The sequence below is a fragment of the Gammaproteobacteria bacterium genome, from assembly GCA_009845905.1.
Lineage (GTDB): Bacteria > Pseudomonadota > Gammaproteobacteria > Steroidobacterales > Foliamicaceae > Foliamicus.
On the sequence record VXYS01000013.1, the window covers coordinates 1 to 206,350 of the forward strand.

General features: G+C 65.1%; 176 protein-coding genes, 3 tRNA genes and 2 pseudogenes. 81 read left to right on the top strand and 100 right to left on the bottom strand.

From position 1 onward, the window contains the following. On the top strand, positions 1 to 732 hold a 732-nt coding region (locus F4036_11735; GenBank protein ID MYK38410.1), incomplete at its 5' end, for an alpha/beta hydrolase. A gap of 81 nt (positions 733 to 813) precedes the next feature. Here F4036_11735 and F4036_11740 read toward each other — a convergent pair. The 13 genes from F4036_11740 to F4036_11800 all read right to left on the bottom strand — a co-directional run bounded on the left by F4036_11740 (position 814) and on the right by F4036_11800 (position 17,591). Then, a complete protein-coding gene (locus F4036_11740) occupies positions 814 to 1,491 on the bottom strand; it encodes a sarcosine oxidase subunit gamma (GenBank protein MYK38411.1) in 678 nt (225 codons plus the stop codon). Continuing rightward, positions 1,403 to 4,411 carry a sarcosine oxidase subunit alpha family protein gene (locus tag F4036_11745; GenBank protein ID MYK38412.1) on the bottom strand — a complete coding sequence of 1,003 codons (3,009 nt, stop codon included), beginning with the start codon at positions 4,409 to 4,411 and terminating at the stop codon, positions 1,403 to 1,405. The genes F4036_11740 and F4036_11745 overlap by 89 nt, the downstream gene beginning before the upstream one ends. A gap of 2 nt (positions 4,412 to 4,413) precedes the next feature. Then, positions 4,414 to 4,731, bottom strand: a complete 318-nt coding sequence (locus F4036_11750; GenBank protein ID MYK38413.1) for a sarcosine oxidase subunit delta — start codon at positions 4,729 to 4,731, stop codon at positions 4,414 to 4,416. A 4-nt stretch (positions 4,732 to 4,735) separates the two neighbouring features. Then, the gene (locus tag F4036_11755) at positions 4,736 to 5,986 is read right to left on the bottom strand and encodes a sarcosine oxidase subunit beta family protein (protein MYK38414.1); all 1,251 of its coding nucleotides are present in this window, start codon (positions 5,984 to 5,986) and stop codon (positions 4,736 to 4,738) included. A 13-nt stretch (positions 5,987 to 5,999) separates the two neighbouring features. Then, positions 6,000 to 8,456 (bottom strand): FAD-dependent oxidoreductase, encoded by a 2,457-nt coding sequence (locus tag F4036_11760; GenBank protein MYK38415.1) that lies wholly within the window; start codon positions 8,454 to 8,456, stop codon positions 6,000 to 6,002. A gap of 16 nt (positions 8,457 to 8,472) precedes the next feature. Beyond that, complete coding sequence (locus tag F4036_11765; protein ID MYK38416.1) at positions 8,473 to 9,030, bottom strand: HD domain-containing protein; 558 nt, start codon at positions 9,028 to 9,030, stop codon at positions 8,473 to 8,475. Next, positions 9,027 to 11,051: a DUF4445 domain-containing protein gene (locus F4036_11770; protein MYK38417.1), complete on the bottom strand. Its 2,025-nt coding sequence runs from the start codon at positions 11,049 to 11,051 to the stop codon at positions 9,027 to 9,029. The genes F4036_11765 and F4036_11770 overlap by 4 nt, the downstream gene beginning before the upstream one ends. A 39-nt stretch (positions 11,052 to 11,090) precedes the next feature. Then, positions 11,091 to 11,999: a methyltetrahydrofolate cobalamin methyltransferase gene (locus F4036_11775; protein ID MYK38418.1), complete on the bottom strand. Its 909-nt coding sequence runs from the start codon at positions 11,997 to 11,999 to the stop codon at positions 11,091 to 11,093. Next, a complete protein-coding gene (locus F4036_11780; protein MYK38419.1) occupies positions 11,996 to 13,066 on the bottom strand; it encodes a methylenetetrahydrofolate reductase in 1,071 nt (356 codons plus the stop codon). The genes F4036_11775 and F4036_11780 overlap by 4 nt, the downstream gene beginning before the upstream one ends. Further along, positions 13,056 to 13,523: a hypothetical protein gene (locus F4036_11785; GenBank protein ID MYK38420.1), complete on the bottom strand. Its 468-nt coding sequence runs from the start codon at positions 13,521 to 13,523 to the stop codon at positions 13,056 to 13,058. Before F4036_11785 ends, F4036_11780 begins: the two co-directional genes overlap by 11 nt. 40 nt (positions 13,524 to 13,563) lie before the next feature. Then, complete coding sequence (locus tag F4036_11790; protein ID MYK38421.1) at positions 13,564 to 14,235, bottom strand: DUF1638 domain-containing protein; 672 nt, start codon at positions 14,233 to 14,235, stop codon at positions 13,564 to 13,566. Then, positions 14,235 to 15,797, bottom strand: a complete 1,563-nt coding sequence (locus tag F4036_11795) for a trimethylamine methyltransferase family protein (protein MYK38422.1) — start codon at positions 15,795 to 15,797, stop codon at positions 14,235 to 14,237. Before F4036_11795 ends, F4036_11790 begins: the two co-directional genes overlap by 1 nt. 120 nt (positions 15,798 to 15,917) lie before the next feature. Next, positions 15,918 to 17,591 carry a formate--tetrahydrofolate ligase gene (locus tag F4036_11800; GenBank protein MYK38423.1) on the bottom strand — a complete coding sequence of 558 codons (1,674 nt, stop codon included), beginning with the start codon at positions 17,589 to 17,591 and terminating at the stop codon, positions 15,918 to 15,920. A 100-nt stretch (positions 17,592 to 17,691) separates the two neighbouring features. Between F4036_11800 and F4036_11805 the strand changes: the two genes are divergently transcribed. The 4 genes from F4036_11805 to F4036_11820 all read left to right on the top strand — a co-directional run bounded on the left by F4036_11805 (position 17,692) and on the right by F4036_11820 (position 26,580). Beyond that, complete coding sequence (locus tag F4036_11805) at positions 17,692 to 20,259, top strand: TonB-dependent receptor plug domain-containing protein (protein MYK38424.1); 2,568 nt, start codon at positions 17,692 to 17,694, stop codon at positions 20,257 to 20,259. A 119-nt stretch (positions 20,260 to 20,378) separates the two neighbouring features. Beyond that, positions 20,379 to 22,337, top strand: a complete 1,959-nt coding sequence (locus F4036_11810) for a tetratricopeptide repeat protein (protein MYK38425.1) — start codon at positions 20,379 to 20,381, stop codon at positions 22,335 to 22,337. Next, positions 22,334 to 23,872: a BCCT family transporter gene (locus F4036_11815; protein MYK38426.1), complete on the top strand. Its 1,539-nt coding sequence runs from the start codon at positions 22,334 to 22,336 to the stop codon at positions 23,870 to 23,872. The genes F4036_11810 and F4036_11815 overlap by 4 nt, the downstream gene beginning before the upstream one ends. A gap of 131 nt (positions 23,873 to 24,003) precedes the next feature. Beyond that, positions 24,004 to 26,580 (top strand): TonB-dependent receptor, encoded by a 2,577-nt coding sequence (locus F4036_11820; protein ID MYK38427.1) that lies wholly within the window; start codon positions 24,004 to 24,006, stop codon positions 26,578 to 26,580. 64 nt (positions 26,581 to 26,644) lie between these two features. Here the strand turns inward: F4036_11820 and F4036_11825 are convergent, their stop codons facing one another. Further along, positions 26,645 to 27,460, bottom strand: a complete 816-nt coding sequence (locus F4036_11825) for a taurine dioxygenase (GenBank protein MYK38428.1) — start codon at positions 27,458 to 27,460, stop codon at positions 26,645 to 26,647. A gap of 3 nt (positions 27,461 to 27,463) precedes the next feature. After that, positions 27,464 to 28,369, bottom strand: coding sequence for an alpha/beta hydrolase (locus F4036_11830; protein ID MYK38429.1), 906 nt, complete (start codon positions 28,367 to 28,369; stop codon positions 27,464 to 27,466). On the opposite strand from F4036_11830, the gene F4036_11835 reads away from it, so the two are divergent. Then, positions 28,172 to 30,595 carry an outer membrane beta-barrel protein gene (locus F4036_11835; GenBank protein ID MYK38430.1) on the top strand — a complete coding sequence of 808 codons (2,424 nt, stop codon included), beginning with the start codon at positions 28,172 to 28,174 and terminating at the stop codon, positions 30,593 to 30,595. The two genes, F4036_11830 and F4036_11835, sit on opposite strands and share 198 nt — an antisense overlap. Here F4036_11835 and F4036_11840 read toward each other — a convergent pair whose 3' ends face one another. From F4036_11840 to F4036_11850, 3 genes are read right to left on the bottom strand one after another with little or no spacing between them, the layout of a single operon-like run. Continuing rightward, the gene (locus F4036_11840) at positions 30,596 to 32,137 is read right to left on the bottom strand and encodes a methyltransferase (protein ID MYK38431.1); all 1,542 of its coding nucleotides are present in this window, start codon (positions 32,135 to 32,137) and stop codon (positions 30,596 to 30,598) included. Between the two features lie 34 nt (positions 32,138 to 32,171). Next, positions 32,172 to 32,498 (bottom strand): hypothetical protein, encoded by a 327-nt coding sequence (locus F4036_11845; GenBank protein ID MYK38432.1) that lies wholly within the window; start codon positions 32,496 to 32,498, stop codon positions 32,172 to 32,174. Beyond that, positions 32,495 to 33,220, bottom strand: coding sequence for a cobalamin-binding protein (locus tag F4036_11850; GenBank protein MYK38433.1), 726 nt, complete (start codon positions 33,218 to 33,220; stop codon positions 32,495 to 32,497). The genes F4036_11845 and F4036_11850 overlap by 4 nt, the downstream gene beginning before the upstream one ends. A gap of 213 nt (positions 33,221 to 33,433) precedes the next feature. Between F4036_11850 and F4036_11855 the strand changes: the two genes are divergently transcribed. From F4036_11855 to F4036_11865, 3 genes are read left to right on the top strand one after another with little or no spacing between them, the layout of a single operon-like run. After that, entirely contained in the window at positions 33,434 to 35,848 is a 2,415-nt protein-coding gene (locus F4036_11855; protein MYK38434.1) for an FAD-dependent oxidoreductase, read from the top strand. A gap of 47 nt (positions 35,849 to 35,895) precedes the next feature. Next, positions 35,896 to 38,352: an FAD-dependent oxidoreductase gene (locus F4036_11860; GenBank protein MYK38435.1), complete on the top strand. Its 2,457-nt coding sequence runs from the start codon at positions 35,896 to 35,898 to the stop codon at positions 38,350 to 38,352. 32 nt (positions 38,353 to 38,384) lie between these two features. Further along, positions 38,385 to 39,887, top strand: a complete 1,503-nt coding sequence (locus F4036_11865) for a CoA-acylating methylmalonate-semialdehyde dehydrogenase (protein MYK38436.1) — start codon at positions 38,385 to 38,387, stop codon at positions 39,885 to 39,887. Positions 39,888 to 39,895: 8 nt separating this feature from the next. Here F4036_11865 and fdhD read toward each other — a convergent pair whose 3' ends face one another. The 9 genes from fdhD to F4036_11910 form a co-directional block, all read right to left on the bottom strand. Beyond that, positions 39,896 to 40,750, bottom strand: a complete 855-nt coding sequence (fdhD, locus tag F4036_11870) for a formate dehydrogenase accessory sulfurtransferase FdhD (protein ID MYK38437.1) — start codon at positions 40,748 to 40,750, stop codon at positions 39,896 to 39,898. 41 nt (positions 40,751 to 40,791) lie between these two features. Beyond that, positions 40,792 to 41,016, bottom strand: a complete 225-nt coding sequence (locus F4036_11875) for a formate dehydrogenase subunit delta (protein MYK38438.1) — start codon at positions 41,014 to 41,016, stop codon at positions 40,792 to 40,794. Positions 41,017 to 41,060: 44 nt separating this feature from the next. Continuing rightward, positions 41,061 to 43,943, bottom strand: coding sequence for a formate dehydrogenase subunit alpha (locus F4036_11880; GenBank protein ID MYK38439.1), 2,883 nt, complete (start codon positions 43,941 to 43,943; stop codon positions 41,061 to 41,063). Between the two features lie 27 nt (positions 43,944 to 43,970). After that, positions 43,971 to 45,515 carry a formate dehydrogenase gene (locus F4036_11885; protein ID MYK38440.1) on the bottom strand — a complete coding sequence of 515 codons (1,545 nt, stop codon included), beginning with the start codon at positions 45,513 to 45,515 and terminating at the stop codon, positions 43,971 to 43,973. 3 nt (positions 45,516 to 45,518) lie between these two features. Then, the gene (locus tag F4036_11890) at positions 45,519 to 46,040 is read right to left on the bottom strand and encodes a formate dehydrogenase subunit gamma (GenBank protein MYK38441.1); all 522 of its coding nucleotides are present in this window, start codon (positions 46,038 to 46,040) and stop codon (positions 45,519 to 45,521) included. A 73-nt stretch (positions 46,041 to 46,113) separates the two neighbouring features. Continuing rightward, positions 46,114 to 46,701: an adenylyl-sulfate kinase gene (gene cysC, locus F4036_11895; protein MYK38442.1), complete on the bottom strand. Its 588-nt coding sequence runs from the start codon at positions 46,699 to 46,701 to the stop codon at positions 46,114 to 46,116. Beyond that, positions 46,698 to 47,486, bottom strand: coding sequence for a phosphoadenosine phosphosulfate reductase family protein (locus tag F4036_11900; GenBank protein MYK38443.1), 789 nt, complete (start codon positions 47,484 to 47,486; stop codon positions 46,698 to 46,700). Before F4036_11900 ends, cysC begins: the two co-directional genes overlap by 4 nt. 61 nt (positions 47,487 to 47,547) lie before the next feature. Next, positions 47,548 to 48,504 (bottom strand): VOC family protein, encoded by a 957-nt coding sequence (locus F4036_11905; GenBank protein MYK38444.1) that lies wholly within the window; start codon positions 48,502 to 48,504, stop codon positions 47,548 to 47,550. Further along, positions 48,504 to 49,514, bottom strand: coding sequence for a VOC family protein (locus F4036_11910; protein MYK38445.1), 1,011 nt, complete (start codon positions 49,512 to 49,514; stop codon positions 48,504 to 48,506). Before F4036_11910 ends, F4036_11905 begins: the two co-directional genes overlap by 1 nt. Before the next feature lie 136 nt (positions 49,515 to 49,650). Here F4036_11910 and F4036_11915 point away from each other — a divergent pair, with 136 nt between their 5' ends. From F4036_11915 to F4036_11925, 3 genes are read left to right on the top strand one after another with little or no spacing between them, the layout of a single operon-like run. Beyond that, positions 49,651 to 50,850 (top strand): methyltransferase domain-containing protein, encoded by a 1,200-nt coding sequence (locus tag F4036_11915; GenBank protein MYK38446.1) that lies wholly within the window; start codon positions 49,651 to 49,653, stop codon positions 50,848 to 50,850. A 10-nt stretch (positions 50,851 to 50,860) separates the two neighbouring features. Further along, complete coding sequence (locus F4036_11920) at positions 50,861 to 51,154, top strand: hypothetical protein (protein MYK38447.1); 294 nt, start codon at positions 50,861 to 50,863, stop codon at positions 51,152 to 51,154. Between the two features lie 47 nt (positions 51,155 to 51,201). After that, positions 51,202 to 53,418, top strand: coding sequence for a TonB-dependent receptor (locus F4036_11925; protein MYK38448.1), 2,217 nt, complete (start codon positions 51,202 to 51,204; stop codon positions 53,416 to 53,418). A gap of 163 nt (positions 53,419 to 53,581) precedes the next feature. Here the strand turns inward: F4036_11925 and F4036_11930 are convergent, their stop codons facing one another. The 5 genes from F4036_11930 to F4036_11950 are packed head-to-tail and all read right to left on the bottom strand — an operon-like array spanning position 53,582 to position 60,015. Next, entirely contained in the window at positions 53,582 to 55,537 is a 1,956-nt protein-coding gene (locus F4036_11930) for an FAD-dependent oxidoreductase (protein ID MYK38449.1), read from the bottom strand. Next, positions 55,072 to 56,688, bottom strand: a complete 1,617-nt coding sequence (locus F4036_11935) for an ABC transporter ATP-binding protein (protein MYK38450.1) — start codon at positions 56,686 to 56,688, stop codon at positions 55,072 to 55,074. Before F4036_11935 ends, F4036_11930 begins: the two co-directional genes overlap by 466 nt. Continuing rightward, positions 56,685 to 57,524: an ABC transporter permease gene (locus F4036_11940; GenBank protein MYK38451.1), complete on the bottom strand. Its 840-nt coding sequence runs from the start codon at positions 57,522 to 57,524 to the stop codon at positions 56,685 to 56,687. The genes F4036_11935 and F4036_11940 overlap by 4 nt, the downstream gene beginning before the upstream one ends. After that, positions 57,521 to 58,444 carry an ABC transporter permease gene (locus F4036_11945; GenBank protein MYK38452.1) on the bottom strand — a complete coding sequence of 308 codons (924 nt, stop codon included), beginning with the start codon at positions 58,442 to 58,444 and terminating at the stop codon, positions 57,521 to 57,523. The genes F4036_11940 and F4036_11945 overlap by 4 nt, the downstream gene beginning before the upstream one ends. Then, entirely contained in the window at positions 58,444 to 60,015 is a 1,572-nt protein-coding gene (locus tag F4036_11950) for a hypothetical protein (GenBank protein MYK38453.1), read from the bottom strand. Before F4036_11950 ends, F4036_11945 begins: the two co-directional genes overlap by 1 nt. Before the next feature lie 70 nt (positions 60,016 to 60,085). Here F4036_11950 and F4036_11955 point away from each other — a divergent pair, with 70 nt between their 5' ends. Together F4036_11955 and F4036_11960 are read left to right on the top strand one after the other, a co-directional pair. Continuing rightward, positions 60,086 to 61,453, top strand: coding sequence for an aminotransferase class V-fold PLP-dependent enzyme (locus F4036_11955; GenBank protein MYK38454.1), 1,368 nt, complete (start codon positions 60,086 to 60,088; stop codon positions 61,451 to 61,453). Continuing rightward, positions 61,450 to 62,868 carry a M24 family metallopeptidase gene (locus F4036_11960; protein MYK38455.1) on the top strand — a complete coding sequence of 473 codons (1,419 nt, stop codon included), beginning with the start codon at positions 61,450 to 61,452 and terminating at the stop codon, positions 62,866 to 62,868. Before F4036_11955 ends, F4036_11960 begins: the two co-directional genes overlap by 4 nt. A 137-nt stretch (positions 62,869 to 63,005) precedes the next feature. Here the strand turns inward: F4036_11960 and F4036_11965 are convergent, their stop codons facing one another. Next, a complete protein-coding gene (locus tag F4036_11965; protein ID MYK38456.1) occupies positions 63,006 to 64,529 on the bottom strand; it encodes an AMP-binding protein in 1,524 nt (507 codons plus the stop codon). An 80-nt stretch (positions 64,530 to 64,609) separates the two neighbouring features. Here F4036_11965 and F4036_11970 point away from each other — a divergent pair, with 80 nt between their 5' ends. The 7 genes from F4036_11970 (at position 64,610) to F4036_12000 (ending at position 72,041) form a co-directional block, all read left to right on the top strand. Continuing rightward, positions 64,610 to 65,200: a cytochrome c3 family protein gene (locus F4036_11970; protein ID MYK38457.1), complete on the top strand. Its 591-nt coding sequence runs from the start codon at positions 64,610 to 64,612 to the stop codon at positions 65,198 to 65,200. Beyond that, positions 65,169 to 67,391, top strand: coding sequence for a molybdopterin-dependent oxidoreductase (locus tag F4036_11975; protein MYK38458.1), 2,223 nt, complete (start codon positions 65,169 to 65,171; stop codon positions 67,389 to 67,391). Before F4036_11970 ends, F4036_11975 begins: the two co-directional genes overlap by 32 nt. Positions 67,392 to 67,395: 4 nt before the next feature. Continuing rightward, positions 67,396 to 68,244, top strand: a complete 849-nt coding sequence (locus tag F4036_11980) for a 4Fe-4S dicluster domain-containing protein (protein MYK38459.1) — start codon at positions 67,396 to 67,398, stop codon at positions 68,242 to 68,244. A gap of 2 nt (positions 68,245 to 68,246) precedes the next feature. Continuing rightward, the gene (locus F4036_11985) at positions 68,247 to 69,605 is read left to right on the top strand and encodes a hypothetical protein (protein ID MYK38460.1); all 1,359 of its coding nucleotides are present in this window, start codon (positions 68,247 to 68,249) and stop codon (positions 69,603 to 69,605) included. Further along, complete coding sequence (locus tag F4036_11990) at positions 69,602 to 70,096, top strand: DUF3341 domain-containing protein (GenBank protein ID MYK38461.1); 495 nt, start codon at positions 69,602 to 69,604, stop codon at positions 70,094 to 70,096. Before F4036_11985 ends, F4036_11990 begins: the two co-directional genes overlap by 4 nt. A gap of 119 nt (positions 70,097 to 70,215) precedes the next feature. Next, positions 70,216 to 70,785: a cytochrome c gene (locus F4036_11995; protein MYK38462.1), complete on the top strand. Its 570-nt coding sequence runs from the start codon at positions 70,216 to 70,218 to the stop codon at positions 70,783 to 70,785. Further along, positions 70,782 to 72,041: a hypothetical protein gene (locus tag F4036_12000; GenBank protein MYK38463.1), complete on the top strand. Its 1,260-nt coding sequence runs from the start codon at positions 70,782 to 70,784 to the stop codon at positions 72,039 to 72,041. The genes F4036_11995 and F4036_12000 overlap by 4 nt, the downstream gene beginning before the upstream one ends. A gap of 47 nt (positions 72,042 to 72,088) precedes the next feature. On the opposite strand, the gene F4036_12005 is transcribed toward F4036_12000, so the two are convergent. Genes F4036_12005 through F4036_12020 form a run of 4 tightly spaced genes read right to left on the bottom strand, consistent with a single transcriptional unit; the run spans position 72,089 to position 77,826 of the window. After that, positions 72,089 to 72,493, bottom strand: coding sequence for an RnfABCDGE type electron transport complex subunit B (locus F4036_12005; GenBank protein ID MYK38464.1), 405 nt, complete (start codon positions 72,491 to 72,493; stop codon positions 72,089 to 72,091). 4 nt (positions 72,494 to 72,497) lie between these two features. After that, positions 72,498 to 74,495: a methionine--tRNA ligase gene (gene metG / locus F4036_12010; protein ID MYK38465.1), complete on the bottom strand. Its 1,998-nt coding sequence runs from the start codon at positions 74,493 to 74,495 to the stop codon at positions 72,498 to 72,500. A gap of 17 nt (positions 74,496 to 74,512) precedes the next feature. Beyond that, positions 74,513 to 76,339, bottom strand: coding sequence for a M2 family metallopeptidase (locus F4036_12015; protein MYK38466.1), 1,827 nt, complete (start codon positions 76,337 to 76,339; stop codon positions 74,513 to 74,515). Beyond that, positions 76,306 to 77,826, bottom strand: coding sequence for a peptide MFS transporter (locus F4036_12020; protein ID MYK38467.1), 1,521 nt, complete (start codon positions 77,824 to 77,826; stop codon positions 76,306 to 76,308). Before F4036_12020 ends, F4036_12015 begins: the two co-directional genes overlap by 34 nt. Here F4036_12020 and F4036_12025 point away from each other — a divergent pair. Then, positions 77,758 to 78,393 carry a septation protein IspZ gene (locus tag F4036_12025; GenBank protein MYK38468.1) on the top strand — a complete coding sequence of 212 codons (636 nt, stop codon included), beginning with the start codon at positions 77,758 to 77,760 and terminating at the stop codon, positions 78,391 to 78,393. The genes F4036_12020 and F4036_12025 overlap by 69 nt on opposite strands. Further along, positions 78,390 to 78,665 (top strand): BolA family transcriptional regulator, encoded by a 276-nt coding sequence (locus F4036_12030; protein MYK38469.1) that lies wholly within the window; start codon positions 78,390 to 78,392, stop codon positions 78,663 to 78,665. The genes F4036_12025 and F4036_12030 overlap by 4 nt, the downstream gene beginning before the upstream one ends. Before the next feature lie 94 nt (positions 78,666 to 78,759). On the opposite strand, the gene F4036_12035 is transcribed toward F4036_12030, so the two are convergent. The 5 genes from F4036_12035 to F4036_12055 all read right to left on the bottom strand — a co-directional run bounded on the left by F4036_12035 (position 78,760) and on the right by F4036_12055 (position 85,950). Further along, on the bottom strand, positions 78,760 to 79,575 hold the full coding sequence (locus F4036_12035; GenBank protein ID MYK38470.1) for an alpha/beta hydrolase: 816 nt from the start codon (positions 79,573 to 79,575) through the stop codon (positions 78,760 to 78,762). A 91-nt stretch (positions 79,576 to 79,666) separates the two neighbouring features. Further along, a complete protein-coding gene (locus F4036_12040) occupies positions 79,667 to 80,530 on the bottom strand; it encodes a phytanoyl-CoA dioxygenase family protein (protein ID MYK38471.1) in 864 nt (287 codons plus the stop codon). 11 nt (positions 80,531 to 80,541) lie between these two features. Further along, positions 80,542 to 82,956 carry a TonB-dependent receptor gene (locus F4036_12045; protein ID MYK38472.1) on the bottom strand — a complete coding sequence of 805 codons (2,415 nt, stop codon included), beginning with the start codon at positions 82,954 to 82,956 and terminating at the stop codon, positions 80,542 to 80,544. A 148-nt stretch (positions 82,957 to 83,104) separates the two neighbouring features. Then, entirely contained in the window at positions 83,105 to 84,517 is a 1,413-nt protein-coding gene (locus F4036_12050; GenBank protein MYK38473.1) for an MFS transporter, read from the bottom strand. A gap of 26 nt (positions 84,518 to 84,543) precedes the next feature. Beyond that, on the bottom strand, positions 84,544 to 85,950 hold the full coding sequence (locus tag F4036_12055; GenBank protein ID MYK38474.1) for an MFS transporter: 1,407 nt from the start codon (positions 85,948 to 85,950) through the stop codon (positions 84,544 to 84,546). On the opposite strand from F4036_12055, the gene apbC reads away from it, so the two are divergent. The 4 genes from apbC to F4036_12075 are packed head-to-tail and all read left to right on the top strand — an operon-like array spanning position 85,880 to position 89,336. After that, positions 85,880 to 87,088, top strand: coding sequence for an iron-sulfur cluster carrier protein ApbC (gene apbC / locus F4036_12060; protein MYK38475.1), 1,209 nt, complete (start codon positions 85,880 to 85,882; stop codon positions 87,086 to 87,088). The two genes, F4036_12055 and apbC, sit on opposite strands and share 71 nt — an antisense overlap. A 6-nt stretch (positions 87,089 to 87,094) precedes the next feature. Then, positions 87,095 to 87,925, top strand: coding sequence for a segregation/condensation protein A (locus tag F4036_12065; protein MYK38476.1), 831 nt, complete (start codon positions 87,095 to 87,097; stop codon positions 87,923 to 87,925). Next, on the top strand, positions 87,922 to 88,575 hold the full coding sequence (gene scpB / locus F4036_12070; GenBank protein MYK38477.1) for an SMC-Scp complex subunit ScpB: 654 nt from the start codon (positions 87,922 to 87,924) through the stop codon (positions 88,573 to 88,575). Before F4036_12065 ends, scpB begins: the two co-directional genes overlap by 4 nt. Beyond that, positions 88,572 to 89,336, top strand: a complete 765-nt coding sequence (locus F4036_12075) for a pseudouridine synthase (GenBank protein ID MYK38478.1) — start codon at positions 88,572 to 88,574, stop codon at positions 89,334 to 89,336. The genes scpB and F4036_12075 overlap by 4 nt, the downstream gene beginning before the upstream one ends. A 19-nt stretch (positions 89,337 to 89,355) precedes the next feature. Here F4036_12075 and rmuC read toward each other — a convergent pair whose 3' ends face one another. From rmuC to F4036_12095, 4 genes are read right to left on the bottom strand one after another with little or no spacing between them, the layout of a single operon-like run. Then, the gene (rmuC, locus tag F4036_12080) at positions 89,356 to 90,672 is read right to left on the bottom strand and encodes a DNA recombination protein RmuC (protein ID MYK38479.1); all 1,317 of its coding nucleotides are present in this window, start codon (positions 90,670 to 90,672) and stop codon (positions 89,356 to 89,358) included. After that, a complete protein-coding gene (locus F4036_12085; protein ID MYK38480.1) occupies positions 90,669 to 91,388 on the bottom strand; it encodes an HAD-IA family hydrolase in 720 nt (239 codons plus the stop codon). Before F4036_12085 ends, rmuC begins: the two co-directional genes overlap by 4 nt. Continuing rightward, a complete protein-coding gene (ubiG, locus tag F4036_12090; GenBank protein ID MYK38481.1) occupies positions 91,385 to 92,104 on the bottom strand; it encodes a bifunctional 2-polyprenyl-6-hydroxyphenol methylase/3-demethylubiquinol 3-O-methyltransferase UbiG in 720 nt (239 codons plus the stop codon). Before ubiG ends, F4036_12085 begins: the two co-directional genes overlap by 4 nt. After that, positions 92,101 to 93,450 (bottom strand): TRZ/ATZ family hydrolase, encoded by a 1,350-nt coding sequence (locus F4036_12095; protein ID MYK38482.1) that lies wholly within the window; start codon positions 93,448 to 93,450, stop codon positions 92,101 to 92,103. The genes ubiG and F4036_12095 overlap by 4 nt, the downstream gene beginning before the upstream one ends. Here F4036_12095 and F4036_12100 point away from each other — a divergent pair. Together F4036_12100 and F4036_12105 are read left to right on the top strand one after the other, a co-directional pair. Then, complete coding sequence (locus F4036_12100; GenBank protein MYK38483.1) at positions 93,373 to 95,010, top strand: amidohydrolase family protein; 1,638 nt, start codon at positions 93,373 to 93,375, stop codon at positions 95,008 to 95,010. The two genes, F4036_12095 and F4036_12100, sit on opposite strands and share 78 nt — an antisense overlap. After that, entirely contained in the window at positions 95,007 to 95,852 is an 846-nt protein-coding gene (locus F4036_12105) for a taurine dioxygenase (protein ID MYK38484.1), read from the top strand. Before F4036_12100 ends, F4036_12105 begins: the two co-directional genes overlap by 4 nt. A 42-nt stretch (positions 95,853 to 95,894) precedes the next feature. Here F4036_12105 and F4036_12110 read toward each other — a convergent pair whose 3' ends face one another. Next, positions 95,895 to 96,896: a VWA domain-containing protein gene (locus tag F4036_12110; protein ID MYK38485.1), complete on the bottom strand. Its 1,002-nt coding sequence runs from the start codon at positions 96,894 to 96,896 to the stop codon at positions 95,895 to 95,897. Positions 96,897 to 96,905: 9 nt separating this feature from the next. Next, entirely contained in the window at positions 96,906 to 97,709 is an 804-nt protein-coding gene (locus F4036_12115; protein MYK38486.1) for a DUF1295 domain-containing protein, read from the bottom strand. A 68-nt stretch (positions 97,710 to 97,777) separates the two neighbouring features. On the opposite strand from F4036_12115, the gene F4036_12120 reads away from it, so the two are divergent. Then, complete coding sequence (locus tag F4036_12120) at positions 97,778 to 98,686, top strand: DUF1838 domain-containing protein (protein ID MYK38487.1); 909 nt, start codon at positions 97,778 to 97,780, stop codon at positions 98,684 to 98,686. A 23-nt stretch (positions 98,687 to 98,709) separates the two neighbouring features. Here the strand turns inward: F4036_12120 and F4036_12125 are convergent, their stop codons facing one another. The 3 genes from F4036_12125 to F4036_12135 all read right to left on the bottom strand — a co-directional run bounded on the left by F4036_12125 (position 98,710) and on the right by F4036_12135 (position 102,305). Continuing rightward, positions 98,710 to 99,864, bottom strand: coding sequence for a PQQ-dependent sugar dehydrogenase (locus F4036_12125; protein MYK38488.1), 1,155 nt, complete (start codon positions 99,862 to 99,864; stop codon positions 98,710 to 98,712). Positions 99,865 to 99,880: 16 nt separating this feature from the next. Then, positions 99,881 to 100,942: a hypothetical protein gene (locus F4036_12130; protein MYK38489.1), complete on the bottom strand. Its 1,062-nt coding sequence runs from the start codon at positions 100,940 to 100,942 to the stop codon at positions 99,881 to 99,883. Between the two features lie 73 nt (positions 100,943 to 101,015). After that, positions 101,016 to 102,305, bottom strand: coding sequence for an NADP-dependent isocitrate dehydrogenase (locus F4036_12135; GenBank protein ID MYK38490.1), 1,290 nt, complete (start codon positions 102,303 to 102,305; stop codon positions 101,016 to 101,018). Positions 102,306 to 102,474: 169 nt separating this feature from the next. Here F4036_12135 and F4036_12140 point away from each other — a divergent pair, with 169 nt between their 5' ends. Then, positions 102,475 to 103,734 (top strand): hypothetical protein, encoded by a 1,260-nt coding sequence (locus tag F4036_12140; protein MYK38491.1) that lies wholly within the window; start codon positions 102,475 to 102,477, stop codon positions 103,732 to 103,734. A gap of 209 nt (positions 103,735 to 103,943) precedes the next feature. Here F4036_12140 and F4036_12145 read toward each other — a convergent pair whose 3' ends face one another. From F4036_12145 to F4036_12155, 3 genes are read right to left on the bottom strand one after another with little or no spacing between them, the layout of a single operon-like run. Next, positions 103,944 to 105,698 carry a cation acetate symporter gene (locus tag F4036_12145; protein MYK38492.1) on the bottom strand — a complete coding sequence of 585 codons (1,755 nt, stop codon included), beginning with the start codon at positions 105,696 to 105,698 and terminating at the stop codon, positions 103,944 to 103,946. After that, positions 105,698 to 105,946 carry a DUF4212 domain-containing protein gene (locus F4036_12150; GenBank protein MYK38493.1) on the bottom strand — a complete coding sequence of 83 codons (249 nt, stop codon included), beginning with the start codon at positions 105,944 to 105,946 and terminating at the stop codon, positions 105,698 to 105,700. Before F4036_12150 ends, F4036_12145 begins: the two co-directional genes overlap by 1 nt. Positions 105,947 to 105,988: 42 nt before the next feature. Continuing rightward, positions 105,989 to 106,909, bottom strand: a complete 921-nt coding sequence (locus F4036_12155) for a 2-dehydropantoate 2-reductase (GenBank protein MYK38494.1) — start codon at positions 106,907 to 106,909, stop codon at positions 105,989 to 105,991. 50 nt (positions 106,910 to 106,959) lie between these two features. Here F4036_12155 and scpA point away from each other — a divergent pair, with 50 nt between their 5' ends. The 5 genes and pseudogenes from scpA (at position 106,960) to F4036_12180 (ending at position 114,258) form a co-directional block, all read left to right on the top strand. Next, the gene (gene scpA, locus F4036_12160) at positions 106,960 to 109,122 is read left to right on the top strand and encodes a methylmalonyl-CoA mutase (GenBank protein MYK38495.1); all 2,163 of its coding nucleotides are present in this window, start codon (positions 106,960 to 106,962) and stop codon (positions 109,120 to 109,122) included. A gap of 14 nt (positions 109,123 to 109,136) precedes the next feature. Next, positions 109,137 to 110,660, top strand: a complete 1,524-nt coding sequence (locus F4036_12165; GenBank protein ID MYK38496.1) for an acyl-CoA carboxylase subunit beta — start codon at positions 109,137 to 109,139, stop codon at positions 110,658 to 110,660. Continuing rightward, a pseudogene (locus tag F4036_12170) lies at positions 110,660 to 112,633 on the top strand (acetyl/propionyl/methylcrotonyl-CoA carboxylase subunit alpha). The gene F4036_12165 and the pseudogene F4036_12170 overlap by 1 nt, the downstream one beginning before the upstream one ends. Beyond that, entirely contained in the window at positions 112,630 to 113,856 is a 1,227-nt protein-coding gene (gene meaB / locus F4036_12175) for a methylmalonyl Co-A mutase-associated GTPase MeaB (GenBank protein ID MYK38497.1), read from the top strand. Before F4036_12170 ends, meaB begins: the two are co-directional and overlap by 4 nt. Before the next feature lie 24 nt (positions 113,857 to 113,880). Further along, entirely contained in the window at positions 113,881 to 114,258 is a 378-nt protein-coding gene (locus F4036_12180; protein ID MYK38498.1) for a DUF423 domain-containing protein, read from the top strand. Here the strand turns inward: F4036_12180 and F4036_12185 are convergent. Continuing rightward, positions 114,255 to 115,217 (bottom strand): ACP S-malonyltransferase, encoded by a 963-nt coding sequence (locus tag F4036_12185; GenBank protein ID MYK38499.1) that lies wholly within the window; start codon positions 115,215 to 115,217, stop codon positions 114,255 to 114,257. The genes F4036_12180 and F4036_12185 overlap by 4 nt on opposite strands. Before the next feature lie 10 nt (positions 115,218 to 115,227). Next, the gene (locus F4036_12190; protein MYK38500.1) at positions 115,228 to 116,484 is read right to left on the bottom strand and encodes a valine--pyruvate transaminase; all 1,257 of its coding nucleotides are present in this window, start codon (positions 116,482 to 116,484) and stop codon (positions 115,228 to 115,230) included. Positions 116,485 to 116,553: 69 nt separating this feature from the next. Here F4036_12190 and F4036_12195 point away from each other — a divergent pair, with 69 nt between their 5' ends. Further along, positions 116,554 to 117,270 carry a DUF2064 domain-containing protein gene (locus F4036_12195; protein MYK38501.1) on the top strand — a complete coding sequence of 239 codons (717 nt, stop codon included), beginning with the start codon at positions 116,554 to 116,556 and terminating at the stop codon, positions 117,268 to 117,270. Next, the gene (locus tag F4036_12200) at positions 117,270 to 117,950 is read left to right on the top strand and encodes a glycosyltransferase (GenBank protein MYK38502.1); all 681 of its coding nucleotides are present in this window, start codon (positions 117,270 to 117,272) and stop codon (positions 117,948 to 117,950) included. The genes F4036_12195 and F4036_12200 overlap by 1 nt, the downstream gene beginning before the upstream one ends. A gap of 7 nt (positions 117,951 to 117,957) precedes the next feature. On the opposite strand, the gene F4036_12205 is transcribed toward F4036_12200, so the two are convergent. The 3 genes from F4036_12205 to F4036_12215 form a co-directional block, all read right to left on the bottom strand. Beyond that, entirely contained in the window at positions 117,958 to 119,325 is a 1,368-nt protein-coding gene (locus F4036_12205; GenBank protein ID MYK38503.1) for a hypothetical protein, read from the bottom strand. Between the two features lie 95 nt (positions 119,326 to 119,420). Beyond that, a tRNA-Pro gene (locus F4036_12210) sits at positions 119,421 to 119,497 on the bottom strand. A 24-nt stretch (positions 119,498 to 119,521) separates the two neighbouring features. Beyond that, complete coding sequence (locus F4036_12215) at positions 119,522 to 120,478, bottom strand: octaprenyl diphosphate synthase (GenBank protein ID MYK38504.1); 957 nt, start codon at positions 120,476 to 120,478, stop codon at positions 119,522 to 119,524. A gap of 111 nt (positions 120,479 to 120,589) precedes the next feature. Here F4036_12215 and F4036_12220 point away from each other — a divergent pair, with 111 nt between their 5' ends. The 5 genes from F4036_12220 to F4036_12240 all read left to right on the top strand — a co-directional run bounded on the left by F4036_12220 (position 120,590) and on the right by F4036_12240 (position 124,979). Continuing rightward, complete coding sequence (locus F4036_12220) at positions 120,590 to 122,701, top strand: S9 family peptidase (protein ID MYK38505.1); 2,112 nt, start codon at positions 120,590 to 120,592, stop codon at positions 122,699 to 122,701. A gap of 67 nt (positions 122,702 to 122,768) precedes the next feature. Then, positions 122,769 to 123,224: a 50S ribosomal protein L21 gene (gene rplU / locus F4036_12225; GenBank protein ID MYK38506.1), complete on the top strand. Its 456-nt coding sequence runs from the start codon at positions 122,769 to 122,771 to the stop codon at positions 123,222 to 123,224. Between the two features lie 3 nt (positions 123,225 to 123,227). Next, positions 123,228 to 123,485, top strand: a complete 258-nt coding sequence (locus tag F4036_12230; protein ID MYK38507.1) for a 50S ribosomal protein L27 — start codon at positions 123,228 to 123,230, stop codon at positions 123,483 to 123,485. A gap of 143 nt (positions 123,486 to 123,628) precedes the next feature. Further along, positions 123,629 to 124,687: a GTPase ObgE gene (gene obgE, locus F4036_12235; protein ID MYK38508.1), complete on the top strand. Its 1,059-nt coding sequence runs from the start codon at positions 123,629 to 123,631 to the stop codon at positions 124,685 to 124,687. Continuing rightward, positions 124,659 to 124,979, top strand: a complete 321-nt coding sequence (locus tag F4036_12240) for a heavy metal-binding domain-containing protein (protein ID MYK38509.1) — start codon at positions 124,659 to 124,661, stop codon at positions 124,977 to 124,979. Before obgE ends, F4036_12240 begins: the two co-directional genes overlap by 29 nt. 70 nt (positions 124,980 to 125,049) lie before the next feature. On the opposite strand, the gene rpsT is transcribed toward F4036_12240, so the two are convergent. Beyond that, the gene (gene rpsT, locus F4036_12245) at positions 125,050 to 125,319 is read right to left on the bottom strand and encodes a 30S ribosomal protein S20 (GenBank protein MYK38510.1); all 270 of its coding nucleotides are present in this window, start codon (positions 125,317 to 125,319) and stop codon (positions 125,050 to 125,052) included. A 78-nt stretch (positions 125,320 to 125,397) separates the two neighbouring features. Here rpsT and F4036_12250 point away from each other — a divergent pair, with 78 nt between their 5' ends. From F4036_12250 to F4036_12260, 3 genes are read left to right on the top strand one after another with little or no spacing between them, the layout of a single operon-like run. Next, the gene (locus F4036_12250; GenBank protein ID MYK38511.1) at positions 125,398 to 126,624 is read left to right on the top strand and encodes an MFS transporter; all 1,227 of its coding nucleotides are present in this window, start codon (positions 125,398 to 125,400) and stop codon (positions 126,622 to 126,624) included. Position 126,625: 1 nt separating this feature from the next. Next, positions 126,626 to 128,644 (top strand): DUF3604 domain-containing protein, encoded by a 2,019-nt coding sequence (locus F4036_12255; protein ID MYK38512.1) that lies wholly within the window; start codon positions 126,626 to 126,628, stop codon positions 128,642 to 128,644. An 18-nt stretch (positions 128,645 to 128,662) separates the two neighbouring features. Next, positions 128,663 to 129,634 (top strand): quinone oxidoreductase, encoded by a 972-nt coding sequence (locus F4036_12260; GenBank protein ID MYK38513.1) that lies wholly within the window; start codon positions 128,663 to 128,665, stop codon positions 129,632 to 129,634. Between the two features lie 143 nt (positions 129,635 to 129,777). On the opposite strand, the gene F4036_12265 is transcribed toward F4036_12260, so the two are convergent. Next, a complete protein-coding gene (locus F4036_12265; protein ID MYK38514.1) occupies positions 129,778 to 130,773 on the bottom strand; it encodes a zinc-dependent alcohol dehydrogenase family protein in 996 nt (331 codons plus the stop codon). After that, positions 130,754 to 131,644 (bottom strand): hypothetical protein, encoded by an 891-nt coding sequence (locus F4036_12270; GenBank protein MYK38515.1) that lies wholly within the window; start codon positions 131,642 to 131,644, stop codon positions 130,754 to 130,756. The genes F4036_12265 and F4036_12270 overlap by 20 nt, the downstream gene beginning before the upstream one ends. A gap of 126 nt (positions 131,645 to 131,770) precedes the next feature. On the opposite strand from F4036_12270, the gene F4036_12275 reads away from it, so the two are divergent. Beyond that, positions 131,771 to 132,652, top strand: a complete 882-nt coding sequence (locus tag F4036_12275) for a hypothetical protein (GenBank protein ID MYK38516.1) — start codon at positions 131,771 to 131,773, stop codon at positions 132,650 to 132,652. A gap of 280 nt (positions 132,653 to 132,932) precedes the next feature. On the opposite strand, the pseudogene F4036_12280 reads toward F4036_12275, so the two are convergent. Both F4036_12280 and F4036_12285 read right to left on the bottom strand, forming a co-directional pair. Then, positions 132,933 to 133,202: pseudogene (locus F4036_12280) on the bottom strand (hypothetical protein). 5 nt (positions 133,203 to 133,207) lie between these two features. Further along, on the bottom strand, positions 133,208 to 134,653 hold the full coding sequence (locus tag F4036_12285) for a thioredoxin (GenBank protein MYK38517.1): 1,446 nt from the start codon (positions 134,651 to 134,653) through the stop codon (positions 133,208 to 133,210). Positions 134,654 to 134,797: 144 nt separating this feature from the next. On the opposite strand from F4036_12285, the gene F4036_12290 reads away from it, so the two are divergent. Together F4036_12290 and F4036_12295 are read left to right on the top strand one after the other, a co-directional pair. Continuing rightward, positions 134,798 to 137,794: a TonB-dependent receptor gene (locus F4036_12290; protein MYK38518.1), complete on the top strand. Its 2,997-nt coding sequence runs from the start codon at positions 134,798 to 134,800 to the stop codon at positions 137,792 to 137,794. 169 nt (positions 137,795 to 137,963) lie between these two features. Beyond that, positions 137,964 to 140,054: a PQQ-dependent dehydrogenase, methanol/ethanol family gene (locus F4036_12295; protein ID MYK38519.1), complete on the top strand. Its 2,091-nt coding sequence runs from the start codon at positions 137,964 to 137,966 to the stop codon at positions 140,052 to 140,054. A 53-nt stretch (positions 140,055 to 140,107) separates the two neighbouring features. On the opposite strand, the gene F4036_12300 is transcribed toward F4036_12295, so the two are convergent. The 5 genes from F4036_12300 to F4036_12320 are packed head-to-tail and all read right to left on the bottom strand — an operon-like array spanning position 140,108 to position 144,632. Continuing rightward, complete coding sequence (locus F4036_12300) at positions 140,108 to 141,670, bottom strand: hypothetical protein (protein MYK38520.1); 1,563 nt, start codon at positions 141,668 to 141,670, stop codon at positions 140,108 to 140,110. After that, a complete protein-coding gene (locus tag F4036_12305) occupies positions 141,670 to 142,227 on the bottom strand; it encodes a methylamine dehydrogenase (amicyanin) light chain (GenBank protein ID MYK38521.1) in 558 nt (185 codons plus the stop codon). The genes F4036_12300 and F4036_12305 overlap by 1 nt, the downstream gene beginning before the upstream one ends. 37 nt (positions 142,228 to 142,264) lie before the next feature. Continuing rightward, positions 142,265 to 142,915 carry a redoxin domain-containing protein gene (locus tag F4036_12310; GenBank protein MYK38522.1) on the bottom strand — a complete coding sequence of 217 codons (651 nt, stop codon included), beginning with the start codon at positions 142,913 to 142,915 and terminating at the stop codon, positions 142,265 to 142,267. Beyond that, the gene (locus F4036_12315) at positions 142,912 to 143,481 is read right to left on the bottom strand and encodes a hypothetical protein (protein MYK38523.1); all 570 of its coding nucleotides are present in this window, start codon (positions 143,479 to 143,481) and stop codon (positions 142,912 to 142,914) included. Before F4036_12315 ends, F4036_12310 begins: the two co-directional genes overlap by 4 nt. Further along, complete coding sequence (locus tag F4036_12320; protein ID MYK38524.1) at positions 143,478 to 144,632, bottom strand: hypothetical protein; 1,155 nt, start codon at positions 144,630 to 144,632, stop codon at positions 143,478 to 143,480. The genes F4036_12315 and F4036_12320 overlap by 4 nt, the downstream gene beginning before the upstream one ends. 63 nt (positions 144,633 to 144,695) lie before the next feature. Here F4036_12320 and F4036_12325 point away from each other — a divergent pair, with 63 nt between their 5' ends. Continuing rightward, positions 144,696 to 145,190, top strand: a complete 495-nt coding sequence (locus tag F4036_12325) for a heme-binding protein (GenBank protein ID MYK38525.1) — start codon at positions 144,696 to 144,698, stop codon at positions 145,188 to 145,190. Between the two features lie 42 nt (positions 145,191 to 145,232). Then, the gene (locus F4036_12330; GenBank protein MYK38526.1) at positions 145,233 to 145,952 is read left to right on the top strand and encodes a GntR family transcriptional regulator; all 720 of its coding nucleotides are present in this window, start codon (positions 145,233 to 145,235) and stop codon (positions 145,950 to 145,952) included. Between the two features lie 47 nt (positions 145,953 to 145,999). Here the strand turns inward: F4036_12330 and F4036_12335 are convergent, their stop codons facing one another. After that, positions 146,000 to 147,403, bottom strand: a complete 1,404-nt coding sequence (locus F4036_12335) for an amidohydrolase family protein (protein MYK38527.1) — start codon at positions 147,401 to 147,403, stop codon at positions 146,000 to 146,002. Between the two features lie 123 nt (positions 147,404 to 147,526). Between F4036_12335 and F4036_12340 the strand changes: the two genes are divergently transcribed. Beyond that, positions 147,527 to 148,234 carry an amino acid racemase gene (locus tag F4036_12340; protein MYK38528.1) on the top strand — a complete coding sequence of 236 codons (708 nt, stop codon included), beginning with the start codon at positions 147,527 to 147,529 and terminating at the stop codon, positions 148,232 to 148,234. 37 nt (positions 148,235 to 148,271) lie between these two features. Here the strand turns inward: F4036_12340 and F4036_12345 are convergent, their stop codons facing one another. Together F4036_12345 and F4036_12350 are read right to left on the bottom strand one after the other, a co-directional pair. Continuing rightward, on the bottom strand, positions 148,272 to 149,465 hold the full coding sequence (locus F4036_12345) for a glycine C-acetyltransferase (protein MYK38529.1): 1,194 nt from the start codon (positions 149,463 to 149,465) through the stop codon (positions 148,272 to 148,274). Further along, on the bottom strand, positions 149,458 to 150,486 hold the full coding sequence (locus tag F4036_12350; GenBank protein ID MYK38530.1) for an L-threonine 3-dehydrogenase: 1,029 nt from the start codon (positions 150,484 to 150,486) through the stop codon (positions 149,458 to 149,460). Before F4036_12350 ends, F4036_12345 begins: the two co-directional genes overlap by 8 nt. 190 nt (positions 150,487 to 150,676) lie before the next feature. On the opposite strand from F4036_12350, the gene murJ reads away from it, so the two are divergent. From murJ to lspA, 4 genes are read left to right on the top strand one after another with little or no spacing between them, the layout of a single operon-like run. After that, positions 150,677 to 152,251: a murein biosynthesis integral membrane protein MurJ gene (gene murJ / locus F4036_12355; protein MYK38531.1), complete on the top strand. Its 1,575-nt coding sequence runs from the start codon at positions 150,677 to 150,679 to the stop codon at positions 152,249 to 152,251. 34 nt (positions 152,252 to 152,285) lie between these two features. After that, the gene (locus F4036_12360) at positions 152,286 to 153,221 is read left to right on the top strand and encodes a bifunctional riboflavin kinase/FAD synthetase (protein MYK38532.1); all 936 of its coding nucleotides are present in this window, start codon (positions 152,286 to 152,288) and stop codon (positions 153,219 to 153,221) included. Between the two features lie 41 nt (positions 153,222 to 153,262). Beyond that, positions 153,263 to 156,037, top strand: a complete 2,775-nt coding sequence (gene ileS / locus F4036_12365) for an isoleucine--tRNA ligase (protein ID MYK38533.1) — start codon at positions 153,263 to 153,265, stop codon at positions 156,035 to 156,037. Then, positions 156,034 to 156,522, top strand: coding sequence for a signal peptidase II (gene lspA / locus F4036_12370; GenBank protein ID MYK38534.1), 489 nt, complete (start codon positions 156,034 to 156,036; stop codon positions 156,520 to 156,522). Before ileS ends, lspA begins: the two co-directional genes overlap by 4 nt. Here the strand turns inward: lspA and F4036_12375 are convergent. From F4036_12375 to F4036_12395, 5 genes are read right to left on the bottom strand one after another with little or no spacing between them, the layout of a single operon-like run. Continuing rightward, a complete protein-coding gene (locus tag F4036_12375) occupies positions 156,519 to 157,019 on the bottom strand; it encodes a prepilin-type N-terminal cleavage/methylation domain-containing protein (protein MYK38535.1) in 501 nt (166 codons plus the stop codon). The two genes, lspA and F4036_12375, sit on opposite strands and share 4 nt — an antisense overlap. Further along, positions 157,016 to 157,549 carry a hypothetical protein gene (locus F4036_12380; protein MYK38536.1) on the bottom strand — a complete coding sequence of 178 codons (534 nt, stop codon included), beginning with the start codon at positions 157,547 to 157,549 and terminating at the stop codon, positions 157,016 to 157,018. The genes F4036_12375 and F4036_12380 overlap by 4 nt, the downstream gene beginning before the upstream one ends. Next, positions 157,533 to 158,771: a hypothetical protein gene (locus F4036_12385; GenBank protein ID MYK38537.1), complete on the bottom strand. Its 1,239-nt coding sequence runs from the start codon at positions 158,769 to 158,771 to the stop codon at positions 157,533 to 157,535. Before F4036_12385 ends, F4036_12380 begins: the two co-directional genes overlap by 17 nt. Then, positions 158,444 to 158,974 (bottom strand): prepilin-type N-terminal cleavage/methylation domain-containing protein, encoded by a 531-nt coding sequence (locus F4036_12390; GenBank protein ID MYK38538.1) that lies wholly within the window; start codon positions 158,972 to 158,974, stop codon positions 158,444 to 158,446. The genes F4036_12385 and F4036_12390 overlap by 328 nt, the downstream gene beginning before the upstream one ends. Then, positions 158,799 to 159,323 (bottom strand): prepilin-type N-terminal cleavage/methylation domain-containing protein, encoded by a 525-nt coding sequence (locus F4036_12395; protein ID MYK38539.1) that lies wholly within the window; start codon positions 159,321 to 159,323, stop codon positions 158,799 to 158,801. Before F4036_12395 ends, F4036_12390 begins: the two co-directional genes overlap by 176 nt. A gap of 199 nt (positions 159,324 to 159,522) precedes the next feature. On the opposite strand from F4036_12395, the gene F4036_12400 reads away from it, so the two are divergent. Then, positions 159,523 to 159,598, top strand: a tRNA-Thr gene (locus F4036_12400). Positions 159,599 to 159,610: 12 nt separating this feature from the next. Further along, positions 159,611 to 160,189 carry a UbiX family flavin prenyltransferase gene (locus F4036_12405; GenBank protein ID MYK38540.1) on the top strand — a complete coding sequence of 193 codons (579 nt, stop codon included), beginning with the start codon at positions 159,611 to 159,613 and terminating at the stop codon, positions 160,187 to 160,189. Here the strand turns inward: F4036_12405 and F4036_12410 are convergent. Next, positions 160,186 to 160,668, bottom strand: coding sequence for a nuclear transport factor 2 family protein (locus tag F4036_12410; protein ID MYK38541.1), 483 nt, complete (start codon positions 160,666 to 160,668; stop codon positions 160,186 to 160,188). The genes F4036_12405 and F4036_12410 overlap by 4 nt on opposite strands. A 75-nt stretch (positions 160,669 to 160,743) precedes the next feature. Between F4036_12410 and F4036_12415 the strand changes: the two genes are divergently transcribed. After that, on the top strand, positions 160,744 to 161,538 hold the full coding sequence (locus F4036_12415; GenBank protein ID MYK38542.1) for an SDR family oxidoreductase: 795 nt from the start codon (positions 160,744 to 160,746) through the stop codon (positions 161,536 to 161,538). Between the two features lie 85 nt (positions 161,539 to 161,623). Further along, positions 161,624 to 162,523, top strand: coding sequence for a nitronate monooxygenase (locus tag F4036_12420; protein MYK38543.1), 900 nt, complete (start codon positions 161,624 to 161,626; stop codon positions 162,521 to 162,523). A gap of 30 nt (positions 162,524 to 162,553) precedes the next feature. Here F4036_12420 and F4036_12425 read toward each other — a convergent pair whose 3' ends face one another. Next, positions 162,554 to 163,933: an MFS transporter gene (locus F4036_12425; GenBank protein ID MYK38544.1), complete on the bottom strand. Its 1,380-nt coding sequence runs from the start codon at positions 163,931 to 163,933 to the stop codon at positions 162,554 to 162,556. A gap of 17 nt (positions 163,934 to 163,950) precedes the next feature. Further along, positions 163,951 to 165,468 (bottom strand): long-chain fatty acid--CoA ligase, encoded by a 1,518-nt coding sequence (locus tag F4036_12430; protein MYK38545.1) that lies wholly within the window; start codon positions 165,466 to 165,468, stop codon positions 163,951 to 163,953. Positions 165,469 to 165,567: 99 nt separating this feature from the next. Here F4036_12430 and F4036_12435 point away from each other — a divergent pair, with 99 nt between their 5' ends. The 3 genes from F4036_12435 (at position 165,568) to nadC (ending at position 168,424) form a co-directional block, all read left to right on the top strand. Beyond that, entirely contained in the window at positions 165,568 to 167,064 is a 1,497-nt protein-coding gene (locus tag F4036_12435; protein ID MYK38546.1) for a UbiD family decarboxylase, read from the top strand. 17 nt (positions 167,065 to 167,081) lie between these two features. Further along, positions 167,082 to 167,489 carry a PaaI family thioesterase gene (locus F4036_12440; GenBank protein MYK38547.1) on the top strand — a complete coding sequence of 136 codons (408 nt, stop codon included), beginning with the start codon at positions 167,082 to 167,084 and terminating at the stop codon, positions 167,487 to 167,489. Between the two features lie 71 nt (positions 167,490 to 167,560). Next, positions 167,561 to 168,424 carry a carboxylating nicotinate-nucleotide diphosphorylase gene (nadC, locus tag F4036_12445; protein ID MYK38548.1) on the top strand — a complete coding sequence of 288 codons (864 nt, stop codon included), beginning with the start codon at positions 167,561 to 167,563 and terminating at the stop codon, positions 168,422 to 168,424. Between the two features lie 36 nt (positions 168,425 to 168,460). Here nadC and F4036_12450 read toward each other — a convergent pair whose 3' ends face one another. Continuing rightward, entirely contained in the window at positions 168,461 to 168,991 is a 531-nt protein-coding gene (locus F4036_12450; protein ID MYK38549.1) for a hypothetical protein, read from the bottom strand. Positions 168,992 to 169,186: 195 nt separating this feature from the next. On the opposite strand from F4036_12450, the gene F4036_12455 reads away from it, so the two are divergent. From F4036_12455 to grxD, 3 genes are all read left to right on the top strand, one after another. Then, complete coding sequence (locus tag F4036_12455; protein MYK38550.1) at positions 169,187 to 169,597, top strand: hypothetical protein; 411 nt, start codon at positions 169,187 to 169,189, stop codon at positions 169,595 to 169,597. A 157-nt stretch (positions 169,598 to 169,754) separates the two neighbouring features. Continuing rightward, a complete protein-coding gene (locus F4036_12460) occupies positions 169,755 to 171,137 on the top strand; it encodes a DEAD/DEAH box helicase (GenBank protein ID MYK38551.1) in 1,383 nt (460 codons plus the stop codon). Positions 171,138 to 171,202: 65 nt separating this feature from the next. Further along, positions 171,203 to 171,523, top strand: a complete 321-nt coding sequence (grxD, locus tag F4036_12465) for a Grx4 family monothiol glutaredoxin (protein MYK38552.1) — start codon at positions 171,203 to 171,205, stop codon at positions 171,521 to 171,523. A gap of 9 nt (positions 171,524 to 171,532) precedes the next feature. Here the strand turns inward: grxD and F4036_12470 are convergent, their stop codons facing one another. Further along, entirely contained in the window at positions 171,533 to 172,156 is a 624-nt protein-coding gene (locus F4036_12470; protein ID MYK38553.1) for a ribonuclease T, read from the bottom strand. 62 nt (positions 172,157 to 172,218) lie between these two features. Between F4036_12470 and aceE the strand changes: the two genes are divergently transcribed. Genes aceE through lpdA form a run of 3 tightly spaced genes read left to right on the top strand, consistent with a single transcriptional unit; the run spans position 172,219 to position 177,705 of the window. Continuing rightward, positions 172,219 to 174,912, top strand: coding sequence for a pyruvate dehydrogenase (acetyl-transferring), homodimeric type (aceE, locus tag F4036_12475; protein ID MYK38554.1), 2,694 nt, complete (start codon positions 172,219 to 172,221; stop codon positions 174,910 to 174,912). A gap of 13 nt (positions 174,913 to 174,925) precedes the next feature. Further along, positions 174,926 to 176,272 carry a biotin/lipoyl-binding protein gene (locus F4036_12480; protein MYK38555.1) on the top strand — a complete coding sequence of 449 codons (1,347 nt, stop codon included), beginning with the start codon at positions 174,926 to 174,928 and terminating at the stop codon, positions 176,270 to 176,272. Then, positions 176,269 to 177,705, top strand: coding sequence for a dihydrolipoyl dehydrogenase (gene lpdA / locus F4036_12485; GenBank protein ID MYK38556.1), 1,437 nt, complete (start codon positions 176,269 to 176,271; stop codon positions 177,703 to 177,705). Before F4036_12480 ends, lpdA begins: the two co-directional genes overlap by 4 nt. 140 nt (positions 177,706 to 177,845) lie before the next feature. Here lpdA and F4036_12490 read toward each other — a convergent pair whose 3' ends face one another. The 4 genes from F4036_12490 to F4036_12505 form a co-directional block, all read right to left on the bottom strand. Further along, complete coding sequence (locus F4036_12490; GenBank protein MYK38557.1) at positions 177,846 to 178,226, bottom strand: hypothetical protein; 381 nt, start codon at positions 178,224 to 178,226, stop codon at positions 177,846 to 177,848. Next, a complete protein-coding gene (locus F4036_12495; protein MYK38558.1) occupies positions 178,213 to 178,749 on the bottom strand; it encodes an RNA polymerase sigma factor in 537 nt (178 codons plus the stop codon). The genes F4036_12490 and F4036_12495 overlap by 14 nt, the downstream gene beginning before the upstream one ends. Before the next feature lie 18 nt (positions 178,750 to 178,767). Next, positions 178,768 to 179,106, bottom strand: a complete 339-nt coding sequence (locus F4036_12500; GenBank protein ID MYK38559.1) for a hypothetical protein — start codon at positions 179,104 to 179,106, stop codon at positions 178,768 to 178,770. A 217-nt stretch (positions 179,107 to 179,323) separates the two neighbouring features. Continuing rightward, complete coding sequence (locus F4036_12505; GenBank protein MYK38560.1) at positions 179,324 to 179,950, bottom strand: DoxX family protein; 627 nt, start codon at positions 179,948 to 179,950, stop codon at positions 179,324 to 179,326. Positions 179,951 to 180,126: 176 nt separating this feature from the next. Between F4036_12505 and F4036_12510 the strand changes: the two genes are divergently transcribed. From F4036_12510 to F4036_12525, 4 genes are read left to right on the top strand one after another with little or no spacing between them, the layout of a single operon-like run. Next, positions 180,127 to 180,372, top strand: coding sequence for a DUF2191 domain-containing protein (locus tag F4036_12510; protein ID MYK38561.1), 246 nt, complete (start codon positions 180,127 to 180,129; stop codon positions 180,370 to 180,372). Next, entirely contained in the window at positions 180,369 to 180,803 is a 435-nt protein-coding gene (locus F4036_12515) for a type II toxin-antitoxin system VapC family toxin (protein MYK38562.1), read from the top strand. The genes F4036_12510 and F4036_12515 overlap by 4 nt, the downstream gene beginning before the upstream one ends. Positions 180,804 to 180,826: 23 nt before the next feature. Further along, positions 180,827 to 181,891, top strand: coding sequence for an NAD(P)/FAD-dependent oxidoreductase (locus F4036_12520; GenBank protein ID MYK38563.1), 1,065 nt, complete (start codon positions 180,827 to 180,829; stop codon positions 181,889 to 181,891). Next, entirely contained in the window at positions 181,888 to 182,667 is a 780-nt protein-coding gene (locus tag F4036_12525) for a hypothetical protein (GenBank protein ID MYK38564.1), read from the top strand. Before F4036_12520 ends, F4036_12525 begins: the two co-directional genes overlap by 4 nt. Here the strand turns inward: F4036_12525 and F4036_12530 are convergent. The 9 genes from F4036_12530 to F4036_12570 form a co-directional block, all read right to left on the bottom strand. Further along, positions 182,664 to 183,422: a hypothetical protein gene (locus tag F4036_12530; protein ID MYK38565.1), complete on the bottom strand. Its 759-nt coding sequence runs from the start codon at positions 183,420 to 183,422 to the stop codon at positions 182,664 to 182,666. The two genes, F4036_12525 and F4036_12530, sit on opposite strands and share 4 nt — an antisense overlap. Next, the gene (locus F4036_12535) at positions 183,419 to 184,246 is read right to left on the bottom strand and encodes a DUF692 domain-containing protein (protein ID MYK38566.1); all 828 of its coding nucleotides are present in this window, start codon (positions 184,244 to 184,246) and stop codon (positions 183,419 to 183,421) included. Before F4036_12535 ends, F4036_12530 begins: the two co-directional genes overlap by 4 nt. A 13-nt stretch (positions 184,247 to 184,259) precedes the next feature. Continuing rightward, a complete protein-coding gene (nth, locus tag F4036_12540; protein ID MYK38567.1) occupies positions 184,260 to 184,901 on the bottom strand; it encodes an endonuclease III in 642 nt (213 codons plus the stop codon). Further along, positions 184,898 to 185,500 (bottom strand): hypothetical protein, encoded by a 603-nt coding sequence (locus F4036_12545; GenBank protein MYK38568.1) that lies wholly within the window; start codon positions 185,498 to 185,500, stop codon positions 184,898 to 184,900. The genes nth and F4036_12545 overlap by 4 nt, the downstream gene beginning before the upstream one ends. A gap of 16 nt (positions 185,501 to 185,516) precedes the next feature. Beyond that, complete coding sequence (locus tag F4036_12550) at positions 185,517 to 186,395, bottom strand: cytochrome c oxidase subunit 3 (protein ID MYK38569.1); 879 nt, start codon at positions 186,393 to 186,395, stop codon at positions 185,517 to 185,519. After that, complete coding sequence (locus tag F4036_12555; protein MYK38570.1) at positions 186,395 to 186,973, bottom strand: cytochrome c oxidase assembly protein; 579 nt, start codon at positions 186,971 to 186,973, stop codon at positions 186,395 to 186,397. Before F4036_12555 ends, F4036_12550 begins: the two co-directional genes overlap by 1 nt. 108 nt (positions 186,974 to 187,081) lie before the next feature. After that, positions 187,082 to 188,653 carry a cytochrome c oxidase subunit I gene (ctaD, locus tag F4036_12560; protein ID MYK38571.1) on the bottom strand — a complete coding sequence of 524 codons (1,572 nt, stop codon included), beginning with the start codon at positions 188,651 to 188,653 and terminating at the stop codon, positions 187,082 to 187,084. Between the two features lie 16 nt (positions 188,654 to 188,669). Further along, positions 188,670 to 189,551: a cytochrome c oxidase subunit II gene (coxB, locus tag F4036_12565; GenBank protein ID MYK38572.1), complete on the bottom strand. Its 882-nt coding sequence runs from the start codon at positions 189,549 to 189,551 to the stop codon at positions 188,670 to 188,672. Between the two features lie 31 nt (positions 189,552 to 189,582). After that, positions 189,583 to 190,062: a DUF2244 domain-containing protein gene (locus F4036_12570; GenBank protein ID MYK38573.1), complete on the bottom strand. Its 480-nt coding sequence runs from the start codon at positions 190,060 to 190,062 to the stop codon at positions 189,583 to 189,585. 139 nt (positions 190,063 to 190,201) lie between these two features. Here F4036_12570 and F4036_12575 point away from each other — a divergent pair, with 139 nt between their 5' ends. Beyond that, entirely contained in the window at positions 190,202 to 192,238 is a 2,037-nt protein-coding gene (locus tag F4036_12575) for a S9 family peptidase (protein ID MYK38574.1), read from the top strand. Positions 192,239 to 192,242: 4 nt separating this feature from the next. Here the strand turns inward: F4036_12575 and F4036_12580 are convergent, their stop codons facing one another. Then, positions 192,243 to 193,244: a pyridoxal-phosphate dependent enzyme gene (locus F4036_12580; protein MYK38575.1), complete on the bottom strand. Its 1,002-nt coding sequence runs from the start codon at positions 193,242 to 193,244 to the stop codon at positions 192,243 to 192,245. 64 nt (positions 193,245 to 193,308) lie between these two features. Between F4036_12580 and F4036_12585 the strand changes: the two genes are divergently transcribed. Further along, complete coding sequence (locus F4036_12585; GenBank protein ID MYK38576.1) at positions 193,309 to 193,962, top strand: cytochrome c; 654 nt, start codon at positions 193,309 to 193,311, stop codon at positions 193,960 to 193,962. Positions 193,963 to 194,006: 44 nt separating this feature from the next. Here F4036_12585 and F4036_12590 read toward each other — a convergent pair whose 3' ends face one another. After that, positions 194,007 to 194,987, bottom strand: a complete 981-nt coding sequence (locus F4036_12590; protein ID MYK38577.1) for an ornithine cyclodeaminase family protein — start codon at positions 194,985 to 194,987, stop codon at positions 194,007 to 194,009. Further along, positions 194,984 to 195,391 (bottom strand): hypothetical protein, encoded by a 408-nt coding sequence (locus F4036_12595; protein MYK38578.1) that lies wholly within the window; start codon positions 195,389 to 195,391, stop codon positions 194,984 to 194,986. The genes F4036_12590 and F4036_12595 overlap by 4 nt, the downstream gene beginning before the upstream one ends. 118 nt (positions 195,392 to 195,509) lie before the next feature. On the opposite strand from F4036_12595, the gene F4036_12600 reads away from it, so the two are divergent. Then, complete coding sequence (locus F4036_12600) at positions 195,510 to 196,277, top strand: cytochrome c (GenBank protein MYK38579.1); 768 nt, start codon at positions 195,510 to 195,512, stop codon at positions 196,275 to 196,277. Positions 196,278 to 196,334: 57 nt separating this feature from the next. On the opposite strand, the gene F4036_12605 is transcribed toward F4036_12600, so the two are convergent. Beyond that, entirely contained in the window at positions 196,335 to 197,483 is a 1,149-nt protein-coding gene (locus F4036_12605) for an N-acetyltransferase (GenBank protein MYK38580.1), read from the bottom strand. 125 nt (positions 197,484 to 197,608) lie between these two features. Next, entirely contained in the window at positions 197,609 to 198,568 is a 960-nt protein-coding gene (gene trxB, locus F4036_12610) for a thioredoxin-disulfide reductase (protein ID MYK38581.1), read from the bottom strand. On the opposite strand from trxB, the gene F4036_12615 reads away from it, so the two are divergent. The 5 genes from F4036_12615 to F4036_12635 form a co-directional block, all read left to right on the top strand. Then, on the top strand, positions 198,540 to 200,831 hold the full coding sequence (locus F4036_12615; GenBank protein MYK38582.1) for a cell division protein FtsK: 2,292 nt from the start codon (positions 198,540 to 198,542) through the stop codon (positions 200,829 to 200,831). The two genes, trxB and F4036_12615, sit on opposite strands and share 29 nt — an antisense overlap. Continuing rightward, positions 200,828 to 201,508, top strand: coding sequence for a hypothetical protein (locus F4036_12620; protein ID MYK38583.1), 681 nt, complete (start codon positions 200,828 to 200,830; stop codon positions 201,506 to 201,508). Before F4036_12615 ends, F4036_12620 begins: the two co-directional genes overlap by 4 nt. Next, a complete protein-coding gene (serS, locus tag F4036_12625; GenBank protein ID MYK38584.1) occupies positions 201,505 to 202,776 on the top strand; it encodes a serine--tRNA ligase in 1,272 nt (423 codons plus the stop codon). The genes F4036_12620 and serS overlap by 4 nt, the downstream gene beginning before the upstream one ends. Before the next feature lie 12 nt (positions 202,777 to 202,788). Further along, positions 202,789 to 202,875, top strand: a tRNA-Ser gene (locus F4036_12630). Between the two features lie 117 nt (positions 202,876 to 202,992). Further along, positions 202,993 to 206,350, top strand: a 3,358-nt coding sequence (locus F4036_12635) for a hypothetical protein (GenBank protein ID MYK38585.1), incomplete at its 3' end; no start/stop codon positions are given.

Consider the following 206,350-nt stretch of genomic DNA (forward strand, 5'->3'; position numbering starts at 1 on the left):
AAGCCCGCCCGCCCGCCCCTGGTTTGCCTTCACCCGTTTCCCTATAGCGGCGCTTTCTTCGAGACGATCGCGCCGCTGCTGAGCGAGCGGCGCATGGTCCTGGCGCCGGATTGCCCCGGTTTCGGGGGATCGGACGCACCCGAACGGATGCTCTCGATGGAGGAACTCGCGGACACCGTACTTGAGGCGCTTGCAGGAGCGCCCGGGACGCCGGCGGGCCCAGTCGACCTGATGGGCTTTCACAGCGGCTGTCTGCTGGCTGTGGAGATGGCGCGGCTCGAGCCTGCCCGCGTGCGAAGAATGGCCATCGTCGACGTGCCTTATTTCACCGCCGAGGAACAGAAAGGCCGGTATCCCAGGTCCACCGCGCCGGTTCGCTACGACGGGGACCTGGCGAGCCTGGCCGATGCCTGGGAGTTCAGCGTGGCCAGGCGCCTGGACGGCATGCCGTTCAGCCGCGCCTTCGGCAACTTCGTGGAGCTCCTGCGCGCGGGGGAGCGGGCCAACTGGGGATACCACGCCACGCTCACCTACGATTGCGCACCGCGCTTTCGCGCCGTTCAGCACGAAACGCTGGTCGTCGCCAGTCAGTACATGCTCAAGGAACACACGCGCAGGGCCGCGGCCGATATTCCCGGCGCCCTCTTCGTCGAGCGCAGGGACGTGACCCGGGCCGTCATGGAAGAGGGCGCCCCGGCCATCGCGGAAGAAGTACTGGCCTTCCTGGACTGACTCTGGGAGCGAAGGCGTCCCGCCTTCGACGAGGGCGGGACGCCGCGAGGGACATGCCCTCGCTCCCAGGGGGTTGCACCGTTACAGTGCCGAGATACAGGCGCGGTGGGGGCGCGCGGCATTCTCCAGCCAGCGGCGCACGTAGTCGGAGAAGCTTCGGCGAACGACGATCGTGCAGGTTGACGGGTCACCGGCGGCCAGCAGGACAGCCGCCCTGCCCAGGCCTGTCTGCACACATTGGCCCGGGGCGAACTCCCTCGGATGCAGATCGAGGGTGCAGCCTTTGGCCAGCACGGTGCGCGCATCCGCGCCGCGCACAAGCAGCTCGACGAACCCCCCGCTCACATCGTTGACCGCGGCGTGGAAACCGCTGAGCGCTTCCGCGAGTTCGCCGCCCAGAGCGGCGGCGCGCTCCGCGACGGTCGCGATCAGCCACTCGTCCGGCCCCAGCCAGTAGACCTCGTGCCCGTCGTTCGTGAATGTATTCGCGGCCTGCGGCATGGATTGGCCGAGGATGCGCTCGGCGGCCTCAACGGCCTGCCCGTCGCGTGGATTCAGCCGGAGATTGAGGAATCCGCGGTCGGACCGGAGGCTAATGGCGACACGCGCACTCGGTGCGGATTCCGCCGAGGCGGGCAGGGGCTCGGGGCCGAAGCGGGCGTGGCCGGCTTCAGACATGCTGGCGCCTTCCCTTGGGGTCGTAAAAGACCGGCGACACGATCCGTGCCGGAAGGGGGTCGCGACCGGATAGCGCCGCATAGATGGTTTCGCCCTTGCGCTGCCGCCCGCCGGCCACCAGCGCCAGCGCGATCGGGTGGCCCAGGCAGGCGCTGAAGTAGCTGGACGTGACATGACCGCACATTGCTGCGGGCTTGCCGGTATCGTCGATGAGCTGCGTGCCTTCAGGGAGCACGGTCCGGCCGTCTTGCGACAGCAGGCCCACCCATTGCTTGCGGTCTTCGCGCAGGCTGTCGGGACGCTGAAGCGAACGCTTGCCGAGAAAGTCCTTTTCCTTTGACAGCAGCCAGTTCATGCCGACATCCACGGGCGTCACCGAGCCGTCGGTGTCCTGGCCCGCGATGATGAACCCCTTCTCGGCGCGGAGCACATGCATGGCTTCCGTTCCGTACGGAGTGACATCGAATTTGGCGCCGGCCGCCATGATCTTTCGCCACATGGCCAGCGCGTTGTTGCTGTCGATGTTGATCTCGAACGCCAGTTCGCCGGAAAAGCTCACCCGGAACAGCGTCACGGGCATGCCCGCCAGGACCGCCGGCTTCGTCGTCATGAAAGGAAAACTTTCCTTGTCCAGCGGCATATCGCAGCCCAGCTTTTCCAGCAGGCTGCGGCTGTTGGGGCCGGCCGCCGCGATCGTCGAATAATGATCGGTGAGCGACGTCAGGTAAACCTCAAGCTCCGGCCACTCGGTCTGCAGCCACTTTTCCATCCAGTCCAGCACCGCCACCGCGCCGCCGGTCGTCGTGGTCAGGTAAAACCGTTGTTCGCCGGTTCGCGCCATCACTCCGTCGTCCATGAGCATGCCGTCCTCGCCCGGAATGACGCCGTAGGCGCAACGCCCGACCTTCATCCGGCCGACGTTGTGGGTGTAGATGCGCTCGAGGAATTCGACCACATCGGGTCCGCAGGCATCGATCTTGCCCAGGGTGGAGGCGTCCATGACGCCCAGCGACTTGCGCACCGCCAGGCATTCGCGCGCCACCGCGGCGTGCAGGTCTTCGCCGTCCCGCGGAAAGTACCAGGGCCGGTGCCACTGGCCGACGGTCTCCATGGGCGCGCCCGCCGCTTCATGCCATTCGTGAATCGCGGTCGTGCGAACCGGATCATAGAGATCGCCGACGCTTTCGCCGGCGCAAACGCCGAAACTCACCGGCGTGTAGGCCGGCCGGAACGTGGTCGTCCCGACCTCGGGTATCGGCTTGCCCAGAATGTCTGCGAGCACCGCCATGCCGTTGATGTTGCCGAGCTTGCCCTGGTCGGTGCCGAAACCGAGCGCTGTGTATCTCTTGACGTGCTCCACGTTGCGATAGCCCTCGCGGGCGGCCAGGCGGATGTCGGCGACAGTGGTGTCGTTCTGGAAGTCGATGAACTGCCTGGGACAGCGATCCGCGTCCCTGGCAGCCGGTACCCGCCACAAGGGCTCGATCGGGTTTTCGCCGGCGCCGCCGGCCGTGTGCGGTGTCCTGACGCCCGCCGGTTTCAGCCCCAGCTTCGACACGGCTTCAGCGCCAGCGTGCAGCCCCTCGGCCAGACATTCGCCCAGGGACCATTTGCCGTTGCCCGCGCCGGCGGAAACATGGGCCTGGCGCGCTTCCGCGGGCAGGAAACAAAGCCTGGATTCGTCCCAGGCAAGCCGCCCGCCCGCCTGCGAGTGCAGGTGCACCGCGGGGCTCCAGCCGCCGGACACTGCCACCAGGTCGCAGTCCATGCGGATTGCGCTCCTGACGTTGCTCCAACTGTCGCCGCTCCACCGCGCGATGCCGGCGCCCGTGACGCGGTTCCGGCCGGCCACATCGCTCACGACGTGCCCCGCCAGCACCGGAATCCCCAGGTGCTGCGCCCGCACGCGCAGTTCCCCGGCGCCTCCTGGACGGCTGTCCACGATGGCGGCGACCTCGGCGCCGGCGCCGGCCAGACTGATCGCCGCGCGGTAGGCCGAATCGTTGTTGGTGAAGACCACCGCGCGGCGGCCCGGCAGCACCGCGTACCGCTCGACGTAGGTCGAGACCGCCGACGCCAGCATCACGCCGGGACGGTCGTTGTTGCAGAACACCAGCGGCCGCTCAAGGCTGCCCTGCGCCAGCACCACCTGCCTGGCCCGGACCCGCCAGAGCCGCTCCCGGACGTCTCCGCCGTTCGAGCTGCCGGGATGGACGGCGCAACGCTCGGCAATCGTCAGGAAGTTGTGATCGTGGTAACCGAAAACCGTGCTTGAGGGCAGCAGGACGCAGTCGTCCAGCCCTTCCAGTTCCGCAACCACGGAGGCGGCCCACTCGGCGGCCGGGACCCCGTCGATGCTCGCGGCGGACGCGAGCAGACTGCCGCCGAATTCGTTCTGCTCGTCGGCGAGAATCACCCGCGCGCCGGACTTCGCCGCCGCCAGCGCCGCCATGAGGCCGGCCGGCCCGCCGCCGGCCACCAGCACGTCGCAGTGCGCGTTCATGTGCTCGTAGCGGTCGGGATCGGGCCCTTCCGGTGCCTGGCCGAAGCCCGCCGACTTGCGGATCGCGTGCTCGTAGTGCTTCCACCAGGAGCGCGGCCACATGAAGGTCTTGTAGTAGAAGCCGGCGCCCAGCACCCGGCCGAACGAATCATTGACCGCGCCGATATCGAAGCGGACCCCCGGCCAGCCTCTGGTGGAGCGCGCGCTCAGTCCCCCGCGGAGTTCGACCTGCGTCGCCGGCAGGTTGGGCTGCGCCGCGGCGCCTTGGCCGATCTGCATGATCGCGTTCGGTTCCTCCGCGCCGCTGCCGACAATTCCGCGCGGACGCCGCAACTTGAAGCTTCGTCCCACCAGGGAGACGCCGCCGGCAATCAGCGCGGATGCCAGCGTGTCTCCGGCAAAGCCCTCGCAGGCCCTGCCGTCAAAGGAGAATGCCAGGGGACGCGAACGGTCAATCCGCCCGCCGTGCGGCAAACGATTCGGCTGCAAGGCGGCCATCGTCAGCGGCGCTTCTCTTCGCTGGCTTCAATATGGGCAGCGGCCGGCCGGCCGCTGCCGGCGCCGCTCAATCTGTAGCTCTTCTCGATGCGGTAGCTGACCGTGTCGCGCTCGACACCAAACCACCGCCGGCAGCCCTGCGCGTGATTCCACAACTCGCGGTGTGCGCCGCGCGGGTTGCGGCGGAAAAACAGGTAATCGGCCCATTCCTCGTCGCTCAGCGCATAGGGGTCGGTGGGGCGCTCGATGCCGGCTTCCCCGCCGTAGCTGAACTCGGTCTCGGCCCGGGGGCCGCACCATGGACACTCGATCAGCAGCACGGGACTAGTGCGCCACCGCCGCGGCGCCGTGTTCATCGATCAGCGCGCCCGAGGCGAACCGGTCCAGGCTGAAGGGCGCGTTGAGTTCGTGGGGCCGGTCATGGGCCAGCGTGTGCGCGAACACCCACCCGGAGCCCGGCGTCGCCTTGAATCCGCCGGTGCCCCAGCCGCAGTTGAAGTACAGGCCCCCGACCGGCGTCTTCGACACGATCGGACAGGCGTCCGGGCAGATGTCGACGATGCCGCCCCACAGCCTGAGCATGCGCACGCGGCTGAATGCCGGGAACAGTTCGACGATCGCCTGCATCGCATGCTCGATCACCGGGAAGCTGCCACGCTGGCCGTAGCCGTTGTAGGCGTCGATGCCGGCGCCGATCACCAGCTCGCCCTTGTCGGACTGGCTGATGTAACCATGCACCGCGCCGGACATGACCACGGTGTCCAGGACCGGCCTGATGGGCTCGGAAACGAAGGCCTGCAGAGGGTGGCTTTCGATCGGCAGGCGCAGGCCGGCCATTCCCGCCAGCACGCCGGCGTTTCCGGCCACCACCACGCCGATGCGATCGGCCGCGATCGCGCCGCGCGTGGTCGCGACGCCCACGGCCCTGCCGGCCCGGACCTCGATGCCGGTGACCTCGCACTGTTCGATGATGTCCACGCCGAGCGCGTCGGCCGCCCGCGCGAAGCCCCAGGCGACGGCATCGTGGCGCGCAACCCCGCCACGGCGCTGCAGCGATGCGCCGAGTATCGGGTAGCGCGCGCCGGGCGAGGTATTGATGCAGGGAATCGCCTTCTTTACCTCGGCCGGGCCGACCACCTCGGCGTCGATCCCGTTGAGCCGGTTCGCATGGACGCGCCGTTCGATGTCCCGCATGTCCTGCAGCGAGTGGCCGAGGTTGTAGACGCCGCGCTGGCTGAACATGACGTTGTAGTTCAGGTCCCGGCTCAGCCCTTCCCAGAGTTGCAGCGATTTCTCGTACAGCAGCGACGCCTCGGTCCAGAGGTAGTTGGAGCGCACGATGGAGGTGTTGCGCCCGGTGTTGCCTCCGCCTATCCAGTTCTTCTCGAGCACCGCGACGTTCCGGAGGCCGTGGTCCCTGGCCAGGTAGTAGGCGGTCGCCAGACCGTGCCCGCCGCCGCCCACGATGATCGCGTCATAGCTCTTCTTCGGCTCTGGACTGCGCCAGGCGGCCGGCCAGTTCCGGTTGTAGTCAAGCGCATTGCGCAGCAGGCCCAGCGCCGAATATCGCTTCATGCCCGCTCCCGTGCTAGCCGTTGGCGCCGTTCACGTCCCGCAGCCGTTCATTGGCCGGATCGAACGGGCTCTCCGCAATCACCGTCGCCGGGAGGGTCCTGTCGAGGACCTCGATCTCGACCTCGACCCCCGGAACCGCCAGTTCGGGCGGCAGCATGCCCAGCGCCAGCGACTTGCCCACGCGGAAGCCGTAATTCCCGCTGGTGGCGCGGCCGACGGTTTCGCCGTCCTTGAGCAGCGCGTTGTTGCCCAGCGCGTCGGCGTCTTCGACCTCGTGCACCTCGAGCGTGGCCAGCACCTGCCTGAGTCCGTTCCGGCTTCCCGACAATAGCCGGTCGCGCCCGAGAAAGTCGCCCTTGTCGGGCTTGACGAAACGGTCCAGCGCGGACTCGAAAGCGGAATACTCGATCGAAAGTTCCGTGCCCACCAGCCGGTAGGACTTCTCCATCCGCATGGAGTCCATGGCGCGAATGCCGAACGGCGCCAGCCCCAGGTCCTCGCCGGCCTCGAACAGCGCATCGAAGATGTGGTTCTGGTACTCCATGGGGTGGTGCAGTTCCCATCCGAGCTCGCCCACGAAATTGAGGCGCATGGCGTTGACCGGCGCCGAACCCACGACGATATCGCGGGCGGTCAGCCAGCGGAACGCCTCGTTGGACAGGTCGGCGCGCGTCACCCGCGACAGCAGCTTCCTGGCATTCGGGCCAGCCACCACCAGCACTCCGGTAGCGCCGGTCAGCGGAGTGAACGTAACCGACCCGTCGCGCGGCATGTACTTGCGCAGGTAGTCATGGTCCAGCCGCTGAAAGGCCCCTGCCGACACCAGGTAGAAGGAATCGCCGGCTTCGCGCCGGATCGTGAACTCGGAATGCACGCCGCCGTTGCGGTTCAGCGCGTGCGCCAGGCACAGGCGCCCGGCCTGCTGCGGCACGCGGTTGGCGACCAGGCGGTTGAGGAAATCTTCCGCGCCGGGGCCGGATATACGGCACTTGGCGAACGCCGTCATGTCCAGCAGGCCGACGTTGCGGGTAACGTTGTCGACTTCCCTGCGCACGGCTTCGAACCAGCGCGAGCGGCGGAACGACCAGTCGTCTTCCTGGGGCAGGCCGCGGGTGGCGAAGAAATTCGGCCGCTCCCAGCCGAATTTCTGTCCGAACACCGCGCCGCGCGCCTTCATTCGTTCGTAGCAGGGCGCGGTGCGCAACGGACGCGCGGCCGGCCGCTCCTCGTCCGGGTAATGGATGATGAATACGTGCGCGTACGCTTCCTCGGTTTTCTCGACCAGGTAGTCCCTGGTGGCGTACTCGCCGAAGCGGCGCGGCTCGACGCCCAGCATGTCGATGGTCGGCTCGCCCTCGACGATCCACTCGGCCAGTTGCCACCCGGCGCCGCCCGCCGCCGTGATGCCGAAACTGTGCCCTTCGGACAGCCAGAAATTCTCGATGCCCCAGGCCGGCCCGATGATCGGGTTGCCGTCCGGCGTGTAGGCGATGGCGCCGTTGTAGACCTTCTTGATACCCACTTCGGCGAACGCGGGCACCCGGTTCATCGCGGCCTCGATGTGCGGCATGAGGCGGTCGATGTCTTCCTGGAACAGCTCGTATTCGGCCTGCGGGTCCGGGCCGTCCACATAACAGCAGGGCGCGTCCTTTTCGTAGGGACCGAGGATGAAACCGCTGTTTTCCTCGCGCAGGTACCACGATCCGTCCGATTCGCGCAGCACGCCGAGTTCGGGCAGGCCCTCGCGCTTGCGCTTCTCGAGGTCGGGATGCGGTTCGGTGACGATGTACTGGTGCTCCACCGGCATCACGGGGATGTCGAGTCCCACCATCTCGCCGGTCTGGCGGGCGTAATTCCCGGTCGCGGAGACCACGTGATCGCAGGTGATGTCGCCCTTGTCGGTATGCACTACCCAGGCGCCGGAGGTCGCCCGGGTGATCCCGACCACCGCGGTCTTGCGGTAGATCGCGGCGCCGCGGGCGCGCGCCCCCCTTGCCAGCGCCTGGGTCAGGTCGGCGGGCTGGATGTAGCCATCCTCCGGGTGGAAGATGCCGCCGACCAGTCCGTCGATATTGCACAGGGGCCAGAGCGCCTTGATCTCCGCCGGCGTCAGGAACCGCACGTCGACCCCTATGGTCTTTGCCGTCGCCGCGTACTGACAGTACTCGTCCATGCGGTCGTCGTTCATGGCCAGCCGCAGGTTGCCGACCTGGTTGAACCCGACCTGCTGCCCGGTCTCTTCCTCGAGCTGCCGGTAGAGCTTGACCGAGTACTTGTGTACCTGGCCCACGGAATAGCTCATGTTGAACAACGGCAGCAGACCCGCGGCGTGCCAGGTCGAGCCGGATGTCAGCTCGCCCTTCTCCACCAGCACCACATCCTCGCCCCAGCCCTTCCTGGCCAGGTGATACAGCGCGGCGCATCCGACGACGCCGCCTCCGATCACGACAACTTTCGCACGCGATTTCATCGCCAGGGATCCCGTTTCAGAGAAATGTCCGCTTCGGTCGGGCGAACAACTCGCGCACAAGCGGCTCGTAGTGTTCGAGGTGATGCGTGCTGTACGCGGGATCGAACGAGACCTGGTCCCAGCGGGCGCAGAATTCAACGCACGCCTCGTAGTGTTCGTGGTCGCGATGGCGGTCCCGGGCGTTGCGGTCGCGGCCGTAGTGCTGCAGCCAGTAGTAGCCCTGGAACAGGCCGTGGTGTCGGACGATCCAGTGGTTCTTCTCGCTTACGTAGGGGGCGAGCAACGCGGCGGCCGCCTCGGAGTGATTGCGCGGCGAAATCACCTCGCCGATGTCGTGCAGCAGCGCGCAGGCGACGGTTTCGTCGTCGGCGCCGTCGCGTTCCGCCCTTGTCGCCGTTTGCAACGAGTGATCCAGGCGGCTGATCCGGTATGGCGACTGCCCGTGCATGGAGCGCAGCCACGTCAGCACCCGATCGGCGACGTCAGCCGCGTTGCGTGCTTCCTGGACCTCCACCAGGTCGTAATCCTCGCGGGTGCCGTGATCCATCGCCGTGAATGAGACTTTGCGATTCATGGTTCGCCTCCCGCGGGTCTGGCCCTCTTGCGTCGGCGCCTTCCGCCGGCGGCGGAACGTGGCCCCGTGGCCGGCCTGTCGACCACCGAGAAAAGTCTTGGAAAGGCGTCCCGCTTGTTCGGGATCGTCATGGCGTCCACGAAGTACTCCTGGAACCTCGACTCCACCGCCGTCTCGATCTTCTCGATCCCGCGCACCGTGGCCTCGATCTCGGGACGGGCGGGTACGTGAAGCAACGCGATCAGCGCCCCCATGCCCGCGGCGTTGCCGGCCGACTCGACCCGGTCGAGGTCGCAGTCGGGAATCAGCCCCAGGACCATGGCGTATTTCGGATCGATGTGGGAGCCGAACGCCCCGGCAAGCCGGATGCGGTCGATCCCGTCGAAGTCCGCCCGATCCTGGAGCAACCGCACGCCTGCGTACAGCGCCGCCTTGGCGAGTTGTACCTGGCGAACGTCATTCTGGGTGACGAGTATTTGCCGCGGGCCTTCGTACAGCAGGTAGGAGAAGGTGCGCCCGTCCGCGACAATACGTTTGCTGCGGGCAGCCAGCGAGCCGTCGACGACGCCGTCCTCGTTGATGATTCCGGCCAGGTACATCTCGGCGACGACCTCGATGATTCCGGATCCGCAGATGCCCGTGACTCCGGACGCCCCCGCGGCTTCCTCGAACCCCGGCTCGTCCGACCAGACCTCCGAACCGATGACGCTGTAACGTGGCTCAAGGCTCCCCGCATCGATGCGCACGCGCTCGATGGCGCCGGGCGTGGCGCGCTGGCCGGCGGAAATCTGCGCTCCCTCGAAGGCGGGGCCGGTGGGACTGGAGCATGCCAGCAGCCGGTCGCGGTTGCCGAGCACGATTTCCGCGTTGGTGCCTACGTCCACCACCAGCGAGACCTCCTCCAGCAGATGCGGCTCCTCGGCCAGCACCATGCCGGCCGCGTCGGCGCCCACGTGCCCGGCGATGCACGGCAGCACGTAGACATTGGCGCCTGGATGGATCCCGATGCCGATGTCGCGGGCCTTCAGATCGAGCGCGGCATCGACAGCCAGCGCAAACGGGGCGCCGCCGAGTTCGCGGGGATCCAGCCCCAGGAACAGGTGGTGCATGATCGGATTGCCGACGATCGTCAGCTCGACGATGTCCGCTGCGTCCACGTCGGCCTGGCTGCAAACAGAAACGATCAGGTCGTTCACGCCCTGACGAACGGCCTGCGTCAGTTCGGTGGCGCCATCCGCATGCATCATCACGTAGGAAACCCGGCTCATCAGGTCCTCGCCGAAGCGAATCTGCGGATTCATGATGCCGTCGGTTGCCAGCACGTCGCCGGTTGTCAGGTTCACGAGGTGAGCGGCAATCGTCGTGGAACCGATGTCGAGCGCCACGCCATGGACGCTGGACTTGAAGCCGGACCAGACGGCGACGACGGTGGATTGCCGGTGCACGGCCGCGGTGACCCGCCAGTCGCCGTCCCGCAGCGCGGGCTGCAATCCCGGCAGGATGACGGGATCGCACACCAGGTCGTCGAGGTGCCATTCCCAGGCCAGGGCGTCGCATAGGCGCTGCAGGTCGCCGGTCGCTTCCAGCAGATCGGCGCGCTGCACTTCGACGTGATAGAGCCGTGTGGCCGGATCGAGCTTGATCTCGCGGTGCTCCGCATCCTTGCGCACCACCTGGCGGTGCATCTGGCTCTCGGGAGGCACGTCGATGACGAGATCGCCCCGGATCTCCGCCTGGCAGCTCAGGCGATGGTTTTTCGCAAGCTCCCGGCGACGCTCGCTGTACCGCGCCTCGGTCTGGTTGAATGCCGAAAGGTGCGCCGGGCGGGACTTGATGGCGTGCTTGGCGAAATCTCCGTCCATGCACACGATACGGCAGCGCCCGCACAGCCCGCGGCCACCGCACACCGAGTCCACGTCGACCCCGATGCTGCGGGCGGCGTCCAGCAGCCTTGTTCCGTGCGGAAACGTGCCGCGTCGCCCCGAGGGCGTGAACACGATCCTGGCGTCCTTGCTGGCCAAATCAGTTTCTCGCGCAGGGCGCTTGTGCAACCGGCATGTTCATGCGACGGCCGAACGGCGTCGGCGGCGCCTGCCGCGACGCTCGCGCTCCGGCCGCGCCGCCGACGGCTGGCGATACTTTCGGATCCAGTTGGTGCAGTCCGGATCGTGCCCCATCATGACATCGGCGCCCAGCACCGCCTGCAGCACGTCGGCGTGAAGCGGATTCGTGATCGCCGAGGTCAGGCCTGCACCGATGGCCATCGTGAGAAACGCGGAGTTGATCCCATTGCGGTTCGGCAATCCGAAGCTCACGTTGGATGCGCCGCAGGTCGTGTTGACCCTGAGTTCTTCGCGCAGCCTGCGGACGATGTGCATGACCTGCCTGCCCGCCATGTTGATGGCGCCGATCGGCATGACCAGCGGATCCACCACCACGTCCTCGCGGGGGATGCCGTGGTCGGCGGCGCGTTCGACGATCTTTTTGGCCACCGCGTAGCGCACGTCCGGGTCTTCGGAGATGCCGGTTTCATCGTTGGAAATGGCGACGACGGCGGCTTCGTGCCGCTTCACCAGCGGCAGGACCGACTCGAGCCGCTCTTCCTCGCCGGTCACCGAATTGACCAGCGCCTTGCCCTGGTAGACGGCCAGCCCGGCCTCCAGCGCAGCGACGATGGACGAATCGATCGACAGCGGCACGTCGGTGATCGACTGCACGAGCTGAATACTGTCGGCCAGCATCTTCGGTTCGTCGGCCAGCGGCACGCCTGCATTTACATCAAGCATGTGCGCTCCGGCCTTGACCTGGGCGATGGCGTCCGCCTCGACCCGGCTGTAGTCGCCCCGCGCCATCTCCTCAGCCAGGACCTTGCGTCCGGTGGGATTGATGCGCTCGCCGATGATGACGAAGGGCCGGTCGAAACCGATCCGCACTTCCCTGGTGGGCGACGTAATCACTGTTTCCGTCATGAGATTTCCTCCATTGCCTGCCTGCCTTGCGCGTTCGGCATTGCGGGATGAACCTGATCCCAGGCGGCGTTCTGCCAGTCCAGGGGGGGCTGCCATGGCCGGCGGCCTTCCAGCACGCCGGACCGCTCGACGATTTCCGCGATCCAGTGCTCCTGGCGGTAGGCCATGATGTGAATACCGTGCACGCCCTCGATTTCCCTGATCCGACGAATCGTCTCGATGCAGAGATTCACCCCTTCCCGCTGCTGATCCACCGCGCCCTTCAACCGCCGGACGACCGCATCGGGAATATGGACGCCCGGCACGTTGGCGCGAATCCATTCGGCCGAACGGGCCGAAGCCAGCGGGCCCACACCGGCCAGGATGAAGACCTTCTCGTGGATTCCGGCGTCGCGCACCGCCGCCATGTAGCGCTTGAAGGCGTCGATGTCGAAACAGTACTGGGTCTGCACAAACTGTGCGCCGGCCTCGACCTTCTTCGCCAGCCGGAGCGGGCGGTAGTCCAGCGGCGGTGCGAACGGGTTCGCGGCCGCGCCGAGGAACACCGGCGGCGGTTCGGTCAGCTTGCGCCCGCTCAGGAACCGCGACTCATCGCGCATATGTCGGATCATGCTCAGCATGGACATGCAGTCCAGGTCGAATACCGGTTTGGCCTGCGGGTGATCGCCCACATCCACGCCGTCGCCGGTCAGGCACAGAATGCTGGCCACGCCCATGGCCGACGCGCCGAGCACGTCGCCCTGGATGGCGATCCGGTTGCGGTCCCGGGCCGATACCTGCATCACCATCGCGTAGCCGCGCCGGCACAGCAGCGAACACATGCCGACGCTGGACATGTGGCAGTTGGCGCCCGAGCCGTCGGTGGCGTTCATCGCATCCACATAGCCGTCGTACAGGGCCGCGCGCTCGTACACTTCGGCCGGATTGGCCGAATCGGGCGGCGCGATTTCGGCGGTCACCGCGAAGCCGCCGGCCCGCAACACGCGTTCCAGCCGGCCGAACGAGGAGTGCCCGGGCCTGATCGGCAGCCGTTCGCCGGGTACCAGCGGTTCGTCTTCAAACTGCATGGCTGTCGCCCTCGACCAGGATGCGCACCTCGCGAAGCCACGCCGAGCGGCCGATCAACTGGTGGTCGACGGGCGGCTGAACGATCTGCAGCGGAATATCCTCTTCACGCAACCGCTGGTTGCCTTCCCAGGCGAGCACCCAGACGCACGGCATTTCGGGCTTCACTTCGCAGTTGCCGTCGGTACGGACGCCGCCGCAGGGGCCGTTGCGCATCTTCTTCGGGCAGTTCATCGGGCACGACAGGCCGGTGAAACCGACGATGCACTGGCCGCAGTTCCGTGAATCCAGCAGGAAGCCCTTCGTGAGCGACTCGACCTTCATGAACGGTTTGTCGAGCCGCGCGAAACCGATGCGCCGCAGCAGCGGGTGGCACAGGACCAGGACCCGCTCGATGGCGGAATAGAGTTTCTTGAGACCGCGCGCGTTGCGCACCGACCATCGCCGCATTCGGTACATCTCAAACCCGCTCCGTGGCGGAACCGGCGCCCACCCTGCGCTAGGCCCCGCTGTTGCCTTCGGCGGCAATGGGGATCGATCGCCCACGACTGAAACGCGCCGCCAGGCTGGTTTCCAGTTCGCCGTAACCGCAGTGCACATGCTCGAATTCCAGGTCCAGGCGTGCGGCGGCCCGTGTGGCCGATTCGAGAAGTCCGGCGTCCTCCGTCTGCGAGAGGTACACGAGCTTGCGGTAGTTGCCAAAGTAGGCGTCGCGGAGTTCCGGGTTCCGGTCCAGCCCCAGGGGCTTGATGACGAATTGATCGAAGTGGCGCGCCAGGAAGTCCGTCAGGTAGAACGTGCCGGGCTCCGCCCTGGAAAGCGCGGCAAAGCGTTCGCGGCCGGCGAAGAACTCGTAGCAATGCGCGCCTTCCAACCGCTGGGCGCCCTCCTCGGCAAGCACCCGGTCGATGTCGCCACCGGTGCCGCAATCGGCGTAGGCGACGAAAATCTCGTCGTAAGCCGAGCGGTGCCGACGGATCATTTTCCGGAGGCGCGCGGGAATTTCGGCCGGCCGGTTGTGCAGTTTTGCGTCGATGCACTTCAGGTGCAGGTGCTTCCAGCCCCAGCGGCGGCTTAGCGCCTCGATCTCGCGCGCCAGAGCGCCGCAGGCGATGACCAGGATCGGACGCTCGCCGCTCTGATGTTCTCCGCTCCGATGTTCTTCGAACATCAGTAGTCCCGATCCTCGAACTCGGACTTGCGCCGCCGGATGAACTCGAGCAGCGCCTCGTCGATGGCCGGATCGAGCGGCGGCGCTTCGTACTCCTCAAGCATCCGCTTGAATATCCCGTTGGCGCGCTGGGCGGCGTCGAGCGAGCCATCCTGCTCCCATTGTTCGAAGCTGTTGTTGTCCGCGACGCCGGAACGATAAAACGCGGTCTTGAAGTTTGCCTGGGTATGCGCGGCGCCGAGAAAATGCGAGCCGGGTCCGACCTCGCGCAGCGCATCCATTGCCTGGCCGTTCTCCGACATGTCCACTCCCCTCAGGAGCACCGCTATCATGCTGGCCTGGTCGGCATCGAGAATGAATTTCTCGTAGCCCATCGACAGGCCGCCCTCCAGCCAGCCGGCCGCGTGAAGCATGAAGTTCACGCCCGCCAGGGCGGCCGCCTGCAGCGTGTTGGCGGACTCGTAAGCCGCCTGGGCGTCGGGAATCTTCGACGCGCACAATCCGCCGCCGCTGCGGAAGGGCACGCCCAGGCGGCGCGCCAACTGTCCCGCCCCGTACAGGACCAGGCTGGGTTCCGGGCCGCCGAAGGTCGGGGCTCCCGATTGCATCGACACGGCCGACGCGAACGAACCGAACACCACGGGAGCTCCGGGCCGCACGAGCTGAATGTAGGCCATGCCGGCCAGCGCCTCGGCCAGGATCTGGGTCAGCGTGCCGGCGGTGGTTACCGGCGACATCGCTCCGGCGAGCAGGAACGGCGAGATGACCGTCGCCTGGTTGTTTTCGGCATAAACCGTCGCGGCTCCGAGCATGGTCGCGTCGAAGCACATCGGCGAATTGGCGTTGATCAGGCTGGTCAGCACCGTGTTGTTCGCCACGAAATCCTCGCCGAACACGATTTCCGCCATGGCCACGGTGTCTTCGGCGCGCTCGGGATGCGTGACCGAACCCATGAACGGCTTGTCGCTGTACTTGATGTGGCTGTAAACCATGTCGAAGTGACGCTTGTTGACGGGAACGTCGACCGGCTCGCAGATCGTGCCGCCGGAATGATGCAGGCCGGGGCTCATGAAAGCGAGCTTCACGAAGTTGCAAAAGTCCTCAAGGGTCGCATAGCGGCGCCCCTGGTCAAGATCCCGCACGAACGGCGATCCGTACGCGGGAACCATCACGGTGCGCGCGCCGCCGATGATGGTGGAGCGACTGGGGTTGCGGGCATGCTGCCTGTACTCGCGCGGCGCCGTGGCCTGAACCAGCGACCGGCACATGCCGCGCGGGAACCGCACGCGCTCGCCATTCACGTCGGCGCCCGCTTCCTTGAGGAGTTCGAGCGCCCGCGGGAACGCACGGAACTCGATGCCGATTTCCTCGAGCACCGTGTCGGCGTTGTGCTCGATCGACTCAAGCGCTTCGGTATCGAGGACCTCGAAACAGGGAATGCTGCGATCGATCCAGGCTGCGAGTTCCCCGGCGGTTCCGCTCCGGCGCGCGGCGAACTTCGCGGCGCGCCCGCCACGCCGCTTTCGACCGGGGTGTCGCCTGTGTTGCGGCTGGCTGCTCATGCAAGGCCCCGTGCGGCGCGGAGACGGTAAGAATCATACCAGTTCTGCCGCGTGAAAACGCGCCGAAAGCCCCGGCCGGAGAGGCTCTTCCGAGTGGGGACGCGCAAGCTTGCCGGCGGCTCAGAACAGGCCTTCGATCAGGCCTTCGGAGTTGACGCGGATGTGCCGGGCGGCGGGTTTTCTCGGCAGGCCCGGCATTGTCATGATGGAGCCGCAGATGGCCACGACAAAGCCGGCGCCGGCCGCAAGGCGGACTTCGCGAATTTCCACTATATGGTCTCTGGGCGCCCCAAGCAGGGCGGGATTGGTCGAGAAGCTGTATTGCGTCTTGGCCATGCAAACCGGGAAGCGGCCGTAACCGCTGGCCTGCAGGCGCGAGAACTCGTTTTGCACTTTTGCGGATGCGACGATGTCCTGGGCTCCGTAGATCGCCTGCGCGATCCGGCGGGCCTTCTCCCACAGCTCCAGGCCGTCTTCGTAGAGCAGCCTGAAACCGCCGTGCGCCGAATCGGCCAGTTCCACGACGCGACCGGCGAGTTCCGCCGCGCCGGCGCCGCCCTCCGCCCAGTGCCGGCACTCGATGGCGGTCACGCCCAGCTGGCCGCAGTATTCCGCGATGGCTTCGATCTCGGCGTCGCTGTCGGTCCCGAAGCGGTTTATGGCCACCGCCGCGGGAACTCCGAATCGATCGAGGATCGAAAGATGCCGCCCGAGGTTGATGCAGCCGTCCGCCACCGCCTTGCTGTTCTCCGCCTGAAGGCCGTCTTTCTGGACGCCGCCATTCATCTTGAGCGCCTTGGCCGTGGCGACCAGAACCACCGCATCCGGCGCCAGGCCCGCTGTGCGGCACTTGATGTCGAAGAACTTCTCCGCGCCCAGGTCGGCGCCGAACCCGGCCTCGGTCACGACATAGTCGGCGAGTCTCAGCGCGGTTCGCGTTGCCACCGCCGAATTGCAGCCGTGCGCGATGTTTGCGAACGGTCCGCCGTGGATGAAAGCGGGATTGTTCTCCAGCGTCTGCACGAGGTTCGGCGAAAAGGCGTCGCGGAGGAGGGCGGTCATGGCTCCCTGCGCGTCGAGGTCTCCGGCCGTGACGGGCTGGAGGTCGCGGCCGTAACCCACGACGATCCTGCTCAGGCGCTGCTCCAGGTCGGTCAGGTCCTTCGCCAGGCAGAAGATCGCCATGATTTCCGAAGTGCTGGTGATATCGAAGCCCGTCTCGCGCGGAACGCCGTGGGCGGTTCCGCCAAGGCCGGTCGTCGTGCGCCGGAGTGCGCGGTCGTTCATGTCGAGCACGCGACGCCAGGTGATGCGCCTTGGATCGATGTCGGGTTCGCCACCCCAGTGAACGTGGTTGTCGATCAACGCCGCGAGCAGGTTGTGCGCGGCGCCGATCGCGTGGAGGTCGCCGGTGAAATGCAGGTTGATGTCGGTCATCGGCACGACCTGCGCATAACCGCCGCCCGCCGCGCCTCCCTTCATGCCGAAGCACGGGCCGAGGCTCGGTTCGCGCAGACAGATCAGCGCCTTCTTTCCGATGCGATTGAGGGCGTCGCCCAGACCGATCGTGGTCGTGGTCTTGCCTTCGCCCGCAGGTGTCGGCGACACCGCCGTTACGAGAATGAGCCTGCCCCTTGCGTCCGGCCGCGAGGCCGCGATGGCGGCATGGTCAACCTTGCCCTTGGTCCTGCCGTAGGGCTCCGTGTGCCCGGCGATTCCGAGCTTGTCCGCGACCTCGAGTATCGGCAGCATTTTTGCCGCGCGGGCAATATCAATATCCGGTTTTTGGGGCATCAGCGGGTGGCTTGGCGGACAAGGCTCCGAAGGCGGCGCAAGGCATGGTTATGATATGTCTTCGGGGGAGAAGCTTGGGGCCCCGGGAGGAGTTGGCAATATGCCCATTCAATTACAACCGAAACAAACCGTATTGTCCGCCGCCGTCGCGCTGTCGATAGCGGGCGCGCCGGTCGCGGCGCAGGAGGATGCCGGCGCACGGGTGCTCGATGAAATCGTGGTTACCGCGAGGCGCGTCCAGGAATCGCTGCAGGACGTGCCTCTTGCCGTGACCGCCCTGGACACCCGCGAGATCACCGAACTCGGGATCACCAATTTCGCGGACTACGTGCTGCAGTTGCCGAGCGTAACCGCCGGCGGCAGCGGGCCGGGTCAGAACACCATCTACATTCGCGGCGTCGCATCCACGACGCCGAACCTGACGGTGGCCGGCGTGGCCGGCTTGGCGCCCAACGTGGCCTTTTACCTCGACGAGCAGCCGCTGGCGCATCCGGGCCGCAATCTCGACGTCTACGCGGCGGACCTGGCGCGCATCGAAGTGCTCTCGGGTCCCCAGGGCACGTTGTTCGGCGCCAGTTCCCAGGCCGGCAATGTCCGCCTGATCACTAACAAACCGGACCTGAGCGAGTTTTACGGCAACGCAAAGCTCGGCGCGAACACGATCAGCGGCGGCGATTCGAGCGCCAGTCTCGAAGTCGTCATGAACATTCCCGTCAGCGACAACTTCGGCTTGCGCGGCGTCGTCTATAGCGATCGCAAGGGCGGCTGGATCGACAACGTGGCCGCCACGAGGGACACCCGCGAGAGTGCGAGATTCAGACCCCAAGGCACGGTTCGCAAGAACGGTGTGCCGGTCGCCGCGCACCGGGCCGGATTCCAGGCGGGAGCGGATCTCTCCGGCGTCAATTTCGTTCCGGCGGACAACAATGTTGTCGCCGGCGAGGACATTAACGAGGTCACCTACACCGGCGGCCGTATCTCGGCGAAGTGGGATATCACCGACAACTGGGATCTGCTCGTTTCGCACACGACCCAGGACACAGAAGCGGACGGCGTGTTCTTCGCCGATCCCGATATCGGTGACCTGGAAATCGCCCGCTACGTGAACGAACGCATCGATGATTCCATAGACAACACCGCCTGGACCCTCACGGGTCGGCTGGCGGCCCTTGACGTCATCTACACGGGCGCGTTCACGGACCGGCAATCGGACCAGATCGTCGACTATTCGGACTACCTGTTCGTTGGCCAGTACCTGCCGTACTACATTTGCGACGGCAGCGTGACGTATCCGGGCTCGGCGGCCCCATCCGGCACCTGCAACGAGCCGCAACTGTTCGTGGACAGCCTCAACAAACTTGAAGTTCAGACTCACGAGATCCGCTTCACCACCGACCCGGCCAACCGCTGGCGCCTTCAGGGCGGTGTGTTCTCCAGCGAACTGGAACTCATCGAGGTCAACGACTTCACCTATCCCGGTTCCCTCAAGGCGATCGGATTCAATGGCGTGGCGGGATGGGGTCCGAACTACCCGCTGACCAACACGCAGGTATCGGGACTGGTGGGCAATGCCGGTGAAGGCTATTACACCTACCCGGGGCCGTTCCCACCCGGCGTCATTTTCCGCAACGACATCAGGCGCACGGATGAGCAGTTGGGCGTGTTCGGTGAACTGGACTTCAACCTGAACGAGCAGTTCACCGTGACGCTCGGCGCGCGCAACTATGAGATCGAGGTCGATCTGGAGGGCAGCGCCAACTCATCGTTCTATAACTTTGGCCAGACCGCCGACGCGCAGGCTTTCGGCACCAACATCTCCAGGCAGTTCGCGCCCGACAGCACAGTGCCGGGTGCGCCTGACAAGGCGGTGGCCGATGGCACGATCTACAAGGCGACGCTCGGCTGGCGGCCGCAGCCCGCGCATCTGTACTACGTCACGCTGTCGGAGGGCTTCCGGCCCGGCCTGCTGAATCGCCCAGGCGGGCGCACGAGCGCGGACGGCAGCGGTTTCGTGGTGCCTTACGTGTTGCAAACAGATGAAGTCGTCAATCTCGAGGTGGGCATGAAGGTCGATTTCGGTAACGCCTTGCGCATTAACGCAGCGTTGTTCAACATCGATATCGATAACCTGCAGACCACGATATTTGATACCAGTATCGTCAACCTGTTCTTCTCGGATAACGCCGCGGACGCCAGGGTGAGGGGTCTGGAGGCGGACTTCGTCTGGCTGCCCCCCGGGATCGATGGGCTCACCATCGCCGGAGCCCTGTCGTTGCTCGATTCGGAGATTACGCGGAAGATCACGCCCACCAATGACGTGCGCGAGGGGGACGAGCTTGCCTTCGCTCCAGGCAACCAGGGCAATCTGCGGGCGCGCTACGAGTGGACCCTGCAGGCCACCGGGTGGACGGCGCATGTCATGCCCATGATTTCGTGGTCCGCGGATTCGTACAGCGACATCATTACCATCAACCGCGACCTGATCGACAGTTGGATGATGCTCGGCCTGACGGCAGGCGTGGCCAGCGACAACTGGTCGGTGACGCTTTACGGCAGCAACCTGACGGATGAACGGGCCGAGGTGTCGCGCTCATTCGTGTTCGATACCAAGCACGTCACCTACGCGCAACCCAGGACATTCGGCGTACGCGCGAGTCTGAACTTCTGACCGACACGGTCCCGGAAGCAGCTGCCGACTCGGTATCCCCTTCGGGGGATGCTGTCGTTGCGTCCGGGGGTCGCGGAAAGGCTCGGGGCCATCCACCAGACGATCCCACGCTTTCTTCCATTCAGGACATAATCGTCGCGAAACGGTACGGGGAGGCCCTGGCCAGCCTGGAATCCATCCTTCGCGACGAACCGGACAACACCAACGCGCTGTACATGACCGCGGTCTGCCGCCGCTATCGTGGCGAGTTTGACGCGGCGCTGGCGACGCTCGCCAGACTGAAGGCGCTCGCTCCCGAGAGCGGCCGGGCGCACCAGGAGGAAGGCCACGCGTACCGCGATTCGGGAAGGCCCGGTCACGCGCTCCGCAGCTACGAGCGCGCCTGCCGTTTCAACCCCGGGCTGGTGGCGAGTTGGCGTGAGCAACTCCGAATTCTGCGCCATCAGGGCCGTTCCCGGCAGGCCGCGCGGGTCAGGGCGCAACTGGACTACTTCGAGCGGTTGCCGCGGCCTCTCCTCGCCGTCATCGACCTGATCGGCCAGGGCAAGCTGCTTAGGGCGGAGGATCTTTGCCGCAAGTTCCTGCAAAAGGCGCCCCACCACGTGGAAGCCATGCGGCTGCTGGCCGATATCGGCATCCGATTCGGAGTGCTGGCGGACGCCGAGTTTCTGCTTGAGTCCGCGCACCGGTTCGAGCCGAACAACGTGCGGGTGCACATCGACTACATCCAGGTGCTCAGGAAACGGCAAAAATTCGGCCAGGCTCTTGAGCAGTCCGGGCAGCTGCTTGACACCTCGCCCGGAGATCCGCAGTTGCAGTCCATCCATGCGATCGTAAGCATGCAGACCGGCGACTACGATGCGGCGCTGAGCCTGTTCGACAGGGTGCTGGAGCGGCTGCCCGGAGATCCGGTCACGCTCACCTCGAAGGGTCACGCCTATAAGACCAGCGGCCGGTACGACGAGGCGGTTGCGTCATACCGGGCAGCGATTGCGAGCCAGCCGCGGCACGGCGACGCCTGGTACTCGCTGGCCAATCTGAAGGTCTACACGTTCGATGACGGCGAACTCGAGCGAATGCATTTGCAGGCGCGCGATGAAGGCTTGTCGCGCACCGACCGCGTGCAATTGAGTTTCGCCCTGGGCAAGGCATACGAAGACCGCGACGACTTTGAGTCTTCGTTCCGTTACTACGAGCAGGGAAACCGTTTCAAAAAAATGCTGAGCACCTACGACGCGGACAAGATGACGGAGGAACTGCGCGCCCAGAGCCGCGTGTGCACCGCCGAGGCGTTGGCTCGCGGAGCCAGGGCGGGAGATTCGGCGGGCGACCCGATTCTGGTTGTGGGGTTGCCACGGGCCGGCTCGACCCTGCTGGAACAGATCCTCTCGTCCCATTCAAGGGTGGACGGTACCCTGGAGCTGCCGAACGTCCTGTCGCTGTCACAGCAACTGCGACGGCGTGGACTGAAACGGGGCGAGCCGGGCTATCCGGATATCCTGACGGCGCTGTCCGATGAGGAACTCCGCCAATTCGGGCAACAGTACATCGACGATACGCGTATACACCGGCAGGGCGCGCCGTTTTTCGTCGACAAGATGCCGAACAACTTCCGCTACATCGGACTGATCCACCTGATACTGCCCAATGCGAAGATCATCGACGCCAGGCGCCACCCCATGGCCTGCGGATTCAGCGGCTACAAGCAACTGTTTGCCGAGGGCCAGGAATTCACTTATGACCTTGCGGACCTCGGGCAGTACTATCGCGATTACGTCGAACTGATGGACCACTGGGACGAGGTGTTGCCCGGGAAGGTGCTGCGCGTCCAGTACGAGGAGGTGGTGAGCGACCTCGAAACTCAGGTGCGCCGGATTCTCGACCACTGCGGACTCGAATTCGAATCGGAATGCCTGAGTTTTTACCGTACGGACCGGGCGGTGCGCACGCCCAGCTCCGAACAGGTACGGCAGCCCATATTCAAGTCGGGGCTCGACTACTGGCGCAACTACGAGTCCTGGCTGGATCCGCTCAAGGACGCGCTGGGCGAAGACGTGCGGCGGCGCTACACGATATGAACTCCAGGACGGCTGCCGATATCGGCCACGAAATCGGCGAGCACAACATTCGGGTCTTCAATCTCGACATCCACAACCCGGTATTCATCGTTTCCGCCGCGCTCGTGGTGATGCTGGTGATCGGCACGCTGTTGTTTCTTGAGCAGGCGGCAACCCTTTTCGCCGATCTGAGGGTCTGGACGACGACGACGTTCGACTGGTTCTACTTCGCTGCGGCGAATCTCTTCGTCCTGTTCTGCTTCGGCGTCGCGCTGTCCCCGTTGGGGCGGATTCGCCTTGGCGGTAAGCGTGCAAGGCCGGAATACGGCTATTCCGCGTGGCTGGCCATGCTGTTTGCGGCCGGCGTGGGCATCGGCCTGATGTTCTTCGGCGTCCTGGAGCCGGTGACTCACACCCTGGCGCCCCCGCTCGGCATCGATCCCGCCGACACCGGCGCGGCGCGCGCCGCCGGTATGTCCGCCGCGATCCTGCATTGGGGGCTGCACGCCTGGGCCATTTACGCAGTCGCCGGCCTTTCGCTTGCATTTTTCTGCTTCAATCGCGGCATGCCGCTCACGCTGCGCTCCGGGTTTTACCCGTTGATCGGCAAGTCCGTCTGGGGCCCCTTCGGTCACGCGGTGGACATCGTTGCGGTGCTGGCGACGCTTTTCGGGCTGGCGGTATCGCTGGGCTTCGGCGCCGAGCAGATCGCCGGCGGATTGCAATACCTGTTCGGGATTCCCGCGACCACCGCCACCCGGGCCATCCTGATCATGGTGATCATCGGCATCGCGCTGGCGTCCGTAATTGCCGGGTTGGACAAGGGCGTCAAACGCCTGAGTTGGATCAACATGGTGCTTGCGGGCCTGTTGTGGTTGTTCGTCCTGATCGCGGGACCCACGCTGGTGATTCTCGCGACGATCGCGCAAGCCACAGTCGATTATGTCTACTACCTGCCGGCGCTGAGCAACTGGATCGGCCGCGAAGACGTGGCATTCGTGCGTGACTGGTCGACTTTCTACTGGGCCTGGTGGGTCGCCTGGGCACCGTTCGTCGGGATGTTCATCGCGCGCATCAGTTTCGGGCGCACCGTGCGCGAGTTCATCACCTGGGTGCTGATCGTCCCGACGATCATCGGCATCCTGTGGATGGCGACGTTCGGTGGCGCTGCATTGGACCAGTACTTTTCCGACGGCTATAAGGGCGTGGCGGAATCGGTGCCCGAACTGGCCTTGTTCAAGATGCTGGAACCATTGCCGATGGCCGCAGTCGTCTCGGCCTGCAGCGTATTCCTGATCACGATCTTTTTTGTCACGTCGGCCGATTCGGGATCGCTCGTGATGGACACCATCACGGCCGGCGGCAAGATGGACGCGCCCGTGCAACAGCGCGCCTTCTGGTGTTTGCTGGCCGGCACGGCCGCCATGGCGCTGATGCTGGGCGGCGGCATGGCCTCGCTGCAGGCGCTGACCCTGGCGGTCGGTCTGCCCTTCACCCTGGTGCTGCTGTGCATGTGCGTTGGCCTCATCAAGGGCCTGCGCGAGGAATTGGGCTAGAAGCGAGGGCATGTCCCCGCGGCGTCCCGCCCTCCACGGAGGCTGGGCGGGCGCCTTCGGACCGGGCCGCGCAACGCGTGGCTATCATATTCTTCAGGTTTGAGGATTGAGCCCTCGCGAGGAGAGGCAATATGCCCATTCAATTACAACCGAAACATACCGTTCTGTCCGTCGCCGTCGCCCTGTCGGTGGCCGGCGCGCCGGTCGCGGCGCAGGAGGATGCCGGCGCACGAATGCTCGATGAGATCGTCGTTACCGCGAGGCGCGTGCAGGAATCGCTGCAGGATGTTCCACTGGCCGTGACCGCCCTGGACACCCGCGAGATCACTGAACTCGGCATCACCAATTTCGCGGACTACGTGCTGCAGTTGCCGAGCGTGACAGCCGGCGGCAGCGGACCGGGCCAGAACACCATCTATATCCGCGGCGTGGCTTCGACAACGCCGCACCTCACGGTCGCAGGCGTGGCTGGGCTGGCGCCCAACGTCGCCTTTTACCTGGACGAGCAGCCGCTGGCGCATCCGGGCCGCAATCTGGACGTCTACGCGGCGGACCTGGCCCGCATCGAAGTGCTCTCGGGTCCCCAGGGCACGTTGTTCGGCGCCAGTTCGCAGGCCGGCAACGTCCGCCTGATCACGAACAAGCCGGACTTGAGCGAGTTCTACGGCAACGCCAAGATTGGCGCGAACACGATCAGCGGCGGCGATACGGGTGCGAGCCTCGAAGTCATGCTGAACATTCCCGTCAGCGACAACTTCGGCTTGCGCGCCGTGGTTTACAACGACAGCAAGGGCGGCTGGATCGACAACGTCCCCGGCACGCGGGACGCCAGCCAGAGCGGACGTTTCAGGCCCGAGGGCACGGTTCGCAAGAACGGCTTGCCGGTCGCTTCGCACCGCGCCGGGTTCCAGGCGGGATCGGATCTCTCGGGCGTGACTTTCATACCCGCCGACAACAGCGCGGTCGTGGACAGCGACATCAACGGCGTCGATTACACCGGCGCCCGGCTCTCCGCCCATTGGGACATCAGCGGCAATTGGCGCCTGCTCGTTGCGCACACGACCCAGGACACGGAGGCGGACGGCGTGTTCTTCGCCGATCCCGAGGTTGGCGATCTCGAAATCCAACGGTTCGTGGACGAGCGCATCGAGGACAGCATCGACAACACGGCGTGGACGCTCACGGCCATGTTCGATCAGCTGGAGGTCATCTATACCGGAGCGTTCACCGACCGGCAGTCCGACCAGATCATCGACTACACCGACTACCTGTTCGTGGGCCAGTACCTGCCGTACTACATCTGCGACGGCACCGTGACCTATCCGGGCGCGGCCGCGCCTTCCGGCGTCTGCAATGAGCCCCTGATGTTCGTGGACAGCCTCAACGCGCTTGAGGTCACGACCCACGAGATCCGCTTCGCGACCGATCAGGCCCGGCGCTGGCGGCTGCAGGGCGGCGTGTTCATGAGCGAACTGGAGCTGCGCGAGCTCAACGACTTCACCTATCCCGGCTCCCTCAAGGCGGTAGCCTGGGACGGGATTACCCGAGGATACTCTCCGAACTATCCGCTCACCAACCCGCAAGCGGCCCCGGGGCACCCGACGCTCGGTAACGCCGAAGCCGGCTATTACACCTATCCGGGACCGTTTCCCCGGGACGTGGTGTTCCGCAACGACATCCGGCGCACCGACGATCAGTTCGGCGTGTTTGCCGCGCTGGGCCTGGACCTGAGCGACCGGTTCGCGCTTACGGTGGGCGCCCGCAACTACGAGATCGAGGTGGATTTCGAAGGCAGCGCCAACTCGTCGTTCTACAATTTCGGCCAGGCTGAAGATCAGCAGCGCGCCGGCGCCAACCTATCGGCGCAATTCCGGCCGGGCAATACCTTCGGCGCGCCCGACAAGGCGATTGCGGACGGCACCATCTACCGGACCACGCTGGACTGGCGGCCGCAGCCCGAGCAACTCTATTACGTCACGCTGTCGGAGGGATTCCGCCCCGGCCTTTTGAACCGTCCGGGCGGCCGGATGAACGCGGCCGGTACCTTCGCCGTGCCCTGGCAGCTTGAAACCGACGAAGTCACGAATTTCGAATTGGGCATGAAGTCCGATTTCCTGGACTCCACCTTGCGCCTCAACGCGGCGCTGTTCCGGGTCGAGATCGACAACCTGCAGACCACGATCTTCGATCCGAATATCGTCAACCTTTTCTTCTCCGACAATGCGGCGGACGCCCGGGTGACCGGCTTCGAAGCGGACTTCAGCTGGCTGCCCCCGTGGTCGAACAGGCTCACGATTTCCGGCGCGCTGTCATTCCTCGACTCGGAGATCACGCGCGTCATTACGCCCACCGACGATGTGCGCCTCGGCGACGAACTCGCGTTCGCTCCCGGATCGCAGGGCAACCTGCGGGCGCGCTACGAGTGGCCTCTGCTGGCCACCGGATTGACAGCGCACGTCATGCCCATGATTTCCTGGTCGGCGGAGTCGTACAGCGACATCATCACGATCAACCGCGACCGGGTCGACGGCTGGACGATGCTCGGTCTGACGGCGGGCGTGGCCGGCGACCTCTGGTCGGTTACGCTTTACGGCAGCAACCTGACCGACGAACGCGCGGAGGTATCGCGCTCGTTCGGGTTCGACATCCAGTACGTCACCTACGCGCAGCCGCGAACCCTGGGCGTACGGGCGAGCATGAAGTTCTGACCGGAGCCGCGCCGGAGTCCGGCCCGCGAATCCCCGTACGACGGTTTCGGAGCGCTCCCCGGGGCTAGAAGGGGGTATCGCCGGAGACCGAGGCGCGCTGCATCTTGCGGTGCTGCGGCCAGTAGTCGGCCAGCGCGTAGTGGGACGTGCAGCGGTTGTCCCAGATCGCCAGTGTGCCGGGGCGCCAGCGCAGCCGCACGCAGAATTCGGGCGTTTCGATGTGCTTGTACAGGAACTGAAGCAGGTTTTCGCTTTCCTGGGGAGTGAAACCGTTGATGAAATTGGTGAAGAAGCGGTTGACGAACAGCGATTTGCGGCCGGTCTTCGGGTGGGTCCTCACCAGCGGATGCGTGACCGGCGGGAAGATCTCCTCGAACTCGCGCAGTTTCTCCTCGGCGTTCTCCCAGTTGCTTACGATCGGCCTGTAGTACCCGAGTATGGTGTGGGTGCAGGTCAGGCTGCCCAGTATCCGCTTCATTTCGTCGGAGAGGGACTCGTAGGCGCTGTAGTTGCAGGCCCACATCGTGTCGCCGCCCCCGTCCGGAACGACCAGCGCGTGCAGCATGTGCAGCGCAGGGGGTTGCGCCAGGCCGGTCATGTCCTGGTGAAAGGTGTTGAGCGTTGGCGGCTTGCTCTTGTCGTTTTCCAGAAACAGCAGTTCCTGGTACTTGTGTGCCAGCGCAGGCTGAACGAAGCTCTCGCCGAATCGACGGGAGAACTCGACGAGTTCTTCTCCGTTCAGTTCCTGATCCCGGAAAAACAGAACTCTGTGTTCCAGGATTCCTTGTTCAATCTCGTCGATGACGTCCTGTGCAAGGTCCGGCGCAAGCTCGATGCCCGAAACCTCGGCGCCCAGTTTTGCCACTCGCTCAAAGTTCATGATTCATTGATCCAGAAATTCGCGGGAGACTGCCGACAGCCGGTCCACGCCGACATCGAACACCCCGTGCGTAAGGTCGGGCATTTCGACCACCCTTACATCGTCGATCAGCGCCGCTGCGGCCCGCGAGTTCTCCTGCAGGTTCCCGTGCGTGTTGGGCACCAGCACCGGCTGTCGAACCAGGGGCAGGCGCTCTTCGGCCGCGTAGCTGAACACGCTGTGATACGCCCACCAGGAGTAGGGACCCGATTGCAGGTGGTCGACGAAGTGCGATGCGCCGCGCTGCAGCGATACGTCCGGGTGACGGCCGGTCACCCAGAAGTCCCAGATTTCCATCGCTTTCGCCCCGTCTTCCGTGAGTTCGCTGGGTTTGGCCAACTGGTCGTACATTTCCTTTCGCTGCTCGCCCACATTGAACGGAATGCCCGGCAAGACCAGCCGGCGCACCAGGTCCGGGCGGATGACCGCCAGCTCGGAAGCGATAAAGCACCCCGTGTGGTAGCCGATCACGTCCACGGCGCCCCGGCCGCCTGCCCCGTAACCCAGCCCGTCGAGCGCGTCCGCGGCCGTTCCCGCCAGTTCGATCATCGGCTGGGGCTCGGGCGGCGGGTCCGATCGGCCGTAGCCCGGGGTGTCCATGGCCATGACCAGCCGGTCCCTGCTCATTTCCAGCATGAAGTCGCGGAAGAAGTCCCCGGACACCGCGGTCGGATGGAAGCACATCAGCGGTGTCTTCGCGGACGTGCCTTCAAGCGCGGCCGCTACGTAAACGTGAATCTGGCCGAAGCGCCCGTCCACGTAGCGCCTGCGGATCCGCCGCGTGCCTGCCGGCGTTGTCGATCCGGTTGCCGCGAGCGTCTGGTCGGCGCCCGCCCGCCCCCAGACGTATGCCAGCGGCGCGGCCAGCATTGCCTGAACCAGCCGCCGCCGATAAATCCGTACTTTGTTTTCCCGCACTCTGTTTCCCCTGACGCCTTGCCCGGAATCCTCCGGGCGCAACTGGGCGAATCTTATCAGGCAGACGTATGTCCCGGAAATGATTTCCCGCCCGGCCGTATAGCAGTTAAGGTAGTGGACGTGAAACGGGGCATCGGTCACATCGCGAGAGTTTTCGGAATTTTCCTAGCGCAGGCGGCGCTTGCCCTTGCCTGTCTTGCGCAGGAGCAGCCGGCGGCGGAGAACCCCGGCATCACGGTCTTTCCCGCGGCTTTCTACGCGGACGGCGAACCAGTCAGTGCAATGGACGTCATTAACCGCACGCCGGGTTTCATCTTCGAGCGCGGAAACAACAACATGCGCGGCCTGGAGAGCGCCGCGGGAAACGTGCTGATCGACGGCCGCTGGCCGACCATCAAGGCCAATACCCTGCAGGAGGTGCTTACCGCCATTCCTTTTGCGGTCATCGAGCAGGTCGAAGTGATACGCGCGGACGCCGCGGATTTCGACACGATGGGCCGCCAGGTCGTCGTCAACGTCGTTCGCAAGGCGGGCGGCAAATCCACTCTGATCACCGAAGCGGCGGTCAAGAAGTACACCGACAACGACCGTGAATTCGGCGGTACCGCGCGTGCCGAGTACTCAAGGAGTTCGGGTCGCTTCAATTTCGATGCGAGCCTTGTCTACGAGAACGAACAATTCGAATGGGGAACGGGAGAGGGACCGTACACCCTTACGGCCGTGGATCCACAGTCCTCGCTCAGTGGCCGGTTCGATATTGACGACTGGTCCAGGAGCGTGCACGGTACGGCCAGCGGCAACTACGCATGGGACCGTTTCGATTTGGGGCTGAACCTTACGGCCAAGACGTCGACGCTGCTTCTCGACCGGCTCGGCGAGTACCGGACTGCGGGTGGTGAGCCGTACGATCAGGTCGTCGATATCGAGCGGGGTAACGACGTATTCGAGGTGGGATCGGACATCGCGATCAACCTGGCCGGGAACCGGCGCCTGAACGCCAAATTGCTTCACCGGCTGGAGTCGTTGGGCAGCGACTCCTACCTGCAAGTCGGTTCCCTGGAGACCCTCGCGGACGACGATTTCGACTGGACCGAGACCGCGGCGCGAGCAATATACCGGTGGGACCTGTCCAACCCCCTGAGCCTGGAATTCGGCGCCGAGGCCGCATTCAACGAGCTGGACAGTCTGGTCGAGGTCAGCGTGGCCGATATGCCCCTTGATCTGCCCAATGACAACGTCACGGTTCAGGAGGACCGCTATCAGGCGTTCGCCAAGGCCATTTTCCGGGCCCGGCCCAATCTGTCATTCGAAGCCGGCCTGGCGTTCGAGCATTCGGCTCTGGAGCAGCGCGGCGACGCCAATCTCAGCAAGCACTTCGACTACCTCAAGCCGCGCCTGACGGCGACCTGGTCGATCAACAGCGTGACCGATATCCGGCTGCGCGTCGAGAAAGTCGTGGGGCAACTCGATTTCTACTCGTTCGCCGCATCGCCGAACCTGGAGTGGGACATTCTGGCCGCCGGCAATGCTGACCTGGAACCGGAAGAGTCAACGGATTACGAACTGCAACTGGAACGCAGGTTCTGGGGAAGGGGGTCGGCCATCCTGACCTACACCCGTTATGAGATGGACAACGCGCTGGATTTCGTTCCGGTAGGCCTGGGCTTCGACGCGCGGGGCAATGCGGGCAGCGCGACCCGCGGCAGGTGGATACTGGTCACGAATTTTCCCCTGGACCCGCTGGGTTGGAAAGGAGCGACCTGGCGGTCGAGGACCGTGCACTTCGATTCCCGGGTTACCGACCCCTTTACGGGTGAAACACGGCGACAATCGCGACGTGATTCGTTCGTGGGGTTCATCGGCCTCACCTGGGAATTGCCACGATGGAATTCCGTCGTGGGGATGGACGGATTCATCGGCTTCCAGGAGCGGGTCTACCGCATTTCGGAGGAGCGGCTTATTCGGGAAAAACCCTTGCCGATGAATATCTGGTGGGACCGGACATTCGGTGAGGATCTCTCCGTACGCTTCGAGATCATGAACTTTACGCCGGCGCGGCGCACGCGAATCCGGGAAATCTACGGAGCCGGCCGCTCCGGCGGCGCCATTACCGCGGTGGAAGAGCGCAAGACCGAGCAGGCCATGCACTTCATGCTGCGTCTGCGCAAACGCTTCTAATCAGCGTCCCATGGCTGCCGGGGAAAGAAGGATCGGGAACCCGGAGCGCAGGCGGGCGTCGATTTCGTCGGCGACGTGGCGCGGCGCGGGCCGAGCGAGAATCTCCCGTGTCTTCTCCACGGCCTGTTGAAGCATGACCGGCTTGCCTCGTTCCTCCCAGACCGTCGGGCTGTCGCGGTCGCCGAAGTCGGGATAGATGTACTCGCTTTGCATGACCTGCAGGGTGTTCCCCGATCCCAGGTAGTGCCCTTCGCCGCTGGAGCAGATCTGCTGGATCTCGGCGAAGCTCAACGTATCGGAGTTGACTTCGATCCCACGGGTAACGCGCCCGATGGCGCCGAGGACGTCGTTGTCCAGCAACAGGCTCTCCGGGCAGGTTCCCAGCAGGCTGGCGTACATGCCGGCCGATTCGTAAACGATGTTCGCCCCGGACAGGGCGGCGGACAGCACCGTTGCGGCACGTTCCGCCCCAGCCTGAAAATCCGGAAACTTGGCGTCGGTCATGCCGCAGGCCGTGCCGAAGGGAAGGTCGAAATGAATACCGATCTGGGCGCAGGCGGCGGAAAGCAGGCCCTGCTCCGGGGAGCCGCCGCTCATCGCTCCGGTACGCAGGTCCGAAACGAACGGCCAGGCGCCGAGAATCGCCGGCGCGCCGGGCCTGATCGCGTTGACATAGACCAGTCCCCCTAGGCACTCCGCCCAGGCCTGGGAGACCGCCCCGGCCAGGTAGGCGGGGGTGGTCGCACCGGCCTGGCCCGCCGATAACAGCAGCACCGGCATGCCGCCCTCAACGGCCACCCGCAGGCATTCGAGGGCGTCGATGGCGAACTTCATCGGCGGCACCACAAAGCAGTTGGACTGACTCACGAAGGGACGAGCGCGCCACTCGGCCTCGCCGCCGGCGATGAGATGCAGCATCTCAAAACTCTTCTCCACATGCCCGGGAAGCGTCCAACTGGAGCCGACATGTTTGCTGGTGCCCATCACCGCGCAGTAGAGCGTGTTGAGGTCCATCTCGTAGTTGTCCGGAATGTCCCGGGGCACGCAGGTTCGCTGGAACATGTGGATGTGCTCGCAGGTATCGACGATGCGCGCCATGTCGTACAGGTCCTGCGCCATGGAATCCCGGTAAAGGTTCTCTTCCGTGTCCGCGACCATGACCGCGGCGCCGGCGGTGGCGAAGTGCACTCTGGCGCCGCTCAGGTCCAGGTCGTTGCGCGGGTCCTGACCGTGCAGCACGAGATTCCGCCGGGCCTGCTCAAGGGTCCGCTCGACCAGGCTGCCCGGCATGCGCAAACGTCCGTCCTCGCCGAGCACGGCGCCGGCCGCGGTGCAGGTTTCGATACAGTGAGGGGTGGCGTCGGCGAACCCCACTTCAGCGAGAATCCTGAAGGCGTTGTCCACAATCGCCACCACGCCGGCCTCGGACAAGGGCTTGTACCGTCCGCCGGTATGCCCCGGGCGAACCGGTTTGATCGCTTCGGCAAGGGGCGCGGCGCGCTCGGCCCTTCGCGCCCTTCTACCCCCTGATCTCCGCGGCATGGCTGTTCTCCCTCCTCTAGGGCGTTAACACGCCCTAGTCATCGGCCCGACCGCGATTGCGCACCAGCGCCGACAGGCGTTCGTCCGAATAGGCCGCTTCAATCCGAACCGCCAGCCGCTCCGCCGCCGCCTGCAAGTCCGCCGCGGCCTCCTCCGCCTCGACATTGAGCGGTTCCCGCACCCATTCACTCAGGTAGGCGTCGGCGTTGCGCTTTTTCGCCCGCATGGCGGCGCGATCGATGGCGTTCTGAAAGCGGCCGCTCAACTTCGCCCGCCCGCGCTTTCGGCCTTGTCCGACGATAATTTGCGCGGGAATATCGCGCCACCGCAGCAGGATAGCGTCCACGGAGTGCCGTTTCATCCGTCATTCCGCCTCTTGCGCATCAGGAGTGTGGCGGTGTCCACCGCGGCGGCGGCGTCCCGGCAATAGGCGTCCGCGCCCACCGCCGCGCCGAATTCCTCGTTCAGGGGGGCCCCGCCCACCAGAACAATGTAGTCGCCGCGGATGGACCGGGTCACGAGTTCATCGATGACCACCTTCATGTACGGCATCGTGGTGGTGAGCAGGGCCGACATGCCGAGAATGTCCGGATGGTGCTTGTCCAGAGCTTCCAGGTAGCTTTCGACATCGTTGTTGATGCCGATATCGATCACCTCGAAACCGGCGCCTTCCATCATCATGCCGACCAGGTTCTTGCCGATGTCGTGAATGTCGCCCTTGACCGTGCCGATCACCATCTTGCCGACCGGCTTCGCGCCTGTTTCGGCCAGCAACGGCCGCAGCACGGCCATGCCGCCCTTCATCGCGTTGGCCGCCAGCAGCACCTCCGGCACGAACAGGATGCCGTCGCGAAAATCGATGCCCACGATCTGCATGCCGCCCACCAGGGCGTCATTCAGCACCTTTTCCGCTGCCCAGCCCCGTTCCAGCAGAATCTCCGTGCCTTCGATTATTTCATCCCTGAGGCCGTCGTAAAGGTCATCGTGCATTTGCTCGACGAGTTCGTCGTCGTTGAGTTCAGAAAGGACGAGATCGTCCTCCTGCTCGCCGGACCCGGTCTTGCCGTCAAGGTCTTCGTTCATGCCACTTGCCTCCAACCACCAAACCTCCTGCCTCGAAAGTCCAGCAGTCCCTGCGCGGCTGTCCTTGTCACGGTCAATCCAGCGACCGTCAGCGGCATATTAGCAGCCATGAATTGACGTTCGCAATGCACGAAACGATCGAAAACCATATTGCAAGTTAACCCCGACTTCCATGAAAATTCAGGCGGCAGCGACCCACCACCGGGGAACGCGATGGAGAGACAGGCTCGAGTTGTCATAGTCGGCGGCGGCATCATGGGCGTCGGCCTGCTGTACCACCTGGCGGCCGAGGGGTGCGACGACGTCCTGCTGATCGAGAAAGGCGAGCTGACTTCGGGCTCGACCTGGCACGCGGCCGGTCAATGCCCCAACCTGGTCGGCGACTACAACCTCGCCAAGATCCACGAGTACAGCATTTCCCTGTACCGGAAACTGGAACAACTGACCGGACAGTCGGTCACCTGGCACGACTGCGGCAGCGTCCGCTTCGCACTCACCGAGCAGGACCTGGACTGGTTCCGCTACCTTCGCGGAATCGCTGCAAACGTCGGTTACCACATGGAGATAGTCGACGTCGCAAAGATCCGTCAATTGAATCCCTTTGTCTCGACCGAAGGCGTGCTGGCCGGCGCCTGGACCCGCAACGACGGCCATGCCGACCCGTTCGGGCTGACCCAGGCGATGGCCAAGGGGGCGCGCGCGCTCGGCGCCCGGGTCGTGCGGCACAACCGGGTGACCGGTATCGACTCCCTGCCGGGCGGCGAATGGAGAGTGATGACGGAGCAGGGGCCGGTTATCGCCGAAACCGTGGTGAACGCGGCCGGCTGCTTCGCCCGGCAGGTGGCGGGAATGGTGGGCGCGGACCTTCCCATCTGCAATATCAAGCACCACTATCTGGTCACCGGCCCGGTGCCGGAACTAGCCGGCAGAAATGAAGAACTCCCCGTAACCCGCGACCCCCATGCCTCCGTCTACCTGCGCCAGGAGCAGGAGTCCGGCCTGGTCGGCATCTACGAGTCCGAAGGGCTCAGCGAAGCCTGGCAACCGGGCGGACTGCCCCCTTGGGAGTCCGACAGCGAGCTGTTCGAGGACGAGCTCGAGCGCCTGATGCCCTGGCTGGAGCGGGCCATGGAGCGCATGCCGATCTTCGAACCGGCGGGCATCAAGCGCATCGTCAACGGCGCCATCTCCCACAGCCCCGACGGTCTGCCGCTGCTCGGCCCGGTAGCCGGCTTAAGCAATTTCTGGCTCTGCTGCGGCTCGTCGTTCGGCATAGCCCAGGGCGCCGGCTGCGGCAAGTACCTGGCCCAGTGGATGTTGCATGGCGACTCCGAAATCAACATGACCGGGTTCGATCCGCGCCGTTTCGGGGTGTTTGCCGACAAGGACTACATGGGCGCCAGGGGCCGCCAGGACTACGCCAGGACCTACGTCACGCCGCCTCCGGGGGAGGAACTGCCGGCGGCCCGCCGATGCCGGACCAGCCCCCTGTACGAAAAGCTCAAGGCCCAGGGCTGTGTCTACACCGAGACTTTCGGCTGGGAGCGGCCCAAGTGGTTCTCGCCCGACGGCCGGGAGGAGCAATACAGCTTTCGCCATAACAACGTGTTCGAGCTGGTGCGCGAAGAGTGCATGGCCGTGCGCGAGCGGGTAGGCGTCCTGGACCTCTCCGGTTTCTCCAAGTACGACGTCACGGGCCCCGATGCGGAGACGCTGCTGGATCGGCTGTGCGCCAACCGTCTGCCTAAACCCGGCCGTATCGCGCTCACCCATCTGCTGTCTGAGGGCGGGCGAATCGGCGCGGAAGCAACCGTCACGCGGCTGGACGACGAGGCCTTTTACGTGCTTTCCGCGGCGGGCGCCGAACTGCGCGATCTCGACCACCTGCAGCAGGGCCGCCGCGCGAGCGAGCGCGTGCACATCGACAATGTCACCGACCGGCGCGGCGTGCTGGTGCTGGCTGGCCCCCGGGCCCGCGACGTGCTGGGCCGGGTTACGGACGCGCCCCTTCAGAGCAAGGATTTTCCCTGGCTCAGCGGCCGGGAAATCGAAGTCGCCGGGATGCCGGTGCGTGCGTTGCGCGTGAACTACGTGGGCGAACTGGGGTGGGAACTGCACCCGGCGATGGACTGCATGGAGCCGCTGTACGATGCACTGATGGCGGCCGGGGCGGATTTCGGCATCGGCAATTTCGGCCTCTACGCGGTAAACAGCATGAGGCTGGAAAAAGCCTACCGGAGCTGGGGCGCCGAATTGACCAACGAAGTCACGATGATCGACGCGGCCATGGAGCGCTTCATCAAGTTCGACAAGGGTGACTTCATCGGCCGGGAGGCGACCCTCAGGCAGCGTGACCGCACGCTGCAACTGATCTACTTCAGCCTGGATCCCGGCGACGCGGACGTGCAGGGCGGCGAGCCGATTTTCGCCGGCGAGCAGTGCGTGGGCGTGACCACCACCGGCGGTTACGGCCACTTCGTTCGGCAAAGCCTCGGTTTCGGCTATGTGCCGCCGTCGCTGGCAGAACCGGATACCGAGTTGACGGTCGACATCCTTGGTCAACGGCGGCGCGCCACTGTGCTCGACGAGCCCGTGTATGACCCGGCAAACGCCCGTTTACGCGCCTGACGGCTCATGACCAGCCGGGCAAGCAACCGTTGCGAACCTGACGGCCCGTGACCGCCCGGCCCGAACGCCCCGCCGACCTGCCGCGCCGCGCCGGCGTTATCGTGATCGGCGGGGGCGTGATCGGCTGTTCGGTGGCCTACCACCTGGCGCGGGACGGGGTTGCCGGCGTGGTGCTGCTGGAACGCAGGCAACTCACCTCGGGCACGACCTGGCATGCGGCGGGACTGGTGGGTCAACTGCGCACATCCATCAACATGACGGAACTGGCGCGCTATACCAGCGAGCTCTACCTGCGCCTGGAGGCGGAAACCGGCCAGGCGACCGGCTACCGGCGCTGCGGTTCCTATTCGCTCGCAACCAACGAGGAGCGGTTCGAGGAGTTGCGGCGTAGCGCGTCGATGGCGAAGGTCTTCGGGCTGGAGGTGGAGGTGGTCACGCCCGCCACGATCAAGGCCCGGGTACCGCTGCTGAATACCGAAGACGTGCTCGGGGGCATCCACATTCCGACCGACGGCTACGCCAACGCGGTGGACATCACCAACGCCCTGGCCAGGGGCGCCCGCGCCGCCGGTGCGCGCATCTTTCAGAACGTACCGGTCACGGGCGTCCGCACCGCCGGCGGGAGCGTGACCGGCGTGACCACCAACCGCGGCGAGATCGAAGCCGACTGCGTGGTACTGTGCGCCGGCATGTGGACCCGGGAGCTGGCGGCGACCGTCGGCGTGAATGTGCCGCTGCATGCCTGCGAGCACTACTACGCCCTGTTCGAATCGGTGGAAGGCCTGGACTCCAGCTTTCCTGTCGTGCGCGACTACGACGCCTGCGCCTACTACAAGTACGACGCGGGCAAGCTGATGCTGGGGGCGTTCGAACCCCATGCCCGCCCCTGGGCCACCGAGGGCATCCCCGAGGACTTCTGTTTCGACGAGATCGACGGCAGCCTGGAACACTTCGAACCGATCCTGGAGCAGGCGCTTGTTCGCGTTCCGGCGCTGGAATCGGCCGGGCTGGACACGTTCTTCTGCGGCCCCGAGAGTTTCACGCCGGACGTGCGCTACCACATCGGCCGGGCACCCGAACTCGACAATTGCTTCGTGTCGGCGGGACTCAATTCCATCGGTCTGCAGTCCGCCGGCGGCATTGGCAGGGTGATCTCCGAGTGGATCCGCCTCGGCCACCCGCCAAAGGACCTTTGGGAAGTGGATGTGCGCCGCAATCAGCCCTTTCAACGCAACCGGACTTACCTGCGCGAACGGGTGTCCGAAAGCCTCGGGCTGCTGTACGCCACGCACTACCCCTATCGTCAGTACGACACCGCCCGCGGCGTTCGCAAATCGCCGCTCCACGACCGCCTGAAGGCGATCGGCGCCTGTCACGGCGAGCTTGCGGGCTGGGAGCGGCCCAACTGGTACGCGCCGGAACCCGCCCTGGCGCGTTACGAATACAGCTATGGACGGCAGAACTGGTTCGAGCATTCCGCGGCGGAACACCGGGCCGTGCGCGAACGGGTGGGACTTTTCGACCAGTCTTCCTTCGCCAAGTTCAGGCTCGAAGGCCGCGACGCCGCCCGCGTGCTCGGCCGCGTCTGCGCCAACCAGGTGGACGTGCAACCCGACCGGATCGTCTACACCCAGTGGCTCAACGAACGGGGCGGTATCGAAGCGGACCTCACCGTAACCCGGCTGGCTGAAGATTGCTTTCTGATCGTGACCGCCGCTGCCACCGAAGTACGCGACTTCGACTGGCTCAAACGGCATATTCCGGCCGACGCCCACTGTGTGCTCACCAATGTCACTTCCTCCATGGGGGTGATTTCGATCATGGGCCCGAACGCCCGGGCGCTGTTGCAATCGTTGACTCCGAACGACCTCTCGCACGAAGCCTTCCCGTTTGCGCACAGCCGCGAAATAGAGCTGGGCTACGCCCTCGTGCGAGCTTCCCGGATCACCTACGTCGGCGAACTCGGCTGGGAACTCTACGTCCCAACGGAGTTCGCGGCAGGCATCTATGACGCGATCGTCGCCGCGGGCGAACCGTTCGGCCTGACCCATGCCGGCTACCACGCGCTGGATTCACTGCGCATCGAAAAGGCCTACCGCCACTGGGGGCACGACATCACCGACGAGGACACCCCGCTGGAGGCGGGACTGGGCTTTGCGGTGAAATTCGACAAGCCGGGCGGGTTCATCGGCCGGGATGCGCTGCTCAGGGACAAGGCTGTGGGGCCGGCGAAGCGATTGTTGCAGTTCCGCCTGCTGGACCCGGACCCGTTGCTCTACCACAACGAACCGATCTGGCGCGATGACGCCCTGGTCGGTCACGTCACCTCCGGCGCCTACGGCCACACGCTGGGCGGCGCCATCGGGCTGGGATACGTCGATACGGCCAAAGCGCGAGACCCGGCCGAGGGGGACTTTCGCATCGAAGTGGCCGGCAAACGAATACCGGCGGAGGTTTCTTCAATCCCGATGTACGATCCCCGGAACAAACGCATTCGCTGCTGACCGGGACCGGGGGCGGCATACTGGCCAGGGTCATGGAAACGATCGGAAACTATATTCAGGGGACACGGACCGCGAGCACGTCCGGCCGGGTCGCGCCGGTCTACAACCCGGCGACCGGGGAGCGCCGCCGCAACGTCGCGCTGTCGAGCGACGAAGAAACGCGCTCCGCCATTGCAGCGGCGCGACAGGCCTTTGCGTCCTGGCAGGCGGTCACGCCACTGAACCGGGCCCGCGTGATGTTCGCCTTCAAGGCGCTGGTCGAGGAGCATCGGAACGAGTTGGCCGAACTCATTACGATGGAACACGGCAAGGTGCTCTCCGATGCGCGCAATGAACTGGGGCGCGGACTCGAGGTCGTCGAGTTCGCAACGGGTATACCGCATCTGCTCAAGGGCGAGCACAGCCTGAACGTGGGACGGGGCGTGGACGGCTACAGCCTTATGCAACCGCTGGGCGTTTGCGCCGGGATCAGCCCGTTCAATTTTCCGGCGATGGTGCCCATGTGGATGTTTCCGGTCGCCATCGCCTGCGGCAACACCTTCGTGATGAAACCGTCGGAGAAAGACCCGTCGGTGACATTGCGGCTGGCCGAACTCCTTACCGAGGCCGGACTCCCGGACGGGGTCTTCAACATTGTCAACGGCGACAAGTCCGCGGTTGACGTCCTGCTGACGGATGATCGCGTCGAAGCAGTCAGCTTCGTGGGATCAACGCCGGTCGCGAAGTACGTGTACGCAACGGCGGGCGCTTGCGGGAAACGCGTGCAGGCGCTGGGCGGCGCAAAGAACCACATGCTCGTCATGCCCGACGCCGATCCCGGGCAGGTCGTGCATTCACTGATGGGCGCCGCCTACGGCTCGGCCGGCGAACGCTGCATGGCGATTTCCGTTGCGGTCTGCGTCGGGGACGACGTGGCCGACCGGCTGGTCGGCCAACTGGAGAGGGAGATCGACTCGCTGCGCGTAGGCCCGGGCTACGGCCTTGAGCAGGAAGCCCAGATGGGGCCGTTGATTTCAGCGGACCATGCAGCCAGGGTGCGCGCCTACATCGACAGCGGCGTCGAGGAAGGCGCCATGCTTCGTCGGGATGGCCGTGATTTCAAGCGTTCCGGGGAGAACCGCGGTTTCTTTGTGGGCCCGACGCTCTTCGACCACGTCAAGCGCGGCATGCGCATCTACGACGAGGAAATCTTCGGACCCGTCCTCAGCGTAGTGCGCGTGGACACCCGCGACGAAGCGGTCCGCCTGATCAATGAGCATGAATACGGCAACGGCACCGCCATCTTCACGCGCGACGGGGACAGCGCACGCCGTTTCTGCGAGGAGATACAGGTGGGAATGGTTGGAGTCAACGTGCCGATTCCGGTGCCGATGGCATTTCACAGCTTCGGTGGCTGGAAACGGTCACTGTTCGGCCCGCTGCACATGCATGGACCGGACGGAGTCCGGTTCTACACGCGCATGAAATCGGTCACGGCCCGGTGGCCGGAAGGTCCGTCCGCCAGCGCCGAATTCTCGATGCCGACGATGAAGTGAACGGCGCGTTACGCGATCCGATCGGGACGTGAATAAACGTTGAACCGGCTGGCAGTCAGAAAACCCACCAGCGTCATGCCGAACTCCTCGGCGAATTCCACCGCCAGGGACGACGGTGCGCCCACGGCAGCCACCAGCGGAACACCGGCCATCATGGCCTTTTGCATCAATTCGAAACTTGCCCTGCCGCTGACCACGACCCCGTAGTCGCTCATCGGCAATTCGTCCTTGAGGAGCGCCTGGCCGATCAGTTTGTCGAGTGCATTGTGCCGTCCCACGTCCTCGCGGCTGACGGACACCAATCCATGGGCATCGAACAACCCGGATGCGTGCAGACCTCCGGTGCGCTCGAAAAGACTCTGCAAGGCTTCCAACCGTTCAGGCAGCGCGCCGAGGTCTTTTGCACTCATTCGCAATGTGTTGTCATGCAGGTCGTAACGCCCCTGAACCGCCACTGCCTCCAGCGACGCCTTGCCGCAAACGCCGCAACTGGAAGACGTGTAGAAGTGGCGCTCGAGGCGTGCCAGGTCCACCTCCACGTCGCGCGCCAGGTCCACGCGTACCACGTTGATCAGCCCGTTCGCGGCCGGCGGCCCGCACGGCCCGACGGCTTCGAGCTCCTCGGGGCCCGCGATGATTCCCTCCGTAAGCAGGAAACCGGCTGCCAGTTCCTCGTCGTTGCCCGGCGTGCGCATGGTGATGGAAATGCTCTTCTGCTCGCGCCGGCCATCGGGGTGAGTCCAGGACAGGCGAATCTCCAATGGTTCTTCCATTGCGACCACATCGTCGCAAGTCCCGCCATCGGCGCCGAAGCGCTCAATCCGCACACTCTTGACGCTCTTCAGCGCGGCACTAGCCCGCATATCTCACCAGAACGCTCCCACCAGAAGGAGGCACATAAGGGCTAGCCCTGCCGCTCCGCGATCAGTTCTCTGAGCGCCTGCTCGGCCAAGCCGGACAGCCCGGTGTCGCCTGATCGCATGTATTGATCCATCGTGTCGAGCATGTAGGGACTCCAGAATCGGCCGATATGGTCCATTACTCCGGCCACCTCCCTGGCATGATCGAGGCCGCAGTCGAAGTTCGCTGCAATATCGTTGGCCATGCGTACCAGCTTGGCCTTATTCATTCGCTGCGTCGCATCGCGTTAACAGGCCCCGGTCCGCGGACAGTTCAGGCGGACACGGGGGTCCTCGCCTTGCGCAGGTGCTCCAACTGCTCTTCGGTGAATTCCCCGAACTGCCGCTGCCAATCCGAAAGCCGGGTCACCTTGTAAGCCTGCACGGCCGTGACCTTGTACTCCGGACAGTTGGTCGCCCAGTCGGAGTTGTCCGTGGTCACGACGTTGGCGCCCGATTCCGGATGATGGAAGGTCGTATAAACCACTCCGGGTTGAACCCGCTCGGTGATGTCCGCACGCAAAACGGTATCGCCGGCCCGGCTCTTCAGTCCCACCCAGTCGCCCTGCTCAATACCGCGTTGTTCGGCATCGTGGGGGTGAATCTCGAGGATGTCCTCCCCGTGCCACTGCACGTTCCTGGTGCGCCGTGTCTGCGCGCCGACGTTGTACTGGCTCAGTACACGTCCGGTGGTCAGCAACAGCGGGTAACGGGAAGTGGAGCGTTCCTGCGTGGCCACATAGGGCGTCAAACGGAACAGTCCCTTGCCGCGCACGAAGGTGTCCACGTGCATGGTCGGCGTGCCGCGCTCGGCCTCCTCGTTGCACGGCCACTGAATGGAACCGAGGCGATCGAGCTTGTCGTAGCTGACGCCGCTGAAAGTGGGCGTGAGCCTCGCGATCTCGTCCATGATCTCGCTGGGATGGCCGTAGTTCATCGGGCAACCCATGGCGTTGGCCAGCAACTGGGTCACTTCCCAGTCCTCGTAGCCGGCCAGCGGCTTCATCACCTTGCGTACCGGCGAAATCCGTCGTTCCGCGTTTGTGTAGGTGCCGTTCTTCTCGAGGAATGATGAACCGGGCAGAAACACGTGGGCGAATTTCGCAGTCTCGGTGAGGAACAGGTCCTGCACGATCAGGCATTCCAGCGACGACAGCGCGTCGGAGACATGGGTGATATCGGGATCGGACTGCGCCATGTCCTCGCCCTGCACATAGAGACCCTTGAAATCTCCGGCTATCGCCGCATCGAACATGTTCGGAATCCGGAAACCCGGTGTCGGCAACAGTTCCACTCCCCATTCCCGCTCGAAGAGCCCGCGGGTCTCGGCGTCCGAGATATGCCGGTAACCCGGCAATTCGTGGGGAAAGGAACCCATGTCGCAGGCGCCCTGCACGTTGTTCTGGCCCCGCAGCGGACTGACGCCGACCCCCTCGCGGCCCAGATTGCCGGTCGCCATGGCAAGGTTGGCGATCCCCATGACCATGGTGGAACCCTGGGCGTGTTCGGAAACGCCCAGCCCGTAGTAGATGGCGCTGTTGGGTCCGGCAGCGTAGAGCCGCGCCGCGGCCCGAACGTCCTCCGCGGGCACGCCGGTGACCTCTTCCATGGCCTCCGGGGAATTGCGCTCTTCGAGTATGAATCGGCGCCAGTCCTCGTAGGCGTCCGCCTCGCAGCGGTCCTCGATATACGGGTTGTCCTCCAACCCCTCGGAGAGGACCGCGTGGGCCAGCGCATTGATGATGGCCACGTTGGTGCCCGGGCGAAGTTGCAGATGACAGTCCGCCTCGACATGGGCGGAGCGCACCAGCTCTATCCGGAGGGGATCGATGACGATCATCCTGGCCCCTTCCCGCAACCGGCGCTTCATTTGCGAAGCGAAAACGGGGTGCCCGACGGTAGGGTTGGCGCCGATAATCATGATTACGTCGGCCTTCAGGACCGAGTCGAATGCCTGTGTCCCCGCCGATTCGCCCAGAGTGGATTTCAGTCCGTATCCGGTAGGGGAGTGGCACACCCGCGCGCAGGTATCCACGTTGTTGTTGCCGAATCCGGCGCGGACCATCTTCTGCACGAGGTAGGTCTCCTCGTTGGTGCAGCGGGACGACGTGATGCCGCCGATGGAGTTGGAGCCGTATTTCTCCCGGATCTTGCTGAGCCTGCCGGCCGCGAAACCGATGGCTTCCTCCCAGGAGACTTCCCGCCATGGGTCGCTGACGGACTCGCGGATCAGCGGCGCGGTGATGCGGTCCTTGTGGGTGGCGTAGCCGAACGCGAACCGTCCCTTGACGCAGGAATGCCCGTGGTTCGCATGGCCGTCCTTGTTGGGAATCATCTTGACCACTTCCTCGCCTTTCATCTCGGCGCGGAAGGAACAGCCCACCCCGCAGTAGGCGCAGGTGGTGACCACGGAATGCTCGGGTTGGCCCAGTTCGATCAGCGAAGTCTCCGTGAGCGTCGCGGTGGGGCAGGCCTGCACGCAGGCGCCGCAGGACACGCACTCGGAATCGAGGAACGGCTGGTCCTGGCTCGCCGCCACCTTGGATTCGAATCCGCGGCCGTCTATCGTGAGCGCGAAGGTGCCCTGGACCTCGTCGCAGGCGCGCACGCAGCGCGAACATACGATGCACTTGCTGGGATCGAAGGTGAAGTAGGGGTTGCTCTCGTCCTTCTCCATGTCCAGATGGTTCTCGCCCGCGTATCCGTAACGCACGTCCCGCAGACCGACGGCGCCGGCCATGTCCTGCAGTTCGCAGTCGCCGTTGGTCGGGCACGTCAGGCAGTCCAGCGGATGATCGGAAATGTAGAGTTCCATGACGTTGCGGCGCACTTCCGCCAGCCGCGGGTTCTGCGTGGTCACCTCCATGCCGTCGGCCACTTCGGTGGTGCACGATGCCGGAAGACCCTTGGCGCCCTCGATTTCCACAAGGCACAGCCGGCAGGAGCCGAAAGGCTCGAGCATGTCGCTGGCGCAGAGCTTGGGAATGTTGACGCCCGCAAGCGCGGCCGCGCGGATGACCATGGTGCCCTCGGGAACCGTTATCGGCTTGCCGTCGATGGTGAGTTGCACCATCGACGCGGACTCGCTGGGCGGTGCGCCCAGGTCTGCAGGGCGCCGGTAGGGCTCGTAGACCAGTACCGTCTCAGACCGACTCATGACTTGTCTCCATCGTTTCCCCGGTGATCAGCGTGGCCGCAGATCCTCGGGGAAATGATCCAGGACGCTGATTACGGGGAAGGGGGCCATTCCGCCCAGCGCGCACAGCGAACCGGCAATCATCGTATCGCACAAGTCCCGTAACAATAGCAGGTTGCCGGACTCGTCGTCGCCGCTCAGGATCCGGTCGATGACTTCCACGCCCCGCACCGCGCCGATCCGGCATGGCGTGCATTTCCCGCAGGACTCGATGGCGCAGAACTCCATGGCGAAACGGGCCTGCTCGCCCATGTCCACGGTATCGTCGAAAACCACCAGGCCACCGTGGCCGATCATGCCGCCAATCTCGTCGAACGCTTCGTAGTCCAGCGGCGTGTCGAACTGCGAAGGGTGAATGTAAGCGCCCAGCGGCCCGCCCGCCTGTACCGCCCGGATCGGCCGGCCGGTGGCCGTGCCGCCGCCGAAGTCCTCCAGCAACTCGCGCAGGGAGCGGCCGAAACCGATCTCCACCAGCCCGCCACGCCTGACGTTGCCCGCCAGTTGCACGGTCAGCGTTCCTCTCGAACGGCCCATGCCGTAGTCCCGGTAGTGCTTGGCGCCCTCGGCCAGGATGATCGGCACGGACGCCAGGGTAATGACGTTGTTGACGATGGTGGGCGCTCCGAACAGGCCCTTGATCGCCGGCAGCGGGGGACGGAAGCGGATCACGCCGCGCTTGCCTTCGAGGCTCTCCAGCATGGAGGTCTCCTCTCCGCAGATGTAGGCCCCGGCGGCTTCGCGAACCTCCAGGTGAAAGGTCTGGCCGCTGTCCATGACATTGTTTCCCAGCAGGCCCGCCGCCTCCGCGATTGCGATGGCCTCGTTCATGATCCGGATCGCCAGCGGGTATTCGGCGCGCAGATAGACGTAGCCCTGCGTTGCGCCGACCGCAAGTCCGGCGATGGTCATACCCTCGATGAGCACGAAGGGATCGCTTTCCATGATCATTCGGTCGGCATAGGTGCCGGAATCTCCCTCGTCCGCGTTGCAGGTGACGTACTTCTGCGCGCCCTCGGCGTTGAGCACGGTACGCCACTTGATGCCGGTGGGAAAGGCGGCGCCGCCGCGGCCCCGCAGCCCGGATTCGGTGACGATGCCGATGATCTCGTCCCGCGACAGTTCCACGGCCCTGGCAAGCCCCCGGTAGCCGCCATGGGCGTGATAGTCGTCCAGCGACAGCGGGTCCGTGATGCCCACGCGCGCGAACGTGAGACGGGACTGCTCCGCGAGCCAGGGAATCTCCTCCGTGGGGCCCAGTCCCAGCGCATGCCGGCCCGCCGTGAGAAATCCGGCGTCGAAGAGTGCCGGAACGTCGGCGGATTGCACCGGCCCGTACGCGTGACGCACGCCGCCTGCCTCGACCTCGATCATGGGTTCCCGCCAGTACAGGCCGCGCGAACCGTTGCGCACCACGGTGACGGCTTCGCCGCGCATGCCGGCCTCGGCCGCAATCGCGGCCGACACGTCGTCGGCACCCATGGACCGCGCCGTGGTATCGCGGGGAACGAAGACCCTGTGTTCCACCACCGCCATCGTTCAGCCCTCTTCCAGCAATTCGTCCATGCGTTGGGGCGTCACCCGACCGTACACGAAATCATCGATCATCACCGCTGGCGAACAGGCACAGTTTCCGAGGCAAAAAATCGGTTCCAGGCTGATCCGGCCATCGGCGGTGGTCTCATGAAAGCCGATGCCCAGCCGCTCCCTGGTGTGTCTTTCCAGTGCTCGGGCTCCCATGGCCTGGCAGGCCTCGGCCCGGCACAGGTACAGCGTCCTGCGGCCCGGCGGCGTGGTTCTGAACAGGTGGTAGAAGCTGATGACGCCGTGCACTTCGGCGCGGGAGACGTTGAACGCCTGGGCCACGGTCGGCACGGCCTCGGGAGGCACGTAGCCGAGTTCGTCCTGAATAGCGTGCAGGGCTGGCAGCAATCCCCCGGGTCGGGCCGCATGGCGCGCGGCTATCCCGGAGATCAGCGCCTCACGCACGCCTGCGCCGCTGCCTGCACCCTGCGTGCTCAACAGCGACTCCGAGGCAATTTCCGATCGGTCATTTTCCATGCGCCCGCATCTTCCGGGCAGATCAGAAATCCTACCTTATGTTCCAGCATGTCGCGGCTGGGGCCGCGCCACCTCAAATGTGTTCTCTCTCGTGCAGGTAGCGGATCACCCGGCCTGCCAGTTCGCCCGGCGGGCTTTCCGCCGACCGGAGCCGGATGTCCGGGTTTTCCGGCGGTTCGTAGGGTGAATCGATGCCGGTGACGTCCTGGATATCGCCGGCTCGCGCGCTGGCGTAAAGCCCCTTCGGATCGCGCCGTTCGCACACATGAAGTGGCGCATCGACGAAGATCTCCACGAACCGGTCGGGGCCGGCCATCGCGCGGATTCGCTGCCGTTGCTTGCGGAAGGGCGAGATCAGGGCCGCCACTGCGATCGTTCCGGTGTCGAGAAGGAGTTTGGCGGCGTGCCCGGCGCGGCGCACGCTCTCGTTGCGGGCCGCGCGGCTGAACCCGAGGTCGCTGTTGAGACCCTGGCGGAGGTCGTCGCCGTCGAGCACGAAGGCGCGGACGCCCAGTGTTTCAAGCTTCCGGGCGATTTCCCGGGCGAGGGTCGTCTTGCCGGCGGCGGGCAAGCCGGTCAGCCAGAGAATGCAGGGCTTGCGGGCTTCGCGCAGACGACTTTCACTACCGGCGGAGGCACGGCCTGCGACTCGCGCGGTCATGGGCGCCCCTCCTGCTTCCTGCCTGCTTCGGCGGCGGGCCGGTCGACTGCGCGCCAATAGCGCTCGGGCGTCCGGACGCGGCGAAGCTCGCGCAGAACGCCGGCAACATCCACCGCCTCCGATTCCACGGCGCCCGTCAATGGCCAGCAACCCAGCGTGCGGAACCGCACCTTCCGCATACCGGGCTTCTCGCCGTCCGCCAGCGTCATTCGTTCGTCGGCCCGGACGATCAGCATTCCCTTCCTCCGGACCACCGGCCTCGGTGCAGCGAAATAGAGCGGCGGCAACGGTATGTTCTCGGCCTGAACATAGCGCCACACGTCCATCTCGGTCCAATCATGCAACGGGAATACGCGCATTGTCCCGCCGCTGCCGGCGGGCCCCTCGGAGAGCCGCGAATCGGCCCTGAAGCGCTCCTCGTCGCCCCGCGCCCCGTCGATCATGACGTCAAAGCCGTAGAGTTCAAGGGCGTCTTGCAACGCCTCGGTCTTCATGACCCGGATATGGGTCTCGGCGCCGTGGCTGAACGGCCCGATTCCGCGCGCAAGTCCTTCCCGGTTGACATGAACGATCAGCTTCATGCCCGCTTCGGCCGCCGTTCGGTCCCGGAACTCATAGGCTTCGGGAAACTTCCAGTTCGTATCCACGTGCAGCAGCGGAAACGGCGGAAGCGTGGGCGCGAATGCCTTCTGGGCGAGGCGCAACATCACCGCGGAATCCTTGCCGGCCGAGAACAGCAGCACCGGCCGGCCAAACGCTTCCACCGCTTCGCGCACGATGCGCATTGCCCCGGACTCCAGCCGGCGCAGATCGACCGGTGGGTCCCGGCGCGTTTCCGTGGACAAATCAGCCCTCTTCGGTCAGCTCCAGCAATTCCTCATTGGCGCCCAGCAGCAGCGCCACGCGCGTTTCGCCCACTTGCGTCGGCCCCCGCAGGAGCGTGGCGCCGGCCTTGCAGGCCTTCTCGAGCGTGGCGTCCAGTTCGCTTGCCGTGTAGCTGAACAGGTTCACGCCCAGCTTGCCGGGACGCATCCGGCCCGTCAGCCGCTTGCCCGGGACGCCCGCGAAATGCACGAACAGGAGCTTGCCGCTGGGTTCGCCGGGCGCCGCCACCAGCAGGAAGTACATGCCGGTCGCGGTGCCGACGCCGGTGAGGCGGCGCGCGAGGTCCAGGTTTTCCTCCGGCACCCAGGCGTCGGTCCCGGCCTCCATGCCCAGCGCGTCGCAATACAGCCGCCGGGCGGCCTCGGGGTCGGCGCACACGACCGACGTCGTGGCGATTTCCGAGAAGCGCACTCCGGCGGGCAACTCGCGCATGGATTCGGGCGGATGGCGGTGGCCGATCATGAGCAGGGCGGGAACGCCGTCGGGTCCCGAGAACAGGCATTCCTCGCTCTCGATGTCGCCCACCTCGTAGCGGATCGGCTCCGAGCGGAACCCATACCCGGCTCCGGTGATGGCTTCGACGGCAGCGCTCATCGGCGCCGGCACGTAGAAGTCGATCGCCTTGGGGCCGATGTCGGTGGACGAGTCGACCGCGCCGGCGCCATGGTCCAGGCGCACCGACTCCGTTGGAGCGGGCGAGTATTGCGCCAGCCGCAAGTGCCCGGCAGGGTAGCCACCGCAGGACAGTACGACCAGCCGCGCCGTCACGTTCCCGGGCAATCCCCAGGCATCCAGCAGCGCACGCGGCGCTTCTCCGTCGCTTTCCACCTGTAATCCCATAACGTCCCGGAACAGGCCCAGCGACTCGTCCATGTCGCTGACGCCCACGGTCACCGACGTCATGCCGTAAACGCTCATCACGCGTCCTCCATCAGTACCTGCAGCGCTCCGCTGCCGGGGTTGCGGACCAGCATCGCGGAAACGCTGCCCGAACCCGGCCAGGGAGTGGCCTGCGGCTTGCTCAGGACCTCGGCTTTCAGGGCGCCGCACTGGCCGGCCGCCTCATCCAGGTCGCCGACCGCGAAGGCCTGGGCCAGATAGCCGATGTTCGGCGCCCTGGCCCGCTCGATCAGGGACTCGCACTCGTAGTTCAGCGGCTGGCTCAGCACCACCTTGCCGAACATGTGGTTGCCCTGCATGAACACGACGCGGGTCTTCGCGTCCACGGGCAGGCTCAGCATGCGGTTGGATTCGGGCGAACCCAGGACCTCGTCGATCAGCGGCCTCATTTTCAGCACCTGCTGATAAAAGGCCATCGCACGTTCGCTGGAATCCACGCCATGCGAACTGGTCACGATGGGCGTGAAACCGGCGTCCGTGTAGCCGCGCTGCTCCACGTAGGCGCGCATCTGGCCCACCCGCGTCGCCGTGTCGCGGGTGGCGAGTTCCACGAGGTTGATCGGCACCCGGTCCGGTCCTTCAAAGATGCCTTCTATGGGGTCGCCCACGTCGTCCCCGAAAAAGTGCTGTACGGGATCGGACCAGAGCACGTAGCCGTCTTTCTTCAATCCCTCGAAATCGCGGCGAATGTCGGCGGTATAGAAATTGAGATTGAAGCATCCGTAGGCCCGAACAATGCTGCGGTCGCGAATTTCCACGGGCCTGGCGCTGCCTTCGGGCAGATGAAAGTCGAGCAGCAGGACCTGGCCCACGCCCTCGTCGCCTTGCCCCAGCAGGATGCCGCGGGCGGACGCTCCGCCGTTCAGGTTCCAGAATCTTCGAAAGGCCGGGCCGCTCAGCAATTCGTCGGCGAGAACCGACAAACCGATGCGGTCCCGGTAGAAGGCCAGTGATTTTTCGATGTCGCGGCAGCCGATAACGGCCGCCCGCATCGGCGACCCGTCCGGCGCAATGATTTCCTCGGCCACAAGATACCTCTGTGTGTTTGTCCCCCGCGTATGGCGGCGGTTAGTCTAAACCCAATTGCCGGCGCACTCCGCGCTTCGGCGTTGCAACGCCCCCGGGGGTGCGTATTATGATTCGGAGGAACGGAGGACTGCTGTCATGACCGATTACGTACGCCACGACCTGCGGATCGAGCCCACCCGGGACGAGTTGTCGCGCCAGCGTTTCGTCTCCGAGATACGCCGCCATATCCTCGGCGACCTGGCAAACGGGATGCGCGCGACGTACCACAGGAAGGTGGAACCGGCGCTCGTTCGCGAAAAGGGCCGGGAGCCCGAAGACGGCGTTGAGGTCCACCGGGCCATGCGCGGCGAACGCGCCTACCGCTTCTATTCCGCCATGCGCGTGAACTGCCAGAAACTCGTCTGGCGTTCGGTCATCCCCACGGTGGAACGCCACCTGGAGGACCTGAACCGCAAGGTCGCCGACGTGGGCGCCAATGGAGGTGGACACGGCGGTTCGGTGACGCTCGACCCGGAGCTGGAAACGCCGCCGTACGTGGCCAACCACGACGTGCATATGATGCCGGGCTGCTACCACACGGAATACGGCCACGATGACGCGGCGGCGGGCGCGATCTACGACAACGGCACCGCCGTGTTCAGCATGGGGCTGTTCGGCAGCGCCCGCGACGACATCGGCGCCAGCATCGCGCGTTTCATTGCACTGAAATTTCCGGAACTGCGCCCGCGCCGCATCCTGGACATGGGCTGCTCGATCGGTTCGAACACCGTGCCCTGGGCGCGCACCTTTCCCGATGCGGAAGTGCACGCGGTGGACGTGGCGGCACCGCTGTTGCGGTACGCCCACGCTCGCGCCGAAGTGCTGGGTGCGCGGGTTCATTACCGGCAGATGGACGCGTCGCAATGCGATTTCGGCGGCGAGCCCGGTTTCGACATCGTCTGGTCGTCGATGTTCCTGCACGAATTGCCGCCGAAGAAGGTGCGCGCGGTATTCCGCGAGGCTCACCGGCTGCTTCGCCCCGGCGGGCTGATGCTGCACATGGAACTGCCCCCGAACTGCCGCACCGTGCCGTACGAGAGTTTCTATTTCGACTGGGACAGCTATTACAACCAGGAGCCCTACTACAAGGCTTTCCGCGACATGCGTCCGATCGACTGCTGCACGGCGGCGGGCTTCGACGAGTCGAAATTCGTGGAATTCATCGTGCCCAGCATTGCCCGCAACGGCGAAGAGGAACTTCAGGCTTACGTGTCGCGGGACGACATAACCGTGGACGAGAACACCGGCCGCCTGGTGCCTTCGATCCGCTGGTATTGCTTCGGCGCCTGGAAGTAGGGCCGGGCCGTTGCCCAAGGATCCCCCCGAGGCGCGGCTGAAGGACCTGACCCGCGGCAAGCAGCCGCGGTTCTTCGATGTCCAGGGCGTCGACGAACTGGTGTCCATTACGATGGGCCTCGCGCAGGAGCTCTGGGCGGTCAGGGAGCGCCTCGCGGCCGTCGAAGCGCTCGGCAAGTCGGGCGTCACCGCCGCGGCCGTGGAAACCTACGAGTTCAGCGACGAAGAGCGCGCCGCCCTGGACCGGGAGCGCAAGGAATTCATCGAGCGCATCTACTTCGTACTGCGGGAAGGCGAAGACTAGCGCTTCCGCCCGGTACTGACCTGCCGGCGGTTTTTCGTTATATTGCAATGGCTTTTCTGTCCAGGGGACAACCTATGAAAATTCGAATCGGCATGCTCGCCTGCGCGCTTGCACTGGTCGCGCCGGCGGCGCCGGCGCAGCAGGGCGCCGGCGAAATCGAGGAAGTCGTCGTAACGGCGCGCAAGCAGGAAGAACGGATCCAGGACGTGCCGCTCGCGATCAGAGCGTTCACGGCGGCCGAGATCAGCGAAAGGGGCCTGTCCGATGTCATGGACATCAGCCAGTTCACGCCCGGGTTCTCGTTCGAGAAACTGAACCGCTACGGCGTGCAGGGTGGAGGCAGCCGGCCGGTCATCCGCGGGCAGTCGCAGATCCTGGGCGGCGCCAACGCCTCGATCTTCGTTGACGGCGTGCTCTACAACGATTCGATTCTGTCGTTCCCGTTCGAAATAGTCGAGCGGGTGGAAGTGATCAAGGGGCCGCAGGCCGCGCTGTTCGGCCGCGCGACCTTCGCCGGGGCCATCAACCTGATCACCAAGACCGGGAGCAACGAGCCCGAAAACAAGTTCTCGCTGCGTGTGGCCGAACATGAAGAGGGCGAGATCAGCTTCCTGTCGCGCGGGGCCCTGGCCGAAGACACCGCCTTCTACATGGCCCATGTTCGCTACTACACCTACGGCGGCTTCTACCGCAACACGCTGGACAACCAGTTGGTGGGCGATGAGGAGTCGATCAACCTGAATCTGTCGCTGGAACTGCGTCCCTCCGACAGCTTTACCGCCCGCTTCAACCTGGGCTACGGCGAGGACGACGACGGAGCTGCCGCGGTAACCCTGCAGGACCGTACCTACAACAACTGTTTTCTGGAAATCGCGCGGCAGTATTACTGTGGAGAAGTGGCCGAACTGGAAAGCACCGAGCAGAACCTGGACCTGTTCGGCGACGATATCGGCCTCGACAAGACGGCCTGGCGCGCCTCGGCCCAGCTCGAGTGGGACCTGGGCGGGTTCACGGTCCGTTCCAACACGGGCTATTTCGGCGCCGATTCGACCTATGGTTACGACGTGGACATCACGTCCAACTCGACCGCATTGGGCGGAACGTTCAATCGGATCGCGGTCAGCGACCGCAGCGAGTGGTCCACAGAATTGCTGATCAGCACCGACCTGGCATCCGCAACGCGGGTGCTGGGCGGGGTGTACCTGTATCAGAGCCGCCGCGATTTTCGCGAGGACCGGCTGAACGGCCGCACGGTGGACCAGGGCGAGGCGCGCACCGACAACTGGGCCGTGTTCGGATCGGTCGCACAGGATTTTTCCGACACGGTCACCGGCACGCTGGAACTGCGCTATGCCTCGGACAAGATCGGCAACGACAATCCCCCGGCGCGCCCCACGCTGCCTCTGATCGAGAACACGTTCAAGACCTGGTCGCCGCGCGCCACGCTGGACTGGAAATACGCGGACGGCCGGATGATTTACGGCACGGTTGCGGTGGGCAACAAGCCGGGTTTCATCAATGCGAATCCCTTGCTGGATCCGTCGCTGCGGTTTGCCGAGGAAGAGGAGTCACTGAACTTTGAGGTGGGCACCAAGAACACGCTGAACGACGGCCGCACGACCCTGAACGTGGCCGTGTACTTCATCGACTGGACCAAGCAGCAACTCACGACGACCGGTTTGCTCAGCGATGGCCGCCCGGTGTCGTACGTGACAAATGCCGGCGAAACCGAGGGCAAGGGCCTGGAACTTGAGGTCGCGCATATCTTCAACGATCAGTTCACCGCCGGCTTCGGCTACGCGCTGAACGACGCCACGTTCACGGAGTTTGACGAGTTCTCGGAACAGGCCCGTTTCACCGGCGGCGATCCCTCCGTGGCCGGCAACCAGACGCCCAATGCCTCGAAGCACATGGCCAACGCCTTCGCCCGCTACGAATGGCCGGCGGGCGCCAATACCGCCTATGTTCGCGCCGACTACGCCTACGCCAGCCGCAAGTACGCGCAGATCTTCAATCATGCCCACAGCGGCGATCAGAACCTGATCAACCTGAAGCTGGGGCTGGATGTGGGCCAGTGGCAGCTGGGGCTGTTCGTGCGCAACCTGACGGACGACCGCACGCCTTCCACCGTGATCCGCTTCGTGGACTTCAAGAACATCCTGCCGCGCGGCGACAGCGCCCGCACGTCCGGTTTCGTGCGCGCGTTCCAGTATCCGCTGGCGGACCCGCGGCAGATCGGAGCGACCGCCACCTACATCTTCTGATCCCGGGAGCGAGGGCGCTTCGATTTCGCCCCTTTGTGTGCCTTCGTCTCGTGGGAGACGCCATCCTGGTTCGATTCTCGCTGTCCCTGCTCCAACGCTCCCTCGAGAGGGAGGCACACAAAGGGGCTACGGCGGGCGAGATCGGAGCGCCCGTATAACGGGGTCAGATGGGCAGGGTCATTCCCAGCCAGCGGCCGACGGAGAGCGCCGGGGTGAGCAGCATCCCGGGTGCGAAGGTGGAGCCGAGAGTGGCGCCGGAGCCCAGGACTTCGCCGGCGGCGTAGAGGCCCGGCACGGTCTCCTGGTTGCCGCGCACGACCTGGTGGGCATCGTTCACCGCCACGCCCGTTGACGACGTGGCCGAACTGCCCAGGTGGGTGATGGCGTAGAAGGGCGGCCGGGCGATGGGCTCGGGCAGATGCTCGCGCCCCAGCGGGTCCGCGCCGCTCGCGACCGCATCGTTGTAGTCGCGGACGGTTTGCGCAAGGCCGTCGGCGTCCACGTCGGCCGCCGCCGCAAGTTCATCGAGGCTGTCGGCGCGGGCGAACATGGGATGGTTCTCGCAATGCGCGAGAAACTCCTCCCGGCTGAACTGCGGCAGCCCGGGCGGCGCGCTGTTGAAGATGTTCTCGTCGAAGACGATCACGTAGCGCAGGCGCGGCAGCGCGAGCACGGCGCGGGCCCGCGGGCGCACCAGCGGTTCGTCCTCGCGAATGAAACGTTGCCCGGCATCATTGACCCAGATTTCCCAGGGCAGCCTCTGCTGCGGCACGGTCGCGAAACGCGCATAGACCTTGGCGGGGAACTTCGGCCCGGTGAGGATGGAGCCGGTACCCGCTCGATGAAGGTGCTGGCCCCGAAGCCAGCCGCCCACGGACACGGCCAGGTCCAGTCCGTCGCCCAGGGAATGCGGCCAGGAACCGGCCGCATAGGCGGGATGGCCGGTCAGCAGTTCGAACATGTCCGGGTTCATCGCGTAACCGCCGTTGGTAAGCAATATGTGGCGTCCCCGGAAGGTCCATTCCTCGTTGCCGCTCTCCGCCCGGACGCCTTCCACCGCGCCGGAATCGGACGTGAGCAGACCGGTCACGCGGGTACTCGTGCGGATGGCGATATTGCCCTGCGGCATTTCGCGGTCGAGTTCCTCCAGCACGACTTTCAGGATCGCCCTGCCGGCCTCCTCGGCCCAGAAATACCGCGGAACGCTGTAGCCTGCCCGGCCGGGCGCCGCGCCGGTCACAGGATGACCGGGAAGCGGAACCAGGCCCTGGTCGAGCAGCCAGTTCAGCGTATCCGGCGCGAGGTCCACGGTGCGCCTAACGATTTCCGGGTCCGCCTCGCCGAACGTGATCTCCATGATGTCCTCGAAGTGGCGGTCCGGCGAATCGACGATACCCTGATCGTCCTGCAGCCGGGTGCCGCCCGCGCTGACCTGTCCCATGGCCATGTTCAGCGTGCCGCCCAGCGTGTCCGCCGCTTCCAGCATCAGTACGCTGGCGCCGCGCCTCGAGGCGTGGATGGCGGCGGGCAGTCCGGCGGTACCCGCGCCCACGATGATGAAATCCCATCGCGATTCCAGCAGCGTTGCGGCCCGCACGGCCGGGATCGCCAGGGTCAGGCCGGCGCCCGCGCCTTTCAGCAGTTCTCGACGTTTCACAGCCCCGGAGTGTACATGCGGCGGCCCTGTTGCCGGGGACTTCCCGGGCGCCAGCGCGCCTGCGCGGCGAGCAGCTCGCTGGTGTATTCGTGCCGGGGCGAGTTCATGACCCTGGACGCGGGTCCCTGTTCGACGATCCTTCCGCGGCGCAGCACGATCACGCGGTCGCCGATCTCCGAGGCCAGGGTCAGATCGTGCGTGATCAGAAGAAGCGCCAGTTTGCGCTCTTCGCGTATGTCCCTGAGCAGCGCCAGGATCTGCGCCTGGGTGCGAATGTCCAGCGCGGAGAGCGCCTCGTCGGCAAGCAGCAGGCGCGGATTCATCGCCAGCGCGCGCGCCAGGGCGATTCGCTGGCGCTGCCCGCCGGAGAACGCCGCCGGGCGCCGGTTCATCCGCCGCGGATCCAGACCGACGCGGCTCAGCAGCGCGGCCACGCGGGCCTTCTGTTCCGGGCGGCTGCAAAGGCGGTGGGTCCGGATGGGTTCGGCGACGATGCGTTCCACGGGCCATCGGGGATTGAGACTGGAATAGGGGTCCTGGAACACCATTTGCAGGTGGCGCGCGCGCACCGCCGCGCTGGGCGGCTCGTCCCCGAGGGCCGGAAAACTCAGTTGACCGGGCGCTGCCCTGATGACGCCGGCGAGCGCGCGGGCGATCGTGGTCTTGCCCGATCCGGACTCCCCGACCAGGCACACGGTCTCGTTGGCGTGAACGGCGAAATCCACGTTCTCCACAGCCGCCTGCGCGGCGCCCCGGTAGCGGACCGTAAGCCCGCGCACGGCGGCCAGAGCCTCTCGCGATTGCGGGCGCCTGCCGCGCCTCGGTGCCGTTGCGCGCCTGCCCGGCAGCGCTTCCAGCAGCGAGCGGGTGTACTCGTGGCGGGGTTTCGAGAACAGCTCGCGGGCCGGCCCGTGTTCCACCACCCGTCCGCCGTGCATGACGTACAGGCGGTCGCAGAAGCCCGCGGCCAGCGCCAGGTCGTGGGTGATCATCAGCAGCGTATGTCGCCTTGCACGGCGCTTGAGCAGATCGAGGACCCGTGACTGCACCGCGGCGTCCAGCGCCGTCGTGGGCTCGTCGGCTATCAGCAGCGGCGGCCGGTTGATGAGCGCCAGCGCGATCATGATGCGCTGCCTCTGGCCGCCCGAGAACTGGTGAGGGAATGCGCGCAAGGCCGACTCCGGCTCGGGAAGTTCGACGGAACGCAGGGCTTCGATTGCTCTATTCCGCGCCTGTTTCCGGGACAACCCCGAATGGCGGACAGCGCTCTCGATCAGCGCGGAGCCGATCCGGCGGACCGGATTGAGGGACGCCGATGGGTCCTGAAACACGAACCCGGCGATCCGGCCGCGCAACGGCCTCAACGCCTCCTCGTCGAGTTGCGTCATTTCCTGGTCCCTGACGATTATCTTCCCGTCGGCGATGCGTCCGGGCGCGGGCACCAGGCCAAGTATGGACAGCGTCGCCAGCGTCTTGCCGGCGCCGGATTCGCCCACCAGGCCCACGATTTCTCCCTCGGCGGCATCCAGCGACACGTCGTGCAGCACCCTCCCGCCACGCGGAAAATCCACGCACAGTCCGCGTATTCGCAGCAGGGAAACGGATGCGTTCATCGCCGGGCGCGGTCCAGTGCGCTCAGACCGTCTCCCAGCAGGTGAATGGACACGACCAGCAGGGCGATGGCGGTGGCCGGCGCGGCCATGAGCCAGGGAGCGACGATCAGAAAGTCGCGCGATTCCTGCAGCAGCGCCCCCCAGGTGGGAACGCCCAGCGGCGCGCCCAGGCCCAGGAAGGACAGTGCGCTCTCCGCGACCAGCATGTCGGCGAAATGAAAGGTGAAGACAACCGCCAGCACCGGTCGGAGCCCCGGTAACAGGTGCCCCAGCAGAATGCGCGGAGTGCTCACCGCCATGATCCGGGCCGCCGTCACGTAGTCCTGGGCCAGCAGGCGCAGGCTCTCGGCATAGACCACGCGGGCGAACACGGGCCAGCTCAACAGCCCCAGCGTGATGCTGAGCGGCCAGAATCCCCGGCCGGCCACCGCAACGATGATGATCGCCGCCACCAGCCCCGGAAACGACAGCGTGGCGTCGACGAGCTGGTTGATGATCGTGCGGGGATAGCCCTGGTACTGCGCCGCGCACATGCCCAGCGTGCCGCCCAGCAGCAGCGCCAGGATGCAGGAAACGGTTGCGACGCCCACCGACCAGGGAAGACCCGACAGTACCCGCGACCAGAGGTCCCGGCCCAGGTTGTCGGTCCCCAGCAAATGGCCCGCCGTGCCCGCCGGAGAGAAGCGCTCGGTCAGGTCGCCCAACTGCGGGTCGTGCGTCTGCAGCAGCCCGCTCAGTGCGAGCAGCAGCACCCAGCCGACCAGCGCCGCGGCGCCGACGGCCAGCTGGGGCGACGCCCTGAGTAATGCCAGCAGGCGGTTCAGCAAACCGGTCATTGGGTTGCCGGTCTGAGCCTCGGGTCTATCAGGCGCAACAGGGCGTCCGCAAGTCCGTTGACCGCGAACACCAGCACCGCGACGACAAAGCAGATCGCCTGAAGCACCGGAAAGTCCAGGTTCTGGGCCGAGTACAGCAGCAACAGGCCGATGCCCGGCCACAGGAACAGGGTTTCGATCAGCACGACGCCGGACACCAGGAAGGCGAATTGGGTGCCGATCAGCGCCACGGCCGCCGGCAGGGCGGCCGGCAGCGCCTCCCGCCAGAGGATGAACCGCATCGAGGCGCCGTTGGCGCGGGCGGTTCTTATGTAGTCCTCCTGCATCGCCTCGGCAACGCCGGCGCTCACTACGCGGCACAGTTTCGGCGCGAGGAAGAAACCCAGTGAAATGCTCGGGAGGATCCACGCGGCCGGCTGGGAATATCCGAGCGAGGGCAGCCAGCCGAGCCGCACGACGAACAGCTGGATCAGGACCAGCGCCATGACGAAGCCGGGGATACCCTGCGCCACGGCAGTCAGCGCGGCGCCCAGTCGGCGCGAAGCGGCCTCGGGACGCTGGCCGATCCAGACGCCGGCCGGGATGGCCGTGACAAGGGTCAACCCCATGCTGAGCACCGCCATCAGCAGCGTGCCCGGCAGTTGTTCCAGCGCCATGTCCAGGGCCGGCTGGCCGGAGTAGATCGAGACGCCGAAGTCGAGCTGCGCCATGCGTCCGAGCTGGACCAGGTAGCGTTGCCAGGCCGGGAGGTCGAGGCCGTATTCGGCGCGAATCCGTTCAAGCAGCTCCGGCGTCGGGTCCTCGCCCGCCAGCATCAGGGCGGGATCGCCGGCCAGGCCAAGCGCTACGAACAGCAGCGCGTTTACGCCCAGCAACAGGATCAGCAGCCGCGCGGCGCGCTGGGCCAGGCCGGCAAACATCAGTCGGCCCGCTCTACCCGGTAGAGTTCCGGTGCGCGGGTACGCACGCGGAAGCCGCTCAAGCCCGGCGCGACCACCCACATATGGCCGTATTCCAGCAGCAGCAGGCTGGCGGCGCGCTCACGAAACTCGACAGCCAGTTCCTGCAGCAGGGCCTCCCTTCGCCCGGTGTCCATTTCGCGGCCCGCGGCAACGAGTCCCGCCCGGAGCGTTTCGTCGCAGAAGAACGGGCGGGTCTTCAGGCAGGAGTATTGCTCCATGGGACGAAGCGCATCGTTATGCGGCGCGGTGTTCCAGGCCATCGTAAACAGTTCGGTGCGCCATGCGCCCTGGAAGAACTGGCGGATCCAGTCGGAGAACAGCACCCTCCGGAATGCCATGTCAACGCCCACCGCCGCCAGGTCCTGCTGCAGCTTGGCGAAGATTTCCAGATCGTTGGGATAGGTGCCGGTCACGACCTGCACCGTCGTCGAGAAACCCTGCGGGTAGCCTGCCTCCGCGAGCAGCGCCCGGGCCTTCACCGGATCGTGGGGATAGGGATTGATCCGCGGGTTGTGGCCGAACACGTTGGGCGCCGATCCCTGGCTGGCCGGCGGCGCAAAGCCCTGAAGGATGTCTTCCGAGAGGGCCTTTCGGTCAATGGCGTAATTGAGCGCCTGGCGAACGCGCACGTCCGCGATCGGCGAGTCGGGGTGCCCGGTCACGTCGAAGGCGAAGGCCAGGATCTGACGCAGGATATCGGCGTGGACCGTAAACCCGCGGTCGCGGAAAATGTTCAGTTGCTCCGGGCGCAGGGACATGATGACGTCCAGTTGGCCGGAAAGGGCCGCCTGCAAACGGGAAGCGTGGTCGCGCAGGGGATACATCTCCACCCGTGAAATTCCTGGCGGCCGCCAGGCATACGGGTTGGCCGTGAGCACTACCGCGCCGTCGCGGTTCTGCCAGTCCGTGAGCAGGTAGGAACCCGTGCCCACCGGGGTGCGCGAAAATCCGTGCCGGCCCATTTCGCGCCAGGCCTGCGGCTCGACCATCATCGCGGAGGTCAGCCGGTTGGGCAGGACCGGGTCCGGCTCCCAGGTGGTGAAGATCAGCGTGCGCGCGTCGGGCGCCTCGACCTCGCTGACACGTCGCATTTCCCAGCCCACGACCGTCGCCCGGCCCTCGTCGCTGATCAGCCAGTCGAAAACCTCCTTGGCCGAGAAGGCGTTGAATGCCCGGCCGTTGGCGTAGCGCACGCCCTCGCGCAGCACGAAACGCCAGGTGTTGGGGCCCAGGTTCTCGAAACTCTCGGCCAGCAGCGGAACGATGCGTCCTTCATCGTCGCTTTCGGTGAGCGGGTCGAAGATCTGCCTCCAGACCCAGTCTCCCGGGACGCCCAGGGTCCGGAACGGATCGCCGTAGCTGGCCGGCATGAGCGTGATTGCGACGCGCAGCGGCGTCTCGTCCGCGCCTGCCCGCGGAGCGCTGCCGGCTCCCGCAATTGCAAGAATCACGCACGAACAGAGCGCGGTTCCGGCATGGCGTAACTTCAGGGCGTGCAAGATCGGGCGAGATTCCAGAAGGCGTGTCATCGTGCTGCGGCGGCCTGCCGGAAGGCACGGGCCGCGTCAGGCAATCGCCGCATGAGCGGCGTAGTCTATTATGGTATTTCGTCGATTTCGGGGAGGCGCGCCGATGCCGGAACCCTTGCGTGAAACCGTGCTGGAGCCGGGAACCGCGGCGGGCGTTTCGCGCCGCCGGTTTCTGGGCGCGGTCGCAGCGGGGTCGGCCGGAGCGCTTCTGGCCGGCGGGGCCCTCAGGGGCGAGGCGCGGGCATCGATAACAGCGATAGAACAAGCTCAGGCGGACGCGCTGGCGGAAGAGGATTTCTGGTCGAAAGTGCGCCGCGAGTTCCTGATCTCGGATGAACTGGCCTACATGAACAGCGGCACGCTGGGTCCGATGCCCAAGCCCGTGTATTACGCGGTGGTGGACGGCTACCGGGCGCTGGCCTCCGATCCGGGCCGCGAGAACGCGCGCCAGGTGGAGGCCCAGGACGATTTGCGGCAGGAACTGGCCGCCTTCGTCAACGCCGACCCCGGCGAGGTCGCGCTGACCCGGAATACGACCGAGGGCATGAGCTTTATCGCCAACGGTCTCGACCTCAAGCCCGGCGACGAGGTGCTGTGTACCTTTCATGAGCATCCCGGCGGGCTGGAGCCCTGGAAGATCAAGGCGAAACGTTTCGGCGTGGTCGTGAAGGAGCTGCCGTTTCCGATTCCGGCCTCGGACCCGGCGGAAATACTGAACCTGTTCGAGGACGCCATCACGCCCCGCACCCGCGTGATCAGCGTCAGCCACGTCACGTTTCCGACCGGCTGCATGCTGCCGGTGAGCCGGCTTGCAGCCCTGGCCCGGCCCCGCGGCATCCTGACGCTCGTCGATGGCGCGCACGCGATCGGGATGGTGGACCTGGACATGCACGAGATGGGCGTCGACTTTTATGCCTCCAGTCCCTACAAGTGGGCGGGCGCGCCGGTCGGGACGGGCTTTCTCTACATGCGGCGCGAGTCGCAGGACAGGGTCTGGCCGACGGTGGCGTCGATGGGCTGGGACGACGAGGAGGCCGGCGCCCGGCGCTACGACCGCCTGAGCCAGCGCGCCGGCCCGTTGCTGCTTGCAACCCTTGCGGCGCTCGAGTTTCAGAACGCCATCGGCCGCGGGCGCATAGAGGAACGCGTCCGGGCGCTGGCCGCCAGGCTGGGGGAAAGGCTCAGGGCGATTGCCGGAGTGACGCTGTATGCCTCGGAGAATCCCGAACTCTGCTGCGGGCTGACCGGATTCGCGCTGGAAGGCTTCGACCGGATAGAAGTCGTCGACACGCTCTGGCGGCGCAACCGCGTCTGGGTGCGGGAGACCGACTATGGCCTGAATACGGTGCGCGCCTCCACCCACCACTACAACACGGAAGACCAGGTGGACCGGCTGGCCGATGGAATACAACAAATCCTGACGGAGGGCACGATATGACGAAGCCCGATCCCTATCACATCGAACGTCGCGACTTTTTTGCCGGACTTGCCGGCGGAGCCACGTTTGCTCTGGGCGCCGCCATGCTGGGCGCCGAAACGGCGCAGGCCAACTGGGGGCTGATCGCTCCCGGACCGGTCCCGGGAGAGGGCTTCGACGGGCGCAGCCTGGTCAACAGGCCGCGCGCCTACGAAGTCATGGAGCAGGAGGGCGTGGACGGTATCGTCGCGCTCAACCCGGTCAACGTCTTCTACCTGGGCAACTACTTCTCGTACGAGGTGCAGAAGCTCAGGGCCATCCCCAGCTTTGCAGTAATGCCGCGCGACCCCGACAAGCCTTCTTTCCTGGTTGTGGCCTCCACCGACCTGTGGTTCATAGCGAACGCCGAACGGGAGTACCCCGAGATCATCCCGTACAGCGCGCCGGTGTCCTGGGAGAAGTACCGGGATCCGGAAACCTGGAACCAGCAGCCGGAATCGCGCGGCGGCATCCGCCGGCCGATTCGCGAAGAAAGCCTCACCGACATCGAACGGGGTTGGGTGGAAATGGAGCGTCGCTTCGAGAGCCGCAAGGCGGCCACGCCCGAGTGGGCGCTGGTTCGCGCGCTGGAAGAAGCGGGACTGGCGAAAGGCCGCGTCGCCGTGGACGACATGAGCATCGCCCACATTCTGTCCAGCCTGGGGCAGGACGGCATCACGTGCGTTCCCGGCGACAACACCTTCCGCAAGATCCGGATGATCAAGTCCGACGTGGAACTGGTGCATATGCGCGCCGCGGCGCGGGCCAACCAGGACGCCTGCATGGCGATGCTTCGGCAGGTCGAAGCGGGGATGACGAAGGCGGAGACGGACCAGCTTTTCCTTCAGGAAGCGGCCAAACGCGGCGCGAAGGCGATATGGATCGCGATGGGCACGATCGGCGGATTCGCCGACGGCGAGGTCGTGCCGGGTCGTCCGATGATGGTCGACGCGGTCTGCCAGATCAACTACTACCACGGCGACTTCGGCCGCACCTGGTGCCTGGGCGAGCCTCGCAAGGACGTCCTGGACCGGGTGGGCATCATCCGCAAGGGTTACGAGGCGGCGCTGGACGTGATTCGTCCGGGCCTGAAATACTCGGAACTGCGGGCGCACGCGGGCGAGGCCATGAACAAGGCGAACGCCGCGCTGGCCAAGGCCACCTTCGGCGCCTCGCCGCATTCTGTCGGACTGCAGCACACGGATCAGCCCTACCGCGACGGTTTGCCGTTCATGGTTGCGGACGATCTGACGTTTCGCGAGAACATGACGCTGACCATCGACATGCCGTCTCTGGAGATCGGCTGGGGCGGCGCGCACCTTGAAGATCTGATCGTCGTTACGAAGGACGGTTTCGAGCCGCTTGCGACTATGGACGACCCGCTGGTCGTGATTTAGGTGCTTCCTCGCCCTTCTTTCGTCCCCCTCCTCGTGGGAAGCGCCATCCTGGCTCGATTCTCGCTGTCCTGCTTCAACGTTCCCACGAGGAGGGGGACGAAAGAAGGGCTTTAGCTGGCGCCCCTCAATCCCACGAATCAGCCCCGGGAGTTGCCTTCCTGCCGGCGCACAATTTCGGTGAGAGTGCGGAAATCGATCTTGCCGCTTCCCATCACGGGCAACTCCTCCACCACCACGTATTGTTTCGGCAGTGCCAGATTGGGCAGTTGTTCTGCGAGTCTCCCGGCCACATCCCGTTCGTCGATCGGCTTGTTGGTGACGGCAATGATTCGTGAACCCCGCCTGGCATCGGGCAGTTCCACGGCGCAACACGCCACGTCTTCCCCGATCACCGAATCGAGTGTTTCCTCCACGTTCACCAGCGAGATCATCTCGCCGCCTATCTTGGCGAATCGCTTGAGACGGCCCTTGTGCCACAGATAACCGTCCTCATCGAGAACCCCGAGATCGCCGGTGTCATACCAGCCTGACTTCAGTCGCAGATGGGACTCCGCCATGTCATTCAGGTAACCGGACATGACCCCTTCGCCCTTCACCATGATCTTGCCGGTCTCGCCGGGCGCGCAGTCCTCCCCGCTGTCGATATTCTCGATTCGCACGCGGGTGCCCGGTATCGGCACGCCAATGCTGCCGGGGCGATTTCCGTCCCTCGGGTTCACCGAGATAACGGGTGAAGTCTCGGTGGTGCCGTAACCTTCGAGAATCTCCAGCTTGTGCTTGTCGCGGTAGAGTTGCCTGAGGGAATCGGGACATTTGTCGGCGCCCGCAACAGCCAGTTCCACACTGGCGAAATCTCCCGGCCGGGACTGTCTTGCATAGCCTTCCAGAAAAAATGGAGTGCCGACAAGCAGCTGGGGTTTTTCTTCCTTGATGAGCCGGGCGATGACCTTGAAATCAAGAGGGTTGGGGTAGGTAATGGACGTCATTCCCAGACACAGGGGAGTCCAGAGATGGATCGTCAGGCCGAACACGTGAAAGCACGGAAGCACGGCCAGCATCCGATCCATCCCGTGGAGGTCCATCATGTCGGAGAAGGAATCTATATTGGACAAGATGTTTCGCTGAGTGAGCTGGACGCCCTTTGGGTCTTTCTCGCTGCCGCTCGTGAACAGTATTACGGCGGGACTGTCCAGGTTACCGCTGCCTGCAATGCGCTTCAGGCGTTCCAGCGGCAGCCTGGACTTGAGGTAGGCCAGCAGCTTTTCACGGCGCCCCAGTCCGGCCATGATGTCCTCCATGAACACCATGCCCGGCAGTTCCTCGCAGCCGATCCGTTCCAGCAATGCGCGGGCCGTGATGATGGTCCGGAAATCACATTGGGCTTGCGCATACTCGCAGTTTTTCGCAGCGCCGGTCGAGTAGTTGATCATGACGGGTGTCAACCCGCCCATCAGCGCACCCACGACAGCCAGGGCGCTACCCGAAGAGGTGGGCAACAGGATGCCGATGCGGCCTCGCTCCAGTTTTTGGAAGCGCCGCGCCAGAATAAGCGCGCCGAGAAGGGCCTGTGAGTAGGTCACATCCCGATGGGTGGCCTTGTCCCGGATGGCTACCTTTTTCGGGTGTTTCCTGGCCGTCTCGATGAATCGGTGTTGCAGCATGTCCGGAGTGTAATCCAGCGGGAATTGCGCTGGAATAAGCGCTGCTGTCGGAAAGGTGGGCAGACGGGCCGTAACCGTCTATAATCGCGCGCCGTCAAGGGTTGGAGTTGTTCGTGTCCATTGGTGTCTTCGAGGCCGCGCGGCCGGTAATAAAAGGGTTGATTATTGCCGTGCTGGCGATCATCGGCGCCTACATCGGACATTGGGCGCACGGCGCCATACTGAACGACTACACACCCCTCCAGCCGATCGAATTCAGCCACGAGGTGCACGCCGGCGAAAACGAGATTTCCTGCGAGTACTGCCATTCCTGGGCGGGCCGCTCGGCAACGGCCGGCGTGCCCAGCGTCGAGACCTGCGTAGGCTGCCACAAAGGCCTCACCGAGGTTCGCGACACGCCCGAGGTCGTGAAGCTCTTCGACTACTGGGAGCGCGGGGAAGGCATCCCCTGGGTCAAGATCCACGACACTCCGGATTTCGTTCATTTCCGCCACAAGCCGCATATCCGCGGCGGCGTCGAATGCCAGACCTGCCACGGACCGGTGGAGGAAATGGCCCGCGTTACGCGGCGCGTCGATCTGAACGAGAACCTTCGCATGCCCTGGTGCATCGATTGCCACACCGAGGAAGACGTGGCCAATGGCCGCGACTGCCTCACCTGCCACTACTGACGCCATGCTGAGCCGCAGGGACATATTCAAGTACCTGGCCGGCGGCGGCGTCGGCGTCGGGACCGGCCTTCTGCTGGGCGAAGTGAACCAGCGACCGCTGGAAACGCTGCTTTCGACGCATATTCCGCCCGAGGATTTCTCCCCGGGCATGGACACCTGGTACAACACCCTGTGCCGCATGTGCCCGGCGGGCTGCGGCATTTCGGTGCGGGTGCGCGAAGGCCGGGCCAAGAAGATCGAGGGCAACCCCGGCCATCCGGTCAACCGCGGCGGTACCTGCGCGCTGGGTCAGGCCAGTCTCAACGCCCTCTACAACCCCGACCGGCTGCGCTCGCCGATGCGGTCCGACGGTGAAGGCGGTTTTGTGGAATCTTCCTGGGACGAGGCCCTTGAGGCCATTGCGCCGCGCCTGGGGGCCATGCAGTCCGCGGGAATGGGTGGCCGGACCTGGATTCTGACCGGCGGCTCTCTCAGTTCCGGTGAAGAGGCGCTGGACAAGTTCGGCGAAGCATTGGGCGCGAACATACTGCGTCTCGGTCTGGATACGCCGGCCACTGAGCTGGCGGCCGCGAAGGCGATCTACGGCTTCAACGGCCTTCCGCACTACGATATTGCGAAGGCCGACCTGGTCGTTTCCTTCGGCGCCGACTTTCTCGGCGCCTGGCGCTCGCCGGTGGGTTATTCGAAAGCCTACGGCGAGTTTCGCGAGGGCGGCGGCGGCCATCGAGGATACCTCGTGCAGGTTGAATCGCGCATGTCGCTGACCGGCGTCAATGCCGACGAATGGCTGCCCGCGCGGCCGGGCACCGAAGGCGCACTGGCGCTGGCGCTCGCCGCGGAGTTGCTTGGCCGGTCCGGTCCGGATGCCGCACCGGCCGGCTGGGAAGACCTTCCCGGCGCCTTGAGCCTCGATGAGGCCGCCGCGCTGGCGGACCTGCCCGCCGAACGGTTGCACGCGCTGGCGGAGCGGCTGGCGTCCGCGAAGACGCCCCTGGTCCTGGGTGGCGGTGCGGCGGGAGCCGGAGCGAATGCGACCGAAACGCTGACCTGCGTGGCGGCGCTGAACCGGGTTCTGGGCGCCGCCGGGACGACCGTCAGGCCCAACCTGGCCCACGCGCCCCGCTATTCCGCGTTGAGCGAAATCGAGGAGTTCGTGGCCGGCGCGGCCAACGGCGAAGTGTCGCTGGTCATCGTGGCGGGCGTGGATCCGCTGCACGATCTGCCGGACTCCCTGGGTTTGCGCGGCGCCCTGGACCGGGCCGAACTGGTCGTGGCGCTGGACAGCTTTCCCAGCGATACGGCCAGCGCGGCGGACTGGATCCTCGCTACGGACACCTTTTTCGAGACCTGGGACGACGACATTTCACTTCCCGGAACCGGGAAGCTGTCGGTCACGTTGCAGCAGCCGGTGCAGAAGCGCCTGTATGACACGCTGTCGGTCACCGATATCGTTCTCAGGCTCGCGCAACGGTCCGGCGGCGCGCTGGCCGAAGCTCTTCCTCATGAAGATGCGGAGGCCTATACCCGCTCCGAGTGGGCGACCGCATGGACCAACCTTGGCATTCAGGACGATTTCGACGCCGGTTTCCGGCAGGTGCAGCAGCAGGGTGTCTGGGTCGCCGACCTGGCGGAGGGGATGGCCGATCAGTTCTCGGCCGAGGCGGCGGCCCCCGCGGCGCCTCCTGAACCCCAGTTTGCGGGGGATGCGTCCGAGTATCCGTTCGTGCTTCACCCCTTTCAGACGCCGGGATTGCGCGAGGGCAAGGGCGCCCGGTTGCCCTGGATACAGGAACTGCCCGACCCGCAGACCAGCGTTGCCTACGGAAGCTGGGTGGAAGTGAACCCGGCGACCGCGGACGGGCTGGACTTGAGGGACGGCGACGTCGTGGAAGTGAGTTCGCAGGCCGGAACGGTGACCGCGCCGGTGCTGCGGTATCCGGGCGTGCGTCCCGACGTGATCGCGATGCCGCTGGGGCAGGGGCACCAGGCCAACGGGCGTTACGCGCAGGGGCGCGGTGTAAATCCGGCCTCGCTGCTCGCGGCCCGTGGCGACGACATCACGGGGGCGCTGGCCTGGGCCGCCACCCGCGTGGCGCTGCGCAAGACCGGCGAGCGCGTGCGCATGACGAAGACCAGCGGCGTCAGCCGTACGCTGGGCAGGCAGATTCTCGGACCGGCCGACGAGCACTAGGACGATGAGCACGATAAGGGACAAACTGCGCGAGTACCGCATCGACGGCTACTACACGGAATTCGAATACCACTGGACCATGGCCGTGGACCTTGACCGCTGCACCGGCTGCGAGGCCTGCGTGGTGGCCTGCCAGGCGGAGAACAACCTGCCCATCGTGGGCGAAAAGCTCATGCGGCAGGGCCGCGAAATGAAGTGGCTGCGCATCGAGCGCTACTGGGACGGTGAATATCCGAATGCGCGGCTGAACTTCATCCCGATGCTGTGCCAGCACTGCGACGAGGCGCCCTGCGAAATCGCCTGCCCGGTGTTCGCGACCTATCACAACCAGGACGGCCTCAACGCGCAGGTCTACAACCGCTGCATCGGGACCCGCACCTGCGCCGTCTACTGTCCCTACGAGGTGCGGTTCTTCAACTGGTTCACCTACACCTGGGACGAGCCGCTGGAGCAGCAGCTCAACCCGGACGTGACCGTGCGCGAGAAGGGCGTGATGGAAAAGTGCACGTTCTGCGTGCAGCGCATCAACCGCGCAAAGGACCTGGCGCGCGACGAGGACCGCCGCGTGGCCGACGGCGAGGCCCAGCCGGCCTGCGCCCAGGCCTGCCCGACCGACGCGATCGTGTTCGGCGACCGTAACGATCCCGACAGCGCCGTTTCGCGCAAGCTCGAGGACCCGCGGGCCTACGCGGTGCTCGAGGAACTGAATACCCATCCCAGCGTCGTCTATCTCAAGAACGCGCGCGCGCCGCTGGCGGGCGGCGCCGATGACGACCATCACGGCGACGAATCCGACAGCCACGCCGCAAACCCGGTCATGTGGTCGGAAGAATCGAGTGAGGCGGTGGCCTGACCATGTCCGCCACCCGGGAACTCATGTTCGACCACGGCCAGCCGAGTTACTCGGAGGTCAACAACGACGTCATCAACGCGCTGACCACCACCACCTGGCGCTACTGGGTGACACTGGGCATATCCGCCGGGACGGCCTTGCTGTTCTTTGTCGCGCCGTGGATCTACCAGATCATCGTGGGCGTGGGCGCCGCGGGCATGAACCGCAACGCGATGTGGGGCACCTACCTGTCCAACTTCATCTTCTGGATCGGACTGAGCCATTCGGGAACGCTGCTGTCCGCGGTGCTGCACATCACCCAGTCGGACTGGCGCAAGTCGATCTATCGAAGCGCGGAGGCGATGACGCTGTTCTCGCTGATGACCGCGGCCATGTTCGTGATGGTGCACGTGGGACGGGTGTGGTTCGTGCACTGGACCTTCCCCTTCCCCAACCCGATGGAGTTGTGGCCGAACTTCCGCTCGCCGCTGATGTTCGACGTGATGGCGATCCTGACCTACCTAACGGCCAGCAGCGTGTTCATCTACATGGGATCGCTGCCGGACTTTGCCGCGGTGCGCGACCGCTCCACCGGGCTGCGCCGCAGGATTTACGCGGTCATGTGCTTCGGCTGGCGCGGAACGGCGCATGAATGGCACACGCTGGGCTGGGCCTACACCTTCTTCGCCGTGCTCGTGATTCCGCTGGCGGTATCGGTGCACTCGATCGTGTCCTGGGACTTTGCGATGTCCACGGTTCCGGGCCTGCATCACACCATTTTTGCGCCTTATTTCGTCTGCGGGGCGATCTATTCGGGCACGGCGGGGATCGTGACCGTAATGTGGATGCTGCGGAAATTCATGGGTTTCGGCCGCTACATCGGTCAGTTGCACATCGACAACCTCTCCAAGCTGCTGCTGGTGCTTTCGCTCATCTGGACGTACATCAACATCTGCGAGAACTTCAGCGGCTGGTACAGCGGCACGAGCTTCGAATACGAAGCGATCCTCTACCGGATCTGGGAAGGCCCGTTCTGGTGGCTGTACTGGGAGATGATCCTGTTCTGCGCCGTGGTCCCGCTGGTGCTGTTCTCGCGCCGCATCCGGACCAACTGGAACCTGATGCTGGTGATCTCCATCCTGATCAACATCGGCATGCTCACGGAGCGCTTCGTCATCGTGGCCAGTTCGCTGCCGCGCAAGTTCCTGCCCGACGTGTTCGGAACCTACTTCCCGAGCCTGGTCGAGATTTCCATTACGGTCGGCTCGTTTGCCATCTTCACGACGCTGTTCCTGCTGTTCGTGAAGATATTCCCGGCCGTTTCCATCTACGAGGTCAAGGAAACGCTCAATCCGTTGCGCAAGAGGGAGGCCCATACATGACGCTGCTGGCCTCATTCGCGCACGAAGACGCCGCGCTGGACGCCGCCCGGGCCCTGCGCGAAAAGGGCGTTGCCGGAGTGGACCTGTATTCTCCCATCCCACTGCACGGGGCCGAGGAAGCTCTGGGACTGGGCAAGTCCCTGGTGCGGGTGTTCACGCTGCTTGGGGGCATCCTGGGCGCGATCGGCGGATTTACGCTGTGCGTATGGACCGCCACGCGCTTCATCCTGCCGACCGCGGGCCGGCCCGTGATCACGCTGCCGCCGTACCTGCTGATCACCTACGAGAGCACGATCCTGCTGGGCACGCTGATGACGCTGCTGGGTTTCTTCGTGGTGGCGCGCTTGCCGGCGTGGAGGGACCGCACGTATCGCGCTTCCAGCAATGTGGACCGCTTCGTGATTTCGGTGGCCGGCGCCGACGCAGCCGAGGCCGAGGACATTCTGCGGGCCGCGGGCGCCGAGTCGATCGAGCGGGAGGATGCATCGTGACGAGTGCCATTCCCTCGCCTTTCTCACACCGAAGCTCTTGTGGAGACGCCATCCCTGGCTCGGTTCCGCCATCCCTGGCTCCAACGCTCCTCAAGAGCTTCGGTGTAAGAAAGGCTTCCGTGAGTGCGGTCGTGATGTTGTGCGGCGCGCTCGCGTTGCCGGGCGGGCTGCGTGCGTTGCCGTGGAATGACGACATGAAGGACCAGGTGAGCGTCAAGACTCAGGAAACGACGGTGGAGCTGCCGGCGGAATCCGTTCCTGCGGACGGCGGCGAGCTGGACGGGCCGGCCGACCTGGCGGAGCTGGTGCGCGCGCGTCTGAAGGCCGGAGAGCAACTGAGCAATCCGCTCGCCGCGGAAGATGCGGACGACGGCCGCGCGGTGGAGATGTACGACATCTACTGCCGCGTCTGCCACGGCGTCGCGGGTGCCGGAGACGGCAGCGTGGGGCTCAAGTACAACCCGCAGCCCATGGATCTCACCTTGCCCTACGTGCAGCAGCAGACCGACGGCCAGCTCTACTACACGATCACGCACGGCGGCGTGATCATGCCCAGCTACCGGTTTGCGATGTCGAGTGAAGACCGCTGGCGCATCGTGCAGTATCTGCGCACCGGCCTGCTTGAGGAAGCCGCGAAAGTGGCGGACGCTGCCGAGCCCGAGTCCGGCGGCGAGACGGCGGCCGAATGAGCGTCAACGGCGGCACGGGTGCGCTGGGCGCGAAGGCGTTCCTGGCGACGATCGGTTTTCTCGCGGGCATTGCGGCCGTTTCCTTCGCGCTGCTCTGGATGGACGGCGCCGACAGCGATTTTCCTTGGGGATTCGCGCTGGTCATGTGGATGTTCGTGCTGGGACTGAGCCAGGCGGGCATCTGTTTTACCGCGGTCATGCGCCTGTGCAAGGCGGAATTTTCCGGGGTCTTTTACCGCCTCGGCGAAGTGATGACGCTGGCGTTCCTGCCGTTCGCCTTCATCGGCTTCGCCCTGATCTTCTCCTGCGGGCGCGAGTCCCTGTTTTACTGGCTGCAGGAAGGTGACCACGGACACCTGAGTCCGTGGCTGAACGAGAACCTGCTGCTGTGGCGCAACCTCGTGGCGCTGGCGGCCTTCTACGGCCTGTCCGTGCTGTATTTCCTCTGGGGCCTGCTGCCGGACGTTCGCGGCGAAATGGCCGAAAGCGGCAATCCCGTGTGTCGAGCCTGCTGGCGGTGGCTGGCGTCCTGGCGCGGGCGGGTAAGCCTGTTCACGCTGCAGCGGCGCCTGTATTTCTCGTCCTTCTTCATCCTCTTTTTCTACGTCATGTCGAACTCCTTCATCGCCTGGGACTTCGGGATGACGCTGATCTCGCACTACCACAGCAGCGTTTACCCCCTCTACTACATCCAGGGCATCAACCTGGCCGGGTCGGCGGCCATCCTCCTGATGAGCGCAGTTCTGTGGCGTAGCGAGGGCCTGAAGGATTGGTTCGACCCGGGCCGTCTCAAGCAGATGGGCATCCTGATCACGTCGTTCAGCCTGTTGTGGCTCTACATGTTCTGGGCCCAGTTCTTCGTTTCCTGGTTCGGCAACCTCGATTACGAGTACGGGGTGGTATCGCTCCAGATGTACGGGCACTACCAGCCGTTTTTCTGGGTCATGGTCAGCTGCATGTTCTTTGCCCCGCTGCTGTGCGGTATCGCCGCCTGGGTCAAGCGCACCTGGCCGGCCATGCTGGTGCTTTCCGGGTTGATCGTGGTGGGTTTCTGGATCAACCGCTATCTCAACGTCCTGCCGATACTGGAACCGGCGCATGTGCCGTTCGCCGACGTCAGGGAGTGGCTGATTGTGATTTCGGCGCTGGCCTCCTGGTTCTTCCTGGTCCTGGTGATGTTCCGCAGCATGCCGATGATCTCCGCCTGGCAGATCAGTCACTACGCGACTGAAGAGCAACTCGAAGCCGCCTCCTAGGGCGGGAGGACGAGACGGCGCGAGGGTCATGCCCTCGCTCCCGGGAGTCAGGAAAGGCTTCGGATCAGGTCTTCGATTTCGTCGTCGGTCGGCGTGGCAGCGGTAGCCGGCGGCGCGCCGGAAACCCGCGCTTCGGCGCTGTCGCCCATCGCGGCCAGCCGGACTTTGCGTGCCCGAAATCGCCGCTGCGCCGTCTTGCCCAGTCTGCGCAGCTTGCCGCGCCGCATTTCCTTATTCTCATCATCGGCGGGCGAGCCGGGAAAGCGCGGTTCGATGGCGATGCAGTCCACGGGGCAGGGCGGCAGGCACAAGCCGCAGCCCACGCACTCGTCATGAATGATCGTATGAGTGAAGTTGCGGCTGCCGATGATGGCATCCACCGGACAGACCGGAAGGCAGCGTGCACAGCCCACGCATAGCGCTTCGTCGATTCGCGCTACCGAGGGCTGCACGACACTAGCGCACGCGCATGCCCGGTTCCGCGCCTTCGTCGGGGGACAGCAGGAACACCCGCGACTCTCCCTCGCCGGCGGCCAGCACCATGCCTTCCGACACGCCGAAACGCATCTTCCGCGGCTTCAGGTTCGCTACCAGCACCACCTTGCGTCCCACCAGGATCGAAGGGGCGTAGGCGCCGGCAATTCCGGCGAAGACGGTGCGGCCCTTGCCGCCGTCGTCCAGCGTAAGGCGCAACAGCCGGTTGGCGCCCGCCACTCGCTCGGCCTTGACTATCTTCGCCACCCGCAGGTCCGTGCGCAGGAACTCGTCGATGTCGATGGGTTCGGAATGCTCGACTTCGGCGGCAGCCTGGCCGCGATTGGTTTCCACCAGAGCCTTGAGCGTCTTGAGCGATATTCGGCCCGCCAGCGGCTTGAATACGGCAATCGATTCGTCAAGCAGCGGTTCGTCCACGTCATTCCAGTTCAGATCGGAGCGCAGAAATGCCGCGGCCTTCGAGGAGATGTCCGGAAGAACCGGGGCGATATAGGTCATGAGCACCCGAAACAGGTTGATCCCCTGCGTTACGATCGCCTGCAATTCGTCCTGCCTGTCCGGGTCCTTGGCCAGTTCCCAAGGCTTGCGCTCGTTGATCCAGACGTTGGCGCGGTCGGCCAGGGCCATGATCGCCCGCATGGCCTTGCCGTAGGAACGGGATTCGTAATGCTCGCCGATCTGCTCCCTCTGCGCGACGAATTGCTCGTACAGGGCCGGGTCGTGCAGCCGCGGTCCGAGGCGGTTGTCGAACCCGCGCTGCACGAAGCTGGCGCAGCGGCTGGCGATGTTCACCAGCTTGCCGACCAGATCGGAGTTGATCCGTGCGGCGAAATCCTCCAGCTGCAGGTCGATGTCGTCCAGACCCGGACCGAGCTTTGCAGCGTAGTAGTAGCGCAGGTACTCGGGGTCCAGGCCGGCCGCCAGGTAGTCCGAGGCGGTAATGAAGGTGCCCTTGGACTTGGACATCTTCAGCCCGTCCACGGTCAGGAAGCCGTGTACGAAAACGCCGCTGGGCGTGCGCATGCCGGCGCCCAGCAGCACCGCCGGCCAGAACAATGCGTGGAAGTACAGGATGTCCTTGCCGATGAAGTGGTACAGCTCGGCGTCGCTGTCCGGCCCGAAATAGCGTTCGAACCGGTCTTCCGCGTCCTCGCCGGCGCCGCACAGGTTGCGGAAACTGGCCATGTAGCCGACCGGCGCATCCAGCCAGACGTAGAAGTACTTCCCCTTCTCGCCCGGCACCTCGAAGCCGAAATACGGCTCGTCGCGGGTGATGTCCCAGTCCTTCAGGCCTTCCTTGAACCACTCCGCCAGCTTGTTGCGGGCGCCGCGGTCCAGGTTGCCGGCCTGCATCCAGGTCTTCAGCAGCGATTCGAACTCGCCCAGCTTGAAGAACTTGTGCTCGGATTCGCGGGTGACCGGCGGGCGGCCGCTCAGGATCGAACGCGGGTTGACCAGCTCCGAGGGCGCGTAAGTGGCCCCGCAGGCGGAGCAGCTGTCGCCGTACTGGTCTTGCGCCCCGCAGGACGGGCATTCGCCCCGCACGTAGCGGTCGGGCAGGAACATGCCCGCCTCCTCGTCGTAGGCCTGCTGGATCGTGCGGGTACGGATGTAACCGCGCTCCACCAGCCGGGAGTAAATCCGTTCCACCAGTTCCCGGTTCTCCGGCGAATGCGTCGTGTAATAGTTGTCGAAGCGGATCCCGAAGGACTCGAAGTCCCGCACGTGCGCGGCCCGGCAGGACTCGGCATATTCCTCCGGACTCGTGCCTTCCTCGCGCGCCTTGAGCATCGTGGGCGTGCCGTGCGCGTCGGTCGCGCAAACGAACGCGCAGTCGGCGCCGGACAGCCGTTGGTAGCGAACCCAGATGTCGGTCTGCACCATCTCGAGCAGGTTGCCGAGATGGATCTGACCGCTGGCGTAGGGCAGCGCCGCGGTGACTAGGATCTTGCGCGCCATGCCGCGATTATCCCGGATTACCAGCCGCAGGAAAGACCCTGGTTCTCGGTCTCAAGCCAGTCCATGAGCGGCTGAAAGTAGGCGATGATCGCCGAGGCGTCCATTTCGCGCTGCCCGGTCACTTCTTCCAGCGAGTCCTGCCAAGGCCGGCTGGAACCGGACTGGAGCATCTTCCACAGCAGCGCGCCGGCTTCCTTGTTCCCGTAGATCGAACACTCGTGCAGCGGTCCCTCGAATCCCGCGGCGTCGCAAAGCGCCCGCTGGAACTGGAACTGCAGCACGAACGCCAGGAAGTAGCGGGTGTAGGGCGTGTTGCCGGGAATGTGGTACTTGGCGCCCGGGTCGAAATCGGCCTCGCTGCGCTCCATCGGCGGCCTTATGCCCTGGTAGCGCGTGCGCAGGTCCCACCAGGCGGCGTTGTAGTCCTCCGGCGCGATTTCCCCGGAGAAAACGCCCCACCGCCACTGGTCCATCAGCTTGCCGAAGGGCAGAAAGGCGATCTTGTCCAGCGCCAGCTTCATCTGCGAGTTGATCAGGGCCTCGGGACTTTCCTCAATCTCCTCGACCAGGCCCAGGTTCTTCAGGAACTTGCCGGTTATCGACAACGTGACCGTGTCGCCCACCGCCTCGTGGAAACCGTCGTGGGCCCCGGACTGGAAAACGATCGGCTGATCGCGGTAGGCGAGGTAGTAGTAGATATGGCCGAGTTCGTGATAGATGGTGAACAGGTGGTCCTGGGTAGGTTCGATGCACATCTTGATCCGCACATCGTCCTTGCCGTCCATACTCCAGGCGCTGGCGTGACAGACCACCTCGCGGTCCCGCGGCTTCACCAGCAGCGAACGCTGCCAGAAACTCTCCGGCAACGCAGGCATGCCCAGCGAGACGAAGAAATCTTCCGCCAGTTCGGTCATGTAGACGGCGCTGTAGTCCTGCTCCTGCATCGCCCGGGTCACGTTCAGTTCCGCTATCCCGGGATACGGCTCCGCCAGGTCGTAGATCTCGCCCCAGGTCTGCGACCACATATTGCCCAGCAGGTGTGCGGGAATCGGTTCGCCCGCGGGCACGATTTCGTCGCCGTAAGCCTGCCGCAGCTTGTCGCCGGTGTAGCAGTGCAACTGCTCGTACAGCGGCGACACCTGGCTCCACAGCCGCTCCACCTCGTCGCTGAAATCGGCCACCGGCATGTCGTAGCCGGAACGCCACAGCTCGCCCATGTCGTTGAATCCCAGCTCTCTTGCGCCTTCGTTACCCAATTCCACGAAACGCCGGTAGTCGGCCCGGATCGGGGGAGAAATCGTGCGCCAGCCGCGCCATGCTTCCAGCAGCTCGTAGTAGTCCCGGCTGTTCGCCATGACCACGCTGAGTTCCTCAAGGTCGCGGCAGCTCTCCGGGCCGCCGGGACAATACTTGCCGCTGCCGTATGCGCCTTCCATGCGGGTCATGATTTCCGACAGTTCGCGACGCTTGGCGTCGTCGTCCGGCGCCGGCAGCGTCGTCCCCCACTTGATCGCGTTGATGGCGCGCTGTGTCAGGGGGGCGAGTTCAACGCCGTCATAGCGTCTGGCGCCCTCGACCGCGGAACTCTGGAACCTGAGCCCCCGTTCCTGCGCCCTGGCGGCGAGCAGCGCGGTGTCCGGGGTGATGTAGGTCTGATAGGCCCAGGCGGCCGCGGCGCCTTCCCGGCCCACTTCCTCGTATTGCTCGCTGGTTTCTCTCACAAAATCCTCGGCGCTCTGCAGCGGCGTATCTTCGGTCGAGGCGCTGACGGGAAGGGTCAGGGCCAGCGCCGTGACGACGATTCGGGTATTCACGTTGCTTCTTCCTCCGCGGGGGTCATGCATTTCTTCAATGGCTTCAGAAAAACGGCGAGGATCAGGCCGCTGCCCACGGTCGTAAGCACGATCTGCCAGTACAGCCCGGGCATGTCGCTCAGCGCCTCCGGATCGAACTCGCCCGCGATCAGCCCGGCGATCAGGCTGCCCAGCGACGCGCCCAGGAACCAGATGCCCATCATCTGGCCCACGTATTTCTTCGGCGCCAGCCGCGTGACCGCGGAAAGGCCGACGGGGCTCAGGCACAGCTCGCCGGTCGTGTGCAGCAAATAGGTAAAGAACAGCCAGGTGGGCAGCACCGGGTTGCCCTCGGCCACCAGGGTGGCGGCGCCGATCATCACGAGGAAGCCCAGCCCGAGCTGGATCAGCCCGAAGGCGAATTTCAATGGTGTGGACGGGTCGAGATTCCGCCGCGCCAGGGCCGTCCAAAGCATCGCGAACAGCGGCCCCAGGACGATGATGAAGAAGGGATTGAGCGACTGGAACCACTCGGCCGGGAAGCTGAACGATCCGATTTCCCGGATCGTGTAGCGCTCGGCGAACAGGTTGAGCGATGAGCCGGACTGCTCGAAGCCGGCCCAGAACATGGCGGCGCCGAAAAACAGGACGATGATGCCGATCACGCGCAGGCGTTCGTCGCGCGTGAGCCCTCCGAACAACAGCAGGGAAAGGAAGTAGATCGCCGCCACGGCCACGATCACGACGGCGCTCGCTTCCGCGATCGCGCGCGCGTTCAGCTCGATCGCGCCGCCCAGTGCGCCGGCGTAAACGGCGGCGAGCGCCGCAAGGGCGGCCGCCACGCCCAGCCAGACCTTCCTGCGATACGCGGCGGAGGCGGCGGATTCCGGACGGGCGCCGGCCTCGCCCAGGTACTTGCGGGTGTAGTAGAACTGCACCAGGCCGAACAGCATGCCTACCCCGGCAGCGGCGAAGCCGTAGTGCCAGTTGTAGTCGGCCAGCCAGCCGCACACCAGCGGACCGATAAAGGCGCCCACGTTGATGCCCAGGTAATAGAGCGTGAAGCCGCCGTCGCGCCGCGGGTCGGTGGGCGAGTAGAGCTGGCCGACCAGGGCGCTGATGTTGGGTTTGAGCAGCCCGGTGCCCAGCACCACGAGGATCAGCCCCATGTAGAACGTGGCGACGCTCGGCACGGCGAGAACGAAATGACCGCTCATGATGATGATGCCGCCCACCCACACGGCGCGCTGGCCTCCCAGAAGGCGGTCTGCCATCCATCCTCCGGGCAAGGCCACCAGGTACACCGCGGCCGTATAGACGCCGTAGATGGCCGTCGCGATTTCATCGGTAAGGCCCATGCCGCCCCGCTGCACCTGGTCGACCATGAACAGCACCAGCAGCGCCCGCATGCCGTAGTAGCTCATCCGCTCCCACATCTCGGTGAAGAAAAGGGTCACCAGACCCCGCGGATGCCGGAAGAAATTGAGCATCGGCGCATTATAGTCAGCGCTTTCCCGGCGCGGCGGGCGCGTTATCATTCCGCCGCCGTGCAGGTTTTTCTGGATTTTTTCTTTCTTGTGCCGTTTCTGGCGGCCTACCTTCTTTGGGGGCTGATCCCGGCCGTGTGGGTGCTGATGGGCGCCGTGATCGTGCAGGTTGCCGCGCAGTGGCTGATCGGCGGGCGCTACAAGCCCAAGCCCATCACGCTGGCTTCCGCGGGACTGGTGCTGGTGTTCGGCACGCTGACCGTCGTGCTGAAGGATCCTGTGTTCATCAAGTGGAAGCCGACGGTCTTGTACTGGGCGATGAGCGTGGCGCTGGTGGGCGCGCGCCTTTGGAAGCGCAAGGGCGTGATCCATGCCATCCTGAAATCTCAGGCGGAAGGCTTTTCCGCCCTGCCGGCCCGCACGGCCTCGGCTCTGGATTGGGCATGGCTGATGTTCCTGGCCCTGATGGGCGTTCTCAACATCTGGGTGGCCTATACATTCAGCGAAGCCACCTGGGTGTACTTCAAGCTGTTCGGCCTGACCGCCCTGACCCTCGTGTTCGGCCTGCTGCAGGGCTTCTGGGTGGTGCGCTCACTGAAGACGGCTGAAGGCGAATGACCGCCGATCGCCCGTCTCTGATCCGCGCCCGGCTGCTCAAGGCCCTCGCGCCCTGCGAAGTCGAAGTCCAGGATGACTCACACCTGCACGCCGGCCACGTGGGCGCCCGCGACGGCGGCGGCCATTACTCGGTCCGAATCGTGGCCGAGCAATTCGCCGGCCTGGCCCCACTCGCCCGCCACCGCCTCGTTTACGCTGCCTTGAATGACATGATGCAGGGACCCATCCACGCCCTCGCCATCACCGCCCTCACGCCCGACGAAGCAAGCTGAGCAGCACCCACTAAGCGCGTTGTTGCCCCATTCCCGGCAGGAGCGTCGCGAAGTGGCTCCAGAGGGAATGGGGCAACAACGCGCGAAGGACTCGTCAGCCGCTCCGAAGAAACTCCAGAATAACGTCCACGTACTCTCCGGCCTTTTCCGGATAGTGATGCGGATGGCCACCCGAGAAAGTGTGTCCTGTCGAGCCCTCGACCAACGCCAGCACCTTCTCGTGGCAATTGTTCAACGGGTCCGTCTCGGCCGTGAGCGCCAGCGTGGGTACGCGGACTTTCGCCAAAGCGTCCCCCATCTCGTATTCCCTCAGCGCCTGGGTCGCGTCGTCCATTTGCTGCGCCAGCATGCTGTCGATCACCGCGTTGCGGAGCAGGGCGGCGCCGCCATCATCCAGCTCGAACCCCGAGTCCCACATGCGCTGCAGCCACAGCGACCGCTCCCAGACCCAGGCGATATGAGCGCCGTCCTCCGACCACTCCGGCGCAGGCTGCCGGGAGATGCTCAGCACTTCGTCGCGGAAGGCGCGGTCCCAGACCGGGCAGCCGTCGAGAACCAGATGCGTTACGCGCTGCGGATGGCGCAGAGACAGCTCGACCGCGAATTCGGAAGATACGTGCCCGCCCACGACGGCCGCGGACTCCAGCCCCAAACCGTCCATTACTGCAGCGATGTTGTCTGCATAGTCCTTTACCAACCACGGAGCGGGGCGTGGATCCGACTGGCCGTAACCCATGTTGTCCGGGGCGTAGCCGGCGAACCCCGAATTGCCGAGCTTCTTCAGCACGGGCACGTATTGGCGGCCGGACGCCGGTGTCCAGTGCAGAAACAGGATCGGAGAACCGAAGCCGGCGGTGAGGACGTGCACGAAACCCGACGAGGTCTCGACCAGCGTGCGGCGGATGGTCATGCCGGGTAGTTTTGCCGCGTTTCCGCAGAGGGCGAGACGCCCTCTCTCCCAGGCGTCTTCTCGCTGGGCAGTCCGACTGCTGGCAGCAAGCTCAGGCGGCTTTCTTTCGGGGCGGCCGGCGCCAGGTCACGGGCATCAGCGAATCGGGAAGGCGTTCGCCCTCTTTCAGCAACTCGCTGCCCTCGAACGGGTTCTTTCTTGCCGTCGGATTGACCTGGTAGCGGATGTCGCTGCCGATCCAGCGCAGCGAGAATCCGAGGCGGCGGCCCGCGTAGCCGGCCGTGCGCGGTTTGGAGGCGTGGATCGTCTTCGGGTGGATGATCAGCATGTCGCCCGCGCGCGCTTCCCAGACGCGGATGTCCGCGTCCGGCGCGGCAACCCGCTCCAGCAGCTCCGACCAGGGGTGGAAATTGGGCGGCCGCTCGGCGCCCTCGAGCGCCCAGGAACTTATATAGCGGTGCGGGTCCCTGTTGGAGCCGGCCAGCGTCAGCAGAGGCGCATTGTCGGGACCCATGTCGGTCAGGGCCACCCACATCGACGGGCTGTGTTCGCCGGAAAACGGAAACAGGCACTCGTCGTTGTGCCAGGGCGTGGCCGTTTCGTCCTTGTTGCCTTCCTTCAGGAACGTGCCGTCCACCCAGGCGCGCATTTCGTCCGAGCCGATCACGTCGGCGACGATCTCGGCGCAGCCGCACTCCTCCACCAGCGCCTGCATCTCCGGCACCCGCCAGTAGGCGTTGACCAGCCGCACGTAGCCGTCGTGGTCCTCGAATTCCACGTCGCGCATGGTCTCGTGGGGCCCGAAAACAAGCGAGCCGTCGCGCAGCCCGGCGACGACCGAATCGATGGCTTGCGTCATTAGCGCCACCCACTCGCTGGAAAAAACGCCCGGCACATGGGCCACGCCTACTTCCTTGTAGGCGTCGATGATTTCCTGCGTAACCTTCGGGTGCATGTCGAGAGCCCCTACATGCTGTAGCTGACCCGCAGACCCACGATCCGCGGGATCGGACGGTAGCCGAATCCGGACGGCGCGAACCCGTTGAAGAAGTCCACGTACAGGTTGCCGTCGGTCACGGTGTCGTCATCCAGCAGGTTGTCCACGTAGAGCGCGGCGCGCATGCTCTCGCTGCGGACCCCGAGCTGGCCGTCCACCCGCCAGTAAGCGTCCTGCGTCGCCACATTGGCGGACGATACGAAGCGCTCGGATGTGTAGCGTGCGCTCATATCCGCGAACCAGTCCCAGTTGCCGTTCAGGTTGGCCGTGTAGTTGCCGTTGAGATTCAGCTGATGCTCGGGCAGGTCCGCCGGCCGGTTGCCGTCCTTGATCAGCAGGCATCGCTTCCCGGCCGCGCCAAAGTCCTGGAATTCGCAGCCGCTCTCGCCGATCCGCGATGCGCTGGTGGAGAGCACCCGGAAATTGTTGAACTCCCCGTTGATGTAGGTGTAGGCGCCGGACAGGGTCAATTCTTCCGAAGCCCGCCAGTTGCCCTCGAACTCAAGCCCCCAGATCGTCGATTTACCGGCGTTCTCGATCACCGGCTGCAACTGCTGGGCTTCTTCATTGAAGATCTGCGAGGAGACCTGCTGATCGGTGTAGTCCTGGTAGAACCCGGCCGCGTTGAAGGCCAGCGCGCCGCCCATCAGCAGCATCTTGGCGCCGACTTCATACGACCAAAGGGTTTCGCGGTCGAAGGGCCGGTCGAGCGAGAAAACCGCGCCGTCCTGGAAACCGGAGGGTTTGGTCCCCTTTCCGATCGCGCCGTATAGGTTGAGGTTCTCGTCCGGCCGGTAGCTGAGCGCGACCCGGGGAATGGCGTAACTCTCCATGATCGTCTCGCTGTGAACGCCGGTGACCATGCCGAACGAACTGAGTATCGGCGGTGCTGCTCCGCCCAGCGAGATCACGCCGAAGAAGAAATTGAACGGCGGGTCGAAGTCCAGTATGTGCTCAATTTCCTCGTCCGTGTAGCGGATTTCGGCGGAAGCGAACAGCTTTTCGGAAATCGCATACTCCGACCAGGCGAATACCGACTGGTGGTCCGTATAGCGGCTGACGTTGCGGCCCTCGCCATCGCGCGTGTCGTAGAAGGCGTGGACGTCGGAATCGAGGATTGGCCCGAGGGCAAGTCCGGTGTCGTTGCTGCCGAACTGGTCCACGTCCTCCTTCCAGTACAAGGCTCCCAGAAGCCACTGGAAACGGCTGTCCGTCTGCGAGAAGATCCGCACCTCCTGGCTGAACTGCACAGTGTCATTGATCCGTTCGGTTTCCTGGAAGGCTCCGACTACCCTGCCGTTTACCGATCCGCTCACGAAATCGTTGTCCTGGAAGATGTCGTCGTTCGAGTCCACCCAGCTGGTCAGCGACTTGATCCCGAAGCTGCCGGCGTCCCAGTCGGCGATGGTCGTGGCGCGGAAATACTCGACGTCCATGCCCTTGTAGTCCTCGCCGGTGCGGTGATTGATGTCGAAGCGGATGGGACCGTCCACCAGCGGCCCGGAGAAGATCCGGGTGGTGGTGGGGTTTCCGGTGATCACGGCTTGCGCGCCTTCATTAAGGTTCACGGTGGTGTTGCCGTTGATCACGAACGCGGCCTGGGGCGCGTAGCTCTCTTCGGAGTATTCCAGCCGCCCGTAAACGGAAAAGTTCTCGCTTGCCTGTAGCAGGAATGCGGCCGAAATACCCATGCCGTCGCCGCCGCCCACGTAGTCGTCGGACACGGTGTTCTTGTAGGAACCGCGCTCATCGAACCAGTAAGCGTTGACGCGCACGCCGAACGCGTCCTCGACCACCGGCGCTCCGCCGGAGACCCTGATCTCCTGGCCGGACTCGCTGTGCGCCTCGAGCGTGGCCTTGAGATCGTACTCGTCCAGGCTCGGGCGCTTGGTGATGTAGTTCACCGCGCCGCCGAATGCGGAGCGTCCGTACAGGGCCGCCTGCGGGCCCTTCACGACCTCGATCCGCTCGATGTCCACCAGCCGCAGGCGCGCGAGGCTCCCGCCGCCGGCCACCTGGACGTTCTGCGATGAAATATCGATGTCGTCGATCAAAAGGCCTACGCTGTTGCGGCCCTGTTCCGCCTGCAGACCGCGCAGGGCCGGCGCGTAGTCATTCTGCGTGACCGAGCGGTCGAAGGTCAGGCCGGGCACGATCTTGGCGATGTCCTGCAGGTCGCTGAGTCCGAAATTCTCGATCTGCTCTCCGGAAATCGCGGTGATCGCGACCGGGATATCGAAAAGGCTCTCCTCGCGCTTGCGCGCCGTGACGATGATTTCTTCCAGGACGGCCTCCTGGGCCAGTGCCGGGGTCTGGATCGCGCCAAAAGGCAAAAGCGTCAGTGACGTGGCCGCCAGGACGGACTTGGTAATGAGTGTTCTCATAGTGGGCTCCCGGGATGAAAGGCCGCTCGGGGTCCAATCCGGCCGGCGCAGATGTGAATCGTTGGCGCCGCCGCAGCGCAAAGTCCCCAATGTCCCGGAGCCGCGGCGAGCGCAACGCCCGTCCCCGATCTTATCAGACGTCCCCGGGCTATACGGTTTCGCGCGCTGCTCCCGAGGCCGCCCGCGCCGCCTTGAGTTTCTCCTCCGAGAGGTCGTACTTGAACAGGAATATGAGGCTGAGCCCGTAGAGGGCGGCCGGCACCAGGCCCGCGCCGATGTAAATCGCCGTGATTGCGCTGGCGGGTTGCTCGGCCTGCATGCCCTCGGTGCCCGCCTGGTAGCCGAACCACCCCAGGATATAGAGCGCCAGCGCCGGTCCGATCGCGAAGGAGAATTTCTCGACGGTCGTATAGAAGGCGGAAATCGTGGCCTCGCGGCGCATGCCGGTCTTCAGGTAATCGTATTCCACGGCATCCGGCAGCAGGGACGGGCCCATGACCAGCACGCCGCTGCCGAATATGCCCAGGAAGACGGCGCGCACGAATACGTAGGACAGGGGGTCCTGGGCCGTGGCGAGCAGCCAGGAAGCCGTCACGAGTGCATAGCCCGCGGTGCAGATCATGTAGATCGACCGTTTGCCGTATTTCCGCGAGGCGCGGCTCCACAGCGGCAGTACCAGAATGATGACGACGGTAATCGTGACCAGGTAGACGGTCGTAAGCGTGTAGCTCATTCCCAGGATCACGACCTTGAAATACACGCCGGTCACGCCGGCCGTCGCCAGGCCCAGCAGCTGGCCGAGCTTGGCGCCCAGCAGCAGGAGAAGCGGCCGGTTGTCGAAGGCCGTCCTGATCTGCGTTCCTATCGGGTAAGTCTTCTTGACGCTGACCGTCTGTCTGGCCGGCGCCGTGCCGAAGAAGCAATAAATCGATGGAAGCACGATCAACGCCGCATAGATCCACGCCATCGTGCCGTGCGCGCCGCGATCGTTGCCGAGGTATTCGACCAGCGCGAAAGAGAAGACCGAGATCAGACCGCCGACGTTTACGAACGCGATCCGGTGGGCCATGAGCGAGGTCCGCACGTGATAGCTGCCCGTCATTTCGGCGGGCATCGCCAGGTAAGGAATATTGAAGACGGTGTAGCCGGTATAGGTCAGCAGCAACGCCGCGAGCATGAAGGCGATCAGCGGCGTCTGGCTGGCGAACTCCGGCGGGTTGAATGCCAGCGCGAAGCCTGCGGCGGCAATTATCCCGCCCAGGAAAAGAAACGGCCGGCGGCGGCCCCAGCGGCTTTGGGTACGGTCGCTGATGATCCCCATCAGCGGATCGGTGACTACGTCGTAGAGCTTGGAGGACAGCAGCAGGGTGGCCACGGTGGTGGCGCCTATTCCCAGAAAGTTGGTCATGAAGGGCGCGAGGATGCCGGCCGGCGTATTCAGGACCACCGCCATGCCCAGCGCGCCGGCGCCGAAGTTGATGCGCAGTCCTCTTGAGACTGCGCCTTCCGCTTCCGTCGCTTCAGGCGCGGGCGACCCGGTCGTGTGCTCTTGTATTGCCATGGCTCCCCCTGACTGTGGAGGGCAGTTTAGCCGCTCGCTTCGGGGACGGAGCCGGGCGGCCGGCCGCGCAGCTCCTTGAGCCGGTCTTCCGAAAGGTCGTAATTGAACAGGAATATCAGGCTGAGCCCGTACAGTGCGGCCGGCGTCAGGCCCGCGCCGATATAGATCGCGATGATGGCGCTTTGCGGCTGCTCGATTTGCATGCCTTCCGTGCCGGCCTGGTAGCCGAACCAGCTCAGGAAGTAGAGCGCCAGCGCCGGGCCGATCGCGAACGCCAGCTTTTCCATGGTCGAATAGAAGGAGGACAGCGTGCCCTCGCGGCGCATTCCGGTCTTGAGGAAGTCGTACTCGACGGCGTCCGGCAATAGCGCCGCCCCCAGCACCAGAACGCCGCTGGCGCAGATGCCGAGCAGTACCGCTCGGATGAAGACATACGCCAGGGGATCGTCCGCCGTGGCCAGCAGCCAGGTCAGCGTAACCAGCGCGTAGCCGGCGCTGGCGGCCATGTAGGTCAGCCGTTTGCCGTGCCTGCGCGAAGCCATGTTCCAGAGGGGAATGAACGCAATGATGACCACGCTGCTGGTATACAGGTACAAGGTCGTGAGCTGGTAGCTGAGCCCGAGGATCACGACCTTGAAATAGACCCCCGTCGCGCTTGAGAGCGACACCGCCAGCAACTGGCAGAACTTGGCCCCGAGCAGAAGCATCAGCGGCCTGTTCCTGAACGCGGTCCGGATTTGCGTGCCGATCGAATAGGCATGCTCCTTCTGGAACGTCTGTTTCGCCGACGCGGTGCCGAAGAAGCAATAGGCCGACCCCAGAAAAATGAGCATCCCGAACGCCGAGCCCATGATTCCGTGAGCGGCCCGGTCGTTTCCCAGCCACTCGACAAGCGCAAACGCGGTCACGGCGATCAGTGCGCCGATATTGAGGAAGACGACCCGGTGCGACATCAGCGTCGTGCGTTCGTGGTAGCTGCGGGTCATCTCGGCGGGCATGGCCATGTACGGAATATTGAACAGCGTGTAGCCGGTATACGTGACCAGCAGCGCCCCCAGCACATAGGCGATGAGCCACGCCTGGCTGCCTATGGCCGGAGGATTGAAAACGAGTGCGAGACCGATGGCGCTGATGGCGCCTCCCAGCATCAGGAACGGCCGGCGGCGGCCCCATCGCGTCGCCGTCCGGTCGCTGATCACGCCCATCAGGGGGTCGGTCACCATGTCGTACAGCTTGGAGACCAGCAGCAGCGTGGCCGCCGCTCCCGCGCCTATTCCAAGAAAGTTGGTCATGAACGGCGGGAATACGCCACCCATCGTGTTCAGGATGACGGCCATGCCCATCGCGCCGGTGCCGAAGTTCATGCGCAGGCTCTGCGGGAGAGCGCCATCGGCGGTCGTTAAATCGTGCGGCGGTGTATTCCTGTTCTTCATTGCGTTGTCGGACGAAACTACCGGGAGTCTAGCGGCTGACTTGCCTGTCGGCACTTACAATCAGGCCATTTCCCGGGGAGGATCAGTGACCAGAGACCTGGAAACGGCGGTTTTGGGCGTCGAGGCCCCGTTCGGCGGGTTGACGCTGGGCGAGGCAGGGGGCCGCGTTCGCGCGCGAAACGGAGGCCGCGCGATCGAGTTGACCGTGGGTTTTCCCTGCGACGGGTTTGTCGAAGAGTTGCAGGCGCGGGTCCGTGAAGTCACGTCCGCGGAAGAGGTGGCGGTTCGCACGGAGATTGCGGCGCACGCGGTACCGCCGCAGGTGCAGAGGCTGGAGCATGTCAGGAACATCATCGCGGTAGCTTCGGCCAAGGGCGGCGTGGGCAAGTCCACGGTGGCGGCCAACCTGGCCGTGGGGCTGGCGATGGACGGCGCCGCCACCGGAATCCTGGACGCCGACATCTACGGTCCCAGCGTGCCGCGGATGCTTGGACTGGAGGGCGAACGGCCGCGCAGCACCGACGGCAAGAGCTTCGAGCCCTTGCGGGCGCACGGCCTGCAGGCCAGTTCCATCGGTTTTCTGGTCGATACGAGAAGCCCGGTGGTATGGCGCGGCCCGATGGTGACGCAGGCGCTGATGCAGTTGCTCGGCCAGACCCGCTGGAAGGACCTGGACTACCTCATTGTGGACATGCCGCCGGGCACCGGCGACATCCAGTTGACGCTGTCGCAGCGCGTGCCGCTGGCGGGGGCAGTGGTCGTGACCACACCGCAGGAGCTGGCGGTCGCCGACGCCCGCAAGGGCATCGCGATGTTCCGCAAGGTCAACGTGCCGGTGTTGGGCGTGGTGGAAAACATGAGTGCGTATGTCTGCCCGCACTGCGGCCACACCGAAGCGCTGTTCGGCGAAGGCGGAGGCGCGAGGCTGGCCGGCGAGTTCGACCTGCCGCTGCTGGCGCAACTGCCTTTGTCCGCAGGCGTGCGCGCGGCCACCGACGACGGACGATTGGTGGCGCCTTCGGAGCCCGACGGCGGGGGCGATTACCGGGCGCTGTCGAGGGCCGCGGCGGCGCGACTGGCGGGCATGTCCCGCGGCGCGAAGACGGCATTCCCTAAAATAGTAGTAGAGTCCGACTGATCGACGATGGCCGATAAACAACAACTGTTCGAGGAGCCCGCCGCCGCGGCGAGCCTGGCGGTCGTCTCGGGCGAGCCGTACGTGGAGGCGCCCGCCGACCTTTTCATCCCGCCGGAAGCCCTGCGCGTGTTCCTGCAGTCCTTCGAGGGACCGCTGGACCTGCTGCTCTACCTGATACGCCGCCATGATCTCGACATCATGGACGTTCCGATAACCGACATTTGCGAGCAATACGCGCAGTACATCGAACTGATGCAGGAGATGGAGCTTGAACTGGCCGGCGAGTATCTCGTCATGGCCGCAACCCTGGCTGAGATCAAGTCCCGCATGCTGGTGCCGCAACTGCCGCTGGAGGAAGAGGACGAGGAGGATCCGCGGGCCCGACTGTTCGAGCGCCTGCTGGAATACGAACGCCTCAAGCAGCTGGCCGCCGGCCTGGAAGAGCTTCCCCGCCAGGAGCGCGACGCGTTTCAGGCCAGCGTGGACGCGCTTGAGGACCAGCGGCCGCGGGAACTGCCCCAGGCGACGCTCAACGAGCTGGCGCTGGCCTACGCCCGCGTGATCGAGCGGGTGCGCTTCAGCGGGGGCTGGGCGGTGCAGACCGAACAGCTGTCGGTGCGCGAGCGCATGTCGGACATTCTCAAGCAGGTCTCCGGCAGCGAATTTACGGAATTCACCGAGCTGTTCGATCCCTCGGAGGGACGCATGGGCGCGGCCGTGACGTTTTCGGCCGTGCTGGAACTGGTTCGCGACAACGGCCTGCAGGCGGTCCAGAATGAGCCGTTTGCGCCGATCTACGTCAGCGGTCCACGGCAAGGCAAGGACGCCGCCAAGTGAACGCACCGGATACGCGCAACCTGGTCGAGGCGGCATTGCTGGGGGCGGGACGGCCCCTCAACATGACGCAACTCCTGAACCTGTTCGATCCGCTGGAGAAAGTGGGCGAAGACGAAGTGCTCAAGGCCCTGGGCGACCTGGAACGGGACTACGCCGGACGGGAAATCGAATTGAAGGAGGTAGCCGGAGGCTGGCGGGTGCAGACCGGCGGCGTGGCCGCGGAGCGGCTGGCGAAGCTGGAGCGGTTCCGTCCCCCGAGGTTTTCGCGCGCGCTGCTTGAGAGCCTGGCGGCGATCGCCTATCGGCAGCCGATCACCCGGGCGGAGATCGAGGAATTGCGCGGCGTGCGCCTGAGCGGCCACATCATGCGCACGCTCATGGAGCGCAACTGGATCGAGGTGGTGGGCCATCGCGAAACGCCGGGCCGGCCCGCGCTTTACGGCACGACCGGGGATTTCATGGACTATTTCGGACTCAAGCGCCTCGACGATCTGCCCTCGGCCGGCGAATTCGCGTCCCCGGACGATGCGCCCGCCGCCGCTCCTCCGGGAAGCGGTTCTCCAGACGCCTCCGATGGCGCCGGAGAGCGGGTCGCGGGCCTCTTCGACGGCGGCTCCGGTCCCGGCGAAGCAGAACCCGCCCCCGATTGATTCGGGTCCAGAAGTACCTTGCGGCGGCCGGTGTGGCCTCCCGCCGCGAAGTGGAAGCCTGGATCGCAGCCGGCCGGCTCAGCGTAAACGGGCAGCGGGCCACGCCGGGGCTCAAGGTTGACGGCGGCGAGAAGTTTCGCCTGGACGGGCGGCTGTTGCAGGTGCCGCGGGGCAATTCCGGGGCGCCGCGGGTCATCGTATACAACAAGCCCGAAGGCGAACTGGTCACGCGCGACCGCCACGCCCGTCACCCGACCGTGTTTGCCGCGCTGCCGCGGCTCAAGGGCCGCCGCTGGGTGGCGGTTGGCCGCCTCGATCTGAACTCCAGCGGGCTGCTGCTGCTGACCACCGACGGCGGACTGGCCCACCGGCTGATGCACCCGTCGTTCGGCGTGGAGCGCGAATACCTGGTCCGGGTCCTGGGGCAACCGGGTGCGCAGGCGTTACGCCGCCTGACCGGGGGCGTGATGCTCGAAGACGGTCCCGCGCGCTTCGACGCGCTGGTCGAACAGGGAGGCAGCGGCGCCAATCGCTGGTACCGGGTAACGCTGAGCGAAGGCCGCCACCGCGTCGTGCGCCGTCTCTGGAGCTCGCAGGGCCACGCGGTAAGCCGACTGATACGGGTCCGCTACGGTCCGGTGCGGTTGCCGCGGGACCTGCCTCGCGGCCAGTGGCGCGAAATCGAACCCAGGCACCTGGACATCGGGGGGGAGGGCGTCCCGCCCTCCGCGAGGACGAGACGTCCTCGCTCCCAGGGCTAAAACATCCTCGCTCTTAGGCTTAGTGGGGCTTTGGGGCGGGCTCCGGCTGCGATTCGGTTTCGGCAGGCGATTCCGTCGGGCTTTCGTTCGCCAGCATCGGCGTGGCGGCCGTGGCCACTTCCTCGGGCGCCTCGATTTCCCTGGTCTTCTCGACACCGGCCCTGTTCATTCTTTCCAAAGCCGGGAGCAAGCGGCTCCTGAACGAACTTACGGCGCTGTTATAGGTTCCGATCGCGGTATTGAGCTGATTTCCCAGCCGTCCGACATGCCCGCTGAAGACCGCCACGCGCTCATGCAGCGTCGCGGCCAGTCGTGAGATTTCCTCGGCGTTCTCGGCCAGCGCCAGTTGCCGCCAGCCATAGGCCGTGACCCGCAGCAGCGCCATCATCGAAGTCGGCGTTGCCAGGATCACGCGCGCGCGCAGCGCTTTTTCCAGCAGGTCCGGCCGCTGGTCGCCGGCTGCCGCCAGGAAGTGGTCGCCGGGCACGAACATCACCACGAAGTCCGGGCTGCGTTCGAACTGGTCCCAGTATTCCTTGGAAGCCAGCCGCTTGACCTGTTCCTCCACGTTGGCTGCATGCTGGGCCAGCAGAGCCGTGCGGCCGTCCTCGTCGTCGGCCTCCACCGCGCTCAGGTAGGCATCCAGCGGCGTCTTGGCGTCCACCACCAGCTGACCGCCGTCGGGCAGACGGACGATCATGTCCGGCCGGGTCCTGCCCTCCGGGCCCTGCGGCTGTTCGGCGAAATCGCAGTGTTCCTGCATGCCCGCGATCTCCACCAGCCGCCGCAGTTGCATTTCACCCCACTGGCCCCGCACTTCCGGGCGACGCAAGGCGGTGACCAGGCTGCGGGTCGTGTCCCGCAGCTCCTTGTTGCCGGAAGCCATGGCCTGAATCTGTTCGCGCAACTGGCCCTGGGCCTCGGCCCGTTCCTTTTCCATGTCGGTCAGGGTCTTGCGGGTCTGCTTGAGGCTCTCGTTGATCGGCTTGACCAGCGCCTCAATGGCCTGCTGGCGCTTCTCCAGGTCGGCACTGGATTCCGACCGCGCCTTGCCGAAGGCCTGTTGCGCCAGATCGAGAAAGTCCTTCTGACTCTGGCTCAGCGCCTCGCGGGCCAACGCCTTCAACTGCCCCTGGAACTGCTCGTCGGCCGCGCGGCGGCTTTCCTCGCGGGCTTGCTCCGCGGCCTTCTGCTCACGCAATTGCGCCTGGGATTCCGCCAGCTGCGCTTCCTTACGCGCGATCGCGGACTGGCCGCGCGAACGCTGCCAGAACATGCCGAACAATGCGCCGGCGGCGAGCGCGCCCAACACGCTTAGGAAAACGGTAACGCTCATGCTGCGCGTGGCGCGGCCGCGCCGGCACTCGCGGTGGCGCCCTGTTCGTCGATCCAGCCCAGGAGGTCCCGGGGCGATTGCAGGACGGCGGCTGCGCCCCAGGCCCCCAGGTCTTCTTCCGGCGGAAAGTAACCCCAGGCCGCGGCCAGTCCGGTCATGCCGGCGCTGCGCGCGGCCTGAATGTCGCGGGGGTCGTCGCCCAGCATGACGCAGGCGCGCGGCTTCACGGCAAGCCGGTCGGCCGCGAAGATCATGGGCTCGGGGTGCGGCTTGTTGTGGGTGGTGGTGCCGCCGCCCACGGCCACCGCGCATTCGTCCGCCAGGTCCAGCGCCTCGAGCAGAGGCCGGGTCAGGTATTCCGGCTTGTTCGTGACCACTCCCCACGGTATCTGCCGGCCGGCGAGACCGTCCAGCACCCGGCGCATGCCCGGAAACAGCCGCGACCGCTCCGCCAGGCGACCCGAATACAGCTTCAGGCAGCGCTCCAGCACCTCGGGGTATTCCTCGCTGTCGATGAAATCGGCGCCGTAAGCGGCCGTCAGCATTCCCCGCATGCCCCTGGACACGAACTGGCGCATTCTCTTGAACGGCACCGGCCGCGTCCCGCGCTCGCGCATGATTTCCTGCACGCAACCCACCAGGTCGGGGGCGGAATCGACCAGGGTCCCGTCCAGGTCGAACAGGACCGCGCCTACCCGGGGATTCGCCGCGCTCATGCGCCGGCCGTCCTGGTGAAGTGGGCGATGTAGTTCACGTCGATGTTGCTGCTGCGCCGGAAGCTTCCGTGCAGGGGATTGTATTGAAGTCCGGTAAAGTCCCGCGCGCTCAGGCCCGCGGCGCGCGCCCAGGCCTCCAGTTCGGACGGGCGTATGAACTTCTCGTAACGGTGCGTGCCGCGCGGCAACAGGCCCAGCACGTATTCCGCGCTGACGATGCCCAGCGCGAATGCCGCCAGGGTGCGGTTCAGGGTCGAGACAAAGACGTGGCCGCCGGGGCGCGTCAGCCGGGCGCATTCGGCCAGCAGTTCACCGGGCCGCGGCACGTGTTCGAGCACCTCCAGGCAGCAGACGACATCGAACTCGCCCTCAAGTTCCTCCGCGGCGCCCAGGCGGTATTCCAGGTTTTTCAGGCTGCCGGCTTCCGCATGCAGGCGGGCAACCTCGAGCATCTCGGCGGACGCATCGAGCCCCAAAACGGATTCCGCTCCCTCGGTCGCCAGCGATTCGCTCAGTAGCCCTCCGCCGCAGCCGACATCCAGGCAGTTCCTGCCGGCGAGGCCCCCGGCGCGTTCGGCGATGTACCGGACCCGAACGGGGTTCATGGCGTGCAGGGGCCGGTTCGGACCGTTCGGGTCCCACCATTGCGCCGCCATCGCGGCAAAGCGCTCGAGCTCGGCCGCGTCGGCGTTGGGTTGGGTTGTTTCTTCGTTCATTGCATTTCCGTGGCCGCGGCCGGGCCGGCGCCCGCGCGTCCGATTCTCGCTCCCCACTCGCGCGCCCGCGCCAGGATATCGTCCTCGTCGTCCCAGCCAAGCCTGCCGGCCTCCATCAAAGCTTTCCCGCGTACCCAGACATCGGTGATCTGCGAGGACTTGCCGGAATAGGCCAGCTGCGAGGCCGGGTCGTAGACAGGCTGCGTATTGGCCGCCGACAGGTCCAGTGCAACGAAATCCGCGGCCTTTCCCGGCCGCAGCGAGCCGATTTCACCGTCCAGACCGAGCGCCCTGGCCCCGGCCAGCGTCGCCATTTCCAGCGCCTCGGCCGCGGAGACGGCCCCGGCATTGCCTGACACCCCCTTGGCGAGCAGCGCGGCGGTCTGCATTTCTTCCAGCAGGTCTAGATCGTTGTTGCTGCCCGTGCTGTCCGTGCCCAGGGCAACGTTGATGCCGGCGGCAAGCAGCGTTTCGACGGGAGCAAAGCCGCTCGCGAGTTTCAGGTTCGATTGCGGGCAATGCACGACCGAGCAGCCCCGCTCGGCCAGTAGGGCGATTTCCTTCTCCTCAAGCTGGGTCGCATGGACCGCCATCAGGCGTTCATTGACCACGCCCAGCCGGCCCAGTCGGTCGAGCGGCCGGCATCCGTGCCGCTGCAGCGATTCGGCGATTTCGCCCGCGGTCTCATGGACGTGAATGTGTATGGGTATATCGCGCTCCTCGGCCAGTTTCGCGCACAGAGCGAGCCCCGAATCGTCGACCGAGTAGGGCGCGTGCGGGGCCATCGTGAACGAGATGCCCGCCTCCCCCCGGTATCGTCCATAGAGATCCGCGTTCTTGCGAAGCGATGCCTGCCGGTCCCCCGCCCAGCGATTGGGGAAATCGACCATGGGCAGGCCCACCGCCATTCGCACCCCGCGGCTCACGGCCACTTCGGCGCCGGCGTCGGGGAAGAAATACATGTCGGCGAAGCAGGTCGTTCCGGACCGCACCATCTCGACCAGCGCCAGCTCCGTTCCGGCGCGCACGTAGTCCTCGCTCAGATGCCGGGCCTCGGCCGGCCAGATGTGATTCTCGAGCCATTCCTGCAGGGGGGTGTCGTCGGCGAGGCCGCGCAGCAGGGTCATTCCGGCGTGGGTGTGCGCATTCACCAGGCCCGGGAGGACGACATGGTCGGGGCGCTCTACCCGCGTGGCCAGCGGCCAGCGGCGTATCGCCTCGGCGCCCGGCAGCAGCGCGGCAATCCGCTCGCCGCGCACCGCCAGAGCATGGTCCTCAAGCACCGCGCCGGCAGGTTCGACCGGCAGTATCCAGCGGGGGAGAAACAGGAAGTCGGGTGCTTGCATTGGTGCGCCCGGAACGCGCGAGGAGCCGGTAGAAATTGTACCGGCGCCCGGCCCGTCGGCGCATATACTTTTCTTCCTGTTTTCCCGGGGGACGGGCTTATGTGGATACGCAAGAGCGACAAGGACCGGCAACAGGGGCGGCGCACGCCGATCCCGACACAGGTGGTATCCAACGAGGAGTACATCCCGATGCCGCAGTCGGAGGACCAGCGGCGCGTGGAACGGCGGATTTTCGAACTGGCGGACCGGCTGGCCGGCAGGCGCAGAATGAGCCGCAGGCAATATCTGGGCAGCGCCGCCGGCATGGCCGCGGCTTTCCTGGCCATGAACGAGGTCTTCGGCCGGTATTTTCTGGTCGATTGGGCGGAGGCCTCGGAGGCCGGGGCCGAACGGGAATCCTGGCCCGATTTCATATTCGACGCCCAGCTTCACCACGTGAAGGAGGGAATCGTCGGCCCGCTGGGTTTTCGTCGGCTGGCCGGCATGTTCAACCTGAATCCGGACCTGGTGGGCGTCAAGCCCGGGCGCGAGGACCTGCAGCTGGAGAACTTCACCAAGGAAGTCTTCCTGGACAGCGAAACCACGATGGGAATCATCAGCGGCGCGCCCCTCGGCGACGACCGCTACAACATCCTTCCCGTGGACATGATGGTGGAGACCCGGCGGACCATCAACGAGCTTGCGGGCTCGCAACGCATGTTGAGCCATGGGCTGGCGGCGCCCAACGTGGCCGGCGGCCTGGAGGAAATCGAGCGCCAGGCCGTGGAACTCAAGGTGGACGGCTGGAAGTGCTACACGGGCGTGCCGGTCAATCCCTGGCGGATGGACGACGAGGAGGTCGCCTATCCGTTCTACGAACTGGCGCTCAAGCTGGGAATCACCAATATTTCGGTGCACAAGGGCCTTCCCATAGTCGGCACCGACCCCGAATATTGCCGGCCCTGGGACATCCGGAAGGCCGCGCTGGACTGGCCGGACCTGAACTTCATCGTCTATCACTCGGGATTCAAAAACCTCGTCAACGAACTGGCGGCCGGCGCCACCGGCATCGACGGCAACGGCTACCTGGTGTGGACCTCCGATATCGTGAAGGACCGCCTGGAAACGCCCGGGATGACCAACGTCTACATGGAGCTGGGAAGTGTTTTCGGGCATACGGCGATCACCCATCCTGAAATCTGCAGCCATCTTTTGGGCCAGATCCTCAAGGCCTTCGGCAGCGATCACGTGATCTGGGGCACCGATTCGATCTGGTGGGGATCGCCGCAGTGGCAGATCGAGGCCTTCCGCCGCTTCGAGATTCCCGAGGCACTGCAGGAAAAGCACGGCTATCCCGCGCTCACACGCGAGGACAAGGAGCTGATCCTGGGCCTGAACTCGGCGCGCATGTACGGCATCGACGTGCCGGCCGCGCTGGAGGCGATACCGGGCGACCGGCTCAGCCGGATGCGGGCGGCCTACCTGGAAAGCGGGCCTCAACCCAGCAACACGCAATACGGCTGGGTGCACGAAGGGCCGCTGGCGGAAGATCCGGATGTGCCCTGGAGCACCCCGATATGACGTACGAACACATTGCGGTGCGGCCCGTAACCGGCACCTTCGGCGCGACGGTGAGCGGCGTGGACATCTCGCGGCCCCTGGACGAAGCGACCCTCGGCGAAATCCGTTCCGCCTGGCTGGAATACCAGGTGCTGTTCTTCCGCGACCAGGAAATGACCCCGCGGCAGCACGAGGACTTCGCCGCGAATTTCGGCGAACTCACCAAGGCCGGCTTCATGCCCACCCTCGAGGGGACGACCGGCGTCTTCGTTCAGGAATACCCCGGCCTCTACAGCCGCGACGTGACCGACATCACCTGGCATTGCGACGCGGCCTTTCTGCCGGTTCCGTCGCGCGGATCGGTGCTGTACGCGCTGGAAGTGCCCGAGGGCGCCGGCGATACGGTCTGGGCGAACATGTACGCGGCCTACGAGGATCTTTCCGGCAGCATGCAGTCGTTCCTGTCGGGGCTGACCGCGGTCAACGACAACGCCTACCGCAATCTCGAGACCCTGCTTGAACGCCTGGGTCCGGAAGGCTTCGCGCAGATGCGCAAGATGCTGCCGCCTTCCGAGCACCCGGTGGTTCGCACCCATCCGGAAACCGGGCGCAAGTCGCTGTTCGTGAGCGAGCTGATGACCTCGCACATCAAGGACATGAAGCCGGAGGAAAGCCGCATGCTGCTGGATTTCCTTTTCCGCCACAGCACCCAGCCCGAGTTCCAGTGCCGATTCGCCTGGGAGAAGCACTCGGTAGCCTTCTGGGACAACCGCTGCACGATCCACAAGGGCGTTTTCGACTTCGGCGACCGGCATCGCCTGATGCACCGGGTCTCCATCGACGACGACCGCCCGCCGGTCTGACCAACGACCGCGTGCGGGGGCGTCCCTGCACGCGGTAAAAGGCTAGCTGTAGTTGGAGCGAGCGACGAAGGTGCCGCAGTTGCGCTCGCAGAGCACCCGCATCAGGTTGGCGAAGCGGCTGGCCTGGCCGAAGGCGCCGCCGCGCAGGAGAACGGGGAAACCCACCGCGTGGATGCGCACCAGGCAGTTTCCGAAACGGTCGGCCTCGTTGATCCGGGCCACGTAGCGCACCAGCGATTCGGCCGAGCCCTGCGAAAAGTCGTCGCCGAACACGTAGATGCTCACCTTCCTGCTCTCGTCGTAGAAGGTGGTAATAGCCTCGACGATTCCTTCGGCGGGATTGGAGTCGGAAAAGGCCTGCCAGTTGGCGATGGCGCGAATTATCGATTGGCGGCGCGACGCGGAATCGGGAATCCACCGGCGCGCAAACGAGGAGAACAGGTATTGCCCCTCGTCGTTGAGCACCTGGATGCCTTTCACCGTGGGATAGACCCGCAGCGTCTCCGCCACCAGCCGCTGCACCGCCGGCCAGGCGTTGCCCACCATGCTGCCCGAGGTGTCGATCACGAAGATGATGTATTCGCTGTCGACCGGAATTCCGCCCACCGTCGTGTCGTTGGGGGCCGGGCGGTAGTCGGCCAGCAGGCGCTCCATTTCCTCGGTGAGTTCCTGGCGTGCGGCGAGCAGCTGTCCGGCCTCGTCGCTGCCCTCCGATGCGGTCTCCTTGGCGGCGAAGTGGCGCTCTTCGGCCGCCTCCACCTCGCGCCGGGTCAGGCTCACGCGCCGCACGCTTTCGGCGGTCTCGGAGCGCAGCGGCTCCAGGTCGCGCTTCAGCACCGTGGTTTCGCCGCGGATTTCGAACAGCTCCCGCTCCAGCATCAGGATCAGCCCCTCGAGCTCCTCGCGGCTGCGCTCGATGATGACCGGCTCGTGGATCTTGGTCACGACCAGCAGCAGGATGACGGCCCCGAAGCCGCAGCAGACGACGTCCAGGAACGACAGGTTCAGCCCCTGTTCCTCGCGCTTGAACCGCTTGCCCGCCATGAGCGCGCCCTAGTCCGCCTTCTTCGGCGGCAGCGGGAAGAACATGCTGGTGCGCTTGATGTAGTCCGCGTAGCCGGGACGCGTGGAAGCCAGGTGCTTCTCGAGTATGGGGACGCCGGAGAACTTAAGCAGTGCCCAGGTCATCAGCGCCGGGCTGAAGAAGGTCCACGCGGCGGCGTCCACCTCCGCGGCCACCAGCCAGATGCCCCACCACAAGCAGGCGTTGCCGAAATAGTTCGGGTGGCGGGTGTAACGCCACAGCCCGGTGTCCAGGACCTTGCCGCGGTTCTCCGGATCGGCCCGGAAGCGCTTCAGTTGCGCATCCCCTATGGTTTCGAACAGCACGCCCACGATCCAGACCGCGACCCCCGCCAGCGCCACCCAGCCCAGCGTGACCGGCGCCGCGTACGACTGGCCGAGCTGGACGGGAAGCGAAACGAGCCAGAGGATCGCACCCTGGAGCAGGAACACGACATAGAGGCTGCGCAGGTTCCAGGAACGGCCCGCGGCCTCGGTCCTCTCGCGCATGGAGGCGTAGCGGTAATCCTCCCCGTGCCCGATGTTGCGCCGCCACAGATGCCAGCTGTAGCGCAGCGACCAGGCGGTAGTCAGCAGGGCAAGCAGCCAGGCCCGGGGCGAAATGCCGCCCGTGCGCCAGAGCGTCGCCAGCGCGATGACGGCAAAGCCCAGGCCCCAGAAGAGATCGACGATGCTGGTGTCGCGCAGCGGCAGGCTGATCAGCCACAGCGCCGCCATGATGCCCAGTATGAGCGCGAGGTTTCCGAACAGAATGCCGGTCACGGAGAAGTCCATGCGGTTATTCTATACAGCCGCCGCCGCGGCCCCGCGGCGGAAACAGTGTTGGTTCACGGGAGAATTTCATGAAATTGATTGGACGACTCTGCGCGTCGGTGCTCGCCGGTTTACTGCTGTCCGGTTTACTGCTGGTCGGTTTACTGCTGGCCGACATGGCCTACGCCTCCGCCAGTCTGGACACGGCCGAGGGGCGCTTGGCCGCCTACCGGAAAATGCAATGCTCGTTGATCGACGACAAGGAGTCGTTTTTCTGGTGGACCGGCACCGCTTACGGCCATGTGGCCGGGCAGCCGGACATCCGATTGTTCCGCGTGGAGGGCATCAACGTGCGCCGTTGCGCCAGCGTGCCCAACGACGAACGGGGCGACGGCTTTCGCCTGATCTCAAGGGAGATTCTCGTTTACCAGGACATCGAGACGGGTGAAATGCTGCACACCTGGGACAACCCCTACACCGGCGAGACGGTGGAAGTCCTGCACGTCGCCAACGACCCCGTCAATCAGCCGGCCCAGCATCCGCTTACTCGCAACGGTTCCGAGTACCCGTTGCCCCTGACGACGCAGGGGAACGACTGGTGGTGGTCCGCGGCGGTGCCGCTGTTCTACCCCAACCCGCTGGGGGGCGACTATCAGAAATACGTGGGCGGCACGTATCACGCCACGGAAATGTTCAACTTCAAGGGCAAGCTGGACGACCTGCTGGATGCCGACAGCGATTCGGCGACGCTGTTCGTGGGCTGGGTGCGGCTTGCGCAATGGCTGCCGTGGATGGAGATGGGCTCGCGCACCGGCAAGATGTACTTCCACGCCGGTGGCAAAAAGGTGGGCGATTACGAAAACGTTCCGGCCGATTTCCGGGCCGTTATCGAGGAGCACTTCCCGCTGTACCGGCATGCGCCGCCGATGGACGACAACCGGCCCAATGAAACGAGCTGGACCTACTTCAAGAAGGTGATGGAGGCGCGGGAAGATTAGGGCGTCAACACGCCCTGGAGGGCTCAGGCCGCCGGTTCGAGCCGCACGATGTCCGTGAGTTGGCCGCCGCGGTCGTCGGTGGCCAGGTAGATGAAGCCGTCCGGCCCCTGGCGGACGTCGCGCAGCCGGTAGACGTCCTTAAGCAGCGGTTCGCGGGCCACGACGCGGCCTTCGTCGTCCGTGCGGATGCGCGACAGCTGCCGATGCGTGCGGGCCAGCCCCCCGGCGAACAGATCGCCGCGCCAGCGCGGGAAGGCATCGCCTTCGTACACGATCAGGCCGGAAGCGCCGATGGACGGGGTCCAGTAGGTCGCGGGCTGCTCCATGCCTTCGCGCTCGCTGGAGGCATGAATGGGCGTTCCGGTGACATAGTTCACGCCGAAGCCGATCACCGGCCAGCCGTAATTCAGGCCCGGCAGGATCAGGTTGAGTTCGTCGCCGCCCTGAGGTCCATGCTCGGTTGACCAGAGTCGTCCGGTCGCCGGGTGATAGTGCAGACCCTGGGGATTGCGGTGACCATAGCTCCAGATCTCCGGCAATGCGCCGGCATGGCCCGCAAAGGGATTGTCATCGGGCACGGAGCCGTCTTCCCTGAGCCTCAAAATGGCGCCCGCGTGGCTGCCGAGCAACTGTGCGCCATGGCTTTCCAGGTTGTCCCGGGGCATTTCCATTCGATCGCCGACGGACATGAACAGGTGCCCGTTGGCGTCGAAGGCGATCTTTGCGCCGTAATGTCCCGGGGCGGCGCTCCAGGCGTAAGCCTCGAAGATTTCCTCGACTTCTTGGAGACGGTCTCCGTCCAGCCGGGCGCGAACTAATGCGGTGGTGTTGCGATCGTCTTCGGCCTTGGAGTAACTCAGATAGACGATGCGATTGGCCTCGAAGTCCGGATGCACCGCGACTTCCTGAAGCCCGCCCTGGCCCTGGACCAGGGCGTCGGGGACGCCGGCGAGCGGCTGCTCCAGCAGCCTGCCGTCGCGCACCAGGCGCAATTCGCCGGTGCGCTGGGTGAAGAGCATGTCGCCGTCCGGCAGAAAAGCGATGCTCCAGGGATGCTTCACGCCCTCCACCACCGTGACCACACGGAAGCGATGCTCTTCGGAGTCGTAAACCTCAGCCTGCGCCTGAGCGCACAGCGCAGCAACCGCTAGGAGTGCGAGTGCGGCGCGCGGCAGCATGCGGGAGCGACTCCGGTCAGGATTGGCCGGCGGTTTCGAGCGCGTTGGCCTCGACCCATTTCGCAAAGTCGGGATGGGCGGACAGGCCTTTTTCGTTGAAAGTGAATTCAAGGCCCTCGAAATCGACCGGGATCTTGTGCTGGATGCCGCGGGTGGAAAGCAGATAGCCCACCATGATCACGTCGAGCCCGGCGGCGCTGGCTTCCTCGATCCAGCCCCGCATGGTATCCACGTTCGCAGAGCGAATCTCGTCCGGGGCATCGTCCTGGAAGTTGTATCCCTTGACGTCTGCGAAACCGCCTTCGGCCTTCACGCTCTCGACGTGTTTCTCAAGCATCTCCAGTTCGATCGCATTGTCCGCCGGATCGCCGGGGCCGTGGCCGACGATCAGCAGGAATTCTTTCTCGGGGTTCTGGCTGATTTCCTTCGCGTGATCGAGCAACATCCCGGCGGCCATGGGATGCTCGGCCAACGGAGCGGCAAAAGTCAGGGCCACGTTGGAGGTCACCCTTGGCGCAGGCAGGTAGGCGGCCTCTTCGCGCTCGCCGACGTAATAGGCCCACTGCTCATAGACGGTTCCCATGGGCGAGAGCGCCGCGGGCACGACCACGATCTTCCGGGCCCCGGCAGCCTCCAGCTGATCGATCGCCGACTGGATGTGATTGCCGTTCATCATCGCCATCCCGTAGCCGATTGCAACGGGATGTTGCCTGGCAAGCCCGGTCAGCGAATTGGCGAAGTAGGTGTCGCCCGGCTCGAAAGCGCCATGTGTCAGAACGATGATGCCCAGATCGCCCCTCAGTTCCGTATCGCTGATATAGCGCTCGTGCGTGGGCGGCATTTGCATCATGTTGTCCATGATCTGCTCGTTGGTGTAATTACGGTAGGTGACGATCTTTGCCCGCAGCAGGTCGTACTCCTCCTGGGTCATGTCGTGATGTCCGGAATGGTCCATTCCTTCATGGTCCATTCCCTGGTGGTCCATCTCCTCGTGGTCCATCTCCTGCGTCTGGGCCACGCCGAAAACAAGCAGCGCGCCAAGGAGAACGGGAAGGATGCGCATGTTTCTGGGGTTCATGTCTAAACTCCTCTGAATAAAGCCTTAAGCCACGAACGGGCTCAAAAGCATATCACTCTTGCCCGGCGCCGCCTCAGTCCTGCATCCTGGCGATCAGCAGGTCCCCGAACTCGCTGCACTTGACCTTGGTTGCGCCTTCCATCAGCCGGTGGAAGTCGTAGGTGACGGTGCGGTCGGCGATCACCGCGTTCATCGCGGCGATGATCTTGTCGGCGGCCTCGTTCCAGCCGAGATGCCGCAGCATCATTTCCCCGGAAAGAATGAGCGAGCCCGGGTTGACCATGTCCTTGTCCGCGTACTTGGGCGCCGTGCCGTGGGTGGCTTCGAACACGGCGTGGCCGGTGTCGCCATTGATGTTGCCGCCCGGAGCGATGCCGATGCCGCCGACCTGAGCGGCGAGCGCATCGGACAGGTAGTCGCCGTTGAGGTTGGTCGTGGCGATCACGTCGAAGCTGTGGGCCCGGGTCAGCACCTGCTGAAGCGCGATGTCGGCGATCGCGTCCTTCACCAGGATCGCGCCGCCGTCAATGGCCTTCTTCTGCTCCGCGTTCGCCGCCTGTTCCCCGTGTTTCTCCTTGGTCCGGTCCCACTGCCTCCAGGTGTAGAAGCTGTCGCCGTAGCCGTTCTCGGCCAGGTCGTAGGCCCAGTTGCGGAACGCGCCCTCGGTGTACTTCATGATGTTGCCCTTGTGCACGAGGGTCACGCTGCTGCGCTTTTGCGCCAGCGCGTAGTCCAGCGCCGCGCGCATCAGGCGTTGCGAGCCTTCGCGCGAAACGGGCTTCAGGCCAACGCCGGAGGAATCGGGGAAACGCACCTTCGCGTACCGCTCGGGGAAATGTTCCCGCATCAGCGAGAGAAATCGCTGCGTGTCCTCTTCTCCTTCCTCGAATTCGGCGCCCGCGTAAATGTCCTCGGTGTTCTCGCGAAAGATCACCATGTCCACCGCGCCCGGGTCGCGCACCGGGGAGGGCACGCCCTCGAACCAGCGCACCGGCCTCAGGCAAACGTAGAGGTCGAGAATCTGGCGGATGGCCACGTTCAGCGACCGGATCCCGCCGCCCACCGGCGTTGTCAGCGGCCCCTTGATCGCGACCCGGTATTCGCGGAAGGCTTCGATGGTTTCGTCGGGGAGCCAGGAATCGAACTTTTCCCAGGCGGCCTCGCCCGCGTAGGTTTCCATCCACATGAGCTGCCGCTGCCCGCCGTAGGCGGCGGAAACCGCGGCGTCCAGCACCCGTTCCGTGGCCCGCCAGATATCGCGTCCGGTGCCGTCCCCGCGGATGAATGGAATGATGGGACGGTCCGGCACGTCGAGCCCCGCGCCGTTCATTGTGATCTTTTCGCCTTGTTCCGGGATTTGCATTCCGCTTTTCCTTCCTGCTGTGTCTGTTGCGCGGGCATTATCCGCACCACGCCCGGCAACGGCAACCATGGCCGGCGGTTTTTCGGCGGGCGCGGCCGGCCCCGGGATGTTCACGGGACCAATAGGCTGTACACTTCGCAGCCAATATTCGCAAGTTTCTTGGTGACCTATGCGGGCTGCTAGCCTGAAACACACCCGGGGGCGCGTGAGATCACGGGGAGGACGGACTCTCCGCCGCCCGGCCTTCCTTCCTTTTGCGTTCGCCGCTTCCTTTGCCTTCCTGATACCGCCGGCCTCCGGAGCGTTTGAAATCGGCGAGGCGGTGGCGGGCGGGGAGACCGCGCTGGGTTTTCGCTACCGGCTTGAGACCGTTTCGCAGGACGGGATCGACGAGGACGCGCTGGCGTCCACGGCCCGCGCCCGCCTGACCTGGAATTCGGCGAAGTCCGGTTCCCTTTCCTTTGGCGTCGAGACGGATTATTCGCTGATACTGGGCATCGAGGACTTCAATTCGACCACCAACGGCAAAACGGCATATCCGGTCGTCGCCGATCCGGACGGTTTCGACCTGAACCAGGCGTTTCTGAAGTTGGAGGAGAACGATTTCACCGTAACGGTGGGACGGCAGCGGATCAATCATGGCACGCAGCGCTTCATGGGCGGCGTGGCCTACCGCAACAATGAGCAGACCTACGATGGCGTGCGCATCCAGAGCGCCGCCGGGGCCCTCAACCTCGACTACGCCTACGTGCATAACATCAATCGAATCTTCGGGCCGGATGACGGCGCTCAGCCGGGTGACTGGTACGGCAATTCGCATGCCTTGCGCGCGTCGATGGAGACCGCGCCGGGACACACGCTGGCGGGATATGCCTATCTGTGGGACCTGGAAAACGACAATGGCCCCGCCAACGCCAACAGCACGTACGGGCTGGAGTACGTCGGGGCGTTCGATCCGCTGACGATTACCGCCGCGGTCTCCAACCAGAGCGACTACGGCGACAATCCGGTGTCGTACGACGCCATGCACTACCTGATACAGGGCGATATCCGGCTGGAGGGCGTGAGCATCACGGTGGCCCATGAGGTGGTCGGGAGCGACGATGGCGCCGCGCAGTTCCGTTTTCCGGCCGCCACGCTGCACAAGTTTCAGGGATGGACGGACAAGTTTCTGATTGCACCGGTTACGGGTGTGCGTGACACCTGGTTCAGCGTGACCGGCAAGGTGGGCGGCGCCACGGTCACGGGTGTTTTTCACGACTTTAGGGCGGATTCCGGCGGCGCCGACTACGGACAGGAACTGGGCCTTTCGATTACCTATCCCGTGCGGGACAACCTGTCGCTCCTGTTCAAGATCTCCAGCTATTCGGCGGATGAATTCGCCACGGACACGACCAAGGCGTGGTTGATGTTCGACTGGCGTTGGTAGCCGGGAGTCTTCTCCTGCTTCCTCGCCCTTCGTTCGCCCCACTCCCCGTTGGAGACGCCATCCTGGCTCGATTCTCGCTGTCTGCGCTTACTCGCCCTTCGTTCGTCCCCCTCCTCGTTGGAGACGCCATCCATGGCTCGATTCTCGCTTTCCTGCTCCAACGCTCCTACGAGGAGGGGGACGAACGAACGGCTTTGGCTGGCGCGCCTTTAGTCGCCGCTGCCTGACGGCACGCGGATGCGGCGTACCAGGGCCTGGACGGGCGCCGGGGGCGCCGGGGTCAGCGCGCTGACTGCAAGGGTAACGGCCAGGTTGATCGCCGCGCCGATGGCGCCGATGCCCTCGGGTGAAATTCCGAACAGCCAGTTCCCGGGCACGTTCGCGGCAAACGGCTCCACGAATACGCCCTTGAACCAGATGATGTAGCCCATCGTGAAAATCAGGCCCGACAGCATGCCGGCAATCGCTCCCTGCTTGTTGACGCGCATCGAGAGAATGCCCAGCAGGATGGCGGGGAAAAGCGATGCGGCAGCCAGGCCGAAGGCCAGCGCGACCACCTCGGCCACGAATCCGGGCGGGTTGAAGCCCAGGTAGCCGGCCAGCAGCACGGCAACGCCGGCGCTGATCCGGCCCGCGCGTAGTTCGGCGCGGTCGGAGATGTTGCGTGCGAACACGCTCTTGATCAGGTCGTGCGATACCGCGGCCGATATGACCAGCAGCAGGCCCGCGGCCGTGGACAGCGCTGCGGCGATGCCGCCGGCCGCAACCAGCGCGATCACCCAGTTCGGCAGGCCGGCGATTTCGGGGTTGGCCAGCACGATGATGTCCCGGTCCACCGTCAGCTCGTTGCCCCGCCAGCCCTGCGCCTCGGCGCGTTCGGCGAACTCCGGGTTGGCGTCGTTGTAATACTGGATGCGTCCGTCGCCGTTCAGGTCCTTGAAGCGCAGCAGCCTCGTGTCCTCCCAGGTCCGGAACCAGCCGGGTCGGTCCTCGTAGCGCAGGTTCGCGGTTTCCTCGAATACCGGACCGGTCTGGATCGTGGTCGTGAGGTTGAGACGGGCCAGCGCGCCCACCGCCGGGGCGGTGGTGTAGAGGATCGCGATGAACAGCAGGGCGTAGCCGGCCGAGACCCGGGCGTGACGCACCTTGGGCACGGTGAAGAAGCGCACCAGCACGTGCGGCAGCCCCGCCGTGCCGATCATCAGCGCCAGCGTGATGAAGAATATGTCCACGGTACTCTTCGAGCCGCCGGTGAAGGCCGTAAAGCCGAGATCGGTCACGATCCGGTCCAGGTTGGCCAGCAGGCGTCCGCCCCCGTCGAGCACCTCGCCGCCGAACGCGACCTGCGGAACCGCCACCCCCGTCACCTGCAGCGAAATGAACACGGCCGGCACCGTGTAGGCGAAGATCAGCACGCAGTACTGCGCGACCTGGGTGTAAGTGATGCCTTTCATCCCGCCAAGCACCGCGTACAGGAACACGACGCCCATGCCCACCGCCAGCCCGACGCTGATGTCCACGTTCAGAAAGCGCGAGAACACGATGCCCACACCGCGCATCTGCCCGGCCACGTAGGTAAAGGAGATCACGATCAGGCAGATCACGGCCACCACGCGGGCGGCGTCGGAGTAATAGCGCTCTCCGATGAATTCCGGCACCGTGAACTTGCCGAAGCGGCGCAGGTAGGGCGCCAGCAGCAATGCCAGCAGCACGTAACCGCCGGTCCAGCCCATCAGGTAAACGGAGCTGTCGTAACCCAGAAACGCAATCAGACCGGCCATTGAAATGAACGAAGCCGCCGACATCCAGTCGGCCGCCGTGGCCATGCCGTTGGCCACCGGGTGCACGTGCTTGCCGGCCACGTAGAAGTCGCCGGTGGTGCGCGCCTTCGACCAGAAAGCGATGCCGATATACAGCGCGAAGGACAGCCCGACGACGATGTAGGTGAGCGTCTGGAGTTCCATCAGTCTTCGCTCACCCGGTGCTTCTTGTCGATGCGCCCCATCAGGATCACATAGACGAAGATCAGCACGAGGAAGCCGTACATGCTGCCCTGCTGCGCGAACCAGAAACCGAGCTGGAATCCGCCCAGCGTGAACCGGTTGAGTACGTCCACCAGCAGTACGCCGCAGCCGAACGATATGGCGAACCAGACCGCCAGCAGGATCGCGATCAACCGGATGTTCTCGCCCCAGTAGGACAGCTTCCTCATTCCTTCGCCCCGTCTACGCAGGCCCGCTAGTGTACCGGTGCCTCAAGCACCATCCGCGAGCGGCAATAGCTCCCGGTAGATGGCGGTATGGAGGGGCGTGGGAACGCCGGTTTGCTCGCCCATGCGGTGGATGGCGCCGGACAGCCACTCGATCTCCAGCGGGCGGCCGCGCTCGAGATCGGTCAGCAGAGATGCCTTGCCGCCGTGAGCAAAGACGTTTCTCAGCGTGGCGCGGGTCTGCGCCTCGATGTTGTGGGGCAGGGGGACCTCAAGCGCGCGCGCCACGGCCAGCGCCTCCTGCTGGGCGATCTCCAGAAGCCACGGCATCGCCGGATTGTCTGCCATCGCGTCGAAACCGCTGCGCATCGCCACGTTGATCGAGCTTGAACAGGCGACCATCAGGAATTTGAGCCACAGCATGGTTTTCATGTTGCGGTGAATTTCGGCCGCAATGCCCGTCGGCGCCAGCGCGTCCTCCAGGCTGCGCAGCCGTTCGCTCACTCCGCCCGAGGGTTCCGCGAGATTGATGTCGAGCGTTTCGCCTTCGCGCAGGATGACGCCGGGTTCCAGCAGCTTGGCGACCACCTGCACGGTCCCGCCCAACACCCTGTCCGGGGGCAAAAGCGCCGCGGCGGTTTCCTGCGCGTCCAGTCCGTTTTGCAGCGTGACGACGCTCTCGCATGAAGCGAGCCATTTCGCGTGGGTTTCGATTGCATCGATCAGGTCGTAGCGCTTCACGCAAAGCAGGACCGCCTCGGCGGGAGCCTGCCCATCGGGATTCGAGGTCACATTGATCCTCTCGGCGCGAAAGGGCGAACGCTCGTGTTTCACGGTCAGTCCGCGTTCGGCAAGGGCGCGGGCGTTCTCGCCGCGCGCGACAAACAGGACGTCGTGGCCGGCCCGCAAAAGGGCCGCTCCGAGGCTGCCGCCGACGCCGCCCACTCCGATGATTGCAAGGCGCATGCGGGCTATACTGCCCGTTTTTGCGCAGATTCAAAACTCCCTGATCCCCAATGAAAAAGGGCCAAGCGAACGGATCACTCTCCAGCTTGCCGCCGGATTGGGCGGCCCGAGCCAAAAAGGAGCTCAAGGGCGCCGACGCCGCGGGCCTGATCTGGGACACGCCGGAAGGGATCCCGGTCAAGCCGCTGTACACGATCAAGGACCTTGAGGGCCTTGGCCACATCCGCAGCCTGCCCGGCGCGCCGCCGTACGTGCGCGGGCCGCGCGCCACGATGTATGCCGGCCGGCCCTGGACCGTTCGCCAGTACGCGGGATTTTCCACCGCCGAGGAGTCCAACGCGTTCTACCGGCGCAATATCGCCGCCGGTCAGACGGGCCTGAGCGTCGCCTTCGACCTGCCCACGCACCGCGGCTACGACTCGGACCATCCGCGCGCCCTGGGCGATGTGGGCAAGGCCGGGGTGGCCATCGATACCGTCGAGGACATGAAGCGCCTGTTCGACGGCATTTCGCTCAAGGAGATGTCGGTGTCCATGACCATGAACGGGGCGGTGCTGCCGGTCATGGCCATGTACATCGTGGCGGCGGAAGAGCAGGGGGCCCGTCTCGAGGACCTTTCGGGCACCATGCAGAACGACATTCTCAAGGAGTTCATGGTCCGCAATACCTACATCTATCCGCCGGACCCCTCCATGCGGATCGTGGGCGACATCATCGCGTTCAGCGCCCGCAACATGCCGCGTTTCAATCCCATATCGATTTCCGGGTACCACATGCTGGAAGCGGGCGCCACGGCGGTTCAGGAACTGGGCTATACGCTGGCCGACGGCCTCGAGTACGTCCGCGCGGCCATGAGCGCCGGACTCGACGTGGACGACTTCGCTCCACGGCTGAGCTTCTTCTTCGGCATCGGCATGAACTTCTTCATGGAGGCGGCCAAATTGCGGGCCGCGCGGCTGTTGTGGGCGGAGCTGATGCAGGAGCGGTTCGCCCCGGGCAATCCCCGCTCGCTAATGCTGCGTACGCACTGTCAGACCTCCGGCGTAAGCCTTACCAGCCAGGATCCGTACAACAACGTGATTCGCACGACGGTCGAGGCGCTGGCAGCGGTACTGGGCGGCACGCAGTCGCTGCACACCAACAGCTTCGACGAGGCCCTCGCGTTGCCGAGCGATCATTCCGCGCACATCGCGCGCAACACGCAACTCGTGCTGCGCGAGGAAACCGGCGTGACCCGCGTTGCGGACCCGCTGGGAGGTTCGTACTATGTGGAGAGTCTTACCGCCTCCCTGGCGGCGGGGGCCCGCGAACTGATCCGCGAAGTGGAGAACCTGGGCGGCATGACGCGCGCGATCGAGGCCGGGGTTCCCAAGCTGCGCATCGAGGAGGCGGCCGCGCGCCGCCAGGCCCGGATGGAGCGCGGCGAGGACGTGGTGGTGGGGGTGAACCGGTACCGGGTTGCCGACGAAGCCGAGGTTGAACTGCTTGATATCGATAATCGCAAGGTGCGGGAAAGCCAGTTGCGACGGATCGCCGAGGTCCGGTCGCAGCGCGACGAGCAGGCCTGCCGGACTGCGCTTGCCGCGTTGCGGGAGGCGGCTTCGCGCGACGGGACCGATCTCATTGCTCCCGCTCTGGAAGCGACCCGCCGCCGGGCCACCGTCGGGGAGATCTCGCTTGCGATGGAAGAGGTGTTCGGCCGGCACCGGGCCGTCGCGCAAACCGTGAGCGGCGTGTATTCGCAGGCCTACGAAGGCGATGAGGAATTCGCCGCCCTGCAGCAGCGCGTGCGCGAGTTCGGGAAACGGGAAGGACGCAGGCCCCGGATCCTCGTGGCCAAGCTCGGCCAGGACGGGCACGATCGCGGCGCCCGGGTCGTCGCCTCGGCACTGGCCGACCTGGGTTTCGACGTGGACATCGGGCCGCTGTTTCAGACCCCCGAAGAGGTCGCGCGGCAAGCGGTCGAGAACGACGTGCACCTGGTGGGCATTTCGTCGCAGGCGGCGGGGCACCGGGAGCTGGCGCCGCGCATGATCGAGGCGCTGCGCGCCGAGGGCGCGGAGGATGTGCGGGTGGTGATCGGCGGAATCATTCCCAGGCAGGACCGCAAGCTGCTGGAGGATGCGGGGGTGGCGTTGATATTCGAGCCCGGCGCCAACATTACGGCCGCCGCAACGGACATGCTGGCGCTGCTGGAAGGAGAGGGAGAGTGAGCGAGCGTGCCCGTATGCTCGAGCGGCTGGAGGAGATGCGCGCGGCCTCGCGCGCCGGCGGCGGCGAGGCGCGCGTCAAGCGGCAGCACGAACGCGGTAAGCTGACGGCGCGCGAACGCCTGGAGGTGCTGCTCGACGCCGACAGCTTCGAGGAGTGGGACGCCTTCGTCGAGCACCGCAGCACCGATTTCGGCATGGACAAGCAACGCATCCCCGGCGACGGGGTGATATCCGGGCACGGGCGCATCAACGGCCGCCTCGTGTTCGTGTTCAGTCAGGATTTCACCGTCTTCGGCGGCTCGCTGTCGGAGACCAATGCCCGCAAGATCTGCAAGGTGATGGAGCAGGCCATCAAGGTGGGGGCGCCCATCATCGGCCTGAACGACTCCGGCGGCGCACGGATCCAGGAGGGGGTGGCCTCGCTGGGCGGCTATGCCGACGTTTTCCAGCGCAACGTGCTGGCTTCGGGCGTGGTCCCTCAGGTCTCGCTGGTGATGGGACCCTGCGCCGGCGGCGCCGTATATTCGCCGGCCATCACCGATTTCATCTTCATGGTGCGCGGCACTTCGTACATGTTCGTGACCGGGCCGGACGTGGTGAAGACGGTCACCGCCGAGGAAATAACCGCCGAGGAGCTGGGCGGGGCGGACACGCACAATTCCCGCTCCGGCGTTGCCGACCGGGCCTTCGACGACGACGTGGAGACGCTGCGCATGGCGCGCCTGCTGATGGGTTACCTGCCGTCCAGCAACCGCGAGCGCGCCCCGTCAAGACCGACCGACGACCCCGAAGACCGGGCCGAGCCTTCGCTCAACAGCCTTGTGCCCACCGATCCGGCCAAGCCGTACGACATCAAGGAACTGATCTACAAGGTGGCCGACGAGAGCGAGTTCTTCGAAATGCAGCCCGATTTCGCGCGCAACATCGTGACCGGCTTCGTGCGCATCGCCGGAGAAACGGTGGGCGTGGTGGCCAATCAGCCGGCGGTCCTGGCCGGCTGCCTGGACATCGAAGCTTCCGTCAAGGGCGCGCGATTCGTTCGCTTCTGCGACGCTTTTTCGATTCCGCTGCTGACGCTGGTGGACGTGCCGGGCTTCATGCCGGGATCGCAGCAGGAATACGGCGGCATCATCCGCCACGGCGCCAAGCTGCTTTACGCCTACGCCGAAGCCACCGTGCCCAAGGTCACCGTGATCACGCGCAAGGCATACGGCGGCGCCTACGACGTGATGTCATCCAAGCACCTGCGCGGCGACGTCAATTTCGCCTGGCCCAGCGCCGAGATCGCCGTGATGGGGCCGCAGGGCGCGGTGGAGATCATCTTCCGCCAGGATATCGGCGACGCGGAGAAGATCGCCGCCCGCACCGAGGAATACCGGCGCAAATTCGCCCACCCGTACGTCGCAGCGGGACACGGCTATATCGACGACGTGATCGAGCCTAGCGTGACCCGTGCGCACCTGTGCCGCTCCTTCGCCATGCTGCGCAACAAGCGCATCAGGGACCCCTGGCGCAAACACGGCAACATCCCGCTTTGAAGAAGCTGCTGATCGCCAACCGCGGTGAGATCGCCTGCCGCATCATGCGGGGCGCGCAGGCACTCGGCATACGCAGCGTCGCCGTCTATTCCGATGCCGATTCCGAGGCCCTGCACACGCGCACGGCCGACGAGGCCGTCTGCATAGGGGGCCTGACCGCGGCCGAGAGCTATCTCGACGTGGAAAAGATCATTGCGGCCTGCAAGGAGTCGGGCGCCGACGCACTGCACCCCGGCTACGGATTCCTGTCTGAGAATTCCGGTTTCGCCGCGGCGGTGGAGGAAGCCGGCATCACCTTCGTCGGACCTCCGGCGGAAGCGATCCGGCTGATGGGCGACAAGCTGGAAGCCAAGCGCATTGCCGCCGAAGCGGGCGTTCCCGTGATTCCCGGCCGAGCCGAGGCCATGGAAAGCGCCGATGCCGCTGCCGAAGCGGCCGCAGACATCGGCTACCCGATATTGCTGAAGGCCCAGGCCGGCGGCGGCGGGCGCGGCATGCGGATCGCGCGCGACGAAGCCGAGTGCCGCGCGGGCTACGAGCAGGCCGTGCGGGAAGCCGAGGCGGCATTCGCCGACGGGCGCGTTTTCGTCGAGAAATACCTGGAGCGCCCGCGCCACATCGAAGTCCAGATTCTGGCCGACGGCCACGGTTCGGTCGTGCATCTGGGAGAGCGCGAGTGCTCGATTCAGCGCCGCTACCAGAAAGTCATCGAGGAGGCGCCATCGCCCTTCGTGACGCCGGAAATGCGCGCCGAGATGGGCCAGGCCGCCGTTTCGCTGGCGAAGGCGATCGGCTACCGCTCCGCCGGAACCGTCGAATTTGTCGTTGATGCGTCGGGCAGCTTTCACCTGCTGGAAATGAACACCCGGCTGCAGGTGGAGCATCCGATCACCGAGTGGATCGCCGGCATCGACCTGGTTCAGTGGATGCTGCGGATTGCCGCCGGGGAAGAGCTGGATTTCACCCAGGACGATGTCGAACTCAACGGCTGGTCCATGGAAGCCCGGATTTGCGCCGAAGATCCCGAGCGGGACTTTTTGCCCGCCGCCGGCCGGCTGATTCGCTGGCTGCCTCCTTCGACCGGCCTGGCGTTGCGGCTGGATGCCGGTGTGGAAGAGGGCGACGAGGCTTCGGTCTACTACGATTCGCTGGTCGCGAAGCTGGTGGTCTACGGCCGCGACCGGGACCAGGCGGCCGCACGGCTGGCCGCCGCGCTCGATAATTTCGCCGTGGAAGGACCGGCTACGAATGTTCTTTTCCTGGCTTCCCTGGCTCGCCATCCCCGGTTCGCGGCGGGCGATCTGACCACGGCCTTCATCGCCGAGGAATATCCCGAAGGCTTCCGGCCAGGCGCCGATGGTCCGGCTGCGCTGGCGCAACTGCTGGGCGCCGTGACGGTCCTGGCCCAGGATCGCGCCGCGCGCCTGATGCCCGGGGAGTGGACGCCGGCCGTGCTCCTTTCCGATGGCGAGGAGATGCCGCTAAAAAGGAAGTGGGAGAACGGGTGTGCAAGCGTCCGGTTCGGACGACGGGTGTATCGGCTGGAGAGCGGCTGGCGCCCGTTCGAGCCCATTGTCCGGTGCACTGTCCGCGTGCCCAGGGGCTCCGGATTGACGGGAGGCGAATTGTTTTTCGTCATCCAGCGCGAGGGACTGCGCGTCACGGTCTCGCATGCGGGCGCCAAGCGTGATTTCGTGTACCTGCCGCCGCGTTCGGCCCGGCTGAAGGGCCGCATGGCGGCCCGGCCGGCGCACCTGGGCGTCACCGTTCTGAACGCGCCGATGCCCGGCGTGCTTACCCAGCTGCGCGTGGAGGAGGGCGAGGAAGTGAAGACCGGCCAGGAAATCGGGGTCATCGAAGCGATGAAGATGGAAAACAGCCTGCGCTCTCCCCGCGACGGCCGCATCCGGCAAATCGCCGTAAGTCCCGGCGATAACCTGGAGTCCAACCAGCTTATCCTGCGCTACGAATGAGCGGACGGATCGAAACTCTGGCGGACGGCGTGCTGGCCGGCGATCGCCGCAGCCTGGCGCGGGCGTTGACCCTGGTGGAGTCGGAGCGGGACGTTGACCGCAGTGCGGCGCGCGAGCTTGTCGAGCGGCTGCAGGCAGGGTCCAGTCCAGCCAGGCGAATCGGAATCACGGGCCCGCCCGGGGTCGGCAAGTCCACGCTGATCGAGCAACTCGGCCTGCGCCTAGTGGAGGCCGGCAAGCGCGTGTGCGTACTGGCCATCGATCCCACCTCGGCGCGCACCGGCGGCTCGATCCTGGGAGACAAGACGCGGATGGCCGAACTGGCGCGCAAGGCCGGCGTGTTCATACGGCCCTCGCCCACAGGCGACGGCAGCGGCGCCCTCGGCGGCCGAACGCGCGAAGCCCTTGCCGTGCTGGGCAGTGGCCCCTTCGACTACGTGGTGCTCGAAACGGCCGGTTCGGGACAGGCCGACACGGATGTCGCCGATATGGTGGACGTGCTCGTGCTGGTGCTGGCGCCCGGCGGGGGCGACGAGTTGCAGGGCATGAAGCGCGGGGTCCGGGAGCTGTCCGACCTGATCGTCGTCAACAAGGCTGACGGCGAAACGCGTCAACTGGCCCGCTCAACGGCGTCCGACTACGCGCGTTCCGTCCCCGCGGCGGGGCGCGACGCGGTGGTCAGTTGCTCGGCGCTGGAGGGGACCGGCCTGGACGAACTCGCTGAACGGATCGCCGATCTGGCCGACTCGGCGCCGGACAGGCAGGCGGCGGAGCAGGCAACGGATCGCGATGCGTCGGGCGCGATCGGCCGGCTGAACCACGTGGCGCTGGCCACGGCCGACGTGGAACAGGCCGCCGCGTTTTATCGCGATGTGCTGGGCGCCGAGGTTTCGGAACCGAAGCCGCTGCCCGAGCACGGCGTCACGACCGTCTTTGTCCGGTTGCCCAACACCGCGCTGGAGCTGCTGGAACCGCTGGGCGAGGACTCGCCGATCGGCGGATTTCTCAAGCGCGCGACGTCGGGCGGGATGCACCATATCTGCTGCGAGGTCGATGACATCCTGGCGGCGCGCGACCGGGTGCGCGAGCAGGGCGTGCGCATACTGGGGGACGGCGAACCCAGCATCGGCGCGCATGGCCTGCCGGTGCTGTTCCTGCATCCCAAGGACTGTTTCGGCGTGCTGATCGAGCTCGAGGAACGTGCTAGTGTTGAGTCCGTTTAAGCCCGCGCTGGCGAGGAGGTTCTGATGCCCCTGGTATTTGTCCTGTTGGCGACGCTGCTGCTGGCGTCATCCGTTTTTCTTGGCGCCTACGGAACGCACGGTCTTTACGAGGCGGGGGCGGCCATGACGGAAGTGCGCGCCTGGGACTGGGCGAACCAGATTCATGTGGCGCACTCCCTTGGATTGCTGGCCGTGGGGCTGATGCTGCGCCGCAGACCGGACATCTTTTTCTACAAGGTGGCCGGATGGCTGTTGATCGCGGGCATCGCGGTGTTTTCGGGCACGATCTACATGAAACTGCTGGGCGGTCCCGACTTCGCGCCGCTCACTCCCTATGGCGGGATGGCGCTCGCAGTCGCCTGGATCAGCGCCGCCGCCGGCGCCTGGCGCGACCTCCGCTAGCCCGGTTTCAGCGCGTGTGCGTCGTCGGCGTTGATGACGGCGCTGATTTCGGCTTCGTGGCCGGCGCCGCGGCAGTATTTTCTGAGGATGCCCTGCAGGTTCGGCCGCTTCTCCGCGGGCGTTTCGCCCCGCCCGATGCCGCCGCCCAGTTCCAGGAATGACCTCACGCCGTTCTCCACCGCCCACTGCATGCAACCGACCCAGTTCACCGGGTTGATGAGCTGAAAGAAGAGCCGGGTCCGGACGGCGTCCGGCGCCGGATCGTGCGGCCGGGCCGTGTAATTGGACAGCACCGGGCAACGGGGAGGGCGGAATTCCGTGCGCTTGAGCACGTCGCGGAACTCCCGCGCCGCCGTCACCATGAGATAGGTGTGGAATGCGCCCTCCGTGGCCAGGGGCGTACCCCGCTTGCGCGGATAGTTTTCCGCCAGGTCGGTGGCCAGTTGCTCCAGGTCGGCGTGGGTGCCGCCCACGACCGTCTGGGTCGGCAGGTTCAGGCCGGCCACCTGGCAGCAGTGCCTGTCGGCGAGCTGCCGCGCTTCTTCGGCATCCATCGCGAGCGCCAGCATGCCGCCTTCGCCGTACTCGCCCATCAGCCGGCCGCGCTCGCCGACCAGGCGTAGCGCATCGTCGAATGCCAGCGCCCCGGCGGCAACCAGCGCGCTGTACTCGCCCAGGCTGTGTCCGGCCGCGGCCAGCGGGGTCAATTCGCCGCCCGACTGCGCTTCCGTTACCCGCAGGCAGGCGATCGAATGGGTCAGCAGCGCGGGTTGCGTATAGCGGGTCAGCCCGATTTGTCCTTCGGGGTCGCTGAAGCTGAGCTCGCGCATGTCGTAGCCGAGCGCCTCGCCGGCCTCGTCGTAAATCCTGCGGGCCGCGTCGAAGGTCTCGTAGAGATCGTTCCCCATGCCGGCGTACTGCGCGCCCTGGCCGGGGAATACCAGCATTCCCGTGTTCATGAGTGAAGTCTCAGGCTGCCTTTGCTTGCAGGCGGGAAGCTTCCTCGCCGATGATCCTCAGCCCTTCGAATACCATGTCGGCGTTCCCGCATACGTTGATCCTTATGCATTCGCGCGAGTGGGCCCAAGCCTTTCGCAGCCCGGGAAAGAATTCGCTTCCGGAAAGGATCATGACGCCGCGCGCCTTGAGCCGGCGGTACAGGACCCGGTTGTCGTTAAGGCCGGGAAACCACAGCCAGAGAAACATCGAGCCTTCGGGTTTATGGATGTGATAGTCGCATGCGGTGAGGGTCTCGTGGCAAAAGCCCACAGCCTCGGTTACCTTGCGCTGGTAGAAGGGCCGGATCATCTCTCGCGCAATCCGCAGCAATTCACGGTTCTCCAGCAAGGGCGCCACAAGCGCCGCTCCAGCGGCGCCCACCGCGAGTTGAGTCAGCGCATTGACTCGGCCCAGGATCTCGGTTACTTCCTCGTTGGCCACCACGATGCCTGTGCGCAGGGCCGGCAGTCCGATCTTCGACAGGCTCATGGTCAGAATGGTGTTTTCATTCCATTGCGGCGAGGCATTCACGTAAATCATGCCCGGGAACGGCAGGCCGTAGGCGTTGTCCACGATCAGGGGTACGTTGCGCGCTTTCGCCACCTCGTCCAGCCTCGCCAGTTCGCTCTCGCGGATCACGTTGCCGGTGGGATTGGTGGGACGCGATACGACAATCGCACCCATGTCCTCAATATCCTCAAGGCCATCCATGCGCAGGCCGTACTTGAACAGCCGGTCGGGAAGCTTGTGAATGACCGATCGCCTGGATGCCACATCTGACTTGTCTGCGAGCAGCCCCTTGTAGCCGATGTACTCCGGACACAACGGAATGATGATGCGGCGGCGCTTGCCGCCGGGGCCGACTCCGCCAAACAGTTGGAACAGGAAATAGAAGCCCAGCTGGCTGCCCGGTGTGAGCGCTACGTTCGCTGCGGTGAGCGGCCAGCCGTATTCCTCACGCAGAAGGTCCGCCAGGGCTTCACGGAAATGGTGATCGCCGAGGGGTTCCGAGTAGATGGAGGCCATCTGGTCGAAACGCTTGGAATCCGCGGCGATCTTTGCCAGTTCGGCGCGGAACAATTCGGCCACTTCGGGAATAATCGCAGGATTGCCGCCGCCCAGGCGATATACAGTGTCGATCCCGGGCGGGTTACATACCATGTCTTCCATCAACTCCTTCGCGCCGCTGTGGGCGTTGAAGGTCCTGACAAAATTGGAGTACTGCATCAAATTGCCCTGGCCGGTGTGCTCGCGTGCGGATTATGGACTAGAAAGTTTACTGATCTACTATCGGATATGGGTCTATTCAGGCTGAATTCCAGCATAGCACAGCGGCGTGTTTGCGCGCTCGCGCTGGTGTTTCGCCGCCCGCGCGAGCGCCACGGCAAACGCCGCCTGGCGGCATCCCTGGACGAGCGGTCCGTCGTGGAGCTCTGCCGGCTGATGCTGGACTGCGCGCTGGAGGACCTTCGGGTCTGGCGCGGACCGGTCGTGCTGGTCCCGGAAGACCGCGACGATCTTGACTGGGCGCGCTCGTTGCCGACAAGTCGTTCGGACGGCCGGACGCCGGTCACGGTGCTTGCGCAGGGCGCCGGCAATCTGGGCAGGCGGCTGGAAAGGCTGGACCGGGCGCTCGACGCGAAGCAATTAAAACGCCGGATCTATATCGGCAGCGATGCGCCGGCGCTGAAGCCGCGGCACTACCGGCGCGTGATCGCAGGCCTTGGCAGCTACGACACGGTGCTGGCGACCGCCCGCGACGGCGGCGTAACGATGATGGCCACGCGGCGAGGCTGGCCTTCCCTGGCGGGGCTTCCCTGGGGCACGCCGGGCCTGGCCCATGCATTGAGCGCCGCCTGCCGCAAGACCGGCCGTCCGGCGCTTGAGATTCCCGGCGGATTCGACGTGGATCGCCGTTCGGACCTGGCGCCGCTGGCGCGGGCGCTGCGCGGCGATGTGAGGCCGTCGCGGCGCGAGTTGCATCGCTGGCTCGTGCTGAACCGGCTCGCCTGATGGACGTTTCCGTCGTCATCCCCGTATACCGCGACCGGCAGGCGCTGGAGCGCATGCTCGAGGCACTCGCGAGGCTCGATCCGCGGCCGTCGGAGATCATCATCGTGGATGGCGGGAGCGAACCGGAGATCGAGGCGCTGTGCGCCGAAGCAGGCTGTCGCTATCTCGCGTCCCGCGCATGCCGGGGCAATCAGATGGATCGCGGCGCGCGCGCGGCGTCAAATGAACTGTTGTGGTTTCTGCATGCCGACAACGCGCCGCGGCCGGACTCCATTGCCGTTATTCGCGCACACATGGGCACGGGGACCGTAGGCGGCTGGTTCCGATTCGTTTTCGAACGCGAGCGTTGCTGGCAGGCGCGGTTGTTGGCCTTTCTGATCAACCTGCGTGCGCGAGTCGGAACGCCGTACGGCGATCAGGGACTCTTCATGCACCGCGATGCGTATCGTCAAGCCGGGGGCTTTCCCCCTCGCGCGCTGTTCGAAGAACCACCGCTCGTGAAGCGCCTGCGGAAATCGGGGCGGTTCGCGCCCGTGCCGGCTGCCCTGGGCGTGTCGGCCCGGCGGTGGAAGCGTGATGGGTGGTTCAGGCGCAGCCTCAGGAATCGGCTGCTGGCCCTGGCGTATATCCTGCGCCGTTCCCCCGATGAGTTGGCGCGGGGCTATTTTCGGCGCGGTTAACGCGGATTCAGGATCCCGGCTCGCAAACCCCGCCCAGCATCTGCGCGTCCCGCCATTCGGCGGGCCATTCGGAGGGCGCCGGTGGCCCGGTCAGTTCCGGATTCGGCACGCCGGACATCGACGGCAAGGGATCGGGCGACCGGCTGGCCATGCGGTAAGCCGGCGCGTCCGGCGTTACCCATGCGCCGTCGGTGGACGCGATCGCTCGTTCCGGATCTACTGGCACACGCTTTGATTGCGGGGGCGTCGAGGCAGACGGGCCGGATTTGGCGGCGCCCGCCAGTTCACCGCCGGCCTTTGCGGCCAGTTTCGCTCCCCGGACTTCAGGCCTGTTGCGTATGGAATCCACAGCCAGGTCCTTGGCGCCGTCCACCGCCGCGTCCGCAAGCCTGCCGGCGATCTTGCCGCCGAGCCCCGAACCTTGCGATTGCGTCCCACCTGGCTGGGGGCTTCCGGTCGCGGGAGTCACCCATGATCCCGCCTGGGGCGCCGTGTTCGCGCTCAGACTGTTCGTGTCCGCGCTCAGACTGTTTGCTGCACCGCCGGGCGTATTGCGCCCCGCGGCGATACGTGAATTCATACTCCCGGGCTGGCCGGGCGCGGAACCGGCCACGGTCTCCGCATCCTCGTCCCCGGCGAAGCGCAGGTCCACATCCGACTCGCCCCCGCCTTCATTGCTTGCCGGTGCCGCTTCCGGAGAAACAGGCGGCACGGATTCATCGAGAACGATGAGGAAATGCTGCGCGACAGGCGGCAATTCCACTTGTTCGTTCTCCAGCAGGGTCCGGCCGTCCAGCCCGATGGCATCGTTGTAGAACTCGACATTGGAGTCCTTTTCGGTCCTGAGAACGCCGCCCTCCAGTGAAACGCCCGCGAACAGGCCCTTGGAGCGGGCCATCATGACGATCCGGTTTTCCAGCTTGTTGTCCGTGCCCGCAGTCGCGCTGCCGCCCAACTCTCCCGCCGCGTAGCCGGCGTCGGCGCCGATCGTGAACTGCCCGCCGGAAATCGCCTCTACGGCCTTGGGGTCCTTGAACACGATCAGCAGTTGCGACATCGAGACGCCGAATTGCAGGCCGAAGCTGCCGCTGGTGATGCGAACGAAGGCCGGCCTGCTCCAGCCACCCGACTCGAGCCGCGTGGACAGCACGCCCCGGCCATGTTTCACGCCGCCGAAAAGACCTACCTTCACGAATTCCGGAAAGATCGCGACGGCATGGGCGTTTTCGAGGACTCCGGGGGCTTCTTCTTCGAGGGGCCCGCGGATTTCCTGCAGGATCGATGCGGAGTGCATCATCCTGTCATTGAGAGTCTCTTCGGCGACCAGTGGCGCCGCGAGCAGAAAGAGAGTAATTCCAACAACTGCTTTGCGCATTATCGTTGCCCTAATGGTGGCGTTGTTGGTTCAGCAAATATACATTATTTCATGGGCTTGTCAATGATTTTTACATCACTATTCAAGCAATTTAATGGTCGGGGTGACTGGATTTGAACCAGCGACTCCTGCCACCCGAAGACAGTGCTCTACCAGGCTGAGCTACACCCCGACCGTAGGGTTGAGTACCCGGATGCTAGTAACTGCGCTCCGCCGCGAACCGCGCCAGCGATTTCAACACTTCGCGAAAGCGGTTTTCGGGCAGGGCGGACAGGGCATCCGCGGCGCGCTGCGAAGCTTCACGTGCGCGCCCGGCGGCGTATTTTAGCGCCCCCGTGGATTCGATCGCTTCCATGACGCCGGAAAGGTTGCCCAGACCCCCGGTACGCAGGGCATCGCGCAGCACGCTCTGCTGTGCGGGAGACCCGACCCGCATGGCATGAAGCATGGGCAGGGTCGTCTTTCCCTCCTTCAGGTCGGTGCCGACGTTCTTGCCGAACGCTTCCTCGCCGCCGGAGTAATCCAGCACGTCGTCGGTGATCTGGTAGGCCATCCCGAGCTCGAGCCCGTAGCGGGCGGCCGCGTCTTCGACATCCCTGTCGCTGTGCGCCAGGATGGCGCCGATCCGCGCACAGGCCTCGAACAGGGAGGCGGTCTTGCGCCGAATGACCTCGAGGTACTGCTCTTCGGTCACGGCCAACTCGTTCAGATTCATCAGTTGCATGACTTCGCCTTCGGCGATCTGGTTGGTGGTGGACGCGAGGACCTCCACGGCCCGGCGCTGCTCGAGCAGTTCGACGATCAACTGAAACGCGCGCGAGTAGAGGAAATCGCCCACCAGGACGCTGGCCGCGGGCCCGTGCAGCACGTTGGCCGCCGACTTGCCGCGGCGCATTTCCGCCTCGTCCACGACGTCGTCGTGCAGCAGCGTGGCCGAATGGATGTATTCAACGATGACGCCGGCACGTACCTGGGGGCCGCCCGGAGCGCAGCCCAGCGCGCGCGCCACAAGCATCAGCAACAGGGGGCGTATGCGCTTGCCGCCCGAGTTCAGGAGGTATTGCGCTACCCGCCCGACCAGCGGAACGTCGCTGCGCAAGTGGCTGTAGATGAGTCGGTTGAGGAGGTTGAAGTCCTTCCCCACCAACCGCAAGGCCTGCCGGAATACGTCCGAATTGGACACCGCGCCAATGATATCAATTTGCCGCCGCCAAGCGGTCGCCAACGGCTAGAATTCAGGCTCATTTCCTCTGGATTACCTGCAATGCGTAGATCAGGCCTTTTCCTTGCGTTCGCCTTTCTTGCCGCAAGTTGCTCTCCGCCGGGGAGCGACGGACTCGAATACCCGTCCGCGGCGCGCTCCGAACAGCAGGACGACTATTTCGGCGTTCAGGTTTCCGACCCCTATCGCTGGATGGAGGAGATGGACGCTCCCGATACCGCGGCCTGGATCGCGGCCCAGAACCAACTGGTCGAGCCCTACCTGGCGTCGATTGAATTGAGAGAGCGGCTCAAGGACAGGCTGACCGAGGTCTGGAACTATCCGCGCCGCTCCGCGCCCTGGCGCGAAGGACCCTGGTATTTCGAGTTCCGCAACGACGGCCTTCAGAACCACAGCGTGCTTTACGTGCGCGACGGCCTTGACGGCGAAGCGCGGATACTGCTCGATCCCAACTCCTGGAGCGAGGACGGGACGGTCAGCCTGGCGGGCAACTCCGTAAGTCCCAGCGGCCGCTACATCGCCTATGCGAAGTCCGACGGCGGTTCCGACTGGCGCGACTGGCACGTTAGCGAAGTCGCAACCGGCGAGGACTTGCCTGATCACCTGACCTACACCAAGTTCAGCGGCGTTTCCTGGACTCCGGACGAGCGCGGCTTCTACTACAGCCGTTACCCGGCGGACGAGCAGGGCGCCGGCGACGACAAGAAGGCCGTGTCGGTGTACTTTCACGAACTCGGGACAGACCAGGCCAACGACCGGGTCGTGCTTCAAATGCCGCCGGACGAAGGCCGCAACGCCTACGCGGCCGTCACCGAGGACGGCGCCTACCTGATCGTCATATTGCAGGAGGGCTATCTGAGCAACGCGGTCCACTACCGGCGCATGGACGAACCGGATTCGGCGATACGGCCGTTGCTGGACGAATGGGACGCCATATACAGCTACGTCGCGAACGAGGGCGATACCTTCTTCTTCTCGACCAACCGGGACGCGCCGCGCCGCAAGGTAATTTCACTGGACATCGACAGCCCGCAGGAGTGGACCGAAGTCATTCCCGAGAGCGAGAACACCTTGCTGAATATCAGCGCGGTGGGCGGGCGGCTGATCGCCTCCTATTTGCAGGACGTCAAGCCGCTGGTGCTCGTGCGTGAGGTCGACGGCAGCCTGGTCGAGCAGATCGAACTGCCCGGCATCGGTTCGGTGAGCGGCTTCGGCGGCAAATGGGACGATCCCGAAACGTTCTACAACTTCTCCGGCTTTACCGATCCCGGCGCCATTTACCGCTACGACGTGGGCACGGGCGAGAGCACACTGCACCACCGTACCGTAACGTCGATCGACGGCACGCAGTTCGTGACCCGCCAGGTCTTCTACGACAGCAAGGACGGCACCCGGGTCCCGATGTTCCTCGTGCACCGCAGGGACCTGGAAAGGACCGGCGATCACCCCACGCTGCTGTACGGCTACGGCGGCTTCAACATATCGCTGAGGCCCGTTTACAGCAGCTCCCGCCTGGTGTGGCTGGAGCTCGGCGGCATGCTCGCGATCCCCAACCTGCGCGGCGGCGGCGAATACGGACGCGAGTGGCACCTGGCGGGTACCCGCGAGCGCAAGCAGAACGTGTTCGACGATTTCATCGCGGCGGCGCAGTGGCTGATCGACGAGGGCTACACGATGCCGTCGCGGCTCGTCATACAGGGCAGCAGCAACGGCGGCCTGCTGGTGGGCGCCGTGATGACCCAGCGCCCGGACCTGTTCGGCGCGGCGCTGCCGGACGTGGGCGTGCTCGACATGCTTCGCTACCACACGCCCAGCGCCAACGCGCGCGCCTGGTCGGACGATTACGGTCTGTCGGAGAACGAAGCGGATTTTCGCGCCCAGTATGCCTATTCGCCGGTGCACCGCGTTGACGAGGGCATCTGCTATCCGCCAACTCTGGTCACGACCGCAGATCATGACGACCGGGTCGTGCCCTGGCACAGCTACAAGTTCGCCGCGGCGCTGCAGCATGCCCAGGGCTGCGCCAGGCCGGTGCTGATCCGCATCGAGACGCGCGCGGGACACGGCGCCGGCACGCCCACCTGGATGCGGATCGAGGACGTAGCCAACCAGTTCGCGTTCGCCGCCGACGCGGTCGGGCTGGACGGCAGATAGATTGTCCAGCCGGGGGCTTGAGCGGATATAATCGCGCCCCGGCCAGTCAGGTTCCCGGAGAGTCCAGATGTTTGCGGTGATCGCCACCGGCGGCAAGCAGTATTGCGTTTCCGAAGGTCAGCGGGTGCGCGTCGAGCGCCTCAGCGCCGATGTCGGCGACGAACTGCGCTTCGACGCGATGCTGATCGGCGGGCAGGAAGGCTCGGAGACGCGAATCGCGACTTCGGGCAAGCCGGTGGGCCAGGTTCGGGCCACCGTCTGTGAGCATGGCCGGGCGAAAAAGATTGAAGTGATCAAGTTCAAGCGGCGCAAGGACTATCGCCGCACGCTGGGGCATCGCCAGCAATTCACGACCGTGGAGATTGCCGGCATCGATCTGCCGAAGGCGCCCGCGAAGAAGGCTCCGGCGAAAAAGGCGCCCGCGAATCAGGCCGCCGACAAGAAAGCCCCGGCGAAGAAAACCGCTGCCAGGAAGGCCCCGGCGAAGAAAGCCGCGGCGGACAAGGCGGGCGAGGAGAGTTGACCTATGGCGCATAAGAAAGCTGCGGGCAGTTCCCGCAACGGCCGCGATTCCGAATCGAAGCGGCTGGGAATCAAGAAGTTCGGCGGCGAGCAGGTGCTGGCCGGCAATATCCTCGTGCGCCAGCGCGGGACCGCCTTTCATGCCGGCCCCAACGTGGGCCTGGGACGCGATCACACCCTGTTCGCCACCAGCGACGGCGTCGTTCGCTACGAGCGCAAGGGCCCGGCAAACCGCCGCTTCGTCTCCGTAATCCCCTCCTGATCCCGGGAGCGAGGGCGTCCCGCCCTCAACCCTGGGATAGAGGGCGTCCCGCCCTCCGGGAAGGCGAGACGCCTTCCCTCCGGCCTCCCATCCCAAGCCGCTCCCACCCGTGGTAGCTTCACCACTCGCCAGCCACCGCCACCATGAAATTCTCCGATGAAGCCCGGATCCGCGTTCGCGCCGGCGACGGTGGGGACGGCTGCGTGAGTTTTCGCCGCGAGAAGTACATCCCGCGTGGCGGCCCGGACGGCGGCGATGGCGGCGATGGCGGCGACGTGACGCTGGTGCTTGCGCCGGACATCAACACCCTCGCGGATTTCCGCGCGCGCAAGGTGTTTCGGGCCGGCAACGGCCGAGCGGGCGCGGGCCGCGACCGTAGCGGCGCCGCGGGCGCCGACCTGCGAATCCCCGTGCCGGCGGGGACCCGGGTGACCGAGGCCGACACGCAGGAAGTGCTGGGCGAACTGAACGCCGACAAGACCGAATTGCTGGTGGCCCGCGGCGGGCACGGCGGGCGGGGCAACGCCCGTTTCAAGTCCAGCGTCAACCGAGCGCCGCGCCAGCACACGCCGGGGACGCGAGGCGAAGCCCGCCGTCTTGACCTGGATCTGACGCTGCTGGCGGACGTGGGCCTTCTGGGCCTTCCGAACGCGGGCAAGTCCACCCTGTTGCGGGCCGTGTCCGAAGCTCGCCCCAAGGTGGCGGACTACCCGTTCACGACCCTGCATCCGCAGTTGGGCGTGGTGGCCGTGGGTCCGATGCAGAGCTTCGTGATGGCCGACATCCCGGGGCTGTTGCCGGGCGCGGCGAGCGGCGTCGGGCTCGGGTCCCGGTTCCTGCGCCACTTGCGGCGCACGCGGCTGTTGCTGCACCTGGTGGACATGACCTCCCCCGAAGGCGCAGCGGCGCCGGTCGGGAGCCTGGCGGAGGACGTCGCTACGATTGCCGGGGAGCTGGAAAAATTCGATGAGAAGCTGGCCGGACTGGAACGCTGGCTTGTATTGAACAAGGCCGATCTTCTGCCCGAAGAAGAGGCCGCGCGGATCAGGAAGAGTCTGATCGGGCAACTGGCCTGGTCCGCGCCCGTGTTCACGATTTCGGCATTGACCGGCGCGGGCGCCCGCGAGCTTGCAACCGCATCCGTACAAAGACTGGAAAAACTGGAGAAAGAGCATGATTCTGACGACGACGCCAACCGTTGAAGGCAAGACAATCCGCGAATACCGCGGAATCGTGACCGGCGAGGCCATCGTCGGCGCCAACATCCTCAAGGACATATTCGCCGGCATCCGCGACATCGTCGGCGGGCGCTCGACCGCCTACGAGAAGGAACTGCGGCGCTCCCGCGAGACCGCGCTCGCCGAACTGTCCGAAGAAGCCCGCATGAAGGGCGCCGACGCGGTCGTCGGCATCGACCTGGACTACGAAGTCATAGGCAGCGGCGGCAGCATGCTCATGGTCGCCGCCAGCGGCACCGCCGTCCGCCTGCGCTGACCCCGGGAGCGAGGGCATGTCCCTCGCGGCGTTCCGCCCTGAACGCGAAAGACTCTGGAACTGCCGGCGCCTAGTCGGCGCTGAGGGCTTGCAGGCGTTTGTTGAGGCGGCTCTTGTGGCGGGCGGCCTTGTTGGCGTGGATGATGCCCTTGCCGACCATGGAGTCGATGACGGGTCTGGCTTGCTCGTAGGCGGCCGCGGCTTTTTCGGCGTCGCCGGAGTCGAGGGCTCGGACAGTCCTGGATATGGCGGTGCGCAGTTCGGAGCGCGCCGACATATTGCGCGCGCGGCGGCCGACGGCCTGGCGGGCGCGCTTGGAGGCTTGTGCTGAATTCGCCATGGGCGCGCATTGTAGCCGAAGCGCCCGCGCCTGTGAGCCTGTTGGTGTCCAGTTTGCACGGAGGATTCGGGGGCTGCTATCGTGCCGCGACAGCAATCGCCGGGGCCGGCCATTCTTTCCGACCTGCTCAGCCGCAACATTCTGATCCTGCTCGTGGCGCAGGCCGCTTCCGTTACCGGTACGGTCGCGATCGTTACGGTGGGTGGAATCCTGGGCCGCAATCTGGCGGGGAACCCGGCACTGGCCACGCTGCCGCTGTCGATGCTGATCGTCGCCACGGCGCTTTCCACCATCGTTGCCGCTTCGATTATGTCCCGTATCGGGCGGCCCCGGGGTTTTGCTCTGGGCTCGGCCCTCGGCGCCGCGGGAGCGGGGTGCGCCTGGGCCGCCACTGTGGTGGGGAGCTTCGCCCTGTTCTGCCTGGGTTCAATACTCATAGGCTGCGCCACGGCCTTCGCGCAGCAGTACCGGTTCGCCGCCACGGAGAGCGTCAGGCCTGCTGCGGCGCCTACGGCGGTCGCGGTGGTGCTGACGGGCTCGATGGCCGGCGCGATACTGGGCCCCAGCCTGGTTGCGCGCGGCGAGTCCTGGATTGCCGGCGCGCAGTTCGGCGGCAGCTTCGCGGCGATGGCGGCTTGCTACGCGCTGGCCGGCGCCGTTCTCCTGGCGCTGCGCCCGGCCTCGTCTAAAGCGCGGGAGGAATCCGGCGGCGACGTCCGCCCACTGAGGAACATTGCCGAGAGCCGGCTGTTCATTGTGGCCGTGGTCGGCGCGGCGATGGGGCAGGGCGTCATGGCCTTCATGATGACGGCGGCCCCGTTGGCCATGCACGTCGTTGACGGGCATTCCCTGGCCGCGACGGCGGCGATCATCCAGGCGCATGTGCTGGCGATGTACGCGCCGTCGCTCGTTGCCGGGGGGCTGATCACGCGATTCGGCGCCGGGCGCGTCATGATGGCGGGCGCGGTTCTTCTTGGCGTGACACTTGCCGCGGGGCTGGCGGGCCGGGAGGTCATGCACTACGGGATTGCCATGGTGGCGCTGGGTTTCGGCTGGAATTTCCTGTATGTGGGCGGAACGACGCTGCTGGCGCGCTCCTATCGACCGGCGGAACGTTTTCGCGTCCAGGGCCTCAACGATTTCATCGTGCTGGGATGCGCGGCTGTGGGATCTCTGAGCGCCGGGGCGGTGATGCAGCTTCTGGGCTGGGACGCCGTGCTGTACGCTTCCATGCCTGCGATCATGCTGGCGATGGCGGCGATTATCTGGGCTCGGCCGGATCGTGAACGCGTGGTTGCGGGCTGAAATGCCTGTCATGAAATCCGTATTCGCGAAGATTCCTGTCGTGGTCATCTGGGCCGCGTTGATATGCGGTTGCGCCGCGGTTGCGCCACGCGACATCGCAAGCGGTCCGGAAGCGTCGCGGTATTCGGCCGCCATGCCGGCCGGGGGCCTCGTGCATTACACGGAAGAGCGCGAAGCCTGTGCGAATCGAAACCCCTATCGCAACGCCTACTTCGGCGATCTGCACGTCCATACTTCCTATTCCTACGACGCCCGGCCCCTGGGCGTGACGACGCTGCCGGCGGACGCATACCGCTACGCGCGCGGCGAGGAAATCCAGCTACCTCCCTATGAGGAGGGCGGGGAATTGGTGCCGGTCCGGAAGATCGGTCCCGCACTGGACTTTGCCGCCGTCACCGACCACGCGGAGTTCTTCGGCGAACACGCCCTGTGCGCGGACGCCAGCAGCGAGGCCTACGGCAGCCGAAGCTGCGAGGCCATCCGCAGCGGCGGCCCCACCGCGATCCTGGTCCTGGTGCGAGGCCTGTCGAGAGACGTCCCGACGCGCAGCGCGGACATCTGCGGCGACGACGGCGCCCGTTGCGCGGAAGCCGCCCGGACGTACTGGGAGCGCACCCGCGAGATGGCGGAAGCGGCCTACGACCGCTCCTCGAACTGCGGCTTCACGAGCTTCGTAGCCTATGAGCACAGCGCCAGCCGCGACAACAACTCCTACCATCGCAACGTGATCTTTCGCAACGACAAGGTGCCGGAGTTGCCGATTTCCACCTTCGAGGCGCCGACTGACAGGGAGCTGTTCGACCTGCTGGGCGTCGAGTGCCTCGAGGGCCTGGCGGGATGCGATGTGCTATCCATACCGCACAGTTCCAACCTGAGTTCCGGGGTCCTGTTTACCTCCGCTGTCGATGGATCGGATTCCGCCCGGGCCGCAACAATCGCGGCGCGGCAGCGCAATCTGCTGGAGCCGATCGTGGAAATCTTTCAGCACAAGGGCAGCGCGGAGTGCTTCAACGGGCTTCCCGGCATCCTGGGCGGGCCGGACGAGTTGTGCGACATGGAAGAACTGCGCCGGTATTACCGGGGATTGCCGGCGGAGGACAACCCGCCGCCGTTCTGCGGCGAAGGCGAGACGGGGATGGGCGCCAGCCTGAACGCCGGATGCGTTTCCAGGAACGACTATTACCGCGGCATTCTCCTGACCGGCCTGCAAATCGGTCGACGGCTTGGCGCCAATCCCTACAAGTTCGGCGTTATCGGCTCGACGGACACGCATCTGTCCACGTCCGGCGACGTCGATGAGAGCGGTTGGCGCGGCCATACCGTTTCCGAGACCGATCTCGGCGAGCGCCTCACGCCCAGCCCCGTGCATCCGATCGGACTGTATACGAATCCGGGCGGCCTGGCGGGCGTCTGGGCGGTCGAGAACTCGCGCGACGCCCTGTTCGAAGCGCTGAAGCGGCGCGAAGTGTTCGGGACGACCGGTCCCCGCATCCGGCCGCGTTTCTTCGGCGGTTGGGACTATTCCGAAGACGCCTGCAAGTCCGTGGCGGAAACCGGGTACGCGAAAGGCGTGCCGATGGGAGAGGACCTGCCTGCCGGCCCAACCGGCTCTTCGCCGCGCTTTCTGGTGGTGGCCGGGCGCGATCTCGAAAGCGCGCCCCTGCTGCGTCTGCAGGTGATCAAGGGCTGGGTGGACGACAACGACCAGGCACACTACAAGGTGTTTGATGTCGCCGGAGATTCCGAGTCCAGCGGCGCGATAGATCCGGAAACGGGAGTCTGGAGCGGCCCCGGACACGATGCGCTTTGCGGCGTGTTCGAGGACCCTGAATTCGATCCGGATGAGCCGAGCTACTACTACATGCGGGCGGTGGAGACGCCGTCGCTGCGGTGGAGTTGGCGCCAGTGTCTGGAACTGCCGGTTGACGCGCGTCCGGCGGAATGCGCAAATACGGCGCCCAAAATCATTCGGGAGCTGGCCTGGAGTTCGCCCATCTGGTACACGCCCGGCGACAGTTAGCCCGGATAAAATTCCGGAATGAGCAATGCAATTCAGGTAGACCGGGCGGGCGGCCCGGAAGTGATGGAGTGGCGCGCCGTCGATGTGGGCGCTCCCGGACCCGGCGAACTGCTTATCGGTAACCGGGCCATCGGTTTCAACTTTATTGACACCTACTTTCGCACAGGCGTCTATCCGCTGGAATATCCGAGCGGACTGGGCTCCGAAGGCGCGGGCGAAGTGCTGGCGGTAGGCGAGGGTGTCGAAGGGTTCGCCCCGGGAGATCGGGTGGCCTATTGCACGCCGCCGATAGGGGCCTATTCGGAGGAAAGAGTTTATCCCGCGGACCGTACCGTGCCTCTTCCGGATTCCGTCAGCTACGAGCAGGCCGCCGCCATGATGCTGAAAGGACTGACGAGCTGGTACCTGCTGCACCACAGCTACCCGGTGCAGGAAGGCGACGATGTACTGCTGTATGCGGCTGCCGGGGGCGTAGGGCAGATCGCCGCGCAGTGGGCGGCGCTTCTGGGAGCGCGCGTCATCGGCATCGTGGGCAGCAGCGGCAAGGTGGACGAGGCGCGCCGGGCAGGCTGCGCCGATGTCGTGCTGGCCGACGATCCGGATCTCGTGGCCAGGGTGCGGGAACTGAGCGGGGGCGGCGTGGCTGCTGTCTATGACTCGCTGGGGAAGGACACGTTCATGCAGTCGCTGGACTGCCTGCGTCCGCTCGGCACGATGGTCACTTTCGGCAATGCGACCGGCCTGGTGGAGCCGATCGCGCCCATTGATCTGGCGCGGCGCGGCTCATTGAAGCTGACCCGGCCGATCCTGTTCGATTTCGTGTCGACCGAGGAGCAACTGCGCAACGCGGCCGCAACGTTGTTCGAGCAGGTCGGATCAGGCGCCCTCTCGATCAAGATCGGTCAGCGCTACCCCTTGCAGGAAGTGGCCCGGGCGCACCGCGACGCCGAGGGCCGGCGCACCACCGGCTCTACGATTCTGCTTCCCTGAGCGAAACGGTACGGGAGCCGTTCGTTACCTCCCTTCTTCCGGGAGTTTGTGAGCCAGGGATGGCGGAACAAAGCTCCATGGATGGATTCATGCGTCTCCCGGAAGAAGGGAGGTAGCGAACGGCGGAATAGAAGCGCCTCCCGTCAGGCGTTGGGCAGGACGATGATCTTGCCGTCGCGGGCCGAGCCGGTGCGTCCGGCGTGGGCGAAGGCTTCACGCCATTCATCCAGCGTGTAGCGGGCGGCGATCTTTGCGCTCAGGCGCCCGTCGGCCGCCATCAGCGCGATCTCCTCCTGTAACTCGTCGATTTCCGCTTCGGTGCGGGTCGCGAAACAGCGTGTCGTCGACATGCCGCACAGGCGGATGTCGTGCAGGAACATCTGCCAGAAATCGATCCGGCAGGGCTCGTCGGTCAGCGTCCCGTAATTAACGATCAGGCCGCCGTCGGCCAGGCAGTCGGCCATGCGCATGACCCCTTCTCCGGCGATGGCGTCGATCCCGAGGCGGATATCCGCCCCGCCGGTGGCCTCGCGGATGCGCGCCGGCAGGTCCGGTCCGTCCAGAACCACGGCGTCGGCGCCCAGGTCCTTCAGTTCCTGAACAACTTCCTCGCGCCGTACGAGATTGACTGTGCGATAGCCCCACTTTGCCGCCAGGACGATCAGATACCGCCCCACATTGGAATTGGCCGCGTCCTGCAGCACCCATTCGCCCTGCTCGAGGTCCACGAAGTCCTGCAGCAGCGTCCAGGCGGTTGCGCCGTTGATATTCGAAAGCACGAGCTGTTCCGCGTCACCAGCCGGCGCGCGCCGCATGCCCATGGCGTTCCTGTGGACCCGCACGTACTCGGAGAACGTGCCGCAGCCCAGCGGAAGAAACACACGGTCGCCGACTTGGTAGCCCGAATCGGCGCCGGTCTCCACAACGGTTCCCACGCCCTCGAAGCCCGGCGTGACGGGCAGGGGACGGCGTAGCGCGTCGATGCCCTGCACCAGCTTGATGTCGGCGATATGCATCGCGCTGGCTTCCAGCCTGGCGATGACCTCGCCCGGCCCCGGATCGCCGAGTTCAACCTCCTCCAGCCGCACCACGTCAGCCGGTTCGCCGTTTTCGTCGAACCTAAGCCGGCGTGTCCGCATCGGTGCGATATCTGTCCAGCAGTTCCTCGCTGAGGCCGAATTCCCGGGCCAGTCCCTTGAACAGTTCGCCGGTCACGGCGTTCTCGCCCCGGTCGAGCAGCGTGCCTTCGACCTGGCCCCTGACCATCTTCTGCAGGGCCTTGGGTACCCCGTCGAGCATTTCCAGCGCCTGGGCGTCCCACTCCATCGCGTCGGTTTCCGCGGCTTCCTCCGCTTCTTCCGTCTCCACGGGCGGCACGTACACGTCCGGCGGATCGCCCAGTACGTGCATGACCACGTCGCGGGTAGAGGTATGGAAATAGTCCCTGCGTTTCTCATCGCCCAGCCCCACCGGCAGGGCCATGGCCGGCAGGCGCTCGGCGCGGGGCAGGGCGGCCAGGCCCTTGTCCATCACGATGGCTTCGATATTGCCGATCACGTGGGCCTGGGTGCGGTCGAGTTCGTAGAACTTGTCGACCGTGCATTCCATGATCTGCGGGCACTCGGCGATGCTCGGCGGCTTGACCTTGCGCGAAGGGATCATCGTGTAGCCGGTGTAATCCAGTTCGTTGGCGCCCTCGGGATAGAAACGGCCGGTCTCCATCATGTCGTCGAGGGTCTCGTACTTCGGGCAGTTGATGACGAACTCCCCCGTGTCCCTTATGTTGATCATCGTGTGCGCGGTGTTGCGGCCGCCCAGCAATATGCGCGGTTTCTTGTGCATCACGTCGTACTGCATGATGTGCGAAAAGGCGCCGGCGTTCACGCGGCCGTGCTTGTCCAGCGTGGTGACGATGGTGATGAGCTTGGGGAAGATCCAGTAATCCGAATACCAGAACGGCCGGATCCGCACTTCCTCCTTCTCGGGCAGTGTCTTAACTTGTGCGTCCATGTCGCGGAAGTATAGCCGCCATCCCTGATCCGGCGCGTGATTTTTCGATCTGCTAGACTCGCGCCGCGTCGCGTAGGTCGACCGGCCGGCCGGCGCCACATCGATACCAACAGGCGGAAAGATTCAATGGGTTTGCTGGACCGCGTATTCGGCCCGAAGACGATCGACGAAAAGTTCGTCAACAGCCCGATGCGCGACAACTGGTACCAGGCCAGTTCGTACTGGCCGTCGTCCTTCTCGTTGATTACGACGGTCAGCGAAGATGGTTTGACCAATATCGGCCCGTATCAACTGACCCTTCCGTTCGAGGTCATCAAGGAGCGGTCCTTCCTGGTCTGCAGCCGCAAGGGATCGAATACCGAGACCAACCTGCATCGCAATCCCAGGTGCGCCGTGAACTTCGTCGAGTTCGACCGGAAGAAGCTGAAGAAGATCGTGGGTCTGGGCTATCCGGGCCAGACCACCGAGGAGAAGATGGCGGACAACCCGTACACGCTGATCGAGAGTCCCACGCCCGGACGCGGAACGGCGGACGGATGCCCGCTGATCATCAAGGAAGCGTTCCAGGTGCATGAAGCGCACTGGGACGAGACGTTCCGGATCAAGGACGACGGCAGGACGCCCGAATACCTGGTGCTCCGGCTCGAGAACATCCTGCTGAAGGAAACCTGGGCGAAGAACATCGAGAACGGCACCCGGCGCATGCCCAACATGCCCATCACGTTCGGGTTCCGTGACGGAGAGAAGTTCTGGTTCGCCGAAAGAAAAAAGGCCTTCTGGTTCCCGACGCCAACCGACAAGGGCCCTAAGGAAGAGTCGGTGCTCTACGAAGCCAACCGCATCGACCCGGAAGTCAGGTTCACGCGCGAAGCCTGCAAGCAACTGACCGGCATACCCAAGCCCTTCATCAAGACGGCACTCAAGGGAATCATCAAGCAGGCCAAGGAGCGCGGCGTCACCGAAGTCGACCGCGAATTCGTCGAGATGCTGAACAAGGAGCGCGGCTGAACGCCCCGGCTAACGGCCCTGATCAGGCTCCCCCCGCGGGACTCAACACGATCGCCGCCCGGATCTCGTCAAAAACCGAGTCAGCAAACCCGTGGATCTGCTCGGTGGTCCGGTTCAGTACCGGGTGAGGCGTATACACGGACGCGCCGTCAAAACCTATCTTCGAGCACTGTTGCTCGAACGCCTGCTTGAACGCGGTCGTCAGGACGCTGACGCCGGGAATACCCAGGTTGTCGAGATCATTCAGGTCATGGGTCGAACACGATGTGCACGACCCGCAGTCAGAGAGAGCCAATACGACCACATCGGTTTCGGTGACGATGTCCTGGATTATCTCGGTGGGGGCCGTGCGCGTATTCGTCGGTTTCTTGTACCGTTTGGTGGAAACTTTCGACTCGGTGAACAATTGTTCGAGGCGATCGACGAATTCGTCTCCCCGCATCTTGCCGATATCGAGCAGGGCCACGGTCTTGCCATCCAGTGACGCGGGTGGCGGCTGCCGCGGCCTGTTCACGGCAGCCGATTCCGCCGTGGGGTCTCGCAGGGTAATCGCGCTCACAACACGATTTCCCTCGTGACGGGCTGAGATTCCTCCCGAAAACGGCCACCGGTCCAGCCGCAAAGAATCGCCGAGTACAAGCCAGCCTGTCCGCCGGCGCGCACGATCAGCAGACCTTCGGGCCAGAACTTATTGACAGTCTCTTCGGCGCGGGCGGGATCGATACCCTCTCCGACGCCCTGGGCGCCCTGCATGATCTCGGCCCCGGGTCTCTTCAGGTTGTCGTGCAGCGACGCCGTGATGTCGGCGCGGTTCCATCCCGCATCGCGAAAGATGGCGTGATGCTCCGGCGACAGCACGAGCATCGCGTTCGTGAACTCGGCGAGCTTTACGTGGCCGACCGCCAGCAACGACATGGCCAGCGACTTGCTGAGTTCTTCAGGCGTATTGGAGCGCCAGTCGATGATCCCCTGCACCCCGTCGCCCTGGAACAAGGTGACGGTGTTCTGCCCCCGCGCAAACCCACGCGATACCGACAGCGGTTCCCAATCGGGATCTGTGTACTCGTCCTCGGCGAAACAGAACGTGTGTTTTCCCGGGCCGCCCAGCGTCGAGCGATCCAGATCGCCCGGTATGCCGCCGCCGACATTGCGCACGATCAACTGCAGTGCGCGGCCGATCGTCGAATTCGCCCGATTGCCCTGGCCGAGCGCGTTGATTCCCCAGTTCATCCCGATCCTTTTGGCGATCGGCCCGTTGACGACGATGATCGGCGACGAGAAGCACGTTGTGCAGAGCAGCCCGTGAAGCGTGAAGACGGGTTCGAGCGCGGCCTCCAGCGCGGCCAGAACGACCGGAAAATACTCGGGCTTGCAGCCTGCCATGACCGCGTTGACCGCGGCTTTTTCAACCGTGATCGACGCCAGGTTGGGCGGGACCTTGCCGATGACTTCGTCGGCTGCACGGCTCGTTCCCTTGAGCATGCGAAGAATGCGCGCATCGGTCGGTGGCGTGACCGGCAGGCCATCGGTCCAACCGTGATCGAAGCAGGACTCCATTTCGTCGTCCCAGTCCTCTAGGCGAACGACCCGTGCGGACAACCCGGGGTCTCCATACCTTGCGACCAGATTCTCGTAAATTCCGGGCTCGATGCTCCTGGAACCACACCCGGGGCGAAACTCGGGCAGGTCCTCCGCCAGCGTCGGCAAGTCCAGCATTTCTCGCCAGCCGGCCCTGTCCCAGCCATCGACGCGACCCGTTTCACTGTCGTGGTCGAGCGCGATCAGAGTCGGCGTCGTCTCCACGTTCCAGCGGTACGACTCTTCCAGCAACGTATCGTCGCCGGGCGAATGCGCGCCGAGAAATGCCGGATCGTCCTGTACCAGGATTCTTATCGCCTTGCCGGCATCGATTGCTTCTCCGATGACCGGCTCGATCAGTTGACAGGTCTCGCACTCCGCCTTGACGAACAGGAGGTGCGAAATTTGCGAGGCATCGCCCATTTTCAAGCGCCTTCAAAAAATACTTGAATGGTAGTATGGTAAATGGCATACTCCCTGATGTCTACATGAGCGAGTGGCGACTCTTGGTTGTGTAGAGGGAAAACCGAACAATGGACCAGCCGCAGGTCCGAAGGAGAAATCCACATGAAAAATCAACTGAGATTCGCCCTGCCAATGCTCGCGCTGCTGGTGGCCAATCCCGCGATCGCTCAGGATGCTGCATCGGATGATGTGGACGGAAATGATGCGATCGTGGAGGAGGTGGTCGTTACGGGTTCACGTATTGCCAGAAATCCGGCCGACGTCGCGGCGCCCTTGGTCTCGGTCGGTTCGGACGACGTACTTTATTCCAACACACCGGATCTGGGTCAATTTTTACAGGAATTGCCCCAGCTTTCCAGCTTCGGTGGGCGTCAGTCCATTTCGGCGGACGAACGCAACGGGTCAACCAGCAGTACAGGATTGAGTCGGGCCAATCTGCGCGGTCTGGGCACGTCTCGGACTCTGGTTCTGGTGAATGGCAAGCGGCATGTTTCCGGGGCTGCCGGCACCCAGGCAATCGACCTGTCGACCATTCCTCCTATCCTGATCCGGTCGGTGGAGGTCATCACCGGCGGCGCATCCGCGGTTTACGGATCTGATGCGGTAACCGGTGTGGTGAACATCATCCTCGACGATGAACTGGAAGGCATTGTCTTTGACACCAACTACAACCGCCGATTCGAGAATTCCGCCGGCGAAAACTACCGGTTCGCCATTGCGGGCGGTTCGGAACTGGCGGACGGGCGCGGGCATATCACCGCGTCTGTCCAGTACGACCGGCAAAGCCTCATGTTGGCGCCCGATCAGCCATTCTCGAACAATTATCAGAGGGTGAACGTCACCGACGCCAATAACGTCAGGGGCGACGGCAATCCCGATCACGTGATATTGCCGAATGTAGCCGAAGACATCATAGGCCCCTTCAGTGTTTTCAACGTGTTCGGTGAATATGCCGCGGCATTGGGTGATACCGGGCGCTGGAGCTTTACCGAAGACGGCCGCGACATATTCAGATTGCCTGAACCTATTGTCGCCGGGCGGTATCCGCGTCCCCAGAACCTTATTCTGGGTGACTTCGCCGAAATCACTCCCGCGCTTGGGCCGCGTGATCCGTACCTGACCATTATTCCCTCGGCCGAGCGATTCGTCAGTACTGCAAGCGTAAAGTTTGACGTGGGCGCCAGTTTTGAAGCTTATGCCGACACCAAGTACTCCAAGACTTCCGGCCGCGATGTCGATTTTCCCCGGCAAATCATTTTTGCGCGGATCAATGTTGCGGACAATCCCTACCTTCCGGAATCGGTTCGCGCCCGGTTCCTGGCCGGCGGGGTAGGGGAGGTTCGAATTCTGGACAACGTACTTGAGCTTGAAACTTCCGGGGAGTGGTATGACCGCCAGTCTTCAACCATCGTTGCCGGTCTTCGCGGCGACTTCGATGCAGGATTCTCCGCACTGACGCTTGACGCCTATGCGCAATACGGTTCAACCCGTAATGAGATTCGCCGGGCGCCGCAACGAATCACACCCAACCTGGGCGCGGCCATCGATGCCGTAATCGATCCGGCCACGGGCAGGCCCGCGTGCCGCAGCCATGTGCCGTCCGCGCAGCCTGCCGGCTATCGCAGTCCGGCGAGTGTCGATGCCGGCAATTGCGCGCCCCTGAATCCGTTCGGCATTGGCCTCGTATCGCAGGAAGCGCTCGACTTCGTGTTCAAGCCGGCGACCAACCTCCAGGAGGTCGACCAGGCCGTCCTGGGTCTTACGTTCACGGGCGACACCAATCGCTTTGCCAATCTTCCCGGCGGGCCGGTCTATTTTGCGGGCGGCGTCGAGTATCGGGACGAATCGGCCGCCTTTGACTGGGATACGCTCGAGGAACTCGGGGCTTTTGGAGGCCCCGCTTCGGATTCATCGGCCTCGTTCGATGTATCCGAGGTTTTCGCCGAGGTGAGTGTGCCGGTGCTGGATACTCTGACGCTCGATGGAGCGGTCCGCTACGCGGACTACAGTCATGCCGGCGGAGCGACGGCCTGGAAGGTCAGCGGCAATTTCGCGCCCGTAGAGAGATTCGGTATCCGCGGCACGTACTCCGAGGCCGTGAGAGCGCCGAACCTGACGGAGGCCTTCTCGCCCGCGTCACAGATGAACTTCCTGCCCGACGACTTGTGCGACTTCGAGTTCCTGGCAAACGAAACGCAGACCGTTGCCAACAACTGCGCCGCCCTGGGTCTGGGCCCCGACTTCGATGCCTTTGACGGCTTGACGATTTTCGGATCGGTCAGCGGGAACGAGAATCTGACGCCCGAGGAGTCGGAAAGCTACACCTTCGGCGTTGTCTTCAGGCCATTCGAAGGCTGGGAATTCTCCATTGACTACTACTCGATCGAGATTACCGACGCGATCGCTTCCATTGGCGGGCAGGACATCGTCAATCTTTGTCTGCGCGACGAGACCGGAATCAACAACCAGTTCTGTGACCGTATTGCACGGAACCCGGGACCGGGCGATACGCCGCGCGGCGTTCCAGTCGGCGGCATTATCGACATCGCTTCCGGCTTCGTGAATGTCGCAGCGCTCGAGACCAGCGGTTTCGATGTCGCGGGTTCGTTTTTCGGGGACGCGAGCGATCTGACATTCGGGATGCTCAAGACGGGCACGATGTCCTTCAACATCGTATATACCAATGTGGACGAGCTGTCGGAGTTCCCGTTCCAGAACGATCCGTCCAGGGAAGACGTCAAGGCCGGTGAGATTGGCCGTCCGAAGCATCAATTCAAGGCAGCTCTCGCATACAGCGGAGGCCTGTTTGATGTTCGGTGGGAATTGCTCTATATCGGCAATCAGGTAGCGAGGAACATTTCCTTCGACGAGCCCGACATTGTGTCGCCGGATGACACGGGCACGACCCTTTACAACGATGTGTTCGTTTCGAAGACTCTGGACTGGTTTGGGTCGGAAACCATGGTTTATGCAGGAATCAACAATCTGTTCGATGAGGAACCCCCCATAGCGGCGCTGGAACTCACCGCGCGGAACGAGGCTGCCAACTTTGATCAATACGGCCGCAACTACGTGCTCGGCGCCAGGGTCCAGTTCTAATTCCGGGGTCCCCATGTTCATGGGCGAACAGTCTGAACGTCCATGACTAACGCTGTGCGCTCACCGACCCGTTCGGTGAGCGCACAGCCATCTACAAGCCAGAGCCAGGCGCGTGGCCGGAGCCTCGCTGAATCGGTGAGGGGCTCCATTCGGATAAGGTACGTTCACTGTGAAGATTTCATCAGGCATTTGCAGTAGTGCATTGCCGATACTGTTCGCGGCAGCGGCGGGACTGTCTGTTTCAGCCTGCGGCGAAGGCCGCGAATCGACTGCCCCGCTCGATGACCGGGATCCTTCAACGGTGGTCGACGGGAATTGGCCGAATACCGGACGAAATTTCAGCGAGGACCGGTTTTCCCCGCTGGATCAGATATCACACTCCAATGTCTCCGAATTGGGACTCGCCTGGCGCATGCCGGTCGCTACGGCAACGAACCTCAAGGGCACTCCGATCGCGGTGAACGGATCCCTTTTCGTCACCGACGGATGGGGTGTCGTGAGCAAGGTTGACGGCGCCTCCGGAGAGCTGATCTGGAGATACGCCCCCGAGCCCGATCACAGTGCGGTGCGGGGAGCCTGCTGCACCGTCCTGAACAGGGGTCCCACGAGTTCGGACGGCAAGGTCTTCGCGGCCGCTTTCGATGGTCAGCTTTTCGCTCTGGACATGGAGAGCGGTGAGGAGATCTGGAAAGTGGACACGATAGACGGCGAAGGGCTCTATTCAAGCTCGGGGGCGCCGCGTATTGCCGGAGAAAACGTCCTTATCGGGAACGCCGGCGCCGAGTTCGCTGTCCGGGGTTATGTGTCGGCCTACAACAAGGACACGGGCGAACTGGCCTGGCGCTTTTACACGGTACCCGGGAACCCGGGAGACGGGTTCGAGAATGCCGCCATGGAAATGGCTGCCGGCACCTGGAACGGCGCCTGGTGGGAAAACGGCGGCGGTGGAACCGTCTGGGACTCCATGTCCTATGACCCGGAGCTGGATCTTGTCTACATCGGTGTGGGGAACGGGTCTCCATGGAATCGGGAGACCCGCAGCCCGGGTGGGGGCGACAATCTTTTCCTCTCGTCCATCGTTGCGCTCAATGCGACGACCGGGGACTACGTCTGGCACTACCAGACCACGCCAGGCGATTCCTGGGACTTTACCGCTACCTCGCCCATGGTCCTGACCGATATCGAGATTGATGGCCAGTTGCGCCAGGTCATCATGCAGTCGCCGAAAAACGGCTTCTTTTATGTGCTGGATCGCCGTTCCGGCGAACTCCTGTCGGCGGACCCGATTGCCACCGTGAACTGGGCCTCGCATGTTGACATGGAGACCGGTCGCCCCGTCGAACACCCCAATGCAAGATTCATCGAAGAACCGTTCCTGGGCATCCCGGGGCCGAGTGGCCACCGGAATTGGCACGGCATGTCTTTTCACCGGCCTTCCGGGCTGATGTTCATGGCGGTAAACGAAACGGCCTTCCTGTTTACCCAGACCGACGACATCGTTGAAGTGCAGGGCCGTTTCCGGCAGGACCTGGGATACAGGCCGTGGCAGGATCTGGCTTCGATCCTCGAGGAAAGGGGCGTGACGCTCGAGGGTCAATACCTGCTCGCCTGGGACCCGGTGGCCCGGAAAGAGGCCTGGCGGGCCAGCCGTAATCCGCCGCGCGGCGGCAGCGTTCTTTCAACCGCCGGAGAACTGGTGTTTCAGTCCGATCGATCCGGTGAGTTTGCGGCCTACCATGCAAGGACGGGCGAAAGGCTTTGGTCGGCCTCCCTCAACACGGGCGCCGTCGGCGGGCCGATTTCCTATGAGGTGGACGGTCGGCAATACATAGCCATTCTTGGGGGCCATGCGCATCCAGGCTACAACATGGCTAGAAACGCGGCCCTGTTCGCTTTCAGCTTGGGCGGCGACCGCCCCTTGCCTGCAAGAATCGAATGGCCGGTGGACAACTATGAAGCGGTGACCCTTACCGCGGAGCAGTCAGCAATGGTTGGACTTGGCGACAGGCTGTACCATGCGCACTGCCTGCATTGCCACGGTCCGAATGCCGCAAGTGGCGGCAATGTTTCCGACCTGAGGTACTCGCACATTTCAATCTTTGACATCTGGACGGAAATTGTCCTTGACGGGACGCTTGAATCCAACGGAATGCCCGCGCATGCCGATGTTCTGACGCAGGAAGAGTCCGACGCAATCAAGTACTACGTCCAGGATCAAGCCAACCTCAGAAAAGTTGCCCTTTCCGGCGCCGACGACTGATCTTCAGTTCGGTAATACCCTGAACGGGCCGCATTGGCCGGATGGGGGCGGTCTCAATGAAGGCTTTTCAACGGCCTTGTAAGCGGCAGTACCCGGGCGGGATTGCCCGTCATGATGTCGTTAATTTGAGCTTCCGTCATCCCCTGGTCGCGGAAATAAGGCAACAGCACCGTATGCACATATTTCAGTCCGAAGCCCCCGAACCGGGTCAGCTGAAATTTCGTACACATGTCATGCGACACCAGGATCTGTTTTGAGTAGCCCTTTGCCACGAGCGAAAGAATGGCTTCGGCGCCACGCAGATCATTCATGCTCAACTGCCAGGGGTTTCCGAACACGTCAAACTGAAGAAAGACTCCCCGCTGCAACAGACCCTCAAGAAATGTAAGGTCCGCCACCGCCGCGTTCGATATGTGGCCCAGGATGACGCGGGAAAGGTCCGCGCCATCTCTTTCGAGCAGGTCGAGGGCCAGCGTGAGTTTTGACATATCGTAAAAATCGCTGTGAATCGAAATGGCCGCGCCCGTCCATGAACTGGCCATCGCCGCCGCCCTAAGTACTTTCGATTCACCCGTTACGGGCTCTGCGGAAGTGATTTTCTCTATCGGTATTTCGCCGATGATTCCCGCCTTTACCGTCGTGCCATTCACGCCGACGGTGATGTCCTCATACATCCGCAGGGCCAGATCACGGACGCTCATGTCCATCAGCGTTACGGGATGCCAGGCGGTTCGGTAATAGCCGGTGCCCATCACAATCCGGACTCCCGTGCGCTCCGATACCTCTCTCAATTTTTCCGGTTGCCTGTTGAGTCCGATGGACGTGACGTCAACAATCGCGCCTCCCCCAAGCTCACGAAAATCGGACACCTCATCCAGTGCGTCCTGCAGGCTGTCCAGAGTGAAGGCATCCCTGTTGGCCCACAGGCGAGCGGCCATCCCGGCGCGGTTGTGCATGGTCAAGGGCTGTCTCCATGCATTCAATTCCTCGGGAGAATTGGGCGGAGTCCGGCCGAATAGCTGGTTCCAGCGGGCCGGCTCATCGGCAGGCAACCAGAAGTCGATGAACAGATGCTCATGCATCAGTGTTTCGCCCAGCCGGTCGGGCTCTATGGCGCCCGTGACCGTGAGCACCTTGCCGATGTAATCAGGGCCGGGAGCGTTGTCAATCTTGAGTATCAGTTTCCGACGAACTTCCGCGGCGCGGGTCATGAGAGGTTTCTCACGCAGACGGCCGACCTCCTTCTCGTCATATGGAGAAAAAGAGTCGGGGATGTTTTCCTTGTCGAACTTCCTGAGCATCCAGTTCAACAGTTCCGCCACCTCGGAATCGGAGAGACTGGCAAAGGCGACGCCGGGCACGCGAACCAGGTATTGCCGCCCGCCTTCCACCTTGAGGAAGCGGGACACCTGGCCCGCCATGTTCGGCGCGCCACCTTCGGTTCCCTCGGCATTCGTCCCGTGGCAACCTCTGCAACTCATGGTCCAGTTGAGTTCCGCGCCGGACAGGGCCGGTGCATTTTCAGGATCGGGAGGTTCCGAGGCGTTGCCGCCCACGGACAGCAGCAGCCCCGAAACGCAGACGGCGAGAAAGCGCACAGCCGGGGCCGCCGCCACTACTTTTGCTGGACGGCTATGCCGACGACATTCGAGGTCGAGCAGGTAAACGTCGTTTCCCCGGAGCCCATGCACCAGAGGTAGGCCCGGCTCGACTGCGACCTGATCGGGGGCTTCGCATTGGGATCATGCGGAGAACACAAACATCTCTTGCACGTGGGTTTCCCGCAACAATCGTTGTAGGAAATGATGTAGTAGACGTCGTCGGCAGGATTGAGGCACGTTCCGATCCAGGAGAGCGGTGACATGACGGTCCCCGGCGGGCAGGCATTTGCGCTGCCTCCGCAACATGCGCATAGCGGTCCGCCGATGCCGCAGTAACGCCAGTAGTCGCAGCTCGTCTGGCTTCCCTCTTCCCCGTCACTCACCGGCGGCCTGGGGGCAACCCCTTCATAGCCCCCGGGCTCCTGGTCGGCATGGACCCTGGCCACAGGCAAAAGGGGCAGGGCGGCGCCGCCCACGAGCAGCGAACCCAGGCCGCCAAGCAGGCTGCGCCGGGAGGTGCGTTGCGCCAGTTGCCGTGTTATTTTTTCCGACAGCTTCTCTACAAACGACATATGCCCCTCCCGGGCCGAAAGTGATTGCGGGACCCGGTCATTGAGGCCGCACGTTGGCGCTATCGGGCGCCTTGATGCCGAAATCGACCAGTTCCAGGTGTTCCTGTATGGTCGAGACCTTCATCACTTGCGTTTCGATCAGACTCTCCAGGTGCTCGCGCGAATTTGTCAGCCCCAGTCCGCTGATTCGACCGTCGTCATCGATGAGTACCGCGAACGGCAGTTGACTGACCCCGAACTCAATACCGAGCGACTGCGACAAGACGTACGGGTAACTGCCGATCCTGTGCCTGTCGATAAACTCGACGTGCGCGTCGCGCGATTCGCCATCGCTGGCGAACACAAGGTCAAGCCAGCCACGCTCCCTGGCCGCGATTGACTTGATGGCCGGCAGCAGGGTCTTGCAGATCGGACACCCGGGAGCGAGGAAAAATATCAGCTGCGCCTTGTCTTTGCTGGCGGCATCGGCGGGTTTGCCGATTTCGATTTTTCCTCCGTCGATCGTGTCCAGACGCATCGTCGGAGCGACATCGCCGCCGGCCAGCTTCCTGTTCATCGCGAGCGCGCCCACCGGTGCGATTCGCTCGAACAGGACCCCAACCTGACGCGCAAGGGCAAAGGCAATGACGCCGAGCGCCAATACCAGGATCCAGAGGATCAGATTGGAAACTACGAGAAAACTGGTCATGCTGTTGAGTTCGGGGTCAGATAACTTCTGTTCGCAAGCAACGTATCGACCAGGACATACAGCATACCGGCGGCCAGTACCATCAACGGCAGATGGAGCCAATCAATGGTTTGCAGCTCACGCGCGGTGACGGGCAGCACGCCGGCCAGACAAATCAGGATCAGGACGCCATTCCGGCAGAGATGCCAGGCCGAGATCAGTGATCGTTGCTTCCGAAAGGAGCAACCGCAGTCTATTTCTCGATTTCCTCTTGCAAGAGAGTAAGCCATCAACAACAGGTACGCGAACAGGAGCGCCGCGCCCGCAGCAAATCCACCCATTCCGAGAATCCGCAATTGCGGGAACAGGAGAGACGTCAAGAGCGCGAGTCCGATAGTCGTCTCAACCGCCACGACCAGGCCCGCGGCGAGGGCAAGCAGATTCGGACGAACGACGTCATATTTCCCCAGCAGCGAAACAAATCGTTCAAAATCCCTGAACTTGTGGAACCCGCCGGACAGGAAAAATCCCGCCAGGAAAAGAGCGATAAGCCAATGCGCCAGCGGATCGATCATGGGCCAGCTCATTTGTTGGTGTGGATCAGCTGAAACGTCGTCGCGTCTTCCCACCAGCCTCCTATCTCCTGGATGAATTCTCCGGTTTTCGCTTCATAAACGCCGAATCCATTTCCGGAAAGCAATACCAGGTGGGGGCTGTCTCCCCCCGTGACTGCAAGCGCGGATGCGTCCTTGCGTAACCCGATGCGCCCGACGCGCTTTCGGGCTGCCGGATCGAACGACCAGACTTCGGATGTGCCCCCGATGCGCGCGCCGTCTTCTTCAACCCTGTGCATCAGCACGTAGAGAGTTCCGGAGCGGTCGACATCAACCGTTTCACGCCTTACGGGCCGCCAGCGGTCCTGCTCTTCTTCGTCGCTGATCAGGCTCCAGTCCGGAAGAACTACCGGCTTGGCGCCTGACAGATCGACCGGTTGCAACCTGCCGAACTGAGTCGGGAAATAAAAAATCTGATCGAAGACGCCCGGTGTCATGTACATGGCATCGTTATCGATATCGTTGAACGGATCGGTCAGCCCCTCTTCAATCACGTCGCCGGACGCATTCAAGGTGAAGTGGGCCAGGGATCCGTCGCCGCACAGCGTGAAGAAACTCTGGTCCGCATACGGATAGATGAAAGTGCAGCCCGGAATCTGGACTTCACCCGCAACAATCCTTTGTTCCATGTCGACGACCGTGACGGATGCGGCGGGCGTGAAGTTGTAGAGAAGCAGGAATCGCTCATTGCCGGTCAGGCGCGTCATCGCGGTTCGGGGGCTCATGAATGCCCGCTTGTTGCCGGGCAGCGGGACCTTGCCGATTGCCTGCAGGTTTGCCTGTTCGTATATCGTCACCAGATCGCTGCGCCGACCGTAGCCCACGTTTTCGTAGTAGCTCTCGGCAACGTAGAGCTCGGCGCGTTTTTTCGACCAGGCAAGGCCTGCGAACTGCGCCCCCTGAAACTGGCCTTTCACCTGATCGGTTTTCGCGGCAACGTCTATGATGATGTAGCCGCCCAGCACCATCGTCGGATAGTTGAAGTCCTGAACGATGACCCAGCTTTCGGGATATTCCCCGGGGAGCGTGCGCGAATTGGGAATGGTGTCCAGAGGAACCTGCGCCAAGGCGCCGGCCGAAAAAATCGACAGCATCAGCAGGGAGGACAGTACGGCCAGGAACACGGGAACTTGCAGCCTTGGAGGAAAGATATACTAATATACTCGGGCGGGAAGGGGTAGTTCATCATGCACGTGAAAACAGGATACCTGACCTTACTCGGGGCTCTTCACCTGTTGTTTCCGTTGCAGCCCTCATATGCACAGTCACTGCGCCCGACACTGGATTCCGATGCGGCGCAGACCATCATTGAAGCGTGCAAGCGGAAAGCCCTGGAAAACGACTGGAAAATGGCGATCGCCATTTACGACGACAGGGCGACTCTCCTGGCTTTCCTGAGGATGGACGGCGTCAAGACCGGCAACGTCAGGATCGCGCTTCTCAAGGCGGAGGCAGCGGCAAGCTATGGCCGGCCGACGAAACTGTGGGCCGAGCGCGCGGAGAAGAATCCCGCTTACCTGGGGCTGCCCGCCTTTCCCGGATTCGGCGGAGGGGAAGCCATTTTTGCGAGCGATGGGACGTTGCTGGGCGGGGTCGGTGTATCCGGTTCGTCGGACAGCAACGACGCCGCCTGTGCGCAGGCAGGTATTCTGGCGGCTGAATTGCAATTCCAGACAAATTGAGATAATTGTCGGCTGAATGACGTTATCGACGGAACTTAGGGTGTGAATCGAACGAATTTAAACATTCTGGACATGAAAGTGGCGCCGCTGAGGGTGAAGGTGGCGCATATGCTCCGTGAGGAGATCACCTCGGGGCGACTTCCGCTTGGATCTCAGATTTCCGAGCAAAGCATAGCGGAAGACCTGCAGATCAGCCGGACTCCCGTACGGGAAGCGATCATGTCGCTTGCCGTCGAGGGGCTCGTGGATGTCAGGCCCCAGTCCGGCACCTACGTTTTTGGCCCCGACCCCGATGAAATCGTGTCGATCTGCCAGATGCGTCTCGTGTTGGAATCGGCGGCTCTCAAGATTCTGGCGAAATCCGACCACAAGGAAATTTTCGTTCAGACATTGGTCGACAACGTGAGACAGGCCGCCAAGGCGCTCAGCGTCAATCTCGAAGAGTGTCATCAACTGGACACCGCTTTTCACCGCGCACTGATCGAGGCGAGCGAGAATCCTTTCCTTATTCAGTCCTATCACGGCATTTCCAACAGATTGCATGCTCTAAGGCAACTGTTGCCGTTCACGAAGACCCGGTTGAATGCCGCGCTGAAACAGCATCGTCAATTGATTGCGGCCATCAAGCAAAACGACATAAAGGGCGCGCAGTCGATTATTGAAGAGCATATTGCCAACGTCGAGGCCATGCTCCTTGAAAGGCTCGACAAGCCCAGGGGCAGTCACACGGTGATTCGCTCGCGCGGTTCCAAGCGCGCTTAGTCTCGCTTTGGCATGAGCCACGCTGCGGCGGCGCCCGGCGCAGGCCGCTATCTGGGCGTCGGATGGGCAACCCCGCCCTTGATCACCATTTCGATCGAGCAGAGCGCATCGATGTCTTTCGTCGGGTCCGTCGAGGTGGCGATAACGTCTGCGTAGTATCCCTCCTGGATTCTGCCGATTTGGTCCGCCATGCCCAGATTCTCCGCGGCATTGACCAGAGAGGCCAGCAAGGCCTCCTCGTTGGAAAGACCGGCTTCCACCAGCAGGCCGAACTCTCCGCAGTTCTTGCCGTGACCGTCCATGCCGGAATCCGAACCCAGGGCAATCCTTATTCCCGCTTCGTGCGCCTTGCGGGTTGCCGTGAGCATCTGAGGACCCACGACAAGGGCCTTTTCCTTTTGAGCTGCGGGAAGGGGAGAATCCTCCAGTTCCGCCCAGCGCGAAATGGTATCGCCCGCCAGAAGCGTCGGGACCAGAAAGGCGCCACTCTCCCTGAAGCGAAGAATGCTGCTTTCGTCCAGAAAAGTGCCGTGCTCTATGGAATCGGCGCCCGCGTCCAAAGCGGCATTGATTCCGTCCAGGCCGTGGGCATGGGCCGCAACCCTTCGCCCCAGGGAATGGGCGGTATCGACTATTGATTCCAGCTCCGCGCTTGTGAACTGTTGACCTACGCCGGCGCTGGCTGCGCTGAGAACGCCTCCTGTGGATGTCAACTTGATGGCTTCCGCCGAGTCTCTGATTTGCCGTCGCACGGCCTTGGCGCACTCGTCCGCACCGTCGCACACGCCGGAAGGAGTAAAAAATTCGAAAAGTCCGTGCCGAAACCCGGTACTCCTGTCAATATGTCCGCCTGTCGGGGTAATGGTCTGCCCCGACGCCAGGATTCTTGGACCGGCAACGTCACCGCGGCTGATTCCATCACGCAGCGCATATATCGAATCGGGTCCCCGGGCGCCCAGGTCGCGAACCGTAGTAAACCCGGCCAAAAGAGTCCTCTTGGCGGCCGCCGCGCCAAGAATGGCGCGGTCCGCGTCCGAAAGAACCACAAAGCCCAGGCGCCTGTTACCTACCGGCAGCGCGGTGAGATGGACATGTCCGTCTATCAGCCCTGGAAGAACGTAACTGTCCTTGAGATCAATCAGTGTCGCGGAGCTCGAATCCTCAAACCCCAACTCCCCGGGGGTGGGAAAACCATCCTCCACTCGCGCGACCTTGTCCCCGACGATCACGATCGTCCTGGATTTGGTGGATTCCAGGGCCCCGTCGACGGGAGTTATCAAGGTGCCCGCATGGATAATGGCGACATTCTCGGCAGGGACGGGATTGCCCACCAGCAGAAACACCAACCCGACTATCAAACACCGTGCCCTCCGTGCCTGAACGGCCACGGAATTACCGGCCAGAGACGGGGTATGCAGGAGAATTCTGGCTTCCGGCTGACTCAAGATCATTGTTCCCACAATTCTGAAATACTATGTTAATTCACCCTTGCTATTGTGAAATGCAGAGCCATGGGACGAGTCCGGTAGCGTGACAGACGTGATGACAATAAAACCCGGTTCGAGGCCTCGGGCGTGAGCGGTCTATCTGCAAGCTTCAAGACTGTCGGCGTCCTGGGCGGCATGGGTCCGGACGCGACCATCGACTTCCTGTCTGAAGTGGTCTCGCTCACCAAGGCCGGCTGTGACCAGGACCACATCCCGATGCTGGTCGACAACAACACCAAGGTGCCGAACAGGCAGGCCGCCATCCTGGGAGACGGCGATGATCCGGGTCCGATCATCGGGCAGATGGGACGGCGGCTGGAGGCCGCCGGCGCCGACTTCCTCGTGATGCCGTGCAACTCCGCGCATGCCTTTCTGGAGCCGCTAGCGGAACTCACGACCATACCGCTGATATCGATCATTGAAGTGACCGCCGACGCCTGCAATGACTGCTCGAGCGTCGGGATTCTCGCAACGGACGGCTGCCTCGAGTTCGGAGGTTTCCAGCAAGCCCTGCGCGACCGGGGCATTGCGCCCGTTGTTCCCGACGCACCGGATGTGGCCGGGCTCATGCGACTGATCACCCGAATCAAGGCAGGCGACAAGGGCCCCGAAGTCCAGCGGTTAATGCGCGTTCTCGCCGGGACGCTGGTCGAGCAGGGGGCCGAGGCAATCATCGCCGGCTGCACCGAGATCCCGCTTGTTCTAAGCGAAGGCGAACTGCCCGTTCCGGTCATCAGCTCTACCCGGGCACTGGCCAGGGCGACGGTTGCGGCGGCGGTGGCGGAGAGTCGATGAGTGCGAGAAGGCGATCGTCTCGCGTGTCCCTTCCGGACTATGCGCGTATTTCGGCCTTCGTTTCGGCAAATTTCTCCACGGCGGTTTCCAGGTCCTCCAGCGAATGCGCGGCCGAAATCTGTGTGCGAATGCGGGCCTTGCCTTTTGGCACGACCGGGTAGGAAAACCCGATTACGTAGACCCCTTTCTCGAGCATTCGGTTGGCGAACCGGTTGGCGAGCGCGGCGTCGCCCAGCATGATCGGCACGATGGGGTGCTGTCCCGGCAGGATCTCGAACCCGGCTGCCGCGATCCGCTCCCTGAAAAACCGGGTGTTGGCCCACAAGCGGTCGCGAAGTTCGTTGTCGGCCACGAGAAGTTCGATGGCTTTGAGCGATGCGGTCACGATCGACGGCGCCAATGAATTGGAGAACAGGTACGGCCGGGACCGCTGGCGCAGCAGGTCCACGATCTCCTGCCGCGCGGCGGTATAGCCGCCGCTGGCGCCCCCCAGCGCCTTGCCCAGTGTGCCGGTGACGATGTCGATGCGTTCGACGACCCGGTGATGTTCGGGAGTGCCCCGTCCGTTGTCTCCCATGAATCCCACGCCATGCGAGTCGTCCACCATGACCAGCGCGCCATACCTGTCGGCCAGGTCGCATATACCGGGCAGGTCGGCGACCGCGCCGTCCATGGAAAAGACCCCGTCGGTCGCGATCAGGCGGGTTCGCGCACCGGAAGCGTCCTGAAGCCTGGTCTCAAGCGCCTCCATGTCGTTGTTGCGATAGCGGTGACGCTGCGCCTTGCAGAGCCGGATGCCGTCGATGATGCTGGCATGGTTCAACTCGTCTGAAATGATGGCGTCGTCCGGCCCCAGAAGCGTTTCGAACAGGCCCGTATTCGCGTCGAAGCAGGACGTGTAGAGAATGGTGTCGTCCATTCCCAGGAACTTCGACAGGCTGGCCTCCAGCTCCTTGTGGATCGCCTGGGTTCCGCAGATGAACCGTACCGACGAGAGACCGTATCCCCACCGGTCCAGGCCCTCGTGGGCCGCGCCGATGACTTCCGGATGATCCGCCAGCCCGAGGTAGTTGTTGGCGCACAGGTTGATCACCTGCGCACCGCCGGCCACACCGATGTGGGCCCGCTGGGGCGTGGTCAGTACGCGCTCGTCCTTGTGCAGGCCCTGATCCCGGATCGCTCCCAGAGTCGCGTCGAGTTGACGCGAAACGGCTTCGTACGAATCAGTCATTCCAGTGCAGAATGATCTTCCCGCAATCTCCGGACCGCATGATCTCGAAGGCCTTGGCGAATTCCGAATAATGGAACTGATGGGTGATGACCGGTGTAATGTCGAGCCCGCTCTGCAACATCACGGTCATCTTGTACCAGGTCTCGTACATCTCGCGGCCGTAGATTCCCTTGATGGTCAGCATGTTGAAAACGACCTTGTTCCAGTCGATCGCCATCTTCGTCTTCGGAATCCCCAGCATGGCCACCTTGCCGCCGTGGCACATGTTGTCCAGCATCTCCTCGAAGGCGCGGTCATTGCCCGACATTTCCAAGCCTACATCGAAACCCTCCACCATGCCGAGCTTTTTCTGGGCATCCGCGACGCGCTCGGTTCGCGCGTCCAGCACCAGGGTCGCGCCCATCTTCCTGGCCAGGTCCAATCGGTAGGGATTGACGTCGGTCGCGACCACGTAGCGGGCGCCGGCGTGTCGGGCGACGGCCACCGCCATTGCGCCGATCGGTCCCGAACCGGTGACCAGCACGTCTTCGCCCAGCACCGGAACGGACAGCGCGGTATGCACGGCGTTGCCGAAAGGATCGAAGATCGACGCCACGTCCAGATCGACGTCCGGCGCGTGATGCCAGACGTTGGTCATGGGCAGGACCAGGTATTCGGCAAATGCGCCGGGGCGGTTCACGCCGATCCCCCGGGTATCCGCGCAGAGGTGCCGGCGCCCGGCCAGGCAGTTCCGGCAGGTGCCGCAGACCACGTGGCCTTCGCCGCTGACGATTGCTCCCGGCTCAAAATCGCTCACGTTCGAACCGGTTTCGATCACTTCACCGACGAATTCATGACCCACGACCATGGGCACGTTTATGGTCGCCTGCGCCCAGGCGTCCCAGTTGAAGATACTCAAATCCGTGCCGCAGACACCGGTCCGGTCGATGCGCACGAGAACGTCGTTGATGCCGAGTACCGGTTCCGCAACATCCTGCAACCAGAGCCCCGGTTCGGATCGCGTCTTGACGAGGGCCTTCATGTCGCGAGCGCGTGATTTGGCTTGGAAACCGCTCCAACCGCTTTAATCCGCCAACGGACCATGCACTGCCCAGGTTGCTCGCTTCCCGCTCAAGTCTACCATACTAGTATGCTTTCCTGTAAACACCTTGCCTTGCCGAACCTTATGGGACAGAACACTGGGGCCGCGCGTCGGTAAACTGCCGGCTGGGATGAACGACATCAAGAAGAAAGGGCTGCTGGGGTCGTGGTCGCTGGTAGCGGGGCTTACGACCGTGTCCCGCGTGCTGGGACTCGCGCGCGAGATCGCCTTCGCATGGTTCGTCGGCGCGGGCGTGGTCATGGACGCGTTCATCGTCGCCTTCCGGATCCCTAGCCTGTTCCGGCATTTCTTCGCCGAGGGGGCGCTGTCGCAGAGCTTCGTGCCGGTTTACTCGGAGCGCATGGAGGCCGGAGACGGCGGGGAAGAGCTGGCGGACCTGCTGGGCCGGGTCATGGGCACGCTGGGCGCGGTGGTGGCCCTGGTGTCGCTGGTCGGAGTGATATTTGCGCCGATCTTCGTGTGGCTGTGCGCTCCCGGTTTCGCGCTGCAGGGCGGCGAGTCCTACGAACAGGCGATCACGATGCTGCGCCGCACCTTCCCGTACCTGTTCTTCATCTCGATCACGGCCATGCTGGCCGCGGTGCTGAACGCCCACCGCAAGTTTGCCGCAGCGGCCTTCACCCCCGTCATGATGAACATCTGCCTCATTGCGGCGGCAAGCCTTTACGCAATGCAGTCGGAAACGCAGGGCGCGGTGCTCGGCTGGGGCGTGTTCGTCGCGGGGCTGGCGCAGATGACGTTCCTGCTGTTCTTCGCCCGCTCCACCTGCGGTCCGTTCCGGCTGCAATGGGGCTGGCGCGACTCGAAGGTGCGGCGAATCCTGACCCTGATGGTGCCGGTCATCATCGGTTCGTCGGCGGCCCAGGTGGGCGTGGTCCTGGACACGATCCTTGCCAGCTTCCTGGTGTCCGGGAGCATCAGCTGGCTCAACTTTTCCCAGCGCCTGATGGAATTTCCGCTGGGCGTGTTCGGCGTGGCGCTGGCCACGGTGGCGCTGCCCAAGCTGTCGCGCCTGCACGCCGCCGGAGAACGTGAAGAGTACCTGGCGTCCACGGGCTGGGCGATCCGTTCGGGGCTGGCCATTTCGCTGCCCTGCGCCGCCGGGCTGTTCATCCTCGCGGAGCCGATCATGGCGACCCTGTTCCTCGGCGGAAAGTTCAGTCTCCAGGATGTCGAAATGGCGGCCGTGAGTCTCCAGGCCTATGCCGTGGGACTGCCCGGACTGATCGGGATCAAGACGCTGGTGCCGTCGTTCTTCGCCCGCCAGGACATGAAGACGCCGGTCAAGGTGGCGGTGGCGGCGCTGGCCTGCAAGTTCGCGGTGACGCTGCCGTTGCTCTGGTACTGGGTGGCACAGGATCTGCACGCGCCGCACGCGGTGCTGGCGGGCGGCACGGCGCTGGGCGCGACGATCAATGCGGCCGTCCTGTGGCTGCTGTTCAGGCGCCAGGACCCCGAGGGCAAGCGGGGCGCGATGTTCAAGCCGCTGCTCAGGATCGCGGTCGCGGTGGGCCTGTTATCGATGCTGCTGATCGAATTCGCGCCCGCGCCGGCGCTCTGGCCGGAGGTTTCGCGAATCGTACGGGTGCTGTGGATACTGGCTTGCGTGGGCGGCGCCGCGGCGGCCTATTTCCTCTGCCTGTTCCTGACCGGCCACCGCTGGCGCGATACTTCCTACCTATAATTCCATACACCGTAGCTTTTCCGCGCCGCAAGCGATGCTTCTCCTACGCCGAATTTCCCGCTTGCCGGCCTCCATCGACCGCGGATGCGCCGTAACCATCGGCGGTTTCGACGGAATGCACGTCGGTCACCAGGAGGTCCTCGGCCGGGTCCTCAAGGCGGCCCGCGAACGCGACCTGGCGTCGGTCGTGTTCAGTTTCGAGCCGTCTGCCAAGGAATTCATGGCGCGCGGAACGCCACCGCCCCGGCTGATGTCGCTGCGCGAGAAATGCGCCGCGCTGAACGCCGCCGGCGTCGATGCCTTCTATTGCCCGCCGTTCAACGATGCGATCCGCACGCTTTCGCCCGACAACTTCATGCGCGATCTGCTGGCCGGACTGCTCAAGGCGCGGCACGTGATCCAGGGGCCGGATTTCCGGTTCGGCTACAGGCGCAGCGGCGGCATGGATGAACTGGCGGCGGGCGGGCGGCAGCTCGGATTCAGCGTGGAGCAGGCGCCGCCCGTGAGTGTCGACGGCGAGCGTGTTTCCAGCACCGGAGTGCGGCGGGCGCTGGCGGCCTCGGACCTGACGCAGGCCGCGAGGCTCCTGGGGCGCCGCTACTGCATGGGCGGGCGCGTCATTCACGGCCTGAAGATCGGCGCCGCAAAGCTGGGCTATCCAACGGCCAACATTGCCCTGAAAGGCCGCGTCAGTCCCATTGACGGGATCTTCGCCGTGCGCGTGCACGGGGTGGAGGAAGAGCCGCTGGCGGGCGTGGCCAGCATCGGCTATCGGCCCACGGTGGGCGGCACGGAGAAGATCCTGGAAGCGCATATCTTCGACTTCAGCGGCAATCTGTACGGACGTTTCCTGGACATCGAGCCGGTGGCGAAGCTGCGCGACGAAGTGCATTTCAAGAACCTCGAGGAATTGCGCGTGCAGATGGACCGCGACGCCGACCAGGCCCGCGAACTCTTGCGCGCCGCGTAGTCGTTCGCCACACTTCCGCTTCAAGCACAGTTCACAGCGACATGCCCGACTACCGCGATACCCTGAACCTGCCGCGTACGGCTTTCCCGATGCGCGCCAACCTGGCGCGCCGCGAGCCGGAAATGCTGCGCGAGTGGGAGAGCAGCGGCCGCTACGGGCGCATCCGCGAGCACATGGCCGGGCGCGAGAAGTTCACGTTGCTGGACGGCCCGCCGTACGCCAACGGCTCGATCCACATTGGTCACGCCTACAACAAGGTGCTCAAGGACCTCATCGTGAAGTCGAAGATCCTCGACGGTTACGACGCGCCCTACGTTCCAGGCTGGGATTGCCACGGCCTGCCGATCGAGGTGCGCGTGGAGCGGGAACTGGGACACGAGGCCGCCGCAATCGACGGCGCGGCCTTTCGCGAAGCCTGCCGGCGCTACGCAGCCAGCCAGGTCGACGGCCAGCGCGAGGATTTCCGCCGGCTGGGCGTGCTGGGCGAGTGGGAGCGCCCGTACCTGACCATGGCGGCACGGTACGAGGCCAACCAGATCCGGGCGTTCGCCGAGATATTCGCCCGCGGGCACGTCTATCGCGGCCAGAAGCCGGTCCACTGGTGCCTGGACTGCGGGTCCGCGCTGGCGGAAGCGGAAGTCGAATACGAGGACAAGACCTCGATTGCCGTCGACGTGCGTTTCGTGGCCGACGATCCCGTCGATTTCCTTGCCCGCATTCCGGGCGTGGAGGCAAGCGACGCACTACTGTGCATCCCGATCTGGACCACCACGCCGTGGACCCTGCCGGCCAATCGCGCGGTGGTGCTCAGCGACACTTTCGACTACGTGCTCATGGAGGCGGAGATCGACGGGCGGACCGAGCGCCTGATTTTGGCGCGCGGGCTTGCCGACGACGCCCTTGAGCGCTACGGCGCGACCGGCGCGCGCGAACTGGCTGCGCTCAAGGGCGCGCAACTCGCGGGCGTGAATTTACGGCATCCCTTCTACGATCGCCTGGCGCCCGTGCTGATCGCCGACTACGTCACGCTGGAAGCGGGCACCGGCGCCGTGCACACCGCGCCTGCGCACGGGCTGGACGACTTTGCGACCTGCCGCAAGGCGGGTCTGCCGGTGGACAACCCGCTGGGTATCGATGGCCGCTTCCGGAAAGACACGGGCCTGGTGGGCGGGCTGCATGTCGAGGAGGCCGACAAGCGCATTCCCGACCTGCTCGCGGAGCGCGGCATGCTGCTTTGCCGGGAGAGCTACCGGCACAGCTATCCGCACTGCTGGCGGCACCATCGGCCGCTCTTGTTTACGTCGACGCCGCAGTGGTTTGTGGGGCTTGACCGGGAGGGTCTGCGCGACCAGGCGGCCGGCGCCATCGGGACAGTGGACTGGTATCCGGGATGGGCCGAACAGCGCATCGCGGGAATGGTCGAGACCCGCCCGGACTGGTGCATCTCGCGCAGCCGCTCCTGGGGCGTCCCGCTGCCGCTGCTGGTGGATCGGGAAACCGGCGAGCCGCACCCGGACTCGGCGCGTCTGATGTACGAGATCGCCGAACGGATGGACGAGAAGGGCATCGAGGCGTGGTTCGCGCTGGACCCGGCCGAAATGCTTGGAGACGAGGCGGAGCGCTACCGCAAGGTGACCGACGTGATGGACGTCTGGATGGACTCCGGCCTCGTGCATCGCTGCGTGGGCGCCGAGCACCCGGAGATCGACAACCCCGCCGACCTCTACGTGGAAGGTTCCGATCAGCACCGCGGCTGGTTCCAGTCGTCCCTGCTGACCTCGGTGGCCATCGACGGCCGCGCGCCGTATCGCGCGGTTTTGACGCACGGTTTCGCGGTGGACGAGCAGGGGCGCAAGCAGTCGAAGTCGCTCGGCAACGTGGTGGATCCGCGCGATGTGGTCGACAAGCTGGGCGCGGACGTGCTCCGGCTGTGGGTCATGACCACCGACTACCGGCGCGAAATGAGCATTTCTCCGGACATCCTCACGCGCGCGTCCGACGCCTATCGCCGTATGCGCAACACGGCCCGGTTCCTGCTCGGCAACCTCAACGATTTCGATCCCGCCCGACATGCGGTGGCGCCGGAGAACGCCGTGGACCTGGACCTCTGGGCGCTGCGGCGGACCCGCGAACTCAATGAATCGGTGTGGAAGCACTACCGCAACTACGAGTTCCACCCGATATTCCAGCAGGTGCACAACTTCTGCGTCGTGGACATGGGCAATTTCTACCTGGACGTGATCAAGGACCGCCTCTACACGATGCCGGCGGACAGCCACGGCAGGCGCTCGGCGCAGACCACGCTGTGGCACATCGGCGAATGCCTGGCGCGCTGGCTGGCCCCGGTGCTCAGCTTCACCATCGAGGAGTTCTGGAAGGAATTTCCCGGCGACCGCCCCGAATCAGTGTTCATGTCCGAGCCGCACGAGCTGCCGGATCTGCCCGAATGCCGGGCGGACTGGGACACGTTGCGCGAGACGCGCACGCAGGTGCTGGGTGTAATGGAGGAAGCACGCAAGGCCGGCGAGGTGGGCTCGTCGCTGGAGGCGGAGCTTGTCGTGCCGGCCGATGACGCCACGCTGCCCGCATTGAGGGAACTGGGAGACGAGTTGCGCTTCGTATTTATTTCCGCGGCGGTGGAGCTTGAGACGGGCGAGGCGGGACAGGCGCCCTTGTGCCGGGCAAGCGAGCATCCGAAGTGTGAGCGCTGCTGGCACCGCCTGCCGGTGCGCCCGGAAGGTGAAGAACATGCGGGTTTGTGCGAACGTTGCGTCTTGAACGTCGAAGGCGAGGGCGAGGAGCGGGTCTGGGCATGAAAGCGCCTAGGTTCAGCGCATTACTTTGGGTGTCTGCCGGCGTGGCTGTCGCGGACCAGATCGTGAAGTGGATTGTCGCCGCGCGCCTCGACGAGTTGCAGCGCATCGTGGTGCTGCCGTTCTTCGACCTGGTGCGCTGGCACAACACCGGCGCCGCCTTCGGCCTGCTGTCCAGCGCGTCGGGCTGGCAGAACGCGATGTTCCTTGTGCTGGGACTGGTGCTGGTGGCATTCCTGGTATCGATGATGCGCGGCGCCTCGAAGGATGGAGACGCGCTGTGGGGGTTGGGGCTGGCGTTGATGACCGGCGGCGCGGTGGGCAATCTGATCGACCGCGTTGCGCGCGGCTATGTGCTGGACTTCATCTCGGTGCACTACGGCGGCTGGTACTTCCCGGCCTTCAACGTCGCCGATTCGGCCATCACCGTGGGCGTTTCCCTGGTGCTCCTGTACCTGATCCAACAAACCCGCACCACCTCAAATTAGGGCCAGCAGGCGTCCGTAGTGTCTTCACCGTCGGCGCTTTCGGATGCGCGCCGGCCAGTGGAATCAACGGACAGAACGCGGCACTGCTCGTCGCCGGCCTGGGGGCCTTCCAGGTCAGTGACTGCCTCTACCGCGAAGCCGTTGGACAAAGCGCCTTCTGGCGCCCGCAGGCGAAGTTGGTAGTAGCCGCGCTCGGTGCCGGCGACGCCCAGTCCCGCGGGCGGGGGTGCCGCCAGTTCGACCGCGCGGGCATAGCGACCGTTTTCGAAATAGAAGCGCTCCTGCAGGACCGCTACGCGCACCAGCGCGTCGGTGGCGTCCAGCCGCCGCGCTCGCTCAATCTGTTTGATCCACAGGGGCGTGGCCGCCGCGGCCAGCAACGCGAGGATGGCCAGCGTCACCAACAGCTCCGTCAAACTGAAACCCCAGCCACCCTGGGAGGGAGGGCGTCCCCGCCCTCCCATCACACACACCTGAGGCACGCAACCGGGTCTCATTCCACGTCCTCGCGCCAATAACGCCGAACGGGCGGTTCCGCGGAATCCTCCGGGCAATCGTCGTCCTTCCGGCAAATTTCGATCTCGTCCGGCAATTCGGCGTCCAGCTCGCCGTTCGCCAGCAGCATGAAGCCCACGACGACCGGCGCTCGGGCTCGCGGCCCGGCGGTCCCCAACGCGCCAATCTCGAAGTGCAGTGCTCGTTGCGGAGTCTCCGCCTCTTCAAATCCGGCCGGAACCGCGGTCGTTTCAACATGTCGCACGGACCACTCCACACAGCGGGAAGCGATTCGGCAATAACGGCCGTTCTGCGGCGCATCCAGCCGAAAACGCTCGGCGGACAGCGCCATTGCAACTCCTGTTTCCGCCAGCCGGACCGCCTCTGCGTATTCCCTTGCGTTGCGGACCTGCAGCCATTGCAGCGCTACATCGCCCTTGCCGGCCACGGCCAGCAGCGAAAGCGCCGCCAGCACCATCAGCACCACGGCCAGGACGACTCCGCTCTCGGAATCCTCAATCCTGGCGTGCATTCGCCACCACCTCGCTCGCGCTCACCAGAAGGCGGCGCCTTGCATCATCGAAACTGCGCGCCGCGCGGTCCGCGTAGGTGTAGGTACTCCCGTCCACATGCCCGGTCTCGGGGCTGTCGTGCCGCAACAGCAGCCAGAACCGGACCGCCACGACCCGCGCTCCGGACGGCCTGGACGCCGCCGCATCGACCACCCGGTCCGCCACGCCGTCGCGGTCGGTGTCGAGCGCCAGGCGAACCTGGAAGTCCTCCACGCCCGCCAGGATCTCCTCGTCGCGCAGCAGTCCGCCCCTGACCAGCGTCTTGCGCCGCAGCGACGGCTCGCCGGAGTCGTGACTGGACCGGGCGGAAACATACCAGGCGTGCACGACGAGATCTCGAATCTCGGTTTCGCCTTCCAGGGGCGGTGGCGAGCCTGCAGAGAACACGATTGCTTCCAGGCGCGACGAATGAACCTGCAACCTCCGCGATTCCACGCCGGTGGTCGCCTGGCCCGCGCGGCGAATCTCCAGCACGTCGGTTCCCGGTTGCAGACGGTTTCGGTACGGGGAGCAGGGCAGGGGCCATTCATCGGCGGCGGCCACGTATTCGTCGAACCGAAAGGCCCAGGAGCTCACGTCCGCCCTGCTGCAGCGCACCGACGCCCCTGCTGCCACGCGAAGCGCCATGGCATCCGAATTGAGCCCCCAGAATCCCGCCGAACGAATGTCGGCGCGCAGTAGTTCCAGCGCGAAACGCGCTTTCTCCTCGAGGCTGTGCAGATTGTCCGCCGCCCGGGCGGACTGGCGCATGGACTGCGCGGAGCCGAAGACCCCCAGCAGCAGCAGGCTTGAGACGGCGAGCGATACGAGCAGCTCGGCCAGGCTGTTGCCACTCTGGCTTTCGCGGCCGGGCTCTATCGGCCGGCCCACAGAACCAGCCGGGTATCGTCGCCAACGCCCGCGGGCCAGCTCAGCTCGACCCGATATGCCGGTGGCGTGCCGCCCAGCGCCGTTACCTCGCATTGCAGTCCCGGCAAGGCGGACGCGGCCTGCCGCCGCCACGCGCCCAACTCTCCTCCGCCGGCCGCCGAAGGACTCGCGCCGATCCGGGCGGCGAGGTCCTGCGCCAGCATCTCGGCAAGAAAGTAACTGTGTGCGGCGCGGCTTTCCTTCAAACGCTCGCTGATCAGCGCACCGGCCCCGAGCAGGCCCAGGCTGAACACGGCCACTGCGAGCAGGCATTCGACCAGGCTGAAGCCGCTTTCCGGCTCAGCCGGGCGGGCAGGAAAGCGGGTCGCCACCGCTGGCGGTATCGGCAAGCCGCGGCCTGCCGATGTTGTTGACGACGATTGCGCGCGCCGCGCTGCTTCCGCGCCGGTCGCAGACGACCAGCGTGCCGTTGGTGGAGCGCCCGCGGAACGGCCTGAACACGAACCGGGTGCGATTCGAGCGAATGGACAAACCGGCCTGGCCCCGCGATCGGTAGAGGATCGAATCCGGCGGCGGTGCATAGGGCGTGGAACCCGTTGAGCCGTCGTGGACAATCCAGCCGGCGCCCCAATCCTCCGCGGCCCCGCACCGCGATCCGTCCGGGCTGGGACACACAGTCGTGTCCCGGCCGTTCTCGGCGGCCGTGCGGCGTGCGAAGTGCAGGCTGCGGATCAATCCGTTGATCGTCGTGCTCCGCTGCAGATTGAGCATTCCGGTAGTGATCACGGGCTGGGCCAGGAGGACTGCAATGGAGCTGACAGTCAGTGCGATCAGGAGTTCCAAAAGCGAAAAGCCACGCATCATGCGATCCCTTGCAAGCGCCGTTCCCGCGGGCGCAGAAGGGAAAATACGCGCTTGACGGAGCCCGCTGAAGACACCAATTGCGCGCGTTCGCCGACTAATCCGGCAAACGGGGTTTGCGATACAATCCGGCCTCTCTGGTGCAGCGCAAGGCGCTCGCGCGCAAGGGATTGGGCGAACGCAGTTAGCGCTGGACCACCCGGCCGGAATAGCTCAGCTGGTAGAGCAACGCATTCGTAATGCGTAGGTCGTCAGTTCGAATCTGACTTCCGGCACCACATAAGAATCGCATGCGACTCATTATTGGAATTTCGGGCGCCAGCGGCGTGATTTACGGCATCCGGCTGCTGGAGGCGCTGCGCGAAGCCCCGGAGGTGGAGACTCACCTTATTATCAGCAACGGGGGCAAGGTCAATATCGCGCTGGAGACGGACTGGAAGGTCCGGGACGTGGAGGCGCTGGCGGACGTCGTGTACTCCGACAGCGACGTGGCGGCCACGATCGCCAGCGGCTCTTTCGCTACCGGCGGGATGATCGTGGCGCCCTGTTCGATGAAGACGCTGGGCGCGATCGTGAATTCCTACGCGGCCAACCTGCTGGTGCGCGCGGCGGACGTCACGCTGAAGGAGGGCCGGAAGCTGGTGCTGGCGCCGCGCGAGACGCCGCTGCACGCCGGCCATTTGCGGCTGATGCACGAGGCGGCGCTGATGGGGGCGGTCGTTGCGCCGCCGGTTCCGGGCTTCTACGCCAAGCCCGCCAGCGTGGAAGACGTCGTCAACCACACCGTCGGAAGGCTGATGGACCTGTTCGGCCTGGAAACGGACCTCGTGCGCCGCTGGCCGGGCGGCAAGGAAGCCGCGAAGAACTAAGAGGTAGGCGGGCGCCGGGCGCAGGTGGTCCAGTGACGGATGCGCCAGTCGCCGTCTATTTTCTCCGCCACCAGCGTACCCATGCCTTGCTTGGTGCGCCTCTGCCCGTCCCGCTCGGCGGAGGCCGTGAATACGAACACACCGTAGGAAAGATCGCCGTTGCCGAAGGCGTGCACCAGTTCCGCCTTGTATTCCATGTTTTTCAACACTCCCAGCTCAAGGCTGAGGTGATTCTTGTCATAGTCCTCCCAGCCGTAGTTGGGATAGCTGGATTCGACACTCAGAAACGCCTCGTCGGTACGCATGCAGGCCTCGACTTCGGAAAGCTTCGCAGACTCGACGCCCTTGGCGTAACGATCCAGCAATTCCTGCAGTTCGCGTTGCACTCCGCTCAGGGATTCCGCGGGACCGAGCAACGGCATGTCGGACAAGGGGCGCGTCACCCACGCCGGCATTTCTCTTCCACCTGGTGCGGCCATGACGATGTCTCCTGTTGTGCGTGAACCGGTCTCAACTTTACCGCAGACTCGGCGTACCGGCTAGAATTGCGCGCCATGAACGAGCGGAAAACGGCCATCGTAACGGGATCGGCCACAGGTGTCGGCGCGGCCGCGGCGGAGTTGCTGGCGGAACGCGGCTGCAACGTCGTCGTGAACTACACGCGCAGCGAGAAAGAGGCGCACGAGACGGCCGGGCGCTGCGAGGCGGCCGGCGCGGAGACGCGGGTCGTGCAGGCGGACGTTTCCGAGGACGACGACTGCCTGAAGTTGGCGGCGGCGGCCATGGACGCCTGGGGGCGGATCGATTACCTGGTCAACAACGCCGGGCGGACCAAGTTCAACCCCTTCGCCAATCTTCACGGCATCGACAAGCAGGACTTCCTCGACATCTACGCGGTCAACGTGGTGGGCACCTACCAGATGATCCGCGCCGTGGAGCCGCACATGCGGGCGCTGGACAGCGGCGCCGTGGTCAACAACTCTTCGATCGGAGGCGTGACGGGCATTGCGTCCTCGATTCCCTATGCCGCGTCCAAGGCCGCCCTGAACCTGATGACGAAGTCGCTTGCGCACGTGCTGGGACCGGAAATCCGCATCAACAGCGTCGCGCCCGGCATGATACAGACGCGCTGGCTGCAGGGCGGCATGGGCGACGAGGCTTACCAGGCGATGCTGGACATGGCCACCCAGGCACTGCCGCTGAAACAGGTCGCCGAGCCGCACCACGTCGCCGAGGTCATCGTCTGGTTCCTGGAAGGCGCCCCGCTGGTGACCGGCGAGACCCTGATCGCCGACAGCGGCATACACCTGGGCCAACTGCCCACACTCGCCACCGGCGACTCCGACTAGTGCTCCGTTGACACCGGGCGCGGATACGAGCGCCGGTCTGGCGCAACTCAAGGCGCGGCTGAAGCTGCCGGCGTTCGCCGCGCCCATGTTCCTGGTTTCCGGGCCCGACCTCGTGATCGAGGCCTGCAGGGGCGGCCTGATCGGCGCATTCCCGTCGCTCAACGCCCGTCCTCTCGAGACGCTGGAGGACTGGCTCAAGCAAATTTCGACGACGCTGGATGAAGAAGAGCGGGCAAATTCCGGCACGACCGCTCCCTGGGCCGTCAACCTGATCGTTCATCGCACCAACAAGCGGCTGGCCGCCGACCTCGACCTCACCGTCAAATACCAGGCCCCGATGGTCATCAGCTCGCTGGGCAGCCCGAGGCTGGTGCGCGAGGAAGTGCATTCCTACGGCGGCCTGCTGTATTGCGACGTCAACAGCCTGTTCTACGCACACAAGGCGGCCGACGCTGGCGTCGACGGCCTGATCCTGGTGGCGGCCGGCGCCGGCGGACATACCGGCATGATCACGCCGTTCGCGTTCGTGGCCGAGGTGCGCAAGTTCTTCGACGGCGCCATCGTGCTGGCCGGAGGCATCTCCTCGGGCGCCGACATTGCCGCGGCAATTGCGATGGGCGCGGATTTCGCCTACGTCGGAACCCGGTTCATCGCCGCGCGCGAAAGCCTGGCGTCGGACGGCTACAAGCAGATGCTCGTGGACAGTGGCGCCGACGACCTGGTGCTGACTCCCTACTTCACCGGCGTACCCGCCAACTTCCTCAAGGCGAGCATTAAGAAAGCCGGGATCGACCCCGCCGAGTTGGGGAAGGCCAATCCGGAAATCCAGTTCGACAACGAGGAGAAGCGCGGAAATGCCTGGCGCGACATCTGGTCGGCCGGGCAGGGCGTGGGATCGGTCGAGAGCGTGCTCAGCACCGCCGAACTCGTCGCGGAGCTCGAAGACGGCTACCGCGAGGCCATAGCTCGCCTCAACAGGAACTAGCAGGCAGCCTGGACTGGCTCGGTGCCCCGCCTAGCCGGTGGGCCAGCGGGTGTGGTGCAGGTCGATCACGTAGTCGTGCGAGTGGCGCAGGGGCTCGTGGCGGTGCGGATGGCTGTGCGGTTCCTCGCCTTCGTCGCCTTGGTGAGCATGCTGGTGATGGCGGTCGTGGAAGTGCCTGTGGGTGTGTTCCACCCCCTCATGCTCGTGCAGGAGTTCCTCGTGGTCCTTGCGCGGCCACAGCCGAGTGCCCGCCAGCGCCAGCACGATGCAGAGCAGTCCGAGGATCAGGCCGGCGGTCGATAGTCCAAGCGTCGTGCCCAGCCATCCCGCTAACGGATACCCCACCAGCCACGCGCAATGCGACAGCGAGAAGTGCGCCGAGAAATACGCTGGCAGGTCGGCCGGGTTGGAGGACCGGTTGATGACTCTTCCCGAGGGCGTATAGACCCAGGAACCGCCGGCGCCCATGATCGTCCACATCACCAGCACCGGGACCAGGCCGGGTGAAAGAATCATGAAAAGTGCGGCGAATCCGGCCAGCAGCGCGCCGCGCGATATCAGCTGGCGGCTCTTGATGCGGCGCAGGATCAGCGGCGTGGTGAGGGCCGCCGCCATCGATCCGCCGCCGTAGGCGAGCATGGTCACGGCCACCAGGTAGTCCGCACCGCCGAGCACGGTGCGCACGTAATCGACGTTGTTCACCAGCACCGCGCCGCTGACCATGGCGGCGCCGAAATAGAGCACCAGCAGTGCCCGCAGACGGGGCGTGGCCAGATACGAACGTACGCCGAAGGTCACGTCGTCGAGCACCTTGCCCGTGCGCTCCACCGGGGCGATCTTCGGCAGGCGGGTGATGATGATGAGCAGCGCAGAGATCAGGAACGCGGCGGAATTCAGCTCGAACAACAGCTCGAAGCCGCTGCCGGCGGCCATCAGCGTGATCGCCAGCATCATGCTGCCGACCGTTTCCAGATCGTAGGCCAGGCGGGTCCAGGACAGCGCCCGCGTGTAAGTGGCCTGGTCCGGCAGCACGGTGGGAATGATTGCCTGGAACACCGGCTTGAACGCCGCCGACAGCGCCTGCACGGCGAAGATCAGCAGGTAGATCTGCCATTCCGTGGTCACGAAGGGCAGCAGCAGGACCAGTCCGGCACGCAGCACGTCGCTCGTCACCAGGATGCCCTTGCGCGAGGTCCGGTGCGCCAGGCCGCCGCAGATCGGCGCCAGGAACACGTAGGCGATCATCTTGATCGACAGGGCCGTGGCCAGGACCGGCGCAGCCTGGCCGCCGGTCAGCCGGTAGGCCAGCAGTTGCAGGCCCACGGTGCTCAGGCCCGTTCCGACCAGCGCGATGACCTGGGCCGCGAACAGCCGCCGGAAACCCGCGTAGCGGAAAGGGTTATCCCGCATCGGAAGCGTGTCCTTACTCATCCCCTCTCTCCATACAGCCGGCGCAGTTCCGTCTTCAGCAGCTTGCCTTGCGGGCTGATCGGCAGTTCGTTCACGATCTTCACCTGCTTCGGAATCTTATAGCGGGCCAGGTTGGCGCGGCATTGCTCCAGCACATCCTGCTCGGTCACGCGCTTGCCCTTGCGCGGCAGCACCAGCGCCATGCCGACTTCGCCCCACTTCGGATCGGGCACGCCGATCACGCCCGCCATGCTGACCGCCGGCATCCTGACGACCACGTTCTCGATCTCCACCGGATAGATGTTCTCGCCGCCGGATATGAACATGTCCTTGATCCGGTCCACGATCGTGAGAATGCCCTCGTCGTCCATGCGGGCCGCGTCGCCGGTGCGGAACCAGCCGTTCACCCGGGACGCGGCCGTGAGTTCCGGGTCGCGCCAGTATCCGGGCGTGACGCCCGGGCCCCGCAACTGGATCTCGCCCACCTCGCCGCGCGGCAGCTCATGGCCTTCGTCGTCCCCGACCTGCACCTCCACGTGCATCATCGCGTGGCCTGCCGAGCCCAGCAGCTCGCGGGCGCGGTGCGGCGGGGTCATTGTCACGCTGAAACACTCCGTCAACCCGTAGGACTGCGCCAGGGCCACGCCCTTGGCCTCCCAGGTGCGCAGCAGTTGCACGGACGCGGGAGCGCTGCCCACGCCAAGGCAGGCCAGCGCCGGAAACTCCGCGCTTTCGAATTCCGGCAACTCGCTCATCATCAGGTAGTGCGTGGGCACGCCGATGCAATGGGTGATGCCCATTTCGGCGTCCGTCAGGTAGCCGAGGCACTTGCGCGCGTCCCAGCGGGGCATCACGTTCACGCATCCGCCGTAGTGGAACAGCGACGTGCCTGCAGCGTTCAGGCCGGCCGTGTGAAACAGCGGGGCGTAGGTCAGGCTCACCGAATCCCGCGACAGGCCCGCGTGCAGGGCGCCGCACAGCACGGTGTTATGGACCATGCGGTAGTTGTACATGACCCCCTTGGGCCTGCCCGTGGTGCCGGAGGTGTACAGCAGGCAGTTCAGGTCGTCGCCGGTCAGCGGCGGCATGACCGCCTCCGCCTCATGACCGGCAATCAGCCGCTCGTGGTCCGAATCGCCGCCCGTGCGGCGGATCAGCAGCGCCCCGTCATTCCAGCCCTCGGCCAGAGGCGCGTATTCCTCGTCGCAGAACACGGCCTTCGGCTCGGCGTGCGAAAGCAGCTCCGCGATCTCCACCGGGTGCAGCCGCCAGTTCAGCGGCATGAACAGCGCGCCCAGCTTCCAGCAGGCGAACATGAGTTCGTAGAAGTCGGTGCTGTTGGCGGCGATGATGGCCACGCGGTCGCCCTTGCCCACGCCGTGCTCCATAGCCAACCCCGTGGCCAGGCGCATGCTTCGTTCGTTGAACCGCGCGTAGGTGAACCGGCGGCCGGTGCCGAGGTCCACGCAGGCAAGCGAGTCGGCGTTGTGCCGGGCGTGGTAGGCCAGCCAGTCGTAGACCCTGTCGCTGCTCAATTGGCGCTCCGCATGCGCTGGCCGGCTCCTGCCCGTGGAAAGAAACGGTAAATTGCATTAGGCTGCGCCTTTACGCAAGTACCGGCGGGAGGTTTGTTCATGGCATACGAGGATTTTCGGGCATTTCTTGATCTGCTGGAGGAGCGCGACGACCTGCGCCGCATCAAGGAACCGCTTTCGGTGGGGCTGAACGAGTCCGATCTGCAGCCGCTCATGGCGCTTCTGCACAGCGGCCCCAATCGCGCCCTGATCCTTGAGAACCTGACCGGCTACAACACGCCGGACGTCCCCGTCGCATTCAATCCGTACGGTTCGCGCGAGCGCACCGCGCTGTGCATCGACGAAGAAGACGTGCTCGACGCCAAGCACAAGCTTGCGCGCGTACTTGCGGATCCCGCGAGCTGGCACAAGCCGGTGATGGTCGATCGGGAGGACGCACCGTGCAAGGAGGTCGTGATTTCCGAAAACGAGGTGTCGCTGGGCAAGCAGATTCCGCACGTCTGGTTCGGCAAGGAAGGGCCGGGCTACATCACCAACGGCATCGCGATTACCAAGGACCCCGAAACCGGCGCCCGCAACGTGGGCTGGTACCGGCATACCCAACTCTGGAACGCCCAGCATCCGGCCGGGGGCGAGTATTCGCAGCACAACCAGGACCGCTGCCTGGCGGTTTTCGTCTACTGGAACCCGCCGATGAATCACGGCGGCCTGCACCTGGCCAAGGCCATTGCCGCGGGCAAGACCCTGGAAATCGCGATTGCCTGCAACTGCGACCCGGCGCTGCACCTGGCTTCCGCCACCGGCCTGCCGTTCGGCCAGGACGAATACGACTTTGCCGGCGGCCTGCGCGGCGCGCCGCTGGAGCTCGTGAAATGCGACACGGTGGACATCGAAGTTCCCGCCACCGCCGAATACGTGCTGGAAGGCGAGTTCCTGCCCGGCCAGCAGGAGCAGATCGGCTGGCATTCCAATCCGCTGGGCTACTACGACGCGGTGCAGGTGTTCCCGCTGATGCAGGTCAACCACATCACCCACCGCAAGAACCCGATCTGGCACTCGACGATGGAGATGGTGCCGCCGTTCGATCACAACTACCTGGCGCTGCTGCCGGTGGAGGGCGAAGTCCTGAGCGACCTGGGGCGCAAGATTCCCGAGGTCAAGGACGTGGTGGTTACGCCCAACATGACCTACATCGTGCAGCTCTCCGTGGACGGCGCCACCAAGCCGCATCCGGAGTTCGGCAAGTACGTATTGCACGCCGTCTGGGGTGCGGCTGGGCGCTGGGGGCGCACGGCCAAACTGGTGATCGTGGTGGGACCGGACGTCAATCCCTACGACCTGGCTTCGGTGGAGTGGGCGATCATGACCCGGGTGCAGCCCGTGTCGGACATCATCATGAACCCTTCCGGCCAGGCTTTCGTGCTGGACCCCTCGGCGCCGAAGTCGGCCCAGGGCGTGCCGGTGCAGTCCGAGCAGATGGGCATCGACGCCACGGTGAAGATCCCCGAGCGCTTTAACGAGTACCCGGAAGTCAGCCAGGCCGATCCCGCCGACGTGGCGGCGCTGGCCAAGCGCCTGGGCGACGCGCTGGATTAGGGCCAACAGGTTCCAGCATGGCGGAGCCGGTCGACCTCTCGAAACTTCCGCGGCTGACGAGCCGCGACGCGGTCGGCGGAGAACTGGTCTCGGTGGACGCCGAGGCGGGCGTCGTAACGGCGTCCTACCGGCCCCCGCAGGAGCTGGCCAATCCGATCGGTTCGCTGCAGGGAGGCTATGCGCTTGCGATGCTCGACGACGTGAGCGGCTCCACGACCTGGTTCGGTGGCGGCGGGCGCCCGTTCACGACGGCGCAGATCTCCGCCAACTTCCTCAAGGCCGTGCCGATGGGCGAACCGCTGCTGGGGGAGGCCCGGATCGTGCACAACGGCCGCCGCCAATCCGTGGTCGAGGCGGAACTCAGGCGCGAGAAGGATGGCGCCGTGCTGGTCCGGGCCACGGTGATGAACGTATACCTGAAGTAATGCCATCGCGATCGGGTACTTTCGGGCGCGAGCCCTGGGAGCGAAGGCGTCCCGCCTTCGAGTAGGGCGGGATGCCCTCCTCCCGATCCTCACCCGCCGCGCCCGCGGAAGCGGTGCGCGCGGACGTGCGCCGGGCGTTGCGTGAAGACGTGGGCGCCGGCGACGTATCAGCCGGATTGCTGCCTGGGGATTCGCATGCCGCGGCGGTGGTCCTCGCGCGCGAGGAGTGCGTGCTGTGCGGGCGCGACTGGTTCGAGGAAGTGTTCCGGGCCTGCGACGAGCGGATCGCGGTTCGCTGGCTAGTTGCCGAGGGCGGATCGACCACGGCGGGCGAGGCCGTATGCGAGCTGGAAGGACCGGTTCGCGGGCTGCTCAGCGGCGAGCGCTCGGGCCTGAACTTCCTGCAACTGCTGTCGGCCGTGGCAACGCAGACGCGCGCCATGGTAAAGGCGCTGGAAGGCTCCCGCGCGGTCCTTCTGGATACCCGCAAGACGCTGCCCGGCCTGCGCCAGGCGCAGAAATACGCGGTGCGCGTGGGCGGCGGAAGCAATCACCGCATGGGCCTGTACGACGCGGTCCTGCTCAAGGAAAACCACATCGCCGCGGCCGGCGGCGTGCGCCAGGCGCTCCAGGCGGCCCGAGATCGCGGCGGCAACCTGCCGGTCACCGTGGAAGTCCAGGACCTGGAAGAATTCGTCGAGGCGCTGGACGCCGGGGCCGGCTGGATCATGCTGGACAACTTCTCGCTGGATCAGCTATCCGCTGCCGTCGTTGCGCGCGACCGGCGCGGCCGCGACGTGATCCTGGAGGCCTCCGGATCCATCGGGCTGGGCAACATTGCCGAAGTGGCGGCCACCGGCGTGGACCGCATTTCGGTGGGGGCCCTGACCAAGAACGTCAGAGCCTGCGACTTCTCGATGCGCCTGAAGGATTGAGGACGGGACGTCCTCTTTCCCAGGTGGACGCGGTGTTTAGAACATCGTGCCGTGGCCGGCGCCTACCATGCTGGCGAGCATCGGAATCGAAAGCAGCGTGTTGGTGCGCGAGAACAGGAACGCGGTCCGCCGAGCCTTGTTGATTTCCTCGGCGCTGGCTTCGACCATGCCGAGCACCTTCTTCTGGTTGGGCCAGATGACGATCCAGACGTTGAAGAGCATGATCGAGCCCAGCCAGGCGCCGACGCCGATGGTCAGGCCGTACATCGCGTCACCGCCACCGGGCATTGCGCCCAGCGTGAAGGCGTTGATGAAATCCCCCCGGTGCAGGAGGAAAGTGGCGCCAGCCAGCCAGGTGACCAGCGCGGCCCAGCGGAACCACCACAGCGCGCGGGGCGCAACGTAGCGGGTAATGGCGGCGCCGCTCGGACCCTCGTCGTCCGAAGCCGCGTCCGACAGCGCCTGGACCTGAACGAAATTGAAGTAGTAGAGCAGCCCGATCCAGGCGATGCCTGCAAACACGTGCAGCCAGATCAGGAAGGCATTGACCGCGTTGATTCCGGCCATCGAACTGCCGGTGCCCGCCGCGATGGCCATGATGATGAGCGAAAGTACGAGGCCGCCGACGAGTGTGCCTGTCAGGGTGTTCAATGGGTTCATAACGTCCCCTCTACGTTAAATTCCGAAGCGCCGATTGTGCCACAAATGGTTTACAGCTAAATTTCATTGCTCCGGGTTATTGTCGAAAAGGGGCAGCGCATCGTGAGCATTATTCAACGCATTCTAGGGGCCTATTCCGTGGCCATTGCCGCCGTCGTCGGCATATTGTTCTTCCTGACTCCGGTCTATGACGACGGCAGCACCGGCTATCCCACCTGGGTGGTCGTCAACTGGTTCATGGCGCCGGCCGTCCTGATCGCCCTGGCGGCGAGTTTCTCGTGGAAGCTGGGGCTCAACAGGGACGGAACAGGCGACGCTGATCTCAGGCGTTCCATCGAAGTCAACACACTCTTCTACAGCGCGCTGATACTGGCCTTGTGGTATCTCTCGAACTGGTTCGGCGACATGGTCGGCCGGGAAGTGCCGCTGCTCTGGTCCTTCATCGACCCCCTGTATGTGGCCGTGACCGGCGCCTGCGGCGTGCGCCTCTGGCGCTCCGCCGGCTCCGGGTAACAACAAAGGCCACGTAATCTGTCATAATGCGCCCGCGAACGCGCAAATAAGCCGCGCCATGTTTTCTCGCAGCAGGTGACTGAATCGGTCCTCCCCTGCATTCCCCCGCGCTGAATACCTGTTACATCCCATTCCTGGACCGAGGAGTCCTACCCGTATGTCTTTTCAATCCCGCTCGACGCGCAGGCCTTCCGGCCGCGGGTCGAATCGCCGGTCGTCCGGCCGCAAGCAGCGCTTTGATGTCGCGTGCTCGAACTGCAATGCCGCAACGGTCGTTCCGTTTCGGCCAAAGCCCGGCCGGCCCGTGTACTGCCGGCCCTGCTTTGACAAACTTCGTAACGACCGGTCCGCGGCCAGAGAGGAAGCCGTTAACGATCCGCTTGCCTCGAACCATCCACCCGCCGGTCACGCCGCCAATGGCGCAAAGGCATTCCCCGGCATGCTGATGAAGCCCGCCACCCGCGCGGCGATTGCCGCCATGGGCATCGCAGAGCCGACACCCATTCAGGAGCGGTGCATTCCCCATTTGCTGAAAGGCCGGGACGTGATCGGCCAGGCGCGCACCGGATCCGGCAAGACACTGGCCTTTGCCGTGCCCATGGTCGAATGTTGCGATCCCTCCATTCGCAAGGTGCAGGCACTGGTGCTCGTGCCCACCCGGGAGCTGGCGATCCAGGTTGCGTCGGTTACCGAGGCGCTGGTTGCGGAGCAACGGCTCAATGTGACGCTGTTGTACGGCGGCCGGTCGGCCCGGCCCCAGCAGGCTGCGTTGCGCCGCGGCTCGCAGATCGTCATCGGTACGCCGGGCCGCACACTGGATCATCTTCGGCAAGGCGTGCTGGATCTTTGCTCGGTGCGTTTCCTGGTGCTCGACGAAGCCGATGAGATGCTCGACAAGGGGTTCGCTCCCGATGTCGAAGCCATTCTGCGCCGCACCCCTGCCCAACGGACGACCGCGCTGTTTTCCGCAACCGTTCCTTCCTGGGTGGAGAAGACGGCCAGGAAGCACCAGCGCGACCCGGTCATCGTGGAGGTTGACGCCGACACCAAGTCATTGCCCTGTGTGGAGCACCTGGTTTATACGATCAAGCGGGCCGACAAGTCCAAGGCGCTTCAAACGCTGCTGAACCAACGTGACGGCGACCCGGTCATCGTCTTCGGCAGAACCAAGCACGGCGTCAGGAAGCTGGCGCGCCAACTCGACGGGCTGGGATATCCGGTGGGAGCTCTGCAAGGCAATCTCAGTCAGAATGCGCGCGAGCGGGTGATGGCGGCGTTCCGGTCCGGCGCCACGCCGATCCTGGTGGCAACCAATGTCGCCGCGCGCGGCCTGGACGTGAAAGGTGTCGATCGGGTCATCAACTACGACCTGCCGGAATCGCAGCAGTATTTCACCCACCGGGTCGGGCGCACCGGCCGTATGGGGCGCGCCGGCGAGGCGGTGACGTTCATCACGCCGGATGAAGAGTCAAAATGGCGAGAGATCGAACGCGGCCTCGGACGCCGGTTCACGCGCAAGCCCTGGCGCAGGGCGGCGTAGCGGACAGCCGGGAGGCGGCGGGTAGCCTATAATTGCCGGATTCGTTTGAAATTCACTCCAGGGCCATGCAGGACAAGCAATTAGAGCAGCGAATCAGCAAGCAGATCGAGGAATTTCCGCTGTTGCTGTACATGAAGGGGTCGCCGGATTTCCCCCAGTGCGGGTTTTCGGCGCAGGTCGTCGCGGCGTTGCGCCAGTGCGGTAAACGCTTCGCCTACGTGGACATTCTGCAGGATCCGGACCTGCGCCAGGGGCTGAAGGAATACTCGAACTGGCCCACTTTTCCGCAGTTGTACGTGCAGGGCGAACTGGTGGGCGGCGCCGACATCGTTACGCAGATGGCTCGCACCGGCGAGCTGCGGGAACTCGTACAGGACCTGGACTAGGCGCGGCGCCTAGCGTAGCGCGGGGTTGGACTTCTCGTTGATCCGGTTGACCGCCTCGCAGAAGAGTTGCGCGCAGCACTGGGCATCGTAAAGAGCCGAATGGGCGCGCTCCTCGTTCCACTCCAGGCCGGCGGCCCGGACAGCCAGGCTCATCACGGTCTGGCCGAACATCGCTCCGCCCAGCGTGCAGGTGTCGAACACGCTGAACCGGTGAAACGGGTTGCGCTTGATGCCGCTGCGCCTGATCGCCGCGTTTAGAACGGACAGGTCGAAGTGCGCGTTATGGCCCACGAGTATGGCGCGTGAACAGCCGGTGGCTTTCAGTTCCCGGCGCACGACGCGGAACACGCGCCGCAGGGCTTCGCGCTCCGGCACGGCGGGCCGCAACGGGTGGTTCGGTTTGATGCGGTTGATGCGCAGCGCCTCTTCGTCGATCTCGGCGCCTTCGAAAGGCAGTACGTGCAGCCAGACGTGTTCGGAGGGCGCCAGTTGCCCGTCGTCGCACACCGTGAACAGCACCGCGGAGATTTCAAGCAGTGCGTTGGCTTCCGGGTCGATGCCGCCGGTCTCGACATCCACCGCGACCGGCATGAAGCCGCGAAAACGATCTTTCAGGTTCCAGGGAGCTTGCATGGGAAACGCCGTTAAAGGCTGGTCCGACTACACGAATACATTATTTTTGCCGGCCTGATTGTATGCCAGACGACCCCGTACAACGCGCCAATCCCTTCCACGACAGCGACCCGCTGGAGACCCGCGAGTGGCTGGAGTCGATCGATTCCGTGCTGCGCTCGCACGGCCCCGAACGCGCGGCCTTTCTCCTCAGACGAATCACCGATCGCGCCCACCGTTCGGGCGCGCACATGGCCTATGCCGCCAACACCGCCTACCTCAACACGATAGACCGGGCCGACCAGCCCGAATACCCGGGCGACGTGGCGCTGGAGCGCCGGATCGAGAACTACATCCGCTGGAACGCGATGGCGATGGTGGTGCACGCCAACCGCAAGAGTTCCGAGTTCGGCGGGCACATCGCCACCTACGCATCGGCGGCGACGCTCTACGAAGTGGGCTTTAACCATTTCTGGCGCGCGCCCACGAAGGAGAACCGCGGCGACCTCGTGTATTTCCAGGGGCACTCCTCTCCGGGCATCTATGCGCGCGCGTTCCTGGAAGGCCGGCTGACCCATAAGCAACTCGCCCGGTTCCGCCAGGAGGTCGGCGGCGGCGGTCTCTCGTCCTACCCGCACCCCTGGCTGATGTCGGACTTCTGGCAGTTCCCGACCGTATCCATGGGCCTGGGTGCGATGATGGCGATCTTCCAGGCGCGCTTCATGCGCTACCTGGAGCATCGCGGCCTCGCCGAGATGGGCGACCGCCGTGTCTGGTGCATGCTGGGCGACGGCGAAATGGACGAACCCGAATCCCTGGGCGCCATCACGGTCCCCGTGCGCGAGCGCCTGGACAATCTGATCTTCGTGGTCAACTGCAACCTGCAGCGCCTCGACGGGCCGGTGCGCGGGAACGGCAAGATCATCCAGGAGCTGGAGGCGGCCTTCCTGGGCGCCGGCTGGAACGTGATCAAGTCGATCTGGGGTTCGCGCTGGGACCCGCTCTTGTCCCGCGACCACAACGGCCTGCTGCGCCGGCGCATGGAAGAGTGTGTGGACGGCGAGTACCAGAACTGCAAGGCCCTGGGCGGCGAATACACCCGCGAGAAGTTCTTCGGCGCGATCGACGGTCTGAAAGACCAGGTGGCGCACATGTCCACCGAGGACATCGAGCTTTTGAACCGGGGCGGCCATGACCGCCTGAAGGTCTTCGCCGCCTACGAGCGCGCCATCCAGCAGAAGGGGCGGCCGACGGTGATCCTGGCCAAGACCGTCAAGGGGTTCGGCATGGGCGAGGGCGGCGAAAGCCGCATGACCGCCCACCAGGCCAAGAAGCTGGACCTGGACGCGCTGCGCGAGTTCCGGGACCGCTTCAATATCCCCGTCACCGACGAGCAGTTGAAGAGCACCAGGATTCCTTTCCGGATGCCGGAGGAGGACAGCGAGGAGATTCGCTACCTCAAGGAGCGCCGTCGCCGTTTGGGCGGCTTCATGCCGCAGCGGGTAACGAAGGCGGCGCGGCTGAAGGCCCCGGCGCTGAGCAAGTTCAAGTCGGTCACCGGCGGTTCCGGCACGCGCTCCATTTCCACCACGATGGCGCTGGTCCGGCTCCTGCAGATGCTTACGCGCGACAAGACCATCGGCAAGCACGTCGTGCCCATCGTGCCCGACGAGGCCCGCACCTTCGGCATGGAGGGCATGTTCAAGCAGCTTGGTATCTACTCTTCGGTGGGCCAGCTCTATACGCCGCAGGACTCCGAGCAATTGATGGCCTACCGGGAGGACATCAAGGGCCAGATCCTGGAAGAGGGCATCAACGAGGCCGGATCGTTCTGCTCCTGGCTGGCGGCCGGCACGTCGTATTCGACCCACGGCCTGCCGATGATCCCGTTCTACATCTTCTACTCGATGTTCGGCTTCCAGCGGATCGGCGACTTCATATGGGCCGGCGGCGATTCGCAGGCGCGCGGTTTTTTGATCGGCGGCACCTCGGGACGCACCACGCTGGCCGGCGAGGGCCTGCAGCACCAGGACGGCCACAGCCATCTGGCGGCCTCCACGGTGCCGAACTGCCTCAGTTACGACCCCGCCTACGCCTACGAACTGGCCGTGATCGTCCAGGACGGGCTCAGGCGCATGTTCGAGAAGCAGGAGAACGTCTTCTACTACATCACCACGATGAACGACAACTACCGCCAGCCGCCGATGCGCAGGGGTTGGCGCGAGGGCATCCTCAAGGGCATCTACCGGCTGCCGGGCGACGGGGACGGCGCCGAAGACGCCGAGCGGGTGCAGTTGTTCGGATCCGGCGCGATACTCAACGAGACGGTGGGCGCAGCGGACCTGCTGCGCACGGAGTACGGCGTCGAGGCCGACGTCTGGTCGGTCACCAGCTACAACCAGTTGCGCCGCGACGGCATGGCCTGCGAGCGCTACAACCGCATGAATCCCGGCGAGGAGCCGCGCCGCCCGTACCTGGCTGAAGCACTGGGCGACGCCACGGGGCCGTTCATCGCGGCCAGCGACTACATGGCGGCGCTGCCGGATTCGATACGGCAATGGGTGCCGGGGACGTTCATCACGCTGGGCACCGACGGCTTCGGCCGCAGCGACGGCCGGGCGGCGCTCCGGAACCACTTCGAGGTGGATTCGCGCTACATCGCGGCGGCAGCGCTGTCGGCGCTGGCGGCGGAAGAACGGATCGACCCGGGCAAGGTGTCCGAAGCGATGCAGAAATGGGAAATCGATCCCGCGAAGGCCGATCCCGTCACACTCTGATTTCCCCGGAAACATGCCCGAAGTTACCCAAGTTCGCGTGCCCGGCCTGGGCGAGTTCACCGATGTGGAAGTCGTCGAAGTTGCCGTGGCCGCCGGCGAGGAGGTCGCGGCCAACGACCCGCTGATCACGCTGGAAACGGAAAAGGCGGCCATGGACGTGCCCGCGCCCTTCGACGGGCGCGTGTTCAGCCTGAAGGTTGGGGTGGGCGATACGGTCAACGAGGGCGACGTGATCGCCGAGCTGGAGGGCGAGGCCCCCGCGTCGGCGGAACCGGACGAAACGGCGCCCGCGGCCGCCGATGCGCCCGCCGCGGCTCCTTCCGCGCAGGCTGCGCCTGCTCCGCAGGCCACGGTTGCGCCGTCTGCGCCCGCGGCGGCCCAACAGCTTCCTTCCGCGCCCGGGACCCTGCCACCCATCGACGAGGAAGGCTTCTCCAAAGCGCACGCGTCGCCCGCGGTGCGCAAGTTCGCCCGCGAACTGGGCGTGAACCTGGCCGCGGTCACCGGATCGGGGGTCAAGGGCCGGATCCGCAAGGCCGACGTCAAGGCCTGGGTCAAGCTGGCGCTGGAGCGCGGCGCGCCCGGCGCCGGGTTGCCGGAGGTCCCGGAAGTCGATTTCTCCGCGCACGGAGAGATCGAATTGGTCCCGCTGGGGCGGGTCCAGAAGATTTCGGGGCCGCGGCTCTGGGCGAGCTGGGTGAACGTTCCGCACGTGACCCAGCACGACGAGGCCGACATCACCGACGTCGAGGCGCGGCGCAAGGCGCTGAAGGCCGAACTGGCCGCCGACGGCGTGCGCCTGACGCTGCTAGCCTTCGTGGCGCGCGCCACCGTGCTGTGCCTGAAGGAGTTCCCGACGGTGAACGCGTCGCTGACCGAGGGCGGCGCGGCGCTGGCGCTGAAGAAATTCGTGCACCTTGGGTTCGCCGCAGACACCGAACGCGGACTGCTGGTGCCGGTGATCCGCGACGCCGACAGGCTCGACGTCGCCGGCCTGGCGCGGGCCTTCCAGGAGCTGTCCGGCAAGGCCCGAGACGGCAAGCTGGCGCCGGACGAGATGCAGGGCGGCTCGTTCACGATCTCGAGCCTTGGCGGCATCGGCGGTACCGCGTTCACGCCCATCATCAACGCGCCGGAAGTGGCGATTCTGGGCGTGTCGCGGGCCCGCATGATGCCCGTTTTCGGCGAAATCGGGTTTCGCCCGCGGCTGATGGCGCCGTTGTCGCTGTCCTACGACCACCGCGTGATCGACGGGGCCACGGCAGTGCGGTTCACGACCCGCCTGTGCGCGCTGCTGGCCGACGCGGACCGGCTGCTCGCGCCGGTTGACGACGAAAGCGGTACGGAGAACGGCGGGTGAAGACGCAACTGGCGGTGCTGGGCTCCGGGCCTGGAGGTTACACGGCGGCTTTTCGGGCCGCCGATCTCGGCATGGAGGTCACGCTCGTCGAGCGCTATCCCACGCTGGGCGGCGTGTGCCTGAACGTCGGCTGCATTCCGTCCAAGGCGCTGCTGCACCTGGCCAGGGTCATGGACGAGGCCGAGCACGTCGCGGAAGCGGGCATCCGCTACGCCGCGCCGACGCTGGAGCCGGCCGAGACGCGCGCCTGGGTCGAGGGCGTGGTGGGCCGGCTGACGGGCGGGCTGGCCGGGATGGCAAAGAAGCGCAAGGTGACCGTGCTCGAGGGCACGGGGCGGTTTGCCGGCCCCAACCAACTGGCCGTGGAAACCGCAGACAGCGTCGAAACGCTGGAATTCGAGCAATGCATCGTCGCCGCTGGCTCGCAAAGCCGCCCGCTCCCCAACCTGCCCGACGACCCGCGGATCATGGATTCGACCGACGCGCTGCTGCTGGACGACATTCCCGGACGGCTGCTGGTGATCGGCGGCGGCATCATCGGCCTGGAGATGGCCACGGTGTATGCGGCGCTGGGCAGCGAGATCACGGTGGTGGAAGCGCTGGAACGGCTGATGCCGGGGCCGGACGCCGATCTGCTCAAGCCGCTGGAGCGGCGCATCCGCAAGCAGTACGCGGCGATACACACCGGTGTGATGGTGGCTTCGGCGAAAGCCACGGCCAAGGGAATCGAGGTTGTGTTCGAGGGCGGGACGCCCTCGTTCCCGGAGGACAAGGTTCCGAAGCCGGACGTGTTCGACCGGGTGCTGGTGTCCGTGGGGCGCGTGCCCAACGGGGCCAGTATCGATGCGGAGAAAGCCGGCGTGACGGTCAACGAGCACGGCTTCATCCCGGCGGACAAGCAGCTTCGAACCAACCAGCCGCACATTTTCGCGATCGGCGACATCATCGGCCACCCCATGCTGGCGCACAAGGCCACCCATGAAGGGAAGGTCGCGGCCGAAGCCGCGTCCGGCATGAAAGTCGCGTTCGACGCCCGCGTGGTGCCGTCGGTGGCCTACACCGATCCGGAAGTCGCCTGGGTGGGCATGACCGAGGCCGAGGCCAAAGAGCAGAGCGTGGACTACGGCAAGGGCGCGTTTCCCTGGGCGGCCAGCGGCCGCGCCATCTCCATGCAGCGCTCGGAAGGCATGACCAAGCTGCTGTTCGACGCCAAAGACGGACGCATCATCGGCGGCGGCATCGTCGGCGTGAACGCCGGCGACCTCATCTCCGAAGTAGCGCACGCGATCGAAATGGGCTCCGATGCCGAGGACCTGGCTCTGACCATCCACCCGCACCCCACGCTGTCCGAATCCGTCGGCATGGCCGCCGAGGCTTACCTCGGCACCATTACCGACCTCTACCTCCCCCGCCGCGCACCGAAGAAAGCTTAGCCAAGCCCTGCGGTCTTTGCCTCACCCCTCTTGGTGGGAGACGCATGAACCCATCCATGGGGCTCGGCGGCGACTCCTGTCGCCGACGCTCCCCCCAAGAGGGGTGAGGCAAAGACCTTAAGTCGTGGGCGGTGTGTGGGCTAGTCGGCCAGCCAGCGAAGCAGCGGAAAAATGATGAGCGCCAGCGCGGCGCCCGTCAGGAACGTGATCGATCGCACGGCCGTGTTCAGCAAATCGCCGGTCAGAGTCACGGCCTGATCCACCCGGCCACCCAGGCCGTCCAGCAGATTCGGGGCCGCGCCGCTCCAGGCGGCGAGCAATTCCCACAGCGCCGGCAGGCCGAACACGCACGCGATCAGCGCAGCGCTTCCCAACACCCACCACCGCATCCGTTCGCGGCGGCGGATCTGCCCCATGACCCCTGCCACGAATTGCTCGTCCGATTCCGGCGGCGTTTCGGCCGCAGAGAACAGCGCCGCCATTTCGCGGTCGATCTCCCTGCCGGTGTCAGGCTCGTTCATCAAGTCTCTCCCTTACTTTCCGGTTGCCGCGCTGGATCAACGACTTCACCGTGCCCAGCGCCAGGCCGGTCAACTCGCTCACCTCGCCGTGCGAGTAACCGTAAGCATAATTCAGTACCACGACCGCGCGTTCGCGCTCCGAAAGAATCGAGAGCACGCGCTCCAGTTCGATCGCGTGTTCGGGCTGCGTGCCCGGCGCTATGGTCCCATGCACATCCTGTTCCGTCGCCAGCCGTTCTGCCAGCCGTTTGTGTTTCTGCGCCCGGCGCCGGCTTTGCAGGAATTCGTTGTAGGCGATCCTCATGAGCCAGGAGGAAAAGCGGGCTGCGTCCTTGAGATCGCCGAGCCGCGTCCAGGCGCGCACGAACGCTTCCTGCGCCAGGTCGTCCGCCTCGGCGTGATTGCCGCACAGATGGCCCAGCCAGCCCCGCACCCGTCCCTGATGGCGTGCGACCAGCTCGCCGTACGCCGCGTGGTCGCCGGCCCGCGCCCGCAGCACGCACTGCCGGTCGCTTTCCTGCATGACACGCTCCGCGCAGGCTTACTGGTTGTGACGCGTCCGCAATATCCACAAGGCCGTCAACGCCAGTCCGATCAGAAGCGGAATGGATCCGATGCCCATCAGCGGGCCCACGGCGTCGTCTTCTCCGACCAGGAAGCCAAAGGCCCCGATTCCCAGGCCCACCGCGGTCAGGACAACGCCGCGACGCAGGTCCTGGTCCTTCTTGGGTCGGTTTTTCGGGCTGCTGATCGTCTCAAGGAACTCCGTGGGCAGTTCCTGGCCCTTCTCGATCGCAATACGGATCGTTTCCTGCACCTCGCGACGCCTGCGAAATCTGAAGTAGGTGATCAACACAATTATCCCGCCGATCACCAGCATGGTCACCGTGGGGACCACGATCGGAATCAACAGGGCGAGCTGTTCGCTATTCATACGTTCCTCCCGGGTTCATGAACGTTCATAGAGTAGAGATGCTATTACGCACGCGTTTGGATGCGCGGGATTCAGAGACACTACGTCCTGCACTGGAACCGTGAGGGCGGGACGCCGCGAGGGACATGCCCTCGCTCCCCAAGGGCGCGGCCCCGTTACCGGGTTATTGTCCGCGGCGGCGCCAGGCCTGGGCGATGTAGTGGTCGAGGCTGACGTGGCGGCCGCCGCCCAGGTAGAACAGGGCCAGCAGCATCACGAAGTAGGTCACGCCCAGCACGACGCCGTTGTTGAGGATGACGATGCTGCCGAATTCGGTGAACCAGCCGGAGTCGCCGTGCAGCGCCTCGCCCTGCTCGCGCAGGATGCGCCGCGCTTCGCTCAGGCGTTCCCGCGCCGCACCGACGTCTTCGCTGGGGAAAGGACTGCGCGGGTCGGCCGTGATCTGCCAGCCGTTCTGCCAGTGCACGGTCGTCACGGCCATGGTCATCACGAACATCAGCGGGATGCAGGCGAGGCGGGTGGCCAGACCCAGCAGCAGCGCGATCGCGCCGACGACTTCAGTCGCCGTGGCCAGGAAAGCCATCAGTTCGGGCAGCGGATAGCCCAGCCGGTCGAAAAACCGGGCCGTGAATTCCAGTCCCCGTTCCGGGTGCCACTTGTTGGTTCCGGCCACCCAGAACACGGGCACGAGGTACAAACGGATCGCCAGAGGCGCCAGCCAGTCCACGGTGTGCAGGCGCTTCATCCCGCCGCACCCGAACCGGACAAGAGAGTTCAGCCAATTCTTCATGACCCGGCAGATTATCACGTACCTCCGGTTTCCGTTCATGATCACGAAATGTCGATGCTCTCGCTCCTTTTTCCGGTATTTTCGCGGGGGAAAAGTGCGATAGCCTCGTGAGGCTTGATTTTGCAAAGTTGGAGAAGTAGCATGGCGACCCATAATTAATGATATGGGAACCCATATTGAAGACTACGATTGAGATTTCCGATGATTTGGCCCGGACCGCCAAAGCGCATGCGGCGCGAGAGAACATCACGCTACGCGCGCTGATCGAGCGCGGCCTGCGATTAGTGTTGCGTGCGGACCGTAAGGAAGAGCGTTTCCGTTTGCGGGACGCCAGCGTTGCCGGCAAAGGACTCAAGGCGCCATACAGTGATTCTGACTGGGCGCGAATTCGTGAGTCGATCTATGAAGGTCGTGGGAATTGATTGCGACGGATACCAATATCCTCGTGTATGCCCACCGTGCCGATTCCCAGTGGCACGATCGCGCGAAGTCCCGGATTGAGGATCTGGCGCATGGCCGCATCAGTTGGGGCTTGCCTTGGCCCTGTATCCACGAGTTTGTGGCTGTCGCCACGCATCCGCGCATATACGACCCGGCTTCAACGCTGTCGCAAGCCATCGATCAGGTAGGCGCGTGGCTTGAGTCTCCGGCAGCCGTGCTGCTCGGTGAAACCGGTGAGCATTGGCAAGTCCTCACCGGGTTACTGCAAGAGGGTAGGGTGACGGGATCACTCGTTCATGATGCACGTGTTGCAGCGATCTGCATTGCCCACGGCGTGACGGAATTGTGGACGGCTGACCGTGACTTCAGCCGCTTTCCCGGGCTTGCTGTTCGTAACCCCTTGCAAGGCTAGTCCCTGTTCCGCTTCATTCGTTAGTGGACTACGACGTGGTAGTGGTCGGGGCCGGTTTTGCGGGGCTGGCGTGCGCACGGGAGCTGGCCGGGCAAGGTCTGCAGGTGCTGGTGATCGAGAAGAAGCAGCAAGCGGGGCAGCACATACACACGACGGGCATTCTGGTGAAGGAAGCGCAGGACGAGTGGGCGGCGCCGGAGCGCCTGGTCCGGGAGATCAGGCAGGTGCGGGTGTACGGACCGAGCCTGCGCTCCGCTGTGGTCGAGCGGGACGACTATTTCTTTCTGGCTACGGACACGGCGGGGCTGCTTGGATGGCTGCAGGAAGAAACCGCGGAAACGGGTGTCGAAATCCGCGTGGGCGAAGCCTTCAGTGGCGCAAGGCGGGAACGGGGACACTGGGTCCTGTCGGAGTCGGGAACGTCATGCCGATTCCTGGTAGGCGCCGACGGTGCCCGTTCGCCGGTCGCGAAGCTCATGGGGCTGGATCGGAACACGCGCTACCTGAAGGGAGTGGAGTACGCATACGAACCGGCCCCCGAGGCGGAACTCAGCCTGCATTGCTTCGTCGATACGGAGTTCGCGCCCGGTTACATCGGATGGGTGCTGCCGGGAGTCGGCGTAACGCAGGTCGGGCTCGCGTGCCATGCAACGCACTCGGTCGATCTTCGCGGGTTCATCCGGCGCATCGATCCCCTGTTCGGCCTGTCGCGACGCAGGGTGCTGGAGAAGCGCGGAGGGATCATCCCGATCGGCGGATTGCTGCGCAACTTCCATCGCGAGGACGTCCTGCTGCTCGGCGACGCGGCCGGCATGGTGTCGCCGCTCACGGCGGGCGGGATCCATCGGGCCTATCTCTACGGGCGCCTGGGCGGGCAGGCGATCGCGCACTACCTGCGGGATGGCGGGCCATATCCGGGCGAGGTGATCCTCAAGGGTTATCCGCGCCGCCCCTGGCAGCATGCGGCCCGATGGGCCTACGACCACTTGCCGGCCGGAGCGATGGTGGAAGCCGCGCTGCGCATGCCGCGCGTGTTCAGGCGGGTGGCGGGTAAGATCTTTTTCGACCGCATGAGTTGGCCGGAATGAACGAGGAAAACCAGGTCGGGGCGACGCCGGCCCCGGCGGGTCTGAAGGCCCAGATCGACTTGCCGGCGCCGGTGGCGGTGTGGGTGTTCGCGGCGCATGCGATAGCGCTGCTGTCGCCACTGCTGCTGCTTTGGGCCGTCCATGCCAACTGGGACTACGTTGCGGGCCAGGCCAATGCGCCGGGATTCTTCTACCTTGCGGTCGCCTTCATGATGGCCTCGGGGTCTTTCGAGTTCGCCCAGAACACGTCGGACCGCTGGTATCTGCGCGCGGGAATGGGAAGCACGACCAGCCCGGCGCTGGCGGACTTCCTGTTCTACATGTGCAATGCGCTCAGCATGCTGGCGCTGATCACCGCCTGCATGGGCGTCATCTGGTGGCTTCTGGCGCTCTGCGTGGTCCTGGCCTGCGTTTTCGCGTTTCTTTACCTGACCGGGCGCCCGCCCTACGCCGCGTTCGGGGTGCTCGGCTTCGTTTCCACGCTTGCGCTCTTCTTCACGTTCGACAATCCCATCGTGTTCCTGCAGTTGGTTACAGGGCAACTCACCCTGTACTTCTTTACGCTGCTGCTCAAGACGCGTGCCCAGTCGCTGCACGGCTGCGTGGCGCTGGTCAGCACCTCGGGGCTCTGGGTGATTGCGTGGGCCATCTACAGCAGTGCGAGCGGCAGGCCGCCGGGCTGGGTGCTGGTTGTCGTGTTCGCCGTGGCCGCCGGCGTCCTGGCTCTCGCGTTGAAGCCGCGCCTGGGGAGACTGAAGGCGACGCCCCAGGGTTAGCGGTACGTTCCCAGGAGCACGCCGATGCGGCGGAAGCGGCGGAGGTGTTCCTTGCCCTGCTTGATCAAGGGGGCGCGAGCGTCCGCCGGCGCCTGATGCATCATGTTTTCCAGCAATTCGGCGCCGGACTGGGTCGCGCCGTCGAGGATCATGGCCAGCAGCCCCGCGGACAGCACGCCCAGTTCCTCGGTTCGCATCCGGCCTGCACTGTCGCGCCTCAGGAGCAGGAACGAAGGCACGTCGGGAGGCGTATCGTCGAGCTTTATGGATTTCCCCTTGTGCACCGGGTAGCGCAACGTCAGCAGCCGTAGCAGGGGGGACGGCGCCGGAACGCCGGAAATGACGTCGCCGTCGGGATCGATCTCCGGGGCGGGCGCCGGGTCCGCGCAGTTCCTTATTCGGCGCTTTTCCGATTCGAACAGGATCAGCTCCCGCAGCCACGCCGGGTCATACTCGCGGCGGTGCTGGACCTTCTGGTACCAGGCCTGCAGTTCGCCAGCCAGCCGCGGGAAATACGGTGTCTCGGCGCGATGTTGGCGCAGGAAGTCCCGGATCAGGGCGGAAAACGTCTCTTCGCCGAGCTGCTTGCGCGCTATGGGGAAGTTCGCGGCCAGCAGGCGCGACACGTTGCTGAACACCAGCCGGCGGTAGATGGCGATGCGGCGGTCTTCGGAGCCTTCGGGCGCCGGGTTGGACTGAGGGTCGCGCAAGTGGGCGGTGAGTTGGCGTTGCAGGGCCTGGAAGTCGTCGGTCATGCGCAGGTGCGTTGAACGTCGCGGATGCGGGTGACTTCGGCGAGCAGCTCGGGCAGGGGCGGCTGGTTGAAGTCGCGCTCGAGAACGGTGGGACGCGGGCCCAGGCGCTTGTACGCATAGGCCAGCAGTTCCCAGACTTCTTCCTTGACGGTTGCGCCGTGGGTATCGATCAGCAGGTCCGGCGCCTCGTCGTAGTGGCCCGCCGTGTGCAAATAAAGCACGCGGTCGGCCGGAATCGCGTCCAGGAAGGCGCGCGGGTCGTAGCCGTGGTTGGTGCTGTTGACGTACACGTTGTTCACGTCCAGCAGCAGCCCGCAGTCCGCTTCCTCCAGGACCGCGGTCAGGAACTCGGCATCGCTCATCTCCGCGCCCATGGAAGCGTAGTAGGAAACGTTCTCCACCGCGATCCGGCGGCCCAGGATGTCCTGCACCTGGCGTATCCGCCCGGAGACGTAGCGCACCGCCTCCGCCGTGCAGGGAATCGGCAGCAGGTCGTAGAGCTGGCCGTCGTCGCTGGTGTAGCTCAGGTGCTCCGAGTAAAGGCGCACGCCGTATTCGTCCATCCAGGCGCCGACGTCGCGCACCAGCGCCTCGTTGAGTGGGTGGGGGCCGCCGATCGACAGCGACAGGCCGTGGCAAATGACCGGCCAGCGATCGGTGAAGAACCTCAGCCGGCTGCCGAGCGCGCCGCCCACGCCGATCCAGTTTTCAGGCGCCAGTTCGAAGAAATCGACCTCTTCCGGCGGTTCTTCCGTGAACGGCTTGAGATAGGGGCGGCGGAGGCCGAGGCCGGCGCCGGAGATTCCTTCGATTACGGGGGTCATTTCCCCCGGGATTCTACTCTTTGGGGCGCAGGCGCTTGGGGTATTCGCAGAGGTCGGCGATCACGCAGTCGGGGCAGCGCGGCTTGCGGGCCTGGCACACGTAGCGGCCGTGCAGGATCAGCCAGTGATGGGCATGCATCAGGTATTCCTTCGGCGTCAGGCGCATCAGGCGTTGCTCCACTTCCAGCACGTTCTTGCCCGGCGCGATCCGGGTGCGGTTGGAGAGGCGGAAGACGTGGGTGTCCACGGCGATCACGGGCACGCCGAAGGCCGTGTTCAGGATCACGTTGGCGGTCTTGCGGCCCACTCCGGGCAGGGCTTCCAACGCCTCGCGCTCGCGCGGCACCTCGCCCCCGTGCTTCTCCAGCAGGATCCGGCTCAAGGAAACGATGTTGGCCGCCTTGGCGTTGAACAGCCCGATCGTCCGGATGTGGCTGCGAATGCCCGCCTCGCCCAGGTCCAGCATGCCCTGCGGCGTGTCCGCTTCGGCAAACAGCGTCTTCGTGGCCTTGTTCACGCCCACGTCGGTGGCCTGGGCCGACAGCACCACGGCCACCAGCAGCTCGAACGGCGAGCGGTAGGAAAGCTCCGTGGTGGGGCGCGGATTCGACCGGCTCAGCCGCCGGAAGATCTCCGCTCGCTTTTCGGCGTTCAGCGCTTGGCCGTAACCAGGCCCGGCTGGCTCTCGTAGAACTCGGACAGCTCGTTCAACTGCTCTTCGGTGAGCATGTTGAGGAAGGCGTTCATCGAAATGTCGCTGCGTTCGCCTTCCAGGTACTGGCGGATGGTCTCGTTCAGATAGTCGGCATGCTGGCCGGCCAGGTGCGGAAACTCGGTCGTGATGCTCACGCCGTTGACGCCGTGGCAGGACACGCAGTAGATCCCGGATTCGGGCGGCTCGACTTCCACATTCGCTTCAACGGTGGCCTCCCCCCCGAAGTACGCGCCGATGTCCCTGAGTTCCTGTTCGGTCAGGTCGGCGGCCTGGGCGTGCATCCCGTCGTGCACGCGGTCGTCGCCGGCGTAGCCCTGCAGCGCCTTGACGATGTAGTTGGGGTTCTGCCCGCCCAACCGCGGCACGTGGTAGGGCGGATAGGTGGTCATGTTGCCTTCGATGCCGTGGCAGCCGAGGCAGGGCTCGGCCAGTATGCGCCCGCGTTCCGGGTCGCCCGCCGTCGGGTCGTCCTGGGCCAGCAGTTGCGAAGACAGGGCCGCCGTCACCAGGAAGGCCGCCAGTTGCAGTTTGTTTCTCATGCGCACAAAGCCTCTGCTACAGCACGTAAACGAAGATGAACAGGCACACCCACACCACGTCAACGAAGTGCCAGTACCAGGACACGGCCTGGAAGCCGAAATGCTCGTTGGGCGTGAAATGCCCTCGCAGGATGCGGATGTAGGTAACGACCAGCATGATCACGCCCAGCGTGACGTGCGCGCCGTGGAATCCGGTCAGCATGAAGAACGTGGAGCCGTAGATCCCGGTGCTGAGCCTGAGGTCGAGGTCCTGGTACGCGTGCACGTATTCGTAGGCCTGCACGTACAGGAACACGGCGCCCAGAACGATCGTCAGCAGGGTGCCGATGTTCAGCAGCCTGCGGTTGTTGCTCTTCAGCGCGTGATGCGCGATCGTGATCGTGACGCTGGACGTGAGCAGCAGGGCCGTGTTCAGAAGCGGCAGGCCGCTCCAGCCGATGGTCTGGAAGCCGCCTTCCGCGTCGCCGCCGATCTCGCCCGGTCCGTTGGTGGGCCATTCCGACTCGAAGCCGGACCACAGCAGGCTGTTGGTGGCCTCGCCGATGCCGTCGCCGCCCAGCCAGGGCACGGCCAGCATGCGGGCGTAGAACAGCGCTCCGAAAAAGCCGACGAAGAACATGACTTCGGAGAAGATGAACCACGCCATTCCCTGGCGGAACGAGCGGTCAACCCAGTCGCTGTAGAGACCGGCGATGTTCTCCCTGATCACGGTCCCGAACCAGCCGAACATCATGAACGTGAGTCCGGCCAGGCCCAGCAGCAGCACGGTCCTTCCGGCGTCCGAGCCGTTCAGCCACAGCGCTCCCCCGAGCGCCATGGCGAACATGGACACCGAGGCCACGATGGGCCAGGGACTGCCATGCGGTACGAAATAGTCCGATTTCGTGTCGGCCATCAACTTCCTCCTAAACCGGGTTCGGCGGTAAACAGGGTGTAGGCCAGCGTCACGGTCTCGACGTGCGCCGGCAGTTCGGAATCAATCGTGAAGCGCATCGGCAGCTCGCGCCGCTCGCCGGCCGCGAACGCCTGCTCCTCGAAGCAGAAGCAGACCTGCTTGGAAACGTGGCTCACCGCCTCCAGCGGCCTCACGCTGGGCCGGGTAACGGAAATGACGTCATGCGGAAGCAGGTTCTCGGCGTAGAACACGGTCTCGGCCGTGCGTCCGGGCGTGACCTCGATGCTGAGGTCGCCGGGCTGGAACTCCCAGGCCGCCGGGTTCATCGTATTGGTCAGAAATTCCACGGTGACCGTGCGGTTCTCGTCGATCTCCGAGGCGACGGCTGTTCCGGCGGGCTGCGTCGCCCGCGTGAGCCGCTCCGAGTCCAGTCCGGTGAGCTCGCAGAAGACCTCGTACAGCGGCGTCAGCAGGAACGCGAAGGCGAACATGCCCGCCACCGCGCCGCCCAGCGTCAGCACCAGGCGCCGGTTGCCGGTTTTCGTTCGCGCCGGCTTCACGCGCCGCTCCTTATCCACTGCGCCAGGATGAAGCCGCCGTAGAACGCCATCGCCAGCAGAACCAGCAGTGCGGCGTGGATGCCTCTTCGGGACTTCTGGAACATGGGCCTGCCGGGAACCGCCTGGCTATACCTTGGGCGCCGTCTCAAACGTGTGGTACGGCGCCGGCGAGGGCACGGTCCATTCCAGCCCCTCCGGCTCGTCCCAGACCTTGGTGCTGGCCGGCTCGCCGCCCTTGACGCACTTGACCAGCATCCAGACGAACAAGAGTTGCGAGAGGCCGAAACCGAACGCGCCTACGGTCGAGATCATGTTGAACTCGGTGAACTGCACGGAGTAGTCCGGGATCCGTCGCGGCATGCTGGCCAGGCCCAGGAAGTGCTGCGGGAAGAACAGGATGTTGACGAAGATCGTCGACAGCCAGAAGTGCCACTTGCCCAGCGTCTCGTTGTACATGTGGCCGGTCCACTTGGGCAGCCAGTAATAGACCCCGGCAATCACGCCGAATATGGCGCCCGGCACCAGCACGTAGTGGAAATGCGCCACGACGAAGTAGGTGTCGTGGTACTCGATGTCCGCGGGCACCAGCGCCAGCATCAGTCCGGAGAACCCGCCGATCGTGAACAGGATCACGAACGCGATCGCGAACAGCATCGGCGTCTCGAAACTGATCGAGCCGCGCCACATCGTCGCCAGCCAGTTGAATATCTTCACCCCGGTAGGCACCGCGATGAACATGGTCGTGATCATGAAGAACAGCATTCCGGCCGCCGGCATGCCCACCGTGAACATGTGGTGCGCCCAGACGACGTAGGACAAAAACGCGATCGCCGAAGTCGCGATCACCATCGACACGTAGCCGAACAGCGGCTTGCGCGAGAACGTCGGAATGACCTGCGAAATGATCCCGAAGGCGGGCAGGATCAGGATATAGACCTCGGGATGCCCGAAGAACCAGAAGATGTGCTGGAACATCACCGGGTCGCCGCCGCCGGCCGCCAGGAAGAAGCTGGTGTCGAAATAGCGGTCGGTGAGCAGCATCGTGATGGCGCCGGCCAGCACCGGCATCGCGCCGATCAGCAGGTAGGCGGTGATCAGCCAGGTCCAGACGAACAGCGGCATCTTCATGAAGCCCATACCCGGCGCGCGCATGTTGGTGATGGTCACGATGATGTTGATCGCGCCCAGGATCGAGGACGCGCCCAGCATGTGCAGCGAGAACACCACGAAGGGGAAGGCGTCGCCGGTCTGCAGGATCAGCGGCGGATACAGCGTCCAGCCGCCCGCCGGCGCCCCGCCCGGCATGAAAAGCGTGGCCAGCAGCAGCAAAAAGGCCGGCGGCAGGATCCAGAAGCTCCAGTTGTTCATGCGCGGCAGCGCCATGTCCGGCGCGCCCACCATCAGCGGGATCTGCCAGTTGGCCAGGCCCACGAACGCCGGCATCAGCGCGCCGAAGATCATCACCAGCGCGTGCATCGTGGTCATCTGGTTGAAGAAGTGCGGGTCCACCAGTTGCAGGCCAGGCTGGAACAGCTCGGTGCGGATGATCAGCGCCATCGTGCCGCCCACCAGGAACATGATCAGGCTGAACACCAGGTACAGCGTGCCGATGTCCTTGTGATTGGTGGTGGTCAGCCACCGCCACATTCCCGAGGCGTGCGGGCCGTCGTGATGTTCTTCGTGTGTCGTATCGCTCATATTCGATTACCCCGGGTTATCGGGAGGATGCGCCGCCGGCTGCGGCGGGCATTGTCTGACTCATTGCGGCTTCGGGTTCTTCGAGCGCTTCGGGCTCGGCCGGCGCCGTCAGCCCGGCCACCCATGCGTCATATTCGTCCTGCGGCAGGACCTCCACGACGATGGGCATGAACCCGTGTCCGCGCCCGCACAGCTCCGCGCACTGGCCGCGGAAGGTGCCCGTCTGCTCGGCCTTGAACCAGGTCTCGTTGATCGTTCCCGGCACCGCGTCGCGCTTGACGTAGAACTCCGGCACCCACCAGGCGTGGATGACGTCGTTGGAGGTGAGTTGCAGCTTTACCTTCTTGCCCACCGGCACGACCATCGGCTTGTCGACGTCGCGCAGGTAGTGTTCGTGCAATTCAAGGCCCGCGCCCACCATCGACGCAGCGTTGCTGGCGTCGTCGATGTTGCTGAAGAAGCTGATGCCGTGGTCCAGGTACTCGTAGCGCCATTTCCACTGGTATCCGGTGACCTTGATCCTGAGATCGGCCGCCTGGGTGTCCTCCATTTCGATGAGCACCCGGGCGGTGGGGATGGCCAGGCCGACCAGGATCAGGACCGGGATCACGGTCCAGACGATCTCGGCCTTGGTGCTGTGGCTGAACTTCGCCGCCTGCGCGCCCTGCGACTTGCGGAACTTGACCAGCGAATAGCCGAGCACGCCGAACACGACGATGCCGATGATGGTGCAAATGATCAGGGCCAGGTGATGCAGGCCCCGCACCTTGTTTCCGAGTTCCGTGGCGCTGGCGGGAAAGTCCAGGGCCCAATCCGCGGCCGCCGGTGTGGCGATGGCCAGCGCGGCCGAGGCGATTCCGATAAACAGCCAGCGGCCGTGTGCCTTGCTGCGATACATCAAACAGTTGCTCCTTACTACTTGCTGCCTTCTACTTTTGCGCGGTAACCGGCACGCGCGTCAATTCGCGCAGACGCCGGCACAACGATTGCCTTTCTTCCTCCGTGAGACAGGCGGCGAGCTCGCAAGACGCGTCGCCGGCTCCCAAAAAAAGGCGCCCAGGCAAGGCAGGACTCGCGCCCGGTTCGATCCAGGCCCGGGTCCAGGGCCGGGGGAATTCTACCCGTTCCTGACGGCCCGCATAACCCCTGCGCACGCGCACGTAGCGTCGGCCGAATCGGACGGTTTCGCGATAGCGTCCGCGATGCACGGTTATGGCCAACGCGATGCCCAGAATCGCCAGTTCCAGGCCGGCGAACGGCAGGATCAGCCAGTAGCCGCGAAGCGCCCAGGCCACCGCCACGCCCAGCACCGGAAGCGTCATCGCGACGAACAGCCAGAAAGCGCCGCGGCCGGTGAAATTGCAGTTGGGGCGGATTACGATTCGAGGAGCGGAATCACCATTCTTCATGGAGCCCCAATTCTACCTGGGAGCGCCTGGGAGCGAAGGCGTCTCGCCTTCGCGGAGGGCGGGACGCCCTCCCTCCCGGGACGCCTTCGCCCCCAGGATGCACTATCCTTGCGGCCCCTCCTACCAACGAAGAACGAACATGAAACTGCGTATTGCCCTTGTATTGCTGCTGCTGACGCCCGCGCTCGAGGCCGGCAAGCCCCACCTCGCGCCCGAGGACGTGTTTTCGCTCGCCTACGCCAGCGATCCGCAGGTGAGTCCCGACGGCTCCTTCGTGGTCTATACCCGCAACTTCATGGACATCATGGAGGATCGGCGCCGCTCCAACCTGTGGCGCATCGACATCGACGGCACAAACGCACGGCCGCTCACGACCGGCGCGGTGAACGACAGGGGCGCACGGATCGCGCCGGACAACGATCGCGTGGCCTATCTGTCCAGCGACGGCCGCGGCGTTCAGGTGTTCGTGCGCTGGATGTCCAGCGGCGAGACGCTGCAGGTCACGAGGCTGGACCGGGCGCCGCGCAATCTCGCCTGGTCGCCGGACGGCCGCTGGCTGGCGTTCGCCCTGCTGGTGCCTTCCAAGCCGCCCACGATGGGCTCGCTGCCGGCCAAGCCCCGGGGCGCGAACTGGGCCAGGCCGCCGGAAGTGGTGCAGCGCGCCGTGTTCCGCGCCGACGGGGCAGGGCGCCTGCCGTACGGCTACACGCACCTGTTCGTGGTCTCCGCCGAGGGCGGCGCACCCAGGCAACTGACCTCGGGCGACTACAACCACGGCGGTTCGATCGCCTGGTCGCCCGACAGCGCAAGCCTCTATTTCTCGGGCAACCGCAACGAGGACGCCGAACTCAACCCGTCCAACTCGGAGATCTACCGGGTCGGCCTGGACGGGGGCGACGTCGAGGCCGTGACCGACCGCGACGGCCCGGACAGTTCGGTGGCCGTTTCGCCCGACGGGAAGATGCTGGCCTGGACCGGCTATGACGACCGCGTTCGCAGCTACCAGATCACGAACCTGTACGTGATGAACAGCGACGGCAGCGAGCGCCGCCAACTTTTGCCGGACCTCGACCGCGAAGTGTCGCGCCCGCACTGGTCCGCCGACGGCGAGGGCCTTTATTTCGCCTACGAAGACCAGGGTATGACCCGGCTGGCCCATGTGGACCTGCGCGGCAGGCTCACCAACGTGACGGACGAGCTGAGCGGCCTGGCGCTGACCCGCCCGTACACCGGCGCGCAGTTTTCGGTGGGCGGCAACGACACCTACGCGATTACGCGCGGCGACGCCCTCTCGCCCGCCGATATCGCGGTCGGCCGCGGCACGGACGAGCCGCGCCGGCTGACCCGCCTGAACGCGAACCTGCTCGACTATCGCGAACTGGGGCAGGTCGAGGAGTTCTGGTACCCGTCCAGCTTCGACGGCAAGGACATCCAGGCCTGGGTGGTCTGGCCGCCGGGCTTCGATCCGGCGAAGAAATACCCGCTGCTGCTTGAAATCCACGGCGGCCCCCACGCCGCCTACGGCCCGCATTTCTCCGTGGAAGTGCAGCTCTTCGCCGCCGCCGGCTACGTCGTGGTCTATGCGAACCCCAGGGGCAGTTCGAGTTACGGGGACGCCTTCGGCGGCTACATCCACCACAACTATCCCAGCGAGGACTACGACGACCTGATGTCGGCGGTGGACGCGATCATCGATCGGGGCTCCATCGACTCCGACCGGCTTTACGTGACGGGCGGAAGCGGCGGCGGCGTGCTGACGGCCTGGATCGTGGGCAAGAACGACCGCTTCGCGGCCGCGGTGGTGGCCAAGCCCGTGATCAACTGGATCAGCTTCGCCCTGAGCGCCGACTACGCGCCGGTGTTCTCCAAGTACTGGTTCCCGGCGCTGCCCTGGGACGACCCCATGGGCTACTGGGAGCGCTCGCCGCTGTCCCTGGCGGGCCGGGTGTCAACGCCCACGATGCTGCTGACCGGCGAAGAGGACTGGCGCACGCCGATGTGGGAATCGGAGCAGTACTACCAGGCGCTGAAGCTGCGCGGCGTGGAAACCGCCCTGGTTCGGCTGCCGGGCGCCTCGCACAGCATGGCCGCGCGGCCCAGCCAGCTATTGGCCAAGGTCAGCGCGATCCTGGAGTGGTTCAAGCGCCACGACGGCGCCAGCGAATCGGACGAGTAGGCCCTCACTCCCAGGGCAGCTTGTCGGGATCGACATTGCCGCCGGACAGGATGATCCCGACGCGCCGGCCCTGAAATTCGTCGGGCTGCGCCAGCAGCGCGGCCACCGCGACGGCGGCCGACGGCTCGATAACCAGCTTCAGGCGCTTCCATACCAACCGCATCGCGTCCACGATCGATTCTTCGCCGACCGTGACGATTCCGGTCGCGTGTTCCCGGATGATCGGAAACGTGAGTTTCCCCAGCGTGGTCAGAAGTCCGTCCGCAATCGACCTTTTACCGGTGGAAGGCATGATTCGGCCGGATTGCAGCGACTGCCAGGCATCGTTTACGTTGCGCGGCTCCGCCCCGAACACCCGCGCAGCCGGGCGCAGGCTCCTGACCGCCAGAGCCGTGCCGCTCAGCAGTCCGCCGCCGCCCACCGGTGCGATCACCGCGTCGATATCGCGAACCTCCTCGAAGAGCTCCAGGGTGGCGGTTCCCTGACCGGCGATGACCCGGGGATCGTCGAACGGGTGAATGATCACGGCCTTCGTCGTCGCGGCGACCCTCGCCAGCGCTTCGTCGCGCGCCTGCGGCGTCGGCTCGCAATAGACGATCCTGGCGCCATGGCCAGCCACGGCCCGCTTCTTGGTCTCCAGCGCATTCCTGGGCATGACGACCGTGACGGGGATGCCCCGCAAGCGGGCGGCCCTGGCCAGCGCGGCCCCGTGGTTGCCCGACGACTGCGTTGCCACACCGCGCAGGGCCTCTTCGTCGGACAGGGAAAAGACCGCGTTGGTGGTGCCGCGCGCCTTGAACGCGCCGGCTTTCTGCAGGTTCTCGCACTTGAAGAAGACTTCGGCGCCCGAGGCTTCGTTGACCGCGTTGCTGGTCAACACGGGCGTTCGACGAACATACGGCCCGATGCGCTCGGCGGCGCGCCGAATTTGCTCTATGGAAGGAATGTCATTGCGGGGACGCACTTCCTGAAAATTGTATGTTTCGCCGGCCCACACGCTTTGCATTGGGCGCGGCATTTGGTACAGTTCGCGCCTGTTGCCCGAAGTGCCCGACAACTGCTGTCCGACGATGAAAAGAATCCTGCTGATCTGCCTGCTGACCTGCGTCGCCCCGCTTGCTTCGTCCGCCGACGAGCCGGACCTTGAGCGCGGCGCGCAGTTGTATTTCTTCTGCGGCACCTGCCACGGCCAGGCGGGCGAGGGCAACGCGCTGCTCAACACGCCGGCGGCCGGCAAGCAGGACACCTGGTACATCGAGCGGCAAATGGTCAATTACCGCGCCAATTTGCGCGGCTACTGGGGTCCGCTGGAAGACATCTACGGCAACCAGATGAAGAACATGGCCATCGCGCAGGTGCCGGACGAGCAGGCAATCATCGACATGGCGGCCTTCATGCATTCGCTGGAGCCGCCGACGCTGCCCGTAACCGTGGACGGCGACCCGGAGGAAGGCCGCAAGATCTACGAGGAAACCTGCATCGCCTGTCACGGACCGAACGGCGAAGGCTCGACGCTGCTGGGCTCGCCGCGGATTTCCAACCAGTTCGACTGGTATCTGCTGCGGCAGCTCGACGACTTCCTGAGCGGCGCGCGCGGTCAGCAGCGTGATGACATCTACGGGACGCAGATGCGCTACATGGCGCAGGTGCTTGATACCGAGCAGAAGCGCAAGGACGTGATCTCCTACATCGCCACCTTCCAGTTCACGGACCAGCTCGACTAGAGGAGGGAGGGCGTCCCGCCCTCCCACAAACGCTTACGCCGTTTTCACGCTTCGCGTGGTGAGGACGAGACGTCCTCACTCCCAAGGCTTTCGGCGATGAAGTGGGCGGCGGCCAGGTCCTGGGCCACGTTGCCGAGGCTTGTGTAGAGCGTAATCTCGTCTTCGCTGCGGCGTCCCTCGATCGCGCCGTCGATCACCGCGCCGATTTCGCCGGCCAGGTTGCCTTCGCTCAGAAATCCTTCCTCGATCGCCAGCAGGATGTCGCCGGCTTCCTTCATCGCGAAGTCCGTGATTTCCGTGAATACGCGCGCGAGGCCCATGGACTCGCCATCGGCCTCGCGGGTTGAGGGCGAGTGCGATCCCACCAGGTTGACGTGACAGCCTGCCGCCAGCCGGCGGCCTTCGATGATCGGTTCGCTCGCGGCGCTCACGGCGCAGACGAGGTCCGCGCCGTCTATAGCCTCGCGCGTCGTTTCGACGGCGCTCACCGCCACGTCGCCGTCCCCATGCGCGTCGGCGAAGCGCCCGGCCTTCTCAACGCTCGGCCCCCACACGCGAACTTCGCGCACCGGGCGCACGCAGCGCATCGCTTCCAGATGCGTTTCCGCCTGCACGCCGTAACCAAGAAGCGCCAGCACAGAAGCGTCTTCGCGGGCCAGCGCGCGGGTGGCGGCCCCGCTGGCCGCGGCCGTTCGAATCGCGGTCACCGAGGCGCCTTCAACGAGCGCTGCCGGGGTGCCGGTTTCGCGGTCGAACACCACGATGCAGCCCTGGATCATGGGCAATCCACGGGCGGGATTGTCCGCGTAGAGGCTTATGAGCTTGGCGCCGAACGCGGAAGGTGTGTCGCCCGGCATGATCCCCATGCCGGCCTTGCCGCCCGCGACCGGGACGAACGAGCGCAGCGGCGGCGTGATTTCGCCCCGGCTGATTGCCGCCTGCGTGTCCGCCATCAGGTCGATGCACGCGTCCATCCGCAGGACGCGCCGCACGGTGTCGGCATCGAACCAGGGAACGTCCGTCATTCCGCTTCGGCGTCGGGCGCCTTGCCGAGGTACAGCGACGGCCCGTACACCTGCGTGCCGTCAACGTCGATCCGGACCCGGTAGCGTCCCGGTTCCGGGAACGTCACGTCTTCCAGCGGCAGGTTGAGTTGCGTGCGCGGCGGAGCCGCGGATCCGGGCGACTCGGCGACCTCGCTGAAGCCCTGGATCGTGAACACGACCTTGTCGCCGGGATCCAGCAACTCGATCAGGAACGGAACCCTCCCCCGTTCGCCGTCGTTCCAGCTCACCAGCCCGGCAAGACGCATGCGCGGCTGGCGCGCGGGAAACGACGGCGCGCGAAGCTCGTCGAAGATGCCCCGGATCTCGAGTTGCCCGGAGTCGTCCGAACCGGCCCGGTGGCAGAAGAAAAGTGCGCACTCCATGTGTGCAGTGTACCTACCATTCGGCGTAAAATACGCGGGTTGAGACGCGCGTATCTTGTATCAATTCGTGGAATCGGATACCTTTCGCGCCGGTTTGCCAGAGAAGCAGAGGAACAGTATGAAGCGCTTTGCCTGTTTGATGATCAGCGCCGCCGCCATGGTCGCGGCGGGAACCGCTTTCGCCGCCGGCGACGCGGCCCGCGGTGAGGCCGAATTCGAGGTCTGCGCCGTGTGCCACGGCGAGCAGGGCGAGGGCTTTGAGAAGTACGGCGCCCCGAGGATCGGCGGCCAGGAAGACTGGTACATCGTGACCAGCCTGAAGAACTTCCGCGCCGGCCTGCGCGCCGTCGATAACTGCGACGTGGCCGACGTGGCCGGCACGCTGGAGCGGGCCAAGGCCTCTTCGCCCGACTACGCCGAGATCGAGGCCGAACTGGCGACCCATTTCGAGGGCGGACTGCCCTCCGGCGGCGCCTGCAGCCAGGCGGCGAACGACGTTTACGGTCCGCTGATGCGCGCCATCGCACTGACGCTGGCCGACGACCAGGCCGTCGAGGACCTGGCCGCCTACGCCACCACGCTGGCGCCGCCGAAGCCGGCCGACACGATCCAGGGTGACGCCACCGCGGGCACGATGGGCTACGCCACCTGCATCGCCTGCCACGGTCCGGCCGGCGAGGGCAACCAGGCGCTGAACGCGCCCGCCGTCGCATGGCAGCACGACTGGTACACGGTGCGGCAGATGGAGCACTACATCTCGGGCATTCGCGGCAGCGACCCGCGCAACATCTTCGATACGCAGATGCGTCCGATGGCGATGGTGCTGCCCACGCCGGAGCAGATCCGCAACGTAACCGCCTACATCAACACCTTCCCCAAGCCCTGAGTCGGTAGGGATTAAGCCGGCCTGCTTTTACGGGCAGGCGGTCGGTTGGGGTAAGGCTCAGGAGGCCTTTTTGAACGGCGTGTGTTCGCCGGCGATTTCGACGTAGCGCGCCACCTGTTCGCGCTCGCTGGCGAGGTAGCCGCTCAGCGCGTCGGCGAAACCTTCATGGCGCACCCAGTGCGTCGAATATGACGTGACCGGCATGAAGCCGCGCGCCAGCTTGTGCTCGCCCTGCACTCCGGGATCGAACAGCGTCAGCCCTTCGCGGATGCAGTATTCGATGCCCTGGTAGTAGCAGGTCTCGAAGTGCAGGCTGTGGTAGTAGCCACGGCTGCCCCAGTAGCGCCCGTAGAGTGCCGTGTCGCTGCGGAAACAGATCGCCAGCGCGACGGCCTCGCCATCGAGCCGCGCCAGGAACACGACCAGCGATTCGGGCATCTCGCGCGTGACTTGCTCGAAGAACCGGTGGTTCAGGTACGGATACTGGCCGCGCTTGAGGTAGCTGGCGGCGTAAAGCGGATACAGCGTCTCCCAGACTTCCGGCGTGAGCGCATCGCCGCTTAGCGTCTCAAAGAGGATCCCGGCTTCCTTCACGCGCCGCCGCTCGCGGTTGACCTTCTTGCGCTTGGCCGAGCTGAAGGTCTTCAGATAGTCCGAAAAATCGGCGTAACCGTCGTCCTGCCAATGGAACTGGCAGTCGGTGCGCAGCATCATGCCCTTTTCCTTCATCCACCCGGCGTCCTCGGGAGTGGGGAACAGGCAGTGCAGCGAACTGGCCTCCAGGCGATGGGCCAGCTCCACGGCGCCGGCCAGCAGCAGGGCAGGGGCCTCGGCGCCGTCTGCGGCGGATTCCGCGCCCGCACAGATCCAGCGCGGCCCGGCCACCGGCGTAAACGGAATGGCGTTGAGCAATTTGGGGTAGTAGTCGTGACCGGCGCGCTGATAGGCGGACGCCCAGGCCCAGTCGAACACGAACTCGCCCCGCGAGTGGCTCTTCAGATACAGCGGCATGGCGCCGACCGTCGTTTCCTGGTCGTCCTGCAGCAACAGATGACAGGGCTGCCAGCCTGTTTCCGCGGAAACACACCCGGACACTTCCAGCGCGTTCAGGAACTCATGGCGTAGAAACGGATGCGAGCCCCCGGCCAGCGCATTCCATTCGCCCGCCGCGACCTCGCTGACGTTGTCGAGCACCCGTATCCGCATGCGCTATAGGTTACCTGCGAGAGAGGGCGTCCCCCTGGGAGCGAGGGCATGTCCCTCGCAGCGTCCCGCCCTCAACCTGGGGACGAGGCCGTCCCGGCCTCGGGGAGGGCGAGACGCCCTCCCTCCTAAAGCGGATTCGCGTCGCAGAACTTCTCGGCGTCGAGCGCGGCCATGCACCCGGTGCCCGCGGAAGTGATCGCCTGGCGATAGACCGAATCGGCCACGTCGCCGGCCGCGAACACGCCGGGCACGCTCGTGGCCGTGAAGCCGCCCGAAATGCCGCCGCGCGTGATCAGGTAGCCGTCCTTGTGCTTGAGCGAGTCCACGAACAAGCCCGTGGCGGGATCGTGACCGATCGCGATGAACACGCCGTTCACCTCCAGTTCCTCGGTCACGCCGTCTTCCTTCGTGCTCCTGATCCTCGCGCCGGTCACCTGGTCGCCGTCGCCGAGGACTTCCTCCAGCACCCGGTCCCAGCGAATGTCGATCGGACCGTCCGGCCCGGCGCGCTCGAACAGCTGCTGCTGCATCATCTTCTCGGCCCGCAGCGCGTCGCGGCGATGGATCAGCGTCACGCGCGAGCAGATGTTCGAAAGATAAAGCGCCTCTTCAACGGCAGTATTTCCGCCGCCGACCACAACCACAGGCCGGTCCCGGAAAAAGAAGCCGTCACAGGTGGCGCAGGCCGACACGCCCTTGCCCAGGTAGCTCTGCTCGCTCTCCAGTCCCAGGTAGCGCGCCGTGGCGCCGGTGGCGATGATCAGCGACTCGGCACGGTATTCGTCCAGGCCGCCCTTCAAAGTGAACGGCCGCTGCGACAAATCCACGTCTTCGATATGGTCGTAGATCACCTCGGTGCCCAGCCGCTCGGCGTGCTCGCGCAACTCGTCCATCAACTGCGGCCCGAGCAGGCCTTCGCGGCCTCCGGGCCAGTTGTCGACGTCGGTCGTGGTCATCAACTGGCCGCCCGGCTCGCTGCCCGTGATCAGCACCGGCGACATGTTGGCGCGGGCTCCGTAAACGGCCGCGGAATAGCCGGCGGGACCGGATCCCAGAATGATCAGTCGGGCGACGGAATTCGGCACGGCGGCAAGTTTATCCGGGTTTCTATTGGGACACTACCGGAATAAGATTAGCCGCCAAGTGAAGGCTAAGGAACGAACCTGGTTGGAGCGCGCGTTGCGCGAAGGCGGATTGTGGCTCTGCCTGGGTTTGGGACTGCTGATGTTCGCGGCCCTGATCAGCCATGTTCCGGACGCCGCGGAAGCCGGCCTTGGGGGCTCCAACCTGGTCGGCATCGCCGGCGCGGCCTTCGCGGGCCTGGCCTTCGCCCTGGCCGGCAGCGCCTCCTACCTGTTTCCCGCCGCCGTGATCGGTTTCAGCGCCTGGTACCTCGCGCCTTCGAGGGCGCGCGACGACTGGTCCTGGCCGGACGCCGGCGTGCGCGCCGCTGGGCTGGTGCTGGTGGTGGTTTGCGGATGCGGCCTGCTGGAAATCTCCGCGCGCGGAGGGCTCGGCGGAGGCGACATTGGCATCTGGCTCGACGACATCCTGGCGCCGGTGCTGGGCGACATGGGCGCCTGGGTGGTCCTGCTGGCGCTGTGGATGACCGGCATCACGCTGGTGACCGGCCTTTCCTGGGTGGGCCTGACGCAGGCCACCGGTCACCTGACGCTGCGCGGCCTCGTTTGGCTGTGGGACGGCGTGTACGCGGGCCTCGTCGCGCTGTTTTCGCTGGTCGGCCGCCGCGAGCCCTCGAAGGTCCGCAAACCGCGCAGGACGAAGATCGCCGGCCCGGCACGCAGGCGGCGCGCCGCTACCGAACCCAAGCGGCCGCGAAAGATCGAGCCGGACATGCCCGTGAAGCCTGCAACCGGCGGGGACCTGCCGTCGCTCAGCCTGCTGTCCGATCCGCCGCCGGAAACTTCCTTGCAGTCCGAAAGCGTCTTGCGCGACCAGGCCCGGCGCCTGGAGGAGAAGCTGCAGGAATTCGGCGTGGGCGCCACCGTGGTAGCCGTTTCGCCCGGCCCGGTCGTGACGCTGTTCGAAGTGCAGCCGGCCGCGGGCATCCGCGCCAGCCGCATCACCAGCCTCGCCAGCGACCTGGCGCGCTCGCTGATGGCGCACAGCGTGCGCGTGGTCGAGTCCATGCCGGGCAAGTCCACCGTGGGTCTGGAGATCGCCAACAACGAACGGATGCTGGTCACGCTGGGCGAAATCCTCCGCTCGCGCACCTACGCCCGAGCGAATTCAAACCTCACGCTGGGGCTGGGCAAGGACATCGCCGGCAACCCGGTCGTGGACGACCTGCAGAAGATGCCGCACCTGCTGGTGGCCGGCGCCACCGGCTCGGGCAAGTCGGTGGCGATAAACGCCATGGTCCTGAGCCTGCTCTACAAGTCCTCGCCCGAAGAAGTGCGGATGATCATGATCGACCCCAAGATGCTGGAGCTCTCGGTTTACGAGGGTATCCCGCACCTGCTGTGCCCGGTGGTCACCGATGTCAGCGAGGCGGCCAATGCGCTGCGCTGGTGCGTGGCCGAGATGGACCGCCGCTACCGGCTGATGTCCTGGGTGAAGACGCGCAGCGTGGAGGGCTTCAACAACCGCCTGGAAGTCGCCCGGGAGTCGGGCGAGCCGTTGCGCGGGCCGCCCGAGGGCGGCGAGGAAGACCCCGGGCCCGGCCCCGAACTGGAGCCGCTGCCCCGCATCGTGGTCGTGATCGACGAGCTGGCCGACCTGATGATGGTGGTCGGCAAAAAACTTGAGACGCTGATCGCGCGCCTCACGCAGAAGGCCCGCGCCGCCGGCCTGCACCTGATCGTGGCCACGCAGCGCCCGTCGGTCGACGTGATTACCGGGCTAATCAAGGCGAATATCCCGGCGCGGATCGGATTCCGCGTGGCCTCCCAGGTCGATTCGCGCACCATCCTCGACCAGGTGGGCGCCGAGACGCTGCTGGGCAAGGGCGACATGCTCTACCTCCCGCCCGGCTCCGGCGACCTGCTGCGCGTGCACGGCGCGTTCGTCGAGGACGCCGAAGTGCTGAAAGTGGTCGCCGAACTGAAGCGCACCGGCGGCCCCAGCTACGACGACCAGGTCACGCAGGGCCCGGTGGAAGCGGAAGAGGCTGAGCCCGGCGCCGACGGCGGCGAAGTCGACGAACTCTACCCACAGGCAAAGGAAATCGTCACCGAGACCGGCCGCGCCTCGATCTCCTACGTCCAGCGACGCTTGCGCGTAGGCTACAACCGCGCCGCCCGCCTCATTGAGGAGTTGGAGCGCGCCGGCGTAGTCTCCGCCCCCGACGGCCGCGGCGAACGCCGCGTAGTCGGAGGTACTGAATAGTGCCTGGGAGGGAGGGCGTCCCGCCCTCCGCGAAGGCGAGTACGCCTTCGCATCCAGGTGTACGCACCACGCTGATCGCCCTCGCGCTCTTCTTCCAGGCACCCCCCACCCTCTCCCAGGAAGCCGACACCCCCCTCACCCGTTTCTTCCAATCCACCCAACACCTCCAGGCCGACTTCACCCAACTCGAATACGACGGCGACGGCGTCTTCCAGAAGGAAAGCACCGGCCGCCTCTATCTCTCCCGCCCGGGCCGCTTCCGCCTCGACTACCTGGAACCCGACGAACTGATGATCTGGGCCGACGGCGAGAACCTCTCGATGTTCGACAAGGAACTGGAGCAGGTCACCGTCTACACGCAGACCGAACAGCTCCGCGAATCCGCCGCCGCGCTGCTGGCCGGCGACGCATCGGTCCTGGAAAACTACGAAGTCAAAGAGGCCGAATTCGACGACGGCCTGCAATGGTTCGACCTGACCGGAGCCGACGCGGAGGAGGGCGACCTGCGCCTTGCCCTGCGGGGCAGCGTGCCCGCGGTGCTCGAGTTCGCCGACGACCTCGGCAGCCGCGTGCGCATGCTGCTGTTCAGCCTGGACCTCGACAGCGAACTTGACGACGACGTTTTTGCCCCGACAATTCCGCCCGGCGTGGACATTTTCGAGGCGGCCGAATCGTGATCGATCCCAAACTACTGCGCGAGCAGCCCGAAGCCGTGGCGCGCAACCTGGCGCGGCGCGACGCCACCTTCGACACCGCCGCCTACGCGGAACTGGAAGCGCGCCGCAAGAAGTGGCAGGTGCGCGTGGAGCAACTGCGCGCGGACCGCAACAAACTCTCGAAACAGATCGGCGTGGCCGCCCGCGAAGGCGGCGACGTGGACGCGCTGAAGCGTGAAGTCGAGAAGGCCACGTACGGCCTGAGCGACGCCGGCGGCGAACTCAAGTCCGTCCAGTCCAGTCTGCGCAAGATCGAGCTCGACCTGCCCAACCTGCTCGACGAAGCCGTTCCGGACGGCAAAGACGAAAGCGCCAACCGCGAACTCAAGCGCTGGGGCGAACCCCGTCCCGCCGGCGACGGCGTGCAAGACCACGTGGCCCTCGGCGAAGCGCTGGGCCAGATGGACTTCGGCGCCGCCGCGCGCCTGGCCGGCGCGCGCTACACCGTCCTGACCGGCGAACTCGCGATCATGCACCGCGCCCTGATCCAGTTCATGCTGGACCTGCACGTGCGCGAACACGGCTACACCGAAGCCTACGTCCCCTTCATCGTCAACCCCGAGTCATTGATCGGCACCGGCCAGCTACCCAAGTTCGAGCAGGACCTCTTCGGCATCGAAAGCGAACGCTCCGGCTACCTGGTCCCCACCGGCGAAGTCCCGCTCACCAACCTGGTCGCCGGCCAGACCGTCGCCGAAGCCGAACTGCCGCTCAAGTTCACCGCGCACACGCCCTGTTTCCGGTCCGAGGCCGGCGCCTACGGCAAGGACACCCGCGGCATGCTCCGCCAGCACCAGTTCGAGAAGGTCGAGCTGGTGCAGATCACGCACCCCGATCACTCCGACGACGCCCTGGAAGAGCTGACCCGGCACGCCGAAATCGTGCTGGAGCGCCTGGAATTGCCGTACCGCAGGGTGGTCCTGTCGTCCGGCGACACCGGCTTTTCGTCCGCCATCACCTACGACCTCGAAGTCTGGCTCCCCGGCCAGGACCTCTATCGCGAAATCTCGTCGTGCAGCAACTGCCGGGACTTCCAGGCCCGGCGCATGGGCGCGCGCTGGAAGGGCAGGGATGCGCGCGGCTTCGTCCACACCTTAAACGGCTCCGGCGTCGCCGCCGGCCGCGCCCTCATCGCCGTGATCGAGAACTACCAGCAGCCCGACGGCAGCATCGTCATCCCCGATGCCCTGCGCCCCTGGATGGGCGGCGCGGATAGAATCTCAGCCTGATCCTCGATCATCGGAGAGGTGGCAGAGTGGTCGAATGCGGAGGTCTTGAAAACCTCTGACGGTTTACGCCGTCCGTGGGTTCGAATCCCACCCTCTCCGTTTTTTTGACGCGCATCTCAATCGTCGGCGAGCCGCCCTCTACGATCCGGCCGCGTGACAAGGAATATCCCCAATATTGGGGGCGCGGATCGAGCTAGTCCTTCCTAAAATGCAGGCGTGTGCGCGAACAGGGACGTGTTATTGCCGGCGGCGGACGGCTGGATATCTTCCGGATGGCCGTCCTTTCCGCGGGCCGTGCTGGCCCAGTCGCTCGCAGCCTTCCTTTGCTTTGCCGCCACCGTTGCCAACGCCGCCTCCACCGACGCGACCCTGAGCGCGTTGGCGCTCAAGGACAGGGACGGCGCCACCGTGGCGCTCTCACCCGGCTTCAGCGCATCCACGACCTCATACACCGCGAGCGTGCCCGCGCGGGTGGCACGGATCACCATCGAGGCGACCAAGGGCGACGATGGCGCCAGGGTGGACTACCTCGACGGAGCCGAATCGGCGCTGACCGACGCGGACACGGTGGCGGACCACTTCCAGGTCGACCTGGGAGCGGGCGCGAACACGATCAAGGTGAAGGTGACGGCCGAGGACACCGTCAATACCACGACCTATACGGTCGTGGTGACGCGGGCGCCGCCGATGGCGTCGGCCGATGCCCTGCTCAGTAATCTCGACGAAAGCAACGACGCCGGCATCGACGTAGGAACGCCGGTCGATTCCCCGAACGTCGATTTCACCCAGGCGATTCGATTCCAGACGGGCAGCAACGAGCGGGGCTACAACCTCACGTCGGTTAAGGCCGTACTCGCCAACGCCTCGGATTCGGACGGTGTCCGGGTCCGGATCTTCGGCGCAAGGAGCATCGGAACGCCGTACATCAGCTTCTACACGCTCAACAGCCCGGTCATCTCCGACGGGACCCTGACCTTCACGGCGCCGGAGAGCGCCACGCTGCGGAAGAACGCGGGGTACTTCGTGGTGTTCGACTCGACGGCCTCGGGCGCCGGCAACGACTACGAGATCCGGGGGACGGAGTCGGAATTCCTCAACAGCCAGGCGGTCGGCTGGACCCTGAGTGAGGACCGGCACGCCAGAAACAATGATTCGGCGTCCTGGACAACCGACAGCGCGGTCCCGCTGATCGAGATCAACGGCGATGCCGTCGTACAAGCCACGGACGCGAACCTGAACGCCCTGCGGATGCGGGACGGGAACGGAAAGCTCGTCACCTACTCCCCGTTCTTCGATTCGTCGATCACCTCCTACGCCACAAAGGCGTCCCCGAAGGTGGACCGGATCACCGTCCTGGGGACCGCGAGCAATGACGGTGGCGCCACGGTGGACTACCTCGACGAGGACGACCAGCTATTGACCGACGCCGACCCCGACACGGAGGGCTTCCAGGTTGATCTGGAAGCCGGCGCGAACACGATCAATGTGCGTGTGACCGCCGAGGACGGCAGCACCACCCGGACCTACACCATGGTGGTGACGCGGAGGGCGTCGAGGGTGTCGGCGGATGCGCTGGCCAGCAATCTGGACGAGGACTTCAGCAAGAGGCTCTTCGTCGGCAATCTCGAGCCCGGCAAGATCCTGCGGGTCCAGGCACTGGGATTCGAAACCGGCGGCAACGATGCAGGCTACGTTCTCACCTCGGTCAAGATTCTCATCTGGGAACTCTCGAGTTGGGCCGGCGTCCGGGTGAGGATCTTCAGCAGCACGGCGGAGGGAAATCCGGACAGCAGTCTGTACGCCCTGAGCGGCACGATCGTCCTCCCCACCACGGACCAGGGGCCGGAGGAATCCGCCCGCATCAGTACGTTTGACGCGCCGGCGAACGCCACCCTCGAGCCGAACACCCGGTACTTCGTGGTGCTCGATTCAAAATTCTCGCAACTCTATAGGTACTACAAGGTCTGGGGGACGAAGTCGGACGACATCAGCAAGGTAGCGGACGGCTGGAGCATGAACAACTTTCGGCATACCGGGATCCGGGATTCAGGGGTCTGGACGACGGCTGACGAGGTGCCGTTCGTTGAGGTCGCCGGCCATGCCATAGTTCCCTCCAGCGACGCCACGCTGACCGACCTCGGCCTGACATGGGACGATGGCGGCACCGCTACCGACATCGTGCTCGACCCGACATTCGACGCGTCGAAGACCGCCTACACCGCGGCCGTGGCCAACGCGGTGGATCAGATCACGATCGCTGGAATCAAGGGCGACAGCGGCGCCAGGGTGGACTACTTCGACGGCGCCGATTCGGCGCTGACCGACGCCGACGGCAACGCGGCCGGCTTTCAGGTCGACCTCGCAGCCGGCGCGAACACGATCAAGGCGAAGGTGGCGGCCAGCGACGGCGAGACCACGCAGACCTACACGGTGGTGGTAACGCGGGCGGCCGGCGATGTGACCGCCCCGGCGCCAAACGGCGCGACGGTGAACGGCGCGACTCTCGCGATCGCCTTTAACGAGGCCCTGGCCGCCTCCGCGAACCTCGCGAACGGCGCCTTCGCCGTGAAGAAGACCCCGTCGGGGGGCTCGGAGACGACCGTGGCGCTCACCGGCTTTCCCTCGATCAGCGGAGCGACGGTGACGCTGACGCTTGCGACGGCGGTGGTCTCGACCGACGCGGTGACGGTGAGCTACACCCCGCCGACGTCGGGCACGGCGAACAGGCTCCAGGATGCCGCCGGCAACGAGGTGGCGTCCTTCACGGACCAGGCGGTGACCAACGACACGGCGGCGGCGCTCGGGGCCTGGTTCCAGAACGTGCCCGACGAGCATGACGGGTCGAGCGTGTTCAACCTCGAACTCGCGTTCTCCGAGGCGGTGTTCGTCGGCACCGAGTCGTTCGACAAGAACCAGGCGATCCAGGACGCAGTACAGCTAACCGGCGGCACGTTCCGGGGCAGACGCCGAACCGTCCCGGGCTCTTACGACCGGTGGATACTGAGGATCGAGCCTTCCGGCGATGACGACGTGACGGTGAGTCTCCCGGCGACCACCGGAAGTTGCAATGCCGCCGGGGCAATCTGCACGCCGGACGGCCGTCCATTGTCGGCCCCGGCTTCGGCGACGATCGAGGGTCCGGCGGCGGAAGCGCCCGACGCGCCGGCGGCGCCGACGCTGACGGCCGGGGAGACATGGCTCGAGGCATCGTGGACAGCGCCGGCGGACAATGGCGCGGCGATCACGGGCTACGACGTCCATTACCGCGAGACGGGCGGCAACTGGACGAGCGCGAACCACACCGGCACTGGTACCACGAAGCGCATCACTGGGCTCACCGCCGACACGGCCTACGAAGTGCGCGTGCGGGCGTCCAACGCCGAGGGCACGGGTGACTGGTCGCCGTCGGCATCCGCGCGCACGGACGCCTCAGTCGAGAAGCCGGACGCGCCTTCGGCTCCAACGCTGACGGCCGGAGAGACGTGGCTCGAGGCGACCTGGACAGCGCCGGCGGACAACGGCGCGGCGATCACGGGCTACGACGTCCATTACCGCGAGACGGGCGGCAACTGGA

What these genes read in the sequence shown, in the direction of transcription:
- F4036_11740 (MYK38411.1), bottom strand. Translation starts at nt 1,491, where the DNA reads ATGCGGCGCTATCCGGTCGCGACCCCCTTCCGGCACGGATCGTGTCGC.
- F4036_11745 (MYK38412.1), bottom strand. Translation starts at nt 4,411, where the DNA reads ATGGCCGCCTTGCAGCCGAATCGTTTGCCGCACGGCGGGCGGATTGAC.
- F4036_11755 (MYK38414.1), bottom strand. Translation starts at nt 5,986, where the DNA reads ATGAAGCGATATTCGGCGCTGGGCCTGCTGCGCAATGCGCTTGACTAC.
- F4036_11760 (MYK38415.1), bottom strand. Translation starts at nt 8,456, where the DNA reads ATGAAATCGCGTGCGAAAGTTGTCGTGATCGGAGGCGGCGTCGTCGGA.
- F4036_11765 (MYK38416.1), bottom strand. Translation starts at nt 9,030, where the DNA reads ATGAATCGCAAAGTCTCATTCACGGCGATGGATCACGGCACCCGCGAG.
- F4036_11775 (MYK38418.1), bottom strand. Translation starts at nt 11,999, where the DNA reads ATGACGGAAACAGTGATTACGTCGCCCACCAGGGAAGTGCGGATCGGT.
- F4036_11780 (MYK38419.1), bottom strand. Translation starts at nt 13,066, where the DNA reads ATGCAGTTTGAAGACGAACCGCTGGTACCCGGCGAACGGCTGCCGATC.
- F4036_11785 (MYK38420.1), bottom strand. Translation starts at nt 13,523, where the DNA reads ATGTACCGAATGCGGCGATGGTCGGTGCGCAACGCGCGCGGTCTCAAG.
- F4036_11790 (MYK38421.1), bottom strand. Translation starts at nt 14,235, where the DNA reads ATGTTCGAAGAACATCGGAGCGGAGAACATCAGAGCGGCGAGCGTCCG.
- F4036_11795 (MYK38422.1), bottom strand. Translation starts at nt 15,797, where the DNA reads ATGAGCAGCCAGCCGCAACACAGGCGACACCCCGGTCGAAAGCGGCGT.
- F4036_11800 (MYK38423.1), bottom strand. Translation starts at nt 17,591, where the DNA reads ATGCCCCAAAAACCGGATATTGATATTGCCCGCGCGGCAAAAATGCTG.
- F4036_11805 (MYK38424.1), top strand. Translation starts at nt 17,692, where the DNA reads ATGCCCATTCAATTACAACCGAAACAAACCGTATTGTCCGCCGCCGTC.
- F4036_11815 (MYK38426.1), top strand. Translation starts at nt 22,334, where the DNA reads ATGAACTCCAGGACGGCTGCCGATATCGGCCACGAAATCGGCGAGCAC.
- F4036_11820 (MYK38427.1), top strand. Translation starts at nt 24,004, where the DNA reads ATGCCCATTCAATTACAACCGAAACATACCGTTCTGTCCGTCGCCGTC.
- F4036_11825 (MYK38428.1), bottom strand. Translation starts at nt 27,460, where the DNA reads ATGAACTTTGAGCGAGTGGCAAAACTGGGCGCCGAGGTTTCGGGCATC.
- F4036_11835 (MYK38430.1), top strand. Translation starts at nt 28,172, where the DNA reads ATGGAAGCACATCAGCGGTGTCTTCGCGGACGTGCCTTCAAGCGCGGC.
- F4036_11830 (MYK38429.1), bottom strand. Translation starts at nt 28,369, where the DNA reads ATGCTGGCCGCGCCGCTGGCATACGTCTGGGGGCGGGCGGGCGCCGAC.
- F4036_11840 (MYK38431.1), bottom strand. Translation starts at nt 32,137, where the DNA reads ATGCCGCGGAGATCAGGGGGTAGAAGGGCGCGAAGGGCCGAGCGCGCC.
- F4036_11845 (MYK38432.1), bottom strand. Translation starts at nt 32,498, where the DNA reads ATGAAACGGCACTCCGTGGACGCTATCCTGCTGCGGTGGCGCGATATT.
- F4036_11850 (MYK38433.1), bottom strand. Translation starts at nt 33,220, where the DNA reads ATGAACGAAGACCTTGACGGCAAGACCGGGTCCGGCGAGCAGGAGGAC.
- F4036_11855 (MYK38434.1), top strand. Translation starts at nt 33,434, where the DNA reads ATGGAGAGACAGGCTCGAGTTGTCATAGTCGGCGGCGGCATCATGGGC.
- F4036_11865 (MYK38436.1), top strand. Translation starts at nt 38,385, where the DNA reads ATGGAAACGATCGGAAACTATATTCAGGGGACACGGACCGCGAGCACG.
- fdhD (MYK38437.1), bottom strand. Translation starts at nt 40,750, where the DNA reads ATGCGGGCTAGTGCCGCGCTGAAGAGCGTCAAGAGTGTGCGGATTGAG.
- F4036_11875 (MYK38438.1), bottom strand. Translation starts at nt 41,016, where the DNA reads ATGAATAAGGCCAAGCTGGTACGCATGGCCAACGATATTGCAGCGAAC.
- F4036_11880 (MYK38439.1), bottom strand. Translation starts at nt 43,943, where the DNA reads ATGAGTCGGTCTGAGACGGTACTGGTCTACGAGCCCTACCGGCGCCCT.
- F4036_11885 (MYK38440.1), bottom strand. Translation starts at nt 45,515, where the DNA reads ATGGCGGTGGTGGAACACAGGGTCTTCGTTCCCCGCGATACCACGGCG.
- F4036_11890 (MYK38441.1), bottom strand. Translation starts at nt 46,040, where the DNA reads ATGGAAAATGACCGATCGGAAATTGCCTCGGAGTCGCTGTTGAGCACG.
- cysC (MYK38442.1), bottom strand. Translation starts at nt 46,701, where the DNA reads ATGACCGCGCGAGTCGCAGGCCGTGCCTCCGCCGGTAGTGAAAGTCGT.
- F4036_11900 (MYK38443.1), bottom strand. Translation starts at nt 47,486, where the DNA reads ATGCGCATCGTGCGCGAAGCGGTGGAAGCGTTTGGCCGGCCGGTGCTG.
- F4036_11905 (MYK38444.1), bottom strand. Translation starts at nt 48,504, where the DNA reads ATGAGCGTTTACGGCATGACGTCGGTGACCGTGGGCGTCAGCGACATG.
- F4036_11915 (MYK38446.1), top strand. Translation starts at nt 49,651, where the DNA reads ATGACCGATTACGTACGCCACGACCTGCGGATCGAGCCCACCCGGGAC.
- F4036_11925 (MYK38448.1), top strand. Translation starts at nt 51,202, where the DNA reads ATGGCTTTTCTGTCCAGGGGACAACCTATGAAAATTCGAATCGGCATG.
- F4036_11935 (MYK38450.1), bottom strand. Translation starts at nt 56,688, where the DNA reads ATGAACGCATCCGTTTCCCTGCTGCGAATACGCGGACTGTGCGTGGAT.
- F4036_11940 (MYK38451.1), bottom strand. Translation starts at nt 57,524, where the DNA reads ATGACCGGTTTGCTGAACCGCCTGCTGGCATTACTCAGGGCGTCGCCC.
- F4036_11945 (MYK38452.1), bottom strand. Translation starts at nt 58,444, where the DNA reads ATGTTTGCCGGCCTGGCCCAGCGCGCCGCGCGGCTGCTGATCCTGTTG.
- F4036_11950 (MYK38453.1), bottom strand. Translation starts at nt 60,015, where the DNA reads ATGACACGCCTTCTGGAATCTCGCCCGATCTTGCACGCCCTGAAGTTA.
- F4036_11955 (MYK38454.1), top strand. Translation starts at nt 60,086, where the DNA reads ATGGTATTTCGTCGATTTCGGGGAGGCGCGCCGATGCCGGAACCCTTG.
- F4036_11960 (MYK38455.1), top strand. Translation starts at nt 61,450, where the DNA reads ATGACGAAGCCCGATCCCTATCACATCGAACGTCGCGACTTTTTTGCC.
- F4036_11965 (MYK38456.1), bottom strand. Translation starts at nt 64,529, where the DNA reads ATGCTGCAACACCGATTCATCGAGACGGCCAGGAAACACCCGAAAAAG.
- F4036_11975 (MYK38458.1), top strand. Translation starts at nt 65,169, where the DNA reads ATGGCCGCGACTGCCTCACCTGCCACTACTGACGCCATGCTGAGCCGC.
- F4036_11980 (MYK38459.1), top strand. Translation starts at nt 67,396, where the DNA reads ATGAGCACGATAAGGGACAAACTGCGCGAGTACCGCATCGACGGCTAC.
- F4036_11985 (MYK38460.1), top strand. Translation starts at nt 68,247, where the DNA reads ATGTCCGCCACCCGGGAACTCATGTTCGACCACGGCCAGCCGAGTTAC.
- F4036_11990 (MYK38461.1), top strand. Translation starts at nt 69,602, where the DNA reads ATGACGCTGCTGGCCTCATTCGCGCACGAAGACGCCGCGCTGGACGCC.
- F4036_12000 (MYK38463.1), top strand. Translation starts at nt 70,782, where the DNA reads ATGAGCGTCAACGGCGGCACGGGTGCGCTGGGCGCGAAGGCGTTCCTG.
- metG (MYK38465.1), bottom strand. Translation starts at nt 74,495, where the DNA reads ATGGCGCGCAAGATCCTAGTCACCGCGGCGCTGCCCTACGCCAGCGGT.
- F4036_12015 (MYK38466.1), bottom strand. Translation starts at nt 76,339, where the DNA reads ATGCATGACCCCCGCGGAGGAAGAAGCAACGTGAATACCCGAATCGTC.
- F4036_12025 (MYK38468.1), top strand. Translation starts at nt 77,758, where the DNA reads ATGCCGGAAGAAATTGAGCATCGGCGCATTATAGTCAGCGCTTTCCCG.
- F4036_12020 (MYK38467.1), bottom strand. Translation starts at nt 77,826, where the DNA reads ATGATAACGCGCCCGCCGCGCCGGGAAAGCGCTGACTATAATGCGCCG.
- F4036_12030 (MYK38469.1), top strand. Translation starts at nt 78,390, where the DNA reads ATGACCGCCGATCGCCCGTCTCTGATCCGCGCCCGGCTGCTCAAGGCC.
- F4036_12035 (MYK38470.1), bottom strand. Translation starts at nt 79,575, where the DNA reads ATGACCATCCGCCGCACGCTGGTCGAGACCTCGTCGGGTTTCGTGCAC.
- F4036_12040 (MYK38471.1), bottom strand. Translation starts at nt 80,530, where the DNA reads ATGCACCCGAAGGTTACGCAGGAAATCATCGACGCCTACAAGGAAGTA.
- F4036_12045 (MYK38472.1), bottom strand. Translation starts at nt 82,956, where the DNA reads ATGAGAACACTCATTACCAAGTCCGTCCTGGCGGCCACGTCACTGACG.
- F4036_12050 (MYK38473.1), bottom strand. Translation starts at nt 84,517, where the DNA reads ATGGCAATACAAGAGCACACGACCGGGTCGCCCGCGCCTGAAGCGACG.
- apbC (MYK38475.1), top strand. Translation starts at nt 85,880, where the DNA reads ATGCGCAGGCTCTGCGGGAGAGCGCCATCGGCGGTCGTTAAATCGTGC.
- F4036_12055 (MYK38474.1), bottom strand. Translation starts at nt 85,950, where the DNA reads ATGAAGAACAGGAATACACCGCCGCACGATTTAACGACCGCCGATGGC.
- F4036_12065 (MYK38476.1), top strand. Translation starts at nt 87,095, where the DNA reads ATGGCCGATAAACAACAACTGTTCGAGGAGCCCGCCGCCGCGGCGAGC.
- rmuC (MYK38479.1), bottom strand. Translation starts at nt 90,672, where the DNA reads ATGAGCGTTACCGTTTTCCTAAGCGTGTTGGGCGCGCTCGCCGCCGGC.
- F4036_12085 (MYK38480.1), bottom strand. Translation starts at nt 91,388, where the DNA reads ATGAGCGCGGCGAATCCCCGGGTAGGCGCGGTCCTGTTCGACCTGGAC.
- ubiG (MYK38481.1), bottom strand. Translation starts at nt 92,104, where the DNA reads ATGAACGAAGAAACAACCCAACCCAACGCCGACGCGGCCGAGCTCGAG.
- F4036_12100 (MYK38483.1), top strand. Translation starts at nt 93,373, where the DNA reads ATGGTCCTCAAGCACCGCGCCGGCAGGTTCGACCGGCAGTATCCAGCG.
- F4036_12095 (MYK38482.1), bottom strand. Translation starts at nt 93,450, where the DNA reads ATGCAAGCACCCGACTTCCTGTTTCTCCCCCGCTGGATACTGCCGGTC.
- F4036_12105 (MYK38484.1), top strand. Translation starts at nt 95,007, where the DNA reads ATGACGTACGAACACATTGCGGTGCGGCCCGTAACCGGCACCTTCGGC.
- F4036_12110 (MYK38485.1), bottom strand. Translation starts at nt 96,896, where the DNA reads ATGGCGGGCAAGCGGTTCAAGCGCGAGGAACAGGGGCTGAACCTGTCG.
- F4036_12115 (MYK38486.1), bottom strand. Translation starts at nt 97,709, where the DNA reads ATGGACTTCTCCGTGACCGGCATTCTGTTCGGAAACCTCGCGCTCATA.
- F4036_12120 (MYK38487.1), top strand. Translation starts at nt 97,778, where the DNA reads ATGAAATTGATTGGACGACTCTGCGCGTCGGTGCTCGCCGGTTTACTG.
- F4036_12125 (MYK38488.1), bottom strand. Translation starts at nt 99,864, where the DNA reads ATGCTGCCGCGCGCCGCACTCGCACTCCTAGCGGTTGCTGCGCTGTGC.
- F4036_12130 (MYK38489.1), bottom strand. Translation starts at nt 100,942, where the DNA reads ATGAACCCCAGAAACATGCGCATCCTTCCCGTTCTCCTTGGCGCGCTG.
- F4036_12135 (MYK38490.1), bottom strand. Translation starts at nt 102,305, where the DNA reads ATGCAAATCCCGGAACAAGGCGAAAAGATCACAATGAACGGCGCGGGG.
- F4036_12140 (MYK38491.1), top strand. Translation starts at nt 102,475, where the DNA reads ATGCGGGCTGCTAGCCTGAAACACACCCGGGGGCGCGTGAGATCACGG.
- F4036_12145 (MYK38492.1), bottom strand. Translation starts at nt 105,698, where the DNA reads ATGGAACTCCAGACGCTCACCTACATCGTCGTCGGGCTGTCCTTCGCG.
- F4036_12150 (MYK38493.1), bottom strand. Translation starts at nt 105,946, where the DNA reads ATGAGGAAGCTGTCCTACTGGGGCGAGAACATCCGGTTGATCGCGATC.
- F4036_12155 (MYK38494.1), bottom strand. Translation starts at nt 106,909, where the DNA reads ATGCGCCTTGCAATCATCGGAGTGGGCGGCGTCGGCGGCAGCCTCGGA.
- scpA (MYK38495.1), top strand. Translation starts at nt 106,960, where the DNA reads ATGAAAAAGGGCCAAGCGAACGGATCACTCTCCAGCTTGCCGCCGGAT.
- F4036_12165 (MYK38496.1), top strand. Translation starts at nt 109,137, where the DNA reads ATGCTCGAGCGGCTGGAGGAGATGCGCGCGGCCTCGCGCGCCGGCGGC.
- meaB (MYK38497.1), top strand. Translation starts at nt 112,630, where the DNA reads ATGAGCGGACGGATCGAAACTCTGGCGGACGGCGTGCTGGCCGGCGAT.
- F4036_12180 (MYK38498.1), top strand. Translation starts at nt 113,881, where the DNA reads ATGCCCCTGGTATTTGTCCTGTTGGCGACGCTGCTGCTGGCGTCATCC.
- F4036_12185 (MYK38499.1), bottom strand. Translation starts at nt 115,217, where the DNA reads ATGAACACGGGAATGCTGGTATTCCCCGGCCAGGGCGCGCAGTACGCC.
- F4036_12190 (MYK38500.1), bottom strand. Translation starts at nt 116,484, where the DNA reads ATGCAGTACTCCAATTTTGTCAGGACCTTCAACGCCCACAGCGGCGCG.
- F4036_12195 (MYK38501.1), top strand. Translation starts at nt 116,554, where the DNA reads ATGGGTCTATTCAGGCTGAATTCCAGCATAGCACAGCGGCGTGTTTGC.
- F4036_12200 (MYK38502.1), top strand. Translation starts at nt 117,270, where the DNA reads ATGGACGTTTCCGTCGTCATCCCCGTATACCGCGACCGGCAGGCGCTG.
- F4036_12205 (MYK38503.1), bottom strand. Translation starts at nt 119,325, where the DNA reads ATGCGCAAAGCAGTTGTTGGAATTACTCTCTTTCTGCTCGCGGCGCCA.
- F4036_12220 (MYK38505.1), top strand. Translation starts at nt 120,590, where the DNA reads ATGCGTAGATCAGGCCTTTTCCTTGCGTTCGCCTTTCTTGCCGCAAGT.
- rplU (MYK38506.1), top strand. Translation starts at nt 122,769, where the DNA reads ATGTTTGCGGTGATCGCCACCGGCGGCAAGCAGTATTGCGTTTCCGAA.
- F4036_12230 (MYK38507.1), top strand. Translation starts at nt 123,228, where the DNA reads ATGGCGCATAAGAAAGCTGCGGGCAGTTCCCGCAACGGCCGCGATTCC.
- obgE (MYK38508.1), top strand. Translation starts at nt 123,629, where the DNA reads ATGAAATTCTCCGATGAAGCCCGGATCCGCGTTCGCGCCGGCGACGGT.
- F4036_12240 (MYK38509.1), top strand. Translation starts at nt 124,659, where the DNA reads ATGATTCTGACGACGACGCCAACCGTTGAAGGCAAGACAATCCGCGAA.
- rpsT (MYK38510.1), bottom strand. Translation starts at nt 125,319, where the DNA reads ATGGCGAATTCAGCACAAGCCTCCAAGCGCGCCCGCCAGGCCGTCGGC.
- F4036_12255 (MYK38512.1), top strand. Translation starts at nt 126,626, where the DNA reads ATGCCTGTCATGAAATCCGTATTCGCGAAGATTCCTGTCGTGGTCATC.
- F4036_12260 (MYK38513.1), top strand. Translation starts at nt 128,663, where the DNA reads ATGAGCAATGCAATTCAGGTAGACCGGGCGGGCGGCCCGGAAGTGATG.
- F4036_12265 (MYK38514.1), bottom strand. Translation starts at nt 130,773, where the DNA reads ATGCGGACACGCCGGCTTAGGTTCGACGAAAACGGCGAACCGGCTGAC.
- F4036_12270 (MYK38515.1), bottom strand. Translation starts at nt 131,644, where the DNA reads ATGGACGCACAAGTTAAGACACTGCCCGAGAAGGAGGAAGTGCGGATC.
- F4036_12275 (MYK38516.1), top strand. Translation starts at nt 131,771, where the DNA reads ATGGGTTTGCTGGACCGCGTATTCGGCCCGAAGACGATCGACGAAAAG.
- F4036_12285 (MYK38517.1), bottom strand. Translation starts at nt 134,653, where the DNA reads ATGGGCGATGCCTCGCAAATTTCGCACCTCCTGTTCGTCAAGGCGGAG.
- F4036_12290 (MYK38518.1), top strand. Translation starts at nt 134,798, where the DNA reads ATGAAAAATCAACTGAGATTCGCCCTGCCAATGCTCGCGCTGCTGGTG.
- F4036_12305 (MYK38521.1), bottom strand. Translation starts at nt 142,227, where the DNA reads ATGTCGTTTGTAGAGAAGCTGTCGGAAAAAATAACACGGCAACTGGCG.
- F4036_12310 (MYK38522.1), bottom strand. Translation starts at nt 142,915, where the DNA reads ATGACCAGTTTTCTCGTAGTTTCCAATCTGATCCTCTGGATCCTGGTA.
- F4036_12315 (MYK38523.1), bottom strand. Translation starts at nt 143,481, where the DNA reads ATGAGCTGGCCCATGATCGATCCGCTGGCGCATTGGCTTATCGCTCTT.
- F4036_12325 (MYK38525.1), top strand. Translation starts at nt 144,696, where the DNA reads ATGCACGTGAAAACAGGATACCTGACCTTACTCGGGGCTCTTCACCTG.
- F4036_12335 (MYK38527.1), bottom strand. Translation starts at nt 147,403, where the DNA reads ATGATCTTGAGTCAGCCGGAAGCCAGAATTCTCCTGCATACCCCGTCT.
- F4036_12345 (MYK38529.1), bottom strand. Translation starts at nt 149,465, where the DNA reads ATGACTGATTCGTACGAAGCCGTTTCGCGTCAACTCGACGCGACTCTG.
- F4036_12350 (MYK38530.1), bottom strand. Translation starts at nt 150,486, where the DNA reads ATGAAGGCCCTCGTCAAGACGCGATCCGAACCGGGGCTCTGGTTGCAG.
- murJ (MYK38531.1), top strand. Translation starts at nt 150,677, where the DNA reads ATGAACGACATCAAGAAGAAAGGGCTGCTGGGGTCGTGGTCGCTGGTA.
- F4036_12360 (MYK38532.1), top strand. Translation starts at nt 152,286, where the DNA reads ATGCTTCTCCTACGCCGAATTTCCCGCTTGCCGGCCTCCATCGACCGC.
- ileS (MYK38533.1), top strand. Translation starts at nt 153,263, where the DNA reads ATGCCCGACTACCGCGATACCCTGAACCTGCCGCGTACGGCTTTCCCG.
- lspA (MYK38534.1), top strand. Translation starts at nt 156,034, where the DNA reads ATGAAAGCGCCTAGGTTCAGCGCATTACTTTGGGTGTCTGCCGGCGTG.
- F4036_12375 (MYK38535.1), bottom strand. Translation starts at nt 157,019, where the DNA reads ATGAGACCCGGTTGCGTGCCTCAGGTGTGTGTGATGGGAGGGCGGGGA.
- F4036_12380 (MYK38536.1), bottom strand. Translation starts at nt 157,549, where the DNA reads ATGCACGCCAGGATTGAGGATTCCGAGAGCGGAGTCGTCCTGGCCGTG.
- F4036_12385 (MYK38537.1), bottom strand. Translation starts at nt 158,771, where the DNA reads ATGCCTGCTCGCAGTGGCCGTGTTCAGCCTGGGCCTGCTCGGGGCCGG.
- F4036_12395 (MYK38539.1), bottom strand. Translation starts at nt 159,323, where the DNA reads ATGATGCGTGGCTTTTCGCTTTTGGAACTCCTGATCGCACTGACTGTC.
- F4036_12405 (MYK38540.1), top strand. Translation starts at nt 159,611, where the DNA reads ATGCGACTCATTATTGGAATTTCGGGCGCCAGCGGCGTGATTTACGGC.
- F4036_12410 (MYK38541.1), bottom strand. Translation starts at nt 160,668, where the DNA reads ATGGCCGCACCAGGTGGAAGAGAAATGCCGGCGTGGGTGACGCGCCCC.
- F4036_12415 (MYK38542.1), top strand. Translation starts at nt 160,744, where the DNA reads ATGAACGAGCGGAAAACGGCCATCGTAACGGGATCGGCCACAGGTGTC.
- F4036_12420 (MYK38543.1), top strand. Translation starts at nt 161,624, where the DNA reads ATGTTCCTGGTTTCCGGGCCCGACCTCGTGATCGAGGCCTGCAGGGGC.
- F4036_12425 (MYK38544.1), bottom strand. Translation starts at nt 163,933, where the DNA reads ATGCGGGATAACCCTTTCCGCTACGCGGGTTTCCGGCGGCTGTTCGCG.
- F4036_12435 (MYK38546.1), top strand. Translation starts at nt 165,568, where the DNA reads ATGGCATACGAGGATTTTCGGGCATTTCTTGATCTGCTGGAGGAGCGC.
- F4036_12440 (MYK38547.1), top strand. Translation starts at nt 167,082, where the DNA reads ATGGCGGAGCCGGTCGACCTCTCGAAACTTCCGCGGCTGACGAGCCGC.
- nadC (MYK38548.1), top strand. Translation starts at nt 167,561, where the DNA reads ATGCCCTCCTCCCGATCCTCACCCGCCGCGCCCGCGGAAGCGGTGCGC.
- F4036_12450 (MYK38549.1), bottom strand. Translation starts at nt 168,991, where the DNA reads ATGGCCGGAATCAACGCGGTCAATGCCTTCCTGATCTGGCTGCACGTG.
- F4036_12460 (MYK38551.1), top strand. Translation starts at nt 169,755, where the DNA reads ATGTCTTTTCAATCCCGCTCGACGCGCAGGCCTTCCGGCCGCGGGTCG.
- grxD (MYK38552.1), top strand. Translation starts at nt 171,203, where the DNA reads ATGCAGGACAAGCAATTAGAGCAGCGAATCAGCAAGCAGATCGAGGAA.
- F4036_12470 (MYK38553.1), bottom strand. Translation starts at nt 172,156, where the DNA reads ATGCAAGCTCCCTGGAACCTGAAAGATCGTTTTCGCGGCTTCATGCCG.
- aceE (MYK38554.1), top strand. Translation starts at nt 172,219, where the DNA reads ATGCCAGACGACCCCGTACAACGCGCCAATCCCTTCCACGACAGCGAC.
- F4036_12480 (MYK38555.1), top strand. Translation starts at nt 174,926, where the DNA reads ATGCCCGAAGTTACCCAAGTTCGCGTGCCCGGCCTGGGCGAGTTCACC.
- F4036_12490 (MYK38557.1), bottom strand. Translation starts at nt 178,226, where the DNA reads ATGAACGAGCCTGACACCGGCAGGGAGATCGACCGCGAAATGGCGGCG.
- F4036_12495 (MYK38558.1), bottom strand. Translation starts at nt 178,749, where the DNA reads ATGCAGGAAAGCGACCGGCAGTGCGTGCTGCGGGCGCGGGCCGGCGAC.
- F4036_12500 (MYK38559.1), bottom strand. Translation starts at nt 179,106, where the DNA reads ATGCTGGTGATCGGCGGGATAATTGTGTTGATCACCTACTTCAGATTT.
- F4036_12505 (MYK38560.1), bottom strand. Translation starts at nt 179,950, where the DNA reads ATGAAGAATTGGCTGAACTCTCTTGTCCGGTTCGGGTGCGGCGGGATG.
- F4036_12525 (MYK38564.1), top strand. Translation starts at nt 181,888, where the DNA reads ATGAACGAGGAAAACCAGGTCGGGGCGACGCCGGCCCCGGCGGGTCTG.
- F4036_12530 (MYK38565.1), bottom strand. Translation starts at nt 183,422, where the DNA reads ATGACCGACGACTTCCAGGCCCTGCAACGCCAACTCACCGCCCACTTG.
- F4036_12535 (MYK38566.1), bottom strand. Translation starts at nt 184,246, where the DNA reads ATGACCCCCGTAATCGAAGGAATCTCCGGCGCCGGCCTCGGCCTCCGC.
- F4036_12545 (MYK38568.1), bottom strand. Translation starts at nt 185,500, where the DNA reads ATGAGAAACAAACTGCAACTGGCGGCCTTCCTGGTGACGGCGGCCCTG.
- F4036_12550 (MYK38569.1), bottom strand. Translation starts at nt 186,395, where the DNA reads ATGGCCGACACGAAATCGGACTATTTCGTACCGCATGGCAGTCCCTGG.
- ctaD (MYK38571.1), bottom strand. Translation starts at nt 188,653, where the DNA reads ATGAGCGATACGACACACGAAGAACATCACGACGGCCCGCACGCCTCG.
- coxB (MYK38572.1), bottom strand. Translation starts at nt 189,551, where the DNA reads ATGTATCGCAGCAAGGCACACGGCCGCTGGCTGTTTATCGGAATCGCC.
- F4036_12570 (MYK38573.1), bottom strand. Translation starts at nt 190,062, where the DNA reads ATGAAGAATGGTGATTCCGCTCCTCGAATCGTAATCCGCCCCAACTGC.
- F4036_12575 (MYK38574.1), top strand. Translation starts at nt 190,202, where the DNA reads ATGAAACTGCGTATTGCCCTTGTATTGCTGCTGCTGACGCCCGCGCTC.
- F4036_12580 (MYK38575.1), bottom strand. Translation starts at nt 193,244, where the DNA reads ATGCAAAGCGTGTGGGCCGGCGAAACATACAATTTTCAGGAAGTGCGT.
- F4036_12585 (MYK38576.1), top strand. Translation starts at nt 193,309, where the DNA reads ATGAAAAGAATCCTGCTGATCTGCCTGCTGACCTGCGTCGCCCCGCTT.
- F4036_12590 (MYK38577.1), bottom strand. Translation starts at nt 194,987, where the DNA reads ATGACGGACGTTCCCTGGTTCGATGCCGACACCGTGCGGCGCGTCCTG.
- F4036_12595 (MYK38578.1), bottom strand. Translation starts at nt 195,391, where the DNA reads ATGGAGTGCGCACTTTTCTTCTGCCACCGGGCCGGTTCGGACGACTCC.
- F4036_12600 (MYK38579.1), top strand. Translation starts at nt 195,510, where the DNA reads ATGAAGCGCTTTGCCTGTTTGATGATCAGCGCCGCCGCCATGGTCGCG.
- F4036_12605 (MYK38580.1), bottom strand. Translation starts at nt 197,483, where the DNA reads ATGCGGATACGGGTGCTCGACAACGTCAGCGAGGTCGCGGCGGGCGAA.
- F4036_12615 (MYK38582.1), top strand. Translation starts at nt 198,540, where the DNA reads ATGATCAGTCGGGCGACGGAATTCGGCACGGCGGCAAGTTTATCCGGG.